Here is a 230686-nt window from a genome sequence, read left to right on the forward strand (position 1 = left end):
CTGAATGGGATACAGATGAAAGTCCTAAAACATTTGCAGAAATTGGAAACTATATGTTCCGGGCAAAACAATCTGTGACAGACCTAATAGGTGATATGACTGTAGCGTTTTTCCAGGAGGATGAACACAAACATCTAGATGCATATATTCGTCATTTAAATACTAACTACATATGGGGAACAGAAGAAACTTTGATGCTAATGCATTGTAAGCTTCAGGGAGAAATACGAGAACGGATTGGGCCCGATCATGTTGAAATACACTATGATACTCCAATGAGATTACAAATTTATCGTGATGGGATACCTGTTCCATCAGTTGAACCTGGTACCCCAGATATTATTTTAAATAATTCAGCTAATGCCCATTGGTATTCATTAATCAACTCTGAATTTTTCTCGATAAATAGCGAACATATTCTGAGAAATGATCTCTTAGATATAGTAGGATTTAATGCATATCTCCAAAAAATCTTAGAAAAAGCAGAGGATCTGGTAGAAAGCGATAAACCAGCAAGTGACGAATTATGTGCACTTCATAAAAAATTAGCAGAGGAGAAAGAAAAGTTTCTGGCTAAAGAATCTCCGATCACACGACAAGAATTTGCAGCGTCATGTAAAACTGTGTTATCAGATCCTAATGCAACGCAGGAACTACAAAAACAAAGTGGCGCAGTAGATATCATAAGCAATATAATTAACTGCCTTTATCTTATAGTGACGGGTGACTTTAGTAATCTACTTTTGGGTAACTTTAATGTGATTAACCCATTAGGAATCAATTCAATGTTTCATCGAGTAGGTTTGCTCAAGACAGAATTAAAAATATCACTTAGAGACTTAGAAAAAAGTGAAATTCCTGATAATAACAATCAATTAGGGTTTGAATAACCATTAATTATCTCGGGGGTGAAATAGCCCCATTTTATATACTCTGAGGGAGCCTTGATCTTACAACCGGAATATCTGTCAGATCCCGGTTGCAACCGTTCCCGAGGCTAATTTTTATGTATGGCGAGAAATAATATATTCCTGATTATGTTCTTTATCCTCAATAACCAGAATGTTATTTTTAGATTCTGCGGGAACTTTCATGAGCTTTTTAACAAGTTGAAAGACGGAGAACGTTTCGTTGGAATACTCTAAAGAGCGAAAAAAATGTCTTTCTTTTTTTAAAAAATGGTCTGGACTGTTTAAAATATGGAAAGCTAAGCTCTTTTTTGCCGCATAATCCAATTCATTAATAATATATTCCAAGCCTAAAAGATATCCTTGTTTGCGTTCTTTAGGAGAGAGGTTGGGCAACAATATATCCTGCAACCATTGATCAATCTCGGCCCCACTTCTAGTTGTTGAAAGAAACTCATGAGCATCATGTGCTGTTACTTGAAACAGAGTAGTGGGCTTTTTGTGAACATTAAAGTCAAAGTATGCAATATTAATTACTGGTTCAATTTGTACGCCAGAATGCTGTGAATTTCCTTGAGCATTAAGCTTCCGGCAATTTTCCTGGAAATTTCTCAGTTCATATGCACTAGGTTTTTCATCAAGAAGCAATTTAGTGAGAACCAATTTCAACTCATAAGCACAGCTTCTCGGTACACGTGCTTCGTAGCCACTTCTTGTCACCTTGCCCGTATAATCATTATAATAAGTATCCAAGAAAAAGGGTAATAAATCATGAGGCTCAATCTTTGAATGGCGTGGAATTTGTATATTTAAAAATGGCTGTAGGAGTTGATTTTTCCTATCAATATATCTAATGTTTAAAAGAAAACTTCCTTTCCCCTCAGGTTTCCATTCAAGGTATAGTTTTCCTATCTTTGCTTTGACCCAAGAGCGGCCATCGTCTTTTGGTGGTATGACAAAATCTTCATCTTGAAATAATTTTTCAGGCAAATCCTGCTCAGTACATTGTGCAAGATCACGTAGCCTATAAAAAGTCATCGGTACTGCCTCATAATGATTTCCGACTTTTTTAGAGGTTAGTATATCTACTCGGTTAGTTGCAGTTAGATCCTTAAGTTTTATCATTTTGCACATTTTCCATGATAATTATGTACATAATTTACACCAAGTGAGTTGTTTTGATAATATAGAGATTTGGAAATGTAAATTTTCCAAAATGGAAATAATTATAAGGATAATAGAGAAAAGTGCTTTCCAATGAAGGATTTTGGTGTGGTTCGCCAGTATCAAAATGGTTGTTTGAGAGAGTCTAATTTAAGCCGCATCTTAAAATCATCGAGGCTATAGCCTAACCGACAAACTTGTCTTCAGCGACACCATTGCCGAAAACTCAGAAACTATTATAACCAATTTAAAAAGGTGGATGGTTACTTAAACACTACCCTTTGAGTCATTGAGAGATCCTGTTGACTTTCTCTTAACTGTTTTATGGATTCTCTATATTCATGAATTATATTTTTCTCGACAGGGGGTTGCATGTATTTATCTTTATTTGCTTCAAAGTCTTTTTCCTCTTCAGCCCACTCTGTCTCACTGGCATGTAAACCAGATAATGACTCCATGTAATATTCTACGCGATCAAAGCGCTCTTGTTGTTTTTCTTGCCAATTTTCTTCAAGTTTTGTGGCAAAACCATATTTCTCTTTAAACCAGTTAAACGCATGCTCTAATTGAAAATAGGGTTTTATTAGAGTTTCGGCTAGAATATGTCCATTCCCGTCATGGCCAGGGCCTTTTGCAAAATAAACCGTTGCTCTCCGATCCTTTAAATCAGCACTTAAATCAATAGCAACCCACCCTCTCCATGGTCCCATATCTCCCGTCTTAAATGCTGTAAGGGGTCTACCCTGTTCATCGAGTTCAAGTTGAAAGCCCAAACATTCAGCCACATAGTTCAAATGGCTTTTCTCAGGAACAACCTCTTTTGCCCAAGGATCCTGAGTCATACGGATCTGCTGTTGAAATGCATATTGTAATTGTTCATCACACATCCAGGCTTGAACAAAAAGTGCATAATCTTCAGCAGAAGTAGATAAACTATTCGCTGCGCAGGGCTTATCTCCGAAACTGCTATGGTTCATATGTAGCGGTTCAAATACATATTTCCTAGCAAGTACATCCAGATGAGTTGTATGACCTCGTTTTGCTACTTCTTCAAGTATTTTGGGTAGGTATGGGTTAAGCTCCTTGATGTCAGTAAGCCTCTGTAGTTCACAGTTAAGTACTTTTAAGTCTATGGTACTGGATACACCTACTCCGTTCATGTCAATAATTGTATATCTTAGAGTCGGAGGGGTGATTGAAACATACAGCTTATTTTCTTCAAAAGAGTCGGTACTATCCTGCATTAAAACCAATTGCGGTTCATAAAGTTTTTCAATCACTTTTTGCAAATAGAACAATGGCAACCCTGAATATCTATAATATTCTTGGCCAGGTTCAAACTGATGATTTGCTTCATTTGTTCGATTTAAATCAAATCCCGTTTTATGTGAGAGAATCATGGTCGGTGTAAATGAATTAATGCGTGCTATATCTTCTTCATTAATATCTTTATCATTTTTCCATTTAAAACCATGTTGATCACAAAAGACTTTAAAGGGCAAAATATTATTAAACCCCTTCATATCTAGAGTTAGCTTACCGGCCTCCACGAGCTTTAACACGAGGTACGCAAAAACGGGTTTACTAAGTGAAGCAGCCCCAAAACGTACATCCCTACTCATGGGGGCATCTCCAAAGCTATGGACTATAGGAGAGCTATTACTTGTAACAGTAGCAACATCTACTTGAGTTATATTAGCTATCTTTCTTACATCTTCCACATCGGGGTTTTTAGTTCCGTAGGATTTTTCGGTTTTGGATTGAGACATTTCAGTTCATTAAATGGATTACGATTGTTCATTAATTATACATTTAATGGGTAATCGTAGATTTATCTTTAGAAATTTTTACCATTTCTTATCAATGCACTCGATTAACCATGAGGTCTTCCAAATATTGCCAAGCCTTGTGTGCGAAACCAATATTTGTCATTACCAATAACATATGTTTTGAGTTTGGGAATTGCCTGAATCTCCGCATACCCTGTTGTTAAAAAATAACTCCGTCCGGTAATGTAATGCTCCTTCGTATTTCTAGAGGGAGTAACCAAAATATTACCTTCAGGAATAATATGAACCATTTGTCCAATAAAGTTCACAATGTCGTCTTCTTTTTCAATTCCGTTCTCAACTCCTAAAAGATAGGGGACAAAAGCAGTATCAAAAGTTTGCTTTTTATCACTCGTAAGTAGTTTATCTATTGTGCCCACATGAAACTGAATGTTTTTATCCAATTCACAACTCGTTTGAATTGTGGATTTAACAGCACGCTGAACTAATGTCACCATATAGTGAATATAGGCTCGCCTTAATAAATTGGGTTGGACTATCCAGAATAAAAAATTAACAAAGTTTCCCCGCTGCAAATTAACTAAGGGGGGATACCAACACGTGAGTGCGTCAAATAGTTCTCCAACTGAGGGCAACGCATTTCCTCGATCATCATATTCACGATAAAGATAGTATTTTTTAAATGCTTTCATCCAGGCAATTGTCACAGCATCTTTGTCATATGCAGTAACTGATTTTGCGCCTGCTTGTGCAAATAAGAAACTACTATTACCATATCCCGGAATGACTAAGACATTTTTTCCTTCCACATTGGCACGGATATTATATCGGTTTCTTTGATTCCCCGCCAAAGCAGATGATAAATATCGCTCCGCTCCCATGGGGTATATTTGAACCTCTTTATTGTCAGAGAGCCTTGTTATACGTCTATCCAAGATCCATTTCTTTTCCTGCTCACTTAAAATAGTTTCATACTCCGACATAAAACCCCTAAGCTAATTTTCTGAAGATTGTAATCGCAATGACTTAATCCATTTTTTTAGAAATATTGATGACTCTGGAATGCTGAAACTTAATCGTTCCGAAAGTTTTGTTCCGAGCATCTGCGAAGGCCGCTCAATAAGTAGATGTAGAAACCAGGAGAGTAGTACAGAAACAAAAATCACTACACTCAGAGCTAACCCAATTTTAAAACCTCTATCCAACATAATGCGAAGAAGAATGTACCCCACAATGCTGTGAATAATATACAGAGGATAACTAATGTCAGCAAAAAAATTAAATATAGGATTTGCTTTAAAAAAACGTGGGAATATATAGGCAAACATAAAAGTTAACAAAGCCAACGCATAGCTCCATGCCAATATTAAGTTATTGGAATATGGCCCAGCCCACCAAGCGATGCAAAATATAAAAAATAAGCTACTTATTAGCAAATATGCTACATCAGATGATATTTTATGAGCGTATAAATAATGAAAAGCTACCCCAATGAACATGAAAATTATATAAGGTGATGACATCATATAAATTTCAGCTTGGATAAAGGCAACCAGATGATTCATTGCCCACACTGGAATCATATGCGACAGGTAGCAGGTTAAAAGAAATAATGCGATGGGTATTAAAAAAACCTTTAGTGAATACCTACGAAACCAGGCAATTGATAAAGCCACTATAAGATAAAATTTCATTTCTATTTCAAGAGTCCAGATAACTGTATCTATATTTCTCGATCCGAGAATATCTCGAATTCCTGGTATGTAATGGATTAAAATCTCTTGAAAGGTATAAGGCCAAGGTGCAGGAAAATATTTTCCACATAAAAAAAGAGCCAATAAAGTAATACTAAATCCTATTATGTAGGTAGGAATAATACGAAAAAAACGCTTTATGCAAAATCCAATTGCATTTATTCTATGGAGTGAAAATGGAATAACAAAACCACTGATTATAAAGAATAACCCCACTCCATAAGAGCCCCAGTCAAAAAGAGGAAATAAATTAAACCATTTGATGTATGTGGGTATAGCATATGTTTCAGGAGATAGAATCGGCGCATTAATTATATGAGCGATGGAGTCTCTCTTATACCAAAAAGTACTGAAATAATGGGAAATAACAACCAATAATGCTGCAAGACCTCGCAAGGTGTTTGCAAATTCAATCTTGGAATTAGCGCATAAAATACTTCTCATAAGTGGGGGACTGGCTCCTTTTTCTTTGACTATTCATATAAGTCATTGTTTATTTAAATTGGTTTTATCAAACTAACAAAAGCTCATTGTATCTCACCATGTTTTTCTTGACTATCCTCAGTTTTAGCAGTGCTCAGTAAAACAGTAGATTGCTTGACCATTCAATAGATTGGATTTTTTTAAGTAGAACAAACTTTAACCTAAAGTAGAGCACTTTTTTCGAGTTTTAATCTTTAGCTAACAATGCTCTGTTAAAATTAAATACAGATAGTTCATCAAATGAGGAAATTATGAAATACAAAACAACTGTTGAACAATACCGGGATGGTACTCTTGTTATGAAGGATGGAACGCGAGATGCAATTGGTGATATGACTTTTGCGTATCATGCACTTTTAGCAATTTGCGATGATCAAGGTAGTAAGAAGAATGCCTTCGTAAATGGCAAACATTTTTTTGTAGAGTCAGCAGATGGTCGTTTAAATTCAGACAGATTAAAAGTGACCATTAAGAGCGAGTTTGCTCAAGATGCGATTGCTGTACTAAAAAGTGAATACCCAGGGTTGGAGATAAAAGGCGAACAGCCTCGCCAAGAACAAAATACTGAGTATCATCCCAATTAGTGCTGTATCTCTTTTAGCATGGAAATAAGGAAGTTCCTTTGCTAAGTATTTTATGCCCCATGTAAAATGAAGTGGTGAGTAGCTTTTTGATTCTACAATGCATTTTAGTTACGAACATCCCCCCCCAACCAAAAAATTTATTGCTGATAATAGTTTACAAGTTAACAGAATAAATTCATTATCTTAATCCAATAATTTAGAACTTTGAATACTAAAATAAACGTTCTATCATCTTCCACGTGCCAACTGCCACTGATTTGAAACGCAGCGATTTAATTAATCATTTTATTTAAGGACAAATGTATGGCTAAAATTCTTTGTGTTCTATATGACGATCCAATTAATGGATATCCAAAACATTATGCTCGGGATACGATTCCCAAAATAGAACACTATCCTGATGGACAAAAGGTCCCTACTCCTAATCATCTTGATTTTAAACCTGGTTCTTTACTTGGTTCTTTGTCTGGTGAACTCGGATTACGTGAGTTTCTTGAAGCTCAAGGACATCAGTTTATCGTTACTTCGGATAAAGAGGGACCAAATTCCGTTTTTGAAAAAGAATTACCCGATGCCGATGTAGTGATTTCCCAACCTTTTTGGCCTGCTTATTTAACGGAAGAGCGAATTGCCAAAGCAAAAAAATTAAAATTAGTCATTACCGCGGGCATTGGGTCGGATCATGTAGATTTACAAGCCGCAAAAGAAAGGAACATTACTGTAGCAGAAGTCACTTATTCAAACAGCATTAGCGTTGCAGAACATGTTGTCATGATGATTCTTTCTTTAGTACGTAATTACTTGCCTTCGTATCAATGGGTTGTCCAAAAAGGTTGGAATATTGCTGATTGCATCGCACGCTCCTACGATTTGGAAGGAATGACAGTAGGCTCTGTAGCATGTGGGCGTATCGGATTAGCGGTCATGAAGCGTTTAAAGCCTTTTGATGTAAAATTGCATTATACAGATCGCCATCGCCTGCCAGAAAAAACCGAAAAGGAATTGGGATTGGTTTTTCATAATCGAGTCGAATCTCTTGTGGAAGCATGTGATGTGGTAACTATTAATTGCCCATTAACACCCGAGACTGAAAATTTATTTGACGAGCAATTGATTAATAAAATGAAACGAGGTTCTTATCTAATCAATACGGCTCGAGGAAAAATATGTAATCGCGAAGCCATTGTAAGAGCCTGTGAAAATGGTCAACTTGCAGGCTATGCAGGTGATGTATGGTTTCCACAACCGGCACCCAAAGACCATCCTTGGCGCACAATGCCTCACCATGGTATGACTCCTCACATTTCAGGAACGTCCTTATCTGCACAAGCTCGTTACGCTGCTGGAACACGCGAAATTTTGGAGTGTTGGTTAGAGGGACGCCCTATCCGTGATGTTTATCTTATAGTTGATAAAGGCAGACTCGCTGGAACAGGAGCTCATTCATACACTATGGGTAATGTGACTGCAGGTGCTGAAGAAGCCTAGATACTTTGAGTCTCGAAAGAAATGAATATCGTTCTCCATTAGCTTTTTTAGAATGAACGATATTCATTTACTAATGGATTTGCAGGAGGCTTATATAGTAGGTTTAGGAGGTTCTTCATCAAATGCAAATGAAAAGTCATCAATCCCATTGCGACTTAAAATTGATTTAATGAGGTCAATGATCTTCTCAACAAATGTCCTTTTATCATATAGTGTTTGCGCAAGAGTACTATTATATTCAATAGTTAAATCTGTATTTGCATACTCCATACCGCCTAACTCGGTAGGTCTCAAGTGGAGTCTATTTTTTATAATCATCATTGCAGATTTATCGTCATTACTCACTTCGACTGCACCTAATCCCTCTCGTTTATCTAAGCCCATTAGCTCTGTTTGCTCATCAATATAGATACTTCCATTTTTTTCATAAATATTAACTTTTGTATTTAATTTATTTCCATCAACAGTGTATCCTTTTTCTGCAACCTCAATATTATCAGTGAGTGACTGAGCTGCTAAATAAAGTAGTCCCCATTGATAAAAAACCTTGCTTAATTTATTAACATACTGAGCTTGTAGCTCCTCATCGTTACAAAAATTTAGTAATTCTCTTTTAAAGAGGTTGGAAATATGATCAATAGTGAGATTCGCTTTTACGACAGCTATTTTCTCGTTAGTATTCATTCCTGTTGAATCAATTTTTAAGTCAGCAATACAAATATCCAGTAATGATATGCCATTAAAGTGAATTATTGTTAAATCACGATTAAGGTCATGAAGACATATAGCGAGATTACCCTCCATGTTCGCTTGTCGTGTTAAGAATTTTCTATTTCGTATTTGCCAAAATGGTGTAGTCATATAGATTTTTTATATTTTTCCATGCGTCATTATAGGTATATTTTCTTAACGTTTTATTAAGAGCGTAATCCTCGTCACACGGTACCAATTTTGATTAGTTCGGAAGACGAAACTTAAATATCAAAACTAAATAAGATCCGCTTAGGTTGTGCTGGATCATAATCAACGATCACAATTTCGTCTGAGTATTGATTTTTTGTATATTCTGAAATGGTTTTACGCCAAAATTTATAAGCTATTTGGTTTTCAGGAATTACAGAAACTTCCCAGTGCCCTGGATGTGATATAAAGACTTTTCCCACAACCGCTTTTCCTACTCCTTTTTTTTGAAATTTTCCTAGAATAAAAAACTCACCCATATTCCACTCGGTTTCAGAACGCTTTCCCTCACAATTTAAGAGAACAAAGCCTGCAAGCTCCTCATTGATTAAAACTTTATAGGCTTTTCGAGTTTCATTTATAAAATACTTTTTGAAATCAAAGCATTCATACAAGCCATCTGCGGGAATATTCCAATCGGTAGAAATAAAACCGCATTCTTTTGACATGTCGTAAACATAGAAGCGAGCCATGTTTTGGATTGTTGGGTAGTCCTTAAGTGTCGCCAGTACAAGTTGTGGCTCAAAAGATTTTATTTTCATCTAGTTCACTCAAAATTAACAAAAATCAGTTTGGAACATCTATACTAACTTATGATTTTAACACTTAACTAAGGAAGGGACGTATCATGTATAAAAAAATTATACAGACCGCTGCATTTGCATTTACACTAGCAGTAAGCCCAGTAGTATTGGCTCACTCTGGAGGCTGTGGAGAGGGATTTAAAAGTATGGTTGAATCACTCAAACTAGATGATAGCCAAAAAGCTAAAATAAAACCTATTTTAGACCAACTTAAAGCCTCAATGAAAAATGATGCGGACCAAATGAAGGATTTAAGTCGACAAATCAATCAACAAGCTGAATCAGCCACCATGGATCAATCAGCAGTTGACGGTTTAATTGATAAAAAGACAAAACTTATTGGTGATATGATGAAAGCTAAAATCACAGCAAAAAATCAAATTTTTTCTGTGCTTAACCCACAACAAAAAACAGAACTTCAAAATAAAATGAAAAAGATGGAAGCAAGGATGGAAGAAAAATTTAAGAATTGCCATAAAGAATAGTCAGTATAAAGAGTTAATTCAGGAACAATGAAAATTGTTCCTGGATCTTTAGGAGGGAAGGTATTTTCATGCTATTAAAAGAATATCTAAACTGTGATGCAACTGAACTTGCAAAACGAATTAAAGCACGAGAAGTTAGTCCCGCTGAGGCTATGAATTGCGCTCGTTCACGGATAAATGAAGTGAACCCAACACTCAATGCAATTGTTACTGATTGTTCTGATTTTGCAAAGGAATGTCTTGCTAATCTTAGGGGTAATGAACCATTTTATGGTGTCCCTTTATTAATAAAAGACTTAGGACAACCCCTTGTAGGAATCCGCAGCACAGAAGGATCACGATTTTTTGCTAACAATATTTCTGAGTTCACCAGTGATTTGGTGAGTAAAATGATTTCATTAGGTTTTATCCCTATTGCAAAAACAAACACACCTGAGTTAGGCCTTTCTTATGTTACAGAATCTGTTTTATTGGGCCCTTGCCGTAACCCCTATGATCATAATAGAACTTCTGGTGGTTCTTCCGGAGGTTCTGCAGCAGCAGTTGCTACAGGTATTGCACCTGTAGCAACTGCAAGCGATGGCGGTGGTTCCATTAGGATCCCTGCCGCATGTTGTGGTTTATTTGGTTTTAAGCCTACAACAGGTCTAACCCCAACAGGCCCTTTAACTAATGAGTTGTGGTCTGGTCTGGCAGTCAATTTTGTCCTAACTCGATCACTTAGAGATTCAGAAGAATTATTTAATCAATTAACGGATCGTTCACGGATACCTCTACATCAACCGAATAAAAAAACATTAAATATTCTTTATCTTGATGGTGCTTTTGCATCAGTACCTGTTGCAAAACCATGTCTTGAGGCAGTTAATATAGTTGAAGAATTATTAAAAAAAATGGGGCATACAATTCAGAAAAAAAAATTAGCCCTGGACCTTAATGCCATCGGTAATTATGTGCTTACTCTTATCGCCGCCAATACATATTCAGAGATTAAACTACAAGAAATTCAATTAGGAAGAAAGGCAACACAAAATGAACTCGAACCAGTGGCCTGGGAATTTTACAAGCGTGGGCAAGCTCTTTCAGCTTATGAGTATCTTATTGCAAAAGCGAGTTTATACCAACTTACTCAACCACTACATCGGTTATTAAAGCAAACGGATGTAATATTAACCCCCGCCCTAGCCCAACTTCCTTTGCTTATCGGCGAATTAAGAACAGATGATGACTTTGAGAGCTATTTACAAAAAAATATTGAATTTTCTCCATTTACATCACTGTTTAATCAAGCTGGTCTGCCAGCAATGACAATTCCTGTTATGATGCATCATCAACTTCCAATATCAATACAAATTGGTGCTGCTCAAAGAAATGACTTACTGCTATACTCTTTGGCAAAAGAGTTGCAAGCCATATTACCTGACTTTAATCAACTCGTTACTTTACAATAAAATGATGGGTTAGTTCATGCAAAAAAAACAAACCACTACCATAGAATTTTACAATTCGCTACCTGATGAAGTAGAGGAAATCATGCGAGAGGATCTTATAGCGTATGAAACCAGTCATGGGACCGATGTTAATTATAAACCATTCTGTCTCATTTTAAGAGATGAAAATCAGAAAGTATGTGGCGCCATCAATGCATTCACTGCATTTGCAGAGATTTATATTGATGATATGTGGGTACATCAGCAACATCGTGGTAAAGGTTATGGCAAAATATTACTTCAAGCACTTGAAGATCAATTTCAAGGGAAAGGTTTTAATAATATAAATTTAGTCACTAGCGCATTCCAAGCTCCTGATTTTTACAAAAAATGTGGTTTCCAAGTTGAGTTCATCAGAAAAAATAATCAAAACCCTAAACTCACAAAAATATTTTTTATCAAATATTTTAAAGATGAGAACCAGAAACAAGGCATCTTAGAATAAACGGGATAAATAATTACATAAAAGAGCTCTTACTATGAAGATAGAGCTCTTTTATTCTTACTGATTTGGCATGGGATTGCTTTTACCCATATTTTGGATATTAAGATTGCTTTTTTCTGTTAGGTTGCTTAGTTTTGGTGCTGTATTGTCCTTTGGCGCATTTTGAGCCATTGGTGCTTTAGCCTGTATTGCAGTTGATTTTTGAGGAGTACTTTTAGCTTCCTGTTTTGCTTTTAAGGCAGTCGATGTCTTACTGGTAGCTACCTTAGTATTTTTTTGGGGGCTTACTTTTTTCACTGATGATGAAGATTTTTTAGCGGTTGGCGCTGCTTTTTTTACAGTCGAAGTAGCTTTTTTAATAGCAGAAGTCGTTTTTTTTGCAGGCGCAGAGGCTTTCTTAATAGCAGAGGCCATTTTTTTTGCAGATGAAGAAGCCTTTTTAGTAACAGAAGAAACTTTTTTCGCAGCAGACTTGGCAGCAGCTGTTGCTTCTTTAGTACTTTTCTCCATAGTAGTAGAGACTTCACTCATCATTTTTTTAGTATTTTGATCCAAATTACGAGAGACATTTAACCAATGACTTTCAAGTATATTGAAGGTTTCTCGCATGTAATTTAGAGTCATATGACTATTTTGAATAAACAATTCCATATTTTTTTCAAAAAAATCTTCGGGTCTTTTTAAGCTTAATAAATCTACGGGTTTCATTAAAGATAAGTTTTGCATCATTTTAACGTTGAGCTCCATGAGCTTTTGCATTGGGGCGTCAAAATTGTTAAAAAATTTTTGCTCAAAAAATTCATTTTTCATTAGCATCTCCATATGTTGCATTGCACAATTCAAGATTAGTTATAATTAATTAATTTGTCAAATAAAATCGAAGCAACTCTAAGACATTGATTATGCTCACTGTTTATAGCGTATCCTTATCATCCAAACCACTTTATTTAAATCAATTACTTTTAATTCTACTCGCCTTTTATGGATTTTCAAAATATCCAAAACATCTCAACAATTTTAACAGATTGAATTTTTGTAAAAAAGCAATAGCACTAATTATGTTTTTTCAGGTAGGATGAAGAGGGATTTTATTGTAATTTTTCAAGGAGAGTATTGTGGGGACACTTACTGTTGATGGAATGAACGCTGTTGAAAACTCAAAAAAAGAGCGTGCGGACGCTTTAAAATCATTAACTTCTAAACCGTATAACTTAAATGACGAAGAACAGCAAAAATTGCTTAGAAAATATATTAATGACTTTGAGTACAATGCCAATCTAATGTATCTATTCCAAGGAATGAGTACCGGACTAACTGCCTGGGGAGGCTCTTGGCTAGCAGGATTCCTTTTACCAATTCCTGAGTTTGCAAATTACTTTCTAAGTATGTTTCTTTACTGTGGCGCCGCTGGCTACATTCTCCAAAATTTTAGTCTAGCCGATTTTCATAGCCAACTTGATGAGATGAAAACCATTTACAACTGGTGTTTGAAAAAAAATGAAGCTTATTATGATGGAACAGATAATACAAACACACTCTCAAATCCTGATATTCAACGCATGATTAAATTAATGGCTCCATTATGTTCCAATGAGTTTATGCTGGTGTGGAAAAAAGTAACTGCCGCTGAAGAAACTAAAACCTCTATTTGGAGTAGTTTCTACAGTGCCTACTCTCTTTTTTCATCGTCTAAACCTGATGTCGATCTCAATCGTCTTCAAGATTTAAAAGCAAGCGTAGAACGACGAGAACTTGATGTAGGTGTATATAAAGGTGTAGAGGGAGCCATTCGTTATTTCGCAACAGATGCTCATTTTAGAGAGCTTTTAATGGCTAAAGTCAAACAACCCGTCGATCAGATAAGAGAAATGTTGCCTTCGGCACTTACTTTTGGACATTCTAAATCTGAATAATAAATATTATTTATGTTTACCCGGATACTGCAAAGTAATCCGGGTTTTTAATTTAAGTGAAGCTCCAACTGCTGCGTAGTACTAAAAACACTAAAAGATTAGCTGAATGAATCGTAACATTGAATCAAGTAAATCATTAAACTACGAATCCAAAGGGTGTTCGCATTTAGAGCGAGCCACTCTCTAATTCAATTATAAATTCATTACATTTTGATCCATGGAACATGATAAAATTTTTGCGGTAAAACTGCTTCTTAAATAAAATCCGCGTGGTAATGTTTTGATTTTATTTCCATAAGCATCGTAACCATAACATAATGATTTGCCATCTGCCGCTTTGGGTCTTACCTGCAGATACTCACCAGATTTTGCATCTAGTGTCTCAATATGTCCACTACTGATTTGAAATGATAGATAATTCCAATCTTCTGCTAAAATACGTTCCTCTGCTTCATCGGGCGACCATAAGAATCCTTGCCCGATTCTTCGCTGTGAATAAGGAATATCCGTATCCCCTTCTACTGGAACCCATAAAATCCGTCTTAATTTAGCATAGCATTGAGACGAGTTCCATTGCTGTTGATGAATAGTGAGCAAAGGGATAGACGTTATAAATGTAGATTCTGTAGGTTTTCCGGATTTATTTAGAGGTAGTGTTTTTAACTCTACGCCTAAAGCTTGGAAGTCGGGTAATGATTTATTCTGAGCATCAGTACCCAACGCCAACTCGATTGCTTGACCAGCCCACCCTTTTCGTTGATTAGGATGCGCCGGAATTAACAATTCTAAGCTCAAACCTAATTGTACAAAACTAAGGCCCGCAATCGAATTACAACGCTCAAGCAATTCCGCTTCAGTTTTCGGCGGTCTGTTTTTTGGCAGTGAGGTCAGCATGGCCTTCTTTAATCTCAATAGCGAGCGGCTCAATCGGAGGTCTAATATTTGCTGCTTTGAACTGAGTCATAATAGCAAACAATACTTTAGATTGTACCTCAACACGGGTGTGAATTTGCACATTGATAAAATATCGAGCCTCAAATTCAAGTAATGCTTCATCAATTTTCTTAAGAAAAACTTGAGCCGGAGGATCTCCCACAATTTCTGGAGTTGTAGCCAGAATATCTTGTATCAGTTGTTGGATCATCACTGGATCATCCGAGCGACTGACTTTTATAGGAATAACAGTTCTGACAATACCGTCCTGATGTGTCCAGTTAGTAAAAGGTTTATTAAACGTTTCAGCGTTGGGGATTAGAACTTCCATATTATCCCAAGAACAAACTCTCATAGAGCGAATACCGATATGGGCAACACGTCCTTCATGCTCACCTATAGTTACCAAGTCCCCCTCGCGAACAGGTCTTTCAACAAGCAACATAAGACCACCTACAACATTACTTGCAAAATCGCGTAAACCAAATCCCATACCTACCGCAAGACCACCAACAATCATAGACATACCACTAAAATCAAATCCAAGTACGTGGAGAGAAACAAAGCCACCTAAAAGAATAACGGCATACTGAGTGAAAACCGAAAGACTGTTACGTATCCCTACATCTTTGGCATTTTTATACAACCAACGATAACAGAATTCACGCGTCCATTTAGAGGCCCAAACAAGCACGGCAAGTAGGATAAAAAATTCTATAGTGCTTGTTACAGTAACTTGGATCCCTGGGATATTAACAATAGTATATTGAGCAAATTTACCTAAATTGATCATAACTAAGGAATCGGAATTCCAACCAAATAATTGGAATAGAACATGAATGCTCGCTAATAGTAGTACAATACGTAAAATATTGTCTAAGGGCTTTAAAAAGACCTCCACCCATAACCATCCGTTACGTAATGAAGAAATCATCAATTCAGAAAACAATTCCAACGCATCGAATAATAAACCTCTGGCAATAATATATCCTACTAGTACAAGTAATGCATAAGCCAAATATTGACTCAGGCTCCATGCTAAGCCGATAAATCCAAATAACCCTATTACCCCAGTAGTTAATAATGTAATTGGTACCAAAATAACCAATAAAGAAATCGCGTTACTAACATATCTTTTTTGACTCTTGAATAACGGGCGTAGAAGATACGGAATGACATCTTTACTTTTCCATATAACTAGAGATACGGTTAAAATAAAGAGCATAAATAATCGATTAAATATGTCTTGAAGCAGTATCGATAGGGGTAATAAATGGCCAATAGTCATTAAAGCGGTGGTCCAACCGCCGAATAGTAATAGCCATTTTAAACGGTAATAAAGTTTAACATCCTTACCCGATGAGTCAGTGACTCGTTCTAATAATGCCAAACGAGCTATTAAGATTAAAATCTTAAAAGTAAACCACACTGCGATTAATTTAAACAATAATTGATAATTGGAAAAAGAAATATGTGTTATATAAAGTAATGCCCAGAGCATGGAAACAATACAGAAATAAGGGATATTTCTTTGTATGAGAACTAGAACACCATCATACAGATAACCTGTTAAACGGGACCGCTCTTTATCTCTACGAAGCATTTTTAAGATACGGCTTATCATAAAGAAAAAACCGGTTATCAGCGCAAACCCACCCCATAAGATAACCATGGATAAAGTACTTAACCACAAATAACTATCATAAACTTTTAAGCTCAATGTTTTTAAATATTTATAAACTAATCCAGGAATAGCGACTATTTTCTTTACAATAATTGGCCAGCTGCTAAAGCTATAATCGGCAAGGGTTTGTCGTGAAGACATGAGTGATTTAAGTTGCGCTTGATAATCAGATAAGCTCTTAAGTAAAAGTTGTTTTTGTACATTGGCTTCATTGACCTGTTGCGCTAAAGTATTTTGTAGCGTGCTTATCGATTTCTTTAACGTTGGCGCTACAACAAGTTTTGTTTCTTTATTCAGAAAATTTTGAATGTGCTGTATTGTCTTTTCTATTTTAGCGTATTGATTTAAGGCATCTTTATAAATCTCTGTGATAAGCTGCAAATTTTTGGTATCAGGATTTTTAAGATAAATCATATCCCCTTTAACCACAGTCTTTTGTATATTTAAAGCATTTAATTGATTTTGAATTGCTGCAATATTTTGATTATTAATCAATAACATTGCTTCGTAATCTGCTGCTACGAGTTTTGGTGATGACTTAGAACGCTTATCTGGCTGATTCTTTACGTTGCTTTCATAAAGCATACTCAATCGTTTATTGAGTTGTTCTTTTAGCGATTTAATCTGCATTAATTTTTGTTCAAGTACAAAATTCGAATGCCACGACTCCAAATGTTTTATCTCATCATCTAGAGAGGCTTGATATTCTTTAACAAGTTTTAAATTTTCAGTAATAAGTTGAATTGTTTGTTTGTTAATATTGATTAAATTTTCTACTTTCTCTACACGTTCGGGTATGCTCGTGTTCTCTTTATCGAGAGGCATCTGTTGAAGTTGCTTTAAACGCTGATTAAGATAGTTTTGTTCTTTATTTTGATGTTCAAAAAAACTTTCTAAACTTTCAATTTTAACTTCCGTCATTGAGTGTATCGCCGACACCTGCTTCATTTTGTCGCTAAATTCCTTTTCACTTTTAAGCTGTATCGGTTTTTTTGAATCTTGAATGGCGGTTATTAGATGTATTTTGTCTTGAGTTAAGTATTCGGAAAAAGTAACTTGCTTTTTTACTGGTGCGGTCGAAGCAAAGGAAGCAGAAAAAAGCAAACAAAATAAAAAGCACCAATACGTTCGCTTTACCAATGAATTCATTTTTCCTAAGAAGAAATTATCCTTACACGTACAGGGATCTTTTCCCAAATTAGTTTTTACACCAATTAGAGAATTGATCCCTGATTTCGCAGGGATAATCACTTTTTGTACGAGGTTAGCTAGGTTACTACCAAGTTTAAATATACTATTTAGTCTGTGTAGTTGGAGCAAGTCTTATTCCCAATTCATTTAATTGTGCGTTACCCGTAGGTGATGGCGCACTCGTTAAAAGGCACGATGCTGTTTGTGTTTTAGGAAAAGCAATAACATCTCTTATTGATGTTGAGTCTGTAAGTAACATAGCGAGGCGATCGATACCAAGAGCAATACCACCATGTGGTGGCGCACCATATTGCAATGCATCAAGTAAAAAGCCAAACTTTTCCTGAGCTTCTTGCTCATTAATTCCAAGCAATTCGAAAACTGCTTTTTGTAAATCAGATTGATGAATACGTATGGACCCACCACCGATTTCATAACCATTAATTACTATATCATAAGCCTTTGCTAATGTGTGTGTTGGATTAGCGCGTAAGTTCTCAGGTGATAGATCCTTAGGCGAAGTAAATGGATGATGCATGGGATTTAACTTGTTGTTCTCATAATCCCTTTCAAACATTGGCCAATCAACAACCCATAATAATTCCCAACCCTCTTTGAGAAGTTTTCTATCATGTCCTAATTTTATTCTTAGTGCCCCCATAGACTCATTAACAATATGACTTTTATCAGATCCAAAGAAAATAACATCGCCAGTTTTAGCCTCTGTGCGTTGCAAAATTGATTGTACTGCTTCTTCAGAGAGAAACTTTAAAATAGGTGATTGTAATCCAGCCATTCCTTCGTCCAGATTGTTTACCTTAATGTAAGCAAGACCCTTAGCACCATAAATACTTACAAAACGACCATAATCATCGAGATCTTTTCTACTAAGGTCACATCCACCAGGTAATCTTAAAGCAATCACTCGTGATTCTAAATCATTAGCTGCAGCAGAAAATACTTTAAAATCACACTCTTTTACTAAATCTGCAACATCAATCAACTCTAAAGGATTACGTAAATCTGGTTTATCACTACCAAAGCGTCGCATTGCTTCAGCATAAGGCATTCTACGTAACTTTTCGGGTAGTTCCACATTAAGAACTTGCTTAAATACAGTTTTTAATAACCCTTCAATAAGCTCTAAAATGCTTTCCTCATCAATAAAAGCCATTTCAATATCAAGCTGTGTAAATTCAGGCTGTCTATCAGCGCGCAAATCTTCATCACGAAAACAACGAACAATCTGGTAATATTTATCAAAACCCGAAATCATTAATAATTGTTTAAAAAGTTGTGGTGATTGAGGTAACGCATAGAATGAACCAGGATGTACCCTGGAAGGAACTAAATAATCACGAGCCCCTTCTGGAGTTGCTTTAGTAAGCATTGGTGTTTCAATATCAAGGAAACCATACTGATTGAGATAATTTCGAATACAGCTGTTTAACTCATGACGTAACGTTAATTTATGCTTCATTGAAGGACGACGCAAATCAATATATCGATACTTATAACGTAAATCTTCGTTCACAACTTGGAAATCATCAGGTAAGAATGGAGGGGTCGGTGACTGATTTAGAATCTCAAGCTTTGTGCCAACAACCTCTACTTTACCAGTGGCCATTGCATCATTAATCATTCCTTCGGGTCTTTTACGTACAATTCCCGTAATACGAACAACAAATTCAGATCGTAATTTTTCTGCGTCAGAGAAAGATAATTTATTTTCCGGTTCATACACTACTTGCAGTAAACCCGAGCTATCACGAACATCAAGAAATATCACACCACCATGATCTCGACGATGATGTACCCAACCACATACAACAACCTCTTTACCTAAACTTGACTCATCGACGCCCAAACAGTAGTGTGTACGCATATAAAACCGCCTATTTAAATTTTTACAAATTGTTTGCTAACGCTGCCTCTGATGCAGGCGGCATTACTCCTAAAGAAATTATAAATTTTAGTGCTTCATCAATACTCATTTCCAACTCAATTACATCACTTCTAGGAGTCATTATGAGGAAGCCTGAAGTGGGGTTAGGAGTAGTAGGTATAAATACAGATATCATTTCATCTTTTGTTTTATTATTTATTGCAGTATTTCCTGCACCTGTTTGGAAGGCAATACTCCATAATCCTTTACGTGGATACTCAATTAGAACTACTTTACGGAACGCTTCACTATTTGTAGATAATACCGCATTAATTACTTGTTTTACTGCTTTATAAATTGATCGGACCAAAGGAATTTTAATTAGAATAGACTCGCCCCATTCTACTAAGCGTTGTCCAAAATAATTGGTGGCAATTACTCCTGTGACCAATAAAATAACAAGTGATAAGATAACTCCAAAACCTGGAATATAATGTCCAATTAATTGCTCAGGTTGGTAGGCTTTAGGAATTAAAGCAAGCGTGTTGTCGAGTAAGTCAATAATAAAGCGCAATACACCTATGGTGATGAGTATGGGTAACCATACCACCAATCCCGCGAGTAAATAGCTTCTTAATGACTTTGTTTTCACTTGTTGTCACCATCTTGAGTCGTTTTAGCTGAAGAAGTATCTTTTGGCTTCTCTGTGGAAGCAGAGTCATCATTTTTAGTTGTAGTTTCCTGCGGTTTACTGCTTTTGTTTTTAAAATCAGTAGCATACCAACCAGTACCTTTAAGTTGAAAGCCTGCAGCTGAAATAAGCTTAATTACAGTATCTTTATAACATACCGGACACTGTTTAACTGGCTCATCACTGATTTTTTGCATCAAATCAAAATGATGATTACAATTTGTACATTGGTATTCATAAATTGGCATCGAAAACCACTCCATTAACTTCAGACAGTTTAATCTAACCTGTTATTATAGCTAACTCACGAAGGATGAACAATATGTAGCTCCTAAGCCAGAACGAGCAAAGTCGTTGTATTCGCCTGAAAATTGTTTAAATTTTAATAAATATTTTTCGTTGATATAAAAAAGCAGCAACTAAAAAATTTAAGAAAAGGAAAAGCAAGGCGTAAAATAAGCCCGCGTTTTGAGGACTTAAATAGCCAAATAAATATTCTGAAATTGCAACTCGAACAACATCATGCGACCCATTAGGCAGAGTAACAACGAACATGGATTGAATTTTCAATAAAAGCACATGAAAAATAAAAATAAATAAGGCATTCATGCCAAAGATCTTAAAAGGCAACGACCATTTTATATACCCTAAGACATCGATGATAAAAAAACACAAACCAAAAACAATAAGTGAAAAACCACTACTCCATAAAACAAAGCTGCTTGTCCATAAGTTTTTGTTAATTGGAACGTTATAGCTCCATATCCAGGCTAATAATAGAGATAATATGCCCGTCGCAATTATTATCATACTTTTCTTTTGCTTACTGATAGAGGTTAACAAAAAATGGCCAGCCAAAACTCCAGAAAGTGTCGTGGCAATCGCCGGGATAGTGCTTAAAAGTCCTTCTGGATCAAAGGTTTTTGATAATAAATGTGCAGGAGAGAATATGAGTGAATCAATATAGCTTACCCAATTTCTTGTCATGCTTAATTGTTCCATACCAGGACCAGGAATTGGAACCTGGGTTAGAAAATACCAATATCCTATAAGAATGCCAAAAAAAATAAAAATTTGAGTCTTCACTGAAGTATTAAGATAAAGAAGAGCACAAATGAAATAGCAAAAAGCGATGCGTTGCAAAATACCATAAACACGCACAGTTGCTAAATCAAAATGAGAAGGAAAAGCATTTAAAAACATACCAAATAAAAATAAAAGAAGCGTACGAGTAAAAATGCTCCGATAAAGTAAGGCTTTACTCTCCACTTTGAGGTGTCTTTTTAGACTAATAACGGTAGTAATTCCCACGATGAATAAAAAGGCTGGGAACACAAAATCAGCTAATGTAAATCCGTCCCACTCAGCGTGATCGAGTATAGGGTATATAAATCGCGTTCCCTGACTATTGACTAAAACCATTAATGCCATAGTCAAACCACGAAAAACATCTAAAGATAAGATACGACTAGCTTCAGTTGAATTACTACTCATAGAATAAATTCATTTCAAAAATGATTATAATAACAGCATACTAAGTCGTCTTCAAACCGCGCACAGGAACATCCATATGGTATACATAGTGTTTGATAATCTGTTCGGCTTGTTCACAAGTTAAAGGTTTGCTGATTGCTCCTTCCATAAAATAATGCTGGCAATCATATTTGACTACGTCTGCTTCAAAACCAGTTAGGGCAATTATAGGAACATGGTGTTGGGTATTTTTTTCTTTTTGACGTAATTGTTTTGCAACAACATAGCCAGAAGAATCTTCTAATCCAATATCCATTAACACTAAATCATATTTTCCAGGCTGGAATAATTTTATTGCGCTATCAGCAGAATCGGCTATATCAACTTGACAATGTAATGCAGTGAGTAATGCTTTTTCCACGTTTTGCGCAATAACATTATCTTCTACCATCAGCACAGTGGGTAAATAACCCTCTTTTAATAAGGGCTTTATCATTTGATTGTCTTCTTGTAAAACTTCAACATGTTTTTTAAGTTCTTTAGTTATGGTGATATCGTTTAAAATGACTATCAATCCAATTATTTTTTTATTGCGATTCTGCATTAGCACTCGTGAGGATAGGAAGTAATAAGTTTTACCTGCACTGTCTTCTATCGCTTTTTCTTCCACGTTATGCTGAGGAATACCCGAAAATATTACTTTCATATCTTCTAGTTTTAATTCTTCTACTCGTTCCTTATTCCAATGGGCAAATTCTTCCATTTTCTGATAAGGCGAGCCTTTGAAGTCTTTGAGTGTATTTAGACCTAATAATTTCACGAAATTATTATTACACCCCTTCAGATTACATTCAGTATCTATCCAATAAACTATATTGGGCATTGAATTAATGATTTCCATGTAATATTCATGTATCGAATTAAGATCTTCTACAGTCCTATTTTTTGCGTGGGCTGACATGCAAATACTCCAAAGAATTTATTATTTTGCATGTAAATTATAGTACAGATTATTGATTTTGATTTTTGGATTGAGGGCTAAGTGTTTTATAGAAAAAGGATTGATTTAAAAAAACCAATCCTCGTGACTATTTTATACTAACTGATTATCCATTCAATTTGTTGTTTCAAGTCAATTGAAATCTCTGAAAGCTCCTCTAGCTCATAATCCAGATAAGGATTATCAATTGCACTATTATTTGCTTGATGCTGCATAATTTTTTTATCACGCTCTTGATGCAACCATAAAATCTGTGGCTTAAACAAATGAATAATCCCTTCAACCCAACGATCCAACACTTGCCAATAAGGATCATCACTTAAAGTCATTTTATAGTGTTTAAGTAAGCGTGCACTGTATTCTGAATTATACCAAATTTCTGAAGTAACCCAACGATTAACCGTGAATAAGCGTATTGGTTGCCCTAATTGATTTATGCCGATTGCAATCAAATGGGTCATAGGGTTATCAATATATTTGTCCCAATCTGCTAAAGGAGCTGGTTTGATACTTTTAGGGATATGTTTGTAACGTAAAAAACAATGAAAATGACCATGTTCTGTACTTTCATAGTTTTCTCTATGGCAATGATAAAAATATTGAGCCCCAGTATTACGATCAATGCGATCTCCTCGAGGATAATGGCTCATTCGTTCAAAACGTCGTTTTTTTTGTAAGGTATAATGCAGGATGCTTTTACCTTTTCTAGCTGTCATTAATTGTTGGGCTTCTAAAATTTGTTTGGCGTAATTCAAATAAATATTTTTATACCAACTGCTAAGTTTGGGTAATGTAAATTCAGCATGACTAATCATATTTCTTACTTCATATAGGAAGGAAAAAAGAAGAGGTAGTAGGAACTACCTCTTTATTAGAATCAAAACTACAGATTAGTCACCAGAGCAACCACCGCAGCCTTTGCAACCTTTACAGCCTTTGCAACCGTTGCAACCCTTGCAACCTTTGCAACCATTACAACCTTTGCAAGTGCTTGTAGTAGTAGATGCATCATCTGCGTAAGCAACAGATACTACAGGAGCTGCTAATACAGTTAATAGAGCAGCTACAGCTATTGTTGATTTTTTCATAATTTTACTTCCTTGATAGTTAATGATTTTTAACCCATTTAGATATTAGCAAAGAAATTTGAGTTTTTCTTCTTTTTTTTAAAAAAAGTTTATTATTCCGTACCAATTTAATCAGGGTTAATAAGCTCAAAAGTGCAGTTAGGATAGTTCTTTTTTTGAAACCTGCAAAAAGAATTTATCTAGCATTTTAACGCTTAAAATCCATTTTAAAAAAATCATCAGATGAGCCGGGAATGTTACCGGATATCTGGCTTTAGGCTTTTTAGACTCAATTGCATGGATCAATTTATCGATCACCGCATCGGTTTTTCGAGTAAAAAAAGAGTCGGATTTCTTTTGCTTAAATGAAGCCAGCATTCGTTCATATTGTTTACTGAAATAACTACGCTGCATATCAATGTTGTTTAATGAGTTATCAACAGAATTATCTCGAAACCGACTTTCTATAGGACCGGGTTCTATCGTAATGACATCTATACCTGAAGATTTTAATTCCAATCTTAGTGTATCGCTAATGCCCTCTACTGCATACTTGGATGCATTATAAGCACCCCGAAATGGCATACTGATAATGCCTAAAATTGAACTTATATTAATAATACGACCACATCCTTGCTTACGCATGATGGGAATCACTTGATTCGTCAGTTCAAGTAGCCCGAAAACGTTCGTTTCGAATTGGGCTCGTATCACATCACGTCCAATATCTTCCAGAGCCCCTGCTTGACCATACCCAGCATTATTAATTAAAACATCTAAGCGACCTTCTGTTTTAACCAATACTTCAGCAAACCCATTTTGAATTGAGGAGGAATCTGCAACATCCAATTGAATGGCTTCTACTCCCATATCTAATAATTTTTGAACATCTTCTTTTTTTCTACATGATCCAATAACTCTGTGTCCTCTTTTTTTCAGAGTAAAAACAGCATCGAACCCAATTCCACTAGAACATCCAGTAATTAGAATTATTTTTTCCTTCATAAATCGTATCCAAAAATTGCTCAGGAAAATCATTTATAATCTATAATTCCTAATGTAACAACATAATATGGAGTTGCGACATGGAAAAAGTTAGCATTCGAAGCAATAAGTTTTTTCGGCTCCTTGTTCTGTCTTTCACAATACTCATAGGTTTCTTATACAGTAATTTAGCTAAGGCTGAGATAACATCTTCTAAACTGCAGAGTCAGCAGCTCGCTTATTTCATTGGATATCATTCCGGCGGCTATTATGGACCATCCCCATATTATGGCCCGCCTCCGCCTCCATACCACCACCATCGTCACCATAGAAGATTTATCTGGACGGATTGGAGATACATAGGACATGGCTGTAGTCAAAGCTGTCTCATTGACCGCTGGAGTGGACGTGTAATTCGCTGTAAAAGAAGTTGCCGATAACAATTCGCACTGCTTTTGAAAGCAAGCGCTATATGTATTAATGCTTAGGCAAAATAATCAATCAGACCTTTAATCACCCTCTTATTTTTTAAGGGGGTTACTCCAACTTCATCTTCATGTGTCAATTGTTCTGTAGTCCCATCATTTTGTTGCGAAAACTGACCTGAACTGCTGTCTGAATCAATTTGCACTTCAGATAAATTTAAGCCTTGTTCAGCCATCATTGCCTGCAATTTCGGTAATGCTTGGTCAATAATATCTCGTACATGATGATTATGTGCCGTTATATTGACTGAAGCTGTATCATTTATTACCTTAATATTGATCTCCAACGGGCCTAAGTCTTCAGGATTTATTTTAATTATTGCGCCGGTTACCTCTTGCTGGCCAAGCCAAGTAATACGCTCCGAAAATTGATTTGACCATTCAGGATTATCTATTTCCATTGGTATCGTGAGGGTTTGAGGTATAGCATCAAAAGTACGAGCATGATTTTCCACAGGTGGATTAATACGTACTTCATTGGTAAATACATTGACCATTGACGGTAGCTTTACCCCATCAAGCTGTTCCATGAGAGATTCCGGTTTAGGTTGAGTGGGTAACGTACTTTCGTTTTGCTTCCCCATTTCACGAGCTAAAGGCTGCAATATAATCTGTTTTTCTTCATTATCTCCTTCTTTACTTTCCCAAGAATTGACGTTAGGGAGCAAAGGAATGGATGCGCTCATGGATTTCATGCGTACTCCACGCGACGGGGGATTTTCTGAGCGTTCATCGTGTTCGGTGGGCTCTTCAGGCCTCAATGACACATTTTTTATAATTTGATTCGCATCAGAACTCAAAATAATGTCTTCATTTTGTAATAAACCATGTTCAATTAAAGCAGGTTCAGCTGGTTGCTGTCGTACTTCTTGAGTTAAAGTACGTTCCATTACATTTTGAACTTCTTGAACTGGGGTTTGAACTTCGGCTGATTGTACCGTTTCTAATACATTCAGCCCTACATTTTGCTCTTTACTTATATTTCTATCTTCACTTGAATTGTATTCTTGCTGAAAATTTAACCGATTCACATCAACTTCTTGCTGCATTTCAATCAAAACAGGTTGTCCTGATGGCGGCTCATCTTGGATTGCCAGATTTTCTACTGCTTGCTGGAAATATTGCGAATTAATCCAAGAGACAGCAACATTATCCTCCACCACACTTGGTGATTGCTCTTCATTCGTTTGTTCTGAGATGGTTTTTTCCAACACCTCTTCATCCGAATCAATGGTTGAGTTAGTCGTTGTAGGGCTTAAGTGTTGCGTTACCTCTGAAACTTGAAACGAATTTTGCTTTGCTCCTTGATGCTTGGATATTTGCGTCGCAATATGGGTGAGTAAAAAGATGAAATCATTTGTATCTTTAAGATCATTATTTGGCAAAGCATTTTTTGTCTGTGAGTTTTCTACTGTATTCGTCAAAATTTCGCCATCTACAGCATTACTACTACCCGACAGATTATTCGAGAAAAGGTCAGCCGTAGGTAGATTTGATATTGCTTTATTCAAGTCTGTCATTCCAATCCTCCATTAATTTGTAGATTTAATAGCAATATCCATACCAATTGAATAATTTATTAGAAAAATTAAGTTATTGTTAAAAAATATTACTTGATTGTAAATTTACCTAAGAGATCCATTTTAAACCAAGTCAAATAATGTTAATCTGCGCTCACTAAATCTTTAAGAGTAATTATCATGTATGGTAAACCTTCTTTTTATAAGCAAAAAAATATATATACATATGAATCAATTTCAGATGAAATTAAAAATGCCTTGAAGCTATTGGTTAATCAAGACGATCAATATAAAGCGTTCCTTGAGATGCTGGAATTACGAAAAGAAGATTTCAACAAGGCGTTGAAACAAACCACGGATCCTTATGAAATAAAACGAATATTGGAACAATATCACCGTTTTGCTAAAACATTATCATCTTGTTTATCCACACCACACAATGCGGCTTATATAATAGATTCTTATCATAAGAATAAGAATTATTATCCTGTAGGAGCAACTAAGGTAATCGAAGAGCCCTTTCGGCATAATATATCACTGGCTGCGACAATCTTAGGCTCAGCGCTTATCCTAGCATCCATAGCTGCAATATGGATTAATCCATTGATAACTGCCATTTTGCTTCCAATTGGTATTACGATGTTAGCTCCAGGCGGCGCATCCTTATTAATTCCAGGCCCTATTGATACATCAGAGATAAAAAGCCTAGAGAAATTAGTTTTTCAAGCTGGTGTTCAAGTAAATAATCCTCAATTGTCTTTTGATGAAACGCAAGGGTATACCCCACAGTACGCTAGTATATTCTAAAAAGTTCTGACCTAATTTCATAAGAACTCATGGAATTTTCTTAAAATTGAGCTATCATTCAGTTTTTGATTTCAGGAGCTCCTTATGAAAGTAGGTCATGACAGCTTATCAACAAAATCCCAATTGCATGTAGATGGAAAAACTTATCATTATTATAGTCTTAAAGAAGCCGAACAAAAAAATTTAAACGGAATCCATCGTCTTCCTTATTCACTTAAAGTTCTTCTTGAAAATCTATTGCGTTTTGAAGATGACAATACAGTTACCACCAAAGATATTAAAGCTGTTGCTGACTGGTTGAACAATAAAACATCACAACATGAAATTGCTTTTAGACCTGCTCGTGTATTAATGCAAGACTTCACTGGGGTTCCCGCTGTAGTGGACTTAGCAGCAATGCGAGATGCAATTGCTAAACTGGGTGGTAATCCAGATAAAATTTCGCCGTTGTCACCTGTGGATTTAGTCATTGACCATTCAGTTATGGTTGATAAATTTGGTAGTAAAGACGCTTTAACAGTTAATACTGAAATTGAAATGAAGCGAAACAATGAGCGTTATGAGTTTTTACGCTGGGGACAAAAAGCATTTAATAATTTCCAAGTTGTACCACCTGGAACTGGTATTTGCCACCAAGTCAATCTTGAATACCTAGGAAAAACTGTATGGAGTAGCACTGATGATGGTACTTTATATGCATATCCTGACACTTTAGTAGGTACAGACTCCCATACAACCATGATTAATGGCTTAGGCGTTTTAGGATGGGGCGTTGGAGGTATCGAAGCCGAAGCTGCTATGCTCGGACAGCCCGTATCGATGTTGATTCCAGAGGTTATCGGATTCAAATTGCATGGAAAAATGAAGGAAGGAATCACTGCAACCGATCTCGTACTCACTGTTACGCATATGCTTAGAAAAAAAGGTGTAGTGGGCAAATTTGTTGAATTTTATGGTCCAGGATTAAGCGACTTACCCCTTGCTGATCGAGCTACAATTTCTAATATGGCTCCAGAATATGGTGCTACATGTGGATTTTTCCCAGTAGACAAAGAAACTATTCGTTATCTTGAATTGACTGGACGTGATAAACATACTATTGCGTTGGTTGAAGCGTACGCTAAAGCACAGGGCATGTGGTACGATAAAGACAGTGAAGACCCAGTGTTTACTGATACTCTGGAACTCGATCTAAGTACAATTGTTCCCTCATTAGCTGGCCCCAAAAGACCACAAGACAAAGTAACATTAAGTACTTTACCTGTGGAATTTGATACGTTCCTTAAAGAAGCAGGAAAAGAACAAGAAGCAGATTCTTCGTTCTCTGTTAAGAATCATGAGTTCCAAATGAAACACGGTCATGTGGTTATTGCGGCCATTACCAGTTGTACCAATACATCGAATCCAAGTGTGCTCATGGCTGCAGGTTTAGTTGCTAAAAAAGCAATTGAAAAAGGACTCCAACGCAAACCTTGGGTTAAGTCTTCTTTAGCACCTGGTTCTAAAGTCGTTACAGATTATCTTAAACAAGCAGGATTGCAATCTTATCTGGATCAATTAGGTTTTAACTTGGTTGGCTATGGTTGTACAACATGTATCGGTAACTCTGGACCACTGCCCGATGCTATTTCTCACTGTGTCAGTGATAACGATCTTGTTGTTTCAGCTGTTTTATCAGGAAACCGTAATTTTGAAGGCCGGGTACATCCACAAGTTAGAGCAAACTGGTTAGCATCTCCTCCTTTAGTTGTTGCTTATGCTCTCTGTGGAACGACCACTATCGATCTAAGCAAAGAGCCTATTGGTAAAGACGATAAAGGTAATGATGTGTATCTGAAAGATATTTGGCCATCTAATGCTGAAATTGCTGCCGAAGTATCTAAAGTTACTGGTAGCATGTTCCGTAAAGAGTATTCTGAAGTATTTCTTGGTGATGAACACTGGCAATCAATTAAAACAAGCAGTGGAAAAACCTACGAGTGGGATGCAGATTCAACATACATCCAACACCCTCCGTTTTTCGATAATTTAAAAGCAAAACCTGATTCAATTAAACCGATCAAACAAGCTTACATTTTGGCATTATTTGGTGATTCAATTACAACAGATCATATCTCTCCAGCAGGATCCATAAAGGCCAACTCTCCAGCAGGATTGTACTTAAAATCCAAAGGAGTTGATGAAAAAGAGTTTAACTCTTACGGCTCTCGTCGTGGTAACCATGAGGTAATGATGCGAGGTACTTTTGCTAACATTCGTATTCGCAATGAAATGACTCCTGGTCAAGAAGGAGGCATCACCCGTTACATTCCTTCTGGCGAAGTAATGCCTATTTATGATGCAGCAATGCTTTATCAAAAAGACCATCATGCGCTTGTAGTTATTGCAGGGAAAGAATACGGTACCGGCTCTTCTAGAGACTGGGCGGCCAAAGGAACCAATTTGCTTGGTGTCAAGGCCGTACTTACTGAAAGCTTTGAACGTATTCACCGGTCTAATTTAATCGGCATGGGCGTTTTACCTCTACAATTTTGTGATGGCATGACACGCAAAACTCTGGATCTGAAAGGAGATGAACGTGTTAGCGTTGATGTATCGGATTCATTAACGCCTGGTTCAATGGTTCCAGTAACAATTGAGCGCACCAATGGTCAAGTAGAGCAGATTAAAGCATTATGTCGTATCGATACAGCTGATGAATTAGAGTACTATAAAAATGGGGGTATTCTTCAATACGTTCTCAGGAATCTGAGTGCTTGATGATTATGATACCTTCTACGTTGGGCCTATGGCCCAACAGCTCTGATATTCAGCTAGCTCATATATCTAATGCTCATCTTTTGTTTGGTTATAAAGACACCAATCTACTTTTTTATTTAATTTCATTAATGATAATAGCATTGCGCATCAAAGTTTTGCTTGTACCGCATTTGTTAAGGACTAATCATGAATCACCCTAAAAAGGTTCTAAGTGTATTTTCTTTAGTAATGATTAACGTCATTGCTGTTGATAGCTTACGTACTTTGCCCATTAGTGCCAAACTCGGACTTACATTAGTCTCTTATTATGTTGTAGCTGCATTTGCCTTTTTTATCCCTGTATCTTTAGTGGCAGCCGAATTAGCAACTACCTACCCCGAAACAGGTGGAATTTATGTATGGGTTCGTGAAGCATTTGGTAAACGAGCAGCTTTTATTACAATTTGGCTGCAGTGGATATATAATGTAGTATGGTATCCAACGATACTTGCTTTTATCGCGGCCACCCTATCTTATTTAATTGCCCCAGAATTAGGAAGCAACAAGTATTATTTGTTAGGTACAGTGCTTGTTCTGTTTTGGTTATTTACAATACTCAATTGCTTTGGAATGAAAGTATCGAGCATAGTCAGCACTATCGGAGCAACAATAGGCACTATATTCCCAATGCTTTTTATTATTTTCTTAGCCATACTTTGGGCTATTCAAGGAAAACCTATGGTTGTTGGCTATCCCACGACCTGGTTACCTGACTTCAGTTCTTTTGGTAATTTATCACTATTTGCAGTGGTGTTATTTGGTTTACTTGGTATGGAGATGTCCGCTGTTCATGCTGAAGAAGTAAAAAATCCTCAACGGGATTATCCAAAAGCACTTTTTTATTCAACTATTTTAGTCATTTCTACGCTTTCCTTAGGCTCAATCGCCATTATGGTTGTAGTTCCTAATGAAAGTTTAAGTGTAGTATCTGGGCTTATTGATGCTTATGCTGTTTTTTTTAATTCGTATAATATGCCCTGGATGACCTCTATTATTGCCGTTTTAATTATTTTAGGTGGCCTCAGTGGCGTTTCGGCATGGATTATTGGCCCCACAAAAGGATTAATGGTTTCAGCAAGAGATGGCTCATTACCTGCTCTATTCGCTCATACAAATAAATTCGGTGCTCCAACAACGATTCTCTTTGCACAAGCTATTATTTTTACAGTTTTAAGTACCGCTTTTATTTTGTTACATTCAATTAATGCGGCCTACTGGATGTTAAGTGATCTCTGTGCCCAAATGGCCTTATTAGTCTATGTCTTTATGTTTGCAGCTGCTATTAAGTTAAGATACAGCAAACCCAATATACATCGTGGTTACACTGTCCCAGGTGGTAATGTAGTCATGTGGTTATTATGTACCGTGGGGATTCTTTGTTGTCTTACAGCAATTGTTATCGGTTTTGTACCGCCAACACAAATACCTATTGGTAATGTATTTATTTTCGAATCATTTTTAATCGGTGGATTAATTTTGTTTGTATTAATTCCCTGGTTTCTTGCTAAAAAACATTAGAGTGTGTGAAGCCGTCATCCCCAACGTAGTAAGGGATGACGACAAGATAATCCGGGGTTCACCCAAACTATAATTATTCACTATTCAAACATCTCGATAACCGCTTGGTTCCATTGTTCGGGTTGCTCTAAATTAGATAAATGTCCTGCATCAGGTAAAATAATTAACTGGCTATTTTTTGAAATTGAATGCATATCGATACTTTGTTGCGGGGAAATAACATTATCCAATTCTCCTGAAATAATCAGAATTGGTAGTTTTGTAGTTTCCAGTAGAGCTGCTGTTGAATTACGAAGAGCCATTCCACGCAAAGCCGATGCTAGAGCGGTTGATTTTTGTAATGTTAAAATATGGCGTAGATAAGCTCGAGTTTGTTGTGATGCATAAGGTGATAGCGCCTTAGTCATAAACCCGTTAATTAAATTATCCGTCCCATTTTCAAGAACTTCAAGGGCAGTTTTCTCGCGTGTTGCTTTTGTTTCCGGACTATCTGCCACCGCCTGGGTATTTGAAAGTACTAGTCCAAGTATTTGATTAGGATATTTGCCTAAAAATGCCAGGGCAATATATCCTCCCATTGACTCGCCAGCAATGATTGCTTTATCAATTTTTAAGTAATCTAACAGTTGTTTTACTTCGTCAGCATATTGAGTCATAGGAATTGCATTTCCATCCACCGAAGATGATTCACCAAATCCCCATAAATCTAAGGTAATCACTCGAAAGTGCCCTTTAAGCCCTTCTTGTTGGGCCTGCCACAATCGTTGATCGGTTGGGAATGCATGGATTAATACGATTGGTTTCCCCTCACCTACATCATTGTAAGAAATAAATTGATTTGAATGAGGAAGTGCTATGGTCATTGCCTGCAAAGTATTACTAAAAAAGCAAATAAGAATAGAGATTAGAGCATGGGTCACATAGAGTATCTTATTCATTAATCACTCCACTAATTTGAAATGGCAACTTCCTGTTGCACCAGAAATATAGGCGTAACTGAAATCTAGATAATGATTAGAGTCACGCCGTGCATCATTTACCTATTAATCAGGCAAAGACATTAAGCTCGCATTACCTCCTGCTGCAGTAGTGTCAACAGTATAGGTTCGCTCATGACAAAGTCGAATCAAATAGTTAGGACCGCCTGCTTTAGGACCTGTACCTGACAATCCTTCTCCTCCAAAAGGCTGTAAACCCACAACAGCACCTATCATATTACGGTTTACATAACAGTTACCCGCATGAATATTCTGTCTAATGTATTCTACTGTTTCATTAATCCGACTATGAATCCCCAATGTTAAGCCATACCCTGTTGCATTAATTTGTTTAATGACTTGGTCTAAGTCTTTTCGTTTAAATTGAATTACATGTAAAACCGGACCAAAAACTTCCTTTTCCAATGCGTTGATATGATCAATAGCAATCGCAGTAGGTGGCATAAAGTATCCTGATTCCAAAGATTCATCCAATGGACATTGGTAAATGATTTCAAAACGCTTTTTCATATGCTCCACATGATTTTTTAATGTGGATAAAGCAGTCCTGTCAATTACAGGTCCAACATCAGTCACAAGCCAACGTGGATCGCCAACTACCAATTCCGCCATAGCTCCTTTTAAAAGCGCAATAGTTCGTGGATATACTTCTTCTTGGACAAATAAAACGCGCAACGCAGAGCATCGTTGACCCGCACTACCAAATGCAGAGTTAACTGCGTCGACTACTACCTGTTCCAATAAAGCAGACGAATCAACAATCATCGCATTTTGACCGCCAGTTTCAGCAATCAAAGGAATCAATTCACCGCCACGCGTTGCTAGGGTACGATTAATAAGATTTGCTGTGTCAGTAGAGCCAGTAAACAATACCGCTTTAATTCTTTTGTCCGCAACCAAGGCAGCCCCTATGGTTTCACCAGGTCCAGGAACTAATTGTACAGCGCCAGCTGGAATTCCTGCTCGATGCATTAATTTAACTGTATAAGCAGCAATTAAAGGAGTTTGTTCTGCTGGTTTTGCAATAACGCAATTTCCTGTGACCAATGCAGCAGCAACCTGTCCTGTAAAAATTGCTAAGGGAAAATTCCAGGGACTGATACAGAGCGCTATGCCACGTGGATGCAAGCTTAGCTCATTTAGTTCACCTGTATAACCTGTTAAACGCAGAGGAGCTAAAATTTGCTGGGCCTGGATCGCATAATAACGACAAAAATCAATGGCCTCACGCACCTCTGAAATGCAGTCATTCATAGTTTTACCGGCTTCTAGGCACGCTATGGTCATAAGTTCCGCATAATTTTCCTGTAATAAGTCAGCAAAACGATTAAGGCAGGCAGCCCTTTCTTTTACAGGAGTATTCGACCATCCAGGGAATGCTTGCTCAGCCTGTACCAATGCTTTCTCCACATCATCCAGGGATGAGTTTTGAACTGTTCCAATAATATTTTCAGTTTGTTGCGGCGACTCAACACGTTGCATTTCGCCTTTAAGTGCTGGATTTCCTGAGATTATCGGTCCTGAGGTCCATTGCTGTAATTTAAGTTGCGCCATTTTTTGTTGTAAAAAAGCGCGCTCAGTACGATCAGAAAAATCAAAACCTTTAGAATTCTTTCTGCTCGGTTGAAAGATATCTTCCGGCAATGGAATATTTTGATTCATCTTATGGAGTAATGATCTGGCTTTTTCGACAGGATCTTCAACCAATGTACTAATTGGTGCATTATCATCAACGATACGGTTCACAAATGAAGAATTTGCACCGTTTTCTAACAAACGACGTACCAAATATGGAAGTAAATCTTCATGGCTTCCTACTGGCGCATAGATACGACATGGAATTCCATGACGCTCTGTTGGTACTACTTGTTGATAGAGCTCATTACCCATTCCATGCAAACACTGAAATTCGAAATCTCGATAATCACCAGTAATATTTAAAATCATCGCCACAGAATAAGCATTATGGGTTGCAAATTGTGGATAAATTGCATCCGTCATGGTCAATATTTTTTTAGCACACGCTTGGAAAGAAACATCTGTAAAAACTTTTCGGGTAAATACAGGATATTCATTCAACCCCTGCATTTGGGTTTTCTTTATTTCACTATCCCAATAGGCTCCTTTAATCAAGCGTACCATGATTCGACGTTGTTTTTTTCTTGCAAGAGCGGCAACCCAATCCAATACATAAAAAGCTCTTTTTTGATAGGACTGGACCGCTAAACCGAAACCATTCCAATCATCCAAACTTGCATCGTTAAATACACACTCCATCACGTCAAGTGATAAATCCAAGCGCTCGGATTCTTCAGCATCAACCGTTAGGGCAATTCCGTAACTTTTTGCCAAGCGAGCCAAAGCCAAGAGTTTAGTTGGTAACTCCTCCATCACTCGATCATGCTGGCTTTCATTATAACGTGGGTGCAATGCAGAAAGTTTTATAGATATCCCTGCTCGTTTGTATACATCAGAATCTTTATCAGCCTGTTTCCCTATGGTTTCAATGGCTTCTTTATAGGCCTCAAAATAACGTAATGCATCCACAGATGTTAATGCAGCTTCACCCAACATGTCATATGAATAACGATATCCTTGTGCCTCTTTCTTTTTTGCTCGGCTTAGTGCTTCACTAATAGTGCGCCCCATAACAAATTGCTTGCTCATAATGCGCATTGCTTTATCAACAGCTTTTCTTACAACCGCTTCGCTACTGCGATTAACGAGCTTCATTAACGATTTAGTTAATGTATTTTCAGCTTTTTCCGGTGTGAGTATTTTTCCTGTAAGCATCAATGCCCAGGTAGTTGCGTTTACAAAAAATGAATCACTTTGACCTATATGAGATTTCCAATTTCCACCCGATAATTTATCTTTAATTAAATTATCTATTGTAGCACTGTCAGGAACACGTAATAGTGCCTCAGCCAAACACATCAGAGCAATACCTTCATCACTGGATAAAGCATACTCAGTCAAAAAGGAATCAATACCCGTGCTTTTTTTTCGCTCCGTACGCACTGACTCAACTAATTTTGTAGCACTATTCTTAATATCAATTAGTTGCTGTTGCCCTAAGGCTGCTTTTTCACAAAGCTCTGTTATTAATGGCAACTCATCAAGACGATAGGCATGATTAATAGCAGCGCGTAAACCCTCGGGTAATTGTATGGTCTGCTTTTCCAGCATAGTATTTCTCCGCAATCAAATCTATAACTAATCTTTTTCCCGTGCCTTCTTGAACACAAAGAAGTACCAAGTCAATGCTGGGCTCAAAAGAGTTTAAAAACTAACAGCCAAGTATAATTTAGCGCCATATAAAATGGAATGCACTACTTGCTTTTTTGCCTATAGAATAAAATACAAATCGGCTGTAAATCGAGTAATTATACCTAAATTTCGATCTTTTTTCTGTTGTTTATTTATTTTTCTTGAATTTTTTTTTATCTATTTGAACTTATTTAAACATGGCAAATGGCGTTTTTTTATATCATATAGCGCATTGTTTAAACTATGTTTTTTTCTATTCAGGGTTAAGCATATGAATTGAGTAATATTTCTCCCTGATGGACAAATTAAGGACTTCTGATTTTACAATTACGTGAATTGTTAATATAATCACCATTTTTTCTAAGAAACAATAACGGCGATTTACAGAAGAAAGGAGCAGTATGAATACTCTATTAACTCTAATCTCAACCGTAATTTTAACTAGTAATATAACCTCCAGCACACCTTCTTTTGCAGCAAGGTCTGAATCTGATATTAATAGCAAATTGCAACATTTGAGTCACAAAGCCCCCCAATTGAATAAAAATGTCTTAAGACTCGCATTAACTGCTTACCAAAATGCAAGTAAAAGAGGCTCTGTTAAAAAGCCTGTACTTACAGTAATAGACTATTCCTTGCCTTCAAACAAACAACGCATGTGGGTATTCGATCTCCGTAAAGAGCGTCTTTTATATAACACTTATGTAGCACATGGAAAAAACTCAGGGGTGAATAAAGCCAGCCATTTTTCCAATGTTCCCTCAAGCAAACAATCAAGCTTAGGTACATACATTACGAAAGATACCTATATAGGACATAAAGGATATTCGCTTAACTTACAGGGCTTAGATAAAGGTTTCAATGATAATGCATTAAGTCGACGTGTAGTAATACATGGGGCTTGGTATGTAGAACCTGATTTCATAAAGCGATCAGGTCGCGCCGGACTCTCATGGGGGTGTCCAGCTATCGCTCAAACCTTAGCAAAACCAGTAATCAATACCATAAAAAATGGTTCTGTTATTTTCGCTTATTTTCCGGATAAAAAGTTTTTATCTCGATCAGGCTATCTAGTAGCATAAATAAAAAAAGCCAGGGTTTAAGCCCTGGCTTTCGCAGTCATCCGTATAAGAACGTTCAGTTCTTATTATCATCCATGATAAATCATATCCATATGATTACAATTCCATTTGTATGACTTATATCCATACAAGTCATGTTTAAAATTTAGCATAGATATTTAGAAGCGCAAGAAGGCTTTGGGTAGTTTTCTCTAACAGACTTTAAATAAACCCTCAAATAAATTTCAGAAATATTATTTTAAAACAATGAGTTAAATAAAATCATTGAAATATATGCCAAAAAAAGCAGCGTTTCTCTTGACTTGAATTGAGAAATCTCTTACACAAGATCGAGCAAAAAAAACGTACCCCTATCTATTAAGCATATTATTTTCCACTAAAAAACTAAAGTAATAACAGTCTTTACATACAAGTGCTTGATTATGTCAAAAGATGTGGTAGTTTATTCAGCATCTAGATCACGCTTTAGAGCAATATGATGGACAAACAACCGTTAACTACAGTAAAAAAAGATAAACTAAACATTATAGATTGGCTTATTGAACATTTTCCAAATGCTTTTTTTAAAAAAGGAAATCAGATTAAACCTCTGAAAATTGGAATTTTTGACGATATTATCGACTTCTACGAACGACTAGACACCCCACCTTTTAGTAAAAAATCGCTACGAGAGGCATTAAGTTACTATAGTGCCTCACCAGCTTACCTAAATTGCCAAAAAGAGAACGCTGCACGAATTGATATTTATGGGAATGAAGTAGATGTAGTCACTCAAGAACAAGCCAGATACGCTCATCAGCGTTATTTGGAGCGTTATAACAAGAAACAAAATTCAGAGAAAAAGAGTAGCAACCAAAGTAGCGCCTAAAGGACTCCAAAAAATCTAAGACTGGCTTTAAATCCAGTCTTAGATATGCCCTCTTCGTTCATCCTAATGATTACTGAAAAGCCATCAAATAATTAACTCGGACATCAGAGCCGAGCGTAGCTTTTCTTAAAAACGGATTATAATCCATACCTTTCAAGTCAATTAAATTGAAGTCCCAAGGACGCGCCATGGCACACAACTCACTGGGTTTGATAAATTTCTTATAATCGTGTGTCTGTTTTGGCAATAAATTCAATACATATTCAGCAGCAATAATTGCAGTAGCATAAGCTTTAATTGTTCTACTGATTGTTGAGACAAACAAAAATCCATTGGGCTTAAGTAATCGTCTACAATGTTCAAAAACTAACTCGGGATTTTCAACATGCTCTAACATTTCCATGCACGTAATAACATCGAAACGTTGATCCTTATAAGTTTCAACTAAAGCACATTGATAGTTAATGCTTAAATGATTTTTTTTGGCATGTTCTTGTGCTACAGAAATTGCAGTAGATTCTGCATCTATCCCCGTAACTTTTGCTCCAGAATTTGCCATGGCTTCACATAAAATACCCCCGCCACAACCAACATCCAAAACATTTAAATCAGTTAATTGAACATGTTGTTTAATAAAATCAAGTCGTATTTCATTAATATCATGAAGTGTTTTCAGTGGCCCTTCTTTATCCCACCATAAGTTGGCATGCTGAGCAAACTTATTTATTTCTTGCGGATTAACGGTTGATTCTGTATTACTCATATTTTAATAAATCCAGAGGTTTAAAAAAATCGATCACGTGTTGATTCGTGATAAAACTTATATTATAGGGATGCTCTGCAATAAGTCCTATAGGCAATTTACTCTGCGCCGCAGTTTCTGCAATTTTACCTAATAAAATCAGTTGAATATTAGGCTTAATTAGAATTAACTGTTCCAAAAGACTTTGCATAAAGGGCTTCCATTGGCGAGCATGATAAGGAACTTTACCCTCACTATAAACCAACGAGGCATTGAGTAATAAAATACCTTTATTCATCATTCCCTCAAACAATTGTTGCGCTGTTTGTACCAAGGTTTTTTTATCCAGTAACGCAATATCAGCTTGTGATGTATTAAAACCTAAATCCCCACGTGCACAAAGCATCATTTTTATCCAATTACGCAAAGAAGTTGCCCTATTCACCGCTTTGCTCAGACCCGTAGAACTCCATAATTCAGCAACAGAATTATCCCAAAATGCATATCCATTTGCTGATTCTTTACGTGGATAAGGTGATTCACCTAATAAAATATATTGAGTTTTGGCCAGCGGTAAACTGAACGCTGCGAATAATCTCGCTCTTCCTGGCAACCAATTTTCATCATTCATTAACTGATGCAAATAATTCTGATCCATTGTTTTTAAGGCTGTGATTAGAATTTTTTTCCAATCAGAATGACAATTATTTAAAAAAGATTGATTTTCCATTTTTATATTCGGTATCAACAATTCTAATGACCCTTCCAATATGACTCCTTTTTCTATATAATGCACTTAATTTGAGCAGAAATATAAAAGTTATGAGCACTAGCGTAAAAAACGAAGAAATCCTAACTAGCGATGCACTGCATAATCGTAACTGCTATGCTTATTTTCTTCAATTAAAAACTGCAATTAGTCAATGCCCAGTTGTCTTGGAGCTCCTGCCAGAATTCGCCAAATTATACGCTGTACTAGAACAAAAATATGATGAAAATTATCCCTATGGTGATTTATATTCGTCTTGTATCGCCGCTTTGGAACAGTATATTGAGGACAACTCTACAGATAAAGTTAAAGAGCTGGATGAATTAGTTCTAGCCATTTACCACAATGATAATAAAATCCTCGAAGAGTCTTCTGATTGGATAAATGATATTGGTGACCAACTACATCCTCGGAAATCCAATATAGATAAAAAAATTAAAACAACAATAAAAGATACAAAAAAAAATGTAAATAAGCGCTCACCAAATAGTGAAAGTAGCATTTTCCGACGCCTTTATTCTCTGTTTTCAGAAGACTTTAAACCCCAACACGAAACCAATCTGCCAACAATTAAAAACTTTCCCTATAAAGATGGCTCAGCTCCTACAGAGTATCGTTTTAGCACTCAAGCCCAGCGCCATGGTGGAAAACCTCGTATCAGTCCTCTTTTTAACCGTTGGTTAACAATAAATGCCGAAAAATCGGACAAACCGATATGCCATATCTACTTTAATAATCTGGGGCTAGATCGAAGTAAGTATGATATTGCGGGCTCCAAAGAAAGAGATTTGACTCTAGCGCTACATAAACTTGAAGACGATCCAAAGCTTAAAGTTCTTGTCATTACTCTTCCTGCTAATGAAGGTTTAATGGATTCTTCCGACTTTGAAAAAGTGGATGATCGGTTACAACCTCGAGCTGTATTTAATGAATTTCTAAAGATAGCAAGAGAAAAAACAGATAAAAAAGTCATTTCTGATTTCCACATTAGTCCTACAGCAAGAAAATTGTTGTTTGGTGATAATGAACAAGAAATCTTAGAAAAGTTACTTCGAAAGAGTTTTAAGGCACAAGGACTTATCAATAAGCGTTCTATTACTTCTGCGGAAAAACAAGCAGTTTGGGTGCACTTCATCAAATATGAACTCCCAAATTACATCATAAAACAAGTAAAACCTAATAGCTTCAATTTTTCTTGCAAAGATGCAATAGATCGTGGAGCACTATCGTCTACTTATTATAACTTGATGAAATCCTTTAAATTAGAAAAGCCTATAAACAAAAGAGAATTTGAACGTTCTCTAGATGCTGCAGCGGCAAATGTTAAAGGAAGAGGTATGAATTTTCATCGAAAAATCATATGGAATGCTTTAAATACTTATGTTAATGCTAATTACTCTGAATTAATTACGAACAAGAAGAAGTCTTGGTTAATTCACTGGCGTGATATGAACTGTCCAGAGATACAGACAAGGAAACTTCTTAAAAAAAGACTCCAAGAAACTCATAAACAATTTGAAAAACTACCAGAAGGAGATGTGAAAGTAATAGGTCTTAAATTATTGAGGAATGTCAATAAATTAGATCACCAAAAGTCTTGTAGCGATGAACTCCTACTCGAAATAATTTCACGCACCTCTGAACTCGTAAATACACCGTCTAAAGAGTCAATTGAAAACTATAATGCTCTTACCCATGCTCTAAAAATAAATCACCCAACTTTATATGAAATCGCGGGTTTAATGGTATCATTACTTGGTGTTATACTTCTTATTCCCTCTTTGGGATTCTCCCAGGCGATAATAGATAGTGGAGAAGCTCTACAGAACAAAGGCTTTTTCTACGAAAGCAGAAATAAACTAAGTGAAGAACTAGCTGAATTCACTTCAAGTCTAAGTATGTAAAACCGTACTTTTTTGGAGCTATGCCTCTAAGTTTGAGTACCACTTCATATGACCCCATTGTCTTAAAATAACTCCATAGAAACAAATTTTTTACTTGCTAATTCATGCCTTGTGGTTAAAAATAGAATTTACAGGGAGATTCTTACACAGGGAGCTGGTGTTATGTCTACTAAAGAACAAGAACTTGATGTACTTATAAAGAGTGATACAAACCTCTCTAATACAAATAGAGTCGTCATTGAAAAAACTTTAGCACAGATGAATTTTTCCGATGCTGCAAAAGAATTATTGCTCAACCCAAATTCGCCTGAAAACGATCTGGATAGCCTACAGAGTATTGCTCTAACGCAACAACACTTAGCACAAGTCAAAAAAAGTCTAGGAGAAATAGTTGAGAGTTTACAAGATAATCCAAGCCTTATTTCCCGTGCCGCTGCTTTTTGGGGGGAATTGCCGTTATGGCAAAGAATTATAGGTGGTGTTGCTATATCAGGACCTACCTTGATCATAGGAGCTGCAGCTCATATTGGGTTCCTAGTGACCATTAGTGGCGTAAGCGCTTTAGCATACACCACCAGCAGTATCGTTCTTGATGACCACCATTATCATACCAGGAGTATTGCTCAAAAATTAAAAGAAGGGATTTTTGGAGTCGCGGAAATCCTTGAGTTAACTATTGGTGCCTTAGATGCTATTCGCAAAAAACTAGCCGTTGAAATAGAACGATTTAGAGAAGAAAATGAAAAATTAGCTAAAAACATTACAAGGTTAAATGAAGAAGTAGAAACATTGAGTGCTCAAGTGGAAGTGTATGTTGAAACCGAAAAATTACTTCGTAAAACAAAGGACGAGCTTGAAAAAACTGCTATTTCTTTAAAACAAGATGCTGAAAAACAAAGCAAACAATTTGACACTACTCAAAAAGAACTTATTAAAGCTCGTGAGGAGCATTCAAGAAGCCTGCTGTTATTATCCCAAAAAACATCTGAGTTATCTGAAGTAAGAATATCCATGGGAGCTGAAGTAGAGAAAGCTAGGAAAATTGCATCCACTTTAGAAGGAGCAGTAAAAATTCTCTCCAGTACAGCCATAACTGACTCAAATCAACGACTCTCTTTTCAAGAGAAACTCGATTCTTTCATAGATAAAAAAACAGCAAGTTTTGATGAAGTGGCAAAACGTATGCTCCAAGCAGAGTCTGATCTTTTCCAAGTTAAAACTGAATTGAAAGCTAGTACAGAACGATTTCATAAGCTTTTAGAACTTCAAGAAAAACAACTTCAGCGCCTACAAAGTCTGGATAAACGTGTTGACTCCAGTGTTCATCCAGAATTGAATCCCGTTAAAACTGAAGAACAAATAAAACCTGAGGGATTACTAAGTAAACTTGGTTTCATGGCGTTACCGCAGATATGGCCAATGAGTAATCCATCTCCATCTCCGAAACTAAATACTCCAGCACCTTAATAATGAAATGTCTTGAATCATAGCTTCCTCCAAGCATCATTACTTGGAGGATAGAATTATAAAATAACAGTAAATCCCGTGTATTTTTTATTCCTTGCTCAATATGGCAATAGATTGTGAAGCCCCCTGATTTCAGCTATTCTGTATTTTTAGCATGAATTCAAAAACTGTGATTAAATCATATAATAAGCTGATAAATTTGATAAAAAACAATCAACAAATGATGGTAAAACAACTCCATCAATTTTGTGAGATTAATTCTGGAACAACTAATTTAGTTGGATTGGCATCAATGGCTAACCTACTAAAAACAGTCTATAAACCTATTGCGGATACAATCTTTAAAAAAAAACTGCAACCTTTATCAGTTATTGATATGTCCGGTAATACCTCACTCCAAACCTGTGGAGATGCCTTGCTCATCAGAAAACGGCCTCACTTAAAACGACGTGTCTTACTTTGTGGACACATGGATACAGTTTATACCGCCGATAATCCATTCCAGAAATTGACTTACATTAATGACAACTGCATCAACGGGCCCGGTGTTACTGATATGAAAGGTGGGCTTATTGTGATGTTGCATGCCTTATCTGCTTTTGAATTGAATGATTGTGCAACAGAGCTGGGTTGGGATGTTTTAATCAATGCAGACGAAGAAATCGGATCGCCAGCATCTAGTATACTGTTCGACGAACTGGCGTCTAATTATCAAGCCGCTTTGGTATACGAGCCAGCCATGACAGCAAATGGCACTTTAGCTAAAAATCGAAAAGGAAGCGGAAAATTAACACTCATCGCTACTGGAAAAGCAGCTCACGCAGGACGCGATTTTGCAGAGGGGCGAAATGCAATTTGTTACTTGGCTGAAGCAATAAGTGCCATACACGCCCTTAACGGAAAACGTAATGGAGTTACCATTAACGTAGGAAAAATAGCAGGTGGTGAAGCACTTAATGTAGTTCCTGATAAAGCTGTAGCGCAACTTGACATTCGAATTAGTCTGCCTGAAGATGAATTTTGGGTACGAACCGAATTGGATGATATTATTGTTCAATTAAAACGTCCTGAATATTCTTTAAGTGTACACGGTGTTTTTGGGAGGCCCGTAAAACGCGTGTGCTCAGGTACAGAACGTCTGTTTCATCGTATTCAACATTTAGGACATGAGCTCGGTTTATCTATAGATTGGAAAGATAGTGGTGGCTGTTGTGATGGAAATAACTTAGCCCAACATGGTTTACCAGTCCTAGACACTCTTGGAGTCAGAGGGGGAAACATCCACAGTACAGATGAATATATACTACTCGATAGTTTATCTGAACGTGCTGCGCTTAGTGCCCTACTCTTGCTCGACCTTGCTCAAGGTGGCTTAGAGGATTTAAAAAATGATGCTATTTCGTAGTGCTTGCGATACAGATTTAGATGCCATTCATCACTTGGCCGAAGAAAGCGGTATAGGAATAACAACGCTTTCTAAAGATAAGGAAATATTAGCAAAACGACTTCACTGGTCCACTGAGTCATTCAAAAAAAATATAGAAAAACCAAGTAATGAATATTATTTATTCGTTTTAGAAAATCCCAAGAGTAAAAAAATAATTGGCGTTTCAGGCATTGAATCCTGTACCGGTCATGAGGCCCCGTTCTATTCTTATAAAATCTCCAAACGTACCCGAATTAGTCGCTCATTAAATATCCGTAGCGATTACGAGGTTTTAAGCCTAGTGAATGATAATCAAGGGCGAAGTGAAATCTGCACCCTTTTTTTAGAGCCAAAGTATAGAAAAAATAAAAATGGCTTATTATTATCCAAAGCACGTTTCCTATTTATCGCCCAACATCCCCAACGCTTTGCTACAACAGTAATTGCTGAAATGCGTGGAATCTCAGATGCGAAGGGTATATCACCTTTTTGGGAAAATGTAGGAAGCCATTTTTTCCATATGGCTTTTGCTGATGCAGATCGACTCACTCTGGCAACTGACAAACAATTTATAGCTGATTTAATGCCGAGAAATCCTATATACATTAAATTGCTATCGCCGGAAGCTCAAGCAGTAATTGGCCAAGCCCACCCGTCTACCCAATCAGCTATGAACATCTTATTAAAAGAAGGTTTTCGATATAACAAATATATTGATATTTTTGATGCCGGTCCTACCCTTGAGGTTCCATTATCCCGAATCCAAACCATAGAACATAGCCGAGTTGTAATCATTAAAAATATTAGCGATGAGGTGAGTAGTCCTAATTATTTATTAGCAAATACCCAATTGGACTTTCGCGCAACCGTTAATAGCGCGCTAATTAATAAGGAAAATAATACCTGTATTATTAGTAAAGAGACAGCTAATGTCCTACAAGTCAAATGCGGAAATCAATTACGAGTAGCTCCTTTACAATGTGACAGTGGAGAGGTAAATGACTAAAGCAGATATAACATGTGGAAAAGGGCAATATATTAATGGCCAATGGATAAGAGGCCATGGAACGACGCTTGAATCTATAAACCCTAGCTATGGTACCTTAATTTGGCAAGGCACAAATGCTACAGATCAAGAAGCTTCAGCTGCATATCATGCAGCACGACAAGCTCTTATACCTTGGTCTTCTCTTGATTTCGAACAACGTGTACTTTATACCCAAAAATTTGCTCAACAAATTGATAAAAATCGTGACCACCTGGCACACTTAATCGCTTTAGAAACGGGAAAACCTTTGTGGGAAGCTCATACAGAGGTCAGCGCCGTTATAGGAAAAATTAATTTATCCATACAAGCTTACCAGGAAAGAACGTGGACAAAAATAACCAAAACTACAGAAGCCAATGCGTGTCTTCGTTTTAAACCTCAAGGCGTTGTAGTCATTCTTGGGGCATTTAATTTTCCAGCCCATTTAAGTAATGGACACATAATTCCTGCCCTTCTTGCAGGCAACACAATTCTTTATAAACCAAGTGAACAAGCACCTGCAGTCGCTGAATTTATTATGCAATGTTGGCATGAAAGTGAAATTCCCCCTGGAGTAATCAATTGCTTACAGGGCGATGCATCTTGTGGAAAAGCCTTACTTTCACAAGACATCCAAGGCGTATATTTTACAGGAAGTTATGCAACTGGATTGCGCATCCATCAACAGTTTAGTGATAAACCTGAAGTGATTTTAGCCCTTGAAATGGGTGGGAATAATCCTTTAGTTATTGATGAAATTTCCGATCTCAATGCTGCCGTTTATCATACCTTACTCTCTACATTGCTTACTGCAGGTCAACGCTGCACTTGCGCACGACGAGTCATTATTCCCGACACACATCAAGGCGATGAGTTCCTGAATTATTTTATCAAAACGTGCTCATCAATTAGGATCGGGCCTTTTGATCAAAACCCAGAACCATTTATGGGACCAGTTATTAGTCATCTACAAGCCACTAAACACCTTCAGAGCCAAAAAAAACTAGTTGAGTTGGGTGGCGCTTCCCTCTTATCCATGACGTTACTTGTTGAACATACTGGCCTACTGTCACCAGGCATTATTGATATGACCCACTTTGAAAATCCGCCAGATGAGGAAATTTTTGCACCATTAGTCCAAATATATCGGTACAATCATTTTGATGAAGCAATCAACATGGCTAACCAAACCCGTTACGGTTTAGTTGCGGGTTTATTAAGTAATAATGAACAACACTATCATCAATTTTATCAGCAGATACGTGCTGGATTGATTAATTGGAACAGACCCACGACAGGAGCTGCCAGTAGCCTTCCTTTTGGTGGTGTTGGATTAAGTGGAAATCATAGGCCAAGTGCTTATTTTGCCGCAGATTATTGCGCTTACCCTGTATCTAGTATGGAGCAGCCACTTCTAACAATGCCCGAACAAATTTTACCTGGTATTGTATTGAGTTAATTAAACATTGTGTGGAATTCTAAACTGTCTTGAGTAAGGCAAATCAATTTGAAACTTATAAATTAGTTAAACATATTTGCCTCATTTTTGTATCAATTACGTTTTCACAAAGTAGTAATGAATTTAAAATGGAACATTAAAATGAATGTTTATGAAGTCAACATGGATGGCCTTGTAGGCCCTACACATAATTATGCAGGTCTTGCACAAGGCAATATTGCATCGCTCTCTAATGCCTTAGCAAGTTCTAATCCTCAAGCAGCTGCCTTACAAGGCCTAGAAAAAATGCACTTGCTTCATAAAATGGGGCTCAAACAAGGTTTGTTTCCGCCACACCAAAGACCTAATCTTGAACTACTTTATCAATTAGGTTTTTGTGGTACACCGAAAGAACAAATTAATAAAGCCTACAGAACAGCGCCCGAACTTCTTAACGCGTGTTATTCAGCTTCCAGCATGTGGTCAGCAAATGCAGCCACAATTTCTCCCAGTACCGATACTCAAGACCATAAAGTTCATTTTACGGCAGCAAATCTTGTAAGTAATTTACACCGACACCATGAAGCTGACTTTTCAAAAAAAATTCTGGAATTTATTTTCGCAAACTCAGATTACTTCCATCACCACCCTATTCTACCACGATCAACAATTATGGGAGATGAGGGTGCGGCCAATCACAGTCGCTTGTGTCAAAACTATAATCAACCTGGAATCCATCTTTTTGTATATGGAAAAAAGGGGCTAGGAACCAGTCAATTACCCTCTGGACCAATAAAATATCCTGCACGACAAACACATGAAGCATCTGCAGCCATAGTCCGTCAACATCAGTTATCGACCAACCATGTTGTATTTGCATGCCAAAATCCGATCGCAATTGATCAAGGAGTTTTTCATAATGATGTGATATCTGTAGCCAATGAATCTGTTTTGCTCGTCCACGAACAAGCCTTTCATCAGCAGAGCTCAGTACTTAAAGAACTAAGCGACAAAGCTTCATTTCCTATAAATATCATTCAAGTATCACAAAATGAATTAAGTATCGTTGATGCTGTTGAAACCTATCTTTTTAACTCACAAATTATTAGTTTAACGAAACAAACCTCTATGATGCTCATTGCCCCTTTCGAGTGTCAGAATAATCCTCGTGCTAACAGGTGTATCGAGAGAATACTTTCTGATGAATCTAATCCTATTAACTCCGTCCATTTCCTTGATCTGAAACAAAGTATGCAAAATGGTGGTGGCCCAGCTTGCCTGAGATTGCGTGTTCCATTGAATGAAGAAGAGCTTCAAGCCATGCATCAAGGCGTTTTAATAGATGATCCATTATTAAAAATTTTGGAAAAGTGGGTATTAAAGCACTATCGTACTGAGTTAAATGCAGCAGACTTAGCTGATCCTCAGTTGATTGAAGAATGTTTTTTTGCCTTAGATGAATTAACACAAATCCTAAAACTTGGTTCAATTTATCCTTTTCAATTAGAGAAGACTCTCTAAAATGTGGAAAACAAAGTTGGGAAGATGCATTTATACCTCTCCATCGGGTTATAAAGTATATCAAAATGGATGCTATCGATGGCTAACGCTAGGTAGTAATGCCCTACAAACGGTAATTAACCGTCATAAGCCACATAAACCTGTTTTATACTATCTTCCTGCTCTGACGATAATGGCCCGTAATGATCCAGGAGTTACTTGTTTGTTAGGGTTGGGCGGTGCAGGAGTTGCATTAATGCTGAAGGATGCTCCTATAATCGCGGTAGACAATAGTGAGGAAGTTATTGAAATAGCAAAACGTTTTTTTATGATAGATCGCTTAAAAAACCTAACGGTTATCCATGAAAACGCGGTGGATTATGTACAAAAATGCGAAATAAATTTCACGCATCTAATCGTTGATCTATACAACGCAAACCATTTTCCACCTGAATGTGCCAATACTCAGTTTTTTGCTTCGTGCAAAAGAATAATAACTGAAAATGGAATCTTGGCTGTAAATTTGGCAAATATAAAAGAACAGTACCCAATTTTTCAATTAATTAAAAATCAATTTAATCATACCTTAGTCGTTCCAATAAGAAAAAGTGCTAACATGGTCATTCTTGCTGCAAAAAATGAAAGTAAAGAATTATTTATGGAAAAAATAAAAGAAACTGGTGCTTTTAAGCGGATAATTTGGGTTGACTCTTGGGGTTATGTTGGGGATTACAAACAAACTAGTTGGCTGCAATTAACCAATTATCTTCGGTATTACAGTGTTCTGTAAAAAATGAATAAAAATTAAGTGATTTCTACGACTATTGACAAAACCAGTGTAAAAAGTTGTTGCCTTAACAAGCAATATCTTGATATTAACTTACCATAATGGTAATATTTTAATCAATATGACTTTAATATTTCTTCTATGTTAAGCAATACAAATGCCGCTACTCTAATAAAAATGGAGAAAGCACGCTTATTAAGCCCATACAATAGTCTCACAGAACCCAAAAAGTTTGATTATATATGTCAACTAGCTTTAGAAAAAAATATCATAGAGCTTGAAAAAATTGTCAAAAATTCCTTAAGCTCTCTCAATATCCAACAAAATGGTCATACTCCTCTTAGTTTATTAGCCTTTCGAGGCGAACATGAGGCCGTGGCTCTCTTAATTAGGTTGGGCGGCAGTGTTGAGTGGGCCATTTATGGGTATGCTTATGGAGGCCATATACAGCAAGCTGCAAAATGGATGAATGCCGCTGTTCCTGCAAAAGATCGTTCATCAAAAAACCCTGGTTTTAAGTATATACGCAGTTGGGCCATGAAAGATACCTGTCGAAGTTTTGCTCGGGGCTTAGTTAATGGAGAACGTCATAGTAAGTTCAATGTAGAACATAGCCTAAGCCTTATAGTACAACCTGACCTGAGAGAAAAATTAGCTAAAGAACTAGGAAGACACATGGGGCAAGATCCCACGCCAATCCTATCTCTGCCACGCGCAAATAAAGTTCATATATTTATGAATAAATATGGGCTTAGCTTTAATGAAACTATGTCTCTTTCCATTCCTGGTTTTTATGGTTGGATGATTTATGGGACAAAACTCGTGCAAGAAGGTCGTTTAGAATTTAGTATGTTCTGTCATATAGCTAATTCTATCTATGCTTTAACTCCTAGAGAGATAGAAAATATTTCGAACGCAATGACATTTTCCACCTCTTATCATGGCCGAAAATTATTTGAGACCATCTGTCAACTTGCACAAGCAAAAGATGCCGTTGGATTAAAAAAAATTAAAGATCACGGAGCAAATTTAAATATCAAAGTGGCCATGCTAACCCCTGCTAGTTTCTTAGCTTCGCAAGGAAACCATGAAGCAGTGGATTTTCTAGTTCAACATGGCGTATCACATGAGGACTTGTTTTCAAACTTGACTCACGTAACTTATAGTGCCGCGGTGAAAGGTGAAATGGAGACAGTGAGAAATTGTTTATATACATTAAACCGACCAAAAACAGAGAATTATGCTGTCTATTATTTGTATGATGAACTTCTTATTAAAGAAGCCTGCAAGGGGTTTGCAGACGGAGGCCATCTCATTAATGCTCGAAAAGCAGAGCAAGTTCTTCAAAATTTTGTTACATTCAAACAGCTCTCCAAACCATTATATAGCACTATAGAACAACAAATAAAATGCAATTTGCCAGTGATTTCCGGTCCCTTATCCGCAAGTATTGGCCGTAAAAAATTTGGGATTTTTATAAATAAAGAACAAGCAATGGAATTAAAGGACGGTATCTCTTATATAAACCACTATATGCTTAAAGATTTAGTTTAAGATATTGTAAGATAAAATAATGTAACTATCAGAAAGGTAGGGCTTACAATGTTTATAGTAGCTCCAGTTAAAAAAGTCATGTTCATTTTTTATTATTATACTAAATTCCAATAGCTTTTCCTGACCTGCATATAGATTAGCTCATCATAGAAGATGAATTTGAAAAAGTATTTTATTGTGCGTAATGAACTCTATTGGGAATAAATAATATTTTATTTGCAAAATCCGAATATATTCTATGGAGTCTAACCTCTCTCCTCTTCCTGTTCTAAACCTCGTTTTGCCTTGATTGCATGATGGGCTTTTTGAACTGCCCTAATGGTGTTAGGTAATGTTTTCATCCCTTTACAAAATAAAAACTACTAAGAAATGTCCTTTTGCTAATGATCTGAATCAGTATAAATACAATTACTTATACTACTCAGTAAAAGAATCCAAAATGAAATTCAGTTGTTTTGATGCTATAAAATGATTGCTTGCTCCCAAGACGAAACCTCAGCGGTAAAATCATTGATTGCTTTCATTTCTTTGGAGGGTTTAAATAAACTATATGCTGTGATACTACCCGCTACAACACCTAATGCAGTACTGGATGATGCAACAGCTACAGCAGCAGTATAACCACCTAGAAGCCCACCAAAAAATGCCCCTGGCCCTGTCCACCAACTGCATGCAACGCCTACTGCAAAACCAATTAAGGCAGTTACAGTAAGGACGACTGCTGCTGCAGCAACTGAAAGCACTACTTTAAGAATATTAGGATGCTCGTCTTTCAAAATAGTTTCACAGTTTTTTGCAAAATCCTCGATCGCTTTAACTTTAGCCTTTGGATTTACACTGGGATCGTCAGATTTAGCCAATATGACTTTTGATAACTTAGTTAATTCTTCTTTTATTAAGATAGTTTTTTTGTCCGGCAGTTGCATCAAACTTTTTTCAAGTTCTATAACAACCTCGTTCCAAGACCGTTGATATTTGGCCTCACAGTGTTTATGGATTAATTTAAAAAGCTCCTCTACATGCTTTCTATTTTTTGCTGAAGTCGTTATGAAACCAGCAAATAATTCTTTTGATTTAATTTTCTCTAATGCATTGATGTCTGCATACGGAGAGTCTGATTTTGTTCCAACACAAATAATAGGGGCATGGGGTGCATATTGTCGAAACTCTTTAATGCTTTCAATAATTTCTTTTTCACTAATTTTTTCTGTTAAATCAATACAAAATACACCAACATCAGCGCCTTTATAAAAAATTTGATTTAATTGTTTAAATCGCTCATCTGCACATATATCCCATAATCTTACTTTAATATCCGGATCGATTGTTCGGGTTAAAAAATCTACTCCTATGGAAGGAGGTGAATCCTCTTTAAAATCAAAATTTTGTGAAGCAATTTGATAATTAAGTTGGGTTTTGCCACTCCCCTTTTTACCCAAAAGAACAACTTTATATTCCATACGAAACCTCAAATATTATTTCACCAAATGCATTTTAAAAACAGAGAGCTATTAATAATTCTTAAAATACGATTAAAGCGACACTTTTTTGCAAAGTTTTTAATTTATATCTTGAAAATTAAAATGAATTACTTGTATTTTTGAAGGATAATGTATTGCAATAGAATCATTGCTGCTTGAGGCTACTCGCCTCAAGCCTGAACTAAACTTAAATTTCCATTAAATCTTTTTCTTTTTCAGCCAATAATGCATCTATTTCAAGGATGTACTTATCAGTTAACTTTTGAATCACTTCGGTTGCACGACGCTCATCATCTTCAGAAATAGTTTTATCTTTGACCAAATCTTTTAATTGAGTGTTCGCATCCCTTCTGATATTACGAATGGAAACTTTTCCTTGCTCGCCTTCATTACGAACGACTTTGATTAACTCTTTTCTTCGTTCTTCAGTCAATGGCGGCATGGGAACACGAATGGCACTTCCTGCTGTAGCAGGATTCAACCCTAAATCAGAAGTCAAAATAGCCTTTTCTACTGCAGCTACCATAGATTTTTCCCATGGAGTCACTAAGATGGTTCGTGAATCACTAGCGGAAACATTAGCAATTTGATTTAATGGAGTCATAGTTCCATAATAATCAACTTGTACGTGATCCAGTAAACCGACATTTGCTCTTCCCGTGCGAATTTTTGTCAGATCAGTCTGTAACACCTCAATGGTTTTTTTCATTCGCTTTTCTGAATCTTGCTTAATATCATTTATCATGATTAGCTCCGACTATAGTTCCTACGCGCTCTCCAGATACAATTCTTCTCAATGCATTGGGTGCAGTCATATCAAAAACCTGTAAAGGCATGCCTTGATCCTGACAAAGACAAATTGCAGTAGAGTCCATTACTTCCAAACCTTGAGTTAAAACTTCAATATAACTTAAATAATCATATCGTTTGGCATTAGGGTTTTTAAAAGGATCTTCTGAGTAAACACCATCTACTTTAGTTGCTTTTAAAACTACATCAGCTCCTATTTCAATCGCTCTTAAACAAGCAGCTGTATCAGTAGTGAAAAACGGATTTCCAGTTCCTGCTGCAAATATTACTACATGTCCAGTGCGCAAATGTTCAATTGCTTTGCGTCTATGGTATGGGTCAACCACCCCAAGCATGGGAATTGCTGACATAATACGCGCAGGCATATCAATACGTTCCAACGCATCTCTCACCGCTAAGGCATTCATTACCGTAGCAAGCATACCCATATGGTCGCCAGTTACACGACCAACCCCTGCTTGAGAAAGCGCCTTACCACGAAATAAATTACCACCACCTAATACGAGACCAACCTCAACGCCCATCTTAATTAATTCGGCAATGTCCTTCGCTAATGTATCCAAGACCGAAGGATCAATACCAAATTGTGACTTACCCATAAGGGCCTCGCCACTATATTTAAGTAGAATACGTTTATATTTTAATGTTGGGTGACTTTCATTCATCATGTACGAACCTGAGCCATCACTTCTTCAACAAAGTTATCTTCTTTTTTCTCTATCCCTTCACCAACTTCATAACGTACAAAGGCAAGAACTTCTGTATTCTTTTCTTTCAAAAGTTGGCCTACTTTGGTATCTGGGTTTTTAACAAATGGCTGACCTAATAAGCTCACTTCATCAATAAACTTGTTGATTCTACCTTCAATCATTTTATCGATAATTTCTTGTGGCTTTCCACTTTCTTTTGCTTGAGCAGTAAAAATTTCACGCTCATTTTCAATAGCGTCAGTAGATACTTGATCTTTACTTACTACGATTGGTTTGCTCGCTGCAACGTGCATTGCAATGTCTTTAGCCAGTTCTTCATCACCACTTTTTAGTGCAGCCATAACACCAATTCGTGATCCGTGTAGATAGCAACCAATAACTCCGGTGTCGCAAACCATGCGCTCTAGACGTCGTAATTTAATGTTTTCACCAATTTTTGCCACTAACTCTTGACGAGCTTGTTCTACAGTAGCACCAGAAGAAAGAGCCATCGCAGACAATTCTTCGATTGTAGTAGCTGAACTATTTAATGCAGCATCAGCAACTGTGCTTGCGAAGTTAGTAAAGTTCTCATCACGAGCAACAAAATCTGTTTCACTGTTAATCTCTAACATTACTGCACGGCGTCCGTCAGCAGAGCGTGCAATTACTATCACACCTTCTGCAGCAACACGATCAGCTTTTTTATCTGCTTTGGCTTGGCCTGCTTTACGCATTTCAATGATTGCAGCCTCTATGTCACCATTGGTTGCTACTAGAAATTTTTTACATTCCATCATACCAGCACCTGTACGCTCACGTAACTGCATGACTAAACTTGCACTAATTGACATTTTCATTTCTCCGTATAGCAAAAAGGGGGCCAATTTAGGTGTTCAAACACCCAGCCCCCTATATTTTAAATTCTAATTATTCCCCAGCTTTTTCTGCATCTTTAGTTTGTTCAACTACTTCTACAAATTCAGCGTCAGATGAACCTCCTCCTACTGTATTACTGCCTTTAGCATCTAAAATTGCATCAGCAATACAACGTACGTAAATATCAACTGCTCTCATGGAGTCATCATTACCCGGAATAATATAATCGATATTTCTTGGGCTATTGTTGGTATCAACAACACCAATAACAGGTATTTTTAATCGATGAGCTTCTTCAACAGCAATGTGCTCGAAGCCAACATCAACAACGAATAGAGCATCAGGTAAACCACCCATGTGCTCAATCCCACCTAAACCTCTTTCTAATTTTTCAAGTTCACGTGTCAGCATCAATGCTTCTTTTTTAATCATACCGTTAAACAATCCTTTTTCTTTCATTTCTTTTAATTCTTTTAAACGAAAAATGGATTGACGAACAGTTTTATAGTTGGTCAACATACCACCTAACCAACGATGATCGACATAAGGCATACCACAACGCTTCGCATGTTCACGAATACTCTCTTGTGCTGCCCTTTTTGTACCTACGAATAGAATTTTTGCTTTATTAGATGCCAATCTGCCAACATAGTTGACCACATCGTTAAGCATTACCATTGTTTTTTCAAGATTGATAATGTGAATTTTGTTACGGGAACCAAATATATAATCACCCATTTCAGGATTCCAAAAACGTGTTCTGTGTCCGAAATGAGCGCCTGATTCAAGCAATTCACGCATACTGATATTCATAATTTATTCTCCAGGGTTATTCCTCCACGCTCCCCATACGAAACCCTTAAGGGACCCTATCGTATGTGCCGAACCGTGTGTGTATTTAAAGCGCCGTATTTATACCATATTCGATGAAATTCATCAATCAAATTCAGTGGCAAATCATTTTTTTTATCTTGTGCTAAGCTTTTTATATAGGGTGCGTTACTCATTGCCACCTGTGAAGAGACAAAAAACTAGTTTTTATATGCAGTAATTTTATTGAACCTAAAAATTAAGAATAAAAAATGTATCAATATAATCCAAACTTACATGTAAAAATCTGGTTAAGTAATAATCCAAACATATTCATGAATTTGGAAAATCAAATTCGTCTAATTGAAATGCGTGAAAAAAATCCTACAGATACAATTCATTTAGTATATGACTCCAATTTGCTCGCACATGCATCATTAAATTCGTTAAATGAATTTTGTAAGGAACATAAGATTATTTCACTCGATGCTCATACAATTCATACATCGCTTCAATCAGATAATGAACAAAAATTATACGACTTTTATAAGGAAGAAATTTGCAATTTAAAATCAGGTGGGAATTTGGCCGTTGCAAGTGATATTTTAAGATGGTTATCACCAATATTTAACAAAGGTACTTACACAGATTTTGATTTTCCAATTGATACCTCCAATCTTCCCAAGCTGATTACAACTGAAATGCCCATACTACTTAACATCGGTAGTTTAAAAATGGGTAGAAAAGAATTCATTCTGTCAAACAATGATTTTGTTGCTATTGTAGATGAAATTGCAGCCAAAAAAGACATTGAGCGGGTGCAAAACGGACTGATCTCGAGACTCGCACATTATGATACCGATTTTATTGAGCGGACTGAAAATGAATTAAACGCCGACAGCTTTATAAATCGTCATCTTTTAAAGTTTATGAAAAATCGTTCTGAGTCACTTTATATAGCAAAATCCAAAGAAATCATTCCACCAGATACATCCGACTCTTCATTAAAAATTAGAGCTTATATCAACGAGGTAATGACTGATACAAATAAATTTTTGGATTTTAACAAAATCGAAGCTCAAGAAACTCATACAGATGTAATCAAGAGATTAAGAAAAGATCTCGAGACTCAATTAAACCTAATTAAATATCTTTTTTTCAGCAAAGAATATTCTTCAATTAAACGTATTTTAGAAAAAAATGATGATAAGTTCCTAGCTTATTTAATGAATAAGGAGCGAGATCTATATCTTAAGTCCATTGTGGTCTGCACTACCGGTCCAATCCAAATATCAAACGCATTATTCAGCGGTTATGTTGTGGATTCTGATAAATTTATTAAAGAGATACAACCCCTCTCGTTTAATCATTACGGATTACAGAATGCTTTTCGCTCACAAAATTCTATTCCCTTGCATGAAAATGTTTTAGGAATGCTAAAGTTTCTAGGGGTCGACGAAGGTGAATTAAATGATTCCTCATGGTTGGATTCGGGAAAAAAACTCCAAGCATCACGGACAAAATTACTTGCCACACGGCAAAAAGAGCTTGCTCAAAGCTTACCTGTTTCGTTTTCTACAATAAAAAATGATATAGAACAATACATCCAACAAATAACACACACTTCGCGACATTTTGCCTCTAAGGAAAAAAATCGTATCAGAATAAGGGATCTGGAACTCGTATTAAGTTGCTTTACCCAGGACAATGAATTTAATATTCTTCAATTCAAAAATGTCCTACATACCATTCATCACCATAATGGATACACACAAAAATTAATCAAAGAACTCGAGCATCATTGTCATGATGCAATCATTTTCAGTCTTACAAAAGATAAAAAAATAAAATTGAATGATTCTTGTTATCATTAAATTTAATAGTCAACAATTTATTTCGTAATACTAAGTCACAGTCTCTTGAAAAATTAGTATTTTCAAATAATTACTAATTCTTGCTAAATAATGTATTTATGTAATCCATAGACTATACTCCATTTAACGTCATCGTCATGACATATATAAAACAGGAAAGTTAGTTTAATTATTATAAGGAATAAATAATGAAAAAACTTATCTGGCTATCAACAATCGCATTGGTATTAATCTTAGGGCAGCCAAGTTTTGCATGTATTGGGGATTCCAAAAATTGTAATTCTCCTCATCGATTTGATAAGTTAGCACAAGAACTTAATCTTACAGCAGATCAAAAAGCCAAACTAAAAGCATATAAAGAAAATGCCAAAGCCAACTTCAAAGAAAACTATGCTCAACTCCGACTATTACGTAGTCAAATAAACTCTTTGGTTCAAACTGATAAAATTGATGAGGCAAAACTTGATGCTTTAATAGAGAAAGTAAATATAATAAGAGCCTCTATGTTGAGAAGTAAGATAATGATGCAACATAAAATGTTTGCACTTTTAAATGACAATCAAAAAGCCAAGTTTCTTGAATTAAAGAAGAAGTGGTTTTTGGAGCAATGATTAGTTGTAATAGCTTAGGTTATCCATGCTAATGTTTACTCGAATGGTTGGATTTGAAGCGCATGCATGAACACTTTCTAAGCACGCGCAACATACATCAATGCTATTAAGTTAAGCTCATTTCCGGGCCTACGTCCGCGCCTTATTCGCGAAAACAAAAGAATACAGCTTCATTGCTGGAGCCCCCGAACAAGTCACGCGACGTAGGTAACGATGGATGGTCTAGTATCAATTAAAAATCAGTGGAATATCTATTTTTAGTAGATGATGCTTCTGTAAATGCATCTTCAGTATAGCCTATTAACATGGCATTTTTAGAAGATTCATTTGGTTTAGGAATCACTTGATTTCGCGCATCATAACCACAATCAGTTAATAATTTAACTAAACTATCGTGAGAATTTTCAGGTAGCGCTTTGCTAAATGCAGCTTCAGCACGTTTTGAAAATTCCTGAGCTAGATGATACTCCTTAGGTCCGAACTTCCATTCTCCTCCCACAAAACCAAGCCTCTGATGCACATAATCCTTATATCCATGACTATAATGGCTAATGGTTAATAGCCCAGGGACAGAACTTTCCCGCAAGAGCCATACCGCTTTATCGGCTTTAAATGGAGCTCCTTCTGCCGCGAGTCTTGTACAAGCGTTTGTAGCATTAGTTGTAGATGAAAAAATAACTACTGTTTTTTCTGATTTGGACTCCATAGTTACCTCCTATATACGATGCGTAAAATAACATCAAACAACCAATCCAAATTAATAGTCAATTAGCATAGGTTATATACAATTTAGTATAAGCATTTTTTATTTTTTTTGTAAAAACCAAGATTAGAAATGTTGGTACATGTAGGAAAATTAACAGCGTCTATTATTACTTTGGCGAGGAGTGCTCTTCTCAGATGTTTATAATTTGAAAAAATTACTAAAGTCTGGAGCATGGCACCAAACTTTAGTTGCAGTTCAATTTGATATTGAAATTAATTATTGTTTTCGTGTAGCAACTGCTTTGAAATTTACCGTTACTTCATCTTTTATTTCACTAGTACTCGACCAATCACCTTGTCCAATACCAAAGTCTAATCGTTTTAGGTTAGTATGCCCTTCAACAAGCAGATGGTCTTTTGGAGATTCTATCGCTGTAAAAGTGAGTGTTACTGGTAATGACTTATTTTTTATGGTTAAAGTCCCTGTAGCTTCATAATTTTTATCATCCTTTTTTGTGAATTTAGTCGACTTAAATTCAGCCTTTGGAAACTCTTTAGCATTAAACCAGTCTGAGCTGAGTAATATTGAGGATATTTCTGCATATGAAGTAGTAAGTGAGTTCATATTCACTACCACCTCCACACTGCTATTTTGATAATTTTTCGGGTCTGCAACTATTTTTGCCGTAAATTCTTTAAAGGTGCCCGTAACCGGTGCGTTATTTTGTGTTGCAGTAAAGCTTATACTGCTTTCATTAGGGACTATGGTCCATTCAGGTAATGCATCCGCATTGGCATTGATACTATTCAAAAAAAATAGAACGAGAAAATACTTAATCATTTTCATGGGAACATTCTCCGTAATATATCATCCTTATTAATAAAATGATGTTTTAAAGCCGCTGCGGTATGCAGACAAATTGCCGCAATAAGCGCATAACCTAACCATTCATGAATCCATTCAAATAAAATCCTTTTGCTTTCATCAGGTGCTATAAGATTAGGCAAGGTAAATAAACCAAAAAATGAAGCCGGCAATCCCGCAGCTGAAGTAATTAGCCAACCAGTAATGGGCATGGCAAACATAAACACATAAAAGGCCCAGTGCATACTGCGTGCGGCAATTTTTTCCAGCCAAGGTAAAGCTAGCTCAGGATTTTCATTTGCTAATCGCCACATGATCCTTAATATCGCTAAAAACAGTACTAACAAACCATACTCTTTATGCCAGCCATAGTATTTTAGTCTTTGGGCATTCCAGGGCATGGAAACCATATACAAACCAAGTATCAATAACCCTATAATTAATAAAGCGATCACCCAATGAAATACTATGGTAATGATACCAAAATGTGTTGAGCTGTTTTTGAATTGCATAAAATGTCCTATTTTTTACCTTGGGCCTGGTCTTTATCTTGATCTGTTTTTTTATCCTGTGCCAGATACCCTTCAGCTCCAATAAAAAGGTTTACTTTATCGCTTACTGAAGGCAAGAATGCATTGATTCCAAAATCCGAACGATTTATAGAGCCTGTAGCTGTAAACCCAACTGACATTTTATTACTAATCAGATTCATTCCTATTTTATTTAAGGTAACCTGCAATACCACTGGTTTACTGACGCCGCGTAGTGTTAAAGTGCCCTCCACTGTTGCTTTATTATCACCCTGTGGGGTTACTTTATTGCTAACAAAGGTTGCTTCAGGATAATGCTCGGCATCAAAAAACAAATTACTTTTTAAGTGTTTATCCAGCTCAGGTAGACCTGTAATCATGTCCATAACATCAATTGTCACATTGACTTTACTTTGACTTGGATTGTCTTTATCAAGAACCAACTGTCCAGTTGCATACCATTTACCATATTGAGTTGTAAAACCCAAGTGATCAGCACTCCACAACACATAAGTGTGATTTTTATCTAAAGTATATGTTTCAGGTGCAGCATATAATGGAGTAGAAAATGTAATTGCCATAAGCAATGATGAAAACCAGCTTCCTAGAGTATGCTTCATAATCAATATCCTTATTTACAATGTAAATTTTACATCATTTTTATATTCAATTATTACTCAGATTTGAGACTTCCGCCAACAATTCGTTCACAAAGTCCTTTAGGTAGTAAAATAAAGGCATCTTTTTGTTTGTCTTTTGTTGCAGAAGAAGCGCATGAAGCAGTTGCAGTAGCACAATCATTCATTCCTTTTTTTGCAATTCCGTAGCATTTTTCTGTTGCAGCAGTATTCGCGTCATTGTTATCTGCAGCCGAGCTTCCAGTTGCAACAAGAACAAAAAAGGCAGTCATTACTGATTGTATTAATTTATCTCGTGTAAACATAGTTTTCCCTTTCATGAAATGAATTCTTCATTAACATACAATAGTGTTATTGAAACAACAAGTAGGCAACAAAAAAACGACTTATGTAGTTAATAGGTATTAATAAATGAATCAATCAGAGTCAGTTCACCAGCAAAAGGCACTTTAGCCAAAAGAGGAGAAGTAAGTTTCTGGCTTAATGTATCGATATTAGCGGATAACGCTTGCATGTTTGGATCAATGCAATTAGCAATCCATCCCATACATTGAATATTATTTGTACGCAACACCGCTTCTGTTAACAAAGCATGATTAATACAACCCAATTTCATGCCAACAACAAAAATAACAGGGATTCCGGTACTCTTTAAAAAATCAATCCAAGTTTCATGATCATTTAATGGAACCATTAATCCCCCAGCACCTTCAATGAATAAGTTTTCAATACCATCGATTTGCACATTGAGACAATAATCTGCAATTTCGTTAACACATAAGCGAACTCCCTCGCTCTGTGCGGCAATATGTGGTGATACAGCCCACTTAAAACGCCAAGGATTTATTACATCCAAACTGATACTATTTTTTTGTAAATATTGCGCATCACTACTCACCAGCTGCTCATCTAGCTCCATGCATCCGCTTGCTACAGGTTTAATTGCGGCTGATGCAGGGAAATAGTTTGCCAAACGGGCTGTAACATAGGTTTTACCACAATCTGTGTCAGTGCCTGTGATAAAAAAACGGTTCATCTAATAAATCCTCGTACTTCGTCAATAAATAAATCTGCATGGGTTAAAAATGGCATGTGAGCAGCTTTCTTAAATAGCACAAAATGACCATCAGGATAGATCAATTGCATCGAACTCATTGTTTTAATCGGTACAATAGGATCAAGTCGACCAAATATAAAACAAGTGGGTTTGCTAAATTGCTTTAATTGTTCACGCAAATCCCAAGTTTCTAAACTTTTAAGACCTGATTCCAATCCTTCTTGAGAGGGCAATTTATTAGGTAAATGCTGCGACTCACCATCAGATGTTAATCCATTGAGCTCTAAAAATTCTTTTAATGTGCCATGTGGTTCTTTTGATAATCTTTCATAGAATTTTTTAAAAATCTCTGGAGACACACCTGACCATTGCTCGCCATTTAAAAATCGCGGTGATGAAGTGACATTAATAAGATAATCGACTCTATCAGGTTCTTCTGTTGCCAAACGCATTGCATATAATCCTCCCATAGACCAGCCGATTAATGCAAATGTCTCCGGTAACTGGTTCAGCAAGAGTGTTTTAAATAAATCCCAGTCCATGATTGAGCTATGGCCAAATCCTGGCAAATCAACGAGTATCAATTGGTAATCCATGAGAAGTTTAGGTATTAATGGTGACCAGATCTGACTGTCAAATCCCCATCCATGAAAAAAAACAAGGGGATATCCTTTTCCGTAACTATGGATGTTTATGTTCATAAATCACACTTAACTGATTAAATAACTCACGAATCTGCTCCGGAGTATGATTATAGTTCAAAATAATACGTAATCCTGAGGCTTTGACACTTACAGTAGGCGCTCTTATCGCACAGCAACTTATCCCCCGTTCCTTTAACTCTCGAGCATAATGCAAAGCTAAGTGTGGGCATCCTAGTTTAAGTTGTTGAATCGGACTAATGGAATCAGCCCAATCTAATGGAGATTGCTTCACGTAGGATCTAAATAAAATTATAAGCTCCGATAATTTCGAACGTCTCTCTTCTGCGTTGACCACAAATTCCAATGTATTTAATAAGCCATAACTTAATGCTGGACTTACTGCAGTTGAATAAATAACGGAGCGCCCTGCTTGTAACAACGCATAGATCCAGTCAGCTTTACCTGCAACTAGGGCACCTTGCGCCGCATATGCTTTTCCTAAAGGAATAATTCGTAATGGAACTTCATTTTGAGTTAACCCATGATAGGCTGTCGCTCCTCTTCCCTTACTTCCTAAAATCCCAAAAGAATGCGCCTCATCAACTAACAGCGCACTTTTATTCGCATTACAAAAAGAGGAGAGTTTTACCAAAGGAGCCAATTGGCCACTCATACTAAAAATACCCTCAGTGATTAAAGCTGAATTCCTAAAATCTAAGGTTAGTTTACGACTTAAATCCTCTAAATTATTATGCAAATAACGCGTATAGTTTACTTGCGATAAAGCTAAACCATCATAGATTGAAGCATGAATTTCTTTATCAATAAAACAATGAACGTTTAACCGTCCCAATAAGGCTGTAACTGCAAGATTTGCTGCATATCCCGATGAAAATAAAATACAGTCGTCAACAGCCAATAAATTGGCAAATGCTTCTTCAACAGCGCGGTGATTGGGATGATAACCACTCAGCAACATAGAAGCCCCACTACCACTAGGATAGAGAGTATATCCGCGTTGGTACCCTTCAGAAATGCGTTTATCTTTTGTTAATGATAAATAGTCATTGCTGTCAAAATGAATTAATGATGAATTCCCAGCTGTCACTAATCTATTTCTCAATAAACCTTGATGTGCCAGCTGATTGGTATAATCCTTAATTTTATGACTTAAAGGCATTTAAACCATCTCAGTTAAACCGAGTTTACCGAAAAGAGCTTTGTCTTTGGCACGTTGGGGGTTCTCTTCAGTTAATAGCTTATCACCAAGGAATACTGAGTTTGCACCTGCAAAGAAACAAAGGGCCTGTAATTCATCACTCATTTCAGTCCTTCCGGCCGTTAGTCGAATTGCGCTTTGAGGCATCAGTATTCTGGCGGTTGCAATTGTACGTACTAACTCAATTCCTTCTACTGGCTGAGCTTTAGCAAGAGGTGTCCCCTCTACTGGTATTAAACGATTAATTGGAACACTTTCAGGAGGTGTTTCCATATTTGCTAAAGTTAATAAAAACTCAATTCGGTCTTCACGTGTTTCGCCCAAGCCCAAAATGCCACCACAACACACATTAATTCCGGCGGATCGAACATTATTTAATGTATCCAGTCGCTCACTAAATTTGCGTGTTGTAACTACTTTTTCATAGTAAGAAGGTGAAGTATCAATATTATGATTATAATAATCCAGACCAGCGTCCTTTAAACTGGCAGCCTGCTCTTGATTTAACATGCCCAAAGTCATGCAGGTTTCAAGACCTAATGACTTAACTCCTTTAATCATTTCCTGTAATTCACCCATTGCCTTATCAGGCGGACAACGCCAGGCAGCCCCCATACAAAAACGTTTAGCTCCACCTTCTTTTGCTTCCTGAGCGGCTTTTAATACATCAGTAACCGACATTAATTTTTCTTTTTCAACATGAGTTTTATGATGTCCACTTTGAGAACAGTAGCCACAATCCTCAGGACAAGCTCCAGTTTTAATACTTAATAATGTAGCAAATTGTAATGAATTTGGTTGATGATATTCTCTATGTACAGCATGTGCTTGATGTAACAAATCATTAAATGGTTGTTCATAAAGTGCGGTAATTTCAGAAACAGACCAGTGCTTCTTAACTTGAGTCACAACAGTTTCCTCCTAATCAACGATATTAAGTGAAGCGAAAGCACCTAACTTCGCTGCATTTTTGTATTGTTTTCATTTTATTTAGGTAAGGGACATGATAAAGTTCCGTCCCATCTTGTCAACCAAAATTTTTAAAATGGTCAACGTCAATCAATTAATTAGCAGAGATTTAAAACATTTTTGGCATCCTTGTACCCAAATGAAAGATTTTGAGACATGCCCTCCTTTGTTTATTGAAAAGGCTGATGGTAGTTATCTCTATACCAATAAAGGTCCTCTAATTGATGCGATCTCCAGCTGGTGGTGTAAATCCTTGGGGCACGGCCATCCTGCCGTGATTGCAGCGATAAAGGATCAAATGAATCGCTTTGAACATGTTATTACCGCAAATACGACACACCCGCAACTTGTTGAGTTAGCAGAAGAGTTATCCCAAATTACTAAAAAACAACATGTTTTTTTTGCAAGTGATGGAGCCAGCGCTGTTGAAATCGCCATGAAACTAGCAATACATGCCAATCAAATTAAAGGCTATGAAGATAGGAATCAGTTTGTTGCGCTTAAAAATGGATATCATGGGGAAACACTAGGCACAATGAGTATCAGTGATCTAGGTCTTTATAAAGCTCCATACGACTCATTCGGTCTTACCTGTCATTACATTGAAAATATTCCCTACATTTCGGGCCAAAAAGATTCTTTGTGGGATAATTGCGACACCTATTGGCCAGTTGTTGAAAAAGAATTAGAAGCAATTAGCAACAAAGTCTGTGCTATCGTAGTAGAGCCCTTAGTTCAAGGCGCGGGTGGAATGTTGTGTTATAGCCCCGATTTCCTTAAAAAATTATCAGCCTGGGCTAAAAGCAAAAATATTTATCTTATCGCTGATGAAATAATGACTGGAATGGGTCGCACGGGTAAATGGCTAGCGTCCCATCATGCCGATGTTGAGCCAGACCTTATTTGTTTATCCAAAGGATTAACTTCTGGCTCGATCCCTCTAAGCTGCGTGATGATCGATAGCTCAATTTTTGATCTTTTTTATGCAGATTATGGGAGCGGAAAATCCTTCTTACATTCCCATACATATAGTGGAAATCCACTCGCTGTCAGCGCTGCATTAGCAACCATTCGCGTTATGCATGAAGAAAAAATCATCGAGCAAGCTCAAAAGCTAGGTGAGTACATGTTTGCCTCTTTAAGTGAAGTAGCACAACTCTCTGGTAAATTAAGTAATGTCCGAGGAATTGGATCCGTTGTCGCAGCAGATCTAGAGGACACAGAACTTCACCGCATTGGCAATAAGGTGTATCAGGAAGCACTAAACCGTGGCGCTTTAATAAGACCTATAGGTAAAACCCTTTACTGGCTGCCTCCATTAAATACAAATCATGAAGTAATTGGGAAATTAGCGGAAATAACACTACACTCTATAAAGGGAGCCTATGCAGCGCCGTAAATCATGCGAAAAATACTCAGAAACATGGCATTTATTGTCTACCAGCGATTGAGGCTATTCTGGATATTGTTCACCATCTTTTTACTTTTAGCTTTTTCTTATATTAATTGGCATAACAGTGTTACGAATTCTTTTAATTTTATTACTGAAATTACCAATATACGAGTTAAGGAAATCGACCGTTTTATCAATGATGTTTTTCATGAAATAGACAAAATACCTAGGTATCAAAAGAACAACCTAAATTGTAAGGATGATTTTGATCCTTATTTACAACAGATTGTTATGAATCATCCGAAGGTTTCTGGATTGGTAATTCATGACCAAAAGCATCAGATTACATGCTCCACATTACCGCAAAATAAAACTATTAATTTAAATCACGATATTAGTAGCTCCATTATAGGTCCGTTAAAACTCCCTATGTTTATTAACCCCATTTATTTAATCCAAAAAAAAATAGGTATCTATCAAGTAGAAATGATCGTCTTATCTCCAGTACTCCAAGAGGAATTAAATATTCCAGAAAATGGAATACATACGACTACGTTATACGCAGTGAATCAGAAAAAAGAAATTATCCAGATTGGAAAACATGCTAATAACTCATGGACAGATCAATTACCCATTGTTGTAAAAAAACAACTTGTTAGTGCTAAATTAAAGAGCCTTAATGGTATCGTACTTACTGTTGAAGGCCCCGATCAAACTTTTATTAACAACCTCTTATATAACCAAATCCTACTGACGCTTGATATTTTAATATTCTCAATTTTCTTATATTTTTTGATTAAAAATAAGTTTAATAAATATTACTCATTACACGGTGCAATAAAACAGGCTATTAAGAGCGGACAATTTTACCCTGTTTATCAGCCATTATTTGACACCCAATGCAATGCCTATTCTGGGGCAGAGGTTTTATTAAGATGGCAAGATCATGGTAATGAAATTATAATGCCTGATTTGTTTATCGAGGAAGCTGAAGACACGGGCTTAATCGTCCCTATTACCCTACAAATTATCGAAATAGCATTTAAAGAAGCTAAAAATATCTTGGATATACAACCTAATTTTCATCTAGCATTTAATATTTGTGCGCTCCATTTTACCGATAGTCAATTTTTCGCTCAATTTTATAAGCTGATAGACCACTATTCCATTTCACCCAAACAAATATTATTAGAAATAACAGAACGTTATTTACTTGATATGAATAATGAAATTTATCTCAACAGACTACAAGAGCTTAGAAACATTGGATATTCATTAGCTATAGACGATTATGGAACAGGACATTCAAGTATCAGCTACTTGCAATACTATCCTTTCAATTACCTTAAAATCGACAAATTATTTATTCATGCTATCGGTACAAAAGCAATCGCAGAAACATTAAATGATGCAATTATTCACTTAGCAAAAAAAATTAATTTAACTATTATTGCAGAAGGGGTAGAAACTAAAGAACAATTAAATTATTTATTACAAAACGAGGTTGGACTTATACAGGGCTGGTATTTTTCTAAGGCGTTACATATAGAAGAGTTAATCGAACTGCTTCAAGGAGAAAAAAATGAATAAGTGCATAAGATGTTGTTTTTTTCTTGTTCTATGCATCCCAGTGTCAAGCTTTGCTGAACCAATAAACACTGCAGGAAATTATTGGCAATGCTCCACTCTCGATGCAACCCAAACAAAATGGACGACCCAAAGCGCTTATCAAAAAATAGCTTTAAATCTTTCGTACTCTGAATGCAAAAAAAACAGCACCGTCCCTGCTACGTGTAAAACATCCAAAGCAAGTTGCGCCAGATTTATTCATGGTGCCGATGTAACGCCCATGTGGCGATGTACTGCTTTGGATAGAGAGGCCTTAAGATGGCACAGTAATCTTTATCCAACTCGAGAAGATGCTGCATTAGCTGCTCTTGCATATTGCAAACACAAAAGCCCCGTCCCTTATACTTGTTATATTAATGTAGTAACATGTATGAATAGAAATGAGACTTAAAGAATATGGTTTATTGTGTTGGACTAACAGGTGATATAGCGAGTGGAAAAACCACGGTTGCTGAGCTTTTTTCGAAACTAGGTATCAAGGTGATTTATGCTGACATAATATCAAGAGAGCTGACTCAAAGGCATGAGCTCGCCTATAAAAAAATCGTAGATCATTACGGCCATATAGTTCTAAAACAAGATGGAGAGTTGGATCGTAGCAAACTAAGAGAAATAATATTTTCTAATCATAAAGAACGAGACTGGCTTGAGAATCTCTTACATCCTCTTATCCGCCAAGAAATAAAAAAACAAGTTGATACCTGCACGACACCTTATTGTATTGTAGAAATACCTTTACTCATTACAAAACAAGCTTACCCTTATATCAATCGAATTTTGCTTGTCCGCGCACCAAAAGATATACAAATAGCACGTTTGATGCAGCGGGATAAATGCAGTACCAAACAAGCCCAGGCAATTTTATCGGCTCAACCAGCTCTTCATATTCGTCTCGAAAGTGCTGATGATGTAATTGATAATCATATGGATATTGACGCATTAACTAAAGAAGTAAATGATTTACATAATACATATCTACGGAAGTCAAAAAATAATATGTAACAGCTAATTATCTCTGTACTCGCTGAAAGAAAGCACTTATTTTTCTGTCAAATCGCACGACTAAGGAAAAAAGGAATTCAATAATCAATGAAATTAATTACTTTAAATTTGTGGGGAGGACACCTACGGAACCCTTTATTAGATTTTATCAATCAACATCATGATATTGATGTATTTTGCTTTCAAGAAGTATATTACAACGCTCATCGTACTGTAACTGAAGAAGATAGGGAACTTAGTCTGAATATTTTTACAGACCTGCAGCAGCTCCTTCCTAATCATTTTGCTATTTTCAAACCCGCTGTCGAAAATATTTATGGAATTGCAATGTTATTGAAAAACAATATCGATATTTTAGGAGAAGGAGATATAAATATTCATCAAAAACAACATTACCCAGGAATAGGATTGAATCATCCGAGAAATTTGCAGTGGGTCGAATGTGAAGTAGATAAAAAAATTTACTCCATACTGAATGTTCATGGACTCTGGAATGGACAAGGTAAAAGTGATACACCGGAGCGAATCAATCAATCACAACGCATTCGTCATTTTATGGATACTATTAATACTCCTAAGATATTATGTGGTGACTTTAACTTAAGACCTGACACAAAAAGCATGCATATCCTTGAACAAGGCATGAATAATTTAATAAAAATTAACAACGTCAGTTCAACAAGAACTCGTTATTACAAAAAAGAAGAAAAGTTTGCAGATTATGTTCTGACTTCGCCAGATATTATCATTCATGAATTTTCTGTATTGAACGATGAGGTCTCGGATCATGCTCCACTATATATTGATTTTAACTAATGAATATTAATTAAGCTGACGCCCCGCCTCCAGAAGCACATCATCCTGAGAGTGTTTGACGAAGGATCTCCTGAGCTTACTCTTTGAGTTGATGCATCTTTAGGAAAAATTTATCTGCCTTTCATAAAGAATCTCTACAGCATAAATAACTCTGTACCATTGCAATTACTTTATGATTTGCTTCAGGAAATTGTTTGGGATTTAGTTCATGCTGATAAACCCATTTCATAGCCAACTGACCTTCCTGGCATGAAGGGGCTCCAGCAAATTGATTAACAAGAAAAATAATTAATTTTACTTCTTTATCAGAATATTTGTGATTAATTTCACCCAATAATTTGTAATGCAAGACATCTAAGCCAATCTCTTCCTTGATTTCTCGAATCAAAGCAGCTCCCGAAGGCTCATCAGGCTCCAACTTTCCGCCAGGAAACTCCCAACATCCTCCATGCGGAACATGGAAAGGACGCTGGGTAATCAAGATACGCTGCTGTTCATCTACAATAACTGCAACAGCAACTTCTATCTTCACGCCAAACTTCCATGGCATGCTTTATATTTTTTACCCGAACCACATGGACAAGGATCGTTTCGACCAATTTTTTTCTCGTGTCTTCTGTAGGTTTGTGTTTGAGATGCCTCTTCCTCATTTTCATCAACATAATTACCGTGTTGTAAGCTCATTTTACTCACTTGCTCAGCTCGTCGCTGCTCCTCAACGGCATTTACATCTTCTTCAGTTTGAATTTCCACTGAAGAAATTAAACGAGTTACATCATATTTCAAAGTATCAAGCATCGTTGTAAACAAGGCAAACGCTTCTTTTTTATACTCTTGTTTTGGATCTTTTTGTGCATAGCCACGTAAATGAATTCCTTGGCGTAATTGATCCATTACCGCTAAGTGTTCACGCCATTGATTATCTAAAGTTTGCAAAATCACTGATTTTTCGAACTGAGACAATGTAGCTCTACCCGCTTGCTTTACTTTTTCATCGTATTTTTTTGCTGCAATATCAAGAATCTTATCTTTGATTTGCTCTGGTTGAATATGATGATCTTCTTCGATCCATTCAAGCACAGGAGCCTTAAGTTTGAACTCATCAGCAAGTACATCACTTAAAGATTTTGGATCCCACTGATCTTCCAAACTTTGTGGAGGAATGTACGTATCAACAAGATTCGATATGACTTCCTCTCTCATTATATTGACCATTTCTTCCGTATCGGTCATATCCATGATTGAGGCACGCTGTGTATAAATAACCTGTCTTTGATCATTAGCCACATTGTCATAATCCAACAACTGTTTCCTAACATCAAAATGATGCCCCTCAAGTTTCCGTTGGGCATTCTCAATCGCTTTGGTTACTAAACTGTGCTCGATTGGCTCCCCAGGCTTCATTCCTAAACGGCGCATCATCGATGCAACACGATCAGAAGCAAATATGCGCATTAAATTATCTTCAAGTGATAAGTAGAAACGACTGCTTCCCACATCACCCTGACGACCTGAACGACCCCGTAACTGATTGTCAATTCGACGGGATTCATGGCGCTCAGAACCTATAATTCTTAATCCACCAGCAGCAATTACTTCGTCATGACGCTTCTGCCATACTTGTTTTACAGCATCGATTTCTTCTGCACTTGCATTTTCAGGTAGTTGGGCAAGATCAGCAGACAAGCTTCCGCCTAGAACAATATCTGTTCCTCGGCCCGCCATATTAGTAGCAATAGTCACAGAACCTGGACGCCCTGCTTCAGCAATAATCTGTGCTTCTTTTTCATGGAATTTCGCATTAAGCACTTGATGCTTGATATGTTCTTTTTTAAGAAATTGACTTAAAAATTCAGATGCCTCAATAGAAACAGTACCTACAAGAACAGGTTGTTTTCGAGCAATACACTCACGGATGTCTGCGATAACAGCTTGAAATTTATCTTGCTGTGTTAAATAAACCAGATCCGATTCATCTTTTCGTACCATTGGTTTATTGGTTGGAATTACAACCACATCAAGATTATAAATCTGCTGTAATTCATACGCTTCAGTATCCGCGGTTCCAGTCATCCCCGACAACTTATTATACATACGGAAAAAATTCTGGAATGTAATTGAAGCAAGAGTTTGATTTTCATTTTGAATGGAAGCACCTTCTTTAGCTTCAACCGCTTGATGCAAGCCTTCAGACCATCGTCGACCAGGCATTGTACGACCAGTGTGCTCGTCAACAATAATAACCTGTCCATCCTTAACAATATAATCCACATCGCGATGGAACATAGCATGAGCTTTTAATGCTGCATTAACATGATGCATCAACATAATGTTGCTAGCGTGATATAAACTTTCACCCTGGTCCAGAAGCTTAGCTTTAACCAGCAATTCTTCGATATGTTGATGACCTACATCTGTAAGATGTGCCTGCTTTTGCTTCTCATCAACAGTATAATCTCCTTCACCACCCTCTTCTTCTTGTTTCTTCAAATGAGGAATCAATGAATTAATTTTAATATAAAGTTCAGAACTATCTTCAGCAGCACCCGAAATAATGAGAGGTGTACGTGCCTCATCGATTAGAATAGAGTCTACTTCATCCACGATGGCAAAATTCAACTCGCGTTGTACCTTGTCTTCAAGACTAAATGCCATATTATCACGTAAGTAATCAAAACCGTATTCATTGTTCGTTCCATAAACGATATCGCAACGATAAGCTTCTTGCTTTGCTGAATGAGACATATCGGGATAAATCACACCAACAGTTAATCCCAAAAACTCAAATATAGGTTTCATCCATTGACTGTCGCGTTTAGCGAGATAATCATTCACAGTAACAACATGTACACCACGTCCACTAATTGCATTCAAATATGCAGGCAAAGTTGCTACCAGTGTTTTACCTTCCCCAGTACGCATTTCAGCAATATTACCTTCATGCAGTACCATTCCACCAATCAATTGCACATCAAAATGGCGCAGACCTAAAGTCCGTATAGAAGCTTCTCTTACTGTGGCAAAAGCCTCCGCCAACATTTCATCAAGGCTTTCACCTTCTGCAAAACGTGCTCTAAAATGCTGGGTTTTTGCAGCCAACTCAGCATCCGTCAATGCTTTCATTTGCGGTTCAAATGCATTGATTGCCATTACTGCCTTTTCCATACGCCGCAATGTACGCTCATTTCGGCTTCCAAACATTTTCTTAATCAACGTATTCAGCATGGCCTAAATAATCCTCTGGAGATTTCAAATAACAAATTCGTTAATGTACTAAAATTTGGGGGAAAATACTATGAATACCTTCTAATTTAAGTGAATCTTCATGGTTTAACTTAGTGAAAGGAAAAGTTTCTGACAAAACAGACAACTAAAATATTATTTTCCGCAATTTTCTCTCATAGTATACAATATTTTAGTAGCCAAGTGATGTTCGTATCGCAATATATCTCTTATAACAAAGTCACATTATCTTAAATTAGTTAAACATGAAATGCTTTGTACAAACTATACAATTGATAAACCCAAAAAATCATAACTCCCCCTTCCTGTAAATAAAGATAACTATTTATTTTTATTATAAAACCATGATAAAAGAACTGCTTTCAAATCTATTAGGAGATAATAATATGGTACAAATAGTGTTTTTTACCGACCCAGGAAAAGATGGAGATGATTTACTAGCAACAATCCATCTCATGATCCAAGCAAAGGCTTCAGGATTTATAAATCCTTTAACCCAGATTACATTACTAACAAGCGATGAAATTCCTTGCGATGAATATGGGGTTCAACGGCCTGACGGAAAATACGGTCTGCGTGCTTTATATTTAAAAATGTACATTGAAAAATTGCAGAAACAATTTAACCTACCCAAAGGTTATTTACCTGAAGTAATTGCAGGTCCAGTGACAAGTTATTACAGGTATAATGAACAACTTCAAAAATACCACCATGAGCCATCACAAAGTGATGCCTTCTATCCGTCAAAAGAACTAATTGAGTATTACCAACAATCTGATGTACATGCACATTCAAGTTGTCTTTTAAGTCCCGAGAACCAACCCAATGATTGGTTAGAAAAAATTAAACTTACAGGTCCTGAAGATACAACTATAATTAATATCGCGTCGTTTAACGCAGTTAGTGATTTTCTGGCACAAATACCCCCAGAAGAAAAGAAGAAGTATAGTCTTATTAACATGGGTTATAATAAACCTTATGAAAAAGATGATTATCAAAGTAATGTAGAAGACCCTAATAAACTCCCCTACAATTCACGTAGCACTGATGCGAGCAAGGCAGCTTTTGCAGTATCTGCTTTAACCTATAACAATGCATTCCATGTAGTTTCGAAAACAACTCGAACTCTACCCCTGTACAGTGAAGTAAAATCAATAAAAGATGCTAAAGACGTTATATCTCGGGCCTATCCAGTATTAACTGGACAGTATTCCCCTGCGCTACTCACTGGAGTGGTGGAGTTTATAAAAAGTTCTAAATATAAGGGATTTTGGCCTCATGATGTTGTTGCATCTCTTATGGCATTAATAGGAATAATCAAGTGGAAACACTTCATTGGCACTGAAGTTATCAAAGAAATGATGTTTAGGGATACTATTCAAGTACCTGCGGACGGTCTCCGTTTACGTATGGTGAATAACACCGGGGTTTTAATTGATTCTTCTCTTCCAGTAGAGAAAGACGATATCGCAATAGAAAGTGATGAAAACTTTATTTATGGTAAAGAAATAGATCCCATATTCTTTACTTCTTTATTACATCTCACTGCAGCAGGTTGTGTCAAAGGACAATCGAGCCTATTTAATTGTTATAAAAATATCATTAAATTAAAAGCTGAATTATATAACTTAAAGCAACAAGGAAAAACTGATCCAGAAAAAGAGAAAAAAGTTAATTCACTTTGGATAAAAGCAACATTGTTGGAACTGCAACAACAACTCAAACTACAAGCCCAGGAGAACCTGGATGCAGCAATGAAAGATTTTCTTGGTGCCGAAACATCAGAAGCCGAGAATAAAAATGCATTACGTGAAAATCTATTGCAATGGGCTAGAGAGATCGAAGCATTCGTACAACTTACTGGGGACGATGATTTACCAGAATCAATGATTCAGGATATCAATAAAGCATTGCAACAACCGACTACAGAGAAAAAATACACGGCCCTAACAGGCCTCTTTGTTATCATGCTAAGGTCAAGATTAATGCCGACCGAAAGTGCATGTGCCTTACTACAACAAGATGGCAAATTAGGAGTTGAATTTAAACGAACAGCTAATAGCCTTCTCTATTATAAATTAGCTGCTCAATACAATTATGGCACCGCGTTTTCGAATGGTATTTTAGGCATGTCATACGAATATGCAACTCTGCTGAGTTTAGAAAAACATTGTAGAATAAATAAAGAAGCATTTTATTTGCATTTAGCACTCCATGATGCAGGGAAAGGGGATCGCATTAAAAATGCAGTACATAGGGATATCGAAGGGAATTATTTAATTCGACTTCCATCTGGAAACTATATTAAATGCACTGAAGCAAAAGAAACTTCTCCGACCGATGTTAATCAATTTGCACGAGCAAAAGAATATGTTGATCATGATATTGCTTTAGAGCTTTATGGTTTCGTCGGTTCGCAAGAAAAAAATTGTACCGCTACGGAATATTTATTATGGGAAGGACCTGCTCCTGCAGAAAAAGAACAAAATAAAAAAGCATTCATTTTATGTGATGAATTATTCAATTTATGCAATGAAATGAACATTGCTCAAATTATTCAAGGTGAAATTCCGTTTTCAGGAATTAAAAAAGGATTAGATTTATTTTTTGCCGCCTACAAAAAATACCCTTACCTCGCCGAACTCGTATTCGTTCATCATTGCTTTGATATTTTTGGTGCAAAACCTTCTGATTCAATGATCAGTGCGGCAGGAAGCACACCTGAAATCCATTTAAAAATCAATTTACTTTACAACACATTATGTGCTGTAGCTCAAAAGCCAGAATTAGATAAGGAGGCTGCTGAGGAAGCCTATACTCTGTATCGCAAAATATTAGCAAAAGCGATCCCAGATATTCTGAGCTCAGATCCCTCATCGCACGATTTAGCCGTAACACGTATCGCACAGATGCTGCGTTGTCATTTATTTAAAACAATACAATATTTTGACAGCAACTATATTACAATCAATGAAGCAGGAAAATATGAAGCAAGGACTCGCTTATTTGTAGAAAGTATTGATAGTGCGTTCCACCAATTACCAAGAGGACAAAGACAAAAATTAGTATCGTATCTCAATAACACAGGCACCGGAGAAACTCCGGCAGTGATGGTCATGTATGGACCCAAACTTTTCTTAACAGCAACTACTGGCGCTGAATATGCGAAAACGGATCCAACAGACAAGGCTAAAATTACTGAATGCCTAAGCCCAATGTTGAAGTTATATGCTAATTTATATGAGTTCCAATTAACGCGATCAAGGCAATACAGCGTTATCGATATCAATGAATTAGCACAAATCGTTGAACAAGTTTTTACTTGGTATAAAGATGCTGGCAAACAGCAGAAAGATCGTTTCGCCGATTTACTTTTTCAGTTACAAATTAGAGGACAAGCTAAAGCATTTTTAGCTCAGTTAGGTGATGTCAAATCTAAATCAGCTTTAGAACAACTTACAAAGATGCAAGAATGCATAAAAGCTGCAGGCCATAGTTCGATTGTTACTGAAGAACGTTCCTCGAGCTCCTCTAACTTTATTGAATATGAAACACGACTGCGTACGACGCTTATCCATACTATTTATGCTGACTTGCAAAAATCTAATTTAGATAAAGTTGAAAAAAATAACTATAAAAAGGCTTTTTTAACGTTTCAATTAGAACATTTACCTCAAGTTTCGGAATGGCAACTGGAAGCAAGAAAAGCAAATGGATTAGTTGATGACATCAAGATTCATAGAGAGTCAATTTTTACTCCAGACTCTCCTAAAGAAGCTGCAAATAAGGCTTTATTAGAAGTAATTAAATACCTCATTATAGACACACAATGGGATATTGGTTATTTTGGTGGTGAAAAAGTTAAAAAAACTACCGGTGAGGAGAATCTCATTCCTAAAGGAATGTACGCTGTCCTGCAAGAAATCGAGAAAGCAGAAACAGGCTTGGTCAATTTCTCAAAAACTGTAGAAAAAGTGTCTGGAATGATTGATGCTTCAGCTAAAAAGAAAGATCACTGGTTTTTCAATAAACGAGGAGAAACATCGCAAATTTTCTATGACAAAGCACAAACACTGTTACGAGAAGATGCAGAAGAAAATTTTGCTCCCAGCGTTTATTAAACAGTAATCCCAAACGCAGTACGGGATCTCCGGAAAGTGTGAGCCGGGCTTGCGAAGCCCAGCCACTTATTTAGCATTGTAGCCTGGGTGCAGCGAAGCGTAACCCGGGTTTCTATCACAGTCACCCCGGGTTACAATCTGACAGAATAGCCTGATCTTTATGAACTCTCTGCATGATATTCAATATTCTGTAAATATTCACTTAATTCTTGAAATATAGAAAGATTTTTATCTTGCAAAATCAGCATCAGCCTTTTTTTCCATTGACTGGCGCCAGGTAAACCAAAAGCAAGATTGAATATAGGTTTTACTAGCAAACTAAGGGAAACGCCTTTGCTGTATTCTTCAAGCAAATAATCCAAATAGTCATGAAACACTTGGCTCCGAGTGCTTTTTTGATTCTTTGGATAAAGCGAGTGGTGTATTGTTGCTATTTGAAAAGGATTGTCACATGCTAAACGCCCGAGCATAACCCCTTCAACATGTTGAAGGTGCTCCTTAATTTCATTTATATTCAATATATTACCATTGATCGTCACCGGAATCTCAGGAATTTCTTTTTTAAGACGATAAACATACTCGTAGTTAACCGGTGGAATTGTCCGATTTTGTTTGGGATTTAAACCGTTTAACCAAGCTTTACGCGCATGAACAATAATTTTTTGTGCTCCTGCCTCAACTAATTGATGCACAAAATCACTAAAAAATTCATAGCTGTCTTGATGATCGATACCTATTCGGGTTTTGGCTGTCACAGGAATAGAAACTGTTTGCCGCATAGCGCGAATGCAATCAGCAACCCGCTTTGGTTCCTTCATCAAGCAGGCACCAAAACGCCCTGCTTGAACTTTATCACTAGGACAACCAAGATTGATATTCACTTCATCATATCCTTCTTGTTCGGCACGTTGAGCACTTTGCGCTAAAGCATCGGGCTCCGAACCACCAAGCTGCACAGCTATAGGATGTTCTTTTACATTAAATAGCAGAGAGCGCACAGGATTATTTTGTATCGCTCCAGTAGTTTGCATTTCTGTATACAAAAGCGCATGCGGAGCCAACAAACGCATAAAAACTCGAAAATGACTGTAAGTCCAATCAATCATTGGGGCAATAGATAAAGGTGATAGCAAAATGTTTGACACTGTTATTATTCAATTAAAAAAGAACCAATTATAACCTGAACAAAAAAAATTTGTACAAAAATATGACTGAAGTAGTACCCCGAGTGCCACGCAGCGAAACCCGGGGAACAAAATGGGAATCAATCGTTCCAACCGGGGTTTCGATGCGCGGCACCCGAGGCTGTCCACGATTACTCTGGATTTACAGCATTCATTGCTTGAATAAGTAATTGTAACCGGGTTCGACCTTGATAAAAATTGATATCCAGCTTATAAGCTGCATGGACATATTTAACTCTATGGTTTGGCCAGGATTTTAAGTCGACATTAAACGCGATCGCATCCACTTGTTGATCACCTTTTGTTGTCACTAAGGTCATTTTTAAATGATTTTTCCCCACCAGTCGTTGATCCAACACTTCAAAAACATTATCAAAAACCGGCTCAGCAAATTGCTGTCCCCATGGACCAGCCTGCTGAATTAATTGAGCAATTTCAAGACTAAACTCTTCAGGCTGTAAGGGTCCATCAGTAAGTAACTCTCCTTCACATTGCGACAAATCAATGTGCCTACTCACTTCAGAAACCAAGGCTTCTCGAAATGCTTTAAGAGAACGCGGGTGAATACTCAAACCCGCGGCCATAGCATGGCCACCAAATTTATTAATAAGTCCAGGATGGTCCTTATCTATTGCCGCCAATACATCTCGAATATTTAAATCCGGAACCGAACGTGCCGATCCTTTCAACTCATCTTCACTTACTTCTGCAAAGGCAATAACAGGACGATGATAACGTTCTTTCATGCGTCCTGCTAAAATTCCAATTACTCCTTGATGCCAGGTTTTATCAAAAAGACACAGTGCTATAGGTAAGTGCGTACTGTTGTAATCAGTACTTAGAGCAAGTTTTTCCAATGCGACCATCGCCTGCTCTTTCATTTCTGTTTCAATTTGCTTTCTTTCTTCATTTAATTCATCAAGTTGCTGGCAATAATTTCTAGCTTGTTGCTGATCTGAAGTAATTAAACATTCAATACCCAAAGCCATATCGTCCAATCGCCCAGCAGCATTGAGTCTTGGCGCAATAGCAAACCCCAAATCGGATTCTCTAAGTCGTGCGCACTCACGTCCAGAGACCTCAATTAATGCTTTAATTCCAGCACGACAAAGACCTTGACGTATTCTTGCTAGGCCCTGATTCACCATAATGCGATTATTTTGATCCAGCCCTACAACATCGGCTACAGTTCCTAAAGCAACTAAATCCAAAAAGCTCGCCATATTGGGTTCGGTAATATTCATTTCACGAAACCAATTGGTATTCACCAGATGTCTTCTTAAAGCCAGCATGACATAAAAGATAACCCCCACCCCTGCAATCGATTTACTAGGAAACTTACAATCCCGTTGGTTGGGATTTACGATAGCACAAGCATTTGGAAGAGTTTCAGCAGGCAAATGATGATCCGTAATTAAAACATCGATCCCTAGTTGATTTGCCCTTTCTACACCATCAATACTAGCAATGCCGTTATCCACGGTGATAATCAACCCGGGATTCCATTTGCTGGCAACTTCAACTATTTGCGGAGTTAAACCATAACCAAACTCAAAACGGTTAGGCACTAAATACTCTACAAACTGAGCGCCCATAGAACGTAATGCAGTCATAGCGAGTGCTGTTGAGGTCGCACCATCGGCATCAAAATCACCAATAACTAGAATTCTATGTTGTTCACGTAATGCTTTTTCCAAACGCAGGCACGCTTTATCTATTCCCATTAAGCTATCAAAAGGCAATAAAGCTTGGAGTTGTTTATCCAATTGAGAGAGCTCAGTAATCCCTCTGTTTGCGAATATTCGTTTTAGTACGTCTGGTATATTGGGTAAATCCAAGGGTTGAGAAGTTCTGGTGCGTTGTTTAATAAGCATGAATTAGTTTTCTCCATAAACGAACATACCAACGATTAGCACTTATAGAGTAAGCCACATTGTTCCAATACCAATGAGTCGGCATCTCGTTCAATTCTTTTTGATGTGGTTCACTGAGAATAGAATACTCAGTAAGCAATAAAATCTGATAATCCTTAAGTGCTATTGATGGCCTATATAAAGAAACTTGAGAACTACATAGTTGTGCTAATGAATCGAAATGCTCATCAACACAAATACGAATCGGCATTTTACTCTCAAGTTTTGCACTACTCCAAGTCCATAATCCATTAGCCAAGGATTGATTAGGCCTGGAGGCAAAAAGCATTTGGCTTTCTGTAATAAACTTTTGCCAGTACATCGTATTATCCAATAGGGCTAATTGGGGCATTAATGATTGATTTAATAAATGATGCGGTGGCTTGGCATTCAATGAGGATTTTTTATTATTAAGCAACCATGTTTCTGAATTATGATAATGAAGAGCGATACCTTCTTCTGCCAGATACTCGGAGAATAAATTAAACCATGACTTCGCTTCGTATTCTTCAAGTTGCAGTTCACTACCCAAAGCAACAATCATCGCATCATTGTGCGTTGCCTCCCAATAAACCGGGGTCAATACAAACCACTCACCTTCTAAATCATGATATTGCCTTAATAAATCGGCATAAGGTGGATTAGTAGGATCATAGCCAAGACACAGCAAAAAATTGAGTAATACATTCCCTTCCGAATTTAGTGGCTTGGCATGCTCAGGGATCGAATTACATTCCGAGTTAATCACAACATGCATATTTGTTCCGCCTTAATCAATCCATCTCTGCGAAACAATGCTTTTAAATTTCTTAATGCCTGACGCATCCGATCTTTATTTTCTATTAGACCGAAACGAACATGACTATCACCCTGTTGCCCAAAACCAATTCCTGGCGATACGGCTACATGAGCTTCTTTTAATAAATATTTACTGAACTCAAGCGAACCCATATGTTGATAATGGGAGGGAATAGGTGCCCAAACGAACATAGTTGCCTTGGGACGAGTAACTTCCCAACCAATTTCATTCAACCCATCGCAAAGAATATTACGTCGCTTTTCATATAATTCTCTAATTTCATGTACACACTCGTCGGGGCCATCTAATGCAGCAATCGCTGCAACTTGGATGGGTGTAAATGTGCCGTAATCTAAATAAGATTTAATCCGAGTAAGTGCTGCGACTAACTCTTCATTTCCACAAGCAAACCCAACGCGCCAACCCGGCATATTGTAGGATTTAGACATCGAATAAGTTTCAATTGCTACATCTGTAGCACCTGGAACTTGAAGTATCGAAGGTGCTTTATACCCATCAAAAACAATGTCAGCATACGCTAGATCATGAATCACCCAAATTTCATGTTTTTTTGCCAAATCGATGATTTGCTCGAAAAACGCATAATCGACACAATGCGTACTTGGATTTGCCGGGAAATTAATTACCAATGCTTTAGGCTTAGGCAAACTACGATTAATTGTATCTTCTATTGAAGCTAAAAATTGAGTTTCATTAATAAGAGGAATCTGTTTTACGTTAGCACCAGCAATAATAAATCCATAAGTATGAATAGGATATGCTGGATCAGGAACTAAAATTGTATCCCCAGGTCCACTTATCGCTAATGCCAGATGTGCTAGTCCTTCTTTCGAACCAATGGTCGCTAATATTTGTGTTTCACTATTTAGGTGTACATCATAATTACGTTGATACCAGGAAGCCATAGAACGTCTTAGTCTTGGAATGCCTTTAGACATAGAATAGCGATGAGTATCGGGTCTTTGCACCACTTCGATGAGTTTGTTTACAATATGTGGTGGTGTTGGCTGATCGGGATTTCCCATACCAAAATCAATAATATCCTCTCCACGTGCTCGCGCTTCAGTTTTTAATTGGGTTAATGTATTAAAAACATAAGGTGGCAAACGATTTATACGCGGAAATTGACTCATAATATTGACCTCTGTAGTATACTTACAGCCATATATAACTCATTGAACCATTCTAAACTATGAAGATCAATTTAGAATCCGCAGAATTACATGCGGTGCAAGCTTATAGTGATAACAAAATTCAGATTAATTCCATTGTTTATGAACGCAGTTTAATTGTTTCTAAAACAGAAATCATTAGTGATCTGCCAATTAAAGACATTCAGGAAATTGATGAACACTATATGAATTTATTAACGCAATTTAAACCGGAAATCATCATCATTGGTCATGAACATACCGGAAAACTCCTGCCTCTGTCAATTATGAAGCAGTTTGCAGATCAACGAATAGGTATAGAATGCATGTCTATAGGTGCAGCGTGTCGTACCTATAATGTTCTATTGAGCGAGCATCGTGCTGTTGTTGCAGGATTTATTTTTTAACTAAGGATGTGCCGGGTTTCGCTTTGCGATACCCGGGGACACGATTAGATTTGTCTTCTCGCTTCGAGCACATTAGGAATTTGCTCTAGCTTTGTTAGTAGTCGAGATAGGCTACTGAGCCCGTCAACATCGACCGTTAAAGTGATATAAGCCATGTTTTCTTGTTTATTGCTATGGGTTTGCAATGCATAAACGTGCGCTTTTTCATTAGCAAGAAGCGATGTGACGTCTTTTAAAAGCTCAGAGCGATCAAACGCTTTGATCAATATATCAACCACATAGTTTTCACGTGTCGCACTACCCCAACTAACCTGCAAGAAGCGCTGCTTTTGTCGCTCACTAGCATGAATAATATTAGGGCAATCCTGCCTATGTACTGATACGCCTCGACCTATAGTGATATAACCAATCACTGAATCACCTGGTACAGGTTGGCAACATCGCGCCATAAAAGTTAACAAATTACCCACACCTTCGATACGCAGATCACTCCCAGTAATTTCTGGCTTTGACTGGGGTTTAACAAATCGTTCAAGATTGAGCTCTGAAGTAACAGGTGGAGCAAGTTTGCTAACAATTTGCCCTATTTTAATATCACCACGCCCTAGATTTGCATAAAGGTCATCAAGTTTTTTGAAATGAAGTGCTGTAGCAACCTCATTAAGTTTATCAGATTTTATCCCTAAAGATTTTAATTCTTTGTCAAGTAACTCACGCCCCTCTTGAATGTTTCTATCATAATCTTGCATTTTAAACCAATGCAAAACTTTAGCTTTAGCTCGTGATGTCTTGAGATAATTTAAGTGAGGGTTGATCCAGTCACGAGAAGGTTTGCTTTCTTTCCCAGTCAAAACTTCTACCTTATCACCTGTTTTTAGTTGATAAGTCAAAGGTACAATATGCCCATTTATACGTGCACCCCGACAGCGGTGCCCTAAATCACTATGAACGTGATAGGCAAAATCCAAAGATGTAACACCTTGAGGTAAATCAAGAACATCTCCGTCGGGAGTAAAAACATATACCCTATCTTCAAGAAACTCGGTGGTGGTACTTTCAGGAACACCCTTATTACTTGCCATTTCACGATGCCACGCTAATACATCACGTAGCCATTCAATTTTACGCTCATGGCTTTGTTTCTGTTTGAAGCCGCCTTCTTTATACTTCCAATGTGCTGCAACTCCCATTTCCGCCAAATCATGCATAAGAAATGTTCTTATTTGCACTTCAAAAACTCTACCCTCGGGGCTTTTAACCGCTGTATGCAACGATTGATAACCATTAGCTTTAGGATTAATAATATAATCATCAAATTCAGCGGGGATTTGTTTCCAAAGCGTATGCACCATACCTAAGACTTCATAACAATGAGGCTTGGTATCAACAAGAACACGCACAGCAGTAGCATCATAAATTTCATCAAGTGAGACATTCTTGCGCGTCATTTTTTTATAAATACTATGGATATGTTTTGAACGTCCATAGACAGCAAAATGTTCTATTCCATTTGCTTTAATTTGTTCATTTAATTGAGCAACAATAGCGTCAACGAAACTATCTCGTTCCAATCGTTTTGCTTTGAGGCCTTTGGCAATCGCTTTATAATCTTCAGGATGTAAATAGCGAAAAGCCATATCCTCCATTTCCCATTTAATTGCCCCAATTCCCAACCTGTTGGCCAAAGGAGCATAAATCTCCATCGCTTCGGTAGCTAATTGCTTTCGTAACTCTTCAGATAAATGCCCGGCTGTTCTTAAAACACACAAGCGTTCAGCAAGCTTAATTAATACCACACGAACATCATCTACCATCGCTAATAACATTTTACGAATGTTATCAATTTGTTGTTTATTTTGCGGGTATTTGTTTAATCCTTGAAAACTATGCATGGCGCTCATGCGCTCTATGCCTGTCACCAATTTAGCAATATTCGGACCCAATTGCTCCACCACATCATCAATGGATAAATCAGCATAGTGCACGTTTTCAAAAATAATTGCTGCTGCAAGTGTTTCTTGATCCACCTCAAGATCTGCAAGCAAATCGGCCATAGACAATCCTTGTTGTAAGCAAGATTGTCCTGTTTCTGTAGCATGTTCTTGCCCTGCAAGTTGACTTAATGTACATGCACTGCGAATGAGTTCAAGATTATCCAAATAACCCTTTGCACCTAACTGATGAAGCCACAAATCTACATCGATGCTTCCATCTTCGCACAATGGGACTGTATCTTTTACTCTAACCATCAGTTTTATCCTTTTTAAACAATGCGATTGATTCAACATGAGCAGTATGGGGGAACATATCCATTACCCCTGCTTTTATCAGCGTATAGCCTTTTTGATTGACTAATATATCTGTATCCCGAGCTAATGTTACGGGATTACATGAGACATATACAATACGCTCTGGGTTAAGTGAATCAATTTGTTTCACAATTTCAAGTGCACCCGATCGAGGAGGGTCAATTAACACTTTGTTGCAAGGTTGTTGCACCAGTTTTTTTACTTCACTTACATCATCCAAGTTTGCTGCATAAAAGTCTACATTCTGAATATGATTCAGTTTTGCATTCATATATGCTCTTTCAACCATATTTTTACTGCCTTCAACACCGAGCACTTTGGCACAAAACTTAGCCATTGGGAGTGAAAAATTCCCAAGCCCACAAAATAAGTCTAGCACGATATCAGTACTTTTTAAGTCCATTAGTTGTATTGCTTGGGGCACCATAGAACGATTTAATGCCGAATTAACTTGGGTAAAATCTGTAGGATGAAATGCAAAAATAATCTGATAATCTGGCAATGTATATTTGAGATATTCACTTGCGTTAGGTGGATAAAAACAATATACGCTATCTGGGCCGCCTGGCTGGAGGAAAATTTTATATTGATACTCTTCAGCGAATTTTTGAATATTCAACTCATCCTCAGCACTTAATGGAGTTAAGTTTCTGAAAATAAGAGCAACCTCCTCGTCCCCTGCTGCAACTTCAATTTGTGCAATACAATGCTTGTCTTGCATCGAGTTAATCAATAGTCTTAATGGAATAATATCGGCATCAAGCTTTGCATTTAAAACAGGACATTGAGTAATCTCAGTAATATAGCGAGGATTACTGCGCTCTCTAAATCCAACCATTGATGTTTGTTTTTTCTCTACATAACGAACGCTAAGTCGGGCTTTATTCCGGTAGTTCCAATATCCAGCAACTAAAGGTGGAAGTATAATTTGTGGCTGGGTATGGCCATATCGTGCCAATAAATCGAGTAATTGATCTTGTTTAAAATGAATTTGTTCTTCTTCACTCATATGCTGAACTGAGCAACCACCACACATCGAATAATGAGGGCATTTGGGCTCAACACGTAAAGAAGATGGTTCAAGAACCTTAAGCAAGAATCCTTCATCAAAATCCTTTTTTATTCTGGTATATTGAAACTCAACAAATTCACCCGGCAAAGCACCTTGAATAAACGTTGCTTTACCATTAATACGTGCAATACCTTTTCCATCATGGCTTAAATTATCAATTTGAGCAGTTTGCGGGGCAGGATTAAGTTTGGATTTTGCTCTTCTCATGACATGTTCTCAACAAATAAATCTTTAAATCAATCTGAATTAACAGTTGCAATTAGTAAAAAAATTGCATTTTCAAGATGTTAGAGAGTACCACACGCAATTTATATTTGTCATGGTAATTTGAAATGACAAAACCCACGGTGTACAAATTAACCTCATCATTATAGCGCCGCATACAGTAAAATAACATGTTTATAACCCGCTTTGTTGCATTTTTCTGTAACAAAGCCCCCTTTTCATTGGTTAATTTTGAGGCACCTCAAAATGCGCTTATTTATCAAGTAATTTATAATCCTATTCACAATCTTATCCACAGTTTTTGTGGATAAAACTTATTTTCACAACATCAGTGATAAAAAGATAGTTTGGCTCTGTATAAGGAGTATATTAATTTTTTAGGAGAAGGAACAAAAGAAATAGAATCTTACGAGAAAAGTTATCCACAGGAATGGAAATTAAAAGGGTTTATAAAATTGGTCGTATATGATAACAAAGAAAAAACTAAAAAACAGCCTTGACAGAGTATTTTTATAAAAAAAATTAAATTGAATTTCAATTTAAATGGGTAATATTTTCTTTAGCACAATTGCATCTTCAACATGGTTATCTTCTACGTAATAAGCTGGTTTAATTTCAACCTGCTCAAATCCCACGCTTTTATAAAGATGTAATGCTGCTTCATTACTAGGTCGCACCTCAAGGACCACATGATCAATATTCCGTGATTCTGTTAATGAATGCAGTACTCTTTGTAAGAATTGGCGTCCGAAACCTTTGGATTGAAAGGATTTAGCAATACAGAAATTTAAAATATGGCAACACTTATTACTGTGCCTACAAATGATATAGCCACCAATAATTAGACTATTTTTATCATCTATTTCGAATACACGACAATCATATCCTACACGTACACAATCCCTTAAAATGTCCCGATCCCATGGAGCAATATGAACATCTTTTTCAATTGCATACACATTATCAATATCTGATTCAGTCATGCGTCGAATGTTAAGTGTCATCCTTGTCGCTCCTAAACAAATAATCATAGCTTGGATGCAGCGAATTGGAATCCAGGTGATTCCATCAACTCCCCATATTGCGCTGTGCTGCTATTAAGTTCAAGACTTTTGTCATTCCCGCGAACGCGGGAATCTATTTCTACATGAAGCGCTAAGTCACTCTAAAATGGACCTCCGCCTTCGCGGAGATGACAAAGATTAATATAAATCACTTTACTTAATGGAAGCGACACCCCACTGCCCCATATTGCGTACTACCTACTATTCATTAGTTTTTTTCTTTTTTGGCAAGTATAGGTCAGTAATTGTTCCTTCAAATGCCTCTGCTGCTTGAGCAATAGTTTCAGAAAGTGTTGGATGAGGATGTATTGTTAACGCGATATCTTCAACATCACAACACATTTCAATTGCTAATGCAGCTTCAACAATTAAATCACCTGCATTAATCCCCACAATTCCTGCGCCTAATATACGATTCGTATCTGGGCAGAACAATAATTTAGTCATACCTTCTTCTCGGCCCATACTAAGAGCACGACCACTGGCAGCCCAAGGGAAAGTAGCTTTTTCGTAACGGATATTTTTTTCTTTGGCTTCTTTTTCAGTTAGGCCTGCCCAAGCAATCTCTGGGTCTGTATAGGCAACGCTAGCAATACATTTAGGATCAAAGTAATGTTTTTTACCCGCAATAACTTCTGCTGCGACTTTACCTTCAGGAATTGCTTTATGTGCGAGCATTGGCTGTCCAACAACGTCACCAATAGCAAAAATATGTGATACATTGGTCCTTTGTTGGTTATCAACCTTAATGAATCCACGCTCATCGACTTTTATGCCCGCTTTTTCTGCATCAATTGCACCACCATTAGGTTTTCTACCAACAGAAACAAGAACCTGTTGGAAACAAAGTGGCTTGTCTGTTGCATGTTCACCTTCCATAGAGACATAAATACCATCTTTTTTGGCTTCAACGGCAGTTACTTTAGTTTTCAAAAGGAATTTAACACCTTTTTTCAGCATGCGTTTTTGCAAAACATTAACCAAATCAAAATCAGCGCCAGGAATCAGCTGATCCATAAACTCAACAACAGTTACCTCAACACCTAAAGATGCATAAACTGTGGCCATTTCCAGACCAATAATTCCCCCACCTAATACCAATAAATTACCTTTGATATCAGCCAGCTCTAAAGCTCCTGTAGAACTAAAAATACGTTTATCTTCCGGAATAAAAGGTAAATTAATGGATTCAGAGCCCACTGCAATGATTGCATTTTCGAACTCAACTTCTACCGCACCATCTTTAGTAGCGACAGTTACTTGATGCGTGCCTGAAAACTTACCTACACCTGTAACGACTTCGACTTTACGCTGTTTTGATAGGGCCTTCAAACCACCTGTGAGTTTCGAAACTACTGAGTTCTTCCATGCAACGATTTTTTTACTATCCAGCTTGGGTTTACCAAAGCTGACACCTTGCTCTGACATTTCATGGGCTTCATCAACAACCTTAGCAATATGCAATAATGCCTTAGACGGGATACAACCCACATTTAAACAAACACCACCTAATGAATCATAACGTTCAACCAATACTACTTTTTTTCCTAAATCTGCTGCTCTAAATGCCGCTGTGTATCCACCAGGGCCACTTCCTAATACAACGACATCTGTTTTTATTTTATTAGCCATTACAAGCCTCTTTAATTAGATATTTAAAAATTAGAGTAAAATTCGTCTTATATCACTTAAGCTATCGCAAATAAAACGAGTAAACCGTGCCGCTTCAGCCCCATCTATAACTCGGTGATCATATGAGAGAGACAAAGGCAACATTAACCTTGGTTGAAATGTACCATTTTCATAAACAGGTTTTATCTCCGAGCGAGATAATCCAAGAATAGCTACTTCGGGGCTATTCACTATAGGTGTGAATGATGTGCCACCAATTCCACCTAGGCTGGAAATAGTAAAACACCCTCCTGACATATCAGTGAGCATCAAACCTTTATCTCGAGCCTTAGTACTTAAACGGGTCATTTCAATTGCAATTTCAGCAACAGTTAACTTATCAACATTTCTAATTACAGGAACAACCAAACCATTAGGCGTTTCTACTGCAATACCTATATTGCAATATTTTTTATAAATAAGGTTGGTGCCGGTAGCATCTAAAGATGCATTAAATTGAGGAAATGCTTTTAGTGCTTTACTCACTACTGCACAAACGAATGCCAGCAATGTTAACTTATATCCTTTTTCTTTAGCACGTTCTGTTTCCGACTTCCTAAATGCCTCAACATCAGTAATATCTGCTGCATCAAATTGTGTGACATGAGGAATTGTTATCCAAGATCGATGTACATTAACTCCAGTAAGCCTTTTAATTTTATTAAGTGGTTTGGTTTCAATCTCACCAAATTGAGTAAAGTCAATTACTGGATTAGGTGGAATACCAAAAGCTCCTTGACTTGGTTGTTCACTGAGACGCCCTTTCACATAGGCTTGTACATCTTCTTTAGTAATACGTTCCTTACGACCAGTACCTTTAACTTCAGCCAGATTTACACCAAATTCTCGAGCTATGCGTCTTACAGCTGGACCTGCAGCAATTAATTTTGAAGATTCTGCTTGCTCAGTAAGAACAGGTTGTGTGGCAACTGCTTCACTTTTTTTAGACTCTATTGCGCTTTGTGGTTCAGGAGCACTTGATGGTTTCTGCTCAGCGATAGCGGTTACTTTTTCTTCAGTTACCGAACCATCTTCTGTAGCAGCTAAAAGAATCAAATCACCTTCAGATACCTTATCACCTACTTTAATATTCAGTTTTGTGACTTTTCCTGCAACTGGAGAGGGGATCTCCATACTGGCTTTATCTGATTCCAATGTAATAAGCGGAGTATCCAGTTCAATTTGGTCTCCAACTTGAACCATTACTTCAATCACGTCTACTTGACTTGCCCCGCCAATATCTGGAACTTTAACTTCTTTTACTTGCTCTGATTTCTTTTCCTGTGCAACTTTAGGCTCTTTTGTCTCTGTATTGACTGGTTCTTTTTTAGAAGCTTGGGTTTCAATTTCTTTTTCAGTATTCGATTCTTTTTCAGTATTCGATTCTTTTTCAGTATTCGATTCTTTTTCAGTATTCGATTCTTTTTCAGTATTCGATTCTTTTTCAGTATTCGATTCTTTTTCAACGGTGGCCAAAAGAATCATATCGCCTTCAGATACTTTATCGCCTACTTTAATATTCAGTTTTGTGACTTTCCCCGCAACTGGAGAAGGAATCTCCATGCTGGCTTTATCTGATTCCAAAGTAATGAGAGGGGTATCAACTTCGATTTGATCTCCTACTTGAACCATTATTTCAATCACATCAACCTGAGTCGCTCCACCAATATCAGGAATCTTAACTTCTATTTCGTTTGACATGTCTTTCCTCAAAAGGTTACTCAGTGTTTTCAAGCCATGATGTAATGGAAAACATAAGTAAGTGATTACTGCATGTTTTCATTATCATCACAACTGAATTACCAAGCCTACTATATACTTTTAATTCTAATGATTAACCGGATTCAATTTATCAGGATTAATGTTATAGCGCTTTATGGCATCCACAACTTTGGATTTATCAATACTTCCCTCAGCAACTAAAGCATTCAATGCCGCTAGAACAATAAATTTAGCATCCACTTCAAAGAAATGACGTAAACGTTCTCGCGTATCACTTCTTCCATAACCATCTGTACCTAAAGTTACATAGTGATTAGGTACAAATGGTCTAATTTGATCTGCATAAATTCGTAAATAATCTGTTGCAGCAATTACTGGTCCTGGTCTACCTTCTAATTGAGTTGTAACATAACTTTTTTGTGCCTTTTCCTTAGGATGCATTGCATTATAACGTTCCGCAGCTAATCCATCCCTTCTTAATTCATTAAAGCTTGTAACACTCCAAATATCTGCAGTCACGGCATAATCATCTTTTAACATTTGTGCTGCTTTAATTACTTCACGAAGTATGGTTCCACTTCCCATTAACTGTACATGTTGTTTGGATTTCTTTTTAGTTTCTTGCAGTACATACATCCCTTTAATGATTCCCTCTTCAACGCCTTTTGGCATATCTGGATGAATATAATTTTCATTCATTACAGAAATGTAATAAAAAATATTTTCCTGCTTTTCAAACATACGATACAAACCGTTTTGAATAATTACAGCAAGCTCATAAGCAAAAGTAGGATCATATGAGACACAATTTGGAATTGTTGAAGCGTATAAATGGCTATGTCCATCTTGATGTTGCAATCCTTCGCCTGCGAGTGTCGTACGTCCAGCAGTTCCGCCCAATAGAAATCCTCTAGCTTGCATATCCCCGGCAGCCCATGCCAAATCGCCAATACGTTGGAATCCAAACATAGAATAGTAAATATAAAATGGGATCATTGCTAATTTGTTAGAGCTGTAGGAAGTCGCTGCTGCAATCCAAGAACAAAAAGCACCTGCTTCATTAATTCCTTCCTCAAGAATTTGTCCATCTTTCGCTTCACGATAAAACATTACTTGTTCATGATCTACCGGTGTATAAAGCTGACCAACTGGAGAATAAATACCAATTTGTCTGAATAAACCTTCCATTCCAAAAGTTCTACATTCATCAGGAACAATTGGAACGATACGTGAACCAATCTCTTTACTTCTCAATAATGTTGAAAGAATACGTACAAATGCCATCGTTGTAGAAATTTCACGGTCCCCTAACCCCTTAGTAACTGATGAAAATTCAGCTAAATCAGGAGCCTTTAGAGGTTCAACTTTTGTAGATCGCGATGGTAAATACCCACCCAGCATTTCTCTTTGTTTTTTAATATATTTAATTTCAGGACTATCATCTGCAGGTTTATAAAATGGGATTTCTGCAATTTGGTCATCACTGATAGGAATACTAAATCGATCTCTAAATGCCTTCAGCTGATCCACAGTCATTTTCTTTTGCTGGTGGGTAATATTTTGTCCTTCACCAGCTGCTCCCATTCCATAGCCTTTAATTGTTTTTGCTAAAATAACAGTTGGCGTACCTTTATGTTCGACTGCTTTAGCATAGGCAGCATAAACTTTTTGAGGATCATGGCCACCACGATTCAATCTCCAGATTTCCTCGTCGGTATAATTTTCAACCATTTTCTTTAACTCTGGATATTCATTAAAGAAATGTTGTCGTACATAAGCACCATTATTTGCCTTGTAGGCTTGATAGTCACCGTCTACACATTCTTCCATACGTTTTTGTAACCAACCATCCTTATCACGAGCAAGCAATGGATCCCAGCGCCCGCCCCAAATGACTTTAATTACATTCCAACCGGCACCACGGAATAAACCTTCTAGCTCTTGAATAATTTTACCATTACCACGTACAGGTCCATCGAGTCGTTGTAAATTACAATTCACAACAAAAATAAGATTATCAAGCTTTTCTCGTGCAGCAATACTCAAAGCTCCGACTGACTCAGGCTCATCCATTTCTCCATCACCAAGAAATGCCCATACCTTCCTATCATCGGTATTAATTAATCCTCGGTTTTCTAAATATTTTAAAAATCGTGCTTGATAAATAGCTTGTAAAGGACCTAATCCCATAGATACAGTAGGAAACTGCCAAAATTCGCTCATCAACCAAGGATGTGGGTATGAAGATAAACCGTCAACCTCCACCTCTTGTCTGAATTTACCTAATTGTTCCTCTGTGAGTCGTCCCTCAAGGAAAGCACGTGCGTAAATACCAGGGGAAGAATGGCCTTGGATATATAGTAAATCACCGCCATGCTTACCATTTGGTCCTTTGAAAAAGTAATTAAAACCTGTTTCATACAAAGTAGAAGACGAAGCATAAGAGGCAATATGGCCGCCCAGTTCAGGAGCATATTTTCCTGCACGCAGTACCATTGCCACAGCATTCCAACGAATCAATGCGCTAATACGTTTACCAATACCCTCATCCGGTGGTATTTGCTCTTCTTCATGCAGATTAATGGTATTTCTGTAGGGTGTATTAATGGAACTGGTTAAGTTGACCCCTTCTGCATTCGCTTTATTAAGGAGCTGCTTTAAAAGAAACGCTCCTCGTTGGGGACCATCATTGATTAATACAGCTTGCAGGGCATCCAGCCATTCACGTGTTTCTATAGGATCCAAATCTAAATTATTTTCATTTGCCATGAAAGTGTTCCCCGAAATCTATTAAACTCAATAAGGTACAGCTTGTAATTTTTTTGGAATTACACCAGTGCAACCTTTCTTACAAATTGTGAAATCTGATGAGCAATCACATGTTACTTTGCGGCATTGTAGTGGATCGCGATAAGAATTCAACTCACGCATCACCTTTTTACCTTGAACATTTCGCTCATGTACGTATTTCGCAAAATTTTTTTCCGCCTCTCTTTGAGATACATAGGTACATGTCGCGCAATTGTTAACACAGTTTTGTCTACAAAACTCAAAGTGTTGCACACAAGTCCTATTACATTGTTCTAATGCTTGGCCTTTAAATGCATTTTGTTGTAACCCCTGACAACCTCCAAGCATTAATATTATAGTGCAACATACTAGCCACAAAAAAGAATTCATAGTGATAATATCCACAAAAATGATTACGCAGGTTAAACGCCTCAGCTCATAACTACTCTTAACTCATTACAACCAAGTAATTAACGTAAATAAAGCAATAAAAACCAACATAACAATAATTGCATGTTCAACCAAGCCTTCTGCTACTGGCATAGGAATTTCTTCTGTTTCATTTGTTTTAACTGCCAGTAATCCACACTCACGTAACATCTCACCATTCATGTCAGGTTTAGCAATAAAGTAACTAGTAAATAAAGAAAAGCCTCGTTGGAAATTTCCTACAAGTAAAAAGAGTAATACAGTTAAGCGAGCAGGAATCCACTCAAACAAATCGGTAACTTCATTTGCTTGCTCACCTACGAAATGGATATCCCGACATAAAGTAATTAAACGGTATGTCAAAGCGCCAATTGGTCCCGCGATGATAAACCAAAATACAAGAGAAAATAATTGTCTATTAACCAAGATAAAATAGTCTCCGACAATCTCTTGGTTACTCTTTGTATCCGATTGTACTATTGGATAAAAAACATTTTGAGGGCCAAGGCAATAAAAGAAAATTACGATACTTAAAAGAAATCCCATCAAACCAAATACTAAAGGATGCAACAATAGATAAATAAGTGACACAAGAATTAAAATAGGCACTATGATTAAAGCCAATAGAACCCATGGATTATTAAGGGAACTATGTTTATCCCCCAGACTTTTGATCTTTTGACAATAATCTGGAAACCAATAAAATCGCTGATAGGAGACGGAGTGAATCAAGAAACGTTCACTTAATAAACACAACAATATTACTAATAATTTCATTATTTAATCCTTACGCATTTTATCAGAGAATGCTATGGGTGTTGGGTATTTCAATACAACGAAATACGATGAAACAATAAAAGTTAAAATAGTAGTTGCTTGAATTAAATTAGAGGCTTTATCCGAAATAAGTTCGGTGCTCAAGGCAATACTGGCAACAAGCAATGAGAACTCACTCGCTTGTCCCAATCGAATACCCACCTCTTTTGCAACATGTTTTTTTTCACCAGATTTTTCAAGAAGTAAATAAAATAAAACAGGTTTGAACAGGAGCACTAAGACAGATAAAATAAGCGCAGGAATTACAACTTGTTGTGCCAAACCAAAGTTAAAAGTCGCTCCGATAGAAAAGAAAAACATGACCAAGAAAAAATCTCTTAAAGGTTTTAGACTCTCTGCAATAAAAAGAGAAATCGGGCTTGCTGCAAGGGCAACTCCAGCAATAAAAGCACCAATATCCTCTGAAAGCCCCATCTTTTGTGCAAGAACTGACAACCCCAAGCACCAGCCAATTGATAATAAAAATACATACTCCTGAGTTCTATCAAAACGAGCTAGCAACCGGATTAAAACATATTTCTCAATAGCAAAAGCAAAAAGACACAATGCAGGCAAATTAATACCTACTAAAATGATATCATCAATGGAAAAACCACCCGTTTGTTGGGCGCCATTAATTAGAATCAATACAATAATTGCAATCACATCCTGCATAAGCAATACGCTTATCATCACCTCACCAGTATGTTGATGATGGAGAATCGTTGTCGGTAATAATTTCAATCCAATGATGGTACTTGAAAACATCATTGAGCCACCCAAAATCCATGATTCAGCCACACCCAATCCAAAGAGCCTACCTATCCCATATGCAGTTACTGCAAAAAGAACAGAACTAATTAAAGCAATCCAGGTAACTTTCTTGAGCATATGTACGAGATTTTGTGGCTGCAAATGCAATCCAAGCAGGAATAATAAGAAAACTATTCCAACATCTCCAATTTGTTTGACAATACTCACATCAGATACAAGCTTTAAACCCCATGGTCCAAATACTGCACCCAAAAGAATATACGCAACCAGCAAAGATTGTTTGGTATAAAGAACCAAGGTTGATAGAAATGCTGCGCCTGCGAAAATTAAAAATATTGTATAAAACACAGAGCCATCATGCATTGATTAAGCACCTCGATATTAAAATGAAACCAACCTTAATTAAGAAAACTGTAAACTTGACAAAGTGCAATTAAACAAGAAGTTGAATACAAAAATGAGTGTATGCTGCACTTTTAACAAGAGCTACAATTTTATTACTATAGTAATTCTAATGTTCTGAATATTTGACGCAATAATTTTATCCATTAATCCATTAATTAGCTATCATTATTCATTAAGAATTAAATCAAAACAGAAAAAGACCCTGTCACTCCATTAAGTGATAATTGACGCTTTAAGCTGTCGGCCATATTTTTTGAGCCAAATGGGCCAACCCTCACAATATAATGTTGCTTATAATGTTCGATATAAACTGGAGATGGAGTAATATGAGTTAATTTATCTTTTAAACGCTTTGCTAAAACTTCCGTTGTAAAAGCACCTGCCTGAAGATAATAATGTGCCTTACCTGCTGGTCCCATTAATGTTTCAATTTCAACAGGGGCAGTTCCTTTCGGAAAGACACCGAGTTTTAAAGCCGCAGCATAGGATAAATCGATAATCCTATCTGAATGAAATGGGCCTCGATCATTAACTTTAACAATTGCAACCTTTCCATTGCTTAAATTTTTAACCTTTACATAAGTAGGTAAAGGTAAAGTCTTATGTGCAGCGGACATTACATACATATCATAGGGCTCGCCGCTTGAAGTTCTTTGTTTGTGGAATTTTGTTCCATACCAGGAAGCAGTGCCTCTTGCTTTATATCCTGTTGAGCTTCTCAGCACTTGATATGAGCGTCCATCAACAGAATATTCTGATATATTACCATATCGACTTAAAGGTTCTTTGGACGGTACAGGCTCTTTAAAGCTAATGTTTCTAGATTTGGTCGGGGCCCCATCTTGGCGTTGAGTATATCGATTTGTTTTATTTTTATAACGGTTATATATGGAATTATTTGTATTTTTCTTATTCTGAGTTACTTGTCGTGTAGACTGCTTGGTTCCTGATGATGCAGAATCAAGAGACTGATTTGTAGTTTGACAACCTGCTAATATAATCGTCACGGCAATAAGTATCTTTCGCATATTATCCATTTTTAATTATTGTTTTCTGGCTAATATACAGAAATATCACGTAATTTCGAAGATTTATTTTATTTCCGAAAAAAAATTCATTATTTTTCATCTGCTATTTTGTTGCCTGCAAAAGGCTGTGGTACTATATCCACATTTTTGCAATTGGACTCGATAACAACATGACAAGAACAACGTCTATTTTATTAACTACTTTGTTTATTATTACATTATTTGTACAGTCAACTAACTCTATGGCCGATGAAGGATCGTTACCTACAAAACCTACCGCGGACTTGGAAAGACCATCCCCAACAGTGAATAATAAACCTTTAGTCACTCCTGCAGCCCCGATGCTTAATGCGAAAGCGTACATTCTGATCGATGTAAACAGTGGCAAAATTATTGCTGAGAAAAACAGTGAGGAACGTTTGCCTCCTGCCAGCTTAACTAAAATGATGACTTTATATGTAGTATCGAATGCGCTGCGTCACGAACAAATTCACCTCACCGATAACGTACGAGTAAGTCGTGAAGCTTGGAAAATAGGTGGCTCTCGCATGTTTATCAAAGAAGGCCAACAAGTTCCAGTTGAAGACCTGCTCAAAGGGATTATTGTTGACTCAGGCAATGATGCATGTGTTGCAATGGCAGAACATATTGGTGGCACTGAAAATTCATTTACTGACCTTATGAATCAGCAAGCTCAAAACCTTGGAATGAAAAACAGCCATTTTACGGATAGTACTGGCTTGCCTGACGCTAATCTTTATACTACCGCAAAAGATCTAGCAATCCTTGGTAGGGCATTAATTATTGACTTCCCCCAATATTATGACTGGTATAAACAAAAATGGTTTACCTATAATGGTATTCGTCAACCCAATAGAAATCGCTTGTTATGGCGTGATAATCAGGTGGATGGTATAAAGACAGGTCATACGAATGAAGCAGGTTTTTGTCTTGTATCATCAGCAAAACGCGACAATATGCGATTACTTGCTGTTGTTCTTGGCGAACCAAGTGATTCTTCTCGTGCCGATGATAGCGAAAAATTACTAAACTATGGTTTCAGGTTCTTTGAAACGCATCAGCTTTACAAGTCTGGTCAATCGATTTCTGAGCTTTCACTTTATAAAGGAAGTGTTGATAAAATAACTGTAGGTCTAAATGAAGATCAGTACATCACTATTCCTACTGGTCAGTATCAACGTCTTACTATTTCTACTAAAGTTCCTTCTTACCTCGAAGCCCCCATTAAGAAAGGCGATAAAATAGGTGATTTGGTAGTCCAATTTGATAATAACGTTGTATCAACTCGACCACTTTATGCTTTGCAAGATGTTGAATCAGGTGGTTTTTACACTCGAACAAAAGATTCAATACGTCTGGCATTTAAACGCTGGTTTGGCTCCTAAGATTAATAGGGTTTAAGGATGGAAAAAACAACGATAATTGAATTTCCCTGTTACTTTCCTATAAAGGTAATAGGGAATAATTCGACTGTTTTTCTTGAAGAGATCAGAGAAATTACCGTCACACACTTTCCTAATATTACGGAAGATGCGCTGACTCATAAAATGAGTAAGGATTCCAATTACTTAGCAATAACTGTTACTGTTTATGCTGAAAATCAAGACATGCTTGATGCATTTTATAGAGCCATTACCCAGCATCCTGATGTGAAAATGGTTCTATAATGAAAATACGACAGCTAGGTATTCAAAACTACAATGATGTTTGGCTGCAAATGAAGGAATTTACGCAAAATCGTGACGTAAATACACAAGATGAGCTTTGGCTTTTAGAACATTCCCCTGTCTATACTCAAGGACAAGCAGGAAAATCTGAGCACATACTAAATCCTGCATCCATACCTATAGTGCAATCAGATCGGGGAGGACAAGTGACCTACCATGGACCAGGCCAGCTTGTTGCATATGTTCTAATGGATATTGGTAGAAAAAATTTAGGAATAAGATCGTTGGTTGGGAAATTAGAGCAGATTTTAATTTCTGTTCTTGCACAATATCAAATTGAAGGTTCTATTCGTTGTGGTGCCCCAGGAGTATATGTCAGGGAGCAAAAAATCGCCTCAATTGGGTTAAGAGTAAAAAATGGTTGTACTTATCACGGAATTGCACTTAATGTTGATATGGACTTAAAACCTTTTTCAGGGATAAATCCATGTGGATTTGCAAAAATGGAAATGACTCAAATAAGTCAGTTTGTTCCTGCTGTGCAAATAGATGAAGTTAATCAACATTTCGTACAATATTTTCTACAACAATTTTATCCCTGAAAAATATGAACTTGTTCGTAGATTATGTACAGCCACTGACTGTCTGGTTGCAACAAAACCCTCACTGGTCTTTATTTATTACATTTCTAATTTCCCTAACTGAGTCTCTGGCGATTATAGGTAGTATTGTACCTGGCAGTGTTACGATGACTGCCATAGGAATCCTCGCTGGCTCGGGAATTATGCGTATTGATCTTACTTTATTAGCAGCGATTTTAGGGGCGGTCGCTGGTGATAGTCTGAGCTATATCCTGGGTTATTATTATAGTGAGCGGTTGACTGAAATTTGGCCGTTTAGTAAATACCCCCAATGGATACAATATGGTAAAGATTTTTTTGAAACCCATGGTGGTAAAAGTGTATTAATTGGTCGATTTGTAGGGCCTCTACGCTCTATTATTCCCGTCATTGCAGGAATACTGCATATGAAGCAGTGGCGTTTTTTTGTAGCAAATGTTTTATCAGCTATTGGCTGGTCGCTTTTATACATAATGCCTGGTGTTGCAATAGGTGCTGCAAGCCACGAACTATCTACCGAAAGCGCAACACGCTTATTTATATTAATACTTATTTTGCTTGCTGGACTTTGGTTTATTAGTTTGTTCATCAAACGCATAGTTGGAGTATTAAGCTCTATTTTAAAATTACACTTACATACTTTTTGGCTAAAACTTAAAAATAACACTTTATTTATTCAGGTGTACCATGCACTTACACCGTATGGTGAATCAAATCACTACCATACTGCTGCACTTGTATTGATAACCATGTTTTGTCTGCTTTTTTTCCTTGTACTTTTAGGACTAACTGTTGCAACACAATATCTGGCTTCGGTTAATTACCCAACCTATTTATTTTTACAAAGTTTTAATACACCAACTTTAAAAGTATTTTTTATCCTTTGTAGTCAATTAACCGCAACAACAACTATAATCAGTCTCTTTATTATTTGTTGTTGCTGGTTTATTTACCAGAAAAATAGAACAGCAGTTGTTTATTTATGTAGCCTTATTGTTTTTAGTAGTTTTTTAGCCTTATCACTTCTTTATTTTATTCATAGTCCTAGACCCTCTGGATTACTGATTGTTATGTCAGGATCTTCTTTTCCGGCGGTCAATCTTTTAATTGCTACGGCAATGTACGGATTTATTCTATTTTACCTTAATAGTACCTATGACATGTTCACGAACATGTCGAAGTCTATTATTTTTACAATTCTTGGCTTTAGTGGTTTAGGTGCTCTTTATTTAGGAGATTATTGGCTCACAGACATTTTAGCATCATACTTTGCTGGTACAACAGTTTGCTTAATTCACTGTTTGATTTATAGAAAATCCAATATTCCATACCAAAAAACAACACCGTCATTACTATTGATTTCTTTGCTTTTTATCGGCATTCTTTTACCTACATTTGGCTCCACCTACCTGAATTTTAAAACTTTATCTTATAACCATACTCCCTATCATAAAAAATTTAGTCTGAGCGAAAAAACGTGGTGGGGACAGGAAAAGCCTACTTTGCCAATTTACCAATTCAGTAGAATAGGTAAACGAATTAGTTTATTAAACCTACAATTCTCAGGTAACTTAGATACACTCCAAAATAGTCTGGAAAAAAATGGATGGAAATCACATCAAGATTCATTTTTTACAAACTTACTTCTGCGAATGAGTCAAAAGCCAAACACCGTTAAATTGCCATTATTTACTCAGTTATATGAAAATAAAGCGCCTATGCTGATCATGACCTATACCGATCAACAAACTAAGTTAACGTTGGAGTTAAGAGTTTGGGAGTCAAGTTATAATATATTAGAGTCAAACCAGCCATTATGGATAGGTAGTGTACATCCATCTAACCGTATCAAGAAGAAAATGAACAATCTGGGATATTTTCCAAATTTAATAAATCCATTAGATTATATGTTTAAAACTGAAAGTCCGTTTGAAGTCAAACAAATCAAATTACCCGAAACAATGATTAAAACAACAATATATCCAACACAACCTTACTTAACGCTTATTAAAGAAAAAAACAGCGAAAATACCAATTAATAATTTTTCCTTTGGCCGAATATTAATCAGCATTGATTCTTCTCATGATTGTACGAGTCAAACGACAGTATGCTCTGCATAATTATAGATTATTACTCCTAAACTCAAGATCACCATAATCTATACATATACAAAAAATACTGTTATAACTATATAGTTTTAAAGTAAATATCACTTAATTTTGAGAGTATGGCTCAAATGTATACACTGGGAAAATTAATCCAAAGTCTTTTTCCATTAATTGCTCTTGTACTCTTTATTATTGGAATTAAAAGAAACGCTATTTATTACATTATTTCCGCTCTTTGGCTTAGCCTTATTGCGCTACTCATTCATTTTCAATTCTCTGGAAATGAAATTTTTGGAACCTATTTTAACTATCTTAATGCGGGAATTTATTCGTTTAATTTACTTATCTTGCTCCTTGCCTTAATACAAGTCATATCGCATTTAAGTATAAAGGCCCCTACTTTTAGATATACATATACATTTATTAACGCACTTTTAGTTGTAGGAGCATTTATTCTTATTAGCAACTTGTGGATTAATGCCTTCTTCATAGAGAATAAGATGGAGGGAACGCCTATAATGCAAGTGGCCCTTTTTGAAAAACCTACGTATTGTGATAGTAGGTATGTATTTTATAAAATTGATCGTGACAGTTCTGTCGCGTACCTTTGTCCGAACCATTATGGTTTATTACCCTCTATAGGACATTTAGCAACGACTCCCGATTTCATTACAACTCAAATGTCATTACCAATAAAAAAACAAATGCTGCTAAAACAAAAAAATAAAAGTTAAATGTATTGATATGTTCTGAGAAGAGAATCAATAAAATAAAGCATTACATAACTATATTTATACGAGAAGTCTGGGAGGTTAAATTGTTCTTTGTATTAAGATTTGATAACATGCCAACAATCCATCACTCAAGTATTTCTATGAAACGGTTATTTGCATTTGTCATAATGATATTTAGCCTTAATTGCTATGCTATGGCTCCTAAACTTAATTGGGATCAAGCAGTAGATCGCGCAATAAAACGATATGGCTTACGTGTTGAACCGCAATTGAAATCTTACTTCTCCAAAGCTAAAGTAAGTTATCCTCCGAGTGATATTGCTTTACTTGCTTTTAAATCTGAAAGAAAGGTCGAACTCTGGGCTAAAAACTCTGATCAATCATGGAAACATATTCATGATTACCCTTTAACGGGATTCAGTGGTCGGCTAGGACCTAAATTACGTGAAAATGATAAACAAATTCCTGAGGGGGTTTATAAGTTAGTTAATTTTAACCCGTTCAGTAGCATGCATTTATCAATGATGATTAATTACCCCAATAATTTTGATAAACAAAAAGGTTATCAAGATGGGAGAAGAAATTTAGGTAATAATATTTTTATACATGGCAAAAACTTATCTGTGGGCTGTTTGGCTGTTGGCGATCTCGCTATAGATCAGCTTTTTATTTTGGCACGTCGTGTAGGACTAAGCAATATTCAGGTAATTATCGCACCCAACGATTTACGTAAGAGCAAGCCCTCTACCACTACCTTTGCACAACCAAGATGGCTTCCTGAATTATATAAACAAATTGCAGAATCATTAAAACCTTTTAGTAAAGAGAAAAAGACATATACGGCTTAGCGTCGTTACTTTGTAGCTGGGATTAACACAGTACAATCCAATGGCTACTTACCTCATCCCGAGCCATGCTCGGGATGATGAGGAAAATCCCTAGATTGCGGTGCACTAACTCCAACTATAAAACAACCATTATTCTTTAGGCAAAGAAGCTAAAAACTCAGTGACCTCTTTAGGTGTTAATTCATAACATTGTCCACGTGATAAAAATCTTGGCATTGTTAATACACCATAGCGAATGCGTATCAATCGACTTACTTCCACACCTTGTGATTCCCATAAACGTCGTACTTCCCTATTACGCCCTTCATTTAAGGTCACATGATACCAAGAATTCGAGCCTTCTCCGCCACGAAATTCCAAGCGAGTAAATTTAGCTATTCCATCGTCTAGTTCAACACCTTTTTGAAGAATATTTAAAGCCTCAGGACTAACTTGACCATGAACTCTAACTGCATACTCTCTTTCTAATCCATATTTAGGATGCATTAATTGATTCGCTAAATCACCGTTATTGGTAAATATAAGTAAACCAGAAGTATTTAAATCCAAGCGACCGACCTGAACCCAACGTCCTTGTCGCAAATGAGGTAGATGATCAAAAACGGTTTTCTCAAATTTAGGATCGTGACGACTTGATATTTCGCCTACAGGTTTATGATAAAGCAGAATACGGGTGTTTTGTCTCACTTTAAGGGGATTAGGAATTAATTTTCCTTTTACAGTGATTTTATCTTCGGCACTTGCAGAGTCACCTAGTTTTACTGGTTTGCCATTAACTTGGACCCAGCCATTTTCTATCCAACGTTCCATTTCTCGTCGAGATCCAAGGCCAGCCTGACTTAGTATTTTTTGTAACCTTTCGCTGCTCATTCAGTAATATACTCTTCATTAGGATTATGTAAAGTTAATGCTTCCATAACCTCAGGTAAGGTTGGAAGTTCATTTAAATATTTTAAATTAAAATAATTTAAAAATTCTCTTGTAGTCGTATATACAGCGGGCTTACCCGCCACATTTTTATAACCAGAAACACGAATCCATTCTCTTTCCAATAATGTTTTCATTATTTGACTACTAACTGCGACACCACGAAGCTCTTCAATATCAGCTCGGGTAACCGGTTGCTTATAAGCAATAATAGCTAAAGTTTCAAGCAAAGCACGAGAATATTTACTAGGTTTTTCAATTTGCATGCGTGCAACCCAGTTACTATATTCTTTTCTAGTTTGGATAATAAAGCCTGTCGCAACTTCAACAAGTTCAATAGCTCGTGATGTATAGTCTTCCTTTAAGTCATTAATAATAACACTTAAATGTTCTTTAGTTGGTCTTTGCCATTCATCGAAAACTTCTAACAATCTATCTATAGAGAGTGGTTCGCTTGAACTTAAAAGTAAGGCTTCAACTACTTTTTTTAATTCCTTTTCATCCATTTTATGCTGCCTGTAAATGTATTGGAGAAAATGCTTCATTTTGCGTAATCACAATGAGTGATTGTCTTGCTAACTCTAAAATAGCAAGCAGAGAAACAACCAAACCAATTCGTCCCTCCTCGATTGAGAACAATTGACTAAACTCCAAAACATTGTGTTCTTGGAGCAGTGACAATACGTGGCTCATTCGCTCACGAACGGATAGCGCTTCACGTGAGACTTGATGATGACTTGTCTGCTCTTCTCTTTGCAATAACGATTTCATTGCCTCAATTAAATCGACCAACTGTACCTCTGGATGAACTATTATTCGCTCAAGCTCAGAAGGAACTATTTGAATTGGTAAATGATCTCGCTCTTGTCGCGGAAGAGCATCAAGCAATTCCGCAGCAATTTTTATTTGTTCATAGGCTTGTAGTTTTCGTACTAAACTCATGCGAGGATCTTCTTCCTCCTCTTCGCCACTAGCAGGAGGAGCAGGAAGTAATAGCCGTGACTTAATTTCTGCAAGCATTGCAGCCATCAATAAATAATCAGCAGCTAATTCCAATCGTCTGCATTCCATCAATTGAATGTAATGCAAATATTGCTTCGTGATACTAACAATCGGAATATCCAATATATCGATATTTTGTTTGCGAATAAGATATAAAAGCAAGTCTAGAGGTCCACTAAAAGAATCTAACAGAACCTCAAGTGCATCAGGAGGAATAAACAAATCATCTGGGAGCTCCGTAAGCTCCTTACCATCAATAATTGCTTTTACTTCTGGTTTGCTTTCTAATTCAATATCCATGCTAATAACTCATTGTTTATTAGGCTCCTCACAGACACCTTCAAAGATCGACATAAATCTGTAATTTTAAAGTGGGTGGAGTAAAGTGAAACCTGAACGCCAATATATTCGTCCAGGATTTTTTCAAAAGTACCTATATAACGTCGAAGCATCAATAATCGAGTCCCATAACTTCTCGTACAGTACTCAAATTTTTACAAGCTACTTCCCGCGCTGCCTCACTTCCTTCAGAAACAATTCGCTTTACTGAACTCAAATCAGATTCATATTCAGTAATTGCTTCCTGGATGGGTTGTAATTCTTTATTAATTGCATCAACAACCGGCCGCTTGCATTCAACACAACCAATCCCAGCTGAACGACAGCCTTTTTGAACCCAATCTTTAACTTCATTGTTTGAGTAAATTTTATGAAACTGCCAAACGGGACATTTTTCTGGCTCACCAGGATCTGTTCGTTTGATACGTGCGGGATCTGTTGGCATAGTTAATATCTTTTTCTCAACTTGTTCAGGAGGCTCTCTTAGCATAATTGTATTATGATAAGATTTAGACATTTTTTGCCCATCAATGCCAGGCATTTTGGCAGTTTCAGTAAGTAGTGGATGAGGTTCTGGTAGAATAATTTTACCACTACCTTCTAAGTAACCTAGGAGACGCTCTTTATCACCAATAGACAAACTAGATTGATCTTCTAACAGTGCTTGCGCTGTTTTAATTGCCTCATGATTTCCATGTTCCTGAAATTGCCGACGCAACTCACTGTAAAACTTACCGTTCTTTTTTCCCATTTTTTTAATTGCTTCGGCAGCTAACTCTTCAAAATTAGGTTCTTTACCATAAATATGATTAAACCGACGCGCAATTTCTCTTGTAAGTTCAATATGTGACACCTGATCTTCGCCAACAGGAACATAATCAGCATGATAGATGAGAACATCAGCACTTTGTAATAAGGGATAACCTAGAAACCCATATGTTGATAGGTCTTTTTCCTTTAATTTTTCTTGCTGATCTTTAAAACTCGGTACTCGTTCCAACCACCCCAACGGAGTAATCATAGATAAAAGTAAGTGCAATTCCGCATGCTCTGGAACCCATGATTGAATAAATATTCGGGATAACCCAGGATTTACTCCACAAGCCAGCCAATCCACAATCATATCCCACAAATGTCTCTCTATAAAACCTGGCTCATCATATTGTGTGGTTAAGCCATGCCAATCGGCTGCAAAAAAGAAGCAATCATATTGATGTTGTAATTTAATCCAATTTTTTATTACACCATGATAGTGTCCAAGATGTAATCTTCCACTGACACGCATTCCAGAAACAACTCGTTTATTGGAACTAAATAATGCTGACATCAATATCCTCTTTATAAATATTAATTATTACTTAAAAGGTTCGGGATCACCCTTACCCTCCCTAATTATCACTGGATAATCACCAGTCAAATCAACTACCGTTGTTGGTTCTTGTCCACAATTGCCACCATCAATAACTAAATCGATCTGATGTCCTAACAGATCGTAAATCGCTTCAGGTTCACTCAATGGGGCTTTTGCACCCGGAAGAATTAATGTAGTACTCATTAATGGGGCTTCCAGACACTCCAATAGTGCAAGTGTAATCATATTATCAGGAACACGTAATCCCAGAGTTTTTCTTTTTGGATGCAACATTAAACGAGGAACCTCATGTGTTGCATTAAGAATAAAAGTGTAGGAGCCTGGCGTAAACGCCTTCAATAATCTGAATATGGGATTGGATACACGGGCATAAGTACCAAGCTGAGATAAATCACGACATACTAAAGTCATGTTATGATTTTTATCCAATTGGCGTAGTTTTCTAATGCGTTCAAGTGCCGCCTTATTTCCTAAACTACAACCCAATGCGTAGCCTGAGTCAGTAGGATAAACAATTAATCCACCTTCCTCAATAATATTCACCGCCTTTCTCAATAAGCGAGCCTGTGGATTATCAGGATGTAATGCAAAAAACTGACTCATAAAGTCCCCTGTTAAATGTTCCATTCATGCCAAATAGGTGTACAGTTTACTGGTAGTTGCTTCTGACCACCAAGCTTTACTCGCGAAGCAATATCACTATGATAATCTGAACCAGAAGAAGCTAATAAATGAAACCGAAGACATATCGCCGCCATTTCATTTACTTCAGTTACAGTCATCTCGCCTGAAACCACTTCTATTCCTACGCCACCAGCTTCTTTAAATTCATTAATTAACTCATGCAATTTAGAACGCGTCAATCCGTATTTAAGTGGATGAGCAATTACTGCCTGACCACCAGCAGCATTAATGCCCTCGACAGCCTCATGGATGCTAATCCAAGGGGTAGGAACATAGGCTCCCTTACCTCTCCCCAAAAAACGCTTAAATGCAGTAGCTGGGTCTTGAACTTTTCCTTCATTTACAAGAAGTTGTGCAAAATGAGGTCTGCCCACTCTCTGATGGCCCGCCAACTCACAAGCCTTTGAATAAGCGTCCGAAATACCAAGCAAACCTAATGCTGTTCCAATTTGTTGTGCACGCTCTATTCTATTTTGATTTTGTCGTTGAATCAGCTCAAGGAAATCTGCGGTATGATTAATTTGATAACCTAGAATATGTAATTCATGTTTTTTCCATCGGACACTAAACTCTATACCATTTATTATTTTAATCGAGGTGTTAGAAGCCGCTTGCAATAATTCAGGGTAACCTGCGACTGTATCATGATCTGTTAGTGATAAACACTGAATCTGTTTACTTTGCGCTCTTTGTATTATTTCTTTTGGACTTAAGCTTCCATCAGAAAAAATGCTATGACAGTGAAGATCAATCATGAATGAATGTTATATCAAAAAAGAATGATTGTAGCATAAATCTTGCAGAAGATGAGCGTTCTGAACTATTCTTGTGAGCCTAAACATTACACAGCTAAAAAATATAATAAATACTATACTCATAGTATATTACTTTTAAGGAAAACCAAAAGATAATGATCCATAATGTTCATCATGTTAAATTATGCAGAAAATCAATTGCCGCCCGAAATAATAAACAAGCTGACTTTCTCGATGCACTTGACCGCTTTGATATAACCTTTGCTGTTGGCCCTGCGGGAACTGGGAAAACTTATTTAGCGGTTTCTAAAGCCATACAATGTTTTGAAAAAGGTGAAGTACAAAGATTGATTTTTGTAAGACCAGCAGTCGAAGCAGGCGAAAAATTAGGATTTCTTCCAGGAGATTTAGTAGAAAAAGTACTACCTTATCTAAGACCTATTTATGACGCTCTATATGAAATGATAGGTTTTAAAGAAACACAAAAACTGATTCAAACCGATATTATCGAGGTTTTACCTTTAGCATTCATGCGCGGTAGAACTTTAAACGAATCATTTATCATCCTTGATGAGGCACAAAATACAACAATTATGCAAATGAAAATGTTCTTAACACGTATTGGTTTCGGTTCAAAAGCTGTCGTAACTGGAGATATGACACAAGTTGATTTACCAAAAGGTATTGATTCCGGACTTGCGCATGCAGTAGGATTATTCAAAAAAATACCGGAAATTAGTATTCATACGTTCACAAGTCGTGAAGTGGTACGACATCCGTTAGTATCTAAAATTGTTGACTGCTATGATCATGCATCAACAGGAAAAAATAAATGACTTATTATATCGATATCCAAAACGCAACTGATGAATCACTACCTGTGAGCGAGGATGAAATAATCCACTTGGCATCACTGGCTTTAAGAGATTATCAAAAAGAAGCTGAGCTCACTGTTCGCCTGGTTACTCCAGAAGAGATGATTCATTTAAATAATACATACAGAAAGCAAAATAAAACCACCAATGTATTGGCATTTCCCAGTTCGTTACCTGTGGAAATACAATTGGAATGCCCCTTATTAGGTGATGTCATAATTTGCCCGACAGTTTTATTAGAAGAAAGTCAGCAACTTAAAAAAACTTTAGAATCCCATTGGGCATTGATTTTGATTCATGGAATATTGCATTTATTAGGCTATGATCATATTAAGGATGATGACGCAGCCGTAATGCAAGCTATTGAAATTAAATTATTAGCTGAGCTTGGGTTTCCAAATCCTTACGACGCAGAGGGTAATGAACTTGAATAAAGAGGAAGATAACAGTACGTGGTTTGCTCGTTTTAAGCAGTTTTTACAAGGAGAACCACAAAATCAAGAGGAACTTGTTAGTTTATTAAGAGACGCACAAATTCGCTCTCTAATTAGTGCTGAAACGTTGGCAATGATAGAGGGAGCTATTTCATTCTCCAAAATGCGTGTACGAGATATTATGCTGCCCAAAAATCAGATGGTTTGTATTAAACAAGATGAGCAATTTTGCGACATTATACAAACAGTCACCCAAACTGGGCATTCAAGATTTCCAGTGATTACTGCCGATTCAGATGAAATCATTGGGGTATTACACGCAAAAGATTTATTACGCTATCAATCTGCTAATCTCGACTCATTTGACTTACTTGATATTTGTCGTCAGACGACGTTTGTTCCTGAAAGTAGACGTTTAGATAGCTTACTCAGTGAATTTCGCAGCAACAAAAATCATATGGCGATAGTAGTGGATGAATATGGTGAAGTTTCTGGTTTTGTGACTATTGAAGATATTATCGAACAGATAATTGGAGATATTGAAGACGAGTTCGATATCGATGAAGATGCCTACCTCAAGGCGCATGAAGATGGACACTATATTGTTAAGGCCCATATGCCTATTGATGAATTTAATGAACAACTTAAAGCAGATTTTAGTGATGAAATTTATGATACAATAGGCGGGATTGTAATGAATAGTTTTGGTCATTTACCTTCACGAGGGGAAACGATTACGATTGATTCTTTTGAGTTTAAAATTATTAACGCAGATGCTCGAAGGATCAAATTAATGGAATGTATTGATAAACGCAAGGCATAATGAAGTATGAATGGTAATATTCTCATAATTGATGACGATATAGAGCTAACTGATTTATTAGCCCAATATTTGGACCCCGAGGGATTCAATGCTGTCTGTGTCCATGACGGTGAAAGTGGAGTAAAAAAAGCCTTAAATCAGACTTTCGATGCAATTATTCTTGATGTCATGTTACCAAAACTGAATGGTTTTGAGGTATTAAAAGCGATTCGTGAACATTTGGAAACACCTGTCCTCATGCTAACTGCTCGTGGAGATGATATCGATAGGATCGTGGGTCTTGAGATCGGTGCCGATGATTATCTGCCTAAACCATGCAATCCTCGCGAATTAGTAGCTCGTTTACGTGCTATTTTGAGGCGTACTCAAAAGATACCCACATCAAGACCTATCATTGAGCAACATGATATAGTTGTTGACTGCTCCAAACGTCATGTAACTATGGGCGGAAACTATCTTGAACTGACTAATGCTGAATTCAATATTTTAGAAATGCTTATAAAATCACCAGGACAAGCATTTTCTAAGGAAGAGCTTACTGAATATGCTCTAGGCAGAAAATACACTGCATATGATCGTAGTATCGATGTTCATATCAGTAATCTAAGAAACAAGTTAGGAGATAACCCTCAAGGTGAACCTATAGTTAAAACTGTTCGTGGATTTGGATACATGTTTAATGCGTAGTTTGTATTGGAAAATTTTTATTTCATTTTGGCTCGCCACAATACTTATTATTTTTACCACAGCCTGGGTTATCAGTCACATCGTACAAAAATCATCATTACCTGCCCAAGAACAGCTATTTATGGATAGCTATGCAAATGCGGCCGTTGCAACCTACGAATCAGGTCGACAAACTGCATTATTAAAATGGTTAAATAAAATTGGTATTTCACGCCATATGTCAATTTATTTATTATCCAGCACCGGTGAAATTATTGGCACGCAAGCAGCGCCAGAAAACGTAAAAGAAGTTGCAGAAAACTTACTACAAGATCAACTAAGTGAAGGTATTTTAAAATCAGGCAAACTTATCGTAAGTCATGAAATTTTATCCACTTCAGGAAAATTTTACCGACTTGCAGCTGTAAGTGAAAAGCCAATCTCTCATTTTGTTGATGTTCCATGGGCTGGTCTTGCCATTCGTCTCATTTTGGCAATATTTATCAGTGGTCTTATTTGTTATTTATTATCCCGCTACTTAACCCAGCCATTACGATCGTTGGGAATGGCCGCTAAATCAATTGCTACTGGGAAATTAAATACGCGTGTTGGACATCTAAGAGGGCATTATAATGATGAAATAGCTCAATTGAGCCATGAGTTTGATCGTATGGCAGAACAGCTAGAAACCCTAATCAACTCCAAAGAGCGATTGTTACAAGATATTTCACATGAGTTACGCTCACCTCTTGCTCGACTGCAAATTGCAATAGAATTAGGACGTAATAAAACACACGGTCTAGCAGATACAGAGTTTAATCGTATGGAACTCGAATGTTCTAGGTTAAATGCTTTAATCACTGAGGTACTGGATTTTGCTCGTTTGGAGAAATCAACAACTGATCTCAATTTAACTAATGTTGAGCTTTCAACTCTTTTATTCAATATCATTAGAGATGCCAATTATGAAGTTGGTGAAGAAACACCTCGAGTCAACGCGGGTGTAATTGAACCATGTTTCTTGCTCATTGATGAACGATTAATTCATAGAGCAATAGAAAATGTAGTTCGAAATGCACTCCATTATTCGCCAGCCACAGAACAAGTGATTGTTTCATTAAAACATGATGAAACTAAAGAACATATCTATATTGATATTAAAGATAAAGGTCCTGGTGTACCTAAAGATCAGCTAGGTAGGATATTTAGTCCATTTTATCGTGTTGATACGTCAAGAACAAAAAAAACAGGTGGATATGGATTAGGATTAGCCATCGCCGCTCGTGCCATTCAATTACATCATGGTGAAATTATGGCTCTAAATAACCCTGATGGAGGACTGCTTGTGCGGGTTATTCTTCATTCAACTCCGGAGATCAATGCCGAACTATCTGAACCAAATTTAGTTATGGATAATACATAAGCATATGATATGAAAGTAAATAATTGATTGATACTTCTTTTTTATTAACTTTTATATTCTTAAACAGATGAAATAAACTATTTTTTTCTGTTTAATTAAGGTACAATTTGCAGGGTTAAAAAAATCTCCAGGATTACTTTTATATGACCATAGCCCAGAAATTAGATAGAGCAAGTGGCATCTTTTTCTTTGCTGGCTTTTTGCTTTCAAAACTCCAGTATATCCCTTTTCCACTCGCAGCAGCAATATTTCGATTTCTTTCACTGGGCATTTATTCATTAGCCTATCTGTGTTGGTTTACAGCGTGCCATCTTCATCCAGATCACCCAGAACACTATCGCAAATGGTATGGTTTTGCACAAATTAAAGAGCAATTCCTTTATTCTTCAATTATAGGGTTCACAGCAACAATAATAAGTGTCGCTGCTATTTTTGTACCGGCCTTATTTCCTCCTGCAGCATGGCTATTTCTTCTTGGTAATATATTATGGTCAATTGGTGAGTATCATAAATTAAAAAATCCCCCTCCCGATGAAAATTTTTCTTCGACACGACAAAGCGCTTATTTATCATACGCTAAAACATCAACAGTCATAAGCTTAGTAGCTGCGACTGCAGCTACTTTCATATTTTTATTTCCGCCGGCAGCAATACCTATTACTATTTTTTCACTGCTCATTTGTGTGGGACTGGGTGCATTAGCATTTGAATTCTGGTTAAATTGCAATTTCGGACAACATGAACCAGACCATGCTAATAGTTATTATGAAATGACTGAAACATTAGGCCCCTCAGTTTCCGAGGAACACTCTAACTCTAAGTCACCCGAACCAGAACCCAGTTGCTTCAGCGGCTTTTTCTCTAATCCCAAGCAAAAATCCCCTGAACCAACTAAATCAACTGTTAAGGTCCAAGAACATAAAGAAGAAGATAGTCTTAAAGACAATACTCTTTTATACTTATAGACTGCCAGTTTTAATTGAGATTTATAATGGATCAGATAATTACGAAAATGATTTCAAATGCACATAAGGCGCTCGCTCATTCGTACTCGCCCTATTCCAAGTTTAGCGTGGCTTGTTGTATATGCACCGATAAAGATAATTTATATACCGGCGTCAATGTCGAGAACGGCTCTTATAGCTTAGCTGTATGTGCTGAAACATCAGCAATTTCTGCAATGGTTTCTGCAGGGGAACAACATATTAAAAGTATGGTCATCCTTGCGGGAACAAATTTATTGTGTTCACCTTGTGGTGCATGCAGGCAAAGGATCCATGAATTCTCCACAGCAGATACTCTGATCCATCTATGTAATAAAGATTCAATATTACGTAGCTTAAAGATAAATGAACTCCTACCATTGGCTTTTAATTTTGATGTTAACCCTTAATTAATAGGAAAATTTGTATGACAGATACTGCACAAAAGCAGAGCTATGCCCATTTAGCAGCAAACTATATCAAAAAACTATATCCTTCATTTAAACCAAGAATTGGTGTGGTTTTAGGATCAGGATTAGGGAAATTTGCTGATGAGTTACACGATTCTGTACGAATCAGTTATGAAGAATTACCAGGATTTCCTAAGATTACCGTACAAGGACATGGTGGTAATTTAATTTTTGGATATTTGAATAATGTGGGTGTTGTTTGCTTACAAGGTCGCGCTCATACGTACGAAGGTTCCGAGAATTATGAAGCAGTTAAAACCTATATTCGTACTTTAAAACTATTAGGATGCGATTATTTCATTGCCACAAATGCTTCAGGCTCATTAAGAGAAGATGTTGGGCCCGGAGAATTAATGCTTATCTCGGATCATATCAATTTACAACCCAGCAATCCTTTGATTGGCCCTAACGATGATGAGTTTGGCCCAAGATTTTATCCATTAGATAATGCTTATGACAAACAAATGCGTTTTGACTTATTATCTACTGGAGCAAAAAACTCAATTAAGCTTACCGAAGGAGTTTACATTTCGGTTTTAGGCCCTCATTACGAAACAGCTGCCGAAATCAGAGCATTTAAAGTTTGGGGGGCTGATGCTGTAGGCATGTCTACAGTACCAGAAGTCTTAGTTGCAAATCACTGTGGGATGCACGTAGCAGTTATTGCTATGATTACTAACTACGCAACTGGCCTTTCAAAAACAGCACACAGTCATGAATCTGTAGTTGCAATGGCAGAAAGTGCTGCGGAAAAATTGAATTTAATTCTGAAACAATATATTGCGAGTATAAAGTGACTTTAGAGACCCATTTTAATGAGGTCATGGAGACGTTGCTTGGTAGTAATTCTAAAAGAATCATCCCTGGCAAGCAACTTATTCACTCCATTGATCTTACTTTATTGGATGAACATGCACATTCTGAAACATTATTACAATTAAAACACAACGCAAATCACAATCAAGTTGCTGCGCTCTGCGTTTACATACAGCATCTTGATCAATTTTCTTCACAAAATGTGATTGATTTAGCTACAGTGATTAACTTTCCTCATGGAAGTGAAGAACTAACCAGTTCACTTGAATCTATAGCAAAGGCAATGGAGTTAGGAGCTACAGAAATTGACTATGTATTTCCTTACCACATGTATCTTCAAGGGCAAAAACAACTCGCGTTAAATCAATGCAATTTTATTGCCCAATTTTGTAAGCAACATAAGCTTATGCTAAAAATTATTTTAGAAACGGGCGCCTTTCCTGACATCACAACTATTTACCATGTGAGTAAAGAGTTAGTCGAGTCGGGCTGCGATTATCTTAAAACATCAACAGGGAAAATATCCGCAGGTGCATCCTTATCTGCAGCATTTGCCATGTTAAGTGCGATTCGAGATGGCGGGAAATCCTGCGGTATTAAGATTTCGGGTGGCATAAGGACACCACAGCAAGCACATAATTATGCAACACTCGCAGAGTTAATGATGGGCAAACATATTAATAAAAGCTGGTTTCGCATAGGCGCCAGCAGTTTATTAGAAGAACTGTTAAAAATAAATTAATTCTCAGTTATACTTCATACGGTCGCAAAATTAATTAGTACGTGACATCGATAATCCCTATTTGCTTAGAGATAAGCACGCGAAGTTGCATTTCGTATGGGGCTCTTATCTTTATCGTGTTCCTTACTGGAGTTTAAGTATCTATGAATCGAAAAAACTTATTTAAACCTATTTTAGTACTTGTCTTTGGACTTATTTTAGCTAGCTGTAATAAAGCATTACCTCCTGGTGAATATGATTCAAATGAGGTAGGCAAGATTAAAAAAGTAATTCCGGGTACAATTATATCTAAACGACCTGTGAATTTACATCGAAATACGAGCAATGTAACTAAAAGCAATAGTTTTGAGGACAATGGCTATAACCAATCACATGGTGTTGAATATGTGATTAAATTAAATTCAGGGGGAATTATTTCTGTGGTACAAGCAGAAGATCTCAAACTGAAAACCAAGCAAAAAATACTTGTAATTTATGGAAAAAATACTCGAGTTGTTGCAGATAATGGAAGCGATATTTATTAAAATCTAAAATGAATGACCTGCGCTTTATTTCACATAAACGCAGGTAACTCAAAATAGCATTACACCTCAGATGAAAATAAGCATCATTAGGATTAAGCTATTCAAATAACAATTCGTCACCCTAAATCCTAATTGTCATCCCTAAGTTCGACCCGTTATAATGAGGAACTTACGACGAAGGATCTCCCTTCTTTAGCATAATCACTGGAGCTCCCTCGCTGTGCACGGAAGACAGTTGGGAAAAACCAACCCTATTTCAGTAACCAATGCCAACAGCCAACCACATTAATGCCCCATAATAGGTACTCACAATAAAGGCTTTGAAGCAATCTTGAGGAACTCTTTTATTAATTAGTTTTTGTTGGTAAATCAAGATAACACCCGCTATCAACCAAAAAATATAAAAGAATAAATTGATTTGATTCATAAATGCCCAATATAACCACAAACTATGAAATAAACCTTGTAACAAACCAATAATCATACGATCATAGCTAGCAAAATAAATCGCCGTAGACTTCACACCAATTCGTAAATCATCCGCTTTATCAGCCATGGCATACATAGTGTCATAAGTCAGAATCCACGAAAAATTAATTAAAAACAATAAGAAACATTCACTATTCAAATATCCATCGGATGCCACATATGCCATAGGTATCCCCATAGAAAATGCCAAACCAAGGACTAGTTGGGGGGCGTCGAGAAAGCGCTTACAGAAGGGATATAATAGAGAAATAAATAACGCAATCAATCCAAGATAAAAACAATTTCGAGGAAGCTGAATTAATATAAATAATGCCACTAAAAGTAATATTATTAATAAAAGGAAAGACTCAGGCAAACTAACTTCACCAGCAGTTAACGGTCTTAATTTCGTGCGGGCAACATGCTTATCGATATTTCGATCAGCAATATCATTGATCACGCAGCCTGCTGCACGCATAAGTACGGTACCACATAAAAAAAAGATTAACAGTTTAAGTGATGGTATTCCTTTATTCGCCAACCATAGAGCCCATGCTGTCGGATACCAAAGCAACAGGATTCCCACAGGCTTATCGAAACGCATTAATCGCCAATATGCATTCCACTTCATGAATTAATGTTCTCAAGCTCAGGTAACATAATTTCAGCCAAATAAAATGATTCTTTCTGTTGAAAAGAAAATTCGGTTAGCCGAACCCAAAGCATTCCATTAATTGAATGCAGATTCCTTTTAACCCAATAATATTCCAAGCATTGTTGATCCACCGGATAGCTTGTCCATTGAACACGATGCACTCGAACTTCATTAAAAATTAAGTTTTTTATGGATTCATTTTCTAAACGTCTAAAAAAATTAGGATCAAGCTCATAACATTTTTTAGGAATAATACTACGTGCATACCAATAAACAACATCATGACTTTTCATCATGATTTCACGCTGAAAGATCAAATTATCTTGAATTTGTAAAAGGTTTCTATCCCACCAATCCGTATTAGTCCAACATTGAGAAATAAGCTCAATCTGTGCTTCACCCTTAATTTGCTGCAGTTTATCAGTTAAGGACGCGTTATAATTAAGCCACTCTGTAAGTTGCTCCGAACTTTGTGCATTTATTTTGAAAATAGAATGGGTATTAATAGACATGTATTTTAGCTACTTATTACAAAATATAGTTCGGCATGATCTTACAAAATTAACGCATCTGCGACAAGTTATTGCTAACTCTTATTCTTCCCAGTCGATTTAAAACAATAACCACCTGTTCATGGGTATCTAGATTCATTAAAATAAAACGTCCATTGCTAATCGCTTGTCCGGGATAAGTTGAAAAGCTGATCCTCTTTGTCGAACTTGCTCCATCCCAATGCAAGTCCCAGCGAGGATGGTTCCATTGCCATTGATAAATCACTTCCATTTGATTCGTTTTTTTATTTAAAAAATTTAAAACAAGGCCATTCGACCAATTAGATGACACATCGAGCGGAGAAAGATGTACAGGATTACCAAGAATAATCGCTTGCATCTTGGCATATTGTATTGCCGTTCGAAGTTCCTCAATTATTGTTTTCTGTTCATTTTTTTTAAAAAAATAAGTATATGAACCAATCCCTATTATTGATAAACCTATGAACACTGACATCGTTATTAGTAACTCCAGCAGCGTAAGACCTGGTATTTTCATAAATAAAAAATTATTCCATTTTATTTTTTGATTTGCGAGTTACCTTATAAAATACCACAGTTCAATAAACATATTACATACTAAAGGAAAATGTTTCATCAGACTCTAAATCGCCATAATCATCCTCGTAATAAACACCCGATATCACTGTTTGCATCGGCTCATATTTTCTGCTCAATGAACGAAGCATTCGTGGATTAACTTCAGAATTCTTACTCAATAAATCGAGTATGCGTGAACATTGAGAGAAAGATAAATCCCAACGTGAAAAATACTCCTCTTTATATAAATTTTTATTGCTATTAAGCAAATCTAACAATCGACTCATCGCTTCATATATTTTCTCACTAGGATTTTTTTTAAGCTCTTTTAATAAATTGATTGCAATATGAAAAATGACATGCGTTTCATTACGAATTTTTGCAAAATGACTCAAACACTCAAACGGAGCTTTTAACGAAAAAGCATGACGTGCATAATCAAAAATCTTTTTATCAGAGCTGTCCTTAACTAAATCTTGTGATAATTTTAAAAAAATAGGATATATCGCAAGGAGGATCTTGTGATGGTCTTTTCTACTTGACGATGAGGAGGCATGGGGTATTTCATTACCAAAAAAAGTTAGTTGAGTATCATCTTGCTTAGGCGTTTTTGGGGAAGAAGTTGTGGCACTAAAATAAAGTCTCCGCAATTCCTGCGCTTGTTGCATTAACTCACTTTGATTAGGCGCACTAGATTCTTCAATTAGTCGGTACACTACTTCAAACCAGTGCCTATCACCTCGATAACAACAATAGGAAAGTAATTCACCCAGAGAACTAAATGTTGTGTACATAAACTCTTCATTTTCATATTCGTTATCCTCATTTTTATGATAACGCATATTCAAATAGTTATTTGTCTCTTGATAACCGGAATCAATCATTTGTTTTCTGGTTTCTTCCCCCACGGTAAATGATGAGGTGGATACATTATCAACATTAATTACAATGGATTGACATGCGTATTTTCTCAATTTCAAGCGATCTTTTTCCCAACCACTAGCTGGATCACTAACACCAGTTAATAATCTATAAATCCAATTTAAGACCACATTTTCTCTATAAACTCTATCCATCACACGATCAATGGCCTTTCTTTCTGGGCCGTCATCAAATTTAACAGCTAATACTTTTAAGTTATTACCATATTCTGATTCGAGAAATGTGGAGTGATCATCAAAAAAAGCCTCAGTAGGAAAATTATTTAATATACCGCCATCATTATGTTCCTCACCATCAATAAGCGTTGATCTATAAACTATAGGAAAACTGGCGGATGTTTTAACCGCTTCACTCACCTCAAAATTTGGCGAGCGAAAATAAGAGAAATAACGCGTTTTTCCCTGGGGTTTATTTGTTGCTGTAACTACCAACTCTTTTCCAATTCCACACCCTGGGCATTTTTGCCGAATTTCTTCTAAGGTTGCAAATGTGATTTTGCCTTGGGGATATGGAATTTGATATTTAGAAACAATTTGATCCAGTTTATAGGCAATCGCATAATCTAGAGCAGTCTTTAGTGAATGAGCTTCGGAAATCCCATTGATATTTATATCAAAATGCACTAAATGCTCATGTTTGAAATGTTTAAATAATGCTTCAATTTCCTCAGCTGTATATCCTAAATAACACATTAAGGCCATAATAGCTCCTGCGGAGCTACCGGCGAATTTTTCAGGATATATTTTTGCCTCGTTTAGTGCTTTCCAAACACCAATATGAGCAAAAATTTTTGCGCCACCACCGCAAAGAACTATATTTTCAATATTGGGTTTTCTTTCCCTTACTAAAATTTCATGTGATTTTAAAAACCGAAATACTTCTACTTTTTTTGTTTGATATAGTGGTACTACGTGTTTTTCTTTAATTGATTTACTTTTAACTTTTTCGTCGTTTATCCAGGGAAACAACCAAGTCCAAATGCGAACATACCATGGTTTTAAAGACATATATCGCTGCATCTTTCGATAATCATGCATTTTATCTAGGCGTTCTTGAGGATCAGACACTTCTATCGATTGCGGATGAGGGCTTTTACATATTGATTCAAAATTAATATTTTTTATATTAAGTGAGATAAGCTGATCGACTAATTTATCGGTAATAAAAACTCGTTTTGTATTTCCTAAAGGTTCTTGCTGGGAGTCATCAGGATCTTTATATTTTGTTCCAGTCCCTGGGACTAAAAATTGGTTAAAACCTATTAATGTCCCATGATGACCATGACACATTTGAATACCAGTCAATTGATAATGAGATATATTTTTTAGTGATAAATCTAAATCACTTATTTTCCAATGCTCTAAATATTGTCCCTGAAACCAGCTTACTATTCTTCCCCACCAGGTTAAAGCAACTTCAGCTGTGAAACCACGATACTCATTTACTGTTACACCACTTAAAAATGCTTTAGTTTTCTCTTTTTGATGAGGCTCCAAAAGCCATTGTTTAAATAATACTCTTTTCTCATCACTTACCCGTGTAAAATCGAACATTATTTGTTCGTTATCAAATAGATAATTACCAAAAGCAATTTTATTATCGGCGGGGGAACCATTAATTTCTAAACGGCCTAAATAGGCTGTCATAATAATTTTTTTTAATAAATCAAGATTTTGAGCATATGGGTGTGCGTCAGATTCAAGCAGCTGACTTATTACGTGTTGTGGTGTCATCACTTATCCTTAAGTTATGATAATCCATTAACCATTCAGCAATAGTCGAAGCACTCCATGCTTCCAATTGATTTATTGCTAAATTGATCTTGCTATACTTAACTCGAGTCTTGCTGTTTCCATCACCTTTTGTTCAAACGATACGATTACGATTCCTTTTTGTTTTATTATTTTTAACCATCACAAATATAATTAACACAAATTTATCAGAAATTAAATAGACTAAATTATTCGAAATGGACATACTTATAGTATTAAGCCAGAGATGGCTTTAATGGTACCTAGGCCACATTTTGAAATGTACCTAGGCTATATATAGGATTAATTTTGAATATTCTTTAAAATTTCAGCGACAACCAGTTCAGGATTTATTGCTTGTGTGATTGGACGTCCTACTACCAAATAATCACTACCTTCTTCAATGGCCTGTTTGGGTGTCATTACTCGCGATTGATCATCACTGACGTTATTTGGCAATCTGATGCCTGGAGTTACCGTGATAAATTGATTACCACAGGAACCCTTTATTACCTTTACTTCTTGAGCGGAACAAACCACTCCATCCAAACCTGCGTCCTTTGTCAAAATAGCTAATTTTTTAACATGGTCTATTACAGGGGTATTAATCCCAACTGAAATTAATTCATTTTGATTAAAACTGGTCAATACAGTCACTGCAATTAAGATGGGTCTACTCGCGCCATAAGAATCAATAGCATTCCTTGCTGCTTGCATCATACTCATTCCACCAGAAGCATGGACATTCATCATCCACACCCCGAGCTCAGCCCCTGCCGTACACGCTTTTGCAACTGTATTAGGAATATCATGAAATTTTAAGTCTAAAAAAACTTTAAATTTTCTTTTGATCAATTGCTTCACAAAACTTGTACCAAGGAGTGTAAAAAGTTCGCTTCCTACTTTTACAGCACAACTGTTAGGATCAAGCTTTTCAACTAAATTTAACGCATCATGCTCATTATCAAAATCCAGTGCAACAATTAATTTAGGCATCATTTATACCATAGCCTCTTCTTCATGAACTTCTAGAGCACTTTTTACAGCTGTAACTATTTTTATTTGCTCTGCTTCTTGCAAATAAGGATGCATAGGTAAACTAATAACCCGACTACTTGCATATTCTGCATGAGGAAAATCACCCATTTTATAACCAAGATATGCCATGGCAGTTTGTTGATGCAGGGGTACAGGATAGTGCACAGCAGTTGGAATTCCGGATTCTTGCATTGCCTTCTGGAACGCATCTCGATTACTTACTTCAATAGTATATTGTGCATAAACACTTGTATTGTAGCTATGAACGAAGGGCGTTTTTACTAAAGGTGAAAGAATCTGATCGTATGCTTTAGCAACTCTTTGGCGCATAATAATTTCATCTGGGAACAATTTCAATTTCTCAATTAAAACAGCAGCCTGAATCGTATCCATTCGCCCATTTATTCCTATGCGGTTATGGCAATAACGCGCATTTTGACCATGAATTCTTATTTCAATAAGTTTTTGAGCTAAAACATCATCATTGGTAAAACAGGCACCTGAATCTCCATATCCACCTAAAGGTTTTGATGGAAAGAAACTAGTACATCCAATCGTTGATAAAGCACATGAATATTTACCTTTATAAGTTGCACCAAAACTTTGTGCTGCATCTTCAATCACTGGTATACCGTAATGAGCTGCGATAGCATTAATTTCATCATGATCAGCACATTGACCATATAATCCCACTGGCATTATCGCCTTAGTTTTACTGGTAATTGCAGCTTCAAGCTTATTAGGGTCCATGTTATAAGTAAGTGGATCAATATCTACAAAAACAGGCTTAGCTTGACAAAGACTAATCACCTCAGCAGTAGCGAAAAAACTAAAAGGAGTAGTAATTACTTCATCTCCAGGCTGTATTTCCAAAGCCATTAAAGCCATTAATAACGCGTCTGTTCCACTTGAATTGACAATAGCATGTTTAACTCCTATAAAATCAGCTAATTGCCTTTCAAGTTGAGCAATTTCAGGCCCCATAATATATTGACCATGATCCAAAACGTTTTTAATACTGGCTAAAATTTCGTTTTCTATTATTGAATATTGTTTTTTTAAATCGATAAATTGCATCATAATCTCTTAAAAAATTAGTTAATATCCTTCCAATCCATGGACAGGTTTCATTCTTCCCCAGTTTTTACAGCTGGGACAATGCCAATGAAGATGTTTGCCACCAAAACCACAATGAACGCATCGATAAACTGGCTTATTGTCTAAAAATTTACTTGTTATATCATAAAGCATTTGTAACTTATCACGTACCTTTCCGTGAGCAGACTCAAGATGCCAATAGGTTAATTGATTTAAACCTCGTATGGATGGATGTTTACTCAAGTTATCCGCAACGAAATCTATCGCAGCATCCATATTTTTTTGTTGTCTTAAATATTCCGCTATTACAAAAATTACTGAAGCTCTAGGATTATCCTCTAAGGTCTCTTCAAGATACTTGACACACTCATCCATTGTATTTAATTCTTTATGGCATACAACTAGAGGTTCGATAATTTCTGTTAAAAAATCAGCATCTTGCTGAGGAACACGTTTTAATGAGCGAATTGCTTGTTTGTAACGCCCTTCTTTCATTTCGAGGCTTGCATTCATTAAGCTGGCTCTAACTGATTCATTATCAACGCTTATAGCTTGCTTAATACAATATGTAGCTTTATCAATTGCATTGCTTTTTAATGCCTGATTGGCCATTTCACAATAATAATGAGCCGCTTGATTATGAAAACTAGTCCCTGTTGAAATTTCAAGCTTTTTAATTACATCCAAAGCTTTTTCCCAAGCTTTTTCTTGTTGATAAATGGCTAACAAACCATGCAAGCTACTGGTTTCTTTAGATCCCCCTAATTCTACAACCTCCAAAAAAATTCGCTCTGCACGATCGAATAAACCAGCACTCATATAATCCTGGCCTAAGGCCATTAATGATTCTTTTCTTTGTAAAATACTTAATTGAGGTCTCGCAATTAAATTTTGATGAATACGTATCGCTCTATCAACTTCACCACGGCGCCTAAACAAACTCCCTAACGCAAGATGTGTTTCTACCGTATCACTGTCAACCTCTAGTAATTTAATAAAAACATCAACAGCTTTATCAGGTTGCTCGTTTAAAAGATAATTAAGTCCTACAACATATTCACGGGATAAACGGTTATAAAGAGTGGGGTCGCTCTTGGATTTACTACGATTTGCCAACCACCAACCAGACCACGCAGCAGCAGGCAATAGTAATGGCCATAAATCAATCATTATTACCCTCCCCTCTGCATGTTAGACTTCATAATAACAAAAAAATTAGTGTTGATCTTGCAATGGAATTGATCGTAAGTTTTTAATTTCTTTTTCAGTTAATTTTAATTGGTTTTTAATTTTGTGGCATTCAGCTTTTAAACGCCAATATCTTCCAATAAAAAGTATAAAACCTACTAAAATCCCAATACCTAACATGATTGTCATAAGAACAGAGATAGGCATTGTTATTGTTTTAAAATATAAATTAACATCCACTGAAGTTGCATTTAGAGCAGCAAAACTAACGCCAATAATGATAAGAAGTATATAAATAACTAGCATTAATATGCGCATAAAATTCTTCCTTTTTTGTTTCCAGGGCAATTCGAAGCGGAACCCGGGATCTTCCAGGATGATACTGTAATTTAAACCTGAGCTCCACTTCGGTTCACACAGGTTATTAAAATATACAAACAAAAAAGCGTAGAGAAATCTACGCTTTTTTAACTAATTGACAATAAAGAAATTAATCACTCTCTTTACTTGCCATTTTTTCTTTCAGCAAATCACCTAAGGTTGTTGTTGAAGTACCTTCGGTTCTAGAGTATTTCTTAATCGCATCTGCTTCATCTTGAGCATCTTTCGCTTTTACTGAAAGAGTAATTGAACGATTTTTACGATCAACATTTATGATTTTTGCTTCAATCTCATCACCTTCTTTGACAAGAGTAGTCGCATCATCAACACGCTCATCGGACAATTCACTTGCACGAATAGTACCAGTAATATCATCGGCTAAAGCTACAGTAACTGTTTTAGCATCTACAGCGACAACAGTGCCTTTAACTATGGCGCCTTTAGTATACTCATCAACAAAACTCGCGAAGTTATCGCCTTCAAGTTGTTTTATACCCAAAGAAATACGCTCACGCTCAGGATCTATAGCAAGAATAACAGCTTCCAACTCTTGTCCTTTCTTAAACTGTTTTACTGCTTCTTCGCCAGCAACTGTCCAGGAAATATCAGACAAATGAACCAAACCGTCAATATCTCCATCCAAGCCAATAAATATTCCGAAGTCGGTGATTGAACGAATCTTACCACTTACTTTTTGGCCTTTATTGTGTGCGGCAGCAAATTGTTGCCATGGATTACCAACACATTGTTTCATGCCTAAAGAAATACGGCGTCTTTCTTCATCAATTTCAAGAACCATAACATCAACTACATCACCCAGAGAAACTACTTTACTTGGATGTACGTTTTTATTGGTCCAATCCATTTCAGACATATGGACTAAGCCTTCAACACCTTCTTCGATTTCAACAAAGCAACCATAATCAGTGATATTAGTTACTTTACCTTGTAATTTTCTGCCTATTGGATAACGTTCTACTAGATCAACCCAAGGATCGTTACCTAATTGTTTCATGCCTAAAGAAACACGGTTTCTTTCGCTATCAAAACTCAATACTTTTACTTTTACGTCTTGGCCAACGGATAATACTTCACTTGGATGTTTTACACGCTTCCATGAAATATCAGTGATATGCAACAAGCCATCTATGCCACCCAGGTCAATGAATGCACCATAATCGGTAAGGTTTTTAACAATACCATGAAGTTCTTGACCCTCATGTAAGGACTCAAGCAATGCTTGTCTATCAGCACTACTTTCTTCTTCAACAACTGCACGACGTGATACAACGATGTTGTTGCGCTTTAAATCCATTTTAATAACTTTGAATTCAAGCTCTTTGCCTTCTAAATAAGAAGGATCTCTTACAGGTCTGACGTCTACTAATGAACCAGGTAAGAAAGCGCGTATGGTACCAATTTCAACAGTAAATCCGCCTTTAACTTTTCCGGAGATAAGACCAGTAACTGTTTCATTGTTTTCATGTGATTTAGATAATTTACGCCAAGCTTCCTGACGTTTTGCTTTTTCTCTTGAAAGGAGCGTTTCGCCGTAGCCATCTTCTACAGAGTCCAGTGCTACTTCAACAGTATCACCCAAGCTAACTTCCAATGCACCATCTTTGTCATAAAATTCTTCTTTAGGTACAATACCTTCAGATTTTAGACCCGCATTTAAAATGACATAGTCACTATCGATTCCGATAACTTTAGCATTAATAATGGCACCAGGATAAAATTGAGCACCGGCAATACTTTGCTCAAACAATTCTTTGAAACTTTCAGACATGTTAATAAACTCTTTAGTAAAAAAATGAAAGATTGAGTTCCACTCATCTTTCCCCCAACAAATAATTAAGCACAGTACAAACGTTCATTAATTAATTTTAATACAATATTAAACACTTGTACAATGGATAATCTGGTTGTATCAATTTGCACTGCATCATCTGCAGGCTTCAATGGCGCATGCGTACGAGCAGTATCCCTTACATCACGCTTAGCCAATTCTTCTACAACCTGCGCGAGGCTAACATTAATTCCCTTTTCTTTCAACTGTAAATAACGTCTATTTGCTCTTTCTTCTTCATTAGCATATAAAAATATCTTTAAAACAGCATCAGGGAAGACTACGGTACCCATATCTCGACCATCAGTAACGAGTCCTGGAGATTGTGCAAAATTACGTTGCCGCTCGAGTAAAGCATGTCTAACTTCTTGAATCGCAGCAATTTGAGATGCGTCTTGGCCACATTGCTCACTTCGAATTTCAGAACTGATATTCATCTCATCCAAAATGGCTTGTGCCCCATAATCATCAGAAGATTCAAAGCGTAAATTTAGTGAACGCGCTAATGCAGTCAATTTATCTACATCGTGAAAGTCAATTTTATTTTTCCTAGCAGCATAAGCGAGAACACGATAAATAGCACCACTATCAAGCATATTCCATTTAAGATGTTTCGCAAGTAATTGGCATAAAGTGCCCTTACCAGTGCCACTTGGTCCATCTAAGGTTATAACAGGTACTGTGTCATTGTACATTATTAACAGTTTCCTCTATTTGTAATTGAAGCTCCTTTGCTGTTTCCACAAACAAAGGAAATGAGGTAGCTACATTGACACAATTTTTAATAGTAACAGGTTCTTTAGCTACAGCCCCAGCGATTGCAAAAGACATGGCGATACGATGATCACCTCTGCTTTCAACAGTACCTCCGTTTAAGGTTCCTCCTTCGATCAGTACTCCATCGTCTAATGCATTTGCATGAATACCTAATTCTTTTAGACCATCAACCATAGCAGCAATCCGATCACTTTCTTTAAGGCGTAATTCACTTGCGCCGTGCAGCGTAGTTTGTCCTTGTGCACAAGCTGCGGCAATAAAAATTACAGGGAACTCATCAATTGCAAGAGGTACCATATTTGAATCTATGTTAATTCCTTTCAATGGTGCATATTGAACTCTCAAATCAGCAACCCATTCTTCTCCAAGTTGTCGTTGGTCTAAAAGAGTAATATTAGCCCCCATCTCCAATAAAATATGCAGTATTCCAGTACGCGTTGGATTAATACCTACATTTCGAATGAGAATATCAGAGTCAGGAATAATAGTGGCTGCAACAATGAAAAATGCCGCAGATGAAATATCTCCAGGAATATCTATCTCAGTGCCAATGCATTCACTCTCTGAGTTAACAATTAAAGTATTACCTGAACGATGAACAGGATAAGAAAAGTTTTTGAGCATTAGTTCTGTATGATCACGGCTCACACCTGCTTCTGTGATTTGGGTCTCCCCTTCAGCATAGAGACCAGCCAATAAAATGCATGATTTAACCTGGGCACTCGCTTCGGGCATAACATAATGAATCCCTTTAAGTTTTTTGCCGCCTCTAATTGTGAGCGGAGGTTTTCCATCTACAGTAGTAATATCGGCACCCATTTGTGTTAATGGTTTACTAACCCGCATCATCGGTCTTTTTAATAAGCTCTCATCCCCTGTTAGTTGACTATCAAAAGATTGGGCAGCTAATAATCCTGCAAGCAGTCGCATACTGGTTCCAGAGTTTCCACAATCAATAACCTTATCAGGCTTTTTCAATCCATGCTTGCCAACCCCATAGATTACCACTTGTTGTTCATCAGGACCTTCTATGGTTACTCCCATTGCTTGGAAAGCTTTTAGGGTTGCCATGCAATCATCACCATCAAGAAATCCATTAATGATCGTTGTTCCCTTAGCTAAAGAACCAAAAATAATGGAGCGATGTGAAATAGATTTATCACCAGGTACAGTGATCTCACCATTGATTGACCGAACAGGTTTACTGATAAAATTATGTATTCTCACTAACTATTTTCCTTTGCAAACTCAGACATGAACTCTATAAGCGCATCAACGCCGGTAATGGGCATTGCATTATATAGACTCGCGCGAATTCCACCAACGAATCGATGCCCCTTCAAAGCATATAAACCACGTAGCTGTGCCAAATGTAGAAATTCATTCTCTAATGTATCATTCTTAAGTGAGAAACAGACATTAACTATAGAACGAACCTCAGGATCTACATGAGTTGTATAAAAATCGCTGTTATCCAAATATTGATATAATTTAGCTGCCTTTTGACAATTGAGACGGTATATTTCTTCAATTCCACCTTGCGTTTTTATCCAATCAAACATTTTATCCGCTAAATAACAATTAAATACTGGTGAGGTTGCAAAAAGCGAATGATGCTCGACTTGAATTTTATAATTTAACATTGTTGGCACTTGGGGAATCGGCATTTTTTCTAATAAATCATCCCTAATAATTACTATTGTTAGCCCGGCGTTTGCTATATTTTTCTGTGCTCCCGCAAAAATTAAACCATAATTTTTGACATCGATAGGTTCACTAAGCAAAGCAGACGTCATATCAGCGATTAAAGTAATATTTTTAGTTTTGGGAACAGAAGGAAATCGCACCCCATTCACAGTTTCATTGGGAGTGTAATAAACATAGGATGTATTTTCTTTTATGTCCCAGCTTCGTACATCAGGGATTGTTTTATAACCATTTTGTTCATCACTGGCTATACAATATGCTTTTTTTAAAAGTTGTGCTTCAGAAAAAGCCATCTGTGACCATATACCGGTGACCAGATAGCCTGCTTGATCTTCTGGACCCAATAGATTCATTGGAATCATAGCAAACTGAGTACGGGCAGCCCCGCCCAAAAATAAGACATGATAATTTGAAGGGATAAAGAGTAATTCTCTTAAGGACTGTTCCGCGCGCGATAAGAGAGTTGTAAACTCCGGGCTCCGATGCCCAACCTCAAGAACAGAAACGCCAAGATTTTGCCAATCTAGAAACTCTTCTTGTGCTTCCTTAAGAATAGCCTCAGGAAGCATTGAAGGGCCAGCACCAAAATTATAGACTCTAGTTGTCATCGCCATTTTCTTCAATTTCAGTTATGTCATCGGACTCATTAGAATCCTCGCCTAAATCTTCAATCTTTTGCATACCCACTACTTTTTCCCCGGGGCTAACATTAATTAAGCGAACACCTTGTGTATTTCGACCAATCACAGACAACTCATCGATCTTAAATCGTACCAGCGTGCCTTTATCGGTAATCAACATTGCTTCATCTGCATCAGTAACCTGCACTGAACGGACAACTTTACCATTACGCTCACTTACCTGAATGGAAATAACACCTTGTCCACCACGTCCAGAAACTCGATACTCTTCGATGGAGGTACGTTTTCCATATCCATTTTCTGTTGCAGTCAATATGGTTCCATCTGGATGAGCGACAACTAAGGATATTACTGCTTGTCCCTCTTCGATGCGAATTCCTCGTACCCCACGGGCAGTACGGCCCATAGGTCGGACTTTACTTTCATCAAAGCGTACTACTTTACCCGCATCAGTAAATAGCATGATATCCTTACTACCATCCGTAATATCAACTCCAACCAAACTGTCATCTTCATCAAGATCCACAGCAATAATTCCATTAGATCTTGGTCTGCTAAATGCATTTAAAGGTACTTTTTTAACCGTTCCTTTTTTCGTAGCCATAAAGACATAGAAACCTTCTTGGTACTCTCTGACGGGTAGCATGGCGTTAATTTCTTCGCCTTCAGCAAGTGGTAATATGTTAATAATCGGACGACCCCTAGAGATACGACTGGCCAAAGGAAGCTGATATGCTTTTAACCAATAAAGTTTTCCGAGGTTAGAGAAGCAAAGCAATGTGTCATGCGTACTTGCAATAACTAAACGAGAAACAAAATCCTCATCTTTAACATTTGTTGCGGATTTACCCTTACCACCTCGACGTTGAGCTTGGTATGCACTAAGAGGTTGGTATTTTACATAGCCTTGATGCGATAGAGTTACTACTACATTTTCTTCAGTAATTAAGTCTTCGATTGTTAAATCTTCTTGTGATGCAGTGATTTCAGAACGACGTTCGTCACCAAACTGAGTTTTTATATCAAGGAGCTCATCACGTATTACTTGCATGAGTCGCTCTGGAGAGGCCAATATTTCCAATAGCTCACGAATTAATTGCAATAATTCTTCGAACTCACCTAAAATTTTATCTTGTTCTAAAGCGGTTAAGCGATGAAGTCTTAATTCAAGAATAGCTTGAGCCTGAGCCTCTGATAATTTATAACCATTAGCCCCTAATCCAAATTCAGCGGCCAAATCATCAGGCCGAGAGGCATCAGAGCCTGCTCTTTCCAACATCGTTTTAACCATGCCTGGTTGCCATAGCTTAGCAAGCAATGCTTCTTTAGCGTCCTGAGGGGTTGGTGATTTTTTAATCAAATCAATCATTTCATCAATATTTGCTAAAGCTATTCCCAAGCCTTCTAATAAATGAGCGCGAGCACGTGCTTTTTTCAGATCAAAAAGGGTTCTTCTAGTTACAACTTCTCGTCGGTGTTTAATGAAATATTCAAGAATTTGTTTCAAGTTCAAGGTACGCGGTTGGCCATCAACCAAGGCAACCATATTAATTCCAAACACATTTTGCATTTGGGTATGGGCGTACAAATTATTTAAGATGACATCAGCCACTTCATTACGTTTTAGCTCGATTACAACTCGCATACCTTGTTTATCAGACTCATCCCTAAGTCCTGAAATTCCTTCAATCTTTTTATCTCGCACCAACTCAGCAATACGTTCAACCAAACGCGCCTTATTTACTTGATACGGGAGCTCCGTGATAATAATGGATTGTCGCCCTGAATCTTCATCCGTTTCAATTTCAGTTCGGGCCCGAATAATTGCGCGCCCTTTTCCTGTACGATAGCCTTGTATAATTCCAGCTCGGCCATTGATAATTGCGGCTGTTGGGAAGTCTGGACCAGGAATGATTTCCATAATGTCGTCTAAACTAAGCTCAGGATCATCAACCAGAGCAATACATGCATTAATCACTTCAGTAAGGTTATGGGGTGGAATATTCGTCGCCATACCTACCGCAATACCAGAAGAACCATTAACCAATAAGTTGGGTATACGTGAAGGCAAAACTACAGGAGCAAATTCTGTTTCATCATAGTTCGGGCTAAAATCTACCGTCTCTTTCTCAAGATCCGCTAATAAAGCATGAGCTACCTTAGACATTCTTACTTCGGTATACCGCATTGCCGCAGGCGCATCGCCATCTACGGAACCGAAGTTACCCTGACCATCAACCAAAAGATAACGCATTGAAAAAGGTTGTGCCATACGAACAATGGTGTCATAAACTGCTGTATCGCCATGTGGGTGGTATTTACCGATTACATCCCCTACGACACGTGCCGATTTTTTATAGGGTTTATTCCAGTCATTGCCTAATTCACTCATTGCGAAAAGTACGCGTCGATGAACCGGTTTCAGCCCATCACGAACATCAGGCAAAGCCCTGCCTACGATAACACTCATCGCATAGTCTAGGTAGGATTGTTTTAATTCATCTTCGATATTAACTGGCAAGATTTCTTTAGCTAGATAAACCATAGTTTGGACGTATCCTTGACGATAAATTTTAATGATAAAGGATACCATACAGACGGATTTAATTAAATCATCTACACTAAAATGTACCCTAAGTACTGCATTGCCCTCAGTATTTTCCTAGTCTAAATGATAAAATATGCCCTAAATTTTGATTCTCATCACAACAGAGATAAATTTGTTACTTTTTTACTGTCATTCTTTGAAATTCTAAACCATAATAAAATTGACTGTAAGTGCTCATTTTGTATATAGTGCCACGCACAAACAAATGAATCCTTTATCAGGAGAAGCAATGACAAAAAAAACAGCGAAACTTAGCCTTGAAGGCCAAGAGCCACTTGAATTACCGGTATATACACCTACGTTAGGAAATGATGTAATTGATATCACACAACTGGGTGCGCGTGGCGTTTTTACTTTTGATCAAGGTTTTTTATCGACTGCCTCCTGTGAATCTAAAATCACTTATATAGATGGTGATAAAGGGATATTACTCTATCGAGGCTATCCAATCGAGCAATTAGCTGAGAAAAAAGATTTTCTGGATGTAAGTTATCTTTTACTCAATGGCGAGCTACCTAGTGCCGATGAAAAGAAAAAATTTGTTAATTTAATTAACAACCACACTATGGTACATCAACAAATGTATCAATTCTTGAATGGTTTCCGACGTGACGCACATCCAATGGCAATTATGGTCGGAATGGTTGGAGCTTTATCTGCCTTTTATCATGACACCATGGATTTGAATAATGCGGAAGACCGATTTATTTCTGCAATACGCATGGTTGCTAAAATGCCTACTTTTGCGGCAATGAGTTATAAATATTCAATAGGATTACCCTATATATATCCACAAAATAAAATGTCTTATGCGGAAAACTTCTTACATATGATGTTTAGCGTTCCTACTGAAGAATCAACGCCTGATCCTGTTCTGGTACGCGCTATGGATACTATCTTTATTTTACATGCGGATCATGAGCAAAATGCATCTACCTCCACTGTTCGTCTAGCTGGTTCAACAGGAGCAAATCCTTTTGCATGTATCTCTGCAGGAATCGGTGCCCTATGGGGACCCGCTCATGGTGGTGCGAATGAGGCTTGCCTGAATATGCTCAAAGAAATTGGAAGCGTTGATCGCATTCAACATTACATCAAGCGCGCAAAAGATAAAGATGATCCATTCCGATTAATGGGATTTGGTCACCGTGTTTACAAGAGCTATGACCCCAGAGCAAAAGTAATGCGCCAAACCTGCTATGATGTATTGGAAGCAGTTGGTGCAAAAGATGCTCCGTTATTCAAGCTTGCTATGGAACTTGAACGGATTGCTCTTGAAGATGATTATTTTATTGAGAAAAAACTTTATCCTAATGTTGACTTCTATTCCGGTCTGACTTTAAGTGCTATAGGAATTCCAACAAATATGTTTACAGTAGTCTTTGCTTTAGCCCGTACTGTTGGTTGGATGAGCCATTGGATGGAAATGGTTGCCACTAAATCAAGAATTGGTAGACCACGCCAGCTTTATACTGGTGAAAAAACAAGAAATGTTCCTTAAGCTTGGATTCAGGTTCTTACAGTCGTTAAGTAAAGAATTGTCGTTCCCGCGAAGGCGGGAACCCATTCTAAAGAATGTTTACCCTTTTATTTTTTGCAAAGCCTTCCTCCAGCCACGATAGTCCTGCTCAACTTGCTCCAAAGCCCTTTGCGGTTTAAGTGATTGCTCTACATCCCAAATTGCGTGCAGCTCATCCAAAGAATTAAAAATTCCGCACCCCAAAGCCGCTAATATAGCCGCACCCTTTGCAGTTGTTTCAATATCTTTAGGTTTTTCTATCTCTAATTGACATTGATCTGCTAAAAATTGCAAAAACCACCGATTAACTGCCATCCCACCATCAACTCGCAATAAGGATAAATCCAATTGGCTGTCCTCTCTCATACAAAAACATACTTCACGAGTTTGATAACAAACCCCTTCTAATGCTGCGCGAGCAAAATGAGCTCTATTAGTGGATAAACTCAAACCGAACATGGATGCTCCAGGGGCAGATAACCAATGTGGTGCACCTAACCCTGTGAATGCTGAAACTAAATAAACTCCATCATTTCCATTCAAGGAGCTTGCCAGGGCCTCAGTTTCATCAGAACTTGTTATTAACTTCATTGAATCGCGTAGCCATTTTACAGTTGTACCTGCATGATAAATACTCCCTTCTAACCCATATACAGTTTTTCCTTGAATCTTATAAGCAATTGTGGTTAGGAGTTTATGCTGTGATAATACTGGTTTATTACCCGTATTTAGCAATAGGAATGCACCCGTACCAAAGGTTGCTTTTACCATCCCTATTTTAAAACACCCTTGACCAATTAAAGCAGCTTGCTGATCACCAGCAACTCCCGTAATTGGTAATTCAATACCAATCCATTGCTTATCCATCATCCCAAAGTGGCTATCACTTGCACAAACCTTAGGTAAAACAGACTCGGGTATTTTGAAATAATCAAGTAAATCTAAATCCCATTGTTCTTTTTTAATGTTAAACAGCATCGTCCTCGATGCATTGGTCACATCGGTTAAATGCAAATGCTCCGTAGTTAAACGCCATATTAGAAAACTGTCAATGGTACCGAAAGCTAAGTCGCCTTTACCTGCAAGCTCTTTTGCTTCTTGATTGTTCTCTAAAAACCATTTTAATTTAGTTGCAGAAAAATAAGGATCCGGAATTAAACCGGTTTTTTCTTGTATCATCGATGCATCAATTGCTAACGTATCGCAGTATTTGGCCGTTCTCCGATCTTGCCATACAATTGCAGGAGCAAGACATTTGCCTGTCTTTTTATCCCAAATTACTGTAGTTTCCCTTTGGTTTGTTAAACCACAACAAACTATTTGATCGGCTGAAACTTTAGCTACAACATCACGCATAGCAATTAAGGTTTTTTGCCATATTTCTTCTGGATCATGCTCAACCCACCCTGTTTGAGGATAATGTTGAGTAAGCGGATATTGACTACTAGCAACTAACTCACCATAAACATCATATATCATGGCTCGGGTACTACTCGTTCCTTGATCAATTGCAAGTAAATAATTCATTGTTGCAGCGTTCCTTGTCCCAACTATTAGTGTATATTGATAGTGTATACTTTTTTTCTGGAGACCAAAATATGAATTCGGTTTTTGATGTTGCAATTATTGGCGGCGGCATCAATGGCTGTGGTTGTGCTGCAGATGCAGCATTAAGAGGATTATCTGTGGTGCTCTTAGAACAAGACGATCTGGCCTCAAAAACATCCTCCAGCAGTACCAAGCTTATACATGGCGGATTAAGATATTTAGAAAACTATGAATTTAGTATGGTTAAAAAAGCAATTATTGAACGACAAAGACTTTTAGACCTGGCACCACATCTAGTACATCCCCAAGCTCTGGTTCTTCCCTATGAAAAACATATGCGATCTGCTTGGTTTTTACGTTTGGGGCTATTCATTTATGATCATTTAAGTGGCAAAAATCGTCTACCTAAATGCAAAATGATTTATAGGAAAAGTAAAAAGGATTATTTTTCCTCCCTAATAGATGAGCTGAATATGGGGTTTCTCTTTTATGACGCAGTTACCGATGATGCTCGTTTAACTATTGTTAATGCAATCCAGGCCAAAAATCATGGAGCAAGCATACGAACTCACTCAAAAGTAATTCATACTGAAGTTGTCAATAACTTATGGCAATTAACAATACAGCCTAAAACGGGTCCAAATTATACACTCTATGCTAAATCAGTAATTAATGCAGCAGGCCCATGGGTTAAGTCAGTAGAAGAGCTCACTAAAATTCCAGATCGGAAACAAGTTAGTTTAATTAAGGGAAGTCATATTATCGTACCCCAAATTTATGAAGGGAATCAGGCCTATTTATTACAACATCAAGACAAACGTATTATCTTTGTCATTCCTTATCATGGATTTAGTATGATCGGCACAACTGATATCCCCTTAACGGATAATCCCTGTGAGGCGAGCATTAGTAATCAAGAAACTCATTATTTAATAGATTTAGTTAATTCATATTTCAAATCCAAGATATCAGAAAGGGATATTCTCTACACTTGGAGTGGTGTACGTGCTTTACTTGCTGAGGACAATAAGGAAGCCAGAGCCTTAAGCCGGGATTATTCATATGAAATTCACCATACTCCCGCACCAATCGTTACAATTTATGGGGGTAAAATTACTACTTACCGTCAATTAGCAGAAGAAGTCATAAACCAGCTTCATCAAACCTTTCCACAGATTAGTTCCTCACTAACAGCATTAACGCCCTTACCCGGAGCCATTTTTGAAGGAATGAACTTTGATCAGTATGTGGATTATGCTAAAAAGAAATACGGATGGATGGATCCAAACCTACTTAACCATTATTTATATACTTATGGAAGTCGCATGGAACTATTTCTTGCGACTTGTGACAATCAAGAATCCTTAGGAAAAAAATACTGTACTTACCTCTATCAAGTTGAAGTTGATTATTTGATTTTAGAAGAGTGGGCACAAAATTGTGATGATATACTAAGACGAAGGACCAAACTCGATTTAATCATTGATGAAAAAGGCAAGAAAGAACTCGCAAATTATTTATCACGAGTTACTTCTTTTCCTTCTGTTGAAGTTCCTCTTTTATTGCACTAACATCAACAGCTACTGCTTGTTCAACCAACTCTTTTAAGGTGGAAGCTGGCATACTGCCAGCATTTGAATAAATGACAATTCCTTCCTTGAATACCATCAGATGAGGAATCGAGCGTATTTCAAAGAAATCAGACAATTGTTGCTCGGCTTCAATGTTAACCTTCGCAAATTTGATATTTGGAAAATGCTCCGCTACTTGCTCATAAACTTTAGAAAATTGTTTACATGGGGCGCACCAGTCAGCCCAAAAATCAATGAATACAATGCTATTTTCTTCAATTAATGATTGGAATTCTGCACTGGATACATTGATACTGGTCATATTGCTTCCTTAACTTCGATGGAATTAACAATCTTTTGAAAAACGTCATCTACATCACCAGTACCACAAATACTATGAAACTCAGGAGCACTATGATCACCACTCTCAGCCCATGACTTATAGTAGTGAACTAGAGGTGCGGTTTGACTGCGATAAACTTCTAGACGTTTTCTTACCGTTTCTTCTTTATCATCTTCACGTTGGATTAAAGCATCTCCAGTAACATCATCTATTCCCTCGCGTTTGGGGGGATGGTTTTCAATATGATACACACGCCCTGAAGGTTGATGGATCCTTCGTCCACTGATTCGTTTGATAATTTCCTCATCATCCACAGCAATTTCAATAACGTGATCTAAATAAATTCCCGCTTGCTTTAGAGCATCTGCCTGCACAATTGTTCTGGGGAACCCATCAAAAAGAAACCCATTAGCACAATCACTCTTTTTTAAACGTTCTTTAACTAATCCAAGAATAATCTCATCGGATACGAGACCACCTGTTTCCATAATTTTTTTAGCACTTAGTCCTAAGGGCGATCCCTGTGCAATAGCCGCACGCAGCATGTCACCAGTGGAGATTTGCGGAATTTGATAACGTTCAATCAAACGCAAAGCCTGGGTTCCTTTTCCTGCACCCGGCCCACCCAAAAGCATTAATCGCATTAAAAACTCCTTAGTGATCTATATCAGTTTTAATTACTGAATATATTATTACTTATTAACTTATATAAATTCAAATGCAACCCTGATTCTATTTCATCAATCCAAAGTTGCCACCTTTAAAATTCTAAAACCAAAATCGTGATTTTAATGATCTTTTACACGAATTAAGTTGCATTGCGTAAAGTTGTGAACGTGCTTTTACTTTACGTGCAACAGGTAATAACCATGATTTTCTCAAATAAGTTCTACGTTGATAACCACCTATACCTTCATGATAGGCTAAATAAAGCGCATAAGCATCTGTGCGAGGAATTCTTGCTTTTTTATAAGCTTCATTCGCATACCAACCAATAAAGTCAACACCGTCAGCAAAATTATCACGTGAAGAGAACCATCCACCACAATTTTGTTTGTAATGACTCCAAGTTCCATTTAATGCTTGGGTGTATCCATAAGCTGATGAAGGTCTTTTCCAGGGAATGATACAAAAGAGTTTCTTGCGTGGTGGCTTAGCTCGAGCATTGAATTTTGATTCTTGGTGAATAATAGCCATTTGTACAGGAATAGGAACCCGCCATCGACGCTCAACATCCTTAGCGTCTTTATACCACTTTGGATGCTGTCTAAATATACTACATACGTTGTTTATATCTGCAGGGGGATGGCTAACACATGCAGTAAGAAAAAAAGTAATCAACAAAAAAACGATGCGTATCTTGTTAAAAATTTGTAATAATGCGTCCATGAGCAACCAAACAATAAAAAGATCATTTTAACAAATTTACTAACTACAATCTACGCTTGCATTATATCCTGATGAACCCAAGTTATACTATTGTTTCTAAAAAATAAACTACTACTTCCCTGCTTTACCACATGTTAAGATATAGTTCATTCAAAATTAGCTAAGCTGAACCATGACCATTCTTGTATTCGATATAGAAACAATTCCTGATGTTGAGGCAGGCCGTACTTTATATGACTTAGATGGGCTCTCTGATAAAGATACAGCAGAAGCAATGTTTGCCTTGCGTCGAGCGAAAGTAGGAAATGATTTTTTACCTCATTATTTACAAAAGGTTTGCGCTATTTCTTTAGTGATGAGTCATGGCTCACAAATAAAAGTTTGGTCTTTAGGCGATGAATCTTCTGATGAAAAAGAACTAATAACCCGATTTTTTTCTGGAATTGACAAACATACTCCAACTTTAGTCAGCTGGAATGGCAGTGGCTTTGATTTGCCTGTATTACACTACCGCGCCTTGTTGCACGGAATTCCCGCACCCACCTATTGGGAAAACGGTGATAATCAACAAAATTTTCGTTGGAATAATTACTTGAGTCGATTTCATTACCGACATCTTGATCTCATGGATGTGATTGCAGGATATCAAAATAAAGCGTTTGCTCCCCTGGATGAAATTTCCAGCATGCTTGGATTCCCTGGAAAAATGGGCATGAGTGGTTCTAAAGTATGGGAACAATATTCATTAGGTCAACTAAAAAGTATTCGTGATTATTGTGAAACAGATGTACTCAATACATACTGTGTTTTTTTACGATTTGAACTAATGCGCGGTGTGATTCAAAATGATGAGTATAGCCATGCACTCGAATTACTCAAAACATATTTGAAATCCGAACGCGAGAAAACACACCTACAAGAGTTTTTAAATAACATGGCATAATTTGTAGATACTGTCTTTAAAAGAAAGCTAAGTTTTCATTCGAAGGGTACTTGCTTTTAAAAACAGGAGTCTACGACGACGGATCCCTGATTGACTCATACCCATCTTCTGGAGATCCCTCACTACGTTCAGGATGATCTATCCTTCGCTGTTGTAGTCTGGGCGATGCAAAGCGGAACCCAAGAATACAGGACCGCTTATATCCCAGGCTCCGCGCACTTCACTCTGGCTACATTGATTTAAAAAGGTCGATGACCAGTAAAAGAAGACACTAAACGATCGGCCTCAATAATCTTGAGTGCATCCTGATATTCTTTACTCTGCAAATGCTCCAAAGTTTTTGCAAAACGCGCTATCCCTAAGTTTTTATACTCATCTATACTTACAGATTTTGCTTCATTTGCTAATTGAGTCCAGGACCACAGGGTAATCCACCACTCCACAACAGGTTTATAAGCGGTATACCATGCCAATATTGAATCTGAAAGTTCTTCTTTTCCGAAATATGCTGTTAAATATGCTAATTCTTGCTCCTTGCTGAGCTTAGCCTCTATAGCAAAATAAACAAGGTCCCAAATAAAATCGTTGTTGCTTGAATATTCCCAATCAATTTGATAGATTTTTTCTTGTTTTTTTGTTCCCCCAGGTACCCTCAAATAGTTTAAAGGTGTCGAATCATTATGGCATGGGGACATTTCAATTTTATAAGAAGAGAATAATTTCTTTAAATAAGACATTTGCTCTATTACAAAATCGACTTCCGCAGAAAAAGTAAAATTTTTAATTTTTAATTGTTCCACCAATTGTTCATTACGTTCAAATACGGCAGTGTCATTGTCAAATCGTTCTGAGGTATGTAGTTTTTTTGCCATCTCAGCTAAGATTTTTAATATATCAATTCGTTGCAATGTTTCCTTATCTAAATTCTGAGCACCCTCGATGTATTTAGTGAGTTGTAATCCCTTCGGTCCATCATGCTCTATAGGGACGTTAAGTCCTAATATGGATGCCTTACGTGCGTTTTTCGCTTCATCCTTCCGCGATACTGAAAATAATGATACATCTCCTGGAATTCGTAATACCCATCGTGCCGGTTTTTTACTTTCAATAAGGTCAGGATCGATCCCGGGAATTTTTGAGAGGAATTTAGAATAGTCTTGTTCTGTTTGTATTCTATAAACAACATTTGTCATTCCACCTGACATTAATTTTAATCTTAATACATCGAGCCCCACTTTAGATAACAATGGAATTTGTTGAGTCGTTGTCAATAAATTCGTGTATTTTTGAGTTAAATCCACCATTTTTTTCCATTTATGATTAACCAATGACGCCTTGAACTGCGAGGTTGGATCAAGTAGACTAAGGATGTAAATCATTAAATGTTCATTAATTCTGGGTTTGCCACTATCATCACCAAAAAAATGCCATTTCATAAGAATTGATTCGCAAAATTGAACATCAAAAGAGTATATAAAATTTAGACACAGAATTACAAGATAGCACACTTAAAGAAAAAATTAATCAACCGGGCTCTTGTTATGACTGAACCCCTTATTCCTATAACTAAAAAACACGCGTTAATATTTGCCTGCTTTTTTGTCATGTATGAGTTTCTAACTTATATTGCAAACGACATGATCATGCCCGGTATGGTTCAAGTTGTTCGTTCCTTTAATGCGCCAGAATCGGCCGTAGCTACTTCTTTAAGTGTTTATATTCTCGGAGGCGCAAGTTTACAGATCTTCTTAGGTCCAATTTCTGATAGTTATGGGCGCAGACCGATGATGCTCCTTGGAGCATTTCTATTTTTTGTTTTTACAATATTTATTGCTTGCTCCAATTCGATGAGTCAATTTTTGGTCGCACGTTTTTTTCAAGGTATGGGCTTATGCTTTATTGGGGTAATAGGCTATGCGACCATTCAAGAAATTTTTGAAGAAATGGATGCGATTCGCTTAATAGCCATTATGGCCAATGTTGCAATTCTCGCCCCATTACTTGGGCCACTTATTGGCGCCATCATCATTCATTATACGTCCTGGCGATATATCTTTGTTGGCATAGCGCTAGGGGCCCTTGTTGTATTATGGGGGTTATGGCGATATATGCCTGAACCGATAGGTCAAATAAAGAGAAATGGAGAACTAACCCCAAAAACTAAATTCTCAGCAAACAAAGTTCTTCAGAACTATAAAGACTTATTTACTAATAGAGCATTTTGTTTTGGAACTTTAGCAGCAGGTACAGTTGGTATCCCCTGTATTGCTTGGATTGCATTAGCACCTATTATTTTTATTGTTGAGGCGAAACTTACAGTAATCCAATATGGGCTTTGGCAACTTCCGGTATTTGGCGCGACCATTTTAGGCAATTGGTTTTTGCACAAATTAACTTATAAATACAAAATTAAACAAATCGTTTTTCTAGGTTGTATTATTCTGGTTATTGGAACAGTTTTAACTTCTTTGCTTCCTTACCTGTTTGGTAATGCATATTATTATTTACTTCCAGGAACGATTATTTATTTTTTTGCACTAAGTGTAATTAATGCACCTTTAAACAGATACTGCCTCTTTGTAACCCCAGTAAGCAAGGGAACCGCCTCTGCATTGGTTAGCTTATGTGTGATGGTTGTAGGCGCAATAGGAACAGAAGGAGCTAACTTCTTCTATAAGCATCATAATAATCTTCATTTTGGGCTTTACTGTAATGTAATCGAGCTGATCTTCCTGATTTTCATAGGATTAACCTTTTTATCTAAAAATCCGATTGCCGATGAATCAAAGCAGATATGAGTAACATTATTTAACATAGCAACCCCCTGTTTTTAAAATGACAAATCCTTAAGATAAACTTTAAACTGACTTGAATTTTTATTAAATTCATATTAAATCTATTAAGTTATCCGATGCACGATATTGCCAATACTCATTCTTAAGGATAAGAAATGCTAAAGAAAATCCAAATATTCTCTTTATTAATAGCAACCGCATATTTCCCTTTTGTTTCGGCAGAAACATACAGAGTTCCCGCCACAAAAGACACCGTTACTCTTGGTCTTTTTTCACTGGATAAGAAACCTGCTGTTAAAGTTCACTCTGGAGATTCAGTATCTTTAGAAACGTGGAACAGTTGCTTGCATGAAATGGTCTTTAATAAAACAACGCCCGCTGAAATTGCAAAATTCTATACAAAATATGACATTCAAAAAAGACGGGGTATGCACAGCTTAACCGGTCCTGTTTATATTGAAGAAGCAGAGCCAGGAGATGTCCTCGAAATTCGAGTCTTAGATATCAAGTTGAATGATTTTGGATACAACTTTTTGAGCCCTACACAAGGGATTTTATCAGAGTTTACCAAGCCAAGAATCATGTACTTCAAATATAATAAAGAAAAGAACACCACCGAGTTTGCCAAAGGAATTTGCTTACGCTTGAAACCCTTTCCGGGGGTTATCGCGGTAGCCCCACCTACAGATTGGCCTGATGGCTGGCCTGTGAATTTAGAAACTCATATGGGCCAACCCGTTCCAGGACAATTCAACTCAGTTCCTCCCGGTCCTTTTGGAGGTAATTTGGATCAACCAAGCCTGCAAGCAGGATCCATTCTTTATTTGCCCGTTTTTCAAAAAGGTGCTTTAGTTTGGACTGGTGATTCCCATGCGATGCAGAGCAATGGAGAGATTGATGTCACAGCACTTGAGACCTCTTATGAAGGAATCACCCTGCAATTTATTGTACGAAAAGATTTAAAAGCAGAAGGAGTATTTGATAAAACCAAACGAAATGGGAGTAACTTATTCACCTGGCCTATCGTAGAAAATGCTGATGAATGGATAATAATGGGTTTACATGAAAACTTGTTTGAAGCGATGCAACTTGCCTCAAAGAATGCCATTGACTTTTTAGTGCGTACTCAAGGATTTTCACCACAAGAAAGTTATCAATTTTTAAGCATGGTAGGTGATTTCAATATTCCAGAAGCAGTAAATGTTATTAAAAACGTAGCTGTTCATATTCCTAAAGAAGCCTTCATACACAATGGGAAGACAACCACGCTTAGCTCTGGAGGCAAGTTTCCCTTAACATCACCTAAGAGTAATGAGCAGGCAACCTGTGAGCCCCAAGAGGGAAAAATTGTTGAATAATCTTTAGGTGGAATAATGAAAAAAATTTTGGTTTATTTATGTTTATACTTCATGGCTTCAACTGCCTTTGCTACGCAAATTATGCTTGATAATAAAACCAATTACCCTGCAAAAAATAATCTAAGCAAAATTGCAGTACAATGGGGAGAATCAGCTGAGGCCATTCAGGAGAGCAATAAAACCATCGTCAATGGTGCAAAATTGGATTTAAGTTCCCTAATAACGCTCTCTCAAAAAGGGCAAATCCAACTTACTCTACCTAATCATGCTCATTACTTTAGAGTGCTCGTATGGTCAACTGACAAAAAGGAACCTGATTTACTGACAAACTGGGTCGATGTTATCCCTAATAAGACCTATACTCTAAACCAAGACCAACTTGCATCAGCAATACTGGTGTCTGGAGCTGGCTGTTAGTCTTTCAATAATCTTTTAAGCTTGTAGCACTAAATAGTGCACAAGCTTAAAAATTTCTTCCAAGCAAAATGTTTCTTCTTTCCTCATCTGCTTTTTTAAGTAATCGATACAGTACCATTTTACACAGTTGCTTTAAAACTGTTACTTAATACTGGAGTATTTGTATTCAATTTAGGATAGAAAATATTGAATCTATCTTTAGAAAAGTATATGGTAAAAGATGTTATAAAACAGATACATATTAATGCTTTTAAAAGAAAAATTATGATCCGATCACTATTTTTTATCTTATTTATTCTTATAAATTGCATTGATATTGTGAATGCAAAAACTTCTGAAACTATTCCAACAACATCATCTAAACCTAAGTATGTAACCGACAGCTCGAGTATCAGCTCAAACCCCGCTGCAGTCAATGTGACTACAGGCTCGGGTGCAATTCAACGCTATATAGAGAAAAAACTAGGTATTGAAAATAATCATGGAATTATGGTTCAAGGAGCCTGGATTGGTGACACCAATAAATTGTTTTCAGGAGGAATACCTGATGCTGACCGTGTCACATCAAACAGTGTCTTTTTATTAGATCTGACAGTAGACACCGAACAATTTAATGGATGGAATGGAGGGTTATTTAGCGCTCAGTTTCTGCAACAAAATGCACAGAATACTAATGCTCAAGCAGGGCTTATTCAAGGGTATAACTCATTACCCGATGTTTATCCTTTTAATCGATCTGAACTTTATGCTCTTTGGTATAGGCAAGAACTTTTTGATAAAAAAATGTTTGTTCGAATTGGAAAAACAATTACTACTCTTGATTTTAATAATGTAATCAAGCCCGCCCCTCTTCGCTCTGATGAGCCCAATATTCCTGCAGTAACAAGCTTAATTTATACTCCGATTTTTATTAACCCAGCCGTAGATGGAGTCATGCCTGGCTACACGAATACTGCCTATGGCATTACTGCGACTTTGGCTCCAATTGATCAATGGTATCTTTCCTACGGCATATATGATGGTAATTTAGCCAGTGGTAAACAAACAGGTTTAAGTGGGCCCACATTCAATGGAAACTATTTCCAGGTAAGTGAAACGGGTGGCGCCTGGACTATAGGTAAAAATCATCGACCTGGTACGGCAGGAATAGGAGTTTGGCATCAGACTGGTTTGATTCGTCAACACAATCTATCCGAAATGGGAGCAACTGGTGCTTACTTATTTGGTTCTCAACGTTTATGGTATCGCCATCCTGGATATGACATCAGTGGTGTTTCTGCGTTTTATCAATTAAGTATCAATAATTCCAGTGTTTTACCCATGAATCGTTCTATTGGTGCCGGCTTTACTCTATTCGGCCTTATTGCAAATCGTGAAGGCGACTCATTAGGCGCTGGATTTTCTCTTGCTTGGCTTAATCACAGAATATCCAATCGCTCCTCAGAGTTAATGTATCAAATTTATTACCAAGCAAAATTAATAACTAATGTCTATCTCGAACCGGCACTTTCATACATACCTACCCCAGGACAAGACAACAATCTACAACCTGCTCTCGCTGGAACATTACGCGCTATTGTGCTGGCTTAAAATTTACTGCTTATAATTAAGCATCAAACAGTATATTCATTGCATTGACGGGCACAAAAAACACCACAAGATCAATCATTTGACACGAATAATAATAAATGATTAGTATTGAATTTTAATTAACAAGAAGAATCATTTTGCTTCCACTCCTTATGTAATTTAAGTATCAAAAAACCAAGTGCTATTAGGGATATATTTTAAAGGGAATAAAAATCATGACTGTTGAACTCATACAAAAAGGAGAAGAAGATACAAATGATTACGAGCAAAGTTTACGAGAGTTAGGTTATACCAACTTAGACAAACATCTTAAAGAAGATGTTATTGCCATCTGGAAATTTTTTTGCAATCAAGAACTGGTATACAATGGTTTGGGAAAATTTGTTACAGACTATTTCGCATTTACCAAACAAGGCAAAAAATCTTTACGCCAATTTTTCGATGAATGGGGCAGTAATAATCATTTTAATCAGCCGGAATGTTTTGAGATTAGTAAAGAGTTTAAAACCAGCCCCCAATTCCAATACCCCAAGCATACACCTGTTTTGTATGGTGAACTAACAGCAGACTTATTTAATAACATTCTACTAAAAAATGGTTATTTATCTGCTGATGCGGGCGCAGGTCCCAAGCATGGCAAGTGGGCTCACTCCATTCAGTTTTTTCTTTTAGAAGAAGCACGTAAGGAAGGTATTTTGCAGTTGCATTCTCCAACGGTGTGCAAATTTGTACAAACAATCTCACAAATTAAAGGTTCTTTTGAATCATTAAGTTTATGGGACATTCTGTTTGACTCTTTTGAGGATCATATTTTTACTTACCCTAATAATATAACTACGGTCTTATCCAGTTCCTGGCACGGTTCAGATGATGCTAAATTCTTAGCAGCAAAGTTAAAAGCTTTTGACGAAAAATTTAATCGGATTGCCCAGGATGAGCATTGCTATAATGCCTATGCTAAGCAAAAATATTTAAGTAGATTAAATGAAGCAAGTTATATTTTTTATAAAGAAAAATGTGGTTTATTATGGTTTACACCGAAAGATAAGCAAGACACATCTGCCTCAAGTCTATTGAATCCACTCTGTAACCTTCAGTTAGGTTCTTGAGAACAAACCAACTCATTCTTACAATAAAAAATGAGTTGGTTAAATAAGAATTAATGCTTCTGATGCGCTGGATGAGACTCTTTGAGTAAGCAGCTTGCAATAAGCAAACTGGCTAAAAAGCATATCGGCATTACCATTAGGGCAATTTGATAACTTGCAACACTATATACATGCGCCCCATTCACTACATGCCATAAGTTAGTATGCTGTAATATGTAACCTACCAAAGGCTGGAATATTGCACCACCTATCACTACGGAAAGGTTATTAAAACCTGAAGCTGTACCTACCAGATCAGGTGCATTATTTTCTTTAACTACTGCAAAACTTACCGTTTGTCCACCCGCTCCTAAACCCAACACAAAGAGTATAAAAGGCGTCCATCCATAAGATAATCCAGGAAAATACAAGAGGATCAGTGTTGCAAATAGCCCTAAAATTGAACTAAGAATTAGAGCGATACGTCGACTTTCAATCTTATCACTAAACCATCCTAAAAGAGGACTCCCTACACCTATTCCAATCCAAATCATACTGCATAATCCTGAAGCAGCAACCACACTTATTTGAAATTTTTCTTGTAAATATGGAACACCCCAAAGTGCGGCAAAGACTGCGATGGGGGCCCAAATTGTGAACGCATATGATCCTATTATCCAGGTATAACTATGTTTGCATACGGCAAGAAGTCGCTTCCATTCGTCACGCAAGTAATGTTCAGGAACTGATTGACTCTTCTGGTGTGGATAATCTCGTATATACAGCCAAAAAAATGCTGCTAAAATAAACCCAATAATGGAAAGAATAAAACTTGCATTACGCCATCCAACTGCTTGAATTAAATAAGCAAGAGGCATTTCACCAAAGATAGCCCCTACTGAACTCATCAGTTGAGCAACTCCAGCCAAAATAGCAAAATAATAAGGAGGAAACCAACGTGATAATAGAACCAGAACACCGATAAATGAAAACGCAGAGCCAATTCCAATAAGAAACCTTCCAATACATGCTGTGAGCACACTGTCTGTTGATGCAAAAAAAGCAGAGCCTAATGCACATAGGATGATAGCGAAGGTCATTAGTTTACGCGGACCATAACGGTCATATAATACACCCGCAGGTAATTGCGTGGGCGCATAGGCATAAAAATAAAAGGCAGATATAACCCCAAACCCTTGACCGGTAACCCCAAAAGTTTTCATCATGGATTCAGCCATAACGCTAGGAGCTACTTGCAAAATAAATTCATATAAATAAAAAGATGCGGCAAGGAAGAATATAAAATAAGCGGTTGCAAGACTCGTGCTCGCTCCTTGATTTGTTTTATCTGTATAATGTGCGCTCAATTTAAGATCACTCCGTTTGAAATTCCACATTTAAGCCTATACGTATTTATTTTGTCAATACGTTCTTAGTATATAAAAGACATATAGAAGATAATATTGGGCAAGTTTTTATGTTTAACCCATGTTTTGCTGCATCGCACCCAAATTTTGCTTTAAAATTATTTGGTTACTGGATAAATTGCCCCCAAAATTGCAGGGTGTCGTGAGCCAGTAATAGTACTTAAATCCACTGGAATACGATTGATCGTTTGAGCAGCCAACCAAGCAAACATCATCGCCTCCACATAGTCGGGACTAATACCTACTTTAGCAATACTCATAACACTAGTTTGAGGTAATAATTGAGCAAGCATTTGCAATAAAGCTAGATTGTGGGCACCTCCACCACACAAGTACATTTTTTTGATATGCTCTCGTTCATTTAATACTGTATCCGCAATTGTTTTAGCAGTAAAGGCAAGCAGAGTCTTTTGTATGTCTACAGGTCGATACCCTTCCTTTAAATAGTGCTCTAGCCATGATAATGAAAAATATTCTTTACCGATACTTTTGGGAGCGAAAGCAATAATGAACGAATCAGACATTAATGTTTCAAGAAGCGGTTCAATCACTTCTCCTTGTTGAGCCCATGCCCCCTCTGCATCATATGATGCTCCTTGGTGTTTCATAATCCAAGCATCCATTAAACAATTTCCAGGTCCTATGTCCCAGCCTTTAATTGGTTCATTTGCATTAATAAATGTAACATTGGAAATGCCACCAATATTTACTACAGCAATATGGTCATTTACATCGTTAAATAATTGCTGATGATAAAGAGGAGCAAAAGGTGCTCCTTGTCCCCCCAGCACCAAATCTCGAGTCCTAAAATCCGCAACGACAGTGATTCCAGTTAATTCTGAAATAGTATGGGCACAGCCTAATTGTAAGGTATATGGAATAGTGCCACTGGTATTATGACATACTGTTTGCCCATGACTTCCTATTGCAGAAATATCACTGGCTGATAATTTTACTTTCTGCAATAATTCATTAACTGTATTCGCAAATTCTCTTCCAATTAATGTGTTCAGTTGGCAAATAGAAGCTAGACTTAAATCGGCACCAGACAGCAGTTTATCTATATGTGTTTTAACTTCTTTACTGTATTTTTTAGTGACTCCACAAAGTAGTATATTTTTTGATACATCAACAAGCGCGGCATCAATACCATCCATACTTGTCCCAGACATCAAACCTATATACAAAGTCATTGATTGATCCTCACTTCATCACTAAATTATATTAAACACATAAAGATTGTAGGATAGATTATAACCTAGACGAAGTGAATCGAAACCGAGTTTCGTTATAAGGCATTTCCCTGGTACGCCTCATCCAAGCTACGAAAAAAACTACAATTTAAAACAAGTATAAAAGTTATTTGTGGTAATTTCAGCTATCTCAGCGTAGGACATGTTACGAAGCTCTGCTATCGCTTCAGCCACGTACTTAACAAGCGCAGGATGATTTTGTTTGCCACGATAAGGTACTGGTGCTAAATAAGGTGAATCCGTCTCAATCAATATCCGATCCAACGGCACTTTTCGTGCTACTTCTTGAAGTACAGTTGCATTTTTAAATGTAACAATTCCTGAAAATGAAATATAAAAATTTAAATCAATGGCTTTATGCGCTATGTCAAGACTTTCAGCAAAGCAATGCATTACGCCACCAATTTGTTGTGCATTTTCCTCTGCCATTAAGGCTATGGTATCTTCTGCCGCTTGCCGAGTATGAATAATTAAGGGCTTCGAAACTTTTAAAGAAGCTTTAATATGCTCTCTAAAGAGATTACGCTGCACCTCTCGCGCTTCTTCAGTATGGGTGCGATAATAGTCCAAGCCTGTTTCACCTATCGCAATACAAGCTGGATTCTCTGCTAAGTCACATAACATTTGTGATGTCACAGGATATTCCATCTCCGTATTTGGATGGACTCCCACTGAAATACTGATATTAGGATATTCTGCGGCAAGTTGTTCTAATTGGGGATAATCATTAAGTTCAACACACACACATAAAAAATGCTGCACGTCATTTGCTTTTGCTTGTACCAAGACATTAGCCATATCATTATTAAAATCAGCTAGATCAAGAAAATTTAAATGACAATGCGAATCAACTAACATGGAATGACCTCATAAAATTTTGATCAATTCAGTATAAGATAAAAATCTTTTTCTCAGATTGAATTAATCTACATGGTATCGGTTAACTGCGAAGATTTTAACATGCCTGCTAGATAGGTCTCTATTTTATTACACACATAGCGGCTATTTTCTCCAATAAATTGCACGCCGACTCCGGGCACTTTGTTTCCCTGTGCTCCTTTAGGGGTAATCCAAATAACTTTACCCTCAACGACATAAAGCTCATCTTCATCCATTAATTTAATCAAGAGCTTAACTATGGAACCGAATAAATAATTCGTGTTAGTACGGATAAATAAACCGCCTCCTTTCACAAAAGGCATATAAGCCATATAAAGTGTTGATTCATTAAGAAACGAGCAATTAATCTGTTCTATAGTATCCATCATAGATCTCCTTTAAACATCCGGATTTCCTATCAAATCAAATCATGTATGCATTCTTTTTTATGGGAAAATCTTAGATTCACTATGCAGTCCTATCAATAAATCCTCTAATGCCAAAGTTTGATTTACATTCATATTATGGCTTAATTTTCGTTGTAATGTATTTATTTTGTCGATTTGACAAAAAATCGTCATGGAGTCTATTTGAGACATTAGATGGTTTAATTGGTGTATAGCGGGACCACTAGCTGCTGCACCATTAATTTGCATTATTTGTATTTGCGCATATGCTAAATACAGAAACCACAGTAACACACCAAATTCAAACTGACTCCATTGAGCTGCAACCTTACTTGGATGTTCCTTTTGCTCCATTACAGCAATTACCCCATTTAAAATAAATTCAGCTTGTTTGATAATCATCGCATGTTCGGATTCTTCGGGAAAATACTCAGCCAATCGTAAAAAATTATTCTGTAACAAACCCTCAGGCGATGCAAAACGTACTATCTGGCATCTACTTAAAACTGTAGGCAATAAAGTGCTTAATTGTTGAGCCAAAAGTAAAAATATGGTCTGCGACGCCGGCTCTTCTAAAATCTTTAGTAATGAATTTGCAGCAGCAATGTTCATTCGTTCGGCCGATTCAATTACAATCAAGCGATGCTTAGCCCGCTGAGGAGTTAAATAGGCATAGCTTTGTAGTTCCCTGATCTGATCAATTTTAATTGGTCCGCCACTTTTTTCTGGCTTAACCCATTTCACATCAGGATGTTCACCACGAGCAACCATTTGACAATCCGCGCATTCAAAACAAGGTTCACTTCCTTTCCTTTTACAGAAAAACAATTGAGTTAAGTTTCTGACAAAATCATTAAAGGCATAATCGAATGCTCCCACACATAGCATCGATTGAGGTATACGATTATTTATCCATGCAGATTGAATTTGATTCCACTGTGATTGATATCGTTTCTTATCATCCAGGGAAGAACGGTTCTGCGACTCATTGATGTGACTCATTGCTGCAGCTCTATAAACTCATTCATTACATTTTGAATGGATTGTTGGACTTCGTATAATGGTCGTCGCGCATCAATGGTTACTGTATTAGCACACCTCTCAACATAATGAATATAGCTCTCATGGACTCTATGGAAAAAATCAATTGATTGTTGCTCAATCCTATCAACTTCACCTCTTGATTTAACGCGTATCATTCCTTCTTCAGGGCTAATATCCAAATATAAAGTCAAATCCGGTTTAAATCCTTTCAGTGCAAAAGAAGATAATTGATTAACCATCGTTTGATCTAATCCCCTTCCACCGCCTTGGTAAGCCATAGTTGATAGTTCAAATCGATCCGCAATAACCCATATTCCCTGGCGTAATGAAGGCTTAATAACCTCTTCAAGAAGTTGAATTCTCGCTGTATAAAGTAATAACAATTCGCTTCGATCATCCAAAATATCCCTGTATTCTGGATTTTTAATCAGATCACGCAGAATCTCACCTATCACTGTGCCACCAGGCTCTCGAGTTGTTATAGTTTTGATATGTCTTTTTGCTAACAGTTCTATAACTGTATTTATTGCAGTGGACTTACCTGCCCCCTCCAATCCTTCAATAACAATTAACTTCCCGGTTGAAGACGCCATTAGAAATCCTTGCGTTTATATTGATTAATTGCTTGCTTTTGTTGCTGATAAGTTTCTGAGAACTGGTGTGTTCCATCACCTTTAGCAACAAAATATAAATAATTGGATAATTGAGGGTGGGCCGCAGCATCTAATGACTCTTTACCTACCATGGCAATAGGTGTTGGAGGCAATCCTCGATAATGGTATGAGTTATAAGGCGAATCGATTAGTAAATCATTATGCGAGAGTTTTCCTGTATAGGCCGCCCCTAAACCGTAAATAACAGTCGGGTCCATCTGTAAAGGCATGTTCTTATTTAAGCGGTTGAGCATGACACCAGAAATCAGCTTACGCTCTTGTGGAACAGCTGTTTCTTTTTCAATAATTGAGGCCGCTATTAGTAATTCATATGGATTTTTATAGGGCAAATTTGGTGCTCTATTGACCCAACTTGTAGTCAAATAATTAATTAAATTACGATGTGCATGCTCTAACAAACTTTTACCAGTACTTCCACCGAGATATTGATAGGTGTCAGCAAGCAATAATCCTTCAGCATTAGGATGATTCTCTTTGATGGAACTCCAATCCTCTGGATGATAATTCAAATAAGCCGCTTTTAGTAAATCTTGAGAAATTTTTTGCTGGGTTGTCCCTGCAATAATTGTAAAATTTTGCGTTAAGACATCTCCCGCTACCACTCGATGCAGTAACTGCATTGCAGTTTCGCCTGGTTTTACTTGATATACACCAGCTTTGAGCTGAGAAGACACGCCTGAAAAACGAATTATCATTAGAAGCATTGAACTGGAACGTATTAAATTTTTATCTTTTAATATTTTTACAAATTGTGAGGCAGTAGCGGTTCGATCAAGGGTAATAACAACCGGAGAACTCTGCTTAGGAACAATAGGTTTAGTAATTTGAATATAAGTAATCAAAAAGAACATAAAAAAAGACATAAAAAACAGTACAACAAGGAGTGTCAGTTTTTTATGTCTTGGAAACGTCATTTATACACGCTTAAATAGTAAGCTACCATTTGTTCCGCCAAAACCAAGTGAGTTACTCAGAACATAATTAATAGCTCGTTTTTGAGCTGTATAGGGCACATAATTCAAATCACAGCCCTCATCTGGATTATCCAAATTAATAGTTGGTGGAGCGATTTGATCTCTAATTGCTAAAATACTAAATATAGCTTCAACAGCCCCTGCCGCACCAAGTAAATGACCTGTCATTGACTTTGTAGAACTCACAGCTAACTCATAAGCGTGTTGTTTAAATACACGTTTAATCGCTTTTGTTTCATTTAAATCATTAAGATACGTTGAGGTACCATGTGCGTTAATATAATCAACTTGCTCAGGATCGATACCTGCATCATGTATGGCAGCTTCCATTGCGCGAGCAGCACCATCAGCATCATCGTCAGGAGCAGTGATATGGAAAGCATCTCCAGACATACCAAACCCTACAAGTTCAGCATAAATTTTTGCACCACGTGCTTTTGCATGTTCATATTCTTCTAATACAAGAATACCTGCCCCTTCGCCCATAACAAAACCATCCCTATCTTTATCAAAAGGTCTTGATGCTTTTTCAGGCTCATCATTACGTTTAGATAGAGATCGCACTGCAGAAAATCCTGCCAAGCACAGTGGAGTTAAGGTCATTTCAGCCCCACCGCATACCATAACATCAGCATCGCCATAAGCAATCATTCGCGCAGCAAGGCCAATATTATGTGTTCCAGTAGTGCATGCAGTAACAACAGCAATATTGGGACCTTTAAGCTGATGTCTAATTGAAATCTGTCCAGCAACCATATTTATGATACCTGCCGGAATAAAAAAAGGAGAAACTTTTCGGGGACCACCCGCCATTAGTTTATCCTGATTATTGGTAATTGTTTGGATGCCACCAATACCTGCACCCACAGCAACACCAATACGATTTGATAAATCTGCGTCAATCTTCAAGCCCGAATCACGCATTGCTTCATCAGCCGCAGCAATACCATATTGGGTAAATGCATCCATTTTACGCGCATCTTTAAGTGGGACATAGTTCTCAATATTAAAATTCTTAACTTTAGCCCATATGCGTGTGCTGTATTCGTTGACATCAAATTCATCTGCCAAAACAACACCACTTACACCCGCTAATATATTTTGCCAAGTTTCTTCTACATTAAGACCGACAGGGGTAACCATACCCATACCAGTAATCACTATACGCCGCTTATTCAATGAAAGCTCCTCGTAAAACATACCCGTTCCTCTCCCAGATGAAGGAGAGGAAGAGATAAAAGCAAATATTATGCTTCTTCTTTATTTAAATTAGATTCAATATAATCAATCGCTTCTTGAATCGTGGTAATTTTTTCAGCTTTCTCATCAGGAATTTCTGTTTCAAATTCTTCTTCAAGAGCCATAACCAATTCCACAGTATCTAAAGAATCAGCACCTAAGTCATCAACAAATGATGCATCATTCTTTAGCTCTTCTTCTTTAACGCCTAGTTGTTCAACAACAATTTTGCGAACACGCTCTTCAACTGTACTCATAACTTGATTTTCCTCTTTCGGTTGATAGAAATTTAAAAAAATTTCGGGTTATTACCATACTACTTCCACTTAACTTTGCTTGCTTGGTCAATGAACCAAAATACATTTGTAACTTAATCAATTACTTATATTAAGTAATCCCAAACAACCAAAGTTAAATGGAAGTGGTATAGTTTATTCATTTATACAGATAACGCAAGTGCATTTAGTCCATATACATGCCGCCATTGACATGAATTGTTTCACCTGTGATATATTTCGCACTATCTGATGCCAAAAATGCTACTGCTTCAGCTATATCCTTAGGCTCTCCTAGCTTGCGCATAGGAATTCTCTTTAACATTTCTTCCTTTACCATATCAGGTAAAGCAGCTGTCATGTCTGTATCAATAAAACCAGGTGCAACAACATTAACAGTGATTCCTCGGCTACCAACTTCTTGTGCTAAGGATTTACTGAAACCAACAATACCCGCTTTTGCTGCGGTATAGTTTACCTGCCCTGAGTTTCCGCTTGAACCAACTACTGATCCAATAGAAATAATACGTCCCCATCGTGCTCTAAACATAGGTTTAATACAAATTTTAGACACTTTGTATATTGAATTCAAATTCGTTTCAATTACCTTATACCACTCATCATCATCCATACGCAGTAATAAATTATCTGATGTTATTCCTGCATTGTTCACTAATATTGAAGGAGATTGATTCTCATGAGTCAGTTCGCCAATTACGTGCTCTATTTGTTCCGAATTGGTAACATCCAGAACCAATCCTTTTCCAGATAGTTTTTCTTTTTCAAAATAGGCATTAATCGATTGAGCACCTTGTTCTGTAGTCGCTGTACCAAATACAAAAGCACCTTGCTGCGCTAATTTAAGGGCTATAGCCTGACCTATTCCTCGGCTTGCCCCAGTAACTAAGGCAATTTTTCCCTCTAGACTCATCATGTATTCCTCAATAGAAAATGTTTATTTTTTAGGTTGTACCTTTGGACAAATTATGCAAATTGCTCTTCAACCTGATCCAGACTAATAGTATCGTAAACACTAATAGTATTTAAGCTTCTGTCTATTCTTTTAGTTAATCCGCTCAACACTTTTCCTGGGCCACATTCTAAAATAAGTTCTATGCCATTATTTTTAAAGAGCTGGATTGTTTCAACCCAACGAACTGGACTATATAATTGCTCTTTTAGCTTTTCACGTATGTGTTGTACAGAATGATAAATGCTTAAATCAACGTTACTTACTACATCTGTCTTCGTGTTTTTAAATTCAATTTTAGCCAGATATTCAGCAAAGGATGCCGCCGCTTCAGACAATAAAGGACAATGACATGGGACGCTTACTGGAATTACTTTAGCCAAACGAGCACCAGCTTCTTCAGCTAATCCTAATATTCGCATCACAGCAGGGGTATGTCCCGCAACAACAACTTGTCCGATTGCGTTATAATTGGCTGGTGTCACAACCTCATGCCCTTGACTCGCTTGCTCACATAAAGTTTTTACTTGCTCATCAGTTAAGCCAACAATCGCAGCCATAGCACCTAAACCCAAAGGCACTGCATTTTGCATAACCTGTCCCCGACGGGCAACTAAACATGCCGCATCAAATAATGACAGTGCATCAGCACAAACCAATGCAGCATATTCACCAAGACTGTGGCCAGCCATTATCATGGGCTGAGCAATACCATGTTGCATCAATACTCTATATACAGCCACATCAGCAGTAAGCATTGCGACTTGTGTATGTTCTGTTTGATTTAGTTTTTCTTCCGGTCCATGTTGCACAAGTTTCCATAAATCATAACCTACTGCTTCTGATGCCTCCGCAAAAGTTTTTACAACAATAGGATACTGCAACTCAAAATCAGCCAACATACCTACTGATTGTGAACCTTGCCCAGGAAATACAAATGCTGTTTTTACCATTTAAAAATAGCTCCGAACTAAAAATTTAATTCAAAAAGTTGACTCAAATAAATTATTAATAACGAATTACCATTGCTCCCCAAGTCATTCCACCACCGAAAGACTCAATCAATAACAACTCATCTCTTTTAATCTGATTGGTCCGAATAGAATGATCCAGAGCCAAGGGAATAGATGCAGCCGAAGTATTACCCTGGCTACCGATGGTAACAATCACTTGTGACATAGGCAGGTCAAGTTTTTTAGCAATGGCCTGAATGATACGCATATTTGCTTGATGAGGAATTAACCATTGAATATCAGATTTTTTCAGATGGCTCACCTCTAGAACTTCATCAACAACATCGCCCATAATTTTGACGGCAATTTTAAAAACTTCATTACCACGCATACTAATCGTAGCACGTTGATTATCAAATGTTGCATTACTAAGATTCAATAATTTTTCAGCATCATAAGAAGCATGTAACACACTTCCCATAATACCTTGTTTATCACTCGCACTTAAAACCACTGCTCCGGCACCATCACCAAATAAAACGCAAGTTGAGCGGTCAGTCCAATCTACTGCTCGGGACATGCTTTCACTACCAATGACGAGCACATTTTTTGCTGCACCGGATGAAATATACTGTTTTGCAATATCCATTACGTAAACAAAACCACTACATGCAGCCCCGACATCAAAAGCAGGTATAGGTCGTTTAATTTTTAACGCATGTTGAACATAGCAAGCCACGCCTGGAAAAAAATGGTCAGGAGTACACGTAGCAACCAGTATCAAATCGATTTCATCCGCATTCAAATCTGAGGCAATCAACGCTTGCTCGGCAGCTTTGGAAGCCATATACGAGGTTGTTTCGTAAGGTTGCGCGACACTGCGGCTACTAATGCCGGTTCTGGTAACAATCCACTCATCAGTAGTGTCTAACATTGACTCAAGTTCAAGATTAGTAAGTTGTTTTTCAGGAATATAACTTCCAGTACCACGTATTACAGCATTTTTCATAACAGCAATCCCTGATTTATAAAATCATTTATTTGGACACGTACTAAATCTACTACGTTATTTTTAACCTCAAGAACTGCTTGCTCAATAGCATGTTGAAACCCTAGTTCATTAGCACCACCATGGCTTTTAACTACAATACCATTCAAACCAAGCATACTTGCGCCATTATAACGAGAAGGATCAAAGCGCTTCTTAAGATGCCTTAATGCCGGCCGGGCAATTAAAGCAGAAAGTTTGGTATACCAGTTTCTGTTGAATGCCTCCATGAGTAAACTCACAAATAACTTTGCAAGTCCTTCACTCGCTTTTAAAGCTACATTACCCACAAAACCATCACAAACTACCAGATCTACCTCTCCGGAATAAAAATGATCACCTTCTACATAGCCTACATAGTTCATAATCTCGCATTCAGCAAGCATATGAGCTGTGCGTTTCACTTGATCATTTCCCTTCATTTCTTCCACGCCAATGTTCAATAAGGCGATTTTAGGTTTAGGCTTATTCGCTACCGCTTGTACTAATGCAGAGCCCATAACTGCGAACTGAAATAAATGCTCTGCACAGGAATCCACATTAGCACCCAAATCAATGACCCATGTTCTACCTTTCATTGTGGGTAGCTCAGAAACAATTGCGGGCCTATCAATTCCTGGTAATGTTTTTAAAACATAACGTGCTGTAGCCATTAAAGCACCAGTATTCCCAGCACTAACACAAGCCTGGGCCATACCTTCTTTCACCAAATTAATGGCTACTCGCATGGAAGAATCTTTTTTATTTCGCAAAGCATGTGAAGGCAATTCATCCATAGCCACTACTTCAGAAGCATGAACTATGGAAAATTGATTTGAAGACGCTACACCCTGTTTTTTTAGAGCAGCATTAATCTTGTCGTGAACGCCGACAAGAATAAGTTTCAAATCAGGATCATTCTTTGCTGCACGAATACAGGCAGGAATCACAACATTTAAACCATGATCCCCACCCATCGCATCAATTGCAATGGTGATATTTTTCAAGAAAATTACTCTTGTTCGTAAACTGTATCAGTGTCAATAATTTTTTTACCACGATAATAACCATCGGGAGTCATATGATGACGAAGATGAGTTTCACCAGTAGTTTCATCGACAGACAGTGTTGGCTTGGTCAAAGCATCATGCGAACGACGCATGTCACGACGTGAGCGTGACTTTTTATTTTGTTGTACAGCCATTGTATTACTCCTAAACAAATTGCATTCATAAAGCGGGAATATTAGTGTTAATTCGATAAAATTTCAATAAAATTCATTTTTTCCCATTAAAATTTGATTTATTTCACTGCTGCAATCTTCAATTTTTGGATGAAATTGTGGCGCATAGAGATGTAACTCATCAATTAGTACATCTTCCAAGCTCACCTGCAAATTTTCGGAAACAATACATTCGTAATGTTCTAATATCTGTTCTGCCCTTTCATCATTTCGACATACAGCAATTACAGTCATATTATCATATGGAAAAGGAAATTCGTCCAGACAACGCTGACATTGAATGGGTAAATCACCTTTAACATGAAGATGCATTAAATAAAAATCTTCTTTAGCTTCAACATGATAAGTAATATCCAACTGACAGGGTGAAGTAATGAAATTAGGTAAACGCTCACTGAGTGTCACCTTTTTAGTTTGTTGGCCTTGTTTAACCATTTCTTGTAAGTGCAGCATTATTGTCGTATCCTAAAGGGTTATATTTTTGAACAATACTATTATAGAACAGCAGTTTGTGATCTATTTTTATCTTCTCAAGCTACGGTTCTAAAAACATAGGATATTAAGCGGTATCTTAATTTTATGAAAGCTAAAGTTATAGTTGGAATGTCTGGTGGAGTTGACTCATCAGTTGCAGCGTGGTTACTACAAGAAGCAGGTTATCAAGTTGAAGGCCTGTTCATGAAAAACTGGGAACAAGACGATAAAGACGGATTCTGTCCCGCAGCCCAAGATCTTGCTGATGCTCAGGCCGTATGTAATCAATTACATATTCCGCTGCATACTGTTAATTTTTCTGAAGAATATTGGCAAAGAGTATTCACGCATTTTTTAAGTGAATATGAAAAAGGAAGAACACCTAATCCTGACGTGTTGTGCAATAAAGAAATCAAATTTAATGCTTTTTTAAATCATGCATTAACACTTGGAGCAGATTATATTGCAACAGGACATTATGCTAAAAATAAAATAGCAGGAGACGTTGGACTCTTATACAAAGCAAAAGATCGGGATAAAGATCAAACCTATTTTTTACATGCAGTCGAGCCTAAAGCTCTAGCAAAAACCCTTTTTCCAATTGGCGATTATACAAAACCAGAAATTAGAGAGTTCGCTAAGAAATTGGGTTTGGTTACTCAAGCAAAAAAAGATTCGACGGGTATTTGTTTTATTGGTGAAAAACGTTTTAAATCTTTTCTACAAGAATTCATTCTAGCCCGACCTGGTGAAATAAAAAGCACTGATGGTAATGTTCTAGGAAGGCATGATGGATTAATGTTTTACACTTTAGGCCAACGGCAGGGTTTGGGCATTGGTGGTTTACAAAATTCAACCGATGATCCTTGGTATGTTGTCGATAAAGAAGTATCTACTAACACTTTATATGTAGCTCAAGGCAGTCAACATCCTATGCTCTATGCACAAGGACTAATTTGTGGTCCAATTCATTGGTTAGCTGATTGTAAGGAGAATTTACCTCTTACCTGTTACGCCAAAACACGATACCGGCAAGCGGAACAAGGCTGCATCATTTCACCTCAGAATGAGAATCAGCATTATGTGATGTTTTCTAATCTACAAAGAGCAGTTACCCCAGGACAATATGTAGTTTTTTATGATAAAAACCAATGTCTAGGCGGTGCTACTATTGAACAAATTATTCGATAATTGCGTTATAATTTATATGATACAACGGGAGTTAACATGGCTGCTATTGATATATCCCCTACTACCAGCGACATCCACTTTTCTGTCAGTGCAGCAGATAAAGTGGCAGAGCTAATAAAAGAAGAAGATAATTTAAACTTGAATCTCCGTGTCTCCATTACAGGTGGCGGTTGTTCTGGATTTCAGTATGGATTTAGTTTTGATGAAGAAATCAATGAAGATGATACTGTAGTCGTTCAGCAATGTTCAGATGGTGTCTCTTCAGTAAAACTTCTTGTTGACTCAATGAGTTATCAGTACTTACATGATGCTGAAATTGATTATGTCCAAGGGATACAAGGCGAACAATTTGTCATTCGTAATCCAAACGCCAAAACTACTTGCGGATGTGGCTCGTCATTTAGCATTGATGATGAGGATGAGTATTAATACTCAATATGATTTTAGTGTAACGAAGCAATTTATTTTGCTTCGTTACTCCCGATCTTGCAGAATTAATATGGTTTAACAATAACCTTAGTCCCTATCCTAATAAAATTTTTGCTTAACCATTTCGCATCACCCGGATGTACTCTAATACAACCATGGCTCGCATTATAATTTGGGACATCATAAGAACCGTGTATCGCATAATACTTTGAAAAAAACATGCAATATGGCATAGGTGATCCGCCACGTCCTACAGGATAACGACTGGATACACATCCAGGCCCCCCCTTACTCCATATAGTAAAAACACCACTTGGTGTTTTACATCCTCTATGGATATCGGGGCAATATTTTTTGCCGCCCGATCCTTTCCCTATTCGCACAACTTTGCCATTTGAATCAATAGCCTTCCATGTCAAGGAATTTGGATTGAAGACAAAGGTGTTTGCTAACGCTGTGGAGGAAGAAAAAAGAAAAAAGAATAGAGGAATAAATAAAAAATAATTTAATGATAATAAAATAGAACTTTGTTTTTCCATAATATTTCCTAATGATTTATCCATCTTCACCTTAATATTAGTATATTTTTTGACCAACACAAATTGTTTTTACGCAAAATAGAAATATTTGTCCTACTATTTAATGGAAGGATATTAAAAGGTACTCAATCATGACTAAACATTTGCTTACAAGGTTGTACATTTTGTTAGGTTGTACATTTATTTCATTCTCAATAAATGCTGAAGATACATCCAGCAGTGCTGGTGGCACTTCTTCTACTAATAATGCCTCTTCTAATGCTACTTCTAATAACCCAGTTGATATAACTAAAGACAGTTGGCTTAAATCAGTTACCCCCTTATTGCCTGATCTCATATGCAAAGGATTTGAAAATGATCCTCAGCTAAAAAAGCGACTTGATGAAATTAAAATGACTTACGATCAGTGCGCTGCTAAGATTCCAGATAGCGTCAGTAAATGTCAGCAAGAACTTTATGGCAGTATTCCTGATAAAATCAACAGTGATAACGCAGGTATCTGGGGAAAAGCGCTTGGAGAATGTATTGGTAAAGATTTTGCGATAAAATTCCTAATTCCCAAAAGCCCATAGAAGTTAAAATTAATGAATGACGATGGATACCAGGTCCTAATTGGACCTCATCCATCAGTTTTTACTATAAGAAATCAAAAAAAGACGTTCTCAGGATATCAATTTTCTTCCCAATGATTAATTCCTGACTTCTTACTCAGAAACTCAACAAAAGCCTGATGTAAATCAAGTTCCTCATGCGCTGCAGGTAATACAATAGGGTTTGCTAATTGAAGGGCAGCAATTTCTTGGGTTTTGACCTTGGCATGAATGGATGTTTCTTCAACTTCTGCAAACAAGCTGGTTTGTCCCCCAGTCATTGCCAGATATACGTATGCTAAGATCTCAGCATCGAGTAAAGCGCCATGAAGTTCACGGTTAAAGTGATCTATGCCAAATCGTTTGCATAAAGCATCTAAACTATTTCGCTGTCCTGGATATTTTTCACGCGCCAAAACTAACGTATCAACAATATTGCAATAATCTTCAAGCTTTTTGCTCCATTTAATTAACTTTAGCTCGGAATTTAAAAATCCAACATCGAAAGGAGCATTATGAATTATTAATTCAGCCCCAACTATAAACTGCCAAAATTCCTCCGCTTTTTCTTCAAATAGTGGTTTGTCTTGCAAAAACTCATCACTTATTCCATGAACACGAAAAGCCCCCTCATCAACCTGGCGTTGAGGATTGAGATAAACATGAAAATGTTTCCCAGTTAATTTTCTTTCTACTAATTCCACACAGCCTATTTCAATGACCCGATGTCCTTGCTCCGGTCCTATACCTGTAGTTTCTGTATCTAAAATAATCTGACGCATCATTTACTCACTTAATTCTTCAATCGCCTGATTTGCCAAGGCATCTACCAAATCATTTTCTACATGACCAGAATGCCCTTTTACCCAATGCCATTTTATTTGATGACGAGAAGCCAATACATCTAATATTTGCCAAAGATCTGCGTTTTTAACAGGCTCCTTTTTAGAGTTACGCCAACCTTTTATTTTCCAGTTAGATAGCCACTCGGTCATTCCTTGCCTAAGGTATTGCGAATCAGTATACAAATCAACGGAACAAGGACGCTTTAAAGCTTCCAAGCCTTTAATTGCGGCCATAAGCTCCATACGATTATTCGTAGTATGCGCTTCCCCACCATATAAGGTCTTTTCTTGTCCTTTATAACGAAGCAAAACACCCCAACCACCAGGACCTGGGTTTCCTTTACATGCGCCATCGGTATAAATTTCAATAGTCACTTTAATTCCTAATCTTTATCCCATAAATGGAAAAATGGAGTAACAAATTCCTCATTTAAAATCTTTTGCTTGATTATCGCAATGTCAGGTGCAAAATACCGATCGGTATCATAAGCTGCAACATCAGAACGAATCAGCTGATAAATTTTCTCTAATAAGGTAGATGATTTTAATGGCTTACGAAATTCGAGTCCCTGCCCCGCTGCTAATAACTCAATAGCTAAAATTGTTGCTGTGTTATCATTCATTTCATGTAAACGTCGCGCAGCACTGGTTGCCATGGAAACATGATCTTCTTGATTCGCGGAGGTCGGAAGACTATCTACTGAGTGCGGGTGAGCTAAAGCCTTATTCTCACTTGCACAGGCAGCGGCCGTAACATGGGCAATCATAAATCCGGAATTTAAACCACTTTCTTTAATTAAAAAAGCAGGCAATCCACTGAAATTTTTATCAATTAACAAAGCAATGCGTCGTTCAGAGCTCGCTCCTATCTCAGCTATAGCCAAAGCAAGATTATCAGCCGCCATGGCAACTATTTCTCCATGGAAATTACCTCCTGAAATAATTTGCTCTTGCTCGCTGAACACAAGTGGGTTATCTGAAATCGCATTAACCTCAATATGTAACGTTTCTCTTACAAATCGTATTTGATGCAGTATGGCGCCCATAATTTGAGGTTGGCATCTTAAAGAATAAGGATCTTGAACTCGAGAACAATGTCGATGAGCCTCGCGAATCTCACTTCCAGCTAACAGCTCCCTATAGTATGCTGCTACATTCCTCTGCGCCTCATGTCCTCGTACTTTTTGAATTCGATCATCGAATGGCACATCACTCCCATTAGCCGCATCAACAGATAAAGCTCCAGCAATAAGGGCTGTTTCAAATAGTTTTTCTGTAGTAAATAAAGCATTTAAAGCAATTGCAGTAGAAGTCTGCAGTCCATTGAGTAAAGCAAGACCCTCTTTAGCCTCTAATTCAATTGGTTTTAAACCCGCAATATTCAATCCCTCAAGGGCACTGATTACTTTTCCTTGATGCCTAACATCCCCAACACCCAGTAAAGGTAAAGACAAATGGGCTAAAGGAGCCAAATCTCCAGAAGCACCTACGGATCCTTTCGCTGGAATACAAGGATATACTTTATGGTTAAATAAAGAGATTAATGCCTCAATTAGCTCTAAACGAACGCCGGAATATCCTTGAGCTAGATTATTTATTTTAAGCAATAAAATTAAAGCAACAATTTCATCAGATAGTAGTTCGCCTGTACCACACGCATGAGAAAGTACGATATTTCGTTGTAATTGTTTCAGATTTTCCTCGGAAATGGTCTGATTTGCTAAAGATCCAAAACCAGTATTGATACCATATACTGTTTTTTTGTTTAGAATTACTTTTTTAACTGTTTGATGTGATGCATGAATCCGCTCAAATGCCTCTTTAGCAAGAACGCAAGTTAATTGTTTTGCTAAAATCTCTTTGATTGAATGCAAGTTCAACTCACCTGGTTGAAGAATAAAAGACTCTTGCATTAATTTACCTCCTTAAAAATAGGTTGGGTCTTTGACCCAACCTGAGATCAAACTCGAATTAAGATCTTTTATTGGGTAAAACCCAAACTACAAAATCTATTTTAGGTTTCCATAGGCAACCAAAGTGAGTTTTCCTTAGCGCATTTCTTTGCAAGGTCATACCCTGCATCAGCATGCCGCATAACTCCAGTTGCGGGATCATTATGGAGTACTCTTGCCAGACGTTGTGCCGCTTTTTCTGTTCCATCAGCGACAATCACAACACCCGCGTGTTGTGAAAATCCCATGCCTACCCCACCACCATGGTGGATGCTAACCCAAGTGGCACCGCTAGCACAATTTAATAACGCATTAAGTAATGGCCAGTCCGATACAGCATCACTACCATCAATCATACCTTCTGTTTCGCGATTTGGACTTGCTACTGAGCCAGAATCTAAATGATCACGACCTATTACAATAGGAGCTTTAACATCACCATTACGAACCATTTCATTAAAGGCCAATGCTAAACGTGCTCGATCTTTTAATCCAACCCAACATATTCGTGCAGGTAACCCCTGGAATGCAATTTTCTTCTTCGCCATATCCAACCAATTATGCAGATGCTTATTGTCCGGGATTAATTTTTTAACCATTTCATCAGTAGCATAAATATCTTCAGGATCTCCTGATAAAGCAACCCACCTGAACGGTCCAATTCCTTCACAAAATAAAGGTCTAATGTACGCAGGAACAAAACCTTCAAATTTAAAAGCGTCTTTTTCTCCTGCTTCAAATGCCATTTGTCTTATATTATTCCCATAATCAAAAACGGGGATTCCTCTTTTTTGAAATTCAAGCATTGCATGAACCTGTAGCGCCATAGATTTTTTCGCTGCAACAACTACCTCTTCAGGGGCAGTTTTACGCATTTTTGACGCTTGTTCTAATGTCCATCCAGCAGGTAGATAACCATTTAACGGATCATGAGCACTGGTTTGGTCAGTAACTAACGCAGGAGAAGCTCCTCGTTGAATCAACTGTGGAAAAATTTCAGCGGCATTTCCTAAAACGGCAACTGATAGAGGGATTTTCTTTTGACAAGATTCATTTATCCAGGCTAAAGCTTCATCTAAATCTGGTGTATAACGATCTAAGTACTTGGTTTTAATGCGTTTTTCTATCCTTGAAATATCACATTCAACCGCTAAAACACTTGCTCCTGCCATTGTACCCGCTAAAGTTTGCGCTCCCCCCATTCCTCCTAAGCCACCTGTTAATATCCAACGCCCCTCCAAACTCCCAGCGTAGTGTTTCTGAGCTGCAGCAACAAAAGTTTCATAAGTCCCTTGTACAATGCCTTGCGAGCCAATATAAATCCAGCTTCCTGCAGTCATCTGACCATACATCATCAAACCTTTTTTATCTAACTCATTAAAATGTTCCCAAGTCGCCCAGCGTGGAACTAGATTGGAATTGGCAATAAGCACACGAGGAGCATCCTCATGAGTAGTAAAAACACCTACAGGTTTTCCTGATTGAATTAATAGTGTTTGCTGATCATTTAATGTCTTTAGCACTTCTACAATTTTATTGAAACATTCCCAATTACGAGCGGCCTTACCCAAGCCACCATAAACGATCAGAGCATCTGGATCTTCTGCTACATTGGGGTCAAGATTATTACATAACATACGAAGTGCTGCTTCTGTAAGCCAACTTTTAGCTTGTTTTTCGCTGCCTTGATTTGCTCTAATGACACGGTTTGTTTTAAATTCTTCCATTAACAGTGCTCCATAGCGAACTAAAATAAAAGCATAATACACTAGAGCTATTTCAGAGCATAGATATCAATTTTAATAACTAAATGAGATAAGTTCTTTAATTCATTATGATATTTTATAATATCCGCACAGTTTACTTTCGAAAACATCAAATTTAAATCAACATGCCCAATAAGCAGGCACTCTGTCTATGCTGGATAACATTACTATGTTATAATTGGCCCATGTTAACCTATCGATCTAAATAAAGTGCACACTAAATCTGAAAAACACCCAAAGTCACTCCGTATTTTTTTCGCAACTGAGATGTGGGAACGATATGGTTTTTATGTAGTACAGTCACTTTTAGCACTCTATTTAGCCTTGCATTTCAAATGGCCAGACAAACAAGTTTATGCTTTGGTTGGATCATTTACTGCATTGACTTATCTTTCCCCTGTAGTAGGAGGATGGATTGCGGATAAATTAATAGGACAAAAACGAGCTGTTTTGCTCGGTGCAGTTGTACTCTTTGCAAGCTACTGTGTTCTATCATTAGTAGATAACACAACTGTTCTTACCGCATCTCTTGCGGCAATTGCCGTGGGAACAGGATTATTAAAGCCAAATATCTCATCTCTATTAGGGAATGAATACCTTATGGGTTCCGCGCGTCGCGAGAGTGGCTTTACCATTTTTTATATGGGAATTACCACAGGTATTATTTTAGGGACCACACTACCAAGTATTTTGAATGAGTACTTGGGCTGGGTTTCCTCATTCACAAGCGCTGCAATGGGTATGATTGTCGCCTTTAGCGTCTTTTTATATGGCATCAGGAAATACAATATTAAAGACTATAATCCATTTGTTTTTCAATATAAAAAGATTGTTGCAGCTCTTTTCTTAATGATATTTCTATGGTCCTTATCGTTCTATATTTTAAATTCTCCTGAATTAGCTAATATTATATTTGGGCTTGTTGTGTTATTTTCAGCTGGATATATTTTATACTCTGTCAGTCGAGAAAATGCCAATCAATCACGACAAACTCTAGTAATTGGCTTGTTGTGTATCATTTCAGTAGTGTTTTGGTCTTTTTACTTCCAAATGTTTATGTCCCTTACCCTATTTATTTCACGCGTTGTTGAACCAACATTTTGCGGCATTCAATTTCCAGCCCCTTATTATGTAACGATTCAAAGCGTGGGAATGTTAATTATCGGATTTTTCTTAGCAAAGAAAAATCCAAAACTTAACATAGTCGAACGCGGATTAAGTATTGGGAAAAAATTTCTACTCGCAATATTTATTACCACTGCAGCTTATGCTGTTATTGCTTTTGTCAGTAATTTCACTGATAAAAGTACTTTGCTCACGCCACTTTTAATTATTCCGGCTTATTTAATGTTTTCCTTAGCAGAACTCCTTTTATCTCCAGTTGGATTATCTGCGATCACCCTTCTTGCAGATAAAAACAAAGTAAGTACCTTAATGGGTATCTTTTTTGTATCTCTGGGAATAGGTGGATTTTTATCAGGCAAGCTGGCTTCATTAACAGCGATTCCATCCGGTGAAACCAATATTGTTGTATTAAAAAATCTATATGCTGTGGCATTTACTCAACAATTAGGAATATTATTTATCGCGGCTTTATGCTGTCTGGTTTTATATGCAGTAATTAAATTTTTATTAACTAATGTTTGTGTAAATGATTATTCAGATTCAATGGTAGAGCCTATGCTCCGCATGCAAATCGATGAAAAGTAATTTGTATTTTTTATTAACCTGATATTTTGTCTTTAAATGAATTGAGTGTATTTGCTATAGCTCTTTTTATATAGGCAAAATACTGTTATGATTCAGCGCCTTTTATAATTGTTAGCTTATATATGTTAGATAAAAACCCAATATTAACGAAACTATTGCACCTGCTTGATGATAATCAGGCCATCGATGTAAAAGTAATTGATGTTAAAAAACAAACAACCATTACAGACTATATGATTATTGCTTCAGGGCGCGCCTCTCGGCATGTCAAAGCCATTGCACAAAAAGTCATGGAGGATATGAAAACTTCCGGGACTCCAGCGATAAATTGTACTGGTCTAGAAACCGGTGATTGGGTTCTTATCGACTTTGGTGACTTTATTATCCATGTCATGCAACCTGAATACCGACAATACTATAATCTAGAAGGTCTTTGGGAAGAACACCCCGAGAATTAATATTTTTTAAACCGTTATGTTAAAAATCACCATCATTACTTTAGGCAATAAAATGCCAAATTGGGTTACCCAAGGTTCAAATGAGTATGCCAAACGACTAAATGATGGTGTTCAACTCAAAATAATTGAAATACCTTTAATTCGCCGCAGTAAATCATCAGACTTATCACGAATATTAGAGAAAGAATCTGCTCTTATTAAAGATGCATTACCCAGTAATGCACGAATTATTGCCTTAGAAATTGAAGGCAAGACATTTAGCAGTGAAGAATTAGCACTTAAGATATCTCAATTACAACAAACAACGAGTCATCTTTGTTTTATCATTGGTGGTCCAGAAGGTCTCTCTCAGGAAATACTTAGATTATGTGATGAACGTTGGTCTTTATCAAAACTCACCCTTCCCCATCCCTTAGTACGTATTATTTTGTTAGAAACTCTATATAGAGCATGGTCTATTATTAATAATCATCCTTATCATAAGTAGCTTTTATGGCAATTGTATTCACTGCCACCAAGTGTAACAACAAAGGACCAACACCAAATCATTACTGCATTTCATCTAGACTACAAGGGACAGAAACCTATAGTAAACAATTCAATTTTAAGTTACTATGCGGGTCTTTAAGTCCAGCTTAACTGACTGTGCGTCAATGAGTCGAAATCAATCTTTTAAAAATTATAGGATGGAATCTCAGCATCAACTTTTTAGAATTAATTTGTTGGTTGCTTTTCTTATTATTTTATCTTTAATTCTTGTTCTAAGACTGGCGTTTTTACAAATTTCTGAATTCAAAAAATATCAAACCTTATCTCTAAAAAATCAAATGAGCATTATCCCTATTGCTCCACCAAGAGGCGTAATCCTTGATAGAAATGGGGTCCTGCTCGCAGAAAACATTCCCGTTTACGTTCTTGAGATAATCCCTGAACATGTTAAGAACATGGAGCAAACCTTAGCCGAATTACAAAAACTGATTCCTTCGATCACGGAAGAAGACGTACAAAATTTCAAACGAATACGAAAACAAAACCGTTCTTTTGTCCCTATACCTGTTAAATTGAAATTAACTCAAGAGGAAGTCGCGATTTTTGCCATCAATCAATATCATTTTCCAGGAGTTAGCATTAAAGCACGTCTGATGCGCCACTACCCCTTGGGTGAAATTACAGCCCATGTATTGGGATATGTCGGTAGAATCAACGTTGAAGAATTAAGATCGGTCGATCCAACGAATTATCGTGCTACAAACTTTATTGGTAAAGCAGGTGTCGAAAAATATTACGAAGATGTACTCCACGGTAAAGTGGGATACCAAATGGTAGAAACTGACGTAAGTGGACGCACATTAAGAGTTGTCAATAAAATTAATCCTCATTCAGGATCAAAACTCTACTTGAGTATTGATGTCAGACTCCAACAAGCGGCTTACGAAGCACTCAAGGATAAAAGAGGTGCTGTGGTCATGATTAATTCTAAAAATGGCGAAGTTCTAGCCATGGCGAGCTCGCCAAGCTTTGACCCGAATATTTTTGTGGGTGGCGTAAGTTCTAAAGAATATAAGAAACTGTCAAATACCTTACAAAGACCTTTATTTAATAGAGCTGTACGGGGAGTATATCCACCTGCATCTACAATTAAACCATTTGTTGGTTTAGCAGGCCTGGATAAAGGATTTGTTACTACTGCAACAACAATTTATGATCCTGGTAAATATAAGCTTCCTACTGCAAGTCATATTTATAGAGATTGGAAAAAAACAGGGCATGGGATGATTAATTTTAAAAGAGCGATCACCGTTTCTTGTGATACCTACTTTTATCAGCTAGGTAATAAAATGGGTATTTCTAATATTGAGGATATGCTCGTAAAATTTGGTCTGGGCCATTTAAGTCATATTGATCTCTATGAAGAAGCCTCAGGTATCGTTCCAAGCTTACGATGGAAAAAACAAACCAAAGGCGTTCCGTGGTATCCAGGAGACACCTTAATTACTTCAATAGGCCAGGGCTTTATGCTCGCTACACCATTACAAATGGCAAATGCAACTGCTTCGTTGAGTCAACATGGACAACGATTCAGACCTCATTTATTAACAAAAACAGTAAATAGTGACAGTGGTGAGACAGAGCGATATAAACCTGTCGAAGAATATCCAATTTACCTTAAAGATGAAGCAAATTGGGATATCGTTGCTGATGCCATGCACAACGTTTTGATCAGCAATGAAGGTACAGGTTATCGATTTGGACGAAATCCACCGTACCCTGTTGCTGGCAAAACAGGGACAGCACAGGTATTTAGCGGCAGACAATATGAAAAAACAAAATATGAAGATATTCCCGAAGCATTACGCGACAACTCATTGTTCATTGCATTTACTCCGGTTGAAGAGCCTGAAATTGCTCTTGCCGTTGTTGTAGAGAATGATGTCGCGGCTTCAATGGTTGCACGCAAAGTACTTGATACTTACTATCAACTTTATCCGATGAAAACTCATGAACAGACGACACAGTAAACCGGTTTATCGCTTCACCGCAAAATCACTCCATTTGGATTTTCCCTTATTGGGACTATTGCTTTTATTAATTTGCTTTGGTCTTTTAATTTTGTATAGTGCATCGAATGCCAACTCAGGGATGATTTTACGTCAATCAATGCGACTTATTTTTGCATCACTCATTATGGTTGTGCTCGGTTTTATCCCTCCCCATAAATATAAAATATGGACTCCATGGATATATAGCATTGGATTAACTTTATTAATTGCCGTGATGCTTATGGGAAAAATTGGAAAAGGTGCTCAACGTTGGCTTGAATTGGGCTTATTTCGCTTTCAACCTTCTGAAATCATGAAATTAGCTGTCCCCATGATGGCTGCATGGTACTTTGATCGACAAACGCGTCCTAGTAGTTTTAAATCTCTTGCTATAGCGGGACTTATTATTTGCGTCCCTGCGCTCCTTATTGCAAAGCAACCTGATTTAGGTACTGCAATTATGGTTGCTGCAGCAGGACTTTGTGTAGTATTTTTAGCTGGAATTCGATTTAAAGTTATTCTGTTGCTGATACTCCTTGTTGGGTCTGCTATTCCAGTTGTCTGGCATCTAATGCATGATTATCAAAAGCAACGAGTGTATACGCTTCTTGATCCGGAACAAGATCCACTCGGAGCTGGTTATCATATTATTCAGTCCAAAATTGCCATTGGCTCTGGTGGTTTAGCTGGTAAAGGTTGGTTACAAGGTAGCCAATCTCATCTTAACTTCTTGCCTGAACATGCTACAGATTTCATCTTTGCAGTAACCAGCGAAGAATTCGGCTTTGCAGGAGGATTTGCCATTATCGCACTCATCGTTTTGGTTTCACTGAGAAGCTTGAATATCGCATCCAATGCGCAAACTACATATACTCGCCTCTTAGCCGCAAGTCTTGCAATGTCGTTCTTCATGTCTGGTTTTGTAAATATAGGAATGGTTATGGGGATTATTCCTGTTGTTGGCATTCCCTTGCCTTTAGTCAGCTATGGAGGCACCGCAATGGTGACCTTTTTAGCAAGCTTTGGGATATTAATGTCTATCAGCTCACATAAAATTTTATTTAATAGTTTAAGGTGATTGTAAATAGCCGCTGGATCCGATAGTTGAGTCAACCCCAACGAAGTCCTTCCAATTCACCTTAAGTTTTATTTGACTTGGTACCCACCTCCCGAAGCTTGTCCGTGGGATCGTGGTATTGAGGCACTAAGCTCGCTTTTTCCTGGATGTTACGATCAATTCGTAGCACGCAGGGTTCAGTGGTTGTCAAAGAAAACTTAATGCGCTAAAACGATATAAATTAAAGCAAGGCGGCTACTCGTTCGTAGCTTCGACGATGGATCATACAAGGGCCGAGTCGATCTAATGCTTCTCGATGAGCAGCTGTGGCGTACCCTTTATGCTCTGCAAACCCATACCCAGGATAGATCGCATCAAACGCTACCATCTCTGCATCTCGCAACACCTTAGCAAGAATTGATGCGGCACTAATTTCGGGAATCAAATTGTCTCCTTGCACAATTGCCTTACAAGGGATACTTAACTTGGGTATATGTATGCCATCTACCAAAACTTGATCCGGTTTGATTGGCAAAGCATCAATTGCGCGTTGCATGGCCAGCAAAGTGGCATGATGAATATTCAGGCTATCGATTTCATCTACTTCCGCCCTTCCATAAGCATAAGCAATAGCCTGTTCCTTTATTTGTATAGATAACAATTCACGTTTTTTTGCACTTAATTTTTTTGAATCTGCAAGACCCTCTATAGGTGCTCTTAAGATCACGGCTGCGGTTACAACCGCACCAGCTAAAGGACCTCGCCCTACTTCATCCACTCCAGCTATAAGCATAATATTATTATTCCCTGTATCTAAAATCAGTGTATTCATAGACATAATGTTGGCCAATAATACTCTTTTAAAATTGATTTATCATCCAGGAAATGCGATCATTCGCGCAAATAATTAACATATATATGAATTATAAATGAATAAAACTCGTTGTGCCGTGATTGGTGTAGGTTATCTGGGTAGATTTCATGCACAAAAATATCAACTTCTTCCAAATGCAGAGTTAGTAGGAATTTGCGATCTGAATCCCAATACAGTAGAAACTGTATCTCAAGAACTAAAGGTGACAGGTTATAACGATTATCATGATTTATTTGACAAAGTTGATGCAGTAAGTATTGCAGCAACAACAAACAAACATTTTGAAATCGCCAAAGTCTTTTTGGAGCATGGCATCCATGTTTTAATTGAAAAACCAATTACTGAAACTGTAGATCAGGCAAATGAGTTAATTCAACTTGCTAAAAAGCATCAAGTAAAACTACAAGTTGGACATCTTGAGCGTTTTAATTCCGCACGATTGGCTTTAGATGACTATTTAGAAACACCTTTATTTATTGAATCAGAACGATTGGCTCCGTTTAAGCCACGTGGAGCAGATGTTAATGTAATCCTTGATTTGATGATCCATGACATAGATTTAATCCAAAATATAGTTAAGAGCCCTATAGTATCAATTCTGGCCCAAGGTACGCCTATACTCACTAAGGCAATTGATATAGCTAATGCTCGCATTACATTTGCCAATCAGTGTGTAGCTAATCTTACTGCCAGTCGCGTAAGTTTTAAAACAGAACGCAAGACCAGAATATTCCAAAAAAACTCCTATCTTTCAATTGATTATCAGAGTAAAAAACTTGCTGTATTCAAAAAAGGAACAGGCGAAATGTTTCCTGGGATTCCTGATATAGTTCGCGAAGAAACCGCGTACGAACAAGGAGATGCATTATTTGAAGAAATAAAATCATTCATCCAATGCATCCAAGAAAATAGTACACCGCTGGTGACTGGTGAAGATGGTCTGCAAGCACTGGAAGTTGCAGAAACAATTACTTCTCTTATACACAATAACTTAATTGAACGTCATGCAGAAATTTAAACGCATTGTTATTATTGCTGGTGAAGAATCGGGAGATGTTCATGCATCGGTTTTGATTCGCCAATTAAAAGCCACCTACCCTAATCTTGAGATTAGTGGAATTGGTGGTCGACACATGCAAGAAGCTGGGGCTGAAGTTATTTCAGACTTGGCACACCTTGGTGTGACAGGACTTACAGCAGTTATTCGTAATCTTCATGTGATTCGCAAGGCATTTCTGGCAATTAAAAAGCATTTAAATAAGCAAAAACCTGATCTACTGATCCTCGTAGATTATCCAGGCTTTAATTTGAGACTAGCTAAATATGCAAAGCTAAAATTAGGTATTAAGATTCTGTATTATATTAGTCCCCAAATTTGGGCATGGAAAGCCAATCGCATTCACCTTATAAAAAAATGCATTGATCGAATGGCAGTTATTTTGCCTTTTGAAAAAATTTTATATGAAAAAGCCGAGGTTCCAGTAAATTTTGTTGGTCATCCTCTAGTTGAAAAAATAGCATCTGTTGATGAAAGTCAATCACAGCGTACAACATTAGGGCTTCCCCAAGAGGCGAACATTTTTGCTCTTCTTCCAGGAAGTCGAGCGAACGAAATTAAATATCATATGCCCGTTCTACGGGATACTGCCCTAATTTTGCATCAACGCTATCCAAATTTACATTTTGTAATTCCTATTGCAGATACAATTGACCCAGAAAAAATTAAACACTATTTCTCGAATGTAAATTTACCTATTAGCTTTGTACAAGGCCAAGCGCTAAACTGCATGGCGGCAGCAAATTTCATTATTGTTTCTTCAGGTACGGCATCTCTTGAGTGTGCTTTATTAGAGAAACCTATGTGTATTATTTATAAGTCTTCATTCCTATCCTATGTGTTAGCGATGAGATTTATTAAAGTTAAATTTTTTGGTTTGTGTAATCTATTAGCAAACAGAATGATCGTCCCTGAATTTTTGCAATATGATTGTAACGCTCATGAATTAAGCCGTTATGTAGATCATTTTTATAAAGATCCAAGCCAACCGGCAAAAATGATTTCCAATTTAAATAAAGTAAAAAATTCATTGTCTTCAGAAAAATCCGATCGCACATTATTTAATCTTGTGGTGAATGAATTGCTCGAAAAAAATGCATAGTTTTCTCTTAAAAATATAGAATATCAATTATGCTTCATGTACAATTAATTTTGCTTTCATTTTGAATGTTAGCAATTGGAATGTGTGATTTAATTAATAATAAGGAAGTTAAGATGACTGTCATTGAAACACCTGAAGCTACTTTAAGCATAACTAAACAAGACCAAGGTCTCCAAGATTTAGTCTACAATCTAGTCTCTCGTTTTCTCGCTGAAAACAAAAGCAAAAACATTGACGATCTTTACGATATGATATTATCTGAAGTTGAGCCTCCTCTACTGCAAGCAGTAATGGAAAAACGTCGTGGCAATCAACTGCAAGCTGCTAAGATGCTAGGCATTAGCCGCGGCACAATCAGAAAGAAACTCCAAAGATATTTTGGAACTAAATATTTTCGTTTAACTGACGAATAATAAATTTTTAAATCACAATTTACTTATGTTTCTCAAAAAAGGCTCGATATTCGAGCCTTTTTTTTGCAGTAACGTTTCATTGTTTTTAAGGATAATTATGTCATGAAAAAAATAATGTATCTCACACCCTTACTAGCGCTTCTCATTACATCCTGTGTGACTGACAAGCCTGATGTAATTGCAGATGATACAGGTCAATTACATTACACAACACCCTATCAAGATGATACAAGAGGCAGGAATGTTTTTCCCATGAAACAAGAGGTCCATGGCAAGAAACTCTTTATTTTTGACCCTAAGGCCTATGCATGGGCAGCTTATGATGCCCAAGGTAACCGGGTCATGACTGGTAGTGCTTCTGGTGGAATGGATTATTGTGATGATATTCATGAAAAGTGTCGTACCGTTACAGGTATCTATCATGTGTTCAATAAAAAAGGGGCTGACTGCAAATCCAATGAATACCCTATTGCCCGTGATGGTCATGTAGTGGGTGGTGCTAAAATGCCATATTGTATGCATTTCCATGATGGATATGCGATTCATGCCGCTTATGAAGTTCCTAAATTCAATAGCAGTCATGGCTGTATTCGTGTCCTCCCTGGCGCAGCCAAATGGCTAAACGAAAATTTTATTGATGTGGGAACCACTGTATTAGTACTGCCATATGCTTAATGCGCCACATAATCACGCCTAATAATCCTGGAACTATTTTTCAGGATTATTTATTTAAAAATAACGCTTATTGACTATTAAATGAACTTGTATAAAATGTATTAAAAATTTGCGTGGAGAATTCGAGTATGTCCCTATCAAAATTAAATATCCAACATATAGTTGAACAAAAGACTTCTGACTACATTTTTAGTCATCTCACAGACTACTCTGGCCTACGCAATCCCTGTATTCTCGCATCACCTGTTAGGGCTGTGATTGAAGAAGTTAATAATCAACTATCTGAAATGCTTTCACTTGCTAAAAAAGAATCAGCATCCAAACTAATTTTAGATGCATGTAATAAGCAGAAACAACAAGATTTAATGGAGAAAGAAAAGGATGAGCACGAAAAACGAGCGGATTGGCTCGTATCAACTCAATTAAAAGGCAATTTACAATTCATTAATGAGGAAGTAGTAAAAAATGAGCACGAGATAGAAAAAGAACACGAGTATATTCAACAACTCCAACTTCATTTAAAGCGGGTTGAAGAACAAATTACTATAAATAATCAAAAGAAAGAGGAGGCAACTCATCATCATTCCCATGCTGAAACAGAAGCATCTACTACTCATAACCATACTCATCCAGAAACATCAAAACAGTATCATAGAACAGAGCATTCACATCCTGATGAAAAAAAACACGAAGCAACTATCCATACTCACCAAGAAACTGTTTCTCCTTTGCAAACAACTCATAGTCATCCCAATACTATACAACATGGATCTCAAGCAACGGATCTTGAGTTCGAAAAAAAAGAGCTCATTCAGAAAATAAGTTCACTCCAAATTGGTTTAGAAAGTAAAAAATTACATTATCAACAACAGTTAGAACAGCAAAAAAAAATAAACAAGCAACTCTTTGAGCTTCCCCAAAAGGAGCAACAAAGAATGGAACGTGCTCATACACGAGAAACTAGAGAAAGAGCTCGTTTGACTAGTGACCCTACTTTATTACAACTCTCGCAAAAAAACCGTGATTCAATGGAAGCTGCAATTAAGTTAACACATCAAAATCTAACCCAAGAAAAAGAAAAACTAATGCAGGAAGCAAATGAGATAAGTTATCAAATTTACCTCTACAAACTTGAAGCTCTTTTATTCTCGACAATAAAGTTAAATTACTCGGAGTATCAGGCGCTAACACAAATAGTTCAGATCATGAAAGCATATCTTGTAACAAAAGCGGAAGAGAACGCTAAAAAAGCCATCCTGGATGATAAGCGGAGTTATAAGAGTCGATTAGAAGAACAAATGCGTGATAATGAAAAAAATGTCGAACAATTTAAAAAGTCAAATCCGGAGTTGGTATCTTCTAATTTAACTTTAGCAGCTACAAATAAACAATTAGAAATCTCCGTCCAAAATTCACAAAAAACCAGAAATAATCTTGCAAAAGCAGGACTTTTTTCTCTTCTTTTTACAGGTGGGGCAGCCGGAACTGGACTAGCTATTGAAGGAGGCATAGTTGTTCTAACCTCTTTAGTTCTTGCACCTGCTGCAGTACTTGCTGTTATTACCCTCAGCCTTTTCATTGCAGCATTAGTTTATGCAATCAAAGCAAGTGTCGAAAACAATCAATTAGACAAAAACAAAAAAACAATGGAAGAAAATCGCGATAAGATTGATCAACAAACTAGTAAAATAATTTCTTTGGAGGATACGGTAATTCCGGATTTAAAAGGTAAAATCAGTACTGCTGAAAAAGAGCTAAGAGAATTAAATAGAGACTATTTGAATTTAAAGCAAAAAGCAGATTTACAAAGAGAGCAGGCAAGAAGAGTAGCTGTTATCTATCCAAGCGAACAACGATTCACTAACCTACTACCACCTCAAGTGACAAACAGTGATGCATATCAAGTTTCTATCCAACCAACAGCTCCTTCAATGGAGGAATTCACTGGACAACCGTTTACCTATAATTAATCAAAGTCATTTCATTAATTTAAGAACTAATATCTTACCTATATCCCACAATACGTACGGGATATAGGTAAGACGTTATAAGAAATAAACCTATATTAAACCGCAGACGAAACCAATAATTTGTTTATTCGATTTACAAAATCTGCTGGATTATCTAATTGACCACCCTCAGCTAAAACAGCTTGTTCAAACAACATGGTGACCCATAATTCAAATAAATCATCATCTTGAACATCATGTAAACGCTTAATGATTTGATGATCAGGGTTTATTTCAAATACAGGTTTACTCATTGGAACCTGTTGACCAGCAGCCTGCAAAATACGTTGCATTTCTAATCCCATATCTTGCTCATCGGCAACCACACAAGCAGGAGAATCAGTCAGTCTATTTGTCACTAGAACATCTTTAACTCGCGCATCCAAAACCTTTTTAATATGGTTTAACAAAGGCTCCAGTGTTTTTTCCTGTTCTTTGATTTGTTCAGGGGACTCATCACCTAGCTCCACTTTACCCTTTGAAATAGAATGGAGTTTCTTTCCATCATACTCACTCAGATAACTAACTAACCACTCATCAACTTTGTCACTGAGGAGCAATACTTCAATTCCTTTTTTCTTAAAAATTTCCAAATGAGGACTATTTTTAGCCGCGTTGTAACTAGAGGCAGTGATATAATAAATCTTATCCTGTCCTTCTTTCATGCGACTTATGTACTCATCCAAAGTTGCTTCTTGCTTCTCAGAATTAGTTGCTGTAGTGGCAAAGCGTAGCAATTTAGCAATTGCCTCTTTGTTAGTGAAATCTTCAATGGGGCCTTCTTTTAAAACCAATCCAAATTCATTCCAGAACTTTTGATAGGTTTCTTTATCGCCGGTGCTCATTTTTTCAAGCATGGATAAAACGCGCTTCGTACATGCAGAGCGGATACTCTCTACTTGTTTGTTGTCCTGTAAAATTTCTCGTGACACATTGAGTGGTAAATCACTTGCATCAACAATACCTTTAACAAAGCGTAAGTAACGAGGTAAAAATTGGGTGGCATCATCCATTATAAACACGCGTTTTACATAAAGCTTTAAGCCATGCTTTGTTTCTTGCTGCCATAAATCAAATGGTGCATGAGCCGGAATATACAGCAAAGAAATATAATCATTTTTTCCTTCCACATGGTTATGTGACCAAGTCAATGGGTCCTGGAAATCATGTGATATATGCTTATAGAGTAATTTATATTCTTCGTCAGTAATATCTGACTTTTGCATGGTCCATAAAGCAGTTGCTTTATTTACCGTTTCATATTCTGTTGATTCCTTATCATCTTCAGATGCTTTTTTCATAACGATGGGCCAGCAAATATGATCTGAGTATTTGCTAATAATGCTGCGTAAACGCCAATTACTCAGGAACTCATCATTATCATCTTTAATATGTAAGGTGATTTCGGTACCACGAGTGACTTTTTTTTCAGAATCAATGGTAAACTCGCCTTCTCCCTTAGACTCCCAAATTATTCCCTCTTCAGGCTTCAAACCCGCACGTCGACTTTTAACAGTTACCTTATCAGCAACAATAAATGCAGAATAAAAACCCACACCAAATTGTCCAATTAACTGAGAATCTTTTGCACTTTCTCCTGTTAAATGGCTCATAAACTCTTTAGTACCAGATTTCGCAATGGTACCTAAATTTTCAACAGCCTCATCCCAACTTAAACCGATACCATTATCTTTAATAGTTATCGTTTTTAACTTTTCATTAACATCGATAGTAATTTTTAAATCAGAATCGCTTTCATAAAGCGAGCCGTTTGATAAAGCCAAAAATCTTAATTTATCTAATGCATCCGAAGCATTAGAAATTAACTCGCGTAAAAATATCTCCTTGTTGCTATAAAGCGAATGCACTACCAAATGCAACATTTGCTTTACTTCTGTTTGAAAGCCCATGGTTTGTTGCTTACTCGACATTTACCTACTCTCCTATGACAGACACATTTTCTTATGATTATTGTCATATAGGGTTTCAATCAGTAAATTTCAAGGGGCAAAAGAAAGGAAATTTATGTCACTACTTATTTATAATCAAATCCAGGCATTGTTAAAGTACCCCCAGAATGAATAATTAGTACATTACCTTTTAATTCTTCGGTTTTAATATAGTTCCTAGACTCAAAAAATAGTTTGGCAGCATAGATAGGATCTGCCAAGATACCCTCCTCTCGTGCTAAACGTTTTACTTCATTTTTGATGGTTTGATTCACCGAACCAAAGGCTTTAGCCGTGGTAGGATAAAAGCAACGAAAATTTGGGGGAATTAATTCAAGCCATTGTTTTAATTTACCATGAAATGTTGCCTCATCATCAGCTAGCAGCAATACATGAATCATTGCTGAGTGATTTAATCGAGCCATCCCTTGAATGAGTCCCGCCGCAGAAAAACCTGTTCCTGCATCAATAAAAATATGTTGAAAAGAAACTCCCAAAGTATGCTCATTTACAGAAATGTCATCAGCAAGAGTCAAAGCACCAGTCATTGCTTGCGGAACACTCGCTCCTTCTTGCAAAATGAACCCAGGTTCATTTTGCGTCTGTAGATACTCAGAAGCCAGTTCATTGACTTTTGGCCAATCATCACGAGCAATCCAGACAATTTCCTGTTCCTCAAGAAATAGACGACTTAATTTATAATTTCCTCGCAGTTCCAATTTCCAAGGTTGAATCAAAAATGCGGTGACTTTTAGTTTAAATTCTCGGGCTAATTGCAATGCAGCAAGTAAATTATTGGATTGAGGTCCTGCGATAATAATAAGGTGTTGAATCCCTTGCTCTATTAAAAAAGGAAAAAGGCTGGCATATTTACGTAATTTTGATCCACTAATACCACAACCTAATTCATCATCTCGTTTAACATAGCAATCCACATTATCACTAGGAAATTGATTTAAACGATGAATTCGGCTGGATAAATTCCACATAGATTTGAATAAGTTGTGTACCTGGGTGGAACGCATAACCCGGGTGTATGTATAAAATTTATTTTCCCCGGGTTATGCTGCGCTCCACCCGGGCTACAAATAATTAATTGTCGTACTAATGAGTATCTCTAACGAAATCTAGATGGCTATCAGTTGAGGTTAACTGATGGAATTTATAACCCAACTCATTAAAGTGTTTCAGTTGCTCTAGATCGTCAAATTGATTTTGCATGAGAAACTTAGCCATCGTTCCACGTGCTTTTTTGGCGTGAATACCAATCATTTTCAACTGATCATTCTTTTTTTCATAAAAATTAATCGTAATCAATGGATAATTTAATCTTTGTACATCCACTACCTTAAAATATTCATTTGAGGCCAAATTAATCAGAACTGGATTTTTTTGAGCCGCCAACTCCTGATTTATTTCGTGCGTTATAGTTTGTTGCCAAAATTCGTACAAATTCTTCCCTGCAGGATTCTGTAAATGAATCCCCATTTCAAGCCGGTAAGGTTGGATATTATCCAATGGCTTTAACAGGCCATAAAGTCCAGATAAGATTCGCAAATGATTTTGTGAATAATCAATCGTCTTTTGTTCCCAGCTTGCTGCTTTTAATCCTTGGTAAACATCTCCCTGAAATAGAAGTAATGCTGGATATGCATGCGTAGAGACTTTATTCACAGAAAAATCTTGGTAACGTTTATAATTTAATTCAGCCAAATCCTTGGACAAATCCATCAAAGCAGCTATATCAGCAACCGATTTAGATTTCATCAATTCGACTAGAGTATTGGTTTTATCAACAAACAGCGGATTGGATGTCGTTCCAGAATATGGCTTGAAACTATTTAATAATTTTTTAGCTGGTGATAATAAAATTAGCATAATCAGTCCGTAGAAATTTAACGTGGAGCCGTGCCAGGAACCATACCTACCCGTGGTCTAAAAACATAAATTGTGATAGGTTCACTCTTATCAATCACATTTCCCTCAGCATCCATAACTTGCACTGCTAAAGTATGAGAGCCCCTATACATCCCTTTTATTTCAAAGACTAGATTAGTTTGCGGTTCACCAAGAGGGTCACCATCGTAAAGCAGTTGTAATTGATCTCCGCGCTGCAAATCAGGCTCTATTTGTACCGTCACCATGACAAAACCTTCGTTGTTACGAATCGTTGCACCACTCGCAGGTTCAGCAATTTCTATATTGGTATAAGAATGCTTTAATTTAACCGTGTCGGAGTGGTTTTCTTGTTCCGGTTCTTGCGCTGGCGTCTTAGAGGTTGAAGGAGTTGGTGATGAAAAACTTTGTGAATCAGGAATAATCACCGTTTCAGCTCCCGGATGAGGAGTATCACTGAAATGAACATTACCTTGACTGTCAGTCCATCTGTAAATTTGCGCAGCATAAGATGCGCAAATTACCATCATCAATGAGAGAGAAACAAAAAATTTACTCATCACCATTATTCCTAGAGACTGTAATATAATTCAAACTCATAAGGATGTGTCAGACTTCTTATCTTGTTTATTTCTTCTTCTTTCATGCGGATGTAATTATTAATGAAATCCTGAGTAAATACATCACCTTGTAATAAGAAATCATGATCCATTTGCAGATTTTCCATAGCTTGTTCCAATGAAGCACAAACAGTAGGTACATCGACAAGTTCTTCTGGTGGTAAATCATAGAGATCTTTATCCATAGCTTGACCAGGATGAATTTTTCTTTGGATACCATCCAATCCTGCCATCATCATAGCGGCGAACGCAAGATATGGGTTTGCTGTAGGATCAGGGAAGCGTACTTCAATACGACGCGCCTTAGGATTATTCACATGAGGAATACGAATCGCTGCAGAGCGGTTCCTTGCGGAATAAGCCAACAGGACAGGAGCCTCAAAACCAGGAACCAATCGTTTGTAACTGTTAGTTGATGGGTTAGTAAACGCATTCAAAGCCCGGGCATGTTTGATTATTCCACCTATATAATAAAGCGCGGTTTCTGAAAGACCACCGTATTGATCACCAGAAAACAGATTTACACCATCTTTAACTAATGATTGATGGCAATGCATACCACTTCCATTATCACCAACTAAAGGCTTGGGCATAAAAGTAGCTGTTTTTCCGTAATTATGTGCTACGTTGTGAACTACATATTTTAAAATCTGTAATTCATCTGCTTTTTTAGTCATTGTATTAAATCGAGTAGCGATTTCACATTGGTTCGCTGTAGCTACCTCATGATGATGCGCTTCAACAACTATTCCTAATGATTCAAGAGTCAAACTCATTGCAGAACGCATATCATGGGAGGAATCTACGGGTGGAACTGGAAAATAACCGCCTTTTATCGATGGGCGATGTCCTATGTTACCCCCTTCTAACTCTTTTCCAGAAAACCATTGTGCTTCTTCTGAGTCGATTTTATAAAAAGAACCGCCAATGGTTGTTTCCCATTGTACACTGTCAAAAACGAAGAATTCAGGCTCAGGTCCAAAAAGAGCGGTATCCGCAATACCCGTAGATTGCAAATAAGCTTCGGCACGTAAAGCTAATGATCGAGGACAACGTTCATATCCCATCATTGTTTTGGGGTCGACTACATTGCATCGAATAAATAAAGTGTTGTCTTGAAAAAACGGATCAGGCTTGATTGTTTCTAAATCTGGCATTAATGCCAAATCGGATTGGTGAATCTTTTGCCAACCTTTAAAAGAAGATCCATCAATCATTTTTCCATTTTCAACAAAATCATTATCAACTGCTGAAATTGGCATTGTTATATGCTGCTCTTTACCCCGTATATCGGTAAAGCGTAGGTCTATTAATTTGGCATCATGTGCCTTAATCGCCTCTAGTACTGTATTTTTGCTCATTATTGCTCTCCAGGATAGTCTGGTTGTATAGTGTACCTTAAGTGACTTATTAATCCCAATAGATTAAACTCTATGTTTTAACATAAACCATAAAAAATAATGGGTGCTTACCAATATCAGGCGCTTCAAAAAAATGGCAACACAGCAAAAGGCGTGCTCGAAGCAGATTCTGAACGTCATGCGCGCCAACTGTTACGTGATCAAGGATTAATTCCAACTCAAATTCGTGTGTTGACTCAGCAACGCTCAGGTAGTCAAACTAAAAGCAAAATTTCTGCAGCTGATCTTGCTCTGTTTACCCGTCAGTTGGCTACATTGCTTGCCGCCGGTATCCCAGTTGAAGAGTCATTACGCGGAGTGAGTGAACAAACAGAAAAAGATAAAGTGAGAGAACTCATTATCGGTGTGCGAGCCAAAGTACTTGAAGGTTATGGATTAGCCCAGGCTATGGCACAATTCCCCCATGCCTTTCCGGAGTTATATCGTGCAACTGTGGGCTCAGGTGAACAAACTGGGCACCTTGATGTGGTTCTAGAAAAACTGGCGGACTATACTGAGAATCAACAGCAAACGAAGCAAAAAGTTCAGCAAGCATTGATTTATCCTCTCATTATGATCATCGTTTCCATTGCTATTATTTGTTTTTTACTCAGTTTTGTAGTACCCAAAATTATTGAAGTATTTACAAGCGGCGGACAAACCCTGCCTGAAATGACGGTATTATTAATTAATATAAGTCACTTCATTAGAGATTATGGCCTTTACACTTTGATTGCTCTTATTCTCATATTCATTGCCTTTAAAAAAAGTCTCGCTAATGAAAAAATCAAAACAGCTTGGCATCGTCTATTGTTGAAGTTGCCTATAGTCTCGTACTTAGTAAAAACAGTTAATGTTTCGCGTTATATACATACTTTTGGTATACTTTTCGCAGCAGGAGTGAGTGTTCTAGAAACCATGCGTGTTGCAGCAAGTCTAGTAACCAATGTCGTTATGCGGCAAGCTTTTGATACTGCTACTGTAAAAGTTAGAGAAGGATGTGGTATTAACGAAGCGTTAAAAGAAACGAGTTATATTAGTCCTATGGCAATCCATTTAATTGCTAGCGGTGAAAAAAGTGGACAATTGTCAAATATGATGGAACGTGCAGCCGTTCATCTTGATAATGAAGTCAAACGGTTAATTGATACGTCATTAACCTTATTGGAGCCGATGGTAATTCTTTTGATGGGTGCAATCGTTTTATTTATTGTTTTAGCCACCTTATTACCTATTTTTTCAATGGAGCAGTTAATTACTTAAATTTTAAAACTTGTAGTCTGGCGAAGCATTAAATTGTACGCTTCACTCATCCAATCTACGTTTAAGTCGGAGTAAAAATGAATAGACAAAAAGGATTCTCATTAATTGAAATTATGGTAGTGGTTGTTATATTAGGCATTCTCGCCTCTATAGTAGTACCTAAAATTATGGGGCGCCCTGATGAAGCACGAAGAGTTAAAGCCAAACAAGACGTGCTTGCCATACAAAATGCGCTGGATTTATATAAACTAGATAATGGAAATTATCCTACTACAGATCAAGGTTTGTTGGCCCTTGTTGAAAAGCCCTCATCCAATCCAGTACCCAATAATTGGAAACAATACCTCAAGTCGCTTCCTAAAGATCCATGGGGTAGAGATTACCTTTATTTAAATCCTGGACAACATGGCGATGTCGATATATTCACCTACGGTGCTGAAGGACAACCTGGTGGAACAGGTATTAATGCCGAAATTGGTAACTGGGATGAACCAAAACAATAAACTTCTTTGGAAACTCACTACAGAGAGCGAAGTGCGAAGAGATATGGAGCACGAAACAGCGGTGAACATGCATGTACAAGGGGATTTAAGTGCTTTCCCTTCTGCAGTTGAAGTTTCCGAGAAATCGCATCAAGGCTTTACCTTGATTGAAATTTTGATTGTTTTGGTGATTATAGGCATTACCTTTGGTTTTGCCTTAATTGCTTTTGGTGACTTTGGTGAAAGCCGTCGCCTCTTATTTTCAGCTGAACAACTAGTGAATACGCTTCGTTTGGCCCAACAGCAGGCTATTTTAGAAACCAGCACGCTTGGTTTGCGTATTGATAATACAGGTTATCAAATACTCCAATTAAACAACAACGCTCAATGGAAGCCGATTTCTGATAAAGGGGTATTTAAAATGACTTACTTTCCCCAGGACACACATATTACCCTAAAAACAATTAATTCAACTCCAATAGGAGCCCCTTCCATTATTATTTCTTCCTCTGGAGAGCTCACTCCTTTTACATTAAATTTTGGCAATAAAAAGGACAATAATTTAGCGGTGCTTATTGGCAAACGAAATGGGGATTTAACCTTTAATGTGGTACCCACTAAATGAGTGCATATCATCATAAATCAGGATTCACACTAATTGAGGTATTATTAGCTCTTTCCATAATTGCGATTGCCTTAACTGCTTTGCTTAAAGCGATATCCCAAAATGTCGAAACCACACGCCGCGTGAAAGAGAAATCTGTAGGTCATTGGATTGCCATGCAAGGCGTGGCCATGATTCAACTCAATTTATTACAGATTAATCAGAGTCAGGAAACAACTCAAGATACAACAATGTTGAACGAGCATTGGTACTGGCGAGCAAAAGTCAGTTCTACACCACAAAAAAATATTCAAAAAATAGTCATTTCAGTCAGCACGGATAAAGCAGGACCATTTAGAGAAGAACTGCAAGCATTCAGGTTTGTGCCATGAAAAAAAACATCACTTCAAAAAAACTCAATGGATTTACTCTGATTGAAATTTTAATTGCACTTGCGGTATTCGCCATTCTAGCAACAATCACTTCATCCGTATTATATAACGCATTTACAACTCGTTCTCGAGTTAATGCTCAAAGTGAACGTCTAAATGAACTACAACTTGCAATAAGTCTCATGCAACAAGATACTACTCAAACAATAGAACGCCCTATTCGTAGTAATGAGATGCGATTATTACCCGCATTTATCGGTCAGACAAATTACTTTGAGTTCACTCGTGACGGTAATATAAATCCCAGCAGCCTGGAAAAACGCAGTACTTTAAAGCGAGTAGCTTATCTCTGTCAGCAGGGAACACTAATCCGTAGAACTTGGAACAGTCTTGACATAATTGATCAGAAAATCTATGAAGATAAACTCTTATTAAAACATCTTACTAATTGTCATTTTGGTTATTTAAATCAAAACTTACAAATCCTTACTGAATGGAGAGAAGAAGCAGTAAGCTTGAATCAGCGTAAAGAGCCTTTTCCTAAAGCAGTACAAGTTAATATGACTTTTCGGGATCAGGGCGAAATAAATTTACTTTTTATTCTACCAGGTGCACTTTATGCCACAAGTTAAAATCATAAAAGGGAGTGCCTTACTCACAGCGCTTTTTATTATGACGCTGGTTGCGATTGTGGCAACGGCTATGAGCACCAAAGTTCAATTAGATATTTATCGTACTCGACTAATCATTATTCACGATAGAGTCTATCTTGCCTCACAAGCAGTTGCGTTCTGGGCACTTGGTGAATTAAGTAATAAAAATAATAAATTTACCAAAGCTAATACTCAAGGAGTGGTAAGTTTATTTCCGCGTAATATGGAACATATTGACAGCACCGTTACCTTAATAGGTGCTCTTTACGATTTACAGTCTCTTTATAATATTAATAATTTAGAAAACAGAAAATCAATGCTCGGATTTGTGAATCTCATGAATGCAGCAGCACAACAAAATGCCGAAGCAGAAAAGGTCAAGTTAACCCTTGCAATCAATGATTGGCTTTCCTCCTATGATCTGGCACGGGGTAAAGATAATTACCTATCTTATTATATGAGCCAGAAGCCGCCCTATTATCCTAGTCATCAACTCATGAGTAGCAAATCAGAGCTACGTCTGGTCAAAGATGTGAACGCATCGCTTTATTTGGCTCTGGAACCATTGATTACTGCATTACCCGAATCCACACCTATTAATATCAATACTGCTTCCATGAAAGTACTCAAATCCCTCAGCAGTACAACCAAGGAAACGCAACTTAATGAATTAATTAAAGCGAGAAAGGAACATGGAATAAAAAATCTAGGCAAAATCGCGGAGATACTAAAAAAACTAAATATAGCAAATGATCAAGTAACCCTAGAGAGTAGTTACTTTCTCAGCGTTGCTTCGGCAACGAGTGAGAACCTTAATTTAACTGTATATACCTTATTTAAACGAAGTCGTGATAAAAATGGAAAAATTTCAGTCAATGTCCTCAGAGAAAGCTTCAATGTTTTTTAATCTTGAGCATCCCGATTACTCGTCTTTTTTAGTGGGTTGAATTGTATTCTGATGGAGTATTTCGTCGGCTAACTCATTACCAGCTTGAATGTCCGACTCAGATAGTTTATTTTTTAGTAGCTTAAGTTCTCGAATCGCCTCTTCATTTTTATTTTTTGCAGCAATCTTAAACATAGCATATGCTTTAATCCAATCTTTATCTACACCCAATCCGGCAAGATACATATAACCCAATTTGGCTTGGCCGACCGGGTTGCCTTGTACAGCAGATTTTGTAAACCAGTAAACAGCTTGTTGATAATCTCTAGGTATACCGGTTCCTGTAAGAAGTAACTGCCCTATTTCAGCTTGTGCTTCAGGCTGCCCGCTTTGTGCAGCTGCCTGATACCAATAAGCTGCTTTTTCCGGGTTTTTCTCAACTCCATATCCTTTAATGTAGTAATAAGCCAGATAGGTTTGCGCTTTAACATGGCCTTGATTCGCTGCTTGAGAAAACCAATAAAATGCTAATTTATCATCTTGCGCAATACCTTGTTGTTGACCGGTATATAACAGACCTAAACTATATTCAGCCCTAACATCGCCTTGATCGGCTGCCTGTTGGTACCAATAAAATGCCTTATTGACATCTTTTTTGGTACCTTCTCCCATAATGTAATCATAGGCAAGATTCACTTGTGCCTTGCTGTATCCTTGTTTTGCAGATTTTTCAAACCATTCAAATGCAGTCTTTTTATTGGCTGGAACACCATCACCTGATACATACATTAAACCAATATTTCTTTGCGCAATTGCATTACCTTGATTTGCTGATTTCATATACCACTTAAAAGCTTCAGAGAAGTTTTGCTTTACCCCTTGGCCCAAGTCATACATAAAGCCCAAACTGAGTTGCGCTAAAGGATTATTTTTCTCGGCTGACTTTTGGTACCAATTTATTGCTTGTGTGTAATTTTTAGCAACACCTTCGCCGTATTGGAACATACGGCCAAGTAAATACATTGCCTCGATATTTCCATCTCGGGCAGATTGCATTAAATAAGGGTAGGCAGTACTATAATCTCCGTTTTCATATGCAGCGAAACCCACAATCTCATCTGCGAAAGCAGTATTCATTACCAGCAATGCTGCTAAAATCACCCTGCGCATGCGGACTCCAATTCAATCCTCTTATCTAAAGCGTAGAATAAAGAATCAACAAAGCAAGTGCTTTGACCAAATTAAGGGCAGTATGTTCTTTGAATATTATCTAAAAAATCGAAAAATACATGATAACAACTTAAATTTTTATCTGTCTATTTTGCTTATATTATGGAAGATATTTGACGGTTTACTTCTTTTTGTATGGAGTCATCGGACATTCTAGATTATATAATTTAACCTTAAAGTAATCCCTGCAATAAATACAGGGATTCTTATTTCTTTTACTTACCTGCAACCATCATTTTTTCAATGAGTACTGAACCACATCGTGTCGCAACATTTGGATTAACATCATTCCCCACAGCAAGAATGGATCTAAATATATCTTTTAAATTTCCAGCAATCGTAATTTCATCAACAGGATATTGGATTACTCCATCCTCAACCCAATAACCACCAGCACCTCGTGAATAATCACCTGTTACAATATTTATTCCTTGTCCCATCAATTCAGTGACCAATAATCCTCTGCCCATTTTTTTTAATAAGTCAGTAAGATCACCTGCTGTTGGATCAATTGTTAAATTATGGACTCCATCGGAATTCCCAGTTGTTTTTAATCCCATTCTACGTGCAGAATAACTACCCATTACATATTGCATTACGCGACCTTTTTCAACAATTAGATTAGGACGTGTTGGGACCCCTTCGCTGTCAAATGCTGAGCTTCCTAAAGCACCTAACAAATGAGGCTGCTCATAAATACGAATAAACTCAGGGAAAATTTGTTGTCCTATAGAATCCAACAAAAAGGTATTTTTTCTATAAAGATTTGAACCACTAATAGCATTGATAAACGTTGAAAATAAACCACTGGAAATTCGTGATGAAAAAATAACTGGGATTGCTTGCGTCGCAATCTGCTGTGCCCCCAAACGATTTACAGCGCGATCCACAGCATTTTTAGCAATTACATGAAAATCAATCAAATCCTGAGGGTTCCGGACTGTTGTATAGTCGTAATCGCGTTGCATTTCCTCTCCATCCTTCGCGATTAAAGAGCAACTTAAACTGTGACGTGTACTGTGAATAAATCCAGATCCACCATTTGTATTAGCAAAACCATGGTGCGATTCATAAGAGGATACATTCACGCCATCTGAATTGGCTATTCGCTTATCCAGTGATAAAGCATAATTTTCACACTTTAATGCCATATCAATTGCTTGTTGTGGGCTTATATCCCAGGGATGAAATAAATCAAGCTCGGGATGATTTTTAGTCATTAACTCTTTATCTGCCAATCCGAAGCATGGATCTTCTGCACTTACTCTTGCGATATCACAGGCCGCTTTAACCATCGCCTCCAAAGCAGCTGGTGACGTATCGGTACTACTTGCGCCACCTTTCCGTTGACCAATATATACAGTCAAACCCACACCTTTATCCTCACTAAATGCGACGGTTTCAACCTCTCCCATGCGCACATCAACAGAGAATCCTTTGTCATTATTCACTGCGACCATCGCATCGGTTGCACCTTCTTTTTTTGCCAGTTCAAGCACATCATTCATCAAACGAGTTAAATCTGTTGTTGACTTATGTACTTCACTATTGTTATGTTGCGTTCTAATTTGCATAAGAGATTCCGTGGTGTTGAATGATGTACATAAGGATACAATAACATGTCTTCACAAACCAATGTTTATCCTGCAAACAAATCATATTTGTTCCATTTATTATTTGTTCTTTGCTTCATTTTCGTCCCCCTTCATTGTTATGCTGAGGGCTATTGGCGAACATTAAGCCCAGGTATTGAATATCAAGATCTTGCTGGGGGAATACTTTCGCCCTGGGCGCATATTTATGCATTCCGTATCGATCTAAATAAAAATAAGCTGGCTTTAGCCAGTGCAAAAAAATTATCTTTAAAAAATGCCTCTGCGGATCAATTTGCCGAACACAGTAAAGCCCTTTTAAGTATTAATGGAGGCTTTTTTGATCATGAGTTTAATCCCCTTGGACTTCGAATAAATAATAAAAAATTGATTAATCCTTTAAAGCGAATTAGTTGGTGGGGAATTTTTTACATAAAAAATAATAAGGCCTATATTTCAAGCCTCAAACATTTTAACCATGATAATGATATAGAATTTGCTATTCAAAGTGGTCCTCGACTATTAATTAAACAAAAAATACCCTCTCTAAAACCTGGTATTGCTGACCGATCTGCTCTGGGAATTACAGGTGATGGAAGAATAATTATCCTTGTTTCAACCAATGCGGCAATGACCACCAATAAACTTGCGCAGCTACTCAGATCGCCCCCTCTATCGTGCATCGATGCAATCAATTTAGATGGAGGCAGCTCCAGTCAACTGTATGCACATATTGGCTCGTTTCTACTAAATGTTCATGGATTTTCTAATGTCAGTGATGCGGTTGTCGTGAAAAAAAGATAGGTCGGATACTATTTACCCTAACCATATGAATGTAATGCAGCAGAAGACGTATTGAGGAACTTCATAAAAAAAACGGATTCCACCAGCTTCCCTTTAAGAGACTAGTCACTTGTGAATAAACCCACAACTTATCCACAAAATACTCCCATATTATTCTCTTGACCATTTCTCAAAAACACATTATCTTGTTGTTTAGCTTCAAATCAAACCCAATATATTGTGCTATAATCCAATTAACAGTTAATAAATTTAACTGACTGTTAATAATAAAATAATAACAAAAATGCGTGGAGGAAAAATGTCCGCAATTCTTGATCCGGTAAATGATGTGCCGCAAACCAGTCAACTGGAATTGACCGCTAATGCCCCTGGTTTATTAAAAACCATTAAACGCAATGGTAAAGTAGTAAATTACGATGATACGAAAATTAAAGTCGCAATTACTAAGGCATTCATTGCAGATGAAGGCGGTACAGCTTCCACATCAGATCGTATTCATCAACAGATAGAAGAACTTACTCGTCAAATAACTCAAGTGTTCAAACGCCGCTTACCCAGTGGTGGTGCTGTTCATATTGAAGACATTCAAGATCAAGTCGAGTTAGGGCTCATGCGCAGTGGCCACTATAAAGTTGCTCGCGCTTATGTATTGTATCGAGAAGAACATCGTAAAGCACGCGAGAATGAATTAAAACAACAGGCTAGTGATAGTAAAGTCTTATTAATTACTATGCCCGATGGTGAATTAAAGCCATTAGACACAGAGCGCATGAATACGATTGTAGATGAAGCATGCCGTAATTTAGAACATGTTCAAGCAGAACCTGTTATTAAAGATGCGATGCGTAATCTTTACAATCAAGCAAAATTTGCAGACGTGCACAAAGCGTTGATCATGGCTGCACGCACATTGGTCGAAAAGGAGCCAAACTATACTTATGTTAGCGCTCGCTTATTATTAGACAGTTTGCGTATGGAAGCATTGAATAAATTAGAAATTCAAGCGGACGCAACTTTTGATGAAATGAGCAAGCTTTATCCTTCTTACTTCAAAGTGTATATCGCTCATGGCATCAAACAAGGAATGTTAGATTTAAAAATGGCCGACTTTGATTTAGAAAAACTCGGCAAAGCGCTATTACCTGAACGTGATATGCAGTTTAGTTATTTAAGCTTGCAAACCTTATATGATCGTTATTTCATTCATGATCAAGGGGTACGTTATGAGTTGCCTCAAGCATTCTTCATGCGTGTTGCTATGGGACTGGCTTTACGTGAACACGATAAAAATGAAAAAGCCATTGAGTTTTATCAATTACTGTCTTCATTCGATTACATGTCATCAACACCTACCCTATTCAATTCAGGTACTGTTAGACCTCAGTTATCCAGTTGCTATTTGACTACCGTCCCTGATCATTTAGATGGGATTTACAGTGCAATTAAAGATAATGCCCTACTTTCAAAATATGCTGGAGGTTTGGGTAATGACTGGACGCCAGTTCGTGCAATGGGCTCACATATCAAAGGCACCAATGGAAAATCACAAGGTGTAGTTCCGTTCTTAAATGTTGCTGATGCTACTGCAGTCGCAGTAAACCAAGGCGGTAAACGAAAAGGTGCTGTTTGTGCCTATCTGGAATGTTGGCATAAGGACGTAGAAGAATTCCTCGAGTTAAGAAAAAATACGGGAGACGATCGACGTCGCACACACGATATGAATACCGCGTTGTGGATACCCGATTTATTTATGATGCGTGTACGCGAAAATGGGGATTGGACTTTATTCTCGCCTGATGAAGTACCCAATTTACATGATCAGTATGGAAAAGGTTTTGAAACACTCTATCGCGAATATGAAGAAAAGGCACGCCAAGGCCTCATCAAAAACGCAAAAACACTGTCTGCAGTCAAACTGTGGCGTAAGATGTTATCCATGCTGTTTGAAACTGGCCACCCTTGGATGACCTTTAAAGATCCTTGCAATTTACGCTCACCACAACAACATGCGGGTGTAGTTCATAGTTCTAACTTGTGTACTGAAATTACACTCAACACTTCAGAAGAAGAAATTGCCGTGTGTAATCTGGGTAGTATTAATCTTCCCGCACACATCAAAAAAGGCAAATTGGACGCTGAAAAATTAAAACGTACCATTAGAACTGCAATTCGTATGCTGGATAACGTGATTGATATTAACTATTATTCCGTACCTCAAGCACGTAATTCTAACTTGAAGCATAGACCTATTGGTTTAGGCCTAATGGGATTCCAAGATGCATTATATGAGTTAAAAATTGATTATACCTCCCAAGAAGCAGTAGAGTTTGCTGATTCATCTATGGAGTTGATCAGCTACTATGCAATCGAAGCCTCTTGTGATTTGGCTAAAGAACGAGGCAGTTATTCCAGCTATGAAGGTTCTTTATGGAGTAAGGGGATATTGCCAATTGATTCAATTAATCTATTACAACAATCTCGCAATAAGTACTTAGAGCAAGATCGTTCACAACGTCTGGATTGGGAAAGCTTACGCATTAAAGTTCGTACTCAAGGAATGCGCAACTCCAATGTGATGGCAATCGCACCTACAGCAACTATTTCAAATATTTGTGGTGTTTCGCAATCCATTGAGCCTACATACCAAAACTTATACGTAAAATCCAATTTGTCAGGCGAGTTCACTGTGATTAATCCCTATTTGGTTGCTGATTTGAAAGCATTGAATCTTTGGGATGAAGTGATGGTCAATGATTTGAAATATTTTAATGGTAGCGTCCAACCAATCAGCCGTATTCCTGCTGAATTGAAAAAACGTTATGCGACTTCTTTTGAAATTGACCCCATTTGGTTAGTTGACGCTGCTTCTCGTCGTCAAAAATGGATCGATCAAGCACAATCACTCAATATCTACATGGCTCAGCCATCAGGTAAAAAATTGGATCAACTCTACATGCATGCATGGACACGTGGATTAAAAACCACATATTACTTACGTAGTTTAGGCGCATCCAATGCTGAGAAATCTACTGTGACTGATGGTGCACTCAATGCGGTTAAAATAATAGCAGAGGAACCTAAGGTATGTTCCATACTCGATCCAGACTGTGAAGCGTGCCAATAATCAGGAGAATTTAAATGTCAGAAAACATCATACAACAACAAGATATAATTCATACTGGTGCCACTGGATATGAACCGCTCGAAATGGGGGCAGCGCGCATCCATGTGGATGATAAACGCATCATTAACTGCCGCGCAGACTTAAATCAGCTCGTCCCTTTTAAATATAAATGGGCATGGGACAAGTATTTAACTGCTTGTGCCAACCACTGGATGCCTAATGAAATTAATATGAGCGCTGACGTAGCGCTCTGGAAAGATCCTAACGGGCTTACAGAAGCGGAGCGTTTAATTATCAAACGTAATTTAGGATTTTTCTCAACAGCAGACTCGTTAGTTGCCAATAATCTAGTACTCGCTGTGTACAGACATATTACGAATCCTGAGTGCAGACAGTACTTATTACGTCAGGCCTTTGAAGAAGCGCTGCATACGCATGCGTATCAATACGTCATTGAGAGCTTAGGCCTTGATGAAGCAGAGGTCTTTAATATGTATCGTGAAATTCCATCCGTAGCGACTAAAGCAGCTTGGGCACTACCTTTTACTCAAAGCTTGGGTGATGAAACATTCCATACAGGTACTTTAGCAAACGATCAGCGATTATTACGCGACTTAATTGCCTTCTATGTAATTTTTGAAGGGATCTTTTTCTATGTTGGTTTTACTCAAATTCTCTCCATGGGTCGTCGCAATAAAATGGTAGGAACTTCAGAGCAATTCCAATACATTCTACGTGATGAGTCCATGCACATGAATTTTGGTATTGATGTCATAAACCAAATTAAAATTGAGAACCCAAATTTGTGGACACCTGAATTTAAAGAAGAAATGATTCAACTAATTCGCCAAGGTGTTGCATTGGAATATCAATATGCTAAGGACACTATGCCTCAAGGCATTCTGGGAATGAACGCTGAAATGTTTGAAGAGTATTTGCACTTCATTGCTAATCGTCGTTTAAGCCAAATTGGCTTGCCAGAGCAATATCCTGGTGCTACAAATCCGTTCCCTTGGATGAGTGAAATGATGGATTTGAAAAAAGAAAAGAATTTCTTTGAAACTCGTGTCATTGAATATCAAGCAGGCGGTACTTTAAGCTGGGATGACGAATAGAGATACTTATCACTTCAAAAAACTTCACATACCTGCGTAAGGGTTTTACCCTTACGGGGTAAATTCGATCAAATGACCGATTGATTTCTTTCATCTACAACAATTACACAAGAACCGTTGTCTTTCCAATAAGAAAAAAATGTAACCGTTCAGGAGGTATACTTGCCTCTTGGGGAACGGAAGGAATGTAGGCTTCGTAGCTGGATCCCGCGAACAAGTCACAGAACGTAGGCCAAAAGTAAATATAGAAAAATACTCTTAGCTTCGTCCCAATGTTGCCTACATCAGTAGTGGGGTTTCCGAAGTTTTATTTCGCGCAAGATGTGCAAATTGTGAATAGGGCATGAACGTAAAAAAAATTAAGATGACATTTTTCTTCCCTATAGTAGAATCCTAAAGCGTTCGAAAATGCAATTTCGGCATTAATCAATAGATTTAAATTCAAATTTATTTAATCTGGTACAACACAGGAGGTGAAAAATGACCAAGAGGAATAAACAACAAGAAGATGATACCAATTATAATTTTTTACTTAAATGTATGGCCGCAATAACTGCTGCTGCCATAGCCACCGCAGGAATTATTGCTTTCGTATCACTAAAATCAGCTGCAGCAGCAGCAACTGCGGTAGCAGCGAAAACATTACTCGCCTCAGCCTTTATCTTTACACCAGCATTACCCCTCGCTATTTTTGCAATTGGACTGATGCTCGTACTCCCTTTTTTATGTAATTGTAACAATGACTCTTATACTACAGTAAGTACCACTACCCCTGGATATAGTAGTTATGGAAGTTATGGGTTTTACCCTCCTTCTTCTGTTTATAACGGCTTTCCATCTCCTGATTACGGTACCAGCTCGGTATACGTAAATAGCGATCACTCACATGGACATCCCACTAACGGAACTATTCATGGACATGATGACAATCATACGCATGGACACACTACCAGTCATACTCATAAACACTTTTAATAAATTCTTCCCTCGTTTTTGAGGGAAGATTAAAACACTTTAATCAATTGATTTTTTGTATTTTTTTATGTGACACTCCAAAACTTTAAATTTGATTTTTGACCAATTTGTACTATAATTTGTCAGATATATTTTATTAAAGAAAATGTATCTTATTATGGATCAATGAGTAAGGAGGGATACAAAATGAAAAAACTACTAACAGCTTTATTGCTAACGATTACTACAGTCGCTTTAGCTGATAATGTAATTATCACGGAAACTAAAAGTTGGAAAAGTGTTCCCATCACTGTAGATGAAAAAGCACATACTTATACTACTATTGAAGGAACGGCAGTCCCTGAAGGTGATTATTATTATACTTATCCGGGATATCGTTGCTTAAAAGAAAAAAGAGATATTGTTGGCTTAGATGCCGTTATATTCCATGCCGGTATTCCAAGTGGTGGTGATATATATTGTTACGCAGAGTAAACGCAAAACCACGCTTACTCATTTCGCAGCCTGGATGCAGCGTAGTGGAATTCGAAACAATTGTTTTAGAAATTCCCGGGTTCCACTAATGTGGTACCCAGGCTACAATTTATTTAAGATCTTTTAAACTTATCTTCTTGCGTCAATGAGATTAATTTTTGTTTCGCAATTTCTCTTGCACGTTTTCCCGTTGAATAGTCAGGTGTAGCATTATCTTCAATATATTGAGCAAACAAAATAGTATGTGAATTGTTCTCTATCCAGCCAACAAACCATCCGAGCTGCTTGTCTGTATTTCGAGAACCATCTTTCTTAAACGGGTTGCCGGCTCCTGTTTTACCGTACAGCCTCCAGCCTCCGGGCAAATTCTCAATAAAAAGAAGCTCACGGGTCATTTGCATGGAATAATGGCTTACAGGAAGCTTGTTTTGAGTCAAGGCAGACAAAAACTCGACTTGCTCTTGTGGTGAAATTTGCAACGAACTTGAAAGCCAAGCACGAACTAAGCCATTATTCATGCCCTTATCGCCAGAAACATCCTGATTTCCATAATTAAGAACATGCATATAATGCTTAAATTGTTCCATTCCTAATTTTTGCGTAATAAGCTGACTGTACCACACACAACTATGTTGTATCCAAGTGGTTGGATTATGCGGTTGTTTCCAAACATCCAGCCAATCATTGTATCCTTGTTGAAAAGGCCATTCTGGGTGAGTTTTGTCGGTTAATATCCCCTTATCAAACCCCATTAAACTGATCGCAATTTTAAAAGTCGAGCAAGGTGCATGGCGCTGAGAACATTGACCTTCTTGTTTTAGCGTGACTGCGCCCTCTTTAGCAATAAAGCAGTTATTATTTGCAAACACCATAGAATTAATTGCCAAAGAAGCAATTAAAAAAACAATACATTTTTTCATTTTATAAAACCATCCCATTAACTTGACTGTCCCAAAGCATTTTGAAGTAACTGTCTTCATTATTTATCAGCTCGTTAAAAGCACCTTCTTCAATAATCACCCCCCCTTCCATGACCACAATGCGATCCATATGGCGAATGGTAGAGAGACGATGAGCAATAGCTATCACTGTCGCATTGTTTTGCTCCAGCATGGCATTAATTGATTGTTGAATTTCTTGCTCTGAAAGGGTATCCAAACTTGAGGTCGCCTCATCAAGAACAACAATGGATGCATTTTTTAAAAATGCTCGTGCAATCGCAATGCGTTGACGCTGGCCTCCTGAAAGCTTCACCCCCCGCTCACCAACCAAAGTATCATATTTCTCAGGTAGTGATTCAATAAAGTCATCAATGTTAGCCATCACAGCGGCGCGTTTAATTTCTTCTTGGGTTGCATTCTCTTTTGCATAACCAATATTTTCACCAATAGAACGATGAAAAAGCATAATGTCTTGAGGAATAAGAGCAACTTGTTGGCGCAAAGAGTCTGAAGTTATCTCTGAGACAGGCTTATCATCAATTAAAATTTGCCCAGCTGTAGGTCTGAAGTTCTTTAACAATAAAGAAACCAATGTTGATTTACCTGCACCAGAATGTCCTACCAAACCAATCTTCTCACCAGGTTTGATCAATAAGTTAAGATCCTTAAATACAAAAGGAGCTCCTTCACGATATGCAAATGAGAGCTGTTTAAACTCAATTTTACCTTGATTTATCTGATATGCGTGTGCATGAAATGTATCTACTTCATCATGAGGCGTCGCCAAAATACCAAAAGACGATTTAAAATCTCCTATTTCTTTTAAGAAAGTGCAAAGACTACTCATAAGCGACCATAAATCAAAAGAAATGGTAATGGCCGTGAGCATGACAAATAGAAAATCGCCAGTAGAAATCTGACCGTGAATACGTAGGTAAATCATAAATATAAAAACAGCAATCAACATGAACCAATACAGCACTGAGCCGACAATATTAAATTTAAAATCATACTGATAAAGTTCAATTTGCCGTGGCACAAAATCAGCCAACATCAGCTCATTAACACGTCGATGTTCAGCACGACGTTTTGCAAAATAAAACAAAGAGAAAATATTAGTAATATTATCAGAGAAAGCACCGATTACCTGATGTTTACTTTCAGCCATATTATTAGAAAGCTGATTTAGTTTGAGCGCCATAGGTAGCATAATTGCCATAACTAATACACACCAGGCCAGCATAAAACAAAACACACTAAAATTGACCACCAATAAAACAAAAACAGAAACAATAACCACACAAAAGTGTTTGCCTACAATATGGTGAAGATTAGCAAAAACACTATCATATCCATCCAAAAGCCCTTTGAGCTTACTAATTACCGTACCGCTCGGCATATTTTGAAAATAATTATAGGAATGATGTTGGACATAATCGTACGCGGAAGACAATAATCGCTGCCGTGCATAGGGCTCGGCTTTCCACTCTGCGAAATCACTAATACGCCAAACAACATCCAATATAACTTGCGCTGTAATAAATAGCACAATAGGAAATACCAATTGATGATATGAAGCAATTGTCTCGCTAGAAAACGCATCCACAAGAAGCTTAAACGAATAGTTATTCGCAAAAATATAAAACGCAGTGAGCACCGGAGCCTGAAACATTAAGACATACCACCACCGATAAGGCTTGATGACCTGCCACAAAAAATTCCAGGCTGAATGAAATGGATATTTTAAATCTGAAGTGTCCATCATACATGCTCAAAAAAAAGGTCGATGGATTATACCACATTGAGCCAGAAAAATGCTCATAATTAACTCATTTTTAATGATTAAATTCAAAAATCAAAAAACACATTTGCGCCAATAGACGTTGTTATTTTTTCATGATAACGGTAGACTTACGCCGTTAAAGTCCCGGTGGCACAGCTGGATAGCGCAGCCCCCTCCTAAGGGGCAGGTCGGAGGTTCAAATCCTCTCCGGGACGCCAGTAAAATTCAAAGCATTATATAAAATACCTCTAATCTTTTTTATATACTGATGCAATAAGCAATTATGAGTATAGTTATAGCCTTAAAGCCCTTAATAAATGGAAGTACGCAGTATGAAGAAGTTTGAGTTATTCTTATTGTTGTTATTCTCTCTCCCTTCTTTTGCTTTTGACTGCCACCCAAAAATCAACCCTAATCTTCCTCAATATATTGTTGGCTATGGAAGTTTAATCGATGAGACCTCTAAAAAAAGAACAGATCCATATGCTGAAGAGAGTTTTCCCGTTTTGATAAAAGGATATAAAAGAATTTGGGCAGGACACGGAAATTTACCTGGTGTGAATACTACATTTTTATCTGCAATTAAAAATAAAAGCTCTTCTTTTATTGGCGTAAGTTATCAATTGGACAATCCATCAAAAATCAGAAGTTATGATAAAAGAGAAAGTATTTATTGCAGAGAGCAAATTAATCCTGATAACCTCGTTTTCCTCTCTCAATCTTCGAACAGTTCAACTCAAAAACAAGTTTGGATATACACTATAACTTCAACTGAGAATCAATTACCTTCCAAAAATTTCCCAATTGTCCAATCCTATGTTGATATTTTTCTACGTGGCTGTATTCAAATTGAAGAAAAATTTAAAATTACAAATTTTGCGAAAAAATGCATCGAAACTACTGAGGGATGGCCGGTTTATTGGATAAACGACAGAATTTTTCCTCGGCGTCCATCCTTATATCAACCTTTTGCTGCTCAAATAGATACGTTACTAAAAGATACTATACCTGGAAAATTTAAGCATATTAGCTTTGAGAACGCTGTGACCTAATCCCAGCTTTCTATATTTGAATTTAGTTTCTGTGTAATTCCAACTAAAAGTCAAGATCATCTTTTAAATACCTGACAGAACGACCAATTTTAATATGTAGGGCTTAACATGATAATCAGCTAATGGTGTACGCCTGAAAATGTAAATTTTTTGCATATAACACGTCTTTCTCTATAAAAAATTTTATATTATTTAATTTAGAGAAATTCTTTGTAGATATCCACTGAAGATTCTTTGCCAATTTTAGAAAAGTTTTGTTTCAGCCATTTTTTAGTATGTAAACGACCTCTATCTCGTAAATAGCAGAGAAAATCCCAATCTACATTATGTTTAGAAGAAACCCCATAATGTGCCATTTCCTTGTCAGCTCGAATGGAGTGTATAAGCATTTTTTTAAGTTTCAGATTTTTATCCTTTTTTAAATCGAGTAACTTTGAAACAAATGCGATAGCACGCATTTCACGCAATAAGGTTGAATTAAAACTAATTTCATTAATGCGATTAAGAACTTCTGATGCAGTGTGTGGAACTCCGCGTCTATGTATTGGATTGAGATGTACAATTACAATATCCTGACTGCCACAATTGTATATTAATGGGAAAATAGCTGGGTTACCAATGTATCCCCCATTCCAATATTTTTGACCATCTATTTCAATTGATTGAGAAAGGTTCGGTAAGCATGAGGAGGCAAGAATAGTTTCTACTGATAATTCAGGATTAGTAAAAATGCGGACTTTACACGTCTCTTCATTGGTTGCACAGATAAAGAGTTTAACTTTTGATTTTTTTCTAATGGCATCAAAATCAATGTTTTTTTCAATAATTGATTTCATTGGATTGATATTGAGTGGGTTAAATTGATAAGGGGAGAACATTTGCGTTATCAATTCAAAGTAGTGATAAAATGGTGAGCCCTCTAGATTGTACTCATGAGTCCGCATCCACGGTATATCAAACCATGAATGGAATGAAAAATAACCCAGGCTACAGCTAATATCATACCAAAAATCATGTAGTGCTTGTCGTGCTTCATCACGATCATCATTTAATAAGCCTTGTGTAAGAACTACTGCATTCATTGAACCAATACTTGTGGCACTCACCCCTTCTATATCTAAACGGCCATCTTCGAGTAAATAATCTAAAACCCCCCATGTAAATGCCCCGTGGGCGCCGCCTCCTTGAAGTCCAAGATTAATAAGTTTATGTGCCTGCCCCATTTTTATTCCATAAATCATGCAGTTATAAAACTTTAAAATAATTATAGCAGAAATTAAAAGGTAGTCTGAGTTTTAGGTAATTCATACATCAGCTAAAGGAACTCTTTCCGAATATCCACCGAAGACTTTTTTCCTATTTTAGAAAAATTGTCATGAATCCAACTTTTAGCAATAAGGCGTCCTTGATCACGTAAATGTACTAAAAAGTTCCAATCAGCATTAAGTTTTGTAGAAACATCATGTTTAGTCATTTCATCATCTGCACGAATTGAATGCATATGCATTCGTTTAAGGTCAAGTCCTTCTGCTTGTTTACTATCAATCAAATCAGTCACAAAAGCAATTGCCCTCATTTCACGCATAAGAGAGGAATTAAAACTTACCTCATTCACACGATTAAGAATTTCACCTACATGATGAAGTGTACCTGAGCGGATAATAGGATTTATATGTACAATCACCACATCTTGGCATTTACAATTGTAAATTAATGGATAAATTGCAGGATTACCGATGTATCCACCATCCCAGTAATATTGATCTTTAATTTTGACGGATTGAAATAGAAATGGAAGACAAGCGGACGCAAGTAACGCATCTACAGACAACTCAGAGTTAGTAAAAATACGAACCTTACCCGTTTCCACATTGGTTGCACAAACAAATAGCTTTACCGTAGACCTTTTTCTTAACGCCTCAAAATCGATGCTTTTCTCAAGAATAGTACGCATTGGATTGAAATTAAAAGGATTGAATTGGTATGGCGACATCAAGTGGGTAATCATCTCAAACCAAAAATAAAATGGTGAGTGATCCAAGCTATATTGATCCAAAGAAAACCAAGGGTTACCAAACCAGTGTTTAAAAGATGTTAGACTATTAATTTTACTAATTTCTTCCCAAAAATTATATAATGCTTGGCGGGCTTCATCTCGATCAAGATTCAAAAGGCCTTGCGCCAATATTGCCGCATTCATTGTTCCCGCACTAGTGGAACTCACCCCCTCTATATCCAAACGCCCATCTTCTAATAAATAATCCAAAACACCCCATGTAAAAGCACCATGAGCGCCACCTCCTTGAAGCCCTAAGTTAATGGTTTTATGTGTGTTTTTCATTTTTATTCTATTATTCAATATTGTGAATATTTTTGAACATTTTGTAGATAAAGTATAGCAGCTTTTTTCTGTGCAGTTCGAATTTATGCAGCATGTATGTTATGTCTTTGCCCTTTTTAGTTCAGGGGTAATATTTCCTAGGGACTGGTCGGAAGGCTCAAATCATCACCGGGACGAGAAGTCAATTAAACCTTTGTCGCAGCACTGACGTAGCTGCAACAAAGGTTTCTGGCTTATGAGACAATGCAAAAACGCGATGAACTACATTTCTGTTTCGAAGGTTCTGTCTGTTCTTGCTCTTCTTTCTCTCCAGCGGCATAAAATCCATATTGGCTTCGCCCAGGAGTGGATAGGCTTGTTTGTGAACTGATCGCAGGGAGCTCAGCAGGCGGAGCTTGTTCGCAGTCTCCCGCATTATCCAAATTTTTGTTTTCTCCCTGTGCTTCTAGTCCCACATTTATTGCAGTTTCGCTGTCTTTAAATGCAATCTCATCAAGACCAAGCTCCCGACAAGCGGATCTGACTCGCTCCGTTACCTCTTCCGGTACCCGTTCAGCTTCATATAAGTCTTGGTGTCTGGCAAAGTACTGAGCGACAATATTCAATAGCGTCTTGGGACTTTCTGGATGGATACATGACCTTACATAATCTTCTCGGGAAAGAAAACCCTGGTTCAATAATTCAATCGTGTGTTTTGCATAATTCAAATAAACAACACCCTCACCTTCAATACTGCAGTCAAAACTTGGCGTTCCACCATCATAGTAGTTTAAATTTAAAGTCATTCCCTTGGGAATAAGGTGCTTATTCTCTGAAAAAAAACTTTTTGTATAATCAAGTGTATGCTTGTGACTATCAAAGACATCAAAAATAATCTCTTCATCAGGATATTTGGCAGCAGCATCAATAGCTGCCTTTTGCATTTGCGCGAACAGTAGTGGTACTTTGTCACGGTCAGAGGGACAATAAGGGTGGTTTGAGCTATCAGGATTTGTGAGATCATTCCCATTTTTCACTTCTGCAAGAGCTTTTGCAAACGCTGTCCCATAGGGAAGGTTATTATAGAGATCTGCTAATAGAAAAGAATCGAAGATGATATCTAAATCGTTGCAAACAGTCTCAATTGCAGAAAAAGCAGAGCCTTTGAACCCCTCTTGATATTGATTAGCTAGATCGACCTCATAAGATTGCCTGTTGGAATAAAGAAAAGCATAGACAGAAGTATAGGATTTATTTTGTTCTTTTAATGTATCAAGAAAGGCTTTATTATGCACTAAAACTGCATCGCCTAAATGTTTCGTAAAATTTTGATGATCCGCATGGGTATAACTCATATTAAACAGTCCGTTCTCAATACCAAACGAGATATAGCGTATTGTCATTTTGTTACCTTTAAAAAATTAAATTAGTTAAATGTTAAATTGAGATGAGATTTGATAGTGCATTCACAATCCTAATCACAACGCTCAGTTGGTAAGCGTAAGTGGGTATCACTGAAAGGTATTGATAGGTGTTTAATGCAACTACTCGTTCAAAATGTTGATACAAAAAACTGATTAAACTTAAATATCTATCTCAACAGGAAATCTGCTTATTGATTTTAGTTAAGTTTACCAGCCCTCCATTCAGTACAGACAACTCGTGTAGCTTGTGTCAAGTCAACAGTTTGCTAGTTATCCGATGAATAATTGAATAATGAATAGTGATATATTCTAATAATGTTTTATTAAGGTAATATTAAAATTATGCTCTTATTGTATATTTATTACTCGTAATACATAAAATAGACTCATGACTACTTTAGCTTGGCTTAAATCAATAGTAACCAACTGATGAACAACCTCTTAAAAATAAAAATCATCCTAGTGCATTGATTAAATCAGACCATCCTAGTTCAAATAGCTAAGAAGCATATACTTCATTTCACTCTGAAATTTAAATTTGTATCTATTTTTTTCAATTTTGGAAAACATAAATTTCAAAATTAGTGGATTCTCCTAAATTAACGAATTGGCTAATATTGGCTCAGTTGATATATTTTTTTATATCATTGCCATTAATTGATACAGCTTTATCGCGAGGAAAATCATGCTTTTTGATCAACTACCACTTGAAATGAAAACCAAAATTTTAGAAAAACTTAACACATTCGATTTACAAAAAACCGCTCAAGTCTCAATAGATTTGAGAAGTGAAAGTTTACGTCTACTCCAAACAACTAATAAGGATTATCCAGTTATAAAAAAATTACCTAATACGACAAGTTACTATGCTGTGGGCGAGAAAGTAAACGTTTGTCAATCTTCAAATCCTTGGGATAAAACGTTTCCCTATCAAAAAAAGCGAGAAACAATCCCTGCTAAGGAAATAGAAGCTGCTATTCCAAAAACTGAAAAAATGAAGCTATTTCGTACGCAAAAAGAAGCCCAAGAATATGCAACCCTTACCTTAGAAGAAAGTCATTCTGTAGTAAATCGAATTGCCGCAGTTTTTCAAGTACAATTAAAGGAGTCTTTTGAGGGTATTGTCACCAAGCAATTAGTAACACCAGCGCTATATCATACTTATCGTATGGGGCCTAGTAAAACAGCAATCGAATATGTGTTAGGGGATGTTTCAAATCTCGAGTTCATCTCGGGCCAAGTTTCTAACTATCAACCTGTAGCATTAAATGATAAAAAAGAAGAGAGTTGTGCATGTCTACTCATGTGATAGTTTGCTAAAGATCGATCTACCTCCTAGGAGTTTATTCTGAAAAATGGATATTGATTAATTCCCCCGTCTAGGGGGAGCCTCCCGGACCACAAGAAACATTTGGTAAAGATATATTACTCGCTTCAATTTGTGATTGATTTAAGCATTTCTACCGTATTTTCAGAAATTTGTGATACAATTGCCCTCTAAATAAACATTTTGACCAATGTAAATAATATTATCTCCCCTACACTGATACCCAATAAATAAAGGAAAACAGCATGAGTTTTAAATCGTTAGGTTTAATTGAACCATTACTTCAAGCCCTTAACGAATTAAACTACAAGGAGCCGTCCCCTATTCAAACGCAAGCCATTCCAAATGTATTATCAGGTAAAGACGTTCTTGCTTCGGCACAAACAGGAACAGGAAAAACCGCAAGTTTCGTATTACCTATCTTACAAAAACTCAGTTCAAAACCTCGGGCTAAAAATAATAGAACTCGTGTTCTCATTCTTACACCGACTCGTGAATTAGCAAGCCAAGTACATGAAAGCATCCTTGAATATGGGCGACATCTCTCAATTCGCTCTGCGGTAGTCTTTGGCGGGGTTAAAATTAATCCTCAAATGATGAGATTACGTTCTGGTGTTGAGATTCTGGTCGCCACACCCGGACGTTTGTTAGACTTGCATCAACAACGAGCCATACAATTCGATGAGGTGGATACATTAGTTCTCGATGAAGCTGATAGAATGTTGGATATGGGATTCATTCATGATATGAAACGTATTATTAAACACTTACCCAGAGACCGCCAAAATCTCATGTTTTCAGCAACGTTTACTGATGAAATTCGTAATCTGGTTAAAACCATTCTCAATCATCCTGTAGAAATTGATGTTACACCCCGAAATACAACCGTAGTTAAAATCAAGCAAACAGTCCATCCCGTAGATAAAAGCCGCAAAGCCGCTTTGCTGAGCCATTTGATCCATAAAAACAAATGGGGTCAAACTTTGGTGTTTTCCAAAACCAAACATGGTGCAAACAAATTAGTAAAGCAATTGGCAGATGCACAAATTCATGCAGCGGCAATTCATGGTAATAAATCACAATCCCAACGTACTAAAGCTTTAGCAGAGTTTAAATCGGGGGAGTTACATATTTTGGTGGCCACAGATATTGCTGCTCGAGGCATTGATATTGATCAATTACCTTGTGTGGTTAATTTTGATTTGCCTCAAGTACCTGAGGATTACGTTCATCGTATCGGACGAACGGGTCGCGCTGGTGCTTCAGGATTAGCCGTCTCATTAGTTAGTGCTGATGAGGTCAATCAATTACACGCGATAGAAAAACTAATTCAACGTAAATTAAGCCGTATTGAAATCGAAGATTTTGAACCCAATCACAATGTCCCCCAAACCAATAGTTGTTCAAAACCTAAAAAGCCTGTTCCGGATAACAAAAAGAGAACTACCTCAACGTTTAACAAACCAGGTAAAAAAAGATTTACCAAAAGTGCAGGTAAGAATAGCTCCAAAACTTAGTATAAAAACTTAAGACCGAAATCTAATTTGGAACTATTGAGACATTGTTTGATTGCTTCGATACGAGATATCTTAATTTTTGTAGAAATTTCACTACCTATATATTTCGAAGCGAGTTCTTTTGTATCAATAGATTGGGCTGCTTGAAAAGCTTGGTGTGCTTGCTCTATTGAGGACGAGTTTTGGGTGCATAAAGCAAAAACATGTAAACAATTGTTAAAACGTTCTTTATTTTGAAACGCGCCCATGTTTGTTAGTAGGTCAAATACTCCTTTTTCATCAAGCTCTTGGATCCGGCGGAATTGCGCTAAATGCTTATTGGTTAATAATGCCAAGTCTCGGTACTGACTAGGTACATTGAATTGCTTGCAAAACTTGATTATCTCTTCTTGAGTCAAATTATGCATCAATACAGCGAAACGGATGTGAGCTGAATCTTTATGATCAGCAGCTCGTTGTAAGGCTTTAACACTAATATCTGATATGTTCATATAAGGAAATAAAATACCATCCGCACCACATTTTTTAATCACTTCAAAGAAATTTGACGGATAGGCTCCCATAAGCGCTCTTTCTAGTTCACTCCATATTCGCTCAGTACTTAATTCGCTGACTTTGCCTTCGGCAACCATCTGTTCCATGAGCATTAACGTTTCTTTTGCTACTTGGAAACCTAAACAAGCGGCAAGGCGTGCCGTTCTGAACAACCGAAGAGGGTCTTCAACAAATGCAGGCGATACATGTCGCAATATTTGTTTCTCTAAATCAGTTTTCCCACTATAAGGATCAATCAACGCTCCCAGCTCGCCTTCCTCAACCGGCATAGCCATGGCATTTATGGTCAAGTCTCGCCGTTTTAAATCATCTATTAAAGTAATCGTCGGAGAGATATCAAACTCAAAACCTCCATGCCCATACCCTATTCGCTTTTCGTATCGAGCAAGAGCATATTCTTCTTTGGTTTCCGGATGTAAAAAAACAGGGAAGCTGTTTTCTTCTTGACCATTAGAGACTGGCTTATAGCCCAATGTCAGCATATCTTCTGGAGTAGCACCTACTACAACCCAATCGTTATCTTTTGGTTTAGAACCAAGCAGTTTGTCACGTACTGCCCCACCAACTAAATAAATCTTCATATCGCGTAGAAATATAAAACCTGTTCATAGTTCGAGCATTTTATATTTTTTTGGTTAAAATATCAACAAAATAGGCAATGCTTCGCTAAATCATTAGCAAGCAAAACGGTTTGATACTTCATTCAAAATTGAGTAAATCTTCCTCAGACTTGCAATCTTGGTTAAATAGAGCGAGGATAAAAAAGTTCTCACATACATAAAAATGAATTTATAGGCTGTGACGAAAATGAATCCAATAGAAGAACCTGTTACACAAACAACATCGTCTTATTTTACGTCCCTCTTTGTGGGAGCGCAGATTTTAAGCATAATAGTTGGCGTCGTATTTCTTTTTATTGCGTTTTACATGCTTCGGTCAAGAGAAAAAGAACAAAGACGCATTCAAGATGAATTTTTGTTTTATTTAATCTTGGGACTTTTTTTCATTTTTTTCTTTTTTCTAATCGAATATTTAGCATAACTTGGGCGAAGACATAATTAAGCAGAATCATTTGCAAGCCCCCAACTTTAATAAATTCACTCATGTCACAACTAGAAACTTTAAAATTCATTTTTTCTAATTCTGCTCTTAGTAAATCACAACCAGCTGGAATTATAATATGCTCATTACACACAATGGCATTACACCAAAATTTTCTTACCTCTTGTTCTGTAACATCGATTACTTCAATTGCATTTCTTATTTGATGTTGGGAAGCTTTAGTAAATGCGCCAGGCCACCAAATGACTCTATTCTTATCTATAGGGTGCATTGCTTAACTGATGAAACAATAGGAACTGTAGTTACATCAATGCACACAAGAGCGAAAAAGCAATAATCAAATCAAAACCTGGTTTTAATTTGAGAATGATTCGTTTTATTTAATCGTATGATTTGAAAGAAAATTAGTGGATTTAAAGTTAATCATTTCATTTTTTGATGCATATAGCACTACATCTTTAATTAGAATTGTAGGCATAAAACTCCTCAATGCTATTCCAATTGGATTAATAAAATGACTCAGTCAAGTTGAGACGATATTGATATTATATATAAAAAATAGTTATCAAATAAAAGACATTGAGTAAAACTAATAACTATTTGAATCAGCCAGAATCTAAATTTTGAATATTTTATGGAGTGATGTTTGCTCTACATCTCGCATAGGATTATGCTTGGAGAAATATAAATAAAAAGAAATAAGTGGATCTTCATCGGGAGAGAAGGATGCAAGGACAAACCAATCTTCGAAGCTCATGCCGAAGATTGTTTTTTTTAATATTCATAGGTTATGCAACTTCATCCGCAGCTATTGAGCCCACCCTAGCCAATCAGCCTCCAACGGTAGGTAATTTTTCTTTAGCAACATCACAACAACCAGGCCCATTTTTTTCTTTTGGTCAAAATATTGTTGATAAAAATCAATTAATTGTTTCATTTAATCCCGATTATTTATTTAGCCAGTCTCAACAGATTTTAGATATAACACCCTCCCTACTTTATGGAATTACAGACACGGCTTCTTTATTACTCACGCTACCTGTTGTTTCGAGTTATAAAAATAACAATCAAAATTTGTCGGGTATAAGTGATTTTGAGCTTGATTTAGAATATGCTTTTTATAATCACGACAACTCAAAATATTCAGATCAAGCCACTATTATTTTTTCTCCTACCTTCCCTATCAGCAATTTAAATACAATTTCTAAAAAGCTTGATCCAAGTAGACGTGTATCCGGATTTTCAAAAAAAAATGGTCCTTCTAGTTTCGATGCGATGACCTATTTCATTGGAGCGACTTACTCTCGTACTCTAATTGATTGGTATAGTTTTATTGCACCAGGAGTTTTATTTATCAGTAAACAGGATTCTATTCAGCAAGGCACACAGTATTATTATAATTTGGGAATAGGACGTAATATCAAAAGCGTGGAAAAAAAATATATATTTTCAGGATTGCTCGAATTTAATGGTGAGTATAGTGATAAAACCAAATTGGGCCCGCATGTTGTTCCTAATACAGGAGGAAATATTATTTATGCGACTCCTTCGCTCTGGTTTTCTACACCCAAACTAATTGCTCAGGTTGGTATTTCTTTACCTGTTTCTCAATATTGGTATGGCACTCAGAGTAATATCTCTTACTATGCAAGTAGCATAATCACGTGGACTATTCTTTAAAAATTTTTAGCAAAAATGATTTTAGGCTAGATCATCTATTGTTTCATGTAGAAAACTCAAGTTAAAAAAAATCCTATATCTTTTATGACTTTGATTTTATTACAAATCAATAGAGCCTATCAAAGTTACATCCGTTCATAAATATTCATTTTAATGTCCCTTGAAACACACATTGTATGTAAAAAAACCGTAAAGAATAATCATATTTATTTAAAAAATGTAAATGCTTAAACAGTGTTAATACTGCCTTAATTTTGATCACTTAAAATGCCAGTTACTCATCCGTAAAATCTAGTTAAAGAGGTAAATTATGCAATCAAAATATCAAGGTGATATGGGGTTTGATTTTGACCCTGATGATAACCAAGAAGTAAATAAAGAGGAGAGTCGAAGTATTGGTGAGCAAACTGCGACAAATGAGCTTAAAGACAACGTTACTTCGGAAACTAACATATCAGAGAGCCCAGAAGTCAGCGGAATACCTATACAAGAATATTTCGACACAGATTATAACAAATTCGACACAGATTATACTCAAAAAGAACAAGAGTCACAAAGTTACTCTGCAGAATCAACAAGCTCTTATGAAAGTGATAGCAGTATCCCCTCAACCAGCAGTTCAGAAAAAAATAGCGATCCCTGGGCAGGAGCTAAACTTCTATTAACACCTATTACTTTTATCGCAAATATTATTTCTACTCCCTTCAGCGCATTGAAAAATACAGATTCTAGTACCGAAAAGCAATTATCAACCGATGAGATTACTCCAGAACCAGTAATCGATGATAATTTTGATGGAGTAGACTATCAGGAGCATCAAAAAGATGTTGGCTCAACAAATAAAATTTTAGGGGCCATGATTGATACGGTAAAAGGGGCTGCACAAACAAATATCGAAGAATGCAAAAAACACAAGTTTCAATATCCAGAAAGAGAGAAACTTCATAATAAAACAGGTGGTACAGAGAATATTGAAATGGTAGGTGTCAATGTCTTTCTCGATAAAAGTGGGAAACCATTATTACCAGGTGCACGTAAATCGTTAAAGCAACACGCTAACGCAAAGCAAGAATCATTAAAGGAAAATAACTCAGAAATTCATCCTCCTAGTGAAGCAACTTCTCATGCGTTAAAAGAATTTGATATTGCTCATGAATTTGGCAAAGGTGAGGATGAATATGATCTAGCAGGCAGCTTAATTCATAAAGGAAAAGGGATTGTTGAACTAGTTGCTCTTGATTTGGAACCAATTCAGGGAGGCATCACTTCTCAACCTGGTTTTGTTCCTGACTCTGCCACCATAATAAGTAAAATCAGGGAACGTGAAAAGGCGCTTAAAAAGGACAGTACACCAACTATTAGTACAACCACTACTGAAAATGTTGAAGAAGGTTCAAATGATCTTTCATCTGTAAAAAAAGTATAGGTAGATAATCATCTAATGAAGACTTTTTAAGTCTTCATTAGATTTGTACGAACATATAACTACTGTGAGAAAGCGCTCATTAGGCCCAACCATTATCGATTTGAAAAGTCATTTGTGGTAATAAATTTTTCACTATGCTAACATAATGACACGCTGTGGATGTAATTAGTATAGGAGGAATTGACTATGGACGACGCGTTTGGCGATCCAAATATTGTAAGTGAAGTTCAAAACTCTCTCTCAGTTAGGGAAGCCCCTCCGCTATTAGAATCGGATAGTGAATCAGGAATTCCTGCGATTGATTATTTTGATACCGATTATAATCAAGTAGACATTGAACTTCAGGAAGCATATGAAAGTTCGCCTAGCTTTTACGAAACAAATAACAGCGATGAGGAACATTCATCTAATTTAAGTAGTAATGAACGCAATAAAACCGAACCTCGGACCTTTAATTCATTACTTACTCCAATTAATTTCGTTTTAAATTTTGCCGCAACTCAATTCACAGCTTTGAGAAGTGCTGTTTCAACTCGTTTAGATTTAACCCACCCTCAACTAGAAGAAGATGGTCCCGAATCATCTGACTTGACTTCATCAAAAAAAATTATGACATCTCTTGTGAGCCCACAAGCTCCTTCTTCTGAGAAAACCTTTACAACCCAAGATGAGATCTTAGATGAAGTTGGTGCATCCGCTGATGAAAATGGGATCTGCTCTCCAGTTGTTAACTTATATTTTGAGAAAAAATTAGGTTTTCGAGATGATAGCTTTATGAAAGGTAGCGCTGATCATATTTATGAAACAGCTATTAAAGAAAAATTACACCAAGTTGAATTAATTCATCAGGGAAAAGACGGTTTGCATGCGGTATTTGTAGATCATAATATTCCTTATAAGAAAACACAGGTTAAAGCAAGTGAAAGTGAAAGTGAGGAAACAGTGAAAGCGTTGCTCGAGGATTACGATCAGGTATTAATCACTTATCCAACAGTCCGTAAAGACGGAGAACGAGATAGGCACCAAATTTATATGGAAAAAATTGGGAGTACTCGATGTTCTCGTTTTGATGTCAATAAGCAAGGCGGTGTCGAAGAGATGCCCTGTACGCTGTTTTACCAAAAACTTGCCAAAAAAATTGCTAAAGCACATGATGAACATGATGCTGAGGAAGTAATCATAGCAGGAATAAAAAAGTAAAGTCCAAAGGGGGTATTTCGCCCCTTTTGCATCATAATCATAATCCCGTCTAATATAATTCCCCTCAGAATATCCATAATCTAGAGTTCAAAAAAAATGTTAATTAACAGTTGAAGATTCACTACCTAAAGTATTCTAAAATAATATGAACAATAAGGAGATTATAGGGATAACTAATGGATAAAGGAAAAATCATTCTATTAAATGGCTCCTCAAGCAGTGGGAAAACGAGTACGTGTCGCGCGTTACAGGACATGATGGAGGAACAATATGTCTTGCTCGGTCTTGATGTTTATTCACAAGCAACGCCCCCAAAACAAAACAATATGGCCACTATTGAGTCGAGGTATTTTTCAGCTGAAAAATACCTCAAGGACGGCTTGGAGTACTATAATATTTCGACAGGCCCCCTTTTGGATAAAGTTATCTGTGCTTCATTTTCTTCGATCGCTGCTTATCTTGACGTAGGTATTAATGTAATCTCCGATCAGCTTTTTTGGAGCCCTTTATGGTTTCAAGCAGCATTGAATGCTTTTATTCCTTACAAAGTTTTTTTTGTAGGTTTATTTGTTTCTGATGCAGAAGGTCTCCGTCGTGAATTACAACGAAGTCAAGCCGCTGGCGCTCATGACATCCAAGGAAACGGTCGGCCAGGAGGATGGAATCGTACGAGTGCATTAGTCACTCATCAAAATATGATCTATGATTTTTCAATAGACAATACGCACCTTTCAATTCAAGAAACCGCAAAAAGGATCAAAGAAGCTTTTGAGGCCACTTCAAATCCTACGGCATGGAAGAATCTTCATGAAATTTTCAAGCAAGAGTGTAATTTCACGCAAAATTGAGCGTTCAATTCAGCTCAATTTCTCTCGTTCTCTACTCACGGGGTTTAATAAATCCGATTTAGGTACAACATGATAAAGCGCTCTTAAATCAGTGATGGGAGTTTCAGCGACATCCCAAATATTCCATCCTTTAGAATACAAATTAATTTGCATTTGCGAGCCTCGATACCATGCCTCCCAAAACTCATAGGGATTAACGTCTACCTGAGAGGAGCCTGCAAGTTCATTGATCTTGATACCTAAGTAAAAAGAATATAGAACCGGAATAACGTGACCATCAATTGAATTTTTTTCCAACATTGTTGAAGTAAATACAGATACCAAGAGTTCACCATAAGGACTTGTATCATATTCACTTAAAACATGAAGTGAGTCATGGGGCATGATAAACTCATAATTAGCACCCTCCTCTTCGCCTGGGAATTTGTAATGATTCGTTTTAAACTGCATCCAAATATGATGACCAAAACTTTCTTCGGGTAAGTGACGAAGAGCCTCGTAACGTTGAGCAAGTTGAGGATTCTTTTTGTCGCCACGATAAGGAAAAAGCCAGTTTTCAATATCTTTTTCATTTTGAATATTTGGAAAAATATCAAAACTTTCAAGATTCTTACGCATAATATCTTTAATAAGCCACTGAAAATCTCCTTCCAAGGTTTTCTTTAATTGGTTTAGGTAATGTGGATAAATATTGACAGCCTTCGCATAATCAAAAACAGTTAGAATTTTTTCGCCATCAATGGTTTTATCCATCAAGGCCGTGACCACTAAAAAACGTAATACATATTCTGCTTTTCTCGCATCAGGGAAAACTTGGGCAAAACCTAAAAGTGGTGTGTCAATTAGATGTGTTAATTGCAATTCATCTGTATGGCCAAATACCTGAGAATATACCGCATTAAGGGATGATTGTTGTAGTGGTGTTAATGACTGTTTCCCCTGAGCCGTAGCAACATCTTTCATAGCAGATAAAAGATAAAAAATTTCTTTAATTTGTAATCCCACAATTATTCCTCAGCGCCGAACTCCCTTTGTTAAGGGAAAACGATTTTAGAACTCTATAATTAAAGTTTATCATATGATGGGTTAAAAAATATCCACCACTGAGTTGGAAAATAAGTTAGATAATCACTCTATTAGTATAAGCAAAGTGAAATGTCGTGGACCTAGGAATTCTTAAACGCTCATTAAATAAAGAATTTAACCATAATTGTAAAATAATACTCGAAACAAATGGGCAAAATGTAGTAAAATTGTGCAAGTCTTTTTAATATGTGGGATACTTCTTTGGAATCGATTGATATTGAAAAAAGTTTACAGGCCTTAGAAGCGCGTGTGTCTATGGTTGAAAAAATTAATGGCATGACCTCGACTACATCGAAACAATCTAGATCTATTAAAGATAAAAGAAGTACACAAAAATCAACATCTAAACCCATGTCGGGCAATTGGTTGGGGCTTGTAGCTTCCGTTTGTTTTATTCTAGCAGCGTGTTTCATAGTAAAATTATCAATTGAATCGGGATGGTTGACTCATGAAAAACAACTTGGAGTGGCTACATTATTTGGAATGGCATTATTTACAGGTGGAATCATTATTTCCAGTGCCGATCGAATCTATGCTTGTTTTTTACCAGCTGCAGGAGCAACGGTACTCTATTTAACTTGTTTTGCCGCATATCAGTATTATTTGCTTATCTCATTCCAAACGGTTATCGCCATATCAACGATTATCTCAGGGGTTTCTATTTGGTTTTATTTACGATTTAAGCATGATATTTATGCGATCGTTGCGGCCTTAGGCGCATACATCGCCCCCCTTGTTGCTGGAGTTGAGAATAACGCTATATTTTCTTTGTATTATTTCACAATTTGTTCGTTGAATTTTGCAACACTTGCTATTTGGGTGGAGTCACGTACGTTAACCATGATTTCAGCTTATTTGGCCATATCAATAACAGCAATAGTTGGGCTAAAACTTCATCAAGATGTGTTAATTGCTACGGCACTCGTTATTAATTTTCTAATCTACTCCATTGGCACTTTATTTCATACGCAGTTGACTAAAAAACATCTTACAGAGAAAGAGTCTTGGAGTCTGTTCCCAGTATTATTAATCTTTTATGCAATGGAATATTATTATCTCAGTCGTATTGACCCCACTTTGGCTTCTTGTGTTTCCTTAGCTTCAGCGGCTCTTTTAGTCGGGCTTTATTACTCAGCTAAAAGATGGTTTCCTGAGCGTCGTTTTAATAGTCGGAATGTATTGCTAACCTTTGTAACACTTGTTTGCTTTCATTCGATTTATCTTGGCCTTCTGCCCTTAAGTTTAAAACCATGGCTTTTTGCTGCAATCGTTTTTGGGTGCACCTTTTTCTATGCAAAAATCAAACAGATTCAATGGAGTATTCCCTTTTTAATTCCATTTGTGGCGCTCTCTGCTATTTTGGGGATTGAATACCTCAGTATATTAAGTCACTTAATTAGCAGTAAAGAGCTATCCTGGTCTGTAGTGGCTGGCGCTTCTTTTGCCAGTATTTGGTTTTTATTAATCCAAAATTACCAGGAATTAGCTAAAAAAGAAGAGTATTGCTATGTTTTGTTGGCAGCTTCTCATCTCCTTGCGATTATGAGTCTTTACCAGTTAACCATTGAATACAGTACATTGGCTGTATCTGCGTCCTGGCTTGCATACGTACTTATCATATTGCGAGTTTCAACTCTGAGAAACGATGTGCTTATTGCAAAATCGACCCTTCTCGTTTTATTTTTTGCTGCAGGTAAAGCATTACTTTATGATGCCTCATCAACACCAACAATTATTCGTACCTTATCTTTAATTCTTACCGGTGTTGTTTTATATGCATCGGGGCTTTTGATTAGGAAAAAAACAAACTGGAAAAGTACGCTAGTTTAAGACCAATGGATTATCTTGATTAGACTAACTGCAAAGGAATGCTTGAGTAATAAAAAATGTCGTATTTATTCCCACAATCCAAATAGTTGCTTTCATGAGTAGCTCTATGTAATATAAAAGTCCATGATTATCAGTTTTTTGCTATTTTCTGCATTTTATTTTTTGGCCTGAATTAAAAATCGAGAATCTATATATGCATATTGAGTTTAGCCTATTAAGGCTTTTACATGTTTTTGACTATCAAAAACCCAACGGAGAACCATGTCCTCTAGAGTTGTTTCGGAATAAAATAAATCCAATTGAGTTTTCAACGTGTATGCGTCATCTCTATCTATTCTCTGTCGAACAATTAGGAATGGATGGCGAATATTACAACGAACTACTGATGAAGTTGAGAACGCCTCGGTTACATCAGAAGTTACCGCATATAGAGGCACTGGAAGGAGCCGACGTCTATCGTTTTCTTTTATTTTGGGCCATTGGAGGATTAAATAAAAAGAAACCGTTTAATGATGAACGTATTTTAGGTGATCTGAGGAAAATGAGCAGAAGCTATGAGGTTTCCACATCACCTTATAAGAGAGAAACGTGGAGACAAAATCAAGCTGTTGTTCAAGCGTTACTAACAGATGCAAAATACTTATTAAAATTAACCAAAATTGAAATGCCTTTAGAAGAAAAGAAAAAACTTCTAACAACGGTATGCGCTCAATGTGCCTGGGTCAGAGAGAATGGCTTTTTTGATATCACTCCACGCATTGACTATGCTTCATTTCTTCATCCAAAAGAAATGTGTGTTCACCTTTATGGAACCCTCGAAATAAAACGTAGAAAACTCCATACAGAATTGGATAAAATTTCTTTAGATAAAAAATCGCTGCATTTTCTATTTTCACAGACTGTTGAGCAATTACAAAATAAACTAAAAAAGATTGATCAACTCCAAGCACTTTTAATACGTGAAGAACCCTCTTTAGTCCCCAGTGAGGGATTGGAGGAAACAACCCCCGTGAGTAGTATGAGTGGGAACCAAGTCATATAAATTGGATTCGTTTTACTTCTATGAAACACTATTTTTTATTGTGCAAGAAATCGTTGTTCCAATAATTTTTTTCATTCAATTTAAGTCGATTTAATGTAATCAAACTGAGTAAAGCAATTAAGCACAGCAAGTGCATAAAAGAATAAGCATCTGTGATACCGATAACACTGGTAATAAAACTGAATAAAGCAGAACAATTAAATTGGCAGAATAACGTTAACGCCAAAGCTAATGCCATTTGCTTGGGGAATGGACGTACAACTGCAGAAGTTGCACTGGCAACAATAAAACCAGTACCAAAATAATAGATCATCATTGGTATCACAAAACAAAGATAAACCATATCCGAAAATAAATGTGACATCCACATTAAACCCGCTGAGAAAGCAAAAAAATAAACGCCGCATGCGGTCAATTGTCTACTGGTGTAATGTTTAACTAATAGGCCACAACACGCAGTTCCTAATAAATGCATTATGGCCATAGCTGTCTTTGCAAGTCCATATTGGGTGGACGTCCATTGAGAACCTTTAATTAAAATAAACGATGCTGAAGTATTGAAAGCGGATTCACCTGCCATCATTAACGCTGAAATGAATAAGTACCCCACAAAAATAGGATGACGGAAAAAGGTAGTTATTATTTTTTTAAAATTCAAACTTATTGAATCATTAGATTTGGTCTCTTTCATACCGATACTTAGAGGAAGGAGAAAAAGAGCATACAGGGCAATAATTATTGATGCAGTCTGCCAACTCCAATGGTTATTAATTAAGCCTCCCAAAAAAGGTAAAAAGCAGATAAACAGACCTCCAAAAGTGAACAACCAAGCAAAATATTTTGTTGCATGCTGTTCATCATAGGTATCGTTAATCATTGCTCTTCCCATGAGCAAAGTCGCTCCTACAGCCAATCCCTGAACAAATCGGCAAAACAATAAAATACCAATAGAAGAGCTCCATGCCGCAAGAAAATTAGAGATCAAATACAAAAATAAACCTGAAATAAATATCAGTTTTCTTCCATAACGTTCGGAAAGCATTCCCCATAAGACCATACTTAATGCTTTACCCAATAAAAAAATACTAATTGTTAATTGAGCAATATTGGGTTCCACTTCGAAATATTCAGCTAATCTAGGTAAAGCTGGAGCAAGGAAATGAATATCAAGATTTCCAAAAAACCAGGTAAGCAATATGGCTAGAAGCATTTTATTGGTCATAATGTTCTGTCAGGGTAAGTATTAGAGATATGTGGCAAAAGATTGATAAAAACTCCATGAAGCCACAGCACGAAAAAAGCAAATAAACCATAAAGACCAGCATTAATCACAAAAAGCGTTGAATAAGAAAGCCAATTTAGCAGTAGACCGCCTAATAACAAACCAATGAGATTACCTAGTTTGGCAAACGAATTCGCTAAACCAAGTGCATAGCCCGGTAAAGAATAACGATCACTTAAAAGCGCAAATAATGCAGGTAATAAAGCAGCTAACACAACGCCCCATAGAATGCGAATAAAGGCAAAAAAAATAAGGTTGCTTATGCATGCTTGACATAGCATAAGAATGAAACCTAACACACTGTAATGAATTAAATAACGATGAACTAAAGACGGATCAGACCTGCATCGATCGAACTGACGGCCACACCATTCCGAACTCAACAGCATACCCGCCGCAGGAAAAGAATAAAGTAAGCCGATAAAAATTAAATTATGAGAAAACGAATCATTAATAAATAAAGATAATCCCGGATCAGGTAAAAATTTAATGATTTGAGTTAAGGTAATTAAAAAACACAGCGCGTATATAGGCTTCGAGTCTACGTTCAACGTATCGGTTTTATGACCTAAATTTTTACTTTCAGGTTTTGGGCTGGCTGGCAAGTAATAGTGCATAACAAGTGTGATAGTGAAACAAATAACCGTTGCTACTTCATATAATCCTTGATAATTAGTCGCTGTTAAGATTAGGCCTCCTGTGAACCCTGCCAAAGTTGTAGCAACCGCCTTTGCTGATTGTAAGCGTGACAACTGTCGACTTTTATGGTGCCATTCACAAAGACTTAACGAATAGGTTTGCATGGATACAATAAAACCAGCAAAAGCGCCCTGAACAATACGAATGATTAAAATCCAATTAAGGGAATTCACAAAGATCATACTCAATTGGGTAAATACCAAAGCCCACGCTGCACGCATAAGCATGGGCTTATAGCCATAACGATCCGCAGCAAGCCCCCAAATTGGTGTCATAATGATATTGGCAAGCATAGGAAATACCAAACTGAGCATGCTATAGAATACAGCACTCTGCATCGATATCTCCCCCTGCGATGCAATCAATAACGATAAAAAAGGATTCGTCATTTCTAAAGCCAAAATCATAAAAAATTGACTTATTAAAAGAAGCGATTGTATTGATTTAGGCATAAGCTCTGCTCAAAGGATTTCGAATCATAGAAAAAAGATCTTGGCTTTGATTTTCATGGAGTCGCATAGCAAGCAAACATTTTTGCTGCCAGGGCTGAACAAGCAATTGCTGTCGATACCAATGATGTATTCGGGGCTCAATCTCTGTTCGCAATTCCTCTAACAGATGATCTAGAATTTGTCTTACTTTTCGCCAGAGCATTGCCTTAGAAAGCTTATAATCCACACTCAAGCAATCAATCCCATAAGCCAAATTACTCAGTAAATTACCATGTATGAATTTATTGGTCAGCTCATTTAACCCAGAGCAGGTTATTGTGGAGTCTGGATGTAGTGCTGGTTTAGCCACCTTATCATAGAATGCGTGACTACAAATTTTTATACCTCCCAAATCACGCAGTACCAAACCAGAAGGACGATTTGCCTGAAAAATAACTAAAGTGTTTTGTTGGTGAGCCTCTAAAGCAATTCCATAACATAATAATAAATGCAGCTGGCTCGCTAAAATGCAGCGACAATAGTCCATAAAATAATCTACTGGATTACTTTGGTTAAGTTCGATGAGCTCACTTAATAAGGATCTTTGGCTCAGAGGTGAGCGTTTAAAAAGAGACGCAAGCGGCACAAGTTTTTGATTTAATCGAATCCATTGTAAAGGATTTTCACGAACTATAAGACCGAAATGTTTTTTTTCGTCATTAGGAATAGATGAATGTATTGCGTTGATCCCTGCTAAATCACGAGCTAAAAATAATTGCCCCTTATAATATTGATTTTGTGTAAGTAACTCATTGATCCATTGCGAGAGTGTAGACGAGTTACTTACCGAGGCTGGAGAAACAGTACGTAAAGATGAAGTAGTATGTACACCCACCGCTAATTTAAGATGAGGACCATGTTTTTCAAGCGGCATCATAGTACGAAATGACATCGATGGTTTGGTTTGTTGGTGCACTGGATTGATTATAAATTGATTTTCCTCGAATATAGATTTTGTTACTGTTTGTAATTTATTAGTCCATTGCCAGGGATGAATAGGAAATGGATAATAATCATCGGGGTTCAATTTTTTTAATCGTAACGCCTCACTCCACAAGCTGTATTCCTTGGGAAAATGATTGCTGAACAGCCAGTGAAAAGCGGACTTTGATGTTGAAATAAATGCAAGTGAATGGTGAATGGCAGCCCACCCAATTGTGACTTCGGAATTAAATTCCGGAGAATATTGCACAACCTCTTTACGATTAAACCCTATTTTGGCACGAAAGTTGGGATGAGATGGATGCCCCATGCAACCCCATTGTTCTAAAAAATTAAGTATTTGCTGTTGGCTTGAGTGTTCGATTAACCAAGACCATAAATTTGTATATCCCTTTGCCTGTTGCCGGATTGTTTTATGCCATTGATACTGATAAGCAAGAGCCAAGGCTTGATTTGCAATACTTTCATTTAACTCTTCATGTAATGAGTGCCAATATTTGAAATGAGTTTGTTGATTTTGAGAATAAATTTTCAGGAGATCAAGATAAGTAGTAATGGATGGACTCATTACTTTTTTATCAATTAATCCTTCTGAAATCGCAGATCTTCTTAGTCGATTAAAACACTGTTGATAAGAAGCGACAAGAAAATGCCCCATTTGTTTGGATGAAATAGGAAAATCAGTATTCGTTAATAATGAACGTAATTGGTAATTGAGTTCATTAGCATGAGTATTCGATAAAATCATACACACCACCCTCTTTATTGTCTTTCGATTACAGTTGTTACTCTTAGAAACAACGTTCCAATTGCCGATTTGCTCAGAACAACAAAATGAGAATCATTATCATTTGCAATATAAACGATAATGATTCTCATTTGCAATAGTTGATCGATTTTTTTGTGGTTAAATAAAGAAGATGTTGTAAGGAGCTAGAAATTTAAAATAAGCTGTAGTGCAAATGTATTAACCTTTGCAGATGTTCCCAAAATCATTTTATTTAAACCTGACGCTTGGTCTTTAGAACTGTATTCATAATCTTTAAAATACTGAAATTGCGCAGTTAGATAAGATTTAGGATATGCCGAAAGCCCTACTCCGATTCGTTGTTTAGGTATTCTTAAGGCTAAAGCCTCATAGGAATAATCATAAAATCCAATCAGTTTCATCGGCATTTTTTTTATCGTCACGTCATACCCGCTTTGAATACTAAAGGCTTGAGGCTTGGCCCCTTTTGTATTGTAACTAAGTTCTGTGCTTTGAAATCGATTAAGTGCTGTAACATAGGTCAAATAGCCCCCCATTTTTTTATAGTTCAAATTTATATATGCAGCAAAACCGGGAACTTTGCTGGGCATAGCCCTACCCAAAAAACCACCAAAACCCTTGTTGTATTGTAAAAGCTGGCTTTCGGCTAAAGAAAAAAGATAACTGCCACCGACATCATAATTTCTGTTATGTGTACCTACATTTAAATTGTAATAAGGAAGATTGGATGAGCGGATAGGTGAATAAGGAGAAAATAAAGAGACATTGATGTAATATTCTGCGTCGTATCCCATTACTGCTGCTAATTCATTGGTTTGACCTAAAGCTTTAGTGAGGGGTTTATAAATTAGATCATTTTTGTAGTTGCCAAAAGTAATCCATTTTTTTCCTCCCTCAAGATACCAATGTGAATTGGGATTTTTAAATTCGTTATACAGTTGATCAATATACAATTGAGGATTAATAGGAGTGGGCAAGGTATTATAAATTAATAATCCTTTCACTTTACTCCAATCGTTCATCTGCAATTCAGAACCTAGTTTAACATTTGATAATTGCTGGTTAAGTAAATATCTTCCCCCCTGAACTGCCGAGTTGGTCGCATTAAAGTATACATGGCCCTCATAAGTAAATCGTTTAGGATGCCATTCAAATAGTGCGGATTTTGCAAAAATGTTAAATGACACCAGCAAAAAAGCCGCAAAAGTTGCAATTATTTTAATCATAATGAATAAGAATATTGAAAATCAGCCTACATCCTAATTGATAATGATAATCATTATCAATTAGGATGAGCAAAAATAGATCTGCTTTTCTCAAACAGTTAAAGGAAACATTTATCTATAAGTATTGATTTTTCTTTACTGAGATTTAGATTTTAAAGGAAGCTACTGTAGCAAAACTTAAATTTGACGCTTTAGAAATTGATAAAGAACGAGCATCCAAAGTCGCTTTAAATAGTTTCTATAAGAAAGTCGGTCCAAAAAACAGCTTCGAAGTAAAAGTTGACAATCTAAGTTATGATTATGGTAATGGCTCTTCACCAACCACTGTTCTCAAAGGCTCTATAGGCCTAGATCTCACCAAGTTCTTAACCCAAGAAGAGAGCAATCAACTAATTCCTAGTGCCATGGAATTTTTACGAGAACTTGTAAAAAGCTATACTCAAGAATACGGTGATGCGATTTTTATCAAGGGTGTTGTTACTTCAACAACCAAAGATTCCGATGGAAATTACATCGGTTTAACTGCATTGATCTCAGCCAAAATTGACCTCGACAAACTTCCTGAAGATCTCTCTCGCGAATCAGTTATTATTAGTGATGCGAACGTCGTGGAAATGGACAATTCTTTTTTTGGGAATCTGATTGCAAAGAATAATCCTACACTAAATTATCATTCATTATCGACAGTAAAATAGGTACATTTGAGAATATTTTTTATAGCCTCAGATTTGATTTGATACACTATCGCTTATCAAACCCCTGAGGCGATATCCCACAGCGTTTGTTGCCCTCTTTGCTTAGCTTTTGAGTTCATTGACATACTCAATTAAGTCTAGAGGAAGTTCTTTATCTCGCTTTTTAAATAGCTCTTTGTTTTGGGCTACGAACAAAGCGCAATTATTTAAAAGCGATGGGATAGTCGTCTTATATCCTAGCGCCCTATAAACATTTGCATCAGCCTTCCTAAGTGAGGCATCTAATTTTCTATTCTCTTTAGCAATCAGAATAATGTTTTCAGGGTTTGGAAATCGATCTTTAATCACTTTGCGTTGCGCTTCATCCATTTTTTCGATGTCAAAAAAAGTTAAGCTAATCGATACAACACTCTTGGGAATAGCATTAATAATTTTTTCAAGATCAATACTCGATCTATTACTAAGTCCATTCCAACTCAAATTAAGATGAGTTATTCCCGACCCCTCCAGCTCAGCGAAAATGACCGCAAGTTCAGCTGCGGATTTCTCTTCTAGATTATTACTAGACAAATCAAGATGTGTTATCCCAGAATCTTTTAAAACACGTATCATTGCCGCAAGCTCAGTGGTTTTTTTGAATCCCAATTGATTCCCACAAAAATTAAGATGTGTTATCCCTGATTTCTTTAAGGCACCTAACATAGTAACTAGCTCAGCTCCAGTTATTTTGGATAGCTCATTCCAAGCCAAACTAAGATGAGTTATCCCTGAGTCCTGTAACGCATCGAGCATCGTTGCGAGTTCAAGCCCTGTTTTTTGCCAAAAATTATTCCAACTCAAATCAAGATGCTTAACTCCTGAACTTTTTAAAGCCCCTAAAATGAAAGCCAACTTAGCACCTGATTTTTGTGCTAGTAGGTTCTCGCGTAGCTTAAGATGTGTTACTCCTGAGTCTTTTAAACCACCTAACATGGAAGCTAACTCGCGACCAGATCTTTGTCCCAAGCGGTTCTCACCTAAATCAAGATGGGTTACTCCTGAATCTTTTAAAGCCTCCGGTATGATCGCTAGGTCAGAACCCGTTATTTGTCCAAGATAATTCCAACTTAAATCAAGATACTTGACCCCAGAGTTTTTAAAAGCTTTTAAAATAGTAGCCAGCTCAGCACAAGTTTTTTGAACCAAATTATTATTAGCCAAAACCAGATACCTTACCCCACTTCCCTTTAAGGCAGTAAACATAATAGCAAGCTCTGTATCTGTTTTTTGACCTAGATTATTTCTACTCAAATTAAGGTGGTGTACTTCAGCGTTTTTTAGAGCATCCAACATCGTTGCGAGCTCAATACCTGTTTTTTCTACGAGATGATTATCACTCAAATCAAGATGCGTCACTCCAGAATCCTGTAAAGCTCCTAAAATAATTGCTAATTCAGTTCCTGATTTTTTCCAAAGATCATTTCTCCCCAACCTAAGCTTTCTCAGCCCTAATTTTTGTAAAGCACCCAACATAGTAACAAGATCAGCCGTTGATTTTTGGCAAAGCTCATTTCCATACAAATCAAGCTCTGTGACCCCTGCGTCTATTAAAGCACTTAACATTGCGGCCAGCTCAGTACCTGTTTTTTCCCAAAGAAAATTATTCCCTAGCTGAAAATTCTTCACGCGAGCGTTTTTTAAAACCTCAAATAAGGGTAACAACTCTATGTCTGATTTTTTTCCAATATCACATCCGGACATATCAAATCTCATGCCCCCTGATTGTTTCAAAGCTATAATTTCCGCAGTTAGTTCATCTATCGATCTAGCAGCCATTTATCTATATTCCTGTAAAAATAAGCGCAGTTTTGTCAATTCACGAAGAGGCAATCTGTTCTTTTTGAGCAATCATGGGTAAATATTATACACAATAATAATATAGAGCACATTATTTTTGACTAATATGATTCATTATTGGTCTAGACACCTTAGTGTCTTCAAAAAAAGAGATGGTGAGAGCAACCCACAAGCTCAGTAGATGAACAAATACCTCATATTCATCACTTATGAAAAATATGCACTTGTGGGTTGCGGATTTACAGAATACTAATTCTGAAATTGTGCTAATAACTGCACGGTTTTTTCTTTAGATATCTGTCCTACAGAACTTAAGTTAGCAAGTTGTTGCCCCTCCTTATCATAAAAGAGCATCGTAGGAATACCATAAATATGGTACGCCTGACGAATTTTAGCCACTTCATCTGTCTTTTCGCTGATATCCACGCGGAGATTTACTGAATCTTGCATGGCCTCAATAACATCAGCTTGATTAAATACATGTTTATCCATGGCCTGACAGTCACTACACCACCCGGCAAAAAATTCGATAAAAACACGTTTATGATTTGCCTTTGCTTCAGCTAATTTGGCATTCACTTCTTCAAGATTATGCACCCTAATGAATGGGGCTTGTGTCACTGACTCAATAATTGGAGTAGGTACAAATGCTTGATAAGCCAAAGCCCCCGCTCCCATCATAGATAACAAAGCCAAACCTTGCAGTAAGCGTCCCCCCAAATGAGGTTCCTGGCGAAAAGCACCAAAAACCCATGCACTTATAAGCAAGACAACAACCCACGAGAGATCAATCCAAAACTGAGGCGCAACACGACTTAATAACCAGACGGCCATGGCAAACATCATGAGGGCAAATACTTGTTTGATTCGAACCATCCAAGGGCCAGAGCTGGGTAAAAAACGACCATATCCTGCCCCCACAATTAATAAAGGCAGCCCCATTCCTAATGCCAAAACAAAGAGTAATAAACCACCTTCAGCAACGCGGTTGCTCTGAGCAATATAAGTTAGAATACCAATCAAAGGTGCTGTAACACAGGGCGAAACGACCAGGGTAGACAAAGATCCCATCAAAGTTGCCGACAAAATACCATGCTGGTATTTTTGCTTAGGTGTAAGTCGTGCAAAAACAGGCAATTGTAATTCAAAAACACCCAACAACCATAATGCCATAACTATAAATAAAATACTGAAACTAGCAATAATCAGCGGCTGCTGCATTAGTGTTTGTACCGTCGACCCAAACCATGCTGCTAACATTCCTGCTATGGCGTAAGTAACTGCCATCCCCAAAACATATCCTAAAGATAATTTAAAGGCATGACGTCCGGTATTTGCTCCTTGCCCCGTAATGATACTAGATAGAATCGGTACCATGGGTAAAACACAAGGTGTAAATGCCAATAGAACACCAAGGCAAAAGAATGCAGTCAGATAAAAAATTGGACTGTGACTTTGGATAAACTGCATTGCATCGGCAGGATTCGCACTGCTAATCCCTGATGCAAAAACAGAAAAAGAAATAAATGCCATCAACAATGACAAAATTAGTTTTTTCATTTTGATTCCTTAATAAATTTTTTGAGTTTAAAAATAAAATAAGAAATCAAATGGGAGGACGATAAATCGTATCCAATGGAGAATTATATTTTGACAAAATAAGTAAAAAACCTAATAAACCAATGAGGTTTCGTACTATCCATGATGAGTTTACAAATGCATCTTGAAGCCAATAAGAAGCTGAATAACAACTACTGTTCATTACTTGCTGCACAGAACAAGGAGTCATTACGACAGAAAGAGCCACAGGCGAATTAACGCTTTGTTTTGGACAAGTCGGAAGCTTGAGTGGTGCAAGAAAAATGGCACTCATAAGTATTAAGAGGATCAGAGAACGAGATTTGTTCATTTAACCACCTTAACATAAAGATTATGAAAAAATCAATGAACATCTATTAAGGTGCTGTGCTCATAAATAGTGACGAAGTTGGAATCATTCCCATATTACTGAGCAAATATGGGAACTTTTATTAGATCATTTTGGGTTATTTAATTAGGTAGAACAAACCGCTTGCAATTCATCAGAGCCTAAATTGATGAGATTGATTTGAGTACCCGATTCTGCGCTTACAGATACACTGCTGTTATTCTTAACCCGAATTAGGGTTCCTTGACCCGTAGACAGTTTTTTCCCATTGATCACGCCACTATTTTTTATTACGTTAATTTTAATTTTACCGTTATTTTGATGCGTACATTGAACAACACATGTAGCATTGAGCGTCCAAAGGGTATTATTTGCGAGTAGTTTTGTTTCATTTGGATTGAGTTTAATTGTCTTTTGAGCGTTTGATTGAGAACAGAATAGTCCAAAGATGATAAAAAGAGATAAAGTCAAAATTTTATTCACGTTGTATCCTTAAGTACGTTAACAGAAATAATCTGATCAATTATTAAATAAACAGATCATATTTTATGCTAACAACATTAAGGTTTTATTAAGGCTAATCGTTCGCAATGCAAGAAAGGGCTCCAAAACTTAAAGCTATTAGAAGATCCTCTGCCTGGTAATCATCAAAATAATACGCTCAATCCTTGTAAGCACTGCTTTTAATCAAGTACAAATTTGCACATCAACAAAGCATAATATATAATCATATTGAAGTATTTTTAGTCAAGCTGTACAACTATGTATAAGGAGATTTAAATGAAGATCAAAGCAGCAGGATTAATACTCGCCACTACCATGCTTGCAGTCGGACCAATCCATGCGGCATGTTACAAGTATCAACCAGGATGGCATATGGTTTCAAAAAAATGTGCTATCAAACCTGCTGATAATTGGCAAGAATATAAAAGTGGTGTTTATACTCAACCAATAACTGGAAAAAGTCTACTATAAGTAGATAGATTCAGTTTCAAATGACTTTCTAAATCAATGGGACCAAAAATAGATCCCATTGATTTAATCAAAATAAAATGTAACCTTTTAACAAAAGTAAGAGTTCTAATTCTTCGAATAACTTCTTCATTTAGGAGTTAAATCATCCGCCTAAACGCTTAGCCCTAGAGAGTCCTATAGCGCTCATAGAAATTTCTTCTCCTTTATAAGGAGTCTCTGATAAAGATATGGTTTTAATACTCCCTTGAAAGGAACTATATAAAGATTCAGCTGGTCTGTAAGCCACAGCAAAATAGATATCTTCTGCAGCCTTTTTCCTATCTTCTTCAGATGTTAAATCATAGACCCTAGGTAACTCAACTTTAGCAGTTGTATTCGATACGGGAGAGCAATTAGGATCAAAAAAATAAAGTTTTGAGTTTTTAATTCCTGCAGCAGTGGCGTGTTGATAAGAACCAATAGACAAGCCTAATTTATTCTCAGAATTCTTCCCTAACTTTTCTAGCAAAATCATCAGAGCTTCTAGCGAAAAATGTGGACTTTCCCACTGGTATTCCGATTTATATTTCCCTGGTTCCGAAAAATCTTCCCAACTATCTTGCGGCTTAAAGAAGCTAGGCGATCCTATTAATACATCTCGATGCTTGTCTTTCGTACTCTTAAGACCTGCCCACTCATCCAATTGTTTTTCATGCATTTCTTTTTCATCAGAAAAGACACGGCCTTGTTGGAAACTCCTAATTACAGAAATTGCATATTCAAATTGTTTCGTTAAGGCGGCATCTAGGGAATCCCTCTCCCTGTTCCAATCCACAACCGGCCCTAAAAGTTTATAATACTCATCTTCATTATCATTTAACCAAAGCAGTAACCAGGTAGCGGCAAATCCATTACAATGGCCATTTTCTAGGCGTTTAATGATGCGTTCACACTCCTTGACATCATATCCAGTTTCATTGTCACGTTTTTTAAATT

The 230686-nt window shown here is 37.0% G+C and carries 208 protein-coding genes and 1 tRNA gene (2 of these 209 only partly in view); 89 read left to right on the top strand and 120 right to left on the bottom strand.

What is annotated here, in order from left to right; translation table 11 throughout:
• A protein-coding gene (locus tag ACWTEW_RS24880; RefSeq protein ID WP_454780783.1) for a hypothetical protein crosses the window boundary here: on the top strand, positions 1-890 show its 3' portion. It extends 517 nt beyond the left edge of the window; 890 of the gene's 1407 nt are visible here — the last part of the coding sequence; its start codon lies off the left edge, out of view; it ends in the stop codon at positions 888-890.
• Positions 891-1004: 114 nt separating this feature from the next.
• Here ACWTEW_RS24880 and ACWTEW_RS24885 read toward each other — a convergent pair whose 3' ends face one another.
• The 4 genes from ACWTEW_RS24885 to ACWTEW_RS24900 all read right to left on the bottom strand — a co-directional run bounded on the left by ACWTEW_RS24885 (position 1005) and on the right by ACWTEW_RS24900 (position 6060).
• Positions 1005-2033: a hypothetical protein gene (locus ACWTEW_RS24885; RefSeq protein ID WP_454780784.1), complete on the bottom strand. Its 1029-nt coding sequence runs from the start codon at positions 2031-2033 to the stop codon at positions 1005-1007.
• A gap of 302 nt (positions 2034-2335) precedes the next feature.
• Positions 2336-3841, bottom strand: a complete 1506-nt coding sequence (locus tag ACWTEW_RS24890) for a serine hydrolase (RefSeq protein WP_454780785.1) — start codon at positions 3839-3841, stop codon at positions 2336-2338.
• Between the two features lie 104 nt (positions 3842-3945).
• Positions 3946-4845: an ABC transporter permease gene (locus ACWTEW_RS24895; protein ID WP_454780786.1), complete on the bottom strand. Its 900-nt coding sequence runs from the start codon at positions 4843-4845 to the stop codon at positions 3946-3948.
• A 12-nt stretch (positions 4846-4857) separates the two neighbouring features.
• Complete coding sequence (locus ACWTEW_RS24900) at positions 4858-6060, bottom strand: acyltransferase family protein (protein WP_454780787.1); 1203 nt, start codon at positions 6058-6060, stop codon at positions 4858-4860.
• A 290-nt stretch (positions 6061-6350) separates the two neighbouring features.
• Between ACWTEW_RS24900 and ACWTEW_RS24905 the strand changes: the two genes are divergently transcribed.
• Positions 6351-6683 (top strand): hypothetical protein, encoded by a 333-nt coding sequence (locus tag ACWTEW_RS24905; RefSeq protein WP_454780788.1) that lies wholly within the window; start codon positions 6351-6353, stop codon positions 6681-6683.
• A 303-nt stretch (positions 6684-6986) separates the two neighbouring features.
• Positions 6987-8171: an NAD-dependent formate dehydrogenase gene (locus ACWTEW_RS24910; protein ID WP_454780789.1), complete on the top strand. Its 1185-nt coding sequence runs from the start codon at positions 6987-6989 to the stop codon at positions 8169-8171.
• A gap of 90 nt (positions 8172-8261) precedes the next feature.
• On the opposite strand, the gene ACWTEW_RS24915 is transcribed toward ACWTEW_RS24910, so the two are convergent.
• Entirely contained in the window at positions 8262-9032 is a 771-nt protein-coding gene (locus ACWTEW_RS24915; RefSeq protein ID WP_454780790.1) for a hypothetical protein, read from the bottom strand.
• 113 nt (positions 9033-9145) lie between these two features.
• Positions 9146-9673, bottom strand: coding sequence for a GNAT family N-acetyltransferase (locus ACWTEW_RS24920; RefSeq protein WP_454780791.1), 528 nt, complete (start codon positions 9671-9673; stop codon positions 9146-9148).
• A gap of 86 nt (positions 9674-9759) precedes the next feature.
• Between ACWTEW_RS24920 and ACWTEW_RS24925 the strand changes: the two genes are divergently transcribed.
• The 3 genes from ACWTEW_RS24925 (at position 9760) to ACWTEW_RS24935 (ending at position 12135) form a co-directional block, all read left to right on the top strand.
• Entirely contained in the window at positions 9760-10200 is a 441-nt protein-coding gene (locus ACWTEW_RS24925) for a Spy/CpxP family protein refolding chaperone (protein ID WP_454780792.1), read from the top strand.
• A 68-nt stretch (positions 10201-10268) separates the two neighbouring features.
• Positions 10269-11651: an amidase gene (locus ACWTEW_RS24930; RefSeq protein ID WP_454780793.1), complete on the top strand. Its 1383-nt coding sequence runs from the start codon at positions 10269-10271 to the stop codon at positions 11649-11651.
• A 16-nt stretch (positions 11652-11667) separates the two neighbouring features.
• Complete coding sequence (locus tag ACWTEW_RS24935) at positions 11668-12135, top strand: GNAT family N-acetyltransferase (protein WP_454780794.1); 468 nt, start codon at positions 11668-11670, stop codon at positions 12133-12135.
• Between the two features lie 57 nt (positions 12136-12192).
• Here ACWTEW_RS24935 and ACWTEW_RS24940 read toward each other — a convergent pair whose 3' ends face one another.
• Positions 12193-12945 (bottom strand): hypothetical protein, encoded by a 753-nt coding sequence (locus ACWTEW_RS24940; RefSeq protein ID WP_454780795.1) that lies wholly within the window; start codon positions 12943-12945, stop codon positions 12193-12195.
• Positions 12946-13250: 305 nt separating this feature from the next.
• On the opposite strand from ACWTEW_RS24940, the gene ACWTEW_RS24945 reads away from it, so the two are divergent.
• Positions 13251-14048, top strand: coding sequence for a hypothetical protein (locus ACWTEW_RS24945; protein WP_454780796.1), 798 nt, complete (start codon positions 13251-13253; stop codon positions 14046-14048).
• Between the two features lie 192 nt (positions 14049-14240).
• On the opposite strand, the gene mutH is transcribed toward ACWTEW_RS24945, so the two are convergent.
• The 11 genes from mutH to ACWTEW_RS25000 all read right to left on the bottom strand — a co-directional run bounded on the left by mutH (position 14241) and on the right by ACWTEW_RS25000 (position 26961).
• Positions 14241-14942 (bottom strand): DNA mismatch repair endonuclease MutH, encoded by a 702-nt coding sequence (mutH, locus tag ACWTEW_RS24950; RefSeq protein WP_454780797.1) that lies wholly within the window; start codon positions 14940-14942, stop codon positions 14241-14243.
• Entirely contained in the window at positions 14902-17814 is a 2913-nt protein-coding gene (locus ACWTEW_RS24955) for a mechanosensitive ion channel domain-containing protein (RefSeq protein ID WP_454780798.1), read from the bottom strand. Before ACWTEW_RS24955 ends, mutH begins: the two co-directional genes overlap by 41 nt.
• A gap of 145 nt (positions 17815-17959) precedes the next feature.
• A complete protein-coding gene (gene aspS / locus ACWTEW_RS24960; RefSeq protein WP_454780799.1) occupies positions 17960-19741 on the bottom strand; it encodes an aspartate--tRNA ligase in 1782 nt (593 codons plus the stop codon).
• Between the two features lie 22 nt (positions 19742-19763).
• Positions 19764-20393 carry a DUF502 domain-containing protein gene (locus ACWTEW_RS24965; protein ID WP_454780800.1) on the bottom strand — a complete coding sequence of 210 codons (630 nt, stop codon included), beginning with the start codon at positions 20391-20393 and terminating at the stop codon, positions 19764-19766.
• A complete protein-coding gene (locus ACWTEW_RS24970; RefSeq protein ID WP_454780801.1) occupies positions 20390-20680 on the bottom strand; it encodes an FmdB family zinc ribbon protein in 291 nt (96 codons plus the stop codon). Before ACWTEW_RS24970 ends, ACWTEW_RS24965 begins: the two co-directional genes overlap by 4 nt.
• A 127-nt stretch (positions 20681-20807) precedes the next feature.
• Positions 20808-21926 (bottom strand): acyltransferase family protein, encoded by a 1119-nt coding sequence (locus tag ACWTEW_RS24975; RefSeq protein WP_454780802.1) that lies wholly within the window; start codon positions 21924-21926, stop codon positions 20808-20810.
• A gap of 40 nt (positions 21927-21966) precedes the next feature.
• On the bottom strand, positions 21967-22866 hold the full coding sequence (locus ACWTEW_RS24980; RefSeq protein ID WP_454780803.1) for a response regulator: 900 nt from the start codon (positions 22864-22866) through the stop codon (positions 21967-21969).
• Between the two features lie 137 nt (positions 22867-23003).
• Positions 23004-23720, bottom strand: a complete 717-nt coding sequence (locus ACWTEW_RS24985) for a DUF6969 family protein (RefSeq protein ID WP_454780804.1) — start codon at positions 23718-23720, stop codon at positions 23004-23006.
• A gap of 75 nt (positions 23721-23795) precedes the next feature.
• Positions 23796-23993 carry a hypothetical protein gene (locus ACWTEW_RS24990; RefSeq protein WP_454780805.1) on the bottom strand — a complete coding sequence of 66 codons (198 nt, stop codon included), beginning with the start codon at positions 23991-23993 and terminating at the stop codon, positions 23796-23798.
• 138 nt (positions 23994-24131) lie between these two features.
• On the bottom strand, positions 24132-24977 hold the full coding sequence (locus ACWTEW_RS24995) for an SDR family NAD(P)-dependent oxidoreductase (protein WP_454780806.1): 846 nt from the start codon (positions 24975-24977) through the stop codon (positions 24132-24134).
• Positions 24978-25440: 463 nt separating this feature from the next.
• Positions 25441-26961 carry a flagellar hook-length control protein FliK gene (locus ACWTEW_RS25000; protein ID WP_454780807.1) on the bottom strand — a complete coding sequence of 507 codons (1521 nt, stop codon included), beginning with the start codon at positions 26959-26961 and terminating at the stop codon, positions 25441-25443.
• Between the two features lie 180 nt (positions 26962-27141).
• Here ACWTEW_RS25000 and ACWTEW_RS25005 point away from each other — a divergent pair, with 180 nt between their 5' ends.
• The 3 genes from ACWTEW_RS25005 to ACWTEW_RS25015 all read left to right on the top strand — a co-directional run bounded on the left by ACWTEW_RS25005 (position 27142) and on the right by ACWTEW_RS25015 (position 32085).
• A complete protein-coding gene (locus ACWTEW_RS25005; protein WP_454780808.1) occupies positions 27142-27768 on the top strand; it encodes a lpg1689 family Dot/Icm T4SS effector in 627 nt (208 codons plus the stop codon).
• A gap of 84 nt (positions 27769-27852) precedes the next feature.
• Entirely contained in the window at positions 27853-30528 is a 2676-nt protein-coding gene (gene acnA / locus ACWTEW_RS25010; RefSeq protein WP_454780809.1) for an aconitate hydratase AcnA, read from the top strand.
• A gap of 186 nt (positions 30529-30714) precedes the next feature.
• The gene (locus ACWTEW_RS25015) at positions 30715-32085 is read left to right on the top strand and encodes an APC family permease (protein ID WP_454780810.1); all 1371 of its coding nucleotides are present in this window, start codon (positions 30715-30717) and stop codon (positions 32083-32085) included.
• Between the two features lie 80 nt (positions 32086-32165).
• Here the strand turns inward: ACWTEW_RS25015 and ACWTEW_RS25020 are convergent, their stop codons facing one another.
• On the bottom strand, positions 32166-33023 hold the full coding sequence (locus tag ACWTEW_RS25020; protein WP_454780811.1) for an alpha/beta fold hydrolase: 858 nt from the start codon (positions 33021-33023) through the stop codon (positions 32166-32168).
• Between the two features lie 105 nt (positions 33024-33128).
• A complete protein-coding gene (gene putA, locus ACWTEW_RS25025) occupies positions 33129-36272 on the bottom strand; it encodes a bifunctional proline dehydrogenase/L-glutamate gamma-semialdehyde dehydrogenase PutA (protein ID WP_454780812.1) in 3144 nt (1047 codons plus the stop codon).
• A 482-nt stretch (positions 36273-36754) separates the two neighbouring features.
• On the opposite strand from putA, the gene ACWTEW_RS25030 reads away from it, so the two are divergent.
• Positions 36755-37435 (top strand): murein L,D-transpeptidase catalytic domain family protein, encoded by a 681-nt coding sequence (locus ACWTEW_RS25030; RefSeq protein WP_454780813.1) that lies wholly within the window; start codon positions 36755-36757, stop codon positions 37433-37435.
• A 478-nt stretch (positions 37436-37913) separates the two neighbouring features.
• Positions 37914-38303 carry a ProQ/FinO family protein gene (locus ACWTEW_RS25035; protein ID WP_454781270.1) on the top strand — a complete coding sequence of 130 codons (390 nt, stop codon included), beginning with the start codon at positions 37914-37916 and terminating at the stop codon, positions 38301-38303.
• Between the two features lie 70 nt (positions 38304-38373).
• Here ACWTEW_RS25035 and ubiG read toward each other — a convergent pair whose 3' ends face one another.
• Positions 38374-39066 (bottom strand): bifunctional 2-polyprenyl-6-hydroxyphenol methylase/3-demethylubiquinol 3-O-methyltransferase UbiG, encoded by a 693-nt coding sequence (gene ubiG, locus ACWTEW_RS25040; protein WP_454780814.1) that lies wholly within the window; start codon positions 39064-39066, stop codon positions 38374-38376.
• On the bottom strand, positions 39059-39775 hold the full coding sequence (locus ACWTEW_RS25045) for a uracil-DNA glycosylase family protein (protein WP_454781271.1): 717 nt from the start codon (positions 39773-39775) through the stop codon (positions 39059-39061). The genes ubiG and ACWTEW_RS25045 overlap by 8 nt, the downstream gene beginning before the upstream one ends.
• A gap of 92 nt (positions 39776-39867) precedes the next feature.
• Between ACWTEW_RS25045 and ACWTEW_RS25050 the strand changes: the two genes are divergently transcribed.
• The 8 genes from ACWTEW_RS25050 (at position 39868) to ACWTEW_RS25085 (ending at position 50917) form a co-directional block, all read left to right on the top strand.
• Positions 39868-41718, top strand: a complete 1851-nt coding sequence (locus ACWTEW_RS25050; protein WP_454780815.1) for a hypothetical protein — start codon at positions 39868-39870, stop codon at positions 41716-41718.
• Between the two features lie 162 nt (positions 41719-41880).
• Positions 41881-43185, top strand: coding sequence for a LegC2/C7 family Dot/Icm T4SS effector (locus ACWTEW_RS25055; protein WP_454780816.1), 1305 nt, complete (start codon positions 41881-41883; stop codon positions 43183-43185).
• Between the two features lie 154 nt (positions 43186-43339).
• On the top strand, positions 43340-44590 hold the full coding sequence (locus ACWTEW_RS25060; RefSeq protein WP_454780817.1) for a hydrolase: 1251 nt from the start codon (positions 43340-43342) through the stop codon (positions 44588-44590).
• Positions 44574-45617, top strand: coding sequence for an arginine N-succinyltransferase (locus ACWTEW_RS25065; protein WP_454780818.1), 1044 nt, complete (start codon positions 44574-44576; stop codon positions 45615-45617). Before ACWTEW_RS25060 ends, ACWTEW_RS25065 begins: the two co-directional genes overlap by 17 nt.
• Positions 45610-47097, top strand: a complete 1488-nt coding sequence (gene astD, locus ACWTEW_RS25070) for a succinylglutamate-semialdehyde dehydrogenase (RefSeq protein WP_454780819.1) — start codon at positions 45610-45612, stop codon at positions 47095-47097. The genes ACWTEW_RS25065 and astD overlap by 8 nt, the downstream gene beginning before the upstream one ends.
• 141 nt (positions 47098-47238) lie before the next feature.
• Positions 47239-48597 (top strand): N-succinylarginine dihydrolase, encoded by a 1359-nt coding sequence (gene astB / locus ACWTEW_RS25075; RefSeq protein WP_454780820.1) that lies wholly within the window; start codon positions 47239-47241, stop codon positions 48595-48597.
• Position 48598: 1 nt separating this feature from the next.
• Positions 48599-49366 (top strand): spermidine synthase, encoded by a 768-nt coding sequence (locus ACWTEW_RS25080; RefSeq protein WP_454780821.1) that lies wholly within the window; start codon positions 48599-48601, stop codon positions 49364-49366.
• Between the two features lie 138 nt (positions 49367-49504).
• Positions 49505-50917, top strand: a complete 1413-nt coding sequence (locus tag ACWTEW_RS25085; protein WP_454780822.1) for a hypothetical protein — start codon at positions 49505-49507, stop codon at positions 50915-50917.
• 461 nt (positions 50918-51378) lie between these two features.
• Here the strand turns inward: ACWTEW_RS25085 and ACWTEW_RS25090 are convergent, their stop codons facing one another.
• The 5 genes from ACWTEW_RS25090 to rpsB form a co-directional block, all read right to left on the bottom strand.
• Entirely contained in the window at positions 51379-52377 is a 999-nt protein-coding gene (locus tag ACWTEW_RS25090) for a Rab family GTPase (RefSeq protein ID WP_454780823.1), read from the bottom strand.
• 208 nt (positions 52378-52585) lie between these two features.
• Positions 52586-53143, bottom strand: coding sequence for a ribosome recycling factor (frr, locus tag ACWTEW_RS25095; protein ID WP_454780824.1), 558 nt, complete (start codon positions 53141-53143; stop codon positions 52586-52588).
• Positions 53133-53876 carry a UMP kinase gene (pyrH, locus tag ACWTEW_RS25100; RefSeq protein ID WP_454780825.1) on the bottom strand — a complete coding sequence of 248 codons (744 nt, stop codon included), beginning with the start codon at positions 53874-53876 and terminating at the stop codon, positions 53133-53135. Before pyrH ends, frr begins: the two co-directional genes overlap by 11 nt.
• Entirely contained in the window at positions 53873-54751 is an 879-nt protein-coding gene (gene tsf, locus ACWTEW_RS25105; protein WP_454780826.1) for a translation elongation factor Ts, read from the bottom strand. Before tsf ends, pyrH begins: the two co-directional genes overlap by 4 nt.
• A gap of 76 nt (positions 54752-54827) precedes the next feature.
• Positions 54828-55592, bottom strand: coding sequence for a 30S ribosomal protein S2 (gene rpsB, locus ACWTEW_RS25110; RefSeq protein WP_454781272.1), 765 nt, complete (start codon positions 55590-55592; stop codon positions 54828-54830).
• A gap of 266 nt (positions 55593-55858) precedes the next feature.
• On the opposite strand from rpsB, the gene ACWTEW_RS25115 reads away from it, so the two are divergent.
• Positions 55859-57460 carry a glycosyltransferase family 88 protein gene (locus ACWTEW_RS25115; RefSeq protein WP_454780827.1) on the top strand — a complete coding sequence of 534 codons (1602 nt, stop codon included), beginning with the start codon at positions 55859-55861 and terminating at the stop codon, positions 57458-57460.
• A 188-nt stretch (positions 57461-57648) separates the two neighbouring features.
• The gene (locus ACWTEW_RS25120) at positions 57649-58071 is read left to right on the top strand and encodes a Spy/CpxP family protein refolding chaperone (RefSeq protein WP_454780828.1); all 423 of its coding nucleotides are present in this window, start codon (positions 57649-57651) and stop codon (positions 58069-58071) included.
• A gap of 232 nt (positions 58072-58303) precedes the next feature.
• Here the strand turns inward: ACWTEW_RS25120 and ACWTEW_RS25125 are convergent, their stop codons facing one another.
• From ACWTEW_RS25125 to bioB, 9 genes are all read right to left on the bottom strand, one after another.
• Entirely contained in the window at positions 58304-58777 is a 474-nt protein-coding gene (locus tag ACWTEW_RS25125; RefSeq protein WP_454780829.1) for a hypothetical protein, read from the bottom strand.
• A gap of 276 nt (positions 58778-59053) precedes the next feature.
• The gene (locus tag ACWTEW_RS25130; protein WP_454780830.1) at positions 59054-59623 is read right to left on the bottom strand and encodes a YceI family protein; all 570 of its coding nucleotides are present in this window, start codon (positions 59621-59623) and stop codon (positions 59054-59056) included.
• Positions 59620-60153 (bottom strand): cytochrome b, encoded by a 534-nt coding sequence (locus ACWTEW_RS25135; protein ID WP_454780831.1) that lies wholly within the window; start codon positions 60151-60153, stop codon positions 59620-59622. The genes ACWTEW_RS25130 and ACWTEW_RS25135 overlap by 4 nt, the downstream gene beginning before the upstream one ends.
• Before the next feature lie 8 nt (positions 60154-60161).
• The gene (locus ACWTEW_RS25140) at positions 60162-60791 is read right to left on the bottom strand and encodes a YceI family protein (RefSeq protein ID WP_454780832.1); all 630 of its coding nucleotides are present in this window, start codon (positions 60789-60791) and stop codon (positions 60162-60164) included.
• Positions 60792-60844: 53 nt separating this feature from the next.
• Positions 60845-61114, bottom strand: coding sequence for a BufA1 family periplasmic bufferin-type metallophore (locus ACWTEW_RS25145; protein WP_454780833.1), 270 nt, complete (start codon positions 61112-61114; stop codon positions 60845-60847).
• Positions 61115-61203: 89 nt separating this feature from the next.
• Positions 61204-61845 carry a dethiobiotin synthase gene (gene bioD / locus ACWTEW_RS25150; protein ID WP_454780834.1) on the bottom strand — a complete coding sequence of 214 codons (642 nt, stop codon included), beginning with the start codon at positions 61843-61845 and terminating at the stop codon, positions 61204-61206.
• Positions 61842-62567 carry an alpha/beta fold hydrolase gene (locus ACWTEW_RS25155; protein ID WP_454780835.1) on the bottom strand — a complete coding sequence of 242 codons (726 nt, stop codon included), beginning with the start codon at positions 62565-62567 and terminating at the stop codon, positions 61842-61844. The genes bioD and ACWTEW_RS25155 overlap by 4 nt, the downstream gene beginning before the upstream one ends.
• Positions 62548-63690, bottom strand: coding sequence for an aminotransferase class I/II-fold pyridoxal phosphate-dependent enzyme (locus ACWTEW_RS25160; protein WP_454780836.1), 1143 nt, complete (start codon positions 63688-63690; stop codon positions 62548-62550). Before ACWTEW_RS25160 ends, ACWTEW_RS25155 begins: the two co-directional genes overlap by 20 nt.
• Positions 63691-64638, bottom strand: a complete 948-nt coding sequence (gene bioB, locus ACWTEW_RS25165) for a biotin synthase BioB (RefSeq protein ID WP_454780837.1) — start codon at positions 64636-64638, stop codon at positions 63691-63693.
• Positions 64639-64774: 136 nt separating this feature from the next.
• On the opposite strand from bioB, the gene bioA reads away from it, so the two are divergent.
• The 5 genes from bioA to ACWTEW_RS25190 all read left to right on the top strand — a co-directional run bounded on the left by bioA (position 64775) and on the right by ACWTEW_RS25190 (position 69538).
• A complete protein-coding gene (bioA, locus tag ACWTEW_RS25170) occupies positions 64775-66097 on the top strand; it encodes an adenosylmethionine--8-amino-7-oxononanoate transaminase (RefSeq protein WP_483099565.1) in 1323 nt (440 codons plus the stop codon).
• 3 nt (positions 66098-66100) lie between these two features.
• Complete coding sequence (locus ACWTEW_RS25175; protein WP_454780839.1) at positions 66101-67681, top strand: EAL domain-containing protein; 1581 nt, start codon at positions 66101-66103, stop codon at positions 67679-67681.
• Positions 67674-68111 carry a hypothetical protein gene (locus ACWTEW_RS25180; protein ID WP_454780840.1) on the top strand — a complete coding sequence of 146 codons (438 nt, stop codon included), beginning with the start codon at positions 67674-67676 and terminating at the stop codon, positions 68109-68111. The genes ACWTEW_RS25175 and ACWTEW_RS25180 overlap by 8 nt, the downstream gene beginning before the upstream one ends.
• Positions 68112-68116: 5 nt before the next feature.
• Entirely contained in the window at positions 68117-68722 is a 606-nt protein-coding gene (gene coaE / locus ACWTEW_RS25185; protein WP_454780841.1) for a dephospho-CoA kinase, read from the top strand.
• 87 nt (positions 68723-68809) lie between these two features.
• The gene (locus ACWTEW_RS25190) at positions 68810-69538 is read left to right on the top strand and encodes an endonuclease/exonuclease/phosphatase family protein (protein WP_454780842.1); all 729 of its coding nucleotides are present in this window, start codon (positions 68810-68812) and stop codon (positions 69536-69538) included.
• A 121-nt stretch (positions 69539-69659) separates the two neighbouring features.
• Here the strand turns inward: ACWTEW_RS25190 and mutT are convergent, their stop codons facing one another.
• Both mutT and secA read right to left on the bottom strand, forming a co-directional pair.
• Entirely contained in the window at positions 69660-70070 is a 411-nt protein-coding gene (gene mutT, locus ACWTEW_RS25195; RefSeq protein WP_454780843.1) for an 8-oxo-dGTP diphosphatase MutT, read from the bottom strand.
• Positions 70067-72763 carry a preprotein translocase subunit SecA gene (gene secA / locus ACWTEW_RS25200; protein WP_454780844.1) on the bottom strand — a complete coding sequence of 899 codons (2697 nt, stop codon included), beginning with the start codon at positions 72761-72763 and terminating at the stop codon, positions 70067-70069. The genes mutT and secA overlap by 4 nt, the downstream gene beginning before the upstream one ends.
• A gap of 404 nt (positions 72764-73167) precedes the next feature.
• Between secA and ACWTEW_RS25205 the strand changes: the two genes are divergently transcribed.
• The gene (locus ACWTEW_RS25205; protein WP_454780845.1) at positions 73168-76902 is read left to right on the top strand and encodes a hypothetical protein; all 3735 of its coding nucleotides are present in this window, start codon (positions 73168-73170) and stop codon (positions 76900-76902) included.
• A 158-nt stretch (positions 76903-77060) separates the two neighbouring features.
• Here the strand turns inward: ACWTEW_RS25205 and dusA are convergent, their stop codons facing one another.
• The 4 genes from dusA to alaC form a co-directional block, all read right to left on the bottom strand.
• Positions 77061-78047, bottom strand: coding sequence for a tRNA dihydrouridine(20/20a) synthase DusA (dusA, locus tag ACWTEW_RS25210; RefSeq protein WP_454780846.1), 987 nt, complete (start codon positions 78045-78047; stop codon positions 77061-77063).
• Between the two features lie 170 nt (positions 78048-78217).
• Positions 78218-79960: a single-stranded-DNA-specific exonuclease RecJ gene (gene recJ, locus ACWTEW_RS25215; RefSeq protein ID WP_454780847.1), complete on the bottom strand. Its 1743-nt coding sequence runs from the start codon at positions 79958-79960 to the stop codon at positions 78218-78220.
• Positions 79950-80756 carry a hypothetical protein gene (locus tag ACWTEW_RS25220; RefSeq protein ID WP_454780848.1) on the bottom strand — a complete coding sequence of 269 codons (807 nt, stop codon included), beginning with the start codon at positions 80754-80756 and terminating at the stop codon, positions 79950-79952. Before ACWTEW_RS25220 ends, recJ begins: the two co-directional genes overlap by 11 nt.
• Entirely contained in the window at positions 80744-81952 is a 1209-nt protein-coding gene (alaC, locus tag ACWTEW_RS25225; RefSeq protein ID WP_454780849.1) for an alanine transaminase, read from the bottom strand. The genes ACWTEW_RS25220 and alaC overlap by 13 nt, the downstream gene beginning before the upstream one ends.
• 59 nt (positions 81953-82011) lie before the next feature.
• On the opposite strand from alaC, the gene ACWTEW_RS25230 reads away from it, so the two are divergent.
• A complete protein-coding gene (locus ACWTEW_RS25230) occupies positions 82012-82377 on the top strand; it encodes an Mth938-like domain-containing protein (protein WP_454780850.1) in 366 nt (121 codons plus the stop codon).
• A gap of 44 nt (positions 82378-82421) precedes the next feature.
• Here the strand turns inward: ACWTEW_RS25230 and relA are convergent, their stop codons facing one another.
• From relA to ACWTEW_RS25275, 9 genes are all read right to left on the bottom strand, one after another.
• Positions 82422-84626, bottom strand: coding sequence for a GTP diphosphokinase (gene relA, locus ACWTEW_RS25235; protein ID WP_454780851.1), 2205 nt, complete (start codon positions 84624-84626; stop codon positions 82422-82424).
• A complete protein-coding gene (gene rlmD, locus ACWTEW_RS25240) occupies positions 84619-85965 on the bottom strand; it encodes a 23S rRNA (uracil(1939)-C(5))-methyltransferase RlmD (RefSeq protein ID WP_454780852.1) in 1347 nt (448 codons plus the stop codon). Before rlmD ends, relA begins: the two co-directional genes overlap by 8 nt.
• Positions 85966-86522: 557 nt before the next feature.
• The gene (gene rimI / locus ACWTEW_RS25245; RefSeq protein ID WP_454780853.1) at positions 86523-86987 is read right to left on the bottom strand and encodes a ribosomal protein S18-alanine N-acetyltransferase; all 465 of its coding nucleotides are present in this window, start codon (positions 86985-86987) and stop codon (positions 86523-86525) included.
• A gap of 261 nt (positions 86988-87248) precedes the next feature.
• Positions 87249-88679 carry a dihydrolipoyl dehydrogenase gene (lpdA, locus tag ACWTEW_RS25250; RefSeq protein WP_454780854.1) on the bottom strand — a complete coding sequence of 477 codons (1431 nt, stop codon included), beginning with the start codon at positions 88677-88679 and terminating at the stop codon, positions 87249-87251.
• A gap of 30 nt (positions 88680-88709) precedes the next feature.
• Complete coding sequence (aceF, locus tag ACWTEW_RS25255; protein ID WP_454780855.1) at positions 88710-90419, bottom strand: dihydrolipoyllysine-residue acetyltransferase; 1710 nt, start codon at positions 90417-90419, stop codon at positions 88710-88712.
• A 126-nt stretch (positions 90420-90545) separates the two neighbouring features.
• Positions 90546-93209, bottom strand: coding sequence for a pyruvate dehydrogenase (acetyl-transferring), homodimeric type (aceE, locus tag ACWTEW_RS25260; RefSeq protein ID WP_454780856.1), 2664 nt, complete (start codon positions 93207-93209; stop codon positions 90546-90548).
• Positions 93210-93686: 477 nt separating this feature from the next.
• On the bottom strand, positions 93687-94436 hold the full coding sequence (locus ACWTEW_RS25265; RefSeq protein WP_454780857.1) for a hypothetical protein: 750 nt from the start codon (positions 94434-94436) through the stop codon (positions 93687-93689).
• A 3-nt stretch (positions 94437-94439) separates the two neighbouring features.
• Positions 94440-95612 (bottom strand): cation:proton antiporter, encoded by a 1173-nt coding sequence (locus ACWTEW_RS25270; RefSeq protein ID WP_454780858.1) that lies wholly within the window; start codon positions 95610-95612, stop codon positions 94440-94442.
• Between the two features lie 221 nt (positions 95613-95833).
• Positions 95834-96682: a septal ring lytic transglycosylase RlpA family protein gene (locus ACWTEW_RS25275; protein WP_454780859.1), complete on the bottom strand. Its 849-nt coding sequence runs from the start codon at positions 96680-96682 to the stop codon at positions 95834-95836.
• Between the two features lie 170 nt (positions 96683-96852).
• Here ACWTEW_RS25275 and ACWTEW_RS25280 point away from each other — a divergent pair, with 170 nt between their 5' ends.
• The 6 genes from ACWTEW_RS25280 to ACWTEW_RS25305 all read left to right on the top strand — a co-directional run bounded on the left by ACWTEW_RS25280 (position 96853) and on the right by ACWTEW_RS25305 (position 102681).
• Positions 96853-98088, top strand: coding sequence for a D-alanyl-D-alanine carboxypeptidase family protein (locus tag ACWTEW_RS25280; RefSeq protein WP_454780860.1), 1236 nt, complete (start codon positions 96853-96855; stop codon positions 98086-98088).
• 18 nt (positions 98089-98106) lie between these two features.
• The gene (locus ACWTEW_RS25285; protein WP_454780861.1) at positions 98107-98370 is read left to right on the top strand and encodes an HP0495 family protein; all 264 of its coding nucleotides are present in this window, start codon (positions 98107-98109) and stop codon (positions 98368-98370) included.
• Positions 98370-98972 carry a lipoyl(octanoyl) transferase LipB gene (gene lipB / locus ACWTEW_RS25290; RefSeq protein ID WP_454780862.1) on the top strand — a complete coding sequence of 201 codons (603 nt, stop codon included), beginning with the start codon at positions 98370-98372 and terminating at the stop codon, positions 98970-98972. Before ACWTEW_RS25285 ends, lipB begins: the two co-directional genes overlap by 1 nt.
• Positions 98973-98977: 5 nt before the next feature.
• On the top strand, positions 98978-101029 hold the full coding sequence (locus ACWTEW_RS25295; protein WP_454780863.1) for a VTT domain-containing protein: 2052 nt from the start codon (positions 98978-98980) through the stop codon (positions 101027-101029).
• A gap of 198 nt (positions 101030-101227) precedes the next feature.
• Positions 101228-101833, top strand: coding sequence for a type I secretion system protein LssZ (locus ACWTEW_RS25300; protein ID WP_454780864.1), 606 nt, complete (start codon positions 101228-101230; stop codon positions 101831-101833).
• Positions 101834-101973: 140 nt separating this feature from the next.
• Positions 101974-102681, top strand: a complete 708-nt coding sequence (locus ACWTEW_RS25305) for a L,D-transpeptidase family protein (protein WP_454780865.1) — start codon at positions 101974-101976, stop codon at positions 102679-102681.
• A gap of 129 nt (positions 102682-102810) precedes the next feature.
• Here ACWTEW_RS25305 and rluB read toward each other — a convergent pair whose 3' ends face one another.
• The 6 genes from rluB to ACWTEW_RS25335 all read right to left on the bottom strand — a co-directional run bounded on the left by rluB (position 102811) and on the right by ACWTEW_RS25335 (position 107760).
• A complete protein-coding gene (gene rluB / locus ACWTEW_RS25310; protein WP_454780866.1) occupies positions 102811-103551 on the bottom strand; it encodes a 23S rRNA pseudouridine(2605) synthase RluB in 741 nt (246 codons plus the stop codon).
• On the bottom strand, positions 103548-104114 hold the full coding sequence (gene scpB / locus ACWTEW_RS25315; RefSeq protein ID WP_454780867.1) for an SMC-Scp complex subunit ScpB: 567 nt from the start codon (positions 104112-104114) through the stop codon (positions 103548-103550). Before scpB ends, rluB begins: the two co-directional genes overlap by 4 nt.
• A gap of 1 nt (position 104115) precedes the next feature.
• Entirely contained in the window at positions 104116-104910 is a 795-nt protein-coding gene (locus ACWTEW_RS25320; RefSeq protein WP_454780868.1) for a segregation and condensation protein A, read from the bottom strand.
• A gap of 151 nt (positions 104911-105061) precedes the next feature.
• Positions 105062-106276: a tryptophan--tRNA ligase gene (locus ACWTEW_RS25325; RefSeq protein ID WP_454780869.1), complete on the bottom strand. Its 1215-nt coding sequence runs from the start codon at positions 106274-106276 to the stop codon at positions 105062-105064.
• Positions 106277-106303: 27 nt separating this feature from the next.
• Complete coding sequence (locus tag ACWTEW_RS25330) at positions 106304-106924, bottom strand: L-threonylcarbamoyladenylate synthase (protein WP_454780870.1); 621 nt, start codon at positions 106922-106924, stop codon at positions 106304-106306.
• An 11-nt stretch (positions 106925-106935) separates the two neighbouring features.
• Positions 106936-107760: a PHP domain-containing protein gene (locus ACWTEW_RS25335; RefSeq protein ID WP_454780871.1), complete on the bottom strand. Its 825-nt coding sequence runs from the start codon at positions 107758-107760 to the stop codon at positions 106936-106938.
• 155 nt (positions 107761-107915) lie between these two features.
• On the opposite strand from ACWTEW_RS25335, the gene ACWTEW_RS25340 reads away from it, so the two are divergent.
• The 10 genes from ACWTEW_RS25340 to ACWTEW_RS25385 all read left to right on the top strand — a co-directional run bounded on the left by ACWTEW_RS25340 (position 107916) and on the right by ACWTEW_RS25385 (position 115516).
• Positions 107916-108596: a PhoH family protein gene (locus tag ACWTEW_RS25340; RefSeq protein WP_454780872.1), complete on the top strand. Its 681-nt coding sequence runs from the start codon at positions 107916-107918 to the stop codon at positions 108594-108596.
• Positions 108593-109069: an rRNA maturation RNase YbeY gene (gene ybeY, locus ACWTEW_RS25345; RefSeq protein WP_454780873.1), complete on the top strand. Its 477-nt coding sequence runs from the start codon at positions 108593-108595 to the stop codon at positions 109067-109069. Before ACWTEW_RS25340 ends, ybeY begins: the two co-directional genes overlap by 4 nt.
• Complete coding sequence (locus ACWTEW_RS25350; RefSeq protein WP_454780874.1) at positions 109056-109892, top strand: HlyC/CorC family transporter; 837 nt, start codon at positions 109056-109058, stop codon at positions 109890-109892. The genes ybeY and ACWTEW_RS25350 overlap by 14 nt, the downstream gene beginning before the upstream one ends.
• A gap of 6 nt (positions 109893-109898) precedes the next feature.
• On the top strand, positions 109899-110579 hold the full coding sequence (cpxR, locus tag ACWTEW_RS25355; protein ID WP_454780875.1) for a two-component system response regulator CpxR: 681 nt from the start codon (positions 109899-109901) through the stop codon (positions 110577-110579).
• A complete protein-coding gene (gene cpxA, locus ACWTEW_RS25360; RefSeq protein ID WP_454780876.1) occupies positions 110572-111981 on the top strand; it encodes a two-component system sensor histidine kinase CpxA in 1410 nt (469 codons plus the stop codon). Before cpxR ends, cpxA begins: the two co-directional genes overlap by 8 nt.
• 143 nt (positions 111982-112124) lie before the next feature.
• Entirely contained in the window at positions 112125-112946 is an 822-nt protein-coding gene (locus tag ACWTEW_RS25365; protein WP_454780877.1) for a hypothetical protein, read from the top strand.
• Between the two features lie 26 nt (positions 112947-112972).
• Entirely contained in the window at positions 112973-113374 is a 402-nt protein-coding gene (cdd, locus tag ACWTEW_RS25370; protein WP_454780878.1) for a cytidine deaminase, read from the top strand.
• 17 nt (positions 113375-113391) lie between these two features.
• Positions 113392-114231: a purine-nucleoside phosphorylase gene (locus ACWTEW_RS25375; RefSeq protein WP_454780879.1), complete on the top strand. Its 840-nt coding sequence runs from the start codon at positions 113392-113394 to the stop codon at positions 114229-114231.
• Complete coding sequence (deoC, locus tag ACWTEW_RS25380; RefSeq protein WP_454780880.1) at positions 114228-114992, top strand: deoxyribose-phosphate aldolase; 765 nt, start codon at positions 114228-114230, stop codon at positions 114990-114992. Before ACWTEW_RS25375 ends, deoC begins: the two co-directional genes overlap by 4 nt.
• Positions 114993-115135: 143 nt before the next feature.
• Positions 115136-115516 (top strand): hypothetical protein, encoded by a 381-nt coding sequence (locus ACWTEW_RS25385; RefSeq protein ID WP_454780881.1) that lies wholly within the window; start codon positions 115136-115138, stop codon positions 115514-115516.
• Positions 115517-115772: 256 nt separating this feature from the next.
• Here ACWTEW_RS25385 and ubiA read toward each other — a convergent pair whose 3' ends face one another.
• From ubiA to gyrA, 13 genes are all read right to left on the bottom strand, one after another.
• Positions 115773-116615, bottom strand: coding sequence for a 4-hydroxybenzoate octaprenyltransferase (gene ubiA / locus ACWTEW_RS25390; protein WP_454780882.1), 843 nt, complete (start codon positions 116613-116615; stop codon positions 115773-115775).
• Complete coding sequence (locus ACWTEW_RS25395; protein ID WP_454780883.1) at positions 116612-117151, bottom strand: chorismate--pyruvate lyase family protein; 540 nt, start codon at positions 117149-117151, stop codon at positions 116612-116614. The genes ubiA and ACWTEW_RS25395 overlap by 4 nt, the downstream gene beginning before the upstream one ends.
• 49 nt (positions 117152-117200) lie before the next feature.
• Complete coding sequence (locus ACWTEW_RS25400; RefSeq protein WP_454780884.1) at positions 117201-117689, bottom strand: GspH/FimT family pseudopilin; 489 nt, start codon at positions 117687-117689, stop codon at positions 117201-117203.
• A gap of 73 nt (positions 117690-117762) precedes the next feature.
• Positions 117763-120405 carry a Dot/Icm T4SS effector VpdC gene (gene vpdC, locus ACWTEW_RS25405; RefSeq protein WP_454780885.1) on the bottom strand — a complete coding sequence of 881 codons (2643 nt, stop codon included), beginning with the start codon at positions 120403-120405 and terminating at the stop codon, positions 117763-117765.
• 321 nt (positions 120406-120726) lie between these two features.
• Positions 120727-121422 (bottom strand): orotidine-5'-phosphate decarboxylase, encoded by a 696-nt coding sequence (gene pyrF, locus ACWTEW_RS25410; RefSeq protein WP_454780886.1) that lies wholly within the window; start codon positions 121420-121422, stop codon positions 120727-120729.
• Positions 121423-122538, bottom strand: coding sequence for a DegT/DnrJ/EryC1/StrS family aminotransferase (locus ACWTEW_RS25415; RefSeq protein ID WP_454781273.1), 1116 nt, complete (start codon positions 122536-122538; stop codon positions 121423-121425).
• Between the two features lie 21 nt (positions 122539-122559).
• Positions 122560-123729, bottom strand: a complete 1170-nt coding sequence (lapB, locus tag ACWTEW_RS25420; protein WP_454780887.1) for a lipopolysaccharide assembly protein LapB — start codon at positions 123727-123729, stop codon at positions 122560-122562.
• A 45-nt stretch (positions 123730-123774) separates the two neighbouring features.
• Positions 123775-124065: a LapA family protein gene (locus ACWTEW_RS25425; RefSeq protein WP_454780888.1), complete on the bottom strand. Its 291-nt coding sequence runs from the start codon at positions 124063-124065 to the stop codon at positions 123775-123777.
• Between the two features lie 172 nt (positions 124066-124237).
• Positions 124238-125917: a 30S ribosomal protein S1 gene (rpsA, locus tag ACWTEW_RS25430; protein ID WP_454780889.1), complete on the bottom strand. Its 1680-nt coding sequence runs from the start codon at positions 125915-125917 to the stop codon at positions 124238-124240.
• Between the two features lie 65 nt (positions 125918-125982).
• Complete coding sequence (gene cmk, locus ACWTEW_RS25435) at positions 125983-126672, bottom strand: (d)CMP kinase (protein ID WP_454780890.1); 690 nt, start codon at positions 126670-126672, stop codon at positions 125983-125985.
• Positions 126662-127981: a 3-phosphoshikimate 1-carboxyvinyltransferase gene (gene aroA, locus ACWTEW_RS25440; protein ID WP_454780891.1), complete on the bottom strand. Its 1320-nt coding sequence runs from the start codon at positions 127979-127981 to the stop codon at positions 126662-126664. The genes cmk and aroA overlap by 11 nt, the downstream gene beginning before the upstream one ends.
• Positions 127981-129069: a 3-phosphoserine/phosphohydroxythreonine transaminase gene (gene serC, locus ACWTEW_RS25445; protein ID WP_454780892.1), complete on the bottom strand. Its 1089-nt coding sequence runs from the start codon at positions 129067-129069 to the stop codon at positions 127981-127983. Before serC ends, aroA begins: the two co-directional genes overlap by 1 nt.
• On the bottom strand, positions 129059-131647 hold the full coding sequence (gene gyrA, locus ACWTEW_RS25450; protein WP_454780893.1) for a DNA gyrase subunit A: 2589 nt from the start codon (positions 131645-131647) through the stop codon (positions 129059-129061). The genes serC and gyrA overlap by 11 nt, the downstream gene beginning before the upstream one ends.
• Positions 131648-131939: 292 nt before the next feature.
• Between gyrA and gltA the strand changes: the two genes are divergently transcribed.
• A complete protein-coding gene (gltA, locus tag ACWTEW_RS25455) occupies positions 131940-133211 on the top strand; it encodes a citrate synthase (protein WP_454780894.1) in 1272 nt (423 codons plus the stop codon).
• 78 nt (positions 133212-133289) lie between these two features.
• Here the strand turns inward: gltA and glpK are convergent, their stop codons facing one another.
• Positions 133290-134756 (bottom strand): glycerol kinase GlpK, encoded by a 1467-nt coding sequence (glpK, locus tag ACWTEW_RS25460; RefSeq protein WP_454780895.1) that lies wholly within the window; start codon positions 134754-134756, stop codon positions 133290-133292.
• A 71-nt stretch (positions 134757-134827) separates the two neighbouring features.
• Here glpK and glpD point away from each other — a divergent pair, with 71 nt between their 5' ends.
• On the top strand, positions 134828-136348 hold the full coding sequence (gene glpD, locus ACWTEW_RS25465) for a glycerol-3-phosphate dehydrogenase (RefSeq protein ID WP_454780896.1): 1521 nt from the start codon (positions 134828-134830) through the stop codon (positions 136346-136348).
• On the opposite strand, the gene ACWTEW_RS25470 is transcribed toward glpD, so the two are convergent.
• From ACWTEW_RS25470 to ACWTEW_RS25480, 3 genes are all read right to left on the bottom strand, one after another.
• On the bottom strand, positions 136305-136670 hold the full coding sequence (locus ACWTEW_RS25470; protein ID WP_454780897.1) for a thioredoxin family protein: 366 nt from the start codon (positions 136668-136670) through the stop codon (positions 136305-136307). The two genes, glpD and ACWTEW_RS25470, sit on opposite strands and share 44 nt — an antisense overlap.
• Positions 136667-137335 carry an adenylate kinase gene (gene adk, locus ACWTEW_RS25475; protein WP_454780898.1) on the bottom strand — a complete coding sequence of 223 codons (669 nt, stop codon included), beginning with the start codon at positions 137333-137335 and terminating at the stop codon, positions 136667-136669. The genes ACWTEW_RS25470 and adk overlap by 4 nt, the downstream gene beginning before the upstream one ends.
• A 124-nt stretch (positions 137336-137459) precedes the next feature.
• Entirely contained in the window at positions 137460-138080 is a 621-nt protein-coding gene (locus ACWTEW_RS25480; RefSeq protein WP_454780899.1) for a transglycosylase SLT domain-containing protein, read from the bottom strand.
• Between the two features lie 172 nt (positions 138081-138252).
• Between ACWTEW_RS25480 and ACWTEW_RS25485 the strand changes: the two genes are divergently transcribed.
• A complete protein-coding gene (locus ACWTEW_RS25485; RefSeq protein ID WP_454780900.1) occupies positions 138253-139023 on the top strand; it encodes a 3'-5' exonuclease in 771 nt (256 codons plus the stop codon).
• A 239-nt stretch (positions 139024-139262) separates the two neighbouring features.
• On the opposite strand, the gene ACWTEW_RS25490 is transcribed toward ACWTEW_RS25485, so the two are convergent.
• On the bottom strand, positions 139263-140459 hold the full coding sequence (locus ACWTEW_RS25490; protein WP_454780901.1) for an F-box protein: 1197 nt from the start codon (positions 140457-140459) through the stop codon (positions 139263-139265).
• 105 nt (positions 140460-140564) lie between these two features.
• Between ACWTEW_RS25490 and ACWTEW_RS25495 the strand changes: the two genes are divergently transcribed.
• From ACWTEW_RS25495 to ACWTEW_RS25515, 5 genes are all read left to right on the top strand, one after another.
• Positions 140565-141821, top strand: coding sequence for an MFS transporter (locus tag ACWTEW_RS25495; protein ID WP_454780902.1), 1257 nt, complete (start codon positions 140565-140567; stop codon positions 141819-141821).
• Between the two features lie 152 nt (positions 141822-141973).
• On the top strand, positions 141974-143176 hold the full coding sequence (locus tag ACWTEW_RS25500) for an acetamidase/formamidase family protein (RefSeq protein WP_454780903.1): 1203 nt from the start codon (positions 141974-141976) through the stop codon (positions 143174-143176).
• A 15-nt stretch (positions 143177-143191) separates the two neighbouring features.
• Entirely contained in the window at positions 143192-143593 is a 402-nt protein-coding gene (locus ACWTEW_RS25505; RefSeq protein WP_454780904.1) for a hypothetical protein, read from the top strand.
• Between the two features lie 264 nt (positions 143594-143857).
• Positions 143858-145183: a carbohydrate porin gene (locus tag ACWTEW_RS25510; RefSeq protein ID WP_454780905.1), complete on the top strand. Its 1326-nt coding sequence runs from the start codon at positions 143858-143860 to the stop codon at positions 145181-145183.
• A gap of 215 nt (positions 145184-145398) precedes the next feature.
• Positions 145399-146292, top strand: coding sequence for a LirA/MavJ family T4SS effector (locus tag ACWTEW_RS25515; protein ID WP_454780906.1), 894 nt, complete (start codon positions 145399-145401; stop codon positions 146290-146292).
• A gap of 50 nt (positions 146293-146342) precedes the next feature.
• On the opposite strand, the gene ACWTEW_RS25520 is transcribed toward ACWTEW_RS25515, so the two are convergent.
• The 15 genes from ACWTEW_RS25520 to ACWTEW_RS25590 form a co-directional block, all read right to left on the bottom strand.
• Positions 146343-147638 (bottom strand): MFS transporter, encoded by a 1296-nt coding sequence (locus ACWTEW_RS25520; protein ID WP_454780907.1) that lies wholly within the window; start codon positions 147636-147638, stop codon positions 146343-146345.
• 158 nt (positions 147639-147796) lie between these two features.
• Positions 147797-148891 carry an anhydro-N-acetylmuramic acid kinase gene (locus ACWTEW_RS25525; RefSeq protein WP_454780908.1) on the bottom strand — a complete coding sequence of 365 codons (1095 nt, stop codon included), beginning with the start codon at positions 148889-148891 and terminating at the stop codon, positions 147797-147799.
• A 141-nt stretch (positions 148892-149032) separates the two neighbouring features.
• Entirely contained in the window at positions 149033-149809 is a 777-nt protein-coding gene (locus ACWTEW_RS25530) for a TatD family hydrolase (RefSeq protein ID WP_454780909.1), read from the bottom strand.
• 68 nt (positions 149810-149877) lie between these two features.
• Complete coding sequence (locus ACWTEW_RS25535) at positions 149878-150216, bottom strand: PilZ domain-containing protein (RefSeq protein ID WP_454781274.1); 339 nt, start codon at positions 150214-150216, stop codon at positions 149878-149880.
• 60 nt (positions 150217-150276) lie between these two features.
• On the bottom strand, positions 150277-151239 hold the full coding sequence (locus ACWTEW_RS25540) for a DNA polymerase III subunit delta' C-terminal domain-containing protein (protein ID WP_454780910.1): 963 nt from the start codon (positions 151237-151239) through the stop codon (positions 150277-150279).
• Positions 151236-151874 carry a dTMP kinase gene (tmk, locus tag ACWTEW_RS25545; protein ID WP_454780911.1) on the bottom strand — a complete coding sequence of 213 codons (639 nt, stop codon included), beginning with the start codon at positions 151872-151874 and terminating at the stop codon, positions 151236-151238. Before tmk ends, ACWTEW_RS25540 begins: the two co-directional genes overlap by 4 nt.
• Positions 151874-152869 carry an endolytic transglycosylase MltG gene (gene mltG, locus ACWTEW_RS25550; RefSeq protein ID WP_454780912.1) on the bottom strand — a complete coding sequence of 332 codons (996 nt, stop codon included), beginning with the start codon at positions 152867-152869 and terminating at the stop codon, positions 151874-151876. The genes tmk and mltG overlap by 1 nt, the downstream gene beginning before the upstream one ends.
• A complete protein-coding gene (gene fabF, locus ACWTEW_RS25555; RefSeq protein ID WP_454781275.1) occupies positions 152870-154108 on the bottom strand; it encodes a beta-ketoacyl-ACP synthase II in 1239 nt (412 codons plus the stop codon).
• A 68-nt stretch (positions 154109-154176) separates the two neighbouring features.
• Positions 154177-154425: an acyl carrier protein gene (acpP, locus tag ACWTEW_RS25560; protein WP_003631752.1), complete on the bottom strand. Its 249-nt coding sequence runs from the start codon at positions 154423-154425 to the stop codon at positions 154177-154179.
• Positions 154426-154630: 205 nt separating this feature from the next.
• The gene (fabG, locus tag ACWTEW_RS25565) at positions 154631-155377 is read right to left on the bottom strand and encodes a 3-oxoacyl-ACP reductase FabG (RefSeq protein WP_454780913.1); all 747 of its coding nucleotides are present in this window, start codon (positions 155375-155377) and stop codon (positions 154631-154633) included.
• Between the two features lie 50 nt (positions 155378-155427).
• Positions 155428-156366, bottom strand: a complete 939-nt coding sequence (fabD, locus tag ACWTEW_RS25570) for an ACP S-malonyltransferase (protein WP_454780914.1) — start codon at positions 156364-156366, stop codon at positions 155428-155430.
• A 55-nt stretch (positions 156367-156421) separates the two neighbouring features.
• Positions 156422-157375, bottom strand: coding sequence for a beta-ketoacyl-ACP synthase III (locus ACWTEW_RS25575; RefSeq protein WP_454780915.1), 954 nt, complete (start codon positions 157373-157375; stop codon positions 156422-156424).
• A complete protein-coding gene (gene plsX, locus ACWTEW_RS25580) occupies positions 157372-158400 on the bottom strand; it encodes a phosphate acyltransferase PlsX (protein WP_454780916.1) in 1029 nt (342 codons plus the stop codon). Before plsX ends, ACWTEW_RS25575 begins: the two co-directional genes overlap by 4 nt.
• A 5-nt stretch (positions 158401-158405) precedes the next feature.
• The gene (gene rpmF, locus ACWTEW_RS25585) at positions 158406-158597 is read right to left on the bottom strand and encodes a 50S ribosomal protein L32 (protein ID WP_058469054.1); all 192 of its coding nucleotides are present in this window, start codon (positions 158595-158597) and stop codon (positions 158406-158408) included.
• 63 nt (positions 158598-158660) lie between these two features.
• Complete coding sequence (locus tag ACWTEW_RS25590) at positions 158661-159089, bottom strand: YceD family protein (protein WP_454780917.1); 429 nt, start codon at positions 159087-159089, stop codon at positions 158661-158663.
• A 126-nt stretch (positions 159090-159215) separates the two neighbouring features.
• Here ACWTEW_RS25590 and mnmA point away from each other — a divergent pair, with 126 nt between their 5' ends.
• Entirely contained in the window at positions 159216-160301 is a 1086-nt protein-coding gene (gene mnmA / locus ACWTEW_RS25595) for a tRNA 2-thiouridine(34) synthase MnmA (protein ID WP_454780918.1), read from the top strand.
• 36 nt (positions 160302-160337) lie between these two features.
• Positions 160338-160730, top strand: a complete 393-nt coding sequence (gene erpA, locus ACWTEW_RS25600; RefSeq protein WP_454780919.1) for an iron-sulfur cluster insertion protein ErpA — start codon at positions 160338-160340, stop codon at positions 160728-160730.
• 65 nt (positions 160731-160795) lie between these two features.
• On the opposite strand, the gene ACWTEW_RS25605 is transcribed toward erpA, so the two are convergent.
• Positions 160796-161269, bottom strand: a complete 474-nt coding sequence (locus tag ACWTEW_RS25605) for a L,D-transpeptidase (RefSeq protein ID WP_454780920.1) — start codon at positions 161267-161269, stop codon at positions 160796-160798.
• Between the two features lie 131 nt (positions 161270-161400).
• Here ACWTEW_RS25605 and ACWTEW_RS25610 point away from each other — a divergent pair, with 131 nt between their 5' ends.
• Entirely contained in the window at positions 161401-161841 is a 441-nt protein-coding gene (locus ACWTEW_RS25610) for a hypothetical protein (protein ID WP_454780921.1), read from the top strand.
• Between the two features lie 98 nt (positions 161842-161939).
• On the opposite strand, the gene dnaQ is transcribed toward ACWTEW_RS25610, so the two are convergent.
• The 4 genes from dnaQ to hutU all read right to left on the bottom strand — a co-directional run bounded on the left by dnaQ (position 161940) and on the right by hutU (position 166383).
• On the bottom strand, positions 161940-162641 hold the full coding sequence (dnaQ, locus tag ACWTEW_RS25615; protein WP_454781276.1) for a DNA polymerase III subunit epsilon: 702 nt from the start codon (positions 162639-162641) through the stop codon (positions 161940-161942).
• A gap of 3 nt (positions 162642-162644) precedes the next feature.
• Positions 162645-163079, bottom strand: coding sequence for a ribonuclease HI (gene rnhA / locus ACWTEW_RS25620; RefSeq protein WP_454780922.1), 435 nt, complete (start codon positions 163077-163079; stop codon positions 162645-162647).
• An 8-nt stretch (positions 163080-163087) separates the two neighbouring features.
• Positions 163088-164617 carry a histidine ammonia-lyase gene (gene hutH / locus ACWTEW_RS25625; RefSeq protein ID WP_454780923.1) on the bottom strand — a complete coding sequence of 510 codons (1530 nt, stop codon included), beginning with the start codon at positions 164615-164617 and terminating at the stop codon, positions 163088-163090.
• A gap of 101 nt (positions 164618-164718) precedes the next feature.
• A complete protein-coding gene (hutU, locus tag ACWTEW_RS25630; RefSeq protein ID WP_454780924.1) occupies positions 164719-166383 on the bottom strand; it encodes a urocanate hydratase in 1665 nt (554 codons plus the stop codon).
• A 249-nt stretch (positions 166384-166632) separates the two neighbouring features.
• Here hutU and ACWTEW_RS25635 point away from each other — a divergent pair, with 249 nt between their 5' ends.
• The 5 genes from ACWTEW_RS25635 (at position 166633) to rodA (ending at position 172208) form a co-directional block, all read left to right on the top strand.
• Complete coding sequence (locus ACWTEW_RS25635; RefSeq protein WP_454780925.1) at positions 166633-168132, top strand: peptide MFS transporter; 1500 nt, start codon at positions 166633-166635, stop codon at positions 168130-168132.
• A gap of 122 nt (positions 168133-168254) precedes the next feature.
• A complete protein-coding gene (gene rsfS, locus ACWTEW_RS25640) occupies positions 168255-168590 on the top strand; it encodes a ribosome silencing factor (protein ID WP_454780926.1) in 336 nt (111 codons plus the stop codon).
• Positions 168591-168606: 16 nt separating this feature from the next.
• The gene (gene rlmH / locus ACWTEW_RS25645; protein ID WP_454780927.1) at positions 168607-169077 is read left to right on the top strand and encodes a 23S rRNA (pseudouridine(1915)-N(3))-methyltransferase RlmH; all 471 of its coding nucleotides are present in this window, start codon (positions 168607-168609) and stop codon (positions 169075-169077) included.
• A 166-nt stretch (positions 169078-169243) separates the two neighbouring features.
• Positions 169244-171109 carry a penicillin-binding protein 2 gene (mrdA, locus tag ACWTEW_RS25650; RefSeq protein ID WP_454780928.1) on the top strand — a complete coding sequence of 622 codons (1866 nt, stop codon included), beginning with the start codon at positions 169244-169246 and terminating at the stop codon, positions 171107-171109.
• Positions 171090-172208, top strand: a complete 1119-nt coding sequence (gene rodA / locus ACWTEW_RS25655) for a rod shape-determining protein RodA (protein ID WP_454780929.1) — start codon at positions 171090-171092, stop codon at positions 172206-172208. Before mrdA ends, rodA begins: the two co-directional genes overlap by 20 nt.
• Before the next feature lie 220 nt (positions 172209-172428).
• Here rodA and rnhB read toward each other — a convergent pair whose 3' ends face one another.
• A complete protein-coding gene (gene rnhB, locus ACWTEW_RS25660) occupies positions 172429-172980 on the bottom strand; it encodes a ribonuclease HII (protein ID WP_454781277.1) in 552 nt (183 codons plus the stop codon).
• Positions 172981-173116: 136 nt separating this feature from the next.
• On the opposite strand from rnhB, the gene ACWTEW_RS25665 reads away from it, so the two are divergent.
• The 5 genes from ACWTEW_RS25665 to ACWTEW_RS25685 all read left to right on the top strand — a co-directional run bounded on the left by ACWTEW_RS25665 (position 173117) and on the right by ACWTEW_RS25685 (position 178278).
• The gene (locus tag ACWTEW_RS25665) at positions 173117-174079 is read left to right on the top strand and encodes a Gfo/Idh/MocA family protein (protein WP_454780930.1); all 963 of its coding nucleotides are present in this window, start codon (positions 173117-173119) and stop codon (positions 174077-174079) included.
• Positions 174066-175220, top strand: a complete 1155-nt coding sequence (gene lpxB / locus ACWTEW_RS25670) for a lipid-A-disaccharide synthase (RefSeq protein ID WP_454780931.1) — start codon at positions 174066-174068, stop codon at positions 175218-175220. Before ACWTEW_RS25665 ends, lpxB begins: the two co-directional genes overlap by 14 nt.
• 113 nt (positions 175221-175333) lie before the next feature.
• Positions 175334-175633: a helix-turn-helix domain-containing protein gene (locus ACWTEW_RS25675; RefSeq protein ID WP_131794728.1), complete on the top strand. Its 300-nt coding sequence runs from the start codon at positions 175334-175336 to the stop codon at positions 175631-175633.
• 102 nt (positions 175634-175735) lie between these two features.
• Positions 175736-176308: a L,D-transpeptidase gene (locus tag ACWTEW_RS25680; RefSeq protein WP_454780932.1), complete on the top strand. Its 573-nt coding sequence runs from the start codon at positions 175736-175738 to the stop codon at positions 176306-176308.
• Between the two features lie 128 nt (positions 176309-176436).
• Entirely contained in the window at positions 176437-178278 is a 1842-nt protein-coding gene (locus ACWTEW_RS25685) for a hypothetical protein (protein WP_454780933.1), read from the top strand.
• A 95-nt stretch (positions 178279-178373) separates the two neighbouring features.
• On the opposite strand, the gene htpG is transcribed toward ACWTEW_RS25685, so the two are convergent.
• From htpG to glnA, 5 genes are all read right to left on the bottom strand, one after another.
• Positions 178374-180248, bottom strand: coding sequence for a molecular chaperone HtpG (gene htpG / locus ACWTEW_RS25690; RefSeq protein WP_454780934.1), 1875 nt, complete (start codon positions 180246-180248; stop codon positions 178374-178376).
• 104 nt (positions 180249-180352) lie between these two features.
• Positions 180353-181255, bottom strand: coding sequence for a pyridoxal-phosphate dependent enzyme (locus ACWTEW_RS25695; RefSeq protein WP_454780935.1), 903 nt, complete (start codon positions 181253-181255; stop codon positions 180353-180355).
• 115 nt (positions 181256-181370) lie between these two features.
• Positions 181371-182144 carry a peroxide stress protein YaaA gene (gene yaaA / locus ACWTEW_RS25700; protein ID WP_454780936.1) on the bottom strand — a complete coding sequence of 258 codons (774 nt, stop codon included), beginning with the start codon at positions 182142-182144 and terminating at the stop codon, positions 181371-181373.
• 17 nt (positions 182145-182161) lie between these two features.
• Complete coding sequence (locus ACWTEW_RS25705) at positions 182162-182722, bottom strand: DUF4124 domain-containing protein (RefSeq protein ID WP_454780937.1); 561 nt, start codon at positions 182720-182722, stop codon at positions 182162-182164.
• Positions 182723-182733: 11 nt separating this feature from the next.
• Positions 182734-184143 (bottom strand): type I glutamate--ammonia ligase, encoded by a 1410-nt coding sequence (glnA, locus tag ACWTEW_RS25710; RefSeq protein WP_454780938.1) that lies wholly within the window; start codon positions 184141-184143, stop codon positions 182734-182736.
• Between the two features lie 99 nt (positions 184144-184242).
• Between glnA and lspF the strand changes: the two genes are divergently transcribed.
• The 6 genes from lspF to gspK all read left to right on the top strand — a co-directional run bounded on the left by lspF (position 184243) and on the right by gspK (position 188483).
• Positions 184243-185445, top strand: a complete 1203-nt coding sequence (lspF, locus tag ACWTEW_RS25715; RefSeq protein ID WP_454780939.1) for a GspF family T2SS innner membrane protein variant LspF — start codon at positions 184243-184245, stop codon at positions 185443-185445.
• 77 nt (positions 185446-185522) lie between these two features.
• Entirely contained in the window at positions 185523-185948 is a 426-nt protein-coding gene (gene lspG, locus ACWTEW_RS25720; protein ID WP_182390832.1) for a GspG family T2SS major pseudopilin variant LspG, read from the top strand.
• Entirely contained in the window at positions 185911-186552 is a 642-nt protein-coding gene (gene gspH / locus ACWTEW_RS25725) for a type II secretion system minor pseudopilin GspH (RefSeq protein WP_454780940.1), read from the top strand. The genes lspG and gspH overlap by 38 nt, the downstream gene beginning before the upstream one ends.
• A complete protein-coding gene (lspI, locus tag ACWTEW_RS25730) occupies positions 186549-186923 on the top strand; it encodes a GspI family T2SS minor pseudopilin variant LspI (RefSeq protein WP_454780941.1) in 375 nt (124 codons plus the stop codon). The genes gspH and lspI overlap by 4 nt, the downstream gene beginning before the upstream one ends.
• Positions 186920-187555, top strand: coding sequence for a GspJ family T2SS minor pseudopilin variant LspJ (gene lspJ, locus ACWTEW_RS25735; RefSeq protein WP_454780942.1), 636 nt, complete (start codon positions 186920-186922; stop codon positions 187553-187555). The genes lspI and lspJ overlap by 4 nt, the downstream gene beginning before the upstream one ends.
• The gene (gene gspK, locus ACWTEW_RS25740; protein ID WP_454780943.1) at positions 187542-188483 is read left to right on the top strand and encodes a type II secretion system minor pseudopilin GspK; all 942 of its coding nucleotides are present in this window, start codon (positions 187542-187544) and stop codon (positions 188481-188483) included. Before lspJ ends, gspK begins: the two co-directional genes overlap by 14 nt.
• A gap of 15 nt (positions 188484-188498) precedes the next feature.
• Here gspK and ACWTEW_RS25745 read toward each other — a convergent pair whose 3' ends face one another.
• The gene (locus ACWTEW_RS25745; RefSeq protein WP_454780944.1) at positions 188499-189632 is read right to left on the bottom strand and encodes a tetratricopeptide repeat protein; all 1134 of its coding nucleotides are present in this window, start codon (positions 189630-189632) and stop codon (positions 188499-188501) included.
• 275 nt (positions 189633-189907) lie between these two features.
• Positions 189908-191266, bottom strand: a complete 1359-nt coding sequence (gene pmbA, locus ACWTEW_RS25750; protein WP_454780945.1) for a metalloprotease PmbA — start codon at positions 191264-191266, stop codon at positions 189908-189910.
• A gap of 45 nt (positions 191267-191311) precedes the next feature.
• Here pmbA and ACWTEW_RS25755 point away from each other — a divergent pair, with 45 nt between their 5' ends.
• The 5 genes from ACWTEW_RS25755 to ACWTEW_RS25775 all read left to right on the top strand — a co-directional run bounded on the left by ACWTEW_RS25755 (position 191312) and on the right by ACWTEW_RS25775 (position 197776).
• On the top strand, positions 191312-192088 hold the full coding sequence (locus ACWTEW_RS25755; RefSeq protein ID WP_454780946.1) for a phosphodiester glycosidase family protein: 777 nt from the start codon (positions 191312-191314) through the stop codon (positions 192086-192088).
• A gap of 298 nt (positions 192089-192386) precedes the next feature.
• A complete protein-coding gene (locus ACWTEW_RS25760; RefSeq protein WP_454780947.1) occupies positions 192387-195212 on the top strand; it encodes a ribonucleoside-diphosphate reductase subunit alpha in 2826 nt (941 codons plus the stop codon).
• 14 nt (positions 195213-195226) lie between these two features.
• The gene (locus tag ACWTEW_RS25765) at positions 195227-196327 is read left to right on the top strand and encodes a ribonucleotide-diphosphate reductase subunit beta (protein WP_454780948.1); all 1101 of its coding nucleotides are present in this window, start codon (positions 195227-195229) and stop codon (positions 196325-196327) included.
• Positions 196328-196807: 480 nt separating this feature from the next.
• Positions 196808-197302, top strand: coding sequence for a hypothetical protein (locus ACWTEW_RS25770; protein WP_454780949.1), 495 nt, complete (start codon positions 196808-196810; stop codon positions 197300-197302).
• A 186-nt stretch (positions 197303-197488) separates the two neighbouring features.
• Complete coding sequence (locus ACWTEW_RS25775; RefSeq protein ID WP_454780950.1) at positions 197489-197776, top strand: hypothetical protein; 288 nt, start codon at positions 197489-197491, stop codon at positions 197774-197776.
• Positions 197777-197889: 113 nt separating this feature from the next.
• Here the strand turns inward: ACWTEW_RS25775 and blaOXA are convergent, their stop codons facing one another.
• On the bottom strand, positions 197890-198696 hold the full coding sequence (gene blaOXA / locus ACWTEW_RS25780; protein ID WP_454780951.1) for a class D beta-lactamase: 807 nt from the start codon (positions 198694-198696) through the stop codon (positions 197890-197892).
• A 1-nt stretch (position 198697) separates the two neighbouring features.
• A complete protein-coding gene (locus tag ACWTEW_RS25785) occupies positions 198698-200482 on the bottom strand; it encodes an ABC transporter ATP-binding protein (protein WP_454780952.1) in 1785 nt (594 codons plus the stop codon).
• Positions 200483-200641: 159 nt separating this feature from the next.
• On the opposite strand from ACWTEW_RS25785, the gene ACWTEW_RS25790 reads away from it, so the two are divergent.
• Positions 200642-200718 (top strand) — tRNA-Arg (locus ACWTEW_RS25790).
• A gap of 114 nt (positions 200719-200832) precedes the next feature.
• Complete coding sequence (locus ACWTEW_RS25795; protein ID WP_454780953.1) at positions 200833-201552, top strand: gamma-glutamylcyclotransferase family protein; 720 nt, start codon at positions 200833-200835, stop codon at positions 201550-201552.
• Between the two features lie 197 nt (positions 201553-201749).
• On the opposite strand, the gene ACWTEW_RS25800 is transcribed toward ACWTEW_RS25795, so the two are convergent.
• From ACWTEW_RS25800 to ACWTEW_RS25810, 3 genes are all read right to left on the bottom strand, one after another.
• Positions 201750-202775, bottom strand: a complete 1026-nt coding sequence (locus ACWTEW_RS25800; protein WP_454780954.1) for a patatin-like phospholipase family protein — start codon at positions 202773-202775, stop codon at positions 201750-201752.
• A gap of 92 nt (positions 202776-202867) precedes the next feature.
• Entirely contained in the window at positions 202868-203893 is a 1026-nt protein-coding gene (locus ACWTEW_RS25805) for a patatin-like phospholipase family protein (protein WP_454780955.1), read from the bottom strand.
• Positions 203894-204126: 233 nt separating this feature from the next.
• Positions 204127-205275 (bottom strand): hypothetical protein, encoded by a 1149-nt coding sequence (locus ACWTEW_RS25810; protein WP_454780956.1) that lies wholly within the window; start codon positions 205273-205275, stop codon positions 204127-204129.
• A 706-nt stretch (positions 205276-205981) separates the two neighbouring features.
• On the opposite strand from ACWTEW_RS25810, the gene ACWTEW_RS25815 reads away from it, so the two are divergent.
• On the top strand, positions 205982-206605 hold the full coding sequence (locus ACWTEW_RS25815) for an F-box protein (RefSeq protein ID WP_454780957.1): 624 nt from the start codon (positions 205982-205984) through the stop codon (positions 206603-206605).
• A 263-nt stretch (positions 206606-206868) separates the two neighbouring features.
• Complete coding sequence (locus tag ACWTEW_RS25820) at positions 206869-208140, top strand: DEAD/DEAH box helicase (RefSeq protein ID WP_454780958.1); 1272 nt, start codon at positions 206869-206871, stop codon at positions 208138-208140.
• On the opposite strand, the gene ACWTEW_RS25825 is transcribed toward ACWTEW_RS25820, so the two are convergent.
• Together ACWTEW_RS25825 and ACWTEW_RS25830 are read right to left on the bottom strand one after the other, a co-directional pair.
• Positions 208137-209276: a tRNA nucleotidyltransferase/poly(A) polymerase-related protein gene (locus ACWTEW_RS25825; RefSeq protein ID WP_454780959.1), complete on the bottom strand. Its 1140-nt coding sequence runs from the start codon at positions 209274-209276 to the stop codon at positions 208137-208139. The genes ACWTEW_RS25820 and ACWTEW_RS25825 overlap by 4 nt on opposite strands.
• A 422-nt stretch (positions 209277-209698) precedes the next feature.
• Positions 209699-210028 carry a hypothetical protein gene (locus ACWTEW_RS25830; RefSeq protein ID WP_454780960.1) on the bottom strand — a complete coding sequence of 110 codons (330 nt, stop codon included), beginning with the start codon at positions 210026-210028 and terminating at the stop codon, positions 209699-209701.
• A gap of 455 nt (positions 210029-210483) precedes the next feature.
• On the opposite strand from ACWTEW_RS25830, the gene ACWTEW_RS25835 reads away from it, so the two are divergent.
• The 4 genes from ACWTEW_RS25835 to ACWTEW_RS25850 all read left to right on the top strand — a co-directional run bounded on the left by ACWTEW_RS25835 (position 210484) and on the right by ACWTEW_RS25850 (position 214911).
• On the top strand, positions 210484-211437 hold the full coding sequence (locus tag ACWTEW_RS25835) for a hypothetical protein (RefSeq protein WP_454780961.1): 954 nt from the start codon (positions 210484-210486) through the stop codon (positions 211435-211437).
• Between the two features lie 334 nt (positions 211438-211771).
• A complete protein-coding gene (locus ACWTEW_RS25840; protein ID WP_483099563.1) occupies positions 211772-212863 on the top strand; it encodes a hypothetical protein in 1092 nt (363 codons plus the stop codon).
• Positions 212864-213049: 186 nt separating this feature from the next.
• On the top strand, positions 213050-214063 hold the full coding sequence (locus ACWTEW_RS25845) for a hypothetical protein (protein ID WP_454780963.1): 1014 nt from the start codon (positions 213050-213052) through the stop codon (positions 214061-214063).
• 176 nt (positions 214064-214239) lie between these two features.
• Positions 214240-214911 carry a phosphotransferase-like protein gene (locus ACWTEW_RS25850; protein WP_454780964.1) on the top strand — a complete coding sequence of 224 codons (672 nt, stop codon included), beginning with the start codon at positions 214240-214242 and terminating at the stop codon, positions 214909-214911.
• 9 nt (positions 214912-214920) lie between these two features.
• Here the strand turns inward: ACWTEW_RS25850 and ACWTEW_RS25855 are convergent, their stop codons facing one another.
• Complete coding sequence (locus tag ACWTEW_RS25855; RefSeq protein ID WP_454780965.1) at positions 214921-215916, bottom strand: hypothetical protein; 996 nt, start codon at positions 215914-215916, stop codon at positions 214921-214923.
• A 267-nt stretch (positions 215917-216183) separates the two neighbouring features.
• Here ACWTEW_RS25855 and ACWTEW_RS25860 point away from each other — a divergent pair, with 267 nt between their 5' ends.
• Positions 216184-217827, top strand: a complete 1644-nt coding sequence (locus ACWTEW_RS25860) for a DUF2339 domain-containing protein (RefSeq protein WP_454780966.1) — start codon at positions 216184-216186, stop codon at positions 217825-217827.
• 193 nt (positions 217828-218020) lie between these two features.
• On the top strand, positions 218021-218869 hold the full coding sequence (locus ACWTEW_RS25865) for a hypothetical protein (protein WP_454780967.1): 849 nt from the start codon (positions 218021-218023) through the stop codon (positions 218867-218869).
• Positions 218870-218897: 28 nt separating this feature from the next.
• Here the strand turns inward: ACWTEW_RS25865 and ACWTEW_RS25870 are convergent, their stop codons facing one another.
• From ACWTEW_RS25870 to ACWTEW_RS25885, 4 genes are all read right to left on the bottom strand, one after another.
• Positions 218898-220091 carry an MFS transporter gene (locus ACWTEW_RS25870; protein WP_454780968.1) on the bottom strand — a complete coding sequence of 398 codons (1194 nt, stop codon included), beginning with the start codon at positions 220089-220091 and terminating at the stop codon, positions 218898-218900.
• The gene (locus tag ACWTEW_RS25875; RefSeq protein ID WP_454780969.1) at positions 220088-221302 is read right to left on the bottom strand and encodes an MFS transporter; all 1215 of its coding nucleotides are present in this window, start codon (positions 221300-221302) and stop codon (positions 220088-220090) included. The genes ACWTEW_RS25870 and ACWTEW_RS25875 overlap by 4 nt, the downstream gene beginning before the upstream one ends.
• Positions 221295-223031 carry an IucA/IucC family protein gene (locus ACWTEW_RS25880; protein ID WP_454780970.1) on the bottom strand — a complete coding sequence of 579 codons (1737 nt, stop codon included), beginning with the start codon at positions 223029-223031 and terminating at the stop codon, positions 221295-221297. Before ACWTEW_RS25880 ends, ACWTEW_RS25875 begins: the two co-directional genes overlap by 8 nt.
• Before the next feature lie 185 nt (positions 223032-223216).
• Complete coding sequence (locus ACWTEW_RS25885; RefSeq protein WP_454780971.1) at positions 223217-224278, bottom strand: LbtU family siderophore porin; 1062 nt, start codon at positions 224276-224278, stop codon at positions 223217-223219.
• A 404-nt stretch (positions 224279-224682) separates the two neighbouring features.
• Between ACWTEW_RS25885 and ACWTEW_RS25890 the strand changes: the two genes are divergently transcribed.
• Positions 224683-224973 carry a hypothetical protein gene (locus ACWTEW_RS25890; RefSeq protein ID WP_454780972.1) on the top strand — a complete coding sequence of 97 codons (291 nt, stop codon included), beginning with the start codon at positions 224683-224685 and terminating at the stop codon, positions 224971-224973.
• A gap of 102 nt (positions 224974-225075) precedes the next feature.
• On the opposite strand, the gene ACWTEW_RS25895 is transcribed toward ACWTEW_RS25890, so the two are convergent.
• The 4 genes from ACWTEW_RS25895 to ACWTEW_RS25910 all read right to left on the bottom strand — a co-directional run bounded on the left by ACWTEW_RS25895 (position 225076) and on the right by ACWTEW_RS25910 (position 229219).
• Positions 225076-226788 (bottom strand): leucine-rich repeat domain-containing protein, encoded by a 1713-nt coding sequence (locus ACWTEW_RS25895; RefSeq protein WP_454780973.1) that lies wholly within the window; start codon positions 226786-226788, stop codon positions 225076-225078.
• A gap of 270 nt (positions 226789-227058) precedes the next feature.
• Complete coding sequence (locus ACWTEW_RS25900) at positions 227059-228369, bottom strand: protein-disulfide reductase DsbD family protein (protein ID WP_454780974.1); 1311 nt, start codon at positions 228367-228369, stop codon at positions 227059-227061.
• A 46-nt stretch (positions 228370-228415) separates the two neighbouring features.
• Positions 228416-228718 carry a hypothetical protein gene (locus ACWTEW_RS25905; protein WP_454780975.1) on the bottom strand — a complete coding sequence of 101 codons (303 nt, stop codon included), beginning with the start codon at positions 228716-228718 and terminating at the stop codon, positions 228416-228418.
• 144 nt (positions 228719-228862) lie between these two features.
• Positions 228863-229219, bottom strand: coding sequence for a hypothetical protein (locus ACWTEW_RS25910; RefSeq protein ID WP_454780976.1), 357 nt, complete (start codon positions 229217-229219; stop codon positions 228863-228865).
• A 297-nt stretch (positions 229220-229516) separates the two neighbouring features.
• Here ACWTEW_RS25910 and ACWTEW_RS25915 point away from each other — a divergent pair, with 297 nt between their 5' ends.
• Positions 229517-229711, top strand: a complete 195-nt coding sequence (locus ACWTEW_RS25915; protein WP_454780977.1) for a hypothetical protein — start codon at positions 229517-229519, stop codon at positions 229709-229711.
• Positions 229712-229853: 142 nt separating this feature from the next.
• On the opposite strand, the gene ACWTEW_RS25920 is transcribed toward ACWTEW_RS25915, so the two are convergent.
• A protein-coding gene (locus ACWTEW_RS25920; protein WP_454780978.1) for a hypothetical protein crosses the window boundary here: on the bottom strand, positions 229854-230686 show its 3' portion. It continues 391 nt past the right edge of the window; the window shows 833 of its 1224 coding nt (coding positions 392-1224); the start codon falls outside the window, past its right edge; it ends in the stop codon at positions 229854-229856.

The sequence above is a fragment of the Legionella stuttgartensis genome (assembly GCF_977063405.2).

What these genes read in the sequence shown, in the direction of transcription:
- ACWTEW_RS24885 (WP_454780784.1), bottom strand. Translation starts at nt 2,033, where the DNA reads ATGATAAAACTTAAGGATCTAACTGCAACTAACCGAGTAGATATACTA.
- ACWTEW_RS24890 (WP_454780785.1), bottom strand. Translation starts at nt 3,841, where the DNA reads ATGTCTCAATCCAAAACCGAAAAATCCTACGGAACTAAAAACCCCGAT.
- ACWTEW_RS24895 (WP_454780786.1), bottom strand. Translation starts at nt 4,845, where the DNA reads ATGTCGGAGTATGAAACTATTTTAAGTGAGCAGGAAAAGAAATGGATC.
- ACWTEW_RS24900 (WP_454780787.1), bottom strand. Translation starts at nt 6,060, where the DNA reads ATGAGAAGTATTTTATGCGCTAATTCCAAGATTGAATTTGCAAACACC.
- ACWTEW_RS24905 (WP_454780788.1), top strand. Translation starts at nt 6,351, where the DNA reads ATGAAATACAAAACAACTGTTGAACAATACCGGGATGGTACTCTTGTT.
- ACWTEW_RS24910 (WP_454780789.1), top strand. Translation starts at nt 6,987, where the DNA reads ATGGCTAAAATTCTTTGTGTTCTATATGACGATCCAATTAATGGATAT.
- ACWTEW_RS24915 (WP_454780790.1), bottom strand. Translation starts at nt 9,032, where the DNA reads ATGACTACACCATTTTGGCAAATACGAAATAGAAAATTCTTAACACGA.
- ACWTEW_RS24920 (WP_454780791.1), bottom strand. Translation starts at nt 9,673, where the DNA reads ATGAAAATAAAATCTTTTGAGCCACAACTTGTACTGGCGACACTTAAG.
- ACWTEW_RS24925 (WP_454780792.1), top strand. Translation starts at nt 9,760, where the DNA reads ATGTATAAAAAAATTATACAGACCGCTGCATTTGCATTTACACTAGCA.
- ACWTEW_RS24930 (WP_454780793.1), top strand. Translation starts at nt 10,269, where the DNA reads ATGCTATTAAAAGAATATCTAAACTGTGATGCAACTGAACTTGCAAAA.
- ACWTEW_RS24935 (WP_454780794.1), top strand. Translation starts at nt 11,668, where the DNA reads ATGCAAAAAAAACAAACCACTACCATAGAATTTTACAATTCGCTACCT.
- ACWTEW_RS24940 (WP_454780795.1), bottom strand. Translation starts at nt 12,945, where the DNA reads ATGAAAAATGAATTTTTTGAGCAAAAATTTTTTAACAATTTTGACGCC.
- mutH (WP_454780797.1), bottom strand. Translation starts at nt 14,942, where the DNA reads ATGCTGACCTCACTGCCAAAAAACAGACCGCCGAAAACTGAAGCGGAA.
- ACWTEW_RS24955 (WP_454780798.1), bottom strand. Translation starts at nt 17,814, where the DNA reads ATGAATTCATTGGTAAAGCGAACGTATTGGTGCTTTTTATTTTGTTTG.
- aspS (WP_454780799.1), bottom strand. Translation starts at nt 19,741, where the DNA reads ATGCGTACACACTACTGTTTGGGCGTCGATGAGTCAAGTTTAGGTAAA.
- ACWTEW_RS24970 (WP_454780801.1), bottom strand. Translation starts at nt 20,680, where the DNA reads ATGCCAATTTATGAATACCAATGTACAAATTGTAATCATCATTTTGAT.
- ACWTEW_RS24975 (WP_454780802.1), bottom strand. Translation starts at nt 21,926, where the DNA reads ATGAGTAGTAATTCAACTGAAGCTAGTCGTATCTTATCTTTAGATGTT.
- ACWTEW_RS24980 (WP_454780803.1), bottom strand. Translation starts at nt 22,866, where the DNA reads ATGTCAGCCCACGCAAAAAATAGGACTGTAGAAGATCTTAATTCGATA.
- ACWTEW_RS24985 (WP_454780804.1), bottom strand. Translation starts at nt 23,720, where the DNA reads ATGATTAGTCATGCTGAATTTACATTACCCAAACTTAGCAGTTGGTAT.
- ACWTEW_RS24990 (WP_454780805.1), bottom strand. Translation starts at nt 23,993, where the DNA reads ATGAAAAAATCAACAATAGCTGTAGCTGCTCTATTAACTGTATTAGCA.
- ACWTEW_RS24995 (WP_454780806.1), bottom strand. Translation starts at nt 24,977, where the DNA reads ATGAAGGAAAAAATAATTCTAATTACTGGATGTTCTAGTGGAATTGGG.
- ACWTEW_RS25000 (WP_454780807.1), bottom strand. Translation starts at nt 26,961, where the DNA reads ATGACAGACTTGAATAAAGCAATATCAAATCTACCTACGGCTGACCTT.
- ACWTEW_RS25005 (WP_454780808.1), top strand. Translation starts at nt 27,142, where the DNA reads ATGTATGGTAAACCTTCTTTTTATAAGCAAAAAAATATATATACATAT.
- acnA (WP_454780809.1), top strand. Translation starts at nt 27,853, where the DNA reads ATGAAAGTAGGTCATGACAGCTTATCAACAAAATCCCAATTGCATGTA.
- ACWTEW_RS25015 (WP_454780810.1), top strand. Translation starts at nt 30,715, where the DNA reads ATGAATCACCCTAAAAAGGTTCTAAGTGTATTTTCTTTAGTAATGATT.
- ACWTEW_RS25020 (WP_454780811.1), bottom strand. Translation starts at nt 33,023, where the DNA reads ATGAATAAGATACTCTATGTGACCCATGCTCTAATCTCTATTCTTATT.
- putA (WP_454780812.1), bottom strand. Translation starts at nt 36,272, where the DNA reads ATGCTGGAAAAGCAGACCATACAATTACCCGAGGGTTTACGCGCTGCT.
- ACWTEW_RS25030 (WP_454780813.1), top strand. Translation starts at nt 36,755, where the DNA reads ATGAATACTCTATTAACTCTAATCTCAACCGTAATTTTAACTAGTAAT.
- ACWTEW_RS25035 (WP_454781270.1), top strand. Translation starts at nt 37,914, where the DNA reads ATGGACAAACAACCGTTAACTACAGTAAAAAAAGATAAACTAAACATT.
- ubiG (WP_454780814.1), bottom strand. Translation starts at nt 39,066, where the DNA reads ATGAGTAATACAGAATCAACCGTTAATCCGCAAGAAATAAATAAGTTT.
- ACWTEW_RS25045 (WP_454781271.1), bottom strand. Translation starts at nt 39,775, where the DNA reads ATGGAAAATCAATCTTTTTTAAATAATTGTCATTCTGATTGGAAAAAA.
- ACWTEW_RS25050 (WP_454780815.1), top strand. Translation starts at nt 39,868, where the DNA reads ATGAGCACTAGCGTAAAAAACGAAGAAATCCTAACTAGCGATGCACTG.
- ACWTEW_RS25055 (WP_454780816.1), top strand. Translation starts at nt 41,881, where the DNA reads ATGTCTACTAAAGAACAAGAACTTGATGTACTTATAAAGAGTGATACA.
- ACWTEW_RS25060 (WP_454780817.1), top strand. Translation starts at nt 43,340, where the DNA reads ATGAATTCAAAAACTGTGATTAAATCATATAATAAGCTGATAAATTTG.
- ACWTEW_RS25065 (WP_454780818.1), top strand. Translation starts at nt 44,574, where the DNA reads ATGATGCTATTTCGTAGTGCTTGCGATACAGATTTAGATGCCATTCAT.
- astD (WP_454780819.1), top strand. Translation starts at nt 45,610, where the DNA reads ATGACTAAAGCAGATATAACATGTGGAAAAGGGCAATATATTAATGGC.
- astB (WP_454780820.1), top strand. Translation starts at nt 47,239, where the DNA reads ATGAATGTTTATGAAGTCAACATGGATGGCCTTGTAGGCCCTACACAT.
- ACWTEW_RS25080 (WP_454780821.1), top strand. Translation starts at nt 48,599, where the DNA reads ATGTGGAAAACAAAGTTGGGAAGATGCATTTATACCTCTCCATCGGGT.
- ACWTEW_RS25085 (WP_454780822.1), top strand. Translation starts at nt 49,505, where the DNA reads ATGTTAAGCAATACAAATGCCGCTACTCTAATAAAAATGGAGAAAGCA.
- ACWTEW_RS25090 (WP_454780823.1), bottom strand. Translation starts at nt 52,377, where the DNA reads ATGGAATATAAAGTTGTTCTTTTGGGTAAAAAGGGGAGTGGCAAAACC.
- frr (WP_454780824.1), bottom strand. Translation starts at nt 53,143, where the DNA reads ATGATAAATGATATTAAGCAAGATTCAGAAAAGCGAATGAAAAAAACC.
- pyrH (WP_454780825.1), bottom strand. Translation starts at nt 53,876, where the DNA reads ATGATGAATGAAAGTCACCCAACATTAAAATATAAACGTATTCTACTT.
- tsf (WP_454780826.1), bottom strand. Translation starts at nt 54,751, where the DNA reads ATGTCAATTAGTGCAAGTTTAGTCATGCAGTTACGTGAGCGTACAGGT.
- ACWTEW_RS25115 (WP_454780827.1), top strand. Translation starts at nt 55,859, where the DNA reads ATGTATCAATATAATCCAAACTTACATGTAAAAATCTGGTTAAGTAAT.
- ACWTEW_RS25120 (WP_454780828.1), top strand. Translation starts at nt 57,649, where the DNA reads ATGAAAAAACTTATCTGGCTATCAACAATCGCATTGGTATTAATCTTA.
- ACWTEW_RS25125 (WP_454780829.1), bottom strand. Translation starts at nt 58,777, where the DNA reads ATGGAGTCCAAATCAGAAAAAACAGTAGTTATTTTTTCATCTACAACT.
- ACWTEW_RS25130 (WP_454780830.1), bottom strand. Translation starts at nt 59,623, where the DNA reads ATGAAAATGATTAAGTATTTTCTCGTTCTATTTTTTTTGAATAGTATC.
- ACWTEW_RS25135 (WP_454780831.1), bottom strand. Translation starts at nt 60,153, where the DNA reads ATGCAATTCAAAAACAGCTCAACACATTTTGGTATCATTACCATAGTA.
- ACWTEW_RS25140 (WP_454780832.1), bottom strand. Translation starts at nt 60,791, where the DNA reads ATGAAGCATACTCTAGGAAGCTGGTTTTCATCATTGCTTATGGCAATT.
- ACWTEW_RS25145 (WP_454780833.1), bottom strand. Translation starts at nt 61,114, where the DNA reads ATGTTTACACGAGATAAATTAATACAATCAGTAATGACTGCCTTTTTT.
- bioD (WP_454780834.1), bottom strand. Translation starts at nt 61,845, where the DNA reads ATGAACCGTTTTTTTATCACAGGCACTGACACAGATTGTGGTAAAACC.
- ACWTEW_RS25155 (WP_454780835.1), bottom strand. Translation starts at nt 62,567, where the DNA reads ATGAACATAAACATCCATAGTTACGGAAAAGGATATCCCCTTGTTTTT.
- ACWTEW_RS25160 (WP_454780836.1), bottom strand. Translation starts at nt 63,690, where the DNA reads ATGCCTTTAAGTCATAAAATTAAGGATTATACCAATCAGCTGGCACAT.
- bioA (WP_483099565.1), top strand. Translation starts at nt 64,775, where the DNA reads ATGGTCAACGTCAATCAATTAATTAGCAGAGATTTAAAACATTTTTGG.
- ACWTEW_RS25175 (WP_454780839.1), top strand. Translation starts at nt 66,101, where the DNA reads ATGCGAAAAATACTCAGAAACATGGCATTTATTGTCTACCAGCGATTG.
- ACWTEW_RS25180 (WP_454780840.1), top strand. Translation starts at nt 67,674, where the DNA reads ATGAATAAGTGCATAAGATGTTGTTTTTTTCTTGTTCTATGCATCCCA.
- coaE (WP_454780841.1), top strand. Translation starts at nt 68,117, where the DNA reads ATGGTTTATTGTGTTGGACTAACAGGTGATATAGCGAGTGGAAAAACC.
- ACWTEW_RS25190 (WP_454780842.1), top strand. Translation starts at nt 68,810, where the DNA reads ATGAAATTAATTACTTTAAATTTGTGGGGAGGACACCTACGGAACCCT.
- secA (WP_454780844.1), bottom strand. Translation starts at nt 72,763, where the DNA reads ATGCTGAATACGTTGATTAAGAAAATGTTTGGAAGCCGAAATGAGCGT.
- ACWTEW_RS25205 (WP_454780845.1), top strand. Translation starts at nt 73,168, where the DNA reads ATGGTACAAATAGTGTTTTTTACCGACCCAGGAAAAGATGGAGATGAT.
- recJ (WP_454780847.1), bottom strand. Translation starts at nt 79,960, where the DNA reads ATGCTTATTAAACAACGCACCAGAACTTCTCAACCCTTGGATTTACCC.
- ACWTEW_RS25220 (WP_454780848.1), bottom strand. Translation starts at nt 80,756, where the DNA reads ATGCATGTTGTGATTAACTCGGAATGTAATTCGATCCCTGAGCATGCC.
- alaC (WP_454780849.1), bottom strand. Translation starts at nt 81,952, where the DNA reads ATGAGTCAATTTCCGCGTATAAATCGTTTGCCACCTTATGTTTTTAAT.
- ACWTEW_RS25230 (WP_454780850.1), top strand. Translation starts at nt 82,012, where the DNA reads ATGAAGATCAATTTAGAATCCGCAGAATTACATGCGGTGCAAGCTTAT.
- relA (WP_454780851.1), bottom strand. Translation starts at nt 84,626, where the DNA reads ATGGTTAGAGTAAAAGATACAGTCCCATTGTGCGAAGATGGAAGCATC.
- rlmD (WP_454780852.1), bottom strand. Translation starts at nt 85,965, where the DNA reads ATGAGAAGAGCAAAATCCAAACTTAATCCTGCCCCGCAAACTGCTCAA.
- rimI (WP_454780853.1), bottom strand. Translation starts at nt 86,987, where the DNA reads ATGACACTTAACATTCGACGCATGACTGAATCAGATATTGATAATGTG.
- lpdA (WP_454780854.1), bottom strand. Translation starts at nt 88,679, where the DNA reads ATGGCTAATAAAATAAAAACAGATGTCGTTGTATTAGGAAGTGGCCCT.
- aceF (WP_454780855.1), bottom strand. Translation starts at nt 90,419, where the DNA reads ATGTCAAACGAAATAGAAGTTAAGATTCCTGATATTGGTGGAGCGACT.
- aceE (WP_454780856.1), bottom strand. Translation starts at nt 93,209, where the DNA reads ATGGCAAATGAAAATAATTTAGATTTGGATCCTATAGAAACACGTGAA.
- ACWTEW_RS25265 (WP_454780857.1), bottom strand. Translation starts at nt 94,436, where the DNA reads ATGAAATTATTAGTAATATTGTTGTGTTTATTAAGTGAACGTTTCTTG.
- ACWTEW_RS25270 (WP_454780858.1), bottom strand. Translation starts at nt 95,612, where the DNA reads ATGCATGATGGCTCTGTGTTTTATACAATATTTTTAATTTTCGCAGGC.
- ACWTEW_RS25275 (WP_454780859.1), bottom strand. Translation starts at nt 96,682, where the DNA reads ATGCGAAAGATACTTATTGCCGTGACGATTATATTAGCAGGTTGTCAA.
- ACWTEW_RS25280 (WP_454780860.1), top strand. Translation starts at nt 96,853, where the DNA reads ATGACAAGAACAACGTCTATTTTATTAACTACTTTGTTTATTATTACA.
- ACWTEW_RS25285 (WP_454780861.1), top strand. Translation starts at nt 98,107, where the DNA reads ATGGAAAAAACAACGATAATTGAATTTCCCTGTTACTTTCCTATAAAG.
- lipB (WP_454780862.1), top strand. Translation starts at nt 98,370, where the DNA reads ATGAAAATACGACAGCTAGGTATTCAAAACTACAATGATGTTTGGCTG.
- ACWTEW_RS25295 (WP_454780863.1), top strand. Translation starts at nt 98,978, where the DNA reads ATGAACTTGTTCGTAGATTATGTACAGCCACTGACTGTCTGGTTGCAA.
- ACWTEW_RS25300 (WP_454780864.1), top strand. Translation starts at nt 101,228, where the DNA reads ATGTATACACTGGGAAAATTAATCCAAAGTCTTTTTCCATTAATTGCT.
- ACWTEW_RS25305 (WP_454780865.1), top strand. Translation starts at nt 101,974, where the DNA reads ATGAAACGGTTATTTGCATTTGTCATAATGATATTTAGCCTTAATTGC.
- rluB (WP_454780866.1), bottom strand. Translation starts at nt 103,551, where the DNA reads ATGAGCAGCGAAAGGTTACAAAAAATACTAAGTCAGGCTGGCCTTGGA.
- scpB (WP_454780867.1), bottom strand. Translation starts at nt 104,114, where the DNA reads ATGGATGAAAAGGAATTAAAAAAAGTAGTTGAAGCCTTACTTTTAAGT.
- ACWTEW_RS25320 (WP_454780868.1), bottom strand. Translation starts at nt 104,910, where the DNA reads ATGGATATTGAATTAGAAAGCAAACCAGAAGTAAAAGCAATTATTGAT.
- ACWTEW_RS25325 (WP_454780869.1), bottom strand. Translation starts at nt 106,276, where the DNA reads ATGTCAGCATTATTTAGTTCCAATAAACGAGTTGTTTCTGGAATGCGT.
- ACWTEW_RS25330 (WP_454780870.1), bottom strand. Translation starts at nt 106,924, where the DNA reads ATGAGTCAGTTTTTTGCATTACATCCTGATAATCCACAGGCTCGCTTA.
- ACWTEW_RS25335 (WP_454780871.1), bottom strand. Translation starts at nt 107,760, where the DNA reads ATGATTGATCTTCACTGTCATAGCATTTTTTCTGATGGAAGCTTAAGT.
- ACWTEW_RS25340 (WP_454780872.1), top strand. Translation starts at nt 107,916, where the DNA reads ATGATCCATAATGTTCATCATGTTAAATTATGCAGAAAATCAATTGCC.
- ybeY (WP_454780873.1), top strand. Translation starts at nt 108,593, where the DNA reads ATGACTTATTATATCGATATCCAAAACGCAACTGATGAATCACTACCT.
- ACWTEW_RS25350 (WP_454780874.1), top strand. Translation starts at nt 109,056, where the DNA reads ATGAACTTGAATAAAGAGGAAGATAACAGTACGTGGTTTGCTCGTTTT.
- cpxR (WP_454780875.1), top strand. Translation starts at nt 109,899, where the DNA reads ATGAATGGTAATATTCTCATAATTGATGACGATATAGAGCTAACTGAT.
- cpxA (WP_454780876.1), top strand. Translation starts at nt 110,572, where the DNA reads ATGCGTAGTTTGTATTGGAAAATTTTTATTTCATTTTGGCTCGCCACA.
- ACWTEW_RS25365 (WP_454780877.1), top strand. Translation starts at nt 112,125, where the DNA reads ATGACCATAGCCCAGAAATTAGATAGAGCAAGTGGCATCTTTTTCTTT.
- cdd (WP_454780878.1), top strand. Translation starts at nt 112,973, where the DNA reads ATGGATCAGATAATTACGAAAATGATTTCAAATGCACATAAGGCGCTC.
- ACWTEW_RS25375 (WP_454780879.1), top strand. Translation starts at nt 113,392, where the DNA reads ATGACAGATACTGCACAAAAGCAGAGCTATGCCCATTTAGCAGCAAAC.
- ACWTEW_RS25385 (WP_454780881.1), top strand. Translation starts at nt 115,136, where the DNA reads ATGAATCGAAAAAACTTATTTAAACCTATTTTAGTACTTGTCTTTGGA.
- ubiA (WP_454780882.1), bottom strand. Translation starts at nt 116,615, where the DNA reads ATGAAGTGGAATGCATATTGGCGATTAATGCGTTTCGATAAGCCTGTG.
- ACWTEW_RS25395 (WP_454780883.1), bottom strand. Translation starts at nt 117,151, where the DNA reads ATGTCTATTAATACCCATTCTATTTTCAAAATAAATGCACAAAGTTCG.
- ACWTEW_RS25400 (WP_454780884.1), bottom strand. Translation starts at nt 117,689, where the DNA reads ATGAAAATACCAGGTCTTACGCTGCTGGAGTTACTAATAACGATGTCA.
- vpdC (WP_454780885.1), bottom strand. Translation starts at nt 120,405, where the DNA reads ATGACACCACAACACGTAATAAGTCAGCTGCTTGAATCTGACGCACAC.
- pyrF (WP_454780886.1), bottom strand. Translation starts at nt 121,422, where the DNA reads ATGATGCCTAAATTAATTGTTGCACTGGATTTTGATAATGAGCATGAT.
- ACWTEW_RS25415 (WP_454781273.1), bottom strand. Translation starts at nt 122,538, where the DNA reads ATGCAATTTATCGATTTAAAAAAACAATATTCAATAATAGAAAACGAA.
- lapB (WP_454780887.1), bottom strand. Translation starts at nt 123,729, where the DNA reads ATGATTGATTTATGGCCATTACTATTGCCTGCTGCTGCGTGGTCTGGT.
- ACWTEW_RS25425 (WP_454780888.1), bottom strand. Translation starts at nt 124,065, where the DNA reads ATGCGCATATTAATGCTAGTTATTTATATACTTCTTATCATTATTGGC.
- rpsA (WP_454780889.1), bottom strand. Translation starts at nt 125,917, where the DNA reads ATGTCTGAAAGTTTCAAAGAATTGTTTGAGCAAAGTATTGCCGGTGCT.
- cmk (WP_454780890.1), bottom strand. Translation starts at nt 126,672, where the DNA reads ATGTACAATGACACAGTACCTGTTATAACCTTAGATGGACCAAGTGGC.
- serC (WP_454780892.1), bottom strand. Translation starts at nt 129,069, where the DNA reads ATGACAACTAGAGTCTATAATTTTGGTGCTGGCCCTTCAATGCTTCCT.
- gyrA (WP_454780893.1), bottom strand. Translation starts at nt 131,647, where the DNA reads ATGGTTTATCTAGCTAAAGAAATCTTGCCAGTTAATATCGAAGATGAA.
- gltA (WP_454780894.1), top strand. Translation starts at nt 131,940, where the DNA reads ATGACAAAAAAAACAGCGAAACTTAGCCTTGAAGGCCAAGAGCCACTT.
- glpK (WP_454780895.1), bottom strand. Translation starts at nt 134,756, where the DNA reads ATGAATTATTTACTTGCAATTGATCAAGGAACGAGTAGTACCCGAGCC.
- glpD (WP_454780896.1), top strand. Translation starts at nt 134,828, where the DNA reads ATGAATTCGGTTTTTGATGTTGCAATTATTGGCGGCGGCATCAATGGC.
- ACWTEW_RS25470 (WP_454780897.1), bottom strand. Translation starts at nt 136,670, where the DNA reads ATGACCAGTATCAATGTATCCAGTGCAGAATTCCAATCATTAATTGAA.
- adk (WP_454780898.1), bottom strand. Translation starts at nt 137,335, where the DNA reads ATGCGATTAATGCTTTTGGGTGGGCCGGGTGCAGGAAAAGGAACCCAG.
- ACWTEW_RS25480 (WP_454780899.1), bottom strand. Translation starts at nt 138,080, where the DNA reads ATGGACGCATTATTACAAATTTTTAACAAGATACGCATCGTTTTTTTG.
- ACWTEW_RS25485 (WP_454780900.1), top strand. Translation starts at nt 138,253, where the DNA reads ATGACCATTCTTGTATTCGATATAGAAACAATTCCTGATGTTGAGGCA.
- ACWTEW_RS25490 (WP_454780901.1), bottom strand. Translation starts at nt 140,459, where the DNA reads ATGAAATGGCATTTTTTTGGTGATGATAGTGGCAAACCCAGAATTAAT.
- ACWTEW_RS25495 (WP_454780902.1), top strand. Translation starts at nt 140,565, where the DNA reads ATGACTGAACCCCTTATTCCTATAACTAAAAAACACGCGTTAATATTT.
- ACWTEW_RS25500 (WP_454780903.1), top strand. Translation starts at nt 141,974, where the DNA reads ATGCTAAAGAAAATCCAAATATTCTCTTTATTAATAGCAACCGCATAT.
- ACWTEW_RS25505 (WP_454780904.1), top strand. Translation starts at nt 143,192, where the DNA reads ATGAAAAAAATTTTGGTTTATTTATGTTTATACTTCATGGCTTCAACT.
- ACWTEW_RS25510 (WP_454780905.1), top strand. Translation starts at nt 143,858, where the DNA reads ATGATCCGATCACTATTTTTTATCTTATTTATTCTTATAAATTGCATT.
- ACWTEW_RS25515 (WP_454780906.1), top strand. Translation starts at nt 145,399, where the DNA reads ATGACTGTTGAACTCATACAAAAAGGAGAAGAAGATACAAATGATTAC.
- ACWTEW_RS25525 (WP_454780908.1), bottom strand. Translation starts at nt 148,891, where the DNA reads ATGACTTTGTATATAGGTTTGATGTCTGGGACAAGTATGGATGGTATT.
- ACWTEW_RS25530 (WP_454780909.1), bottom strand. Translation starts at nt 149,809, where the DNA reads ATGTTAGTTGATTCGCATTGTCATTTAAATTTTCTTGATCTAGCTGAT.
- ACWTEW_RS25535 (WP_454781274.1), bottom strand. Translation starts at nt 150,216, where the DNA reads ATGGATACTATAGAACAGATTAATTGCTCGTTTCTTAATGAATCAACA.
- ACWTEW_RS25540 (WP_454780910.1), bottom strand. Translation starts at nt 151,239, where the DNA reads ATGAGTCACATCAATGAGTCGCAGAACCGTTCTTCCCTGGATGATAAG.
- tmk (WP_454780911.1), bottom strand. Translation starts at nt 151,874, where the DNA reads ATGGCGTCTTCAACCGGGAAGTTAATTGTTATTGAAGGATTGGAGGGG.
- mltG (WP_454780912.1), bottom strand. Translation starts at nt 152,869, where the DNA reads ATGACGTTTCCAAGACATAAAAAACTGACACTCCTTGTTGTACTGTTT.
- acpP (WP_003631752.1), bottom strand. Translation starts at nt 154,425, where the DNA reads ATGAGTACAGTTGAAGAGCGTGTTCGCAAAATTGTTGTTGAACAACTA.
- fabG (WP_454780913.1), bottom strand. Translation starts at nt 155,377, where the DNA reads ATGATGAGTCTAGAGGGAAAAATTGCCTTAGTTACTGGGGCAAGCCGA.
- fabD (WP_454780914.1), bottom strand. Translation starts at nt 156,366, where the DNA reads ATGGTAAAAACAGCATTTGTATTTCCTGGGCAAGGTTCACAATCAGTA.
- ACWTEW_RS25575 (WP_454780915.1), bottom strand. Translation starts at nt 157,375, where the DNA reads ATGAAAAATGCTGTAATACGTGGTACTGGAAGTTATATTCCTGAAAAA.
- rpmF (WP_058469054.1), bottom strand. Translation starts at nt 158,597, where the DNA reads ATGGCTGTACAACAAAATAAAAAGTCACGCTCACGTCGTGACATGCGT.
- ACWTEW_RS25590 (WP_454780917.1), bottom strand. Translation starts at nt 159,089, where the DNA reads ATGCTGCACTTACAAGAAATGGTTAAACAAGGCCAACAAACTAAAAAG.
- mnmA (WP_454780918.1), top strand. Translation starts at nt 159,216, where the DNA reads ATGAAAGCTAAAGTTATAGTTGGAATGTCTGGTGGAGTTGACTCATCA.
- erpA (WP_454780919.1), top strand. Translation starts at nt 160,338, where the DNA reads ATGGCTGCTATTGATATATCCCCTACTACCAGCGACATCCACTTTTCT.
- ACWTEW_RS25605 (WP_454780920.1), bottom strand. Translation starts at nt 161,269, where the DNA reads ATGGAAAAACAAAGTTCTATTTTATTATCATTAAATTATTTTTTATTT.
- ACWTEW_RS25610 (WP_454780921.1), top strand. Translation starts at nt 161,401, where the DNA reads ATGACTAAACATTTGCTTACAAGGTTGTACATTTTGTTAGGTTGTACA.
- dnaQ (WP_454781276.1), bottom strand. Translation starts at nt 162,641, where the DNA reads ATGCGTCAGATTATTTTAGATACAGAAACTACAGGTATAGGACCGGAG.
- hutH (WP_454780923.1), bottom strand. Translation starts at nt 164,617, where the DNA reads ATGCAAGAGTCTTTTATTCTTCAACCAGGTGAGTTGAACTTGCATTCA.
- hutU (WP_454780924.1), bottom strand. Translation starts at nt 166,383, where the DNA reads ATGGAAGAATTTAAAACAAACCGTGTCATTAGAGCAAATCAAGGCAGC.
- rsfS (WP_454780926.1), top strand. Translation starts at nt 168,255, where the DNA reads ATGTTAGATAAAAACCCAATATTAACGAAACTATTGCACCTGCTTGAT.
- rlmH (WP_454780927.1), top strand. Translation starts at nt 168,607, where the DNA reads ATGTTAAAAATCACCATCATTACTTTAGGCAATAAAATGCCAAATTGG.
- mrdA (WP_454780928.1), top strand. Translation starts at nt 169,244, where the DNA reads ATGAGTCGAAATCAATCTTTTAAAAATTATAGGATGGAATCTCAGCAT.
- rodA (WP_454780929.1), top strand. Translation starts at nt 171,090, where the DNA reads ATGAACAGACGACACAGTAAACCGGTTTATCGCTTCACCGCAAAATCA.
- rnhB (WP_454781277.1), bottom strand. Translation starts at nt 172,980, where the DNA reads ATGCTTATAGCTGGAGTGGATGAAGTAGGGCGAGGTCCTTTAGCTGGT.
- ACWTEW_RS25665 (WP_454780930.1), top strand. Translation starts at nt 173,117, where the DNA reads ATGAATAAAACTCGTTGTGCCGTGATTGGTGTAGGTTATCTGGGTAGA.
- lpxB (WP_454780931.1), top strand. Translation starts at nt 174,066, where the DNA reads ATGCAGAAATTTAAACGCATTGTTATTATTGCTGGTGAAGAATCGGGA.
- ACWTEW_RS25675 (WP_131794728.1), top strand. Translation starts at nt 175,334, where the DNA reads ATGACTGTCATTGAAACACCTGAAGCTACTTTAAGCATAACTAAACAA.
- ACWTEW_RS25680 (WP_454780932.1), top strand. Translation starts at nt 175,736, where the DNA reads ATGAAAAAAATAATGTATCTCACACCCTTACTAGCGCTTCTCATTACA.
- ACWTEW_RS25685 (WP_454780933.1), top strand. Translation starts at nt 176,437, where the DNA reads ATGTCCCTATCAAAATTAAATATCCAACATATAGTTGAACAAAAGACT.
- htpG (WP_454780934.1), bottom strand. Translation starts at nt 180,248, where the DNA reads ATGTCGAGTAAGCAACAAACCATGGGCTTTCAAACAGAAGTAAAGCAA.
- ACWTEW_RS25695 (WP_454780935.1), bottom strand. Translation starts at nt 181,255, where the DNA reads ATGTGGAATTTATCCAGCCGAATTCATCGTTTAAATCAATTTCCTAGT.
- yaaA (WP_454780936.1), bottom strand. Translation starts at nt 182,144, where the DNA reads ATGCTAATTTTATTATCACCAGCTAAAAAATTATTAAATAGTTTCAAG.
- ACWTEW_RS25705 (WP_454780937.1), bottom strand. Translation starts at nt 182,722, where the DNA reads ATGAGTAAATTTTTTGTTTCTCTCTCATTGATGATGGTAATTTGCGCA.
- glnA (WP_454780938.1), bottom strand. Translation starts at nt 184,143, where the DNA reads ATGAGCAAAAATACAGTACTAGAGGCGATTAAGGCACATGATGCCAAA.
- lspF (WP_454780939.1), top strand. Translation starts at nt 184,243, where the DNA reads ATGGGTGCTTACCAATATCAGGCGCTTCAAAAAAATGGCAACACAGCA.
- lspG (WP_182390832.1), top strand. Translation starts at nt 185,523, where the DNA reads ATGAATAGACAAAAAGGATTCTCATTAATTGAAATTATGGTAGTGGTT.
- gspH (WP_454780940.1), top strand. Translation starts at nt 185,911, where the DNA reads ATGCCGAAATTGGTAACTGGGATGAACCAAAACAATAAACTTCTTTGG.
- lspI (WP_454780941.1), top strand. Translation starts at nt 186,549, where the DNA reads ATGAGTGCATATCATCATAAATCAGGATTCACACTAATTGAGGTATTA.
- lspJ (WP_454780942.1), top strand. Translation starts at nt 186,920, where the DNA reads ATGAAAAAAAACATCACTTCAAAAAAACTCAATGGATTTACTCTGATT.
- gspK (WP_454780943.1), top strand. Translation starts at nt 187,542, where the DNA reads ATGCCACAAGTTAAAATCATAAAAGGGAGTGCCTTACTCACAGCGCTT.
- ACWTEW_RS25745 (WP_454780944.1), bottom strand. Translation starts at nt 189,632, where the DNA reads ATGCGCAGGGTGATTTTAGCAGCATTGCTGGTAATGAATACTGCTTTC.
- pmbA (WP_454780945.1), bottom strand. Translation starts at nt 191,266, where the DNA reads ATGCAAATTAGAACGCAACATAACAATAGTGAAGTACATAAGTCAACA.
- ACWTEW_RS25755 (WP_454780946.1), top strand. Translation starts at nt 191,312, where the DNA reads ATGTCTTCACAAACCAATGTTTATCCTGCAAACAAATCATATTTGTTC.
- ACWTEW_RS25760 (WP_454780947.1), top strand. Translation starts at nt 192,387, where the DNA reads ATGTCCGCAATTCTTGATCCGGTAAATGATGTGCCGCAAACCAGTCAA.
- ACWTEW_RS25765 (WP_454780948.1), top strand. Translation starts at nt 195,227, where the DNA reads ATGTCAGAAAACATCATACAACAACAAGATATAATTCATACTGGTGCC.
- ACWTEW_RS25770 (WP_454780949.1), top strand. Translation starts at nt 196,808, where the DNA reads ATGACCAAGAGGAATAAACAACAAGAAGATGATACCAATTATAATTTT.
- ACWTEW_RS25775 (WP_454780950.1), top strand. Translation starts at nt 197,489, where the DNA reads ATGAAAAAACTACTAACAGCTTTATTGCTAACGATTACTACAGTCGCT.
- blaOXA (WP_454780951.1), bottom strand. Translation starts at nt 198,696, where the DNA reads ATGAAAAAATGTATTGTTTTTTTAATTGCTTCTTTGGCAATTAATTCT.
- ACWTEW_RS25785 (WP_454780952.1), bottom strand. Translation starts at nt 200,482, where the DNA reads ATGATGGACACTTCAGATTTAAAATATCCATTTCATTCAGCCTGGAAT.
- ACWTEW_RS25795 (WP_454780953.1), top strand. Translation starts at nt 200,833, where the DNA reads ATGAAGAAGTTTGAGTTATTCTTATTGTTGTTATTCTCTCTCCCTTCT.
- ACWTEW_RS25800 (WP_454780954.1), bottom strand. Translation starts at nt 202,775, where the DNA reads ATGGGGCAGGCACATAAACTTATTAATCTTGGACTTCAAGGAGGCGGC.
- ACWTEW_RS25805 (WP_454780955.1), bottom strand. Translation starts at nt 203,893, where the DNA reads ATGAAAAACACACATAAAACCATTAACTTAGGGCTTCAAGGAGGTGGC.
- ACWTEW_RS25810 (WP_454780956.1), bottom strand. Translation starts at nt 205,275, where the DNA reads ATGACAATACGCTATATCTCGTTTGGTATTGAGAACGGACTGTTTAAT.
- ACWTEW_RS25815 (WP_454780957.1), top strand. Translation starts at nt 205,982, where the DNA reads ATGCTTTTTGATCAACTACCACTTGAAATGAAAACCAAAATTTTAGAA.
- ACWTEW_RS25820 (WP_454780958.1), top strand. Translation starts at nt 206,869, where the DNA reads ATGAGTTTTAAATCGTTAGGTTTAATTGAACCATTACTTCAAGCCCTT.
- ACWTEW_RS25825 (WP_454780959.1), bottom strand. Translation starts at nt 209,276, where the DNA reads ATGAAGATTTATTTAGTTGGTGGGGCAGTACGTGACAAACTGCTTGGT.
- ACWTEW_RS25830 (WP_454780960.1), bottom strand. Translation starts at nt 210,028, where the DNA reads ATGCACCCTATAGATAAGAATAGAGTCATTTGGTGGCCTGGCGCATTT.
- ACWTEW_RS25835 (WP_454780961.1), top strand. Translation starts at nt 210,484, where the DNA reads ATGCAAGGACAAACCAATCTTCGAAGCTCATGCCGAAGATTGTTTTTT.
- ACWTEW_RS25840 (WP_483099563.1), top strand. Translation starts at nt 211,772, where the DNA reads ATGGGGTTTGATTTTGACCCTGATGATAACCAAGAAGTAAATAAAGAG.
- ACWTEW_RS25845 (WP_454780963.1), top strand. Translation starts at nt 213,050, where the DNA reads ATGGACGACGCGTTTGGCGATCCAAATATTGTAAGTGAAGTTCAAAAC.
- ACWTEW_RS25850 (WP_454780964.1), top strand. Translation starts at nt 214,240, where the DNA reads ATGGATAAAGGAAAAATCATTCTATTAAATGGCTCCTCAAGCAGTGGG.
- ACWTEW_RS25860 (WP_454780966.1), top strand. Translation starts at nt 216,184, where the DNA reads ATGTGGGATACTTCTTTGGAATCGATTGATATTGAAAAAAGTTTACAG.
- ACWTEW_RS25865 (WP_454780967.1), top strand. Translation starts at nt 218,021, where the DNA reads ATGCATATTGAGTTTAGCCTATTAAGGCTTTTACATGTTTTTGACTAT.
- ACWTEW_RS25870 (WP_454780968.1), bottom strand. Translation starts at nt 220,091, where the DNA reads ATGACCAATAAAATGCTTCTAGCCATATTGCTTACCTGGTTTTTTGGA.
- ACWTEW_RS25875 (WP_454780969.1), bottom strand. Translation starts at nt 221,302, where the DNA reads ATGCCTAAATCAATACAATCGCTTCTTTTAATAAGTCAATTTTTTATG.
- ACWTEW_RS25880 (WP_454780970.1), bottom strand. Translation starts at nt 223,031, where the DNA reads ATGATTTTATCGAATACTCATGCTAATGAACTCAATTACCAATTACGT.
- ACWTEW_RS25885 (WP_454780971.1), bottom strand. Translation starts at nt 224,278, where the DNA reads ATGATTAAAATAATTGCAACTTTTGCGGCTTTTTTGCTGGTGTCATTT.
- ACWTEW_RS25890 (WP_454780972.1), top strand. Translation starts at nt 224,683, where the DNA reads ATGGAATTTTTACGAGAACTTGTAAAAAGCTATACTCAAGAATACGGT.
- ACWTEW_RS25895 (WP_454780973.1), bottom strand. Translation starts at nt 226,788, where the DNA reads ATGGCTGCTAGATCGATAGATGAACTAACTGCGGAAATTATAGCTTTG.
- ACWTEW_RS25900 (WP_454780974.1), bottom strand. Translation starts at nt 228,369, where the DNA reads ATGAAAAAACTAATTTTGTCATTGTTGATGGCATTTATTTCTTTTTCT.
- ACWTEW_RS25905 (WP_454780975.1), bottom strand. Translation starts at nt 228,718, where the DNA reads ATGAACAAATCTCGTTCTCTGATCCTCTTAATACTTATGAGTGCCATT.
- ACWTEW_RS25915 (WP_454780977.1), top strand. Translation starts at nt 229,517, where the DNA reads ATGAAGATCAAAGCAGCAGGATTAATACTCGCCACTACCATGCTTGCA.